150 protein-coding genes, 1 tRNA gene, 1 rRNA gene, 1 other RNA gene and 1 riboswitch are annotated in these 174,580 nt (G+C 72.0%); of the genes, 92 read left to right on the top strand and 61 right to left on the bottom strand.

The window, feature by feature from the left end; genetic code table 11:
* A 5S ribosomal RNA gene (gene rrf / locus ACFYOJ_RS24410) occupies positions 1–88 on the top strand; the annotation flags it as partial.
* A 95-nt stretch (positions 89–183) separates the two neighbouring features.
* Here the strand turns inward: rrf and ACFYOJ_RS24405 are convergent.
* The 5 genes from ACFYOJ_RS24405 to ACFYOJ_RS24385 are packed head-to-tail and all read right to left on the bottom strand — an operon-like array spanning position 184 to position 5,839.
* Positions 184–1,494 carry a DUF58 domain-containing protein gene (locus ACFYOJ_RS24405; RefSeq protein ID WP_356556897.1) on the bottom strand — a complete coding sequence of 437 codons (1,311 nt, stop codon included), beginning with the start codon at positions 1,492–1,494 and terminating at the stop codon, positions 184–186.
* Positions 1,494–2,483, bottom strand: coding sequence for a MoxR family ATPase (locus tag ACFYOJ_RS24400; protein ID WP_356556898.1), 990 nt, complete (start codon positions 2,481–2,483; stop codon positions 1,494–1,496). The genes ACFYOJ_RS24405 and ACFYOJ_RS24400 overlap by 1 nt, the downstream gene beginning before the upstream one ends.
* A complete protein-coding gene (locus ACFYOJ_RS24395; RefSeq protein WP_356556899.1) occupies positions 2,483–3,694 on the bottom strand; it encodes a DUF4350 domain-containing protein in 1,212 nt (403 codons plus the stop codon). The genes ACFYOJ_RS24400 and ACFYOJ_RS24395 overlap by 1 nt, the downstream gene beginning before the upstream one ends.
* Positions 3,691–4,464, bottom strand: a complete 774-nt coding sequence (locus ACFYOJ_RS24390; protein WP_388597814.1) for a DUF4129 domain-containing protein — start codon at positions 4,462–4,464, stop codon at positions 3,691–3,693. Before ACFYOJ_RS24390 ends, ACFYOJ_RS24395 begins: the two co-directional genes overlap by 4 nt.
* Positions 4,465–4,468: 4 nt before the next feature.
* Complete coding sequence (locus tag ACFYOJ_RS24385; protein ID WP_356556901.1) at positions 4,469–5,839, bottom strand: glycerophosphoryl diester phosphodiesterase membrane domain-containing protein; 1,371 nt, start codon at positions 5,837–5,839, stop codon at positions 4,469–4,471.
* A 139-nt stretch (positions 5,840–5,978) separates the two neighbouring features.
* Here ACFYOJ_RS24385 and mtnA point away from each other — a divergent pair, with 139 nt between their 5' ends.
* The 7 genes from mtnA (at position 5,979) to ACFYOJ_RS24350 (ending at position 14,947) form a co-directional block, all read left to right on the top strand.
* Entirely contained in the window at positions 5,979–7,124 is a 1,146-nt protein-coding gene (mtnA, locus tag ACFYOJ_RS24380; protein ID WP_356556902.1) for an S-methyl-5-thioribose-1-phosphate isomerase, read from the top strand.
* Between the two features lie 219 nt (positions 7,125–7,343).
* Positions 7,344–8,033, top strand: a complete 690-nt coding sequence (gene mtrA, locus ACFYOJ_RS24375; protein WP_003975799.1) for a two-component system response regulator MtrA — start codon at positions 7,344–7,346, stop codon at positions 8,031–8,033.
* A gap of 1 nt (position 8,034) precedes the next feature.
* Positions 8,035–10,101 carry an MtrAB system histidine kinase MtrB gene (gene mtrB / locus ACFYOJ_RS24370; RefSeq protein WP_356556903.1) on the top strand — a complete coding sequence of 689 codons (2,067 nt, stop codon included), beginning with the start codon at positions 8,035–8,037 and terminating at the stop codon, positions 10,099–10,101.
* The gene (locus ACFYOJ_RS24365; RefSeq protein WP_356556904.1) at positions 10,091–11,932 is read left to right on the top strand and encodes an LpqB family beta-propeller domain-containing protein; all 1,842 of its coding nucleotides are present in this window, start codon (positions 10,091–10,093) and stop codon (positions 11,930–11,932) included. The genes mtrB and ACFYOJ_RS24365 overlap by 11 nt, the downstream gene beginning before the upstream one ends.
* Positions 11,933–12,072: 140 nt before the next feature.
* Positions 12,073–12,966 (top strand): ComF family protein, encoded by an 894-nt coding sequence (locus tag ACFYOJ_RS24360; protein ID WP_356556905.1) that lies wholly within the window; start codon positions 12,073–12,075, stop codon positions 12,964–12,966.
* 313 nt (positions 12,967–13,279) lie between these two features.
* Entirely contained in the window at positions 13,280–13,972 is a 693-nt protein-coding gene (hpf, locus tag ACFYOJ_RS24355) for a ribosome hibernation-promoting factor, HPF/YfiA family (RefSeq protein ID WP_356556906.1), read from the top strand.
* A gap of 228 nt (positions 13,973–14,200) precedes the next feature.
* Entirely contained in the window at positions 14,201–14,947 is a 747-nt protein-coding gene (locus ACFYOJ_RS24350; protein ID WP_356556907.1) for a response regulator transcription factor, read from the top strand.
* 52 nt (positions 14,948–14,999) lie between these two features.
* Here ACFYOJ_RS24350 and ACFYOJ_RS24345 read toward each other — a convergent pair whose 3' ends face one another.
* A complete protein-coding gene (locus ACFYOJ_RS24345; RefSeq protein ID WP_356556908.1) occupies positions 15,000–16,202 on the bottom strand; it encodes a DNA glycosylase AlkZ-like family protein in 1,203 nt (400 codons plus the stop codon).
* Positions 16,203–16,520: 318 nt separating this feature from the next.
* Between ACFYOJ_RS24345 and secA the strand changes: the two genes are divergently transcribed.
* Positions 16,521–19,367: a preprotein translocase subunit SecA gene (gene secA / locus ACFYOJ_RS24340; RefSeq protein ID WP_356556909.1), complete on the top strand. Its 2,847-nt coding sequence runs from the start codon at positions 16,521–16,523 to the stop codon at positions 19,365–19,367.
* A gap of 214 nt (positions 19,368–19,581) precedes the next feature.
* On the opposite strand, the gene ACFYOJ_RS24335 is transcribed toward secA, so the two are convergent.
* Complete coding sequence (locus tag ACFYOJ_RS24335) at positions 19,582–20,478, bottom strand: Rv3235 family protein (RefSeq protein WP_356556910.1); 897 nt, start codon at positions 20,476–20,478, stop codon at positions 19,582–19,584.
* Positions 20,479–20,884: 406 nt separating this feature from the next.
* Between ACFYOJ_RS24335 and ACFYOJ_RS24330 the strand changes: the two genes are divergently transcribed.
* From ACFYOJ_RS24330 to ACFYOJ_RS24315, 4 genes are all read left to right on the top strand, one after another.
* Complete coding sequence (locus ACFYOJ_RS24330) at positions 20,885–21,388, top strand: DUF6912 family protein (protein ID WP_356556911.1); 504 nt, start codon at positions 20,885–20,887, stop codon at positions 21,386–21,388.
* A gap of 83 nt (positions 21,389–21,471) precedes the next feature.
* Entirely contained in the window at positions 21,472–22,146 is a 675-nt protein-coding gene (locus ACFYOJ_RS24325; RefSeq protein WP_356556912.1) for an HAD family hydrolase, read from the top strand.
* A 588-nt stretch (positions 22,147–22,734) separates the two neighbouring features.
* Entirely contained in the window at positions 22,735–27,675 is a 4,941-nt protein-coding gene (locus ACFYOJ_RS24320; protein WP_356556913.1) for an NAD-glutamate dehydrogenase, read from the top strand.
* Positions 27,676–27,779: 104 nt separating this feature from the next.
* Positions 27,780–29,303 (top strand): hypothetical protein, encoded by a 1,524-nt coding sequence (locus ACFYOJ_RS24315; protein WP_356556914.1) that lies wholly within the window; start codon positions 27,780–27,782, stop codon positions 29,301–29,303.
* A 20-nt stretch (positions 29,304–29,323) separates the two neighbouring features.
* On the opposite strand, the gene ACFYOJ_RS24310 is transcribed toward ACFYOJ_RS24315, so the two are convergent.
* From ACFYOJ_RS24310 to ACFYOJ_RS24295, 4 genes are all read right to left on the bottom strand, one after another.
* On the bottom strand, positions 29,324–30,997 hold the full coding sequence (locus ACFYOJ_RS24310) for a glycosyltransferase family 2 protein (RefSeq protein WP_356556915.1): 1,674 nt from the start codon (positions 30,995–30,997) through the stop codon (positions 29,324–29,326).
* Positions 30,994–33,195, bottom strand: a complete 2,202-nt coding sequence (locus ACFYOJ_RS24305; RefSeq protein WP_356556916.1) for a CDP-glycerol glycerophosphotransferase family protein — start codon at positions 33,193–33,195, stop codon at positions 30,994–30,996. The genes ACFYOJ_RS24310 and ACFYOJ_RS24305 overlap by 4 nt, the downstream gene beginning before the upstream one ends.
* A gap of 161 nt (positions 33,196–33,356) precedes the next feature.
* Positions 33,357–34,160, bottom strand: coding sequence for an ABC transporter ATP-binding protein (locus ACFYOJ_RS24300; protein ID WP_356556917.1), 804 nt, complete (start codon positions 34,158–34,160; stop codon positions 33,357–33,359).
* Complete coding sequence (locus ACFYOJ_RS24295; RefSeq protein WP_356556918.1) at positions 34,153–35,091, bottom strand: ABC transporter permease; 939 nt, start codon at positions 35,089–35,091, stop codon at positions 34,153–34,155. The genes ACFYOJ_RS24300 and ACFYOJ_RS24295 overlap by 8 nt, the downstream gene beginning before the upstream one ends.
* 199 nt (positions 35,092–35,290) lie before the next feature.
* Here ACFYOJ_RS24295 and ACFYOJ_RS24290 point away from each other — a divergent pair, with 199 nt between their 5' ends.
* From ACFYOJ_RS24290 to ACFYOJ_RS24280, 3 genes are all read left to right on the top strand, one after another.
* The gene (locus ACFYOJ_RS24290) at positions 35,291–35,920 is read left to right on the top strand and encodes a TetR/AcrR family transcriptional regulator (RefSeq protein ID WP_356556919.1); all 630 of its coding nucleotides are present in this window, start codon (positions 35,291–35,293) and stop codon (positions 35,918–35,920) included.
* 147 nt (positions 35,921–36,067) lie between these two features.
* A complete protein-coding gene (gene sigJ, locus ACFYOJ_RS24285; RefSeq protein ID WP_356556920.1) occupies positions 36,068–36,955 on the top strand; it encodes an RNA polymerase sigma factor SigJ in 888 nt (295 codons plus the stop codon).
* 199 nt (positions 36,956–37,154) lie between these two features.
* Positions 37,155–37,670: a carboxymuconolactone decarboxylase family protein gene (locus ACFYOJ_RS24280; RefSeq protein WP_356556921.1), complete on the top strand. Its 516-nt coding sequence runs from the start codon at positions 37,155–37,157 to the stop codon at positions 37,668–37,670.
* A 141-nt stretch (positions 37,671–37,811) separates the two neighbouring features.
* Here the strand turns inward: ACFYOJ_RS24280 and galE are convergent, their stop codons facing one another.
* On the bottom strand, positions 37,812–38,813 hold the full coding sequence (galE, locus tag ACFYOJ_RS24275) for a UDP-glucose 4-epimerase GalE (RefSeq protein ID WP_356556922.1): 1,002 nt from the start codon (positions 38,811–38,813) through the stop codon (positions 37,812–37,814).
* A 142-nt stretch (positions 38,814–38,955) separates the two neighbouring features.
* Complete coding sequence (locus ACFYOJ_RS24270; protein WP_356556923.1) at positions 38,956–39,426, bottom strand: MarR family transcriptional regulator; 471 nt, start codon at positions 39,424–39,426, stop codon at positions 38,956–38,958.
* A 122-nt stretch (positions 39,427–39,548) separates the two neighbouring features.
* On the opposite strand from ACFYOJ_RS24270, the gene ACFYOJ_RS24265 reads away from it, so the two are divergent.
* The gene (locus ACFYOJ_RS24265) at positions 39,549–39,962 is read left to right on the top strand and encodes an organic hydroperoxide resistance protein (RefSeq protein ID WP_356556924.1); all 414 of its coding nucleotides are present in this window, start codon (positions 39,549–39,551) and stop codon (positions 39,960–39,962) included.
* Here the strand turns inward: ACFYOJ_RS24265 and ACFYOJ_RS24260 are convergent, their stop codons facing one another.
* From ACFYOJ_RS24260 to ACFYOJ_RS24220, 9 genes are all read right to left on the bottom strand, one after another.
* Positions 39,963–41,519, bottom strand: a complete 1,557-nt coding sequence (locus tag ACFYOJ_RS24260; protein ID WP_356556925.1) for a hypothetical protein — start codon at positions 41,517–41,519, stop codon at positions 39,963–39,965.
* A 137-nt stretch (positions 41,520–41,656) separates the two neighbouring features.
* A complete protein-coding gene (locus ACFYOJ_RS24255; protein WP_356556926.1) occupies positions 41,657–42,934 on the bottom strand; it encodes a hypothetical protein in 1,278 nt (425 codons plus the stop codon).
* Positions 42,931–45,156, bottom strand: a complete 2,226-nt coding sequence (locus ACFYOJ_RS24250) for a bifunctional glycosyltransferase family 2 protein/CDP-glycerol:glycerophosphate glycerophosphotransferase (protein WP_356556927.1) — start codon at positions 45,154–45,156, stop codon at positions 42,931–42,933. The genes ACFYOJ_RS24255 and ACFYOJ_RS24250 overlap by 4 nt, the downstream gene beginning before the upstream one ends.
* 7 nt (positions 45,157–45,163) lie before the next feature.
* Positions 45,164–47,371 carry a bifunctional glycosyltransferase family 2 protein/CDP-glycerol:glycerophosphate glycerophosphotransferase gene (locus ACFYOJ_RS24245; protein WP_388597798.1) on the bottom strand — a complete coding sequence of 736 codons (2,208 nt, stop codon included), beginning with the start codon at positions 47,369–47,371 and terminating at the stop codon, positions 45,164–45,166.
* A gap of 157 nt (positions 47,372–47,528) precedes the next feature.
* The gene (locus ACFYOJ_RS24240) at positions 47,529–49,793 is read right to left on the bottom strand and encodes a bifunctional glycosyltransferase family 2 protein/CDP-glycerol:glycerophosphate glycerophosphotransferase (protein WP_356556929.1); all 2,265 of its coding nucleotides are present in this window, start codon (positions 49,791–49,793) and stop codon (positions 47,529–47,531) included.
* A 154-nt stretch (positions 49,794–49,947) separates the two neighbouring features.
* A complete protein-coding gene (locus ACFYOJ_RS24235) occupies positions 49,948–50,865 on the bottom strand; it encodes a carbohydrate ABC transporter permease (protein WP_356556930.1) in 918 nt (305 codons plus the stop codon).
* Complete coding sequence (locus ACFYOJ_RS24230; RefSeq protein ID WP_388597795.1) at positions 50,862–52,208, bottom strand: carbohydrate ABC transporter permease; 1,347 nt, start codon at positions 52,206–52,208, stop codon at positions 50,862–50,864. The genes ACFYOJ_RS24235 and ACFYOJ_RS24230 overlap by 4 nt, the downstream gene beginning before the upstream one ends.
* 3 nt (positions 52,209–52,211) lie before the next feature.
* Complete coding sequence (locus tag ACFYOJ_RS24225) at positions 52,212–53,606, bottom strand: ABC transporter substrate-binding protein (protein WP_356556931.1); 1,395 nt, start codon at positions 53,604–53,606, stop codon at positions 52,212–52,214.
* Between the two features lie 324 nt (positions 53,607–53,930).
* On the bottom strand, positions 53,931–57,608 hold the full coding sequence (locus tag ACFYOJ_RS24220) for an FHA domain-containing protein (protein ID WP_356556932.1): 3,678 nt from the start codon (positions 57,606–57,608) through the stop codon (positions 53,931–53,933).
* A gap of 441 nt (positions 57,609–58,049) precedes the next feature.
* Here ACFYOJ_RS24220 and ACFYOJ_RS24215 point away from each other — a divergent pair, with 441 nt between their 5' ends.
* The 4 genes from ACFYOJ_RS24215 to ACFYOJ_RS24200 all read left to right on the top strand — a co-directional run bounded on the left by ACFYOJ_RS24215 (position 58,050) and on the right by ACFYOJ_RS24200 (position 63,371).
* Positions 58,050–59,762: a serine/threonine-protein kinase gene (locus tag ACFYOJ_RS24215; protein ID WP_356556933.1), complete on the top strand. Its 1,713-nt coding sequence runs from the start codon at positions 58,050–58,052 to the stop codon at positions 59,760–59,762.
* A 131-nt stretch (positions 59,763–59,893) separates the two neighbouring features.
* On the top strand, positions 59,894–61,138 hold the full coding sequence (locus ACFYOJ_RS24210) for a serine/threonine-protein kinase (protein ID WP_356556934.1): 1,245 nt from the start codon (positions 59,894–59,896) through the stop codon (positions 61,136–61,138).
* Positions 61,139–61,183: 45 nt separating this feature from the next.
* Positions 61,184–62,290 (top strand): peptide chain release factor 2, encoded by a 1,107-nt coding sequence (prfB, locus tag ACFYOJ_RS24205; RefSeq protein WP_356556935.1) that lies wholly within the window; start codon positions 61,184–61,186, stop codon positions 62,288–62,290.
* 313 nt (positions 62,291–62,603) lie between these two features.
* The gene (locus ACFYOJ_RS24200; protein WP_356556936.1) at positions 62,604–63,371 is read left to right on the top strand and encodes a hypothetical protein; all 768 of its coding nucleotides are present in this window, start codon (positions 62,604–62,606) and stop codon (positions 63,369–63,371) included.
* A gap of 151 nt (positions 63,372–63,522) precedes the next feature.
* Here ACFYOJ_RS24200 and ACFYOJ_RS24195 read toward each other — a convergent pair whose 3' ends face one another.
* Positions 63,523–63,711 (bottom strand): hypothetical protein, encoded by a 189-nt coding sequence (locus ACFYOJ_RS24195; protein WP_356556937.1) that lies wholly within the window; start codon positions 63,709–63,711, stop codon positions 63,523–63,525.
* 256 nt (positions 63,712–63,967) lie between these two features.
* Between ACFYOJ_RS24195 and ftsE the strand changes: the two genes are divergently transcribed.
* From ftsE to ssrA, 5 genes are all read left to right on the top strand, one after another.
* Positions 63,968–64,657, top strand: coding sequence for a cell division ATP-binding protein FtsE (ftsE, locus tag ACFYOJ_RS24190; RefSeq protein WP_356556938.1), 690 nt, complete (start codon positions 63,968–63,970; stop codon positions 64,655–64,657).
* Between the two features lie 46 nt (positions 64,658–64,703).
* A complete protein-coding gene (ftsX, locus tag ACFYOJ_RS24185) occupies positions 64,704–65,621 on the top strand; it encodes a permease-like cell division protein FtsX (RefSeq protein WP_356556939.1) in 918 nt (305 codons plus the stop codon).
* A gap of 68 nt (positions 65,622–65,689) precedes the next feature.
* Positions 65,690–66,880: a S41 family peptidase gene (locus tag ACFYOJ_RS24180; protein WP_356556940.1), complete on the top strand. Its 1,191-nt coding sequence runs from the start codon at positions 65,690–65,692 to the stop codon at positions 66,878–66,880.
* Between the two features lie 47 nt (positions 66,881–66,927).
* Positions 66,928–67,407 (top strand): SsrA-binding protein SmpB, encoded by a 480-nt coding sequence (smpB, locus tag ACFYOJ_RS24175; RefSeq protein WP_189231037.1) that lies wholly within the window; start codon positions 66,928–66,930, stop codon positions 67,405–67,407.
* Between the two features lie 101 nt (positions 67,408–67,508).
* Positions 67,509–67,909: a transfer-messenger RNA gene (ssrA, locus tag ACFYOJ_RS24170) on the top strand.
* A 153-nt stretch (positions 67,910–68,062) separates the two neighbouring features.
* Here the strand turns inward: ssrA and ACFYOJ_RS24165 are convergent.
* Positions 68,063–69,376: an MFS transporter gene (locus tag ACFYOJ_RS24165; protein ID WP_356556941.1), complete on the bottom strand. Its 1,314-nt coding sequence runs from the start codon at positions 69,374–69,376 to the stop codon at positions 68,063–68,065.
* 83 nt (positions 69,377–69,459) lie between these two features.
* Here ACFYOJ_RS24165 and ACFYOJ_RS24160 point away from each other — a divergent pair, with 83 nt between their 5' ends.
* From ACFYOJ_RS24160 to ACFYOJ_RS24145, 4 genes are all read left to right on the top strand, one after another.
* Positions 69,460–70,428 (top strand): LysR family transcriptional regulator, encoded by a 969-nt coding sequence (locus ACFYOJ_RS24160; protein ID WP_356556942.1) that lies wholly within the window; start codon positions 69,460–69,462, stop codon positions 70,426–70,428.
* Between the two features lie 232 nt (positions 70,429–70,660).
* Positions 70,661–72,022 carry a hypothetical protein gene (locus ACFYOJ_RS24155; RefSeq protein ID WP_356556943.1) on the top strand — a complete coding sequence of 454 codons (1,362 nt, stop codon included), beginning with the start codon at positions 70,661–70,663 and terminating at the stop codon, positions 72,020–72,022.
* 115 nt (positions 72,023–72,137) lie between these two features.
* Entirely contained in the window at positions 72,138–74,333 is a 2,196-nt protein-coding gene (locus ACFYOJ_RS24150; RefSeq protein WP_356556944.1) for a glycosyltransferase, read from the top strand.
* Complete coding sequence (locus tag ACFYOJ_RS24145) at positions 74,330–75,874, top strand: acyltransferase (protein ID WP_356556945.1); 1,545 nt, start codon at positions 74,330–74,332, stop codon at positions 75,872–75,874. Before ACFYOJ_RS24150 ends, ACFYOJ_RS24145 begins: the two co-directional genes overlap by 4 nt.
* 80 nt (positions 75,875–75,954) lie before the next feature.
* Here ACFYOJ_RS24145 and ACFYOJ_RS24140 read toward each other — a convergent pair whose 3' ends face one another.
* Both ACFYOJ_RS24140 and ACFYOJ_RS24135 read right to left on the bottom strand, forming a co-directional pair.
* The gene (locus ACFYOJ_RS24140; protein ID WP_356556946.1) at positions 75,955–76,758 is read right to left on the bottom strand and encodes a phosphatidate cytidylyltransferase; all 804 of its coding nucleotides are present in this window, start codon (positions 76,756–76,758) and stop codon (positions 75,955–75,957) included.
* Positions 76,755–78,533, bottom strand: a complete 1,779-nt coding sequence (locus ACFYOJ_RS24135) for a histidinol-phosphate transaminase (RefSeq protein ID WP_356556947.1) — start codon at positions 78,531–78,533, stop codon at positions 76,755–76,757. The genes ACFYOJ_RS24140 and ACFYOJ_RS24135 overlap by 4 nt, the downstream gene beginning before the upstream one ends.
* A gap of 391 nt (positions 78,534–78,924) precedes the next feature.
* Between ACFYOJ_RS24135 and ACFYOJ_RS24130 the strand changes: the two genes are divergently transcribed.
* From ACFYOJ_RS24130 to ACFYOJ_RS24105, 6 genes are all read left to right on the top strand, one after another.
* On the top strand, positions 78,925–80,307 hold the full coding sequence (locus ACFYOJ_RS24130) for a nitrate/nitrite transporter (RefSeq protein WP_356556948.1): 1,383 nt from the start codon (positions 78,925–78,927) through the stop codon (positions 80,305–80,307).
* Between the two features lie 104 nt (positions 80,308–80,411).
* Positions 80,412–81,563: a uroporphyrinogen-III synthase gene (locus ACFYOJ_RS24125; RefSeq protein ID WP_356556949.1), complete on the top strand. Its 1,152-nt coding sequence runs from the start codon at positions 80,412–80,414 to the stop codon at positions 81,561–81,563.
* Positions 81,564–81,705: 142 nt separating this feature from the next.
* The gene (locus tag ACFYOJ_RS24120) at positions 81,706–82,329 is read left to right on the top strand and encodes an ABATE domain-containing protein (protein WP_356556950.1); all 624 of its coding nucleotides are present in this window, start codon (positions 81,706–81,708) and stop codon (positions 82,327–82,329) included.
* A 235-nt stretch (positions 82,330–82,564) separates the two neighbouring features.
* A complete protein-coding gene (locus ACFYOJ_RS24115) occupies positions 82,565–84,835 on the top strand; it encodes a UvrD-helicase domain-containing protein (RefSeq protein ID WP_356556951.1) in 2,271 nt (756 codons plus the stop codon).
* 502 nt (positions 84,836–85,337) lie between these two features.
* Positions 85,338–86,753, top strand: a complete 1,416-nt coding sequence (locus ACFYOJ_RS24110; protein WP_356556952.1) for an NAD-dependent malic enzyme — start codon at positions 85,338–85,340, stop codon at positions 86,751–86,753.
* A gap of 353 nt (positions 86,754–87,106) precedes the next feature.
* On the top strand, positions 87,107–87,388 hold the full coding sequence (locus ACFYOJ_RS24105) for an HU family DNA-binding protein (protein WP_004987462.1): 282 nt from the start codon (positions 87,107–87,109) through the stop codon (positions 87,386–87,388).
* A gap of 173 nt (positions 87,389–87,561) precedes the next feature.
* On the opposite strand, the gene murA is transcribed toward ACFYOJ_RS24105, so the two are convergent.
* The gene (gene murA, locus ACFYOJ_RS24100; RefSeq protein WP_356556953.1) at positions 87,562–88,908 is read right to left on the bottom strand and encodes a UDP-N-acetylglucosamine 1-carboxyvinyltransferase; all 1,347 of its coding nucleotides are present in this window, start codon (positions 88,906–88,908) and stop codon (positions 87,562–87,564) included.
* Between the two features lie 233 nt (positions 88,909–89,141).
* Between murA and ACFYOJ_RS24095 the strand changes: the two genes are divergently transcribed.
* The 13 genes from ACFYOJ_RS24095 (at position 89,142) to ACFYOJ_RS24035 (ending at position 104,726) form a co-directional block, all read left to right on the top strand.
* On the top strand, positions 89,142–89,714 hold the full coding sequence (locus ACFYOJ_RS24095) for a YqgE/AlgH family protein (protein WP_356556954.1): 573 nt from the start codon (positions 89,142–89,144) through the stop codon (positions 89,712–89,714).
* A 30-nt stretch (positions 89,715–89,744) separates the two neighbouring features.
* Positions 89,745–90,029: a DUF3039 domain-containing protein gene (locus tag ACFYOJ_RS24090; protein WP_356556955.1), complete on the top strand. Its 285-nt coding sequence runs from the start codon at positions 89,745–89,747 to the stop codon at positions 90,027–90,029.
* A gap of 124 nt (positions 90,030–90,153) precedes the next feature.
* The gene (locus ACFYOJ_RS24085; RefSeq protein WP_388597783.1) at positions 90,154–91,827 is read left to right on the top strand and encodes a beta-N-acetylhexosaminidase; all 1,674 of its coding nucleotides are present in this window, start codon (positions 90,154–90,156) and stop codon (positions 91,825–91,827) included.
* 309 nt (positions 91,828–92,136) lie between these two features.
* Positions 92,137–93,030, top strand: a complete 894-nt coding sequence (locus ACFYOJ_RS24080; RefSeq protein WP_356558227.1) for an FAD binding domain-containing protein — start codon at positions 92,137–92,139, stop codon at positions 93,028–93,030.
* Positions 93,027–95,165 (top strand): 2Fe-2S iron-sulfur cluster-binding protein, encoded by a 2,139-nt coding sequence (locus ACFYOJ_RS24075; RefSeq protein ID WP_356558228.1) that lies wholly within the window; start codon positions 93,027–93,029, stop codon positions 95,163–95,165. The genes ACFYOJ_RS24080 and ACFYOJ_RS24075 overlap by 4 nt, the downstream gene beginning before the upstream one ends.
* Positions 95,162–97,471, top strand: a complete 2,310-nt coding sequence (locus ACFYOJ_RS24070; protein ID WP_356558229.1) for a molybdopterin cofactor-binding domain-containing protein — start codon at positions 95,162–95,164, stop codon at positions 97,469–97,471. The genes ACFYOJ_RS24075 and ACFYOJ_RS24070 overlap by 4 nt, the downstream gene beginning before the upstream one ends.
* A gap of 163 nt (positions 97,472–97,634) precedes the next feature.
* Positions 97,635–98,813, top strand: coding sequence for an SUKH-4 family immunity protein (locus ACFYOJ_RS24065; RefSeq protein WP_356558230.1), 1,179 nt, complete (start codon positions 97,635–97,637; stop codon positions 98,811–98,813).
* 100 nt (positions 98,814–98,913) lie between these two features.
* Positions 98,914–100,386 carry an MFS transporter gene (locus ACFYOJ_RS24060; protein WP_356558231.1) on the top strand — a complete coding sequence of 491 codons (1,473 nt, stop codon included), beginning with the start codon at positions 98,914–98,916 and terminating at the stop codon, positions 100,384–100,386.
* Positions 100,387–100,427: 41 nt separating this feature from the next.
* Positions 100,428–100,625, top strand: coding sequence for an Arc family DNA-binding protein (locus ACFYOJ_RS24055; RefSeq protein WP_031478308.1), 198 nt, complete (start codon positions 100,428–100,430; stop codon positions 100,623–100,625).
* Positions 100,626–101,009, top strand: coding sequence for a type II toxin-antitoxin system death-on-curing family toxin (locus tag ACFYOJ_RS24050; RefSeq protein ID WP_356558232.1), 384 nt, complete (start codon positions 100,626–100,628; stop codon positions 101,007–101,009).
* A 115-nt stretch (positions 101,010–101,124) separates the two neighbouring features.
* Entirely contained in the window at positions 101,125–102,921 is a 1,797-nt protein-coding gene (locus tag ACFYOJ_RS24045) for a DEAD/DEAH box helicase (protein WP_356558233.1), read from the top strand.
* Between the two features lie 300 nt (positions 102,922–103,221).
* Positions 103,222–103,872, top strand: coding sequence for a helix-turn-helix domain-containing protein (locus tag ACFYOJ_RS24040; protein ID WP_356558234.1), 651 nt, complete (start codon positions 103,222–103,224; stop codon positions 103,870–103,872).
* A gap of 62 nt (positions 103,873–103,934) precedes the next feature.
* A complete protein-coding gene (locus ACFYOJ_RS24035; protein ID WP_356558235.1) occupies positions 103,935–104,726 on the top strand; it encodes a S16 family serine protease in 792 nt (263 codons plus the stop codon).
* A gap of 45 nt (positions 104,727–104,771) precedes the next feature.
* Here the strand turns inward: ACFYOJ_RS24035 and ACFYOJ_RS24030 are convergent, their stop codons facing one another.
* The 5 genes from ACFYOJ_RS24030 to ACFYOJ_RS24010 form a co-directional block, all read right to left on the bottom strand.
* Positions 104,772–105,737: a glycine betaine ABC transporter substrate-binding protein gene (locus ACFYOJ_RS24030; protein ID WP_356558236.1), complete on the bottom strand. Its 966-nt coding sequence runs from the start codon at positions 105,735–105,737 to the stop codon at positions 104,772–104,774.
* A complete protein-coding gene (locus ACFYOJ_RS24025; RefSeq protein ID WP_356558262.1) occupies positions 105,734–106,549 on the bottom strand; it encodes an ABC transporter permease in 816 nt (271 codons plus the stop codon). Before ACFYOJ_RS24025 ends, ACFYOJ_RS24030 begins: the two co-directional genes overlap by 4 nt.
* An 86-nt stretch (positions 106,550–106,635) precedes the next feature.
* Positions 106,636–107,847 (bottom strand): betaine/proline/choline family ABC transporter ATP-binding protein, encoded by a 1,212-nt coding sequence (locus ACFYOJ_RS24020; RefSeq protein WP_356558263.1) that lies wholly within the window; start codon positions 107,845–107,847, stop codon positions 106,636–106,638.
* A gap of 88 nt (positions 107,848–107,935) precedes the next feature.
* Entirely contained in the window at positions 107,936–108,583 is a 648-nt protein-coding gene (locus tag ACFYOJ_RS24015; protein WP_356558237.1) for an ABC transporter permease, read from the bottom strand.
* Between the two features lie 28 nt (positions 108,584–108,611).
* A complete protein-coding gene (locus ACFYOJ_RS24010) occupies positions 108,612–109,097 on the bottom strand; it encodes an Lrp/AsnC family transcriptional regulator (RefSeq protein ID WP_356558238.1) in 486 nt (161 codons plus the stop codon).
* Positions 109,098–109,221: 124 nt separating this feature from the next.
* On the opposite strand from ACFYOJ_RS24010, the gene hppD reads away from it, so the two are divergent.
* A complete protein-coding gene (gene hppD / locus ACFYOJ_RS24005) occupies positions 109,222–110,367 on the top strand; it encodes a 4-hydroxyphenylpyruvate dioxygenase (RefSeq protein ID WP_356558239.1) in 1,146 nt (381 codons plus the stop codon).
* A gap of 21 nt (positions 110,368–110,388) precedes the next feature.
* On the opposite strand, the gene ACFYOJ_RS24000 is transcribed toward hppD, so the two are convergent.
* Positions 110,389–111,804, bottom strand: coding sequence for a tetratricopeptide repeat protein (locus ACFYOJ_RS24000; RefSeq protein WP_356558240.1), 1,416 nt, complete (start codon positions 111,802–111,804; stop codon positions 110,389–110,391).
* A 92-nt stretch (positions 111,805–111,896) separates the two neighbouring features.
* Between ACFYOJ_RS24000 and ACFYOJ_RS23995 the strand changes: the two genes are divergently transcribed.
* Positions 111,897–113,408, top strand: a complete 1,512-nt coding sequence (locus ACFYOJ_RS23995) for an FAD-binding oxidoreductase (RefSeq protein WP_388597773.1) — start codon at positions 111,897–111,899, stop codon at positions 113,406–113,408.
* 7 nt (positions 113,409–113,415) lie between these two features.
* On the opposite strand, the gene ACFYOJ_RS23990 is transcribed toward ACFYOJ_RS23995, so the two are convergent.
* Positions 113,416–113,829, bottom strand: coding sequence for an SsgA family sporulation/cell division regulator (locus ACFYOJ_RS23990; protein WP_356558264.1), 414 nt, complete (start codon positions 113,827–113,829; stop codon positions 113,416–113,418).
* A gap of 274 nt (positions 113,830–114,103) precedes the next feature.
* Between ACFYOJ_RS23990 and ACFYOJ_RS23985 the strand changes: the two genes are divergently transcribed.
* Together ACFYOJ_RS23985 and ACFYOJ_RS23980 are read left to right on the top strand one after the other, a co-directional pair.
* Positions 114,104–115,672: an RDD family protein gene (locus ACFYOJ_RS23985; RefSeq protein ID WP_356558242.1), complete on the top strand. Its 1,569-nt coding sequence runs from the start codon at positions 114,104–114,106 to the stop codon at positions 115,670–115,672.
* Positions 115,673–115,751: 79 nt separating this feature from the next.
* Positions 115,752–116,525 carry an RDD family protein gene (locus ACFYOJ_RS23980; RefSeq protein ID WP_356558243.1) on the top strand — a complete coding sequence of 258 codons (774 nt, stop codon included), beginning with the start codon at positions 115,752–115,754 and terminating at the stop codon, positions 116,523–116,525.
* A 58-nt stretch (positions 116,526–116,583) separates the two neighbouring features.
* Here the strand turns inward: ACFYOJ_RS23980 and ACFYOJ_RS23975 are convergent, their stop codons facing one another.
* Positions 116,584–116,865, bottom strand: a complete 282-nt coding sequence (locus tag ACFYOJ_RS23975) for a hypothetical protein (protein ID WP_388597769.1) — start codon at positions 116,863–116,865, stop codon at positions 116,584–116,586.
* Between the two features lie 390 nt (positions 116,866–117,255).
* Between ACFYOJ_RS23975 and ACFYOJ_RS23970 the strand changes: the two genes are divergently transcribed.
* The gene (locus tag ACFYOJ_RS23970) at positions 117,256–119,607 is read left to right on the top strand and encodes an immune inhibitor A domain-containing protein (RefSeq protein WP_356558245.1); all 2,352 of its coding nucleotides are present in this window, start codon (positions 117,256–117,258) and stop codon (positions 119,605–119,607) included.
* A gap of 102 nt (positions 119,608–119,709) precedes the next feature.
* On the opposite strand, the gene ACFYOJ_RS23965 is transcribed toward ACFYOJ_RS23970, so the two are convergent.
* Positions 119,710–120,297: an isochorismatase family protein gene (locus ACFYOJ_RS23965; protein WP_356558246.1), complete on the bottom strand. Its 588-nt coding sequence runs from the start codon at positions 120,295–120,297 to the stop codon at positions 119,710–119,712.
* Positions 120,298–120,438: 141 nt separating this feature from the next.
* Positions 120,439–121,785, bottom strand: a complete 1,347-nt coding sequence (locus ACFYOJ_RS23960) for a nicotinate phosphoribosyltransferase (RefSeq protein WP_356558247.1) — start codon at positions 121,783–121,785, stop codon at positions 120,439–120,441.
* Positions 121,786–121,884: 99 nt separating this feature from the next.
* Between ACFYOJ_RS23960 and clpS the strand changes: the two genes are divergently transcribed.
* The 7 genes from clpS (at position 121,885) to ACFYOJ_RS23925 (ending at position 126,709) form a co-directional block, all read left to right on the top strand.
* A complete protein-coding gene (clpS, locus tag ACFYOJ_RS23955; protein ID WP_356558248.1) occupies positions 121,885–122,202 on the top strand; it encodes an ATP-dependent Clp protease adapter ClpS in 318 nt (105 codons plus the stop codon).
* A gap of 41 nt (positions 122,203–122,243) precedes the next feature.
* Positions 122,244–122,852 (top strand): DUF2017 domain-containing protein, encoded by a 609-nt coding sequence (locus ACFYOJ_RS23950; protein WP_356558249.1) that lies wholly within the window; start codon positions 122,244–122,246, stop codon positions 122,850–122,852.
* Positions 122,853–123,214: 362 nt separating this feature from the next.
* On the top strand, positions 123,215–124,642 hold the full coding sequence (locus tag ACFYOJ_RS23945) for an amino acid permease (protein WP_356558250.1): 1,428 nt from the start codon (positions 123,215–123,217) through the stop codon (positions 124,640–124,642).
* Between the two features lie 135 nt (positions 124,643–124,777).
* Positions 124,778–125,200 (top strand): M67 family metallopeptidase, encoded by a 423-nt coding sequence (locus ACFYOJ_RS23940; protein WP_356558251.1) that lies wholly within the window; start codon positions 124,778–124,780, stop codon positions 125,198–125,200.
* A gap of 79 nt (positions 125,201–125,279) precedes the next feature.
* The gene (locus tag ACFYOJ_RS23935; protein WP_310873142.1) at positions 125,280–125,375 is read left to right on the top strand and encodes a putative leader peptide; all 96 of its coding nucleotides are present in this window, start codon (positions 125,280–125,282) and stop codon (positions 125,373–125,375) included.
* Positions 125,376–125,474: 99 nt separating this feature from the next.
* On the top strand, positions 125,475–125,753 hold the full coding sequence (locus ACFYOJ_RS23930; protein ID WP_356558252.1) for a MoaD/ThiS family protein: 279 nt from the start codon (positions 125,475–125,477) through the stop codon (positions 125,751–125,753).
* 5 nt (positions 125,754–125,758) lie between these two features.
* Entirely contained in the window at positions 125,759–126,709 is a 951-nt protein-coding gene (locus ACFYOJ_RS23925; RefSeq protein WP_356558253.1) for a cysteine synthase, read from the top strand.
* Between the two features lie 4 nt (positions 126,710–126,713).
* Here ACFYOJ_RS23925 and ACFYOJ_RS23920 read toward each other — a convergent pair whose 3' ends face one another.
* Positions 126,714–127,169, bottom strand: coding sequence for a type II toxin-antitoxin system PemK/MazF family toxin (locus tag ACFYOJ_RS23920; protein ID WP_356558254.1), 456 nt, complete (start codon positions 127,167–127,169; stop codon positions 126,714–126,716).
* A gap of 205 nt (positions 127,170–127,374) precedes the next feature.
* Here ACFYOJ_RS23920 and ACFYOJ_RS23915 point away from each other — a divergent pair, with 205 nt between their 5' ends.
* The gene (locus tag ACFYOJ_RS23915) at positions 127,375–128,127 is read left to right on the top strand and encodes an MBL fold metallo-hydrolase (protein WP_356558255.1); all 753 of its coding nucleotides are present in this window, start codon (positions 127,375–127,377) and stop codon (positions 128,125–128,127) included.
* Positions 128,128–128,209: 82 nt separating this feature from the next.
* Here the strand turns inward: ACFYOJ_RS23915 and ACFYOJ_RS23910 are convergent, their stop codons facing one another.
* Positions 128,210–129,460, bottom strand: coding sequence for a PTS transporter subunit EIIC (locus tag ACFYOJ_RS23910; protein WP_356558256.1), 1,251 nt, complete (start codon positions 129,458–129,460; stop codon positions 128,210–128,212).
* Between the two features lie 245 nt (positions 129,461–129,705).
* Positions 129,706–131,001 carry a PTS transporter subunit EIIC gene (locus ACFYOJ_RS23905; protein ID WP_356558257.1) on the bottom strand — a complete coding sequence of 432 codons (1,296 nt, stop codon included), beginning with the start codon at positions 130,999–131,001 and terminating at the stop codon, positions 129,706–129,708.
* A gap of 196 nt (positions 131,002–131,197) precedes the next feature.
* Between ACFYOJ_RS23905 and ACFYOJ_RS23900 the strand changes: the two genes are divergently transcribed.
* The 4 genes from ACFYOJ_RS23900 (at position 131,198) to rdgB (ending at position 133,555) form a co-directional block, all read left to right on the top strand.
* Positions 131,198–131,431 (top strand): PTS glucose/sucrose transporter subunit IIB, encoded by a 234-nt coding sequence (locus ACFYOJ_RS23900; protein WP_345487976.1) that lies wholly within the window; start codon positions 131,198–131,200, stop codon positions 131,429–131,431.
* 156 nt (positions 131,432–131,587) lie between these two features.
* On the top strand, positions 131,588–132,328 hold the full coding sequence (gene rph / locus ACFYOJ_RS23895) for a ribonuclease PH (protein WP_356558258.1): 741 nt from the start codon (positions 131,588–131,590) through the stop codon (positions 132,326–132,328).
* 164 nt (positions 132,329–132,492) lie between these two features.
* A complete protein-coding gene (locus ACFYOJ_RS23890) occupies positions 132,493–132,900 on the top strand; it encodes a hypothetical protein (protein WP_356558259.1) in 408 nt (135 codons plus the stop codon).
* Between the two features lie 52 nt (positions 132,901–132,952).
* Positions 132,953–133,555 (top strand): RdgB/HAM1 family non-canonical purine NTP pyrophosphatase, encoded by a 603-nt coding sequence (gene rdgB, locus ACFYOJ_RS23885; RefSeq protein ID WP_356558260.1) that lies wholly within the window; start codon positions 132,953–132,955, stop codon positions 133,553–133,555.
* A gap of 53 nt (positions 133,556–133,608) precedes the next feature.
* On the opposite strand, the gene ACFYOJ_RS23880 is transcribed toward rdgB, so the two are convergent.
* From ACFYOJ_RS23880 to bcp, 4 genes are all read right to left on the bottom strand, one after another.
* A tRNA-Leu gene (locus ACFYOJ_RS23880) sits at positions 133,609–133,692 on the bottom strand.
* Positions 133,658–134,368 (bottom strand): HNH endonuclease, encoded by a 711-nt coding sequence (locus ACFYOJ_RS23875; protein WP_388597757.1) that lies wholly within the window; start codon positions 134,366–134,368, stop codon positions 133,658–133,660. Before ACFYOJ_RS23875 ends, ACFYOJ_RS23880 begins: the two co-directional genes overlap by 35 nt.
* Complete coding sequence (locus tag ACFYOJ_RS23870) at positions 134,365–135,018, bottom strand: HNH endonuclease signature motif containing protein (RefSeq protein ID WP_356558339.1); 654 nt, start codon at positions 135,016–135,018, stop codon at positions 134,365–134,367. Before ACFYOJ_RS23870 ends, ACFYOJ_RS23875 begins: the two co-directional genes overlap by 4 nt.
* A gap of 131 nt (positions 135,019–135,149) precedes the next feature.
* Positions 135,150–135,617, bottom strand: coding sequence for a thioredoxin-dependent thiol peroxidase (gene bcp / locus ACFYOJ_RS23865; RefSeq protein ID WP_356558338.1), 468 nt, complete (start codon positions 135,615–135,617; stop codon positions 135,150–135,152).
* 93 nt (positions 135,618–135,710) lie between these two features.
* Between bcp and ACFYOJ_RS23860 the strand changes: the two genes are divergently transcribed.
* The 3 genes from ACFYOJ_RS23860 to ACFYOJ_RS23850 all read left to right on the top strand — a co-directional run bounded on the left by ACFYOJ_RS23860 (position 135,711) and on the right by ACFYOJ_RS23850 (position 136,968).
* A complete protein-coding gene (locus tag ACFYOJ_RS23860; protein ID WP_356558337.1) occupies positions 135,711–136,079 on the top strand; it encodes a DUF3618 domain-containing protein in 369 nt (122 codons plus the stop codon).
* Between the two features lie 24 nt (positions 136,080–136,103).
* Positions 136,104–136,460, top strand: coding sequence for a co-chaperone GroES (locus ACFYOJ_RS23855; RefSeq protein ID WP_356558336.1), 357 nt, complete (start codon positions 136,104–136,106; stop codon positions 136,458–136,460).
* 81 nt (positions 136,461–136,541) lie between these two features.
* A riboswitch (guanidine-III (ykkC-III) riboswitch) is annotated at positions 136,542–136,615 on the top strand.
* A 32-nt stretch (positions 136,616–136,647) separates the two neighbouring features.
* On the top strand, positions 136,648–136,968 hold the full coding sequence (locus ACFYOJ_RS23850) for a multidrug efflux SMR transporter (protein WP_133885480.1): 321 nt from the start codon (positions 136,648–136,650) through the stop codon (positions 136,966–136,968).
* Positions 136,969–136,980: 12 nt separating this feature from the next.
* On the opposite strand, the gene ACFYOJ_RS23845 is transcribed toward ACFYOJ_RS23850, so the two are convergent.
* A complete protein-coding gene (locus ACFYOJ_RS23845) occupies positions 136,981–139,401 on the bottom strand; it encodes a transglycosylase domain-containing protein (protein ID WP_356558335.1) in 2,421 nt (806 codons plus the stop codon).
* A 294-nt stretch (positions 139,402–139,695) separates the two neighbouring features.
* On the opposite strand from ACFYOJ_RS23845, the gene ACFYOJ_RS23840 reads away from it, so the two are divergent.
* The 4 genes from ACFYOJ_RS23840 (at position 139,696) to ACFYOJ_RS23825 (ending at position 143,216) form a co-directional block, all read left to right on the top strand.
* Complete coding sequence (locus tag ACFYOJ_RS23840) at positions 139,696–140,502, top strand: ABC-2 family transporter protein (protein ID WP_356558334.1); 807 nt, start codon at positions 139,696–139,698, stop codon at positions 140,500–140,502.
* 124 nt (positions 140,503–140,626) lie between these two features.
* Positions 140,627–141,391 (top strand): ABC transporter permease, encoded by a 765-nt coding sequence (locus ACFYOJ_RS23835; RefSeq protein ID WP_356558340.1) that lies wholly within the window; start codon positions 140,627–140,629, stop codon positions 141,389–141,391.
* Between the two features lie 4 nt (positions 141,392–141,395).
* A complete protein-coding gene (locus ACFYOJ_RS23830) occupies positions 141,396–142,394 on the top strand; it encodes an ABC transporter ATP-binding protein (RefSeq protein ID WP_356558333.1) in 999 nt (332 codons plus the stop codon).
* A gap of 33 nt (positions 142,395–142,427) precedes the next feature.
* Positions 142,428–143,216, top strand: a complete 789-nt coding sequence (locus ACFYOJ_RS23825) for a DUF1707 domain-containing protein (protein ID WP_356558332.1) — start codon at positions 142,428–142,430, stop codon at positions 143,214–143,216.
* A gap of 184 nt (positions 143,217–143,400) precedes the next feature.
* Here the strand turns inward: ACFYOJ_RS23825 and ACFYOJ_RS23820 are convergent, their stop codons facing one another.
* The gene (locus ACFYOJ_RS23820) at positions 143,401–144,753 is read right to left on the bottom strand and encodes an SGNH/GDSL hydrolase family protein (RefSeq protein WP_356558331.1); all 1,353 of its coding nucleotides are present in this window, start codon (positions 144,751–144,753) and stop codon (positions 143,401–143,403) included.
* A 293-nt stretch (positions 144,754–145,046) separates the two neighbouring features.
* On the opposite strand from ACFYOJ_RS23820, the gene ACFYOJ_RS23815 reads away from it, so the two are divergent.
* Entirely contained in the window at positions 145,047–146,459 is a 1,413-nt protein-coding gene (locus tag ACFYOJ_RS23815; protein WP_356558330.1) for a DUF445 domain-containing protein, read from the top strand.
* Positions 146,460–146,589: 130 nt separating this feature from the next.
* Positions 146,590–148,116 carry an MFS transporter gene (locus tag ACFYOJ_RS23810; protein WP_356558329.1) on the top strand — a complete coding sequence of 509 codons (1,527 nt, stop codon included), beginning with the start codon at positions 146,590–146,592 and terminating at the stop codon, positions 148,114–148,116.
* A gap of 188 nt (positions 148,117–148,304) precedes the next feature.
* On the opposite strand, the gene ACFYOJ_RS23805 is transcribed toward ACFYOJ_RS23810, so the two are convergent.
* Positions 148,305–148,922 (bottom strand): hypothetical protein, encoded by a 618-nt coding sequence (locus ACFYOJ_RS23805; RefSeq protein WP_356558328.1) that lies wholly within the window; start codon positions 148,920–148,922, stop codon positions 148,305–148,307.
* A gap of 72 nt (positions 148,923–148,994) precedes the next feature.
* The gene (locus tag ACFYOJ_RS23800) at positions 148,995–149,297 is read right to left on the bottom strand and encodes a hypothetical protein (protein WP_356558327.1); all 303 of its coding nucleotides are present in this window, start codon (positions 149,295–149,297) and stop codon (positions 148,995–148,997) included.
* Between the two features lie 269 nt (positions 149,298–149,566).
* On the opposite strand from ACFYOJ_RS23800, the gene ACFYOJ_RS23795 reads away from it, so the two are divergent.
* The 6 genes from ACFYOJ_RS23795 (at position 149,567) to ACFYOJ_RS23770 (ending at position 154,818) form a co-directional block, all read left to right on the top strand.
* Positions 149,567–150,037: a carboxymuconolactone decarboxylase family protein gene (locus ACFYOJ_RS23795; RefSeq protein ID WP_356558326.1), complete on the top strand. Its 471-nt coding sequence runs from the start codon at positions 149,567–149,569 to the stop codon at positions 150,035–150,037.
* Between the two features lie 379 nt (positions 150,038–150,416).
* The gene (locus ACFYOJ_RS23790) at positions 150,417–151,574 is read left to right on the top strand and encodes a peptidoglycan-binding protein (RefSeq protein ID WP_356558325.1); all 1,158 of its coding nucleotides are present in this window, start codon (positions 150,417–150,419) and stop codon (positions 151,572–151,574) included.
* A 330-nt stretch (positions 151,575–151,904) separates the two neighbouring features.
* Positions 151,905–152,255, top strand: coding sequence for a hypothetical protein (locus tag ACFYOJ_RS23785; protein ID WP_356558324.1), 351 nt, complete (start codon positions 151,905–151,907; stop codon positions 152,253–152,255).
* 146 nt (positions 152,256–152,401) lie between these two features.
* A complete protein-coding gene (locus ACFYOJ_RS23780) occupies positions 152,402–152,977 on the top strand; it encodes a L,D-transpeptidase (RefSeq protein WP_356558323.1) in 576 nt (191 codons plus the stop codon).
* Positions 152,978–153,133: 156 nt separating this feature from the next.
* Positions 153,134–153,952, top strand: a complete 819-nt coding sequence (locus ACFYOJ_RS23775; RefSeq protein WP_356558322.1) for an SAM-dependent methyltransferase — start codon at positions 153,134–153,136, stop codon at positions 153,950–153,952.
* Positions 153,953–154,116: 164 nt separating this feature from the next.
* Complete coding sequence (locus ACFYOJ_RS23770) at positions 154,117–154,818, top strand: VOC family protein (RefSeq protein ID WP_356558321.1); 702 nt, start codon at positions 154,117–154,119, stop codon at positions 154,816–154,818.
* 15 nt (positions 154,819–154,833) lie between these two features.
* On the opposite strand, the gene ACFYOJ_RS23765 is transcribed toward ACFYOJ_RS23770, so the two are convergent.
* Complete coding sequence (locus ACFYOJ_RS23765) at positions 154,834–155,460, bottom strand: GyrI-like domain-containing protein (RefSeq protein ID WP_356558320.1); 627 nt, start codon at positions 155,458–155,460, stop codon at positions 154,834–154,836.
* Between the two features lie 62 nt (positions 155,461–155,522).
* On the opposite strand from ACFYOJ_RS23765, the gene ACFYOJ_RS23760 reads away from it, so the two are divergent.
* The 4 genes from ACFYOJ_RS23760 (at position 155,523) to ACFYOJ_RS23745 (ending at position 158,238) form a co-directional block, all read left to right on the top strand.
* Entirely contained in the window at positions 155,523–155,810 is a 288-nt protein-coding gene (locus tag ACFYOJ_RS23760) for a hypothetical protein (protein WP_356558319.1), read from the top strand.
* A gap of 229 nt (positions 155,811–156,039) precedes the next feature.
* Positions 156,040–156,417, top strand: coding sequence for a nuclear transport factor 2 family protein (locus ACFYOJ_RS23755; RefSeq protein WP_356558318.1), 378 nt, complete (start codon positions 156,040–156,042; stop codon positions 156,415–156,417).
* Between the two features lie 226 nt (positions 156,418–156,643).
* On the top strand, positions 156,644–157,288 hold the full coding sequence (locus ACFYOJ_RS23750; protein WP_356558317.1) for a LysE family translocator: 645 nt from the start codon (positions 156,644–156,646) through the stop codon (positions 157,286–157,288).
* Positions 157,289–157,482: 194 nt separating this feature from the next.
* On the top strand, positions 157,483–158,238 hold the full coding sequence (locus ACFYOJ_RS23745) for an N-acetyltransferase (RefSeq protein WP_356558316.1): 756 nt from the start codon (positions 157,483–157,485) through the stop codon (positions 158,236–158,238).
* Between the two features lie 37 nt (positions 158,239–158,275).
* Here the strand turns inward: ACFYOJ_RS23745 and ACFYOJ_RS23740 are convergent, their stop codons facing one another.
* On the bottom strand, positions 158,276–158,467 hold the full coding sequence (locus ACFYOJ_RS23740) for a hypothetical protein (RefSeq protein ID WP_356558315.1): 192 nt from the start codon (positions 158,465–158,467) through the stop codon (positions 158,276–158,278).
* Positions 158,468–158,765: 298 nt separating this feature from the next.
* Here ACFYOJ_RS23740 and ACFYOJ_RS23735 point away from each other — a divergent pair, with 298 nt between their 5' ends.
* Both ACFYOJ_RS23735 and ACFYOJ_RS23730 read left to right on the top strand, forming a co-directional pair.
* Positions 158,766–159,335, top strand: coding sequence for a dihydrofolate reductase family protein (locus tag ACFYOJ_RS23735; protein ID WP_356558314.1), 570 nt, complete (start codon positions 158,766–158,768; stop codon positions 159,333–159,335).
* A gap of 267 nt (positions 159,336–159,602) precedes the next feature.
* A complete protein-coding gene (locus ACFYOJ_RS23730) occupies positions 159,603–160,226 on the top strand; it encodes a hypothetical protein (RefSeq protein WP_356558313.1) in 624 nt (207 codons plus the stop codon).
* Between the two features lie 262 nt (positions 160,227–160,488).
* On the opposite strand, the gene ACFYOJ_RS23725 is transcribed toward ACFYOJ_RS23730, so the two are convergent.
* Positions 160,489–160,707: a hypothetical protein gene (locus tag ACFYOJ_RS23725; protein ID WP_356558312.1), complete on the bottom strand. Its 219-nt coding sequence runs from the start codon at positions 160,705–160,707 to the stop codon at positions 160,489–160,491.
* A gap of 567 nt (positions 160,708–161,274) precedes the next feature.
* On the opposite strand from ACFYOJ_RS23725, the gene ACFYOJ_RS23720 reads away from it, so the two are divergent.
* Positions 161,275–161,757, top strand: coding sequence for a hypothetical protein (locus tag ACFYOJ_RS23720; protein WP_356558311.1), 483 nt, complete (start codon positions 161,275–161,277; stop codon positions 161,755–161,757).
* 46 nt (positions 161,758–161,803) lie between these two features.
* Here the strand turns inward: ACFYOJ_RS23720 and ACFYOJ_RS23715 are convergent, their stop codons facing one another.
* From ACFYOJ_RS23715 to ACFYOJ_RS23685, 7 genes are all read right to left on the bottom strand, one after another.
* Positions 161,804–162,100, bottom strand: coding sequence for a hypothetical protein (locus ACFYOJ_RS23715; RefSeq protein ID WP_356558310.1), 297 nt, complete (start codon positions 162,098–162,100; stop codon positions 161,804–161,806).
* A gap of 126 nt (positions 162,101–162,226) precedes the next feature.
* A complete protein-coding gene (locus tag ACFYOJ_RS23710) occupies positions 162,227–162,415 on the bottom strand; it encodes a DUF397 domain-containing protein (protein ID WP_356558309.1) in 189 nt (62 codons plus the stop codon).
* A 122-nt stretch (positions 162,416–162,537) separates the two neighbouring features.
* Positions 162,538–163,050: a nucleoside deaminase gene (locus ACFYOJ_RS23705; protein WP_356558308.1), complete on the bottom strand. Its 513-nt coding sequence runs from the start codon at positions 163,048–163,050 to the stop codon at positions 162,538–162,540.
* A gap of 40 nt (positions 163,051–163,090) precedes the next feature.
* Positions 163,091–163,630, bottom strand: coding sequence for a hypothetical protein (locus ACFYOJ_RS23700; protein WP_356558307.1), 540 nt, complete (start codon positions 163,628–163,630; stop codon positions 163,091–163,093).
* Complete coding sequence (locus tag ACFYOJ_RS23695) at positions 163,627–165,408, bottom strand: hypothetical protein (protein WP_356558306.1); 1,782 nt, start codon at positions 165,406–165,408, stop codon at positions 163,627–163,629. Before ACFYOJ_RS23695 ends, ACFYOJ_RS23700 begins: the two co-directional genes overlap by 4 nt.
* Positions 165,409–165,449: 41 nt before the next feature.
* Positions 165,450–165,662: a DUF397 domain-containing protein gene (locus tag ACFYOJ_RS23690; RefSeq protein ID WP_356558305.1), complete on the bottom strand. Its 213-nt coding sequence runs from the start codon at positions 165,660–165,662 to the stop codon at positions 165,450–165,452.
* Complete coding sequence (locus ACFYOJ_RS23685) at positions 165,663–166,508, bottom strand: helix-turn-helix transcriptional regulator (protein WP_356558304.1); 846 nt, start codon at positions 166,506–166,508, stop codon at positions 165,663–165,665.
* Positions 166,509–166,726: 218 nt separating this feature from the next.
* Here ACFYOJ_RS23685 and ACFYOJ_RS23680 point away from each other — a divergent pair, with 218 nt between their 5' ends.
* Complete coding sequence (locus ACFYOJ_RS23680) at positions 166,727–167,356, top strand: ATP-binding protein (RefSeq protein ID WP_356558303.1); 630 nt, start codon at positions 166,727–166,729, stop codon at positions 167,354–167,356.
* A gap of 220 nt (positions 167,357–167,576) precedes the next feature.
* On the opposite strand, the gene ACFYOJ_RS23675 is transcribed toward ACFYOJ_RS23680, so the two are convergent.
* Together ACFYOJ_RS23675 and ACFYOJ_RS23670 are read right to left on the bottom strand one after the other, a co-directional pair.
* Positions 167,577–168,917 (bottom strand): DNA (cytosine-5-)-methyltransferase, encoded by a 1,341-nt coding sequence (locus tag ACFYOJ_RS23675; protein WP_356558302.1) that lies wholly within the window; start codon positions 168,915–168,917, stop codon positions 167,577–167,579.
* A 230-nt stretch (positions 168,918–169,147) separates the two neighbouring features.
* Positions 169,148–169,837, bottom strand: coding sequence for a hypothetical protein (locus ACFYOJ_RS23670; RefSeq protein ID WP_356558301.1), 690 nt, complete (start codon positions 169,835–169,837; stop codon positions 169,148–169,150).
* A gap of 120 nt (positions 169,838–169,957) precedes the next feature.
* On the opposite strand from ACFYOJ_RS23670, the gene ACFYOJ_RS23665 reads away from it, so the two are divergent.
* Genes ACFYOJ_RS23665 through ACFYOJ_RS23655 form a run of 3 tightly spaced genes read left to right on the top strand, consistent with a single transcriptional unit; the run spans position 169,958 to position 174,046 of the window.
* Positions 169,958–171,367 (top strand): transcriptional regulator, encoded by a 1,410-nt coding sequence (locus ACFYOJ_RS23665; RefSeq protein ID WP_356558300.1) that lies wholly within the window; start codon positions 169,958–169,960, stop codon positions 171,365–171,367.
* A complete protein-coding gene (locus ACFYOJ_RS23660; protein ID WP_356558299.1) occupies positions 171,367–173,211 on the top strand; it encodes a DEAD/DEAH box helicase in 1,845 nt (614 codons plus the stop codon). The genes ACFYOJ_RS23665 and ACFYOJ_RS23660 overlap by 1 nt, the downstream gene beginning before the upstream one ends.
* Positions 173,195–174,046 carry a protein NO VEIN domain-containing protein gene (locus tag ACFYOJ_RS23655; protein ID WP_356558298.1) on the top strand — a complete coding sequence of 284 codons (852 nt, stop codon included), beginning with the start codon at positions 173,195–173,197 and terminating at the stop codon, positions 174,044–174,046. The genes ACFYOJ_RS23660 and ACFYOJ_RS23655 overlap by 17 nt, the downstream gene beginning before the upstream one ends.
* Here ACFYOJ_RS23655 and ACFYOJ_RS23650 read toward each other — a convergent pair.
* Positions 174,043–174,384, bottom strand: coding sequence for a hypothetical protein (locus ACFYOJ_RS23650; RefSeq protein ID WP_356558297.1), 342 nt, complete (start codon positions 174,382–174,384; stop codon positions 174,043–174,045). The two genes, ACFYOJ_RS23655 and ACFYOJ_RS23650, sit on opposite strands and share 4 nt — an antisense overlap.
* Positions 174,385–174,580: the final 196 nt, after the last annotated feature.

Below are 174,580 nucleotides of genomic sequence, written 5' to 3'. Positions count from 1 at the left end.
CGGTTACATTCCGAACCCGGAAGCTAAGCCTTACAGCGCCGATGGTACTGCAGGGGGGACCCTGTGGGAGAGTAGGACACCGCCGAACAATCATTGAGGAGAGCCCCGCACCGGGAACGGTGCGGGGCTTTCTGCATTTAAGGAATAATTGTGAGAGCGGCAGGGGCGAAAAGCCCCGCCCACTCAAAGACGCCCTGCCGCTTTCAGTTCCAGATAGGCGTCGGCCAGTGCCGGCGCCAGCTCATCCGGTGCCGCGTCGACGACCGTCACTCCGTGCCGCCGGAGACGGTCCGCGGTGACACGACGCTCTCCCTGAGCCTGTGCGGCCGCTGCGGCCTCGTAGACAGCCTCGGCGTCACCACGTGCCTTCGCCATCCGGGAGATGTGCGGATCCCCTACCGACGCCACGAGAACCGTGTGGCGCTGAGTCAGCTGAGGCAGGACGGGCAGCAGGCCTTCCTCGACCGGGGCCGCGTCGAGCGTCGTGAACAGGACGATCAGAGAGCGTCGGGGAGCCGAGCGGAGAGCGGTCGCAGTGAGCCCACGCATGTCGGTCTCCAGCAGCTCGGGCTCTACGGCCGCCATCGCGTTGACCACAGAAGGAAGCATGTCGCCTGCCGTGCGGCCCTGGACCAGGGCACGTACCCGACGGTCGTAGGCGAGAAGGTCGACGCGGTCGCCGGCGCGGGAGGCGAGGGCGGCCAGGAGCAGAGCGGCGTCCATGGACGCGTCGAGGCGGGGAACATCCCCCACCCGGCCCGCGGAGGTCCGGCCGGTGTCGAGCACGAGCAGGACGTGCCGGTCGCGTTCGGGACGCCAGGTGCGTACGGCGACGGCGGACTGGCGGGCTGTCGCGCGCCAGTCGATGGAACGGGTGTCGTCTCCGGGAACGTACTCACGGAGGCTGTCGAACTCCGTGCCCTGGCCGCGGGTGAGCACGCTGGTGCGGCCGTCGAGTTCGCGCAGACGCGCCAGCTTCGACGGCAGGTGCTTGCGGCTGGTGAACGGCGGCAGCACGCGCACCTTCCAGGGGACCTCGTGCGTGCCCTGGCGGGTGAAGAGGCCCAGGGGGCCGTAGGAGCGGATCGTGACACGGTCCGCCTGGCGGTCACCGCGGCGGGTGGGCCGTAGACGTGTGATCACGCGTCGGCGCTCGCCCGGGGGCACGGTCAGGCGGTGGCGGGAAGCCTCCGTCTCCGTGCCGGGGCGCCAACTGCTGGGCGGCCAGGCGTCGCGCAGGTGGGCGCGGAGCGGACGCCGGGACGGATTGGTGATCGTCAGGGTGACGTCCGCGGTGTCGCCCAGGCGGGTGGAGGTGTCGCCGGAGCGGGTCAGACGCAGGCGCCGCACCGGCGCGGCCAGCGCGAAGTCGCAGGCGCAGGCCACAGCCAGCGGGGCGTTGACCGCCAGGATGCCCGTCCAGCTGGGATCCCAGATGCCGATGGGGACGGAGCCCAGGGCCGCGATGAGGGCGGCGCGTCCGGTGAGCGCCATCAGCGGGGGACGGGGACGTGGGCGAGGATCGCGTTGATGACGGAGTCGGCCGTCACGCCCTCCATCTCGGCCTCCGGACGGAGCCGGACGCGGTGCCGGAGCGTGGGCAGGGCGAGGGCCTTCACGTCGTCGGGAGTGACGTAGTCACGGCCGGTCAGCCAGGCCCACGCCCGGGCCGTCGAGAGCAGCGCCGTGGCGCCGCGCGGCGAGACGCCGAGAGCGAGGGACGGCGACTCGCGGGTGGCCCGGCAGATGTCGACGACATAGGCAGTGATCTCCGGGTGCACCGCCGTCTTGGCCACCTCGGCACGGGCCGCCTCCAGGTCCGCCGCTGCCGTCACGGGGCGTACGCCGGCGGCGTGCAGGTCGCGCGGGCTGAAACCGTCGGCGTGGCGGGTGAGGACGTCGATCTCGTCCTGGCGGGAGGGCAGGGGGACGGTGAGTTTGAGGAGGAAGCGGTCGAGCTGGGCTTCCGGGAGGGGATAGGTGCCCTCGTACTCCACCGGGTTCTGGGTCGCGGCGACCAGGAACGGCTCGGGGAGCGGGCGAGGTGTGCCGTCGACCGTGACCTGGCGTTCTTCCATGGCCTCGAGGAGGGACGACTGGGTCTTCGGGGGCGTGCGGTTGATCTCGTCGGCGAGGAGCAGATTGGTGAAGACCGGGCCGGGCTGGAAGGAGAACTCGGCGGTGCGGGCGTCGTAGACCAGGGAGCCGGTGACGTCGCTCGGCATCAGGTCGGGGGTGAACTGCACGCGCTTGGTGTCGAGTTCCGTGGCGGCGGCGAGGGTGCGGACGAGGAGGGTCTTGGCGACGCCGGGGACACCCTCGAGGAGGACGTGGCCGCGGCACAGAAGCGCGACGACGAGGCCGGTGACGGCCGCGTCCTGGCCGACCACGGCCTTGGCGATCTCGGCGCGCAGGGCCTCGAGGGCGGCGCGGGCGTCGCCCGGGCCCCCGGCCGGCCCGGCGTTGTCAGTGGTCGGGTCCATCATGGACGGCGTACCTCTCTTTCGAGGGCGTCGAGTTGGTCGGCGAGTGCGATGAGGGCGGCGTCGTCGCTGGGCGGCGGGCCGAAGAGGAGGGCGTGCAGGGCCTGTCCGCGGTCGGGGACGTGAGCGGACAGGGCGGGGAGCAGGGCCTCGGGCGCGTGCGCCTGGGAGGCGGGGACGCCGGTGAGGGGGGCGAGGCGGGTGCGGGTGGCGGAGCGGAGAGCGGCGGCCGCGCGGTCGCGGGCGTTCGCTTTGTGGTAGAGGCGGGCGCGGCCTTCGGTGGTCTCGGAGGCGCGGATGGCCACGGGGAGCTTCTCGGGCACCAGGGGGCCGAGCCTGCGTGCCCGCCACAGCGCGGCGAGGGCCGCGGCGATGAAGAGCTGCAGTGTGCCCCAGAGCCAGCCGGAAGGAAGCAGGTCGAAGAAACCTCGCTCCTCCTCCGGTGCGACGGCGTCGTCGGCGAGGGAGGGGAGGTACCAGACGAGGTGGCTGCGGGAACCGAGGAGTTGCAGGGCGAGGGAGGCGTTGCCGTGCTCGTCGAGGCGGTCGTTGTAGAGGATGTCGGGGGCGCCGAGGACGACGGTGTCGCCCTGGGGGCCGTCCTGGGCCGCCGTCGCGGACGTGTCGGGGAGGCGCAGTAGGGTGGCCAGGCGCCGGCTGGGGTAGCAGGCGTCGGCTTCGAGAGGGGTGCTGTAGCGGATGCCGCCCGTGTCGGCGCTGCCCGCGCGTCGGGCGGCGGGCAGGTCGCAGGCGGGGGTCAGCGTCGAGTCGGCGCTGACCGCGGGGTCTGCGGTGACACCGGGGGCGAGGCGCTCGACGGCCGCGCCGCCGGGCGCCACGAGGACCGTACGTCCGCCGGAACCGGAGACCGCCGCGTGCAGCTCGGTCTGCCGGCGTTCGGTCAGCAGGTCGGGCACGGCCACCAGCAGGGTGGTGTCCGGGCCTGCCGAGGCGCGGGCGTCGTCCAGGGTGGTGACCACGCGCGTGGACACCCCTCGGTCGGCGAGGAGCTCGGCGACGGCCCGGCTGCCGTAGGGGTCGGCGGAGCGGGGGTCGAGCTCGCCGTGGCGGGCGTCGGAGCGGACCACGGCGATCACGACGGCGCCGGCCAGCAGCAGGACGAGCGCGAGTACCAGGCCTCGCGCGCGGGTCCACAGCCGACGGGCGGTGGGCGAGACCGAGGTGGTGGGAAGCGTGGCCTCGGTGGTCATCCGGCGGCTCCCCCGCGGGTGGTCGGGCCGTCCGCGCCGTGGGAGGCGCCGACGGCCAGGTCCGGCTTGGCGTCGGCCAGGTCGCGGTCGAGGCCGGACAGACGCCGGTACGTCTCCTCGCTGCCGGGCCGGCCGCCGTACGCGACGTCGTCGAAGTCCCGGGCCGCCGTGCGCAGCCGGTCGCCGTGGGCGGGCAGGACGCGGCCGGCCTCCGCGGCGGCCTCGTCGGCGGTGCGGCCGGGGCGGACGTCGAGGAGGGCGCGTTCCTCCAAGGCGCGGACGATGGCCCGCATGCGTTCCTGGACGGCCTGGTTCCAGTGGCCCTGGGCGGCGTGCGCCTCGGCGGCCGCGCGGTGGTCGGCGGCGTCGCGGGGACGGTCGTCGAACAGGGCAGGAGTGGAGACGGGCGTGCGGCGCGGGGTGCCCAGGCGCCACCAGAGGGCGCCCAGTACCGCCAGGACGGCCGCGACGACGACGACCAGGCCGAGCGTCCCCCCGGGTGTCGCGGTGGAGGCGGCGTCGAACAGGTCGCCGATCCAGTCCCACAGGGTGTTCAGGGCCCGTTGGAGCCAGCTGGGGTCGTTCTCGTGGTACATGCGCTTGGACAGCTCGCGCCGAGCCGCCTCCCGCGCGGGGTCGCGCGGGAGCGTCACCGGCGGCTCGTCACCGGAGCGCGCCAGGAACAGCACGGGGCTGTCGCCGGCGCGCGGCGACAGCCGTACGGCGGTGCGCGGCAGCACCTCTGTGAGAACTCCCCCCGCCGGACTCACCGCATCAGCCCCCCGGGACGGCGCCGGGGGCGCCCGGTCCCTGGACGCCCGCGGCCCGGGCCAGTTCGAGGTCGAGAGCCTCGCGGCGGATGCGCTGGTCGATGTAGAGGAGCACCGTCACGCCGGCCGTGATCGGCAAGGTGACCACGGAGGCGATCACCGAGCCGATGCCGCTGACGAGGAGGAAGGTCCAGCCGAGGTCACCGCTGCCCTCGAGGAAACCGACGACACCGTCGCCGCTGAGCGCGGCGGCGAGGAAGGTGAAGGGGATGACGATGATCGACGCGACGACGTTGGTGATGACCAGGGCGAGCAGCTGGATGCCGAAGACCCGCCACCAGGAACCGTTCACCAGCTTCGTGGAGCGGCTCATGGCCTTCTTGACGCCCTGCTTCTCCAGCATCAGCGCGGGAGAGGCCAGGGAGAGGCGGGTCAGGAGCCAGATCGCGACGATGCCGCCGGCCAGGAAACCGAGGGCGGCCAGAGCCACGCCCGCCTCGCCGCCCACTGCGGCGGTGACGATCAGGCCGGGCACCATACCGGCCAGGAGGAGGCCGACGACCATGAGCAGCACCAGGAGGACCAGGCCGAACAGCCGGGCCAGCTGAGGACGTGCCTCCCGCCAGGCCGCGCCGGTGGTCACCTGCCTGCCGAGCACGGCGCGGCTGGTGACGGTGGTCAGCAGGGCCGTGGCCACGACGACGCCGATCATGGTGAGCAGGGAGACGACGGCCGAGTCGACCGCCGTGCCGGCGATCGCGTCGCTGACTTCGTCCAGGGTGGCGTCGGGATCGCCGAGAGCATCCGAACCGGTGGTGTCCAGGACGAAGCCCTGGAGCAGGACCACGACGACCTGAGTGAAGAGCGCCACGGCCAGCGAGATGCCGAGGACCGTGCGCCAGTGGGCGCGCATGGTGGAGACCGCGCCGTCGAGGATCTCGCCGACGCCGAGCGGGCGAAGCGGGATCACACCCGGCTTGGCCGCGGGGGGAGGGCCTCCCCAGCCGTTGCCCCAGCCACCGCCGTAGCCGCCGCCGGGTCCTCCGTAGCCGCCCGGGCCGCCCCAGCCTCCGCCGGGAGCTCCGTAGCCGCCGGGGTGGTGGCCCGGGGGCGGAGGCGGGGCGCCCCAGCCGGAGTGGGGCGGCGGAGGAGGCGGGGCCTGACCGGTGCCGGTGCCTGTGGGGGCCGACCACTGGCCGGACGGCGGCTGCTCCTTGGACCACTTCGTGCCGGGACTCGTCGGTTCCGTGCCCGGCTGGTCCGCGGGCTGCGCGGACCCGTCGGGGCCGGGGCGACCGGCGGGACCGGACGCGCCGGGGTCCCGTCCGTCGGACGGGGTGGATCCGGGCGAGGCCCAGCCCGGAGTGTCGTTCATCGTCGCTCCTTCACAGTGCCCTTCCGCGGTCGCGGCGGCGGGTTGGCAGCCATCGTGCCATGGGGCCGACGGCTGCGGACCGGGAGAGGTGGGGCAGCGCACCTTCAATGGTCCGCCGGAATGGGGGCAGACTGACCGCATGGCTGATCAGTACGCGCGAAGCGGCGAGGACGGGCGGCCGGCCGGAATACCGGCCCTGCGCTGGGAGGAACCACCCGAAGGTCCCGTGCTGGTCCTGCTGGACCAGACCAGACTGCCGGCCGAGGAGGTCGAGCTGGTCTGCACCGACCCGGCCGCGCTGGTGGAGGCGATCCGCTCGCTCGCCGTGCGCGGGGCACCCCTGCTCGGCATCGCCGGGGCCTACGGCGTCGCGCTCGCCGCCGCGCGGGGCTTCGAGGTGGAGGAGGCCGCCGCCGCTCTGGCGGGTGCGCGTCCCACCGCGGTGAACCTGGCCGTCGGCGTGCGCCGGGCACAGGCCGCCCACCAGGAGGCGCTGGCCAGGACCGGTGACACCGGGCAGGCCGCCGGGGCCGCGCTGGCCGCGGCGCGTGCGCTGCACCAGGAGGATGCCGAGGCCAGCGCCCGCATGGCGGCGCACGGGCTGGCGCTGCTGGACGAGCTGCTGCCGGCCGGCGGGCACCGCGTCCTCACGCACTGCAACACGGGCTCGCTGGTGTCGGGCGGGGAGGGGACGGCGTTCGCGGTGGCGCTCGCCGCGCACCGGGCGGGGCGGCTGAGGCGGCTGTGGGTGGACGAGACGCGTCCCCTGCTCCAGGGCGCGCGCCTGACGGCCTATGAGGCGGCCCGCAGCAACATGCCGTACACGCTGCTCACCGACAACGCGGCCGGTTCGCTGTTCGCGGCCGGCGAGGTGGACGCGGTGCTGATCGGCGCCGACCGCATCGCGGCCGACGGCTCGGTGGCGAACAAGGTGGGGAGCTATCCGCTGGCGGTGCTGGCGCGGTACCACCACGTGCCGTTCATCGTGGTGGCACCGGTGACGACGGTGGACGCGAAGACGCCGGACGGTGCGTCCATCGAGATCGAACAGCGTCCCGGTCACGAGGTGACCGAGGTGACCGCTCCCCAGGTGCCGGTGGGGGGAGCGGGGGGCGGGATCCCGGTGGCGCCGCTGGGGACCCAGGCGTACAACCCGGCGTTCGACGTGACACCGCCCGAGCTGGTGACGGCGATCGTCACCGAGGAGGGCGTGATCTCCCCCGTGACGGGCGACGCCGTCGCCGGGCTGTGCGCCGCCCGGCCGGGGCGGACGCCGGAGGGCTGACGCCGAGGCACCGGCGCGGTCCCCGGGAGCTTCGGGGACCGCGCCGGCGGCGGCCGGGCGGTGTCTGCGTTCCGTAGCGTGCCGTCGACACGCTGTGAGAGGGGGCCGTCGCGGGGGCGGCGGCGGTGGGCCGGGGCAGACAGTGAGGGTGTCGTACGACTATCGTCACAGGCCAGTGACCTCGCTCACCAGCGCCTCTGTCGTCGTTACGAGAATGGGATGATGTCGTTTATGAAGGGACGAGTCCTTGTCGTCGACGACGACACCGCACTGGCCGAGATGCTCGGCATCGTGCTGCGTGGTGAGGGTTTCGAGCCGTCTTTCGTAGCCGACGGTGACAAGGCGCTGGCCGCCTTCCGTGAGACCAAGCCCGATCTGGTGCTGCTCGACCTGATGCTGCCCGGCCGGGACGGTATCGAGGTCTGCCGCCTGATCAGGGCGGAGTCCGGCGTGCCGATCGTGATGCTGACGGCCAAGAGCGACACCGTCGACGTCGTGGTGGGCCTGGAGTCGGGCGCCGACGACTACATCGTGAAGCCGTTCAAGCCGAAGGAGCTGGTGGCCCGGATCCGGGCGCGCCTGCGCAGGTCGGAGGAGCCGGCGCCGGAGCAGCTCGCCATAGGCGACCTGGTCATCGACGTGGCGGGGCACTCCGTGAAGCGGGACGGGCAGTCGATCGCGCTGACGCCGCTGGAGTTCGACCTGCTGGTCGCGCTGGCCCGCAAGCCGTGGCAGGTGTTCACGCGCGAGGTGCTCCTCGAGCAGGTCTGGGGCTACCGGCACGCGGCCGACACCCGGCTGGTCAACGTGCATGTGCAGCGGCTGCGTTCCAAGGTCGAGAAGGATCCGGAGAAGCCGGAGATCGTGGTGACCGTCCGTGGCGTCGGTTACAAGGCCGGACCGAGCTGACATGAGCAGGGACAGTGCCGCTTCGGCGCCCGGCCGGTCCGGGACTCGTGCCGGGCGGCCTGTCGGCCAGGACTCCGGGCGTTCCCGCTGGGCCCGGCTGCTGGAGGGCGGGCTGCTGCACGGCGGAGTGCAGGGCAGTCCGGTGCTCCGTCTGCTCATGCGCTGGGTGCGCAGGCCGCTGTTGCCCGTCATGCGGCTGTGGCGGCGCAACATCCAGCTCAAGGTCGTCGTCACCACGCTGCTGATGTCGCTCGGCGTGCTGCTGCTGCTGGGCTTCGTCGTCATCGGGCAGGTCCGCAACGGTCTGCTGGACGCCAAGGTGAAGGCGTCGCAGAGCCAGGCCGCCGGCGGGTTCGCGGTGGCCAAGCAGAAGGCCGAGGAGGCGGCGAGCGCGACCGGTGACGAAGGCACTCCCGTGGACGGCCGGTCGCCGCAGAACGTCATCCAGTGGATGAGCGACCTCGTGAAGTCGCTCTCCAGCGGAGGCCAGGGCGCCTTCGACGTGGTCACCCTCCCCATGGGCGGCGACGGCGGCAGCGGGCGCGGCCCGCGCGCCTCGGGCCTGGTCAGCTGGTCGGCCAGCGTGCCCGAGGACCTGCGGGAGCGGCTGGACAGCGACCCGTCGGCGGCGCAGAGCTACACGCGGATCGTCTACGACTCCGACCGGCCGTCCCAGCCGGGCCTGGTGATCGGCAAACAGGTCAACGACCCGAACGGCGATCCGTACCAGCTGTACTACCTCTTCCCGCTGACGCAGGAGGAGAAGTCGCTCAGCCTGGTCAAGGGGACGCTGGCGACGGCCGGGCTGTTCGTCGTCGTCCTCCTCGGGGTCATCGCCTGGCTGGTGGTGCGTCAGGTCGTCACCCCCGTACGGATGGCGGCGAGCATCGCCGAACGGCTGTCCGCCGGACGGCTGCAGGAACGGATGAAGGTCACCGGCGAGGACGACATCGCGCGGCTCGGCGAGGCCTTCAACAAGATGGCGCAGAACCTGCAGCTGAAGATCAGTCAGCTCGAGGAACTGTCGCGGATGCAGCGGCGGTTCGTCTCCGACGTGTCGCACGAGCTGCGCACGCCGCTGACGACCGTGCGGATGGCGGCCGACGTGATCCACGACGCGCGCGTGGACTTCGATCCGGTGACCGCGCGGTCGGCGGAACTGCTCGCGGACCAGCTGGACCGATTCGAGACGCTGCTCGCGGATCTGCTGGAGATCAGCCGCTTCGACGCGGGCGCGGCGGCGCTGGAGGCGGAGCCGGTGGACCTCAGGGAGGTCGTGCGGCGCGTGGTCAGCGGTGCCGAGCCGCTGGCCGAGCGCAAGGGCACGCGGATACGCGTCACCGGTGACCAGCAGCCCATCGTCGCCGAGGCGGACGCCCGGCGGGTGGAGCGCGTCCTGCGCAACCTCGTGGTCAACGCCGTCGAGCACGGCGAGGGCAACGACGTCGTCGTCAAGCTCGCCGCGGCCGGCGGCGCGGTCGCCGTCGCCGTGCGGGACTACGGCGTCGGGCTCAAGCCCGGTGAGGCGGCCCGCGTCTTCAGCCGGTTCTGGCGGGCCGACCCGGCGCGCGCGCGTACCACCGGCGGCACGGGGCTCGGGCTGTCCATCGCCCTGGAGGACGCGCGGCTGCACGGCGGCTGGCTGCAGGCCTGGGGCGAACCGGGTGGCGGCTCGCAGTTCCGGCTGACGCTGCCCAGAACCGCGGACGAGCCGCTGCGGGGATCGCCGATACCGCTGGAGCCGGCCGACTCGCGGCGCAACCGCGGGCTGAACGACGCGGGTGACTCCGGCCGGCCGCAGGGCGCGGACCGGGCGGCCACCGTCCCGGCGCAGGCGGCGCCCGGCCAGGTACCGCCGGTGCCCGCGCGGGGCCCGATACCGCCGCGGCCGGCCGCGACCGCCACCGCCGACCCGACGGCGCTGCCCGGCAACGGCGCGCGCGTGGTGCCGCGGACCGTCTCGGGCGCCCGGAAGCAGGACGGCACACCCGCGTCGGGGGCGGCGGACCGAGCGGACACCGGTCCGCAGGGGACGAGCAGTCAAGGGGAGGCTTTTCGTGGGCGCTGACCGCGAGGGGAGCGGCCGGCGGACGCCGATGCGCGCGGTGACGTACGCGGTCTGCGGCGTCGTCCTGCTGGCGGGGTGCGCGTCCATGCCCGACAGGGGAGACCTGCGGGGCGTGGACTCGACCCCCCGGCAGGACCCGCAGGTACGGGTGTTCGCCATGCCGCCGGCGGAGGACGCCTCGCCGACCGAGATCGTGCAGGGTTTCCTCGAGGCGCTGACCAGCAACGACCCGAACTTCGAGACGGCGCGCAAGTACCTGACGGGCGAGGCGGAGAAGACCTGGCGGCCGGAGCGGTTCACGACGGTGCTCGCGGGCGGTGCGGGAACCGAGTCCGATCCCACGGTGAGCAGCGAGGACGTCGACGACTACGAGGTCACGCTGACGGGCACCAGGGTCGCCACCGTGGACGCCCAGCAGTCGTACGCGCCCGCGGACGGCGAGTACCGCGGGCCGGTGCACCTCACCAGGGACCCCAAGAGCCGCCAGTGGCGCATCGACGCCCTTCCGCAGGGCGTCGTCATGGGCAAGTCGGACTTCCAGCGCACCTACATGTCCGTCAACAAGTACTACTTCGCCGCGAACACCGTCCGCAAGGCCGGTACCGGCGAGAGCACGCAGCCGGTGGCGGTCGCCGATCCCGTCTACGTGCGCCGGCTCGTGGACCCGCTGACCCAGGCGGTGCGGTCGCTGATCAGCGGGCCGACGAGCCGGCTGGGTCCCGCGGTCCGGTCGGCTTTCCCGGCCGGGACGGCGCTGGCGATGAACGACGATCCCCTGACGCCCGACGACCGCAACAGGCTGGAGGTCCCGCTCAACGCCAAGGCCGCCGGCGTCGGCACGGACACGTGCGACGAGATGGCGGCCCAGCTTCTGTTCACCCTCCAGAACCTCACCCCGGCGGTGGACGAGGTCGAACTGACCTCGGGGGACAAGCGACTGTGCCTGCTCGGTGAGGACCGGGCCGGGACGGTCGCGACGCGTGGTTCGGCCCAGCAGCCCGACTACCTGTACTTCGTGGACGCCGAGCACCGCCTGGTACGGATCGCCGCGGGCAGCGGCGGGACGCACCCCGAACCGGTGCCCGGGCCGCTGGGCGAGGGCACGACGCCCCTGCGGTCGGTGGCGGTGTCGCGGGACGAGCACAGCGCCGCCGGTATCGGCTTCGACCACAAGACGCTGTACGTCGGCGCGCTGGTGACGGGTGGTTCGCTCGGCGAGCCGCTGCTGGTGAGCGGGGGGAAGACGGAGGCGGACCGGTTGTCCACGCCCAGCTGGGACGCACAGGGCGACCTGTGGATCGCCGACCGTGATCCGCGAAACGCTCGGCTGCTGCTGCTGGAGGACGGTGCGGGCGAGCCGGTGCAGGTGCGGGTCCCCGGCCTGGACGGGCGTGTGCAGGCAGTGCGGGTGGCGGCCGACGGAGTGCGGATCGCGCTCGTCGTGGAGGAGAAGGGCAAGCGGTCGCTGCTCATCGGGCGGATCGAACGCGAGGGGCGGGCCGGCGGGCGGCCCACGGTCACCGTCGTCGAACTGCGCTCCGCCGCCCCCGAGCTGGAGGAGGTCACGGCCATGTCCTGGGCCGGCGACAGCCGGCTCGTGGTGGTCGGGCGCGAGCGCGGGGGCGTGCAGCAGATCGGGTACGTCCAGGTGGACGGCTCCGCGCCGGAGGCCTCGGTGCCGGCCGCGCTGACCGGGGTGAAGGAGATCGCCGCGACCGAGGACGAGCGGCTGCCGCTGGTGGCGTACTCGGAGGACTTGATCGTCCGGCTTCCGTCCGGCATGCAGTGGCAGAAGGTCACGGAGGGGACGGCGCCGGTCTACCCGGGGTGAGGCGACGGGCCGCCGCCGGCACGCGCGTTCACTCGTGCGGGTGGTTGCGGGGCGGTGCGGACGCGGGGGTCGTCCCCAGCCGGTGCCGGGAGTTTTCCACAGGTCTGGCCGGGGCGTGCGGTCGTCGGCACAGTGGGGCCGTGCGCGCATGGTGGCGGGATCTGGGCGACCTGGTGCTGCCGGCCGAGTGCGGAGGCTGCGGCAGGGCCCGCACGGTGTTGTGCCCACGGTGCCGTACGGCCCTGCGCGGCACCGGACCGTGCCGGGTGCGGCCGGATCCGGAACCGCCCGGACTGCCCGCGGTGTACGCGGCGGCCCGGTACGCGGACGAGGCGCGGGCCGCGTTGCTGGCCCACAAGGAACGCGGTGTGCTGGCCCTCGCCGGCCCGCTCGGGACGGCCCTGGCGGGGGCGGTACGGGCAGGGCTGCGGGAGGCGTGGGCGGACGGCGGCGCCGCGCGGCCCGCGGGGGCGCGGGGGCCGGTGCTGCTCGTGCCGGTGCCGTCCGCGCGCCGGGCGGTGCGGGCGCGCGGCCACGACCCGGCACGGCGGATCGCCCTCGCGGCGGCGGGGGAGCTGCGGCGCACCGGGACGTCCGCCCGTGTGTGCGCCGTGCTGCGGCAGCGGCATGCGGTGGCGGACCAGTCGGGGCTGGGGGCACGGGAGCGGCGGGACAACCTCGCCGGTGCGCTGAGGGTGGCTCCCGGCGGAGCCCGGCTGCTGGGCGGCCGTGAACCGGTCGTTCTCGTCGACGACCTGATGACCACGGGGGCGTCCCTCGCGGAGGCGGCGCGTGCCGTACGGGCCGCGGGCGCGGCCCCGGGTGAGCACGGGACGGGGGCGGATCCGTGCAGGACGGCGAGATCGGCTGTGTATCCCCCGGCGGCATGGGAAGGCAGAGAGGAACGGAAGACCGGGTCCCCCGAAGCGGACCCGTACGGAGGCGATGACGTGAACCGCGAAGTGATCTGCGAAGTGTTCTGCGCGGCCGTGATCGCGGCATCGCCGGATGCTTTCGAAATAAACCGGAACTGACCGACTACTTGCTTCGTTGCAGGTAATGAGAGGGCCAATTCACCGGAACGGAGGTACGTCGCGTTAGAGGGTGACGTCATCCGTCCGGGCGAGATATGTTCGGTGGTGAGGCAAAGCCGCAGGCCACGCCTCACAGAACCGAATGCCGTACCGCGGGTCCGGGCGTCATCACCCGTACCGGTGGAATGGAGTTCTCGCTCGCGGGGGAGGAGGTGGAAGTCACCGAGTCCGAGGTTCCGGGACAACCGGAATCTGGTGCGAAAAGGGAGATGCTCCGCCACCGAAGCGGAGCGATCCGGGAACGGAGTTCTGCGTGGACATCGTCGTCAAGGGCCGCAAGACCGAGGTGCCCGAGCGGTTCCGGAAGCACGTGGCCGAGAAGCTGAAGCTGGAGAAGATCCAGAAGCTCGACGGCAAGGTGATCAGCCTCGACGTCGAGGTGTCCAAGGAGCCCAACCCCCGACAGGCCGACCGGTGCGACCGGGTGGAGATCACGCTCCGCTCCCGTGGGCCGGTGATCCGGGCGGAGGCAGCGGCGAGCGACCCGTACGCGGCGCTCGACCTGGCGGCGGAGAAGCTCGGTGCCCGGCTGCGCAAGCAGCACGACAAGCGTTTCTCGCGGCGCGGAGCGCGCCGTATCCCGGCAGCCGAGGTCGCCGACCACGTCCCCGACGCCGCGACACTCAACGGGAACGGGGAGGTCGTCCCGGAGGAGCAGCAGGACGGCGTACCCACCAAGAAGATCGGCACGCTCGAGGTGCAGGGCGACGGTCCCCTCGTCGTCCGCGAGAAGACCCACGTGGCCGCTCCGATGAGCCTCGACCAGGCGCTCTACGAGATGGAGCTGGTCGGACACGACTTCTACCTGTTCGTCGACTCCGAGACCAAGGAACCCAGCGTCGTCTACCGGCGGCACGCCTACGACTACGGCGTGATCCACCTGAGGACGGACACGATGGTCACCCAGGCACAGGCCCCCGAGGCGGGCGATGCGCTCGGCGGCTGACGACGCCGGGTGACAGACGGCCGGACCGGTGCCCCTGGAGCGCGTGTGCGCCCCCAGGGGCACCGGTGTGCGACGGTGCGCGTGGTCCGTGACCCACGCGCCGGCCGCACTGTCGCCCCGGCGTCGGCATGGCATGGAATCATGGCGGCAACCACCCAACCGGTGGGTCGTTGCCTTGGGTTGGCGATGGCTCAGGACCACAGGCCAGGGCCTTCAGGGGGAGGAACGATGGCGGACAGTTTCGGACCGATGCGGGACGAGGGCGCCGGCGACGGCGTCGTCGGCATGGGCCCGGACGCGGGGGCGTCGCGCGAGGAGCCGATCAGGGTCCTGGTCGTCGACGACCACGCCCTGTTCCGCCGCGGCCTGGAGATCGTGCTCGCGGCCGAGGAGGACATCCAGGTCGTCGGGGAGGCAGGTGACGGCGCGGAGGCCGTGGAGAAGGCCGCCGACCTGCTGCCGGACATCGTCCTGATGGATGTGCGGATGCCCAGGCGCGGCGGGATCGAGGCCTGCACCTCCATCAAGGAGGTGGCCCCCAGCGCCAAGATCATCATGCTGACGATCAGCGACGAGGAGGCCGACCTCTACGACGCGATCAAGGCGGGCGCGACCGGCTACCTCCTCAAGGAGATCTCGACGGACGAGGTGGCGACCGCCATCCGCGCGGTGGCCGACGGGCAGTCGCAGATCAGTCCCTCCATGGCGTCGAAACTCCTCACCGAGTTCAAGTCGATGATCCAGCGGACCGACGACCGCCGGCTGGTGCCCGCACCGCGCCTCACGGACCGCGAGCTGGAGGTGCTCAAGCTCGTCGCCACGGGAATGAACAACCGCGACATCGCCAAGGAACTGTTCATCTCCGAGAACACCGTGAAGAACCACGTGCGCAACATCCTGGAGAAGCTCCAGCTGCATTCCCGTATGGAGGCCGTGGTGTACGCGATGCGGGAGAAGATCCTCGAGATCCGCTGACCCCGGCGCCGCGGCACGCCGGTGCGACGACACGACGGCCCGGCGACGCGGATCAGGCGAGCAGGAGGGCCAGCTCCCTCGCGAGAGCCTCCCGCAGCTCCGGCGGGTCCATCCGCTCCACGCGTACGTCCGTGCAGTCCACCCAGCCCGCCGCCTCCACCAGCGCCCGGGCCACCGCCGGGACCGCCTTGGGGCCGTCCAGGGCGACCTGCCTGGCGACCAGCGTGCGGCCCTCGCGCGCCGGGTCGACGCGGCCGACCAGCCGGCCGCCGGCCAGCACGGGCATGGTGAAGTAGCCGTACACCCGCTTCTGTTTGGGCACGTAGGCCTCCAGGCGGTGGGTGAAGCCGAAGATCCGTTCCGTGCGCGCCCGTTCCCAGATCAGGGAGTCGAAGGGGGACAGCAGCGTCGTGCGGTGGCGGCCGCGCGGGGGCGTCTCCAGGGCCGCAGGATCCGCCCAGGCCGGCCTGGACCAGCCCTCCACCGTCACCGGGACCAGACCCGAGTCGGCGATCACGGCGTCGACCTGTTCGCCCCTGAGGCGGTGGTAGTCCGCGATGTCCGCGCGGGTGCCGACGCCCAGGGCCCGGCCGGCCAGGCCGACCAGGCGGCGCAGGCACTCCGTGTCGCCGAGGTCGTCGTGCAGCAGCTCGGCCGGGACCGCGCGCTCGGCCAGGTCGTACACCCGCTTCCAGCCGCGGCGTTCGACGCACACCACCTCGCCGTACATGAGCGCGCGCTCGACGGCGACCTTCGTGCCCGACCAGTCCCACCAGTCGCTGGTCCGCTTCGCGCCGCCCAGCTCGGTCGCGGTGAGGGGGCCCTCGGTGCGGAGCTGCTTGATCACCTGGTCGTAGACGCCGTCGGGGAGGTCGTGGTGCCAGTGCGGTCGGCCGCGGTAGGCACGGCGACGGAAGGCGAAGTGGGGCCATTCCTCGACGGGCAGGATGCAGGCCGCGTGGGACCAGTACTCGAAGGCGTGCGGCCGCGCCGGAGGCGTGCCGGTGGAGGCGGGAGCCCAGTAGGCGTCCTCGACGGCCCTGCGGCCCACCGCGCCCAGGCGGGCGTACGGGACGAGCTCGTGGGAGCGGGCGAGGACGGAGATCGTGTCGAGCTGCACCGCGCCCAGGTGACGCAGCACGCCGCGGACGCCGGCGCGGCGGTCGGGGGCGCCGAGGAAGCCCTGGGCGCGGAGGACGAGACGGCGGGCCTCGTCCGCGGAGAGTTCCGTGACGGGGGGCGGGAGAGTCGTCATGCGTCCGCACGATAGGGGGCGGGACTGACAGTGCGGCGTGCGCTGCGCGGAGGGGCGGGCCCGTGACGCGGCCGGTTCCTTCCACGGTGTGTGGAGGGCCGGTCACGTTCCGTGCGTCCGGTGGTGCGGGGCGGCACCATCGGCGGGCCTCGGACGTTGAACCCGGTGACGGCGGCTAGCAGCGGCATGGAGAAGCGCGCGGTACCCGTTCCGGCAGGCTCCCGGCGGGACGGGGTCCTCGCATACGATGGCCGTTGCTCTGTCAGTCACATCGGAAACCGACCGTGCCAGGCCCGACCGGCAAGGAGACCAACCCCCGTGTCCGTCCTCTCGAAGATCATGCGTGCAGGCGAAGGCAAGATCCTGCGCAAGCTGCACCGCATCGCGGACCAGGTCAACTCCATCGAAGAGGACTTCGTCGACCTCTCCGACGCCGAGCTGCGGGCCCTCACCGATGAGTACAAGCAGCGTTACGCCGACGGCGAGAGCCTGGACGACCTGCTGCCGGAGGCCTTCGCCACCGTCCGCGAGGCCGCCAAGCGCGTCCTCGGCCAGCGCCACTACGACGTGCAGATCATGGGCGGCGCCGCCCTCCACCTGGGATACGTGGCGGAGATGAAGACCGGTGAGGGCAAGACCCTCGTCGGCACGCTGCCCGCCTATCTGAACGCCCTGTCCGGCGAAGGCGTCCACATCGTCACGGTCAACGACTACCTGGCCGAGCGCGACTCCGAGATGATGGGCCGCGTCCACAAGTTCCTCGGACTGAGCGTCGGCTGCATCCTCGCGAACCAGACGCCGGCCCAGCGCCGCGAGATGTACGCCTGCGACATCACCTACGGCACGAACAACGAGTTCGGCTTCGACTACCTGCGCGACAACATGGCGTGGTCCAAGGACGAACTCGTCCAGCGCGGCCACAACTTCGCCATCGTCGACGAGGTCGACTCCATCCTCGTCGACGAGGCCCGTACGCCGCTGATCATCTCCGGCCCGGCCGACCAGGCCACCAAGTGGTACGGCGACTTCGCCAAGCTGGTCACGCGCCTGAAGAGGGGCGAGCCGGGCAACCCGCTCAAGGGCATCGAGGAGACCGGCGACTACGAGGTCGACGAGAAGAAGCGCACGGTCGCCATCCACGAGTCGGGTGTCGCCAAGGTCGAGGACTGGCTGGGCATCGACAACCTCTACGAGTCGGTGAACACCCCGCTCGTGGGTTACCTGAACAACGCCATCAAGGCCAAGGAACTCTTCAAGAAGGACAAGGACTACGTCGTCCTCGACGGCGAGGTCATGATCGTCGACGAGCACACCGGACGTATCCTCGCCGGCCGCCGCTACAACGAGGGCATGCACCAGGCGATCGAGGCGAAGGAAGGGGTGGAGATCAAGGACGAGAACCAGACGCTCGCCACGATCACCCTCCAGAACTTCTTCCGTCTCTACAAGCGCCACGACCACGACGGCAAGGAAATGCCCGGCCTGTCCGGCATGACCGGTACGGCGATGACCGAGGCCGCCGAGTTCCACCAGATCTACAAGCTCGGCGTGGTGCCCATCCCGACCAACCGGCCGATGATCCGCAAGGACCAGTCCGACCTGATCTACCGCACCGAGGTCGCCAAGTTCGAGGCGGTCGTCGACGACATCGCCGAGAAGCACGAGAAGGGCCAGCCGATCCTCGTCGGCACCACCTCGGTCGAGAAGTCCGAGTACCTCTCGCAGCAGCTCAGCAAGCGAGGCATCCAGCACGAGGTGCTGAACGCCAAGCACCACGAGCGGGAGGCGTCGATCGTCGCGCAGGCGGGCCGCAAGGGCGCCGTGACGGTCGCCACGAACATGGCCGGCCGCGGTACGGACATCAAGCTCGGCGGCAACCCCGAGGACCTCGCCGAGGCGGAGCTGCGCCAGCGGGGCCTCGACCCCGAGGAGCACATCGAGGAGTGGGCCGCGGCCCTGCCCGCCGCCCTGGAGCGCGCCGAGGCGGCCGTCAAGGCCGAGAAGGAGGAGGTCGAGAAGCTCGGCGGCCTCTACGTCCTCGGCACCGAGCGGCACGAGTCCCGCCGCATCGACAACCAGCTCCGCGGTCGTTCCGGCCGTCAGGGCGACCCCGGCGAGTCCCGCTTCTACCTCTCCCTCGGCGACGACCTGATGCGGCTGTTCAAGGCCCAGATGGTCGAGCGCGTGATGTCGATGGCGAACGTGCCGGACGACGTGCCGATCGAGAACAAGATGGTCACGCGCGCCATCGCCTCCGCCCAGTCCCAGGTCGAGACCCAGAACTTCGAGACCCGCAAGAACGTCCTGAAGTACGACGAGGTGCTCAACCGGCAGCGCGAGGTCATCTACGGCGAGCGGCGCCGCGTCCTGGAGGGCGAGGACCTGCAGGAGCAGATCCACCACTTCATGAACGACACGATCGACGCCTACGTCCAGGCGGAGACCGCCGAGGGCTTCCCCGAGGACTGGGACCTCGACCGGCTGTGGGGCGCCTTCAAGCAGCTCTACCCGGTGAAGATCACCGTCGAGGAACTGGAGGAGGCGGCCGGCGACCGGGCCGGCCTGACCGCCGAGTTCATCGCCGAGTCCATCAAGGACGACATCCGGGAGCAGTACGAGGCGCGGGAGGCGCAGCTCGGCTCCGAGATCATGCGTGAGCTGGAGCGCCGGGTCGTGCTCTCGGTCCTGGACCGCAAGTGGCGCGAGCACCTCTACGAGATGGACTACCTCCAGGAGGGCATCGGCCTGCGCGCCATGGCGCAGAAGGACCCGCTGGTCGAGTACCAGCGCGAGGGCTTCGACATGTTCCAGGCCATGATGGACGGCATCAAGGAGGAGTCCGTCGGCTACCTGTTCAACCTGGAGGTCCAGGTCGAGCAGCAGGTCGAGGAGGTGCCCGTCGAGGCCACCGCCCCCTCCCTGGAGAAGGGCCCGCAGGACGCCGTTCCGGCGCAGGCGGGCACGCGCCCCGAGATCCGCGCCAAGGGACTCGACGCACCGCAGCGCCGGGAACTGCACTTCTCCGCCCCGACGGTGGACGGCGAAGGCGGCGTCATCGAGGGCGAGTTCACCACCGACGAGGAGCCCGTGCGGTCCGGGGCCGACGGTCTGACGCGCGCGGAGCGCCGCAAGCAGGCCAAGGGCGGGCGTCGCCGCAAGAAGTGACGCGGCGGTGCCGCGAGGCACCGTGCCGCGGGGAGGGCCGGGCCACCTGGGACGGGTGGCCCGGCCCTCCGGCGTTCCCGGTCCCGCTGAGGGACGTGCCGGCCGCTGCGGGCGTGCCGTCGGCGGGGTGGGCGGCACGCCCGGGGTGCGGAGCGCGCGGTGCGGCGAAGTGCGCGCGGGCGTGGGACGGGTGGTGCGGGGGAACGCGCGGCCGTCAGTCGTCGTCCGTCCGGGGTGCCCGCCGGCCGCCCAGCTCCACCGCGGTGCAGCGCCAGCGCAGGTCCTGGCCCTGCTCCAGGCGGAAGGCCATGGCGCGGAGCTGGTCACCGGCCCCGATGCGGGCGAAGACCTCCAGGGCGCCCGGACGGGGCTCGAAGTAGCCGATGTCGCGTACGACGGGGAGGGGGCCGCGGGTGCGCAGGGGGCCGCGCTCCGCGAGCCGGGCCAGTTCGTCGTAGGCGCGTCCGACGGTGTGCCGGAGCATCGAGTGCACGGGCCGCCGGCCGGTGAGCACGTCGAGGAGGAGCTCCGCGAAGTGGTCCGTCGGCCGGAGCTGCGGAACGGGACGGCGTGGCGCCTGGGCGGGAACGACCGGGGCCGCGGCGGACGCCGGGGCGGGCGGGGGCGGCGGGGAGGCGGCGATCCGGCGGGCGGCGGACGCGGTCCGGTCCGGAACGGGGGTGACGCCCGCCGGCCGTGCGCTCGTCCGGGACCTGCCGCCCGGGCCGGTGGCCGCCGGCCGGGTGTCGGCCGGCCTCGTCCGGGTGCGCGGGGAGCGGCCCGGGGAGCCCGGCGGCCGTCCGCCCGGCGCCGCGGCCCGCACCCCGCTGTCACCGGGCCTGCGGGGCGGCACGCCGCCCGGCGTGCGGGGCGAGGCGTCACGGGAGGCGTGGGAGTCGCGGGAGGCGGGGAACGGCCGGCCGGCGTCCGCGCGGGCACGGGGGTCTGCCGGGAAGGCACCCCCGGCGTCCCCGGCACCGCGGACGGGCGCGGCGCCAAAGGCGTGGGGCGGGACGGCGGCGACGCCGGACGAGGGCCCCTGGGCGAGGGGGCGGGGACGGGTCCGGGTCATGACCTTGCGCAAGGGCGGCACGGTCGGCGTGGGCTGCATGGAACTCCCCGTTCGGTGGCCCGGCGGGCGATACCGGGCGGTAACTTCTGGTCGAGGACCTTGTACGGGGTGAGGGGCGGTGTCGGCAAGGACACCTGCGGCCGGTCGGGGCGGCCGGAAAGTTCACCTATCCGAGTGGTCGGAGTGCCGGGAACGGCCGGGACGACGGGGGCACACCGGGTGACTTCCGGGGACGGGAGTGGACGATTCCGGGGTCCCGGGCGGGCGCCCGAAAGGGGACGCCACACGTATCCTGAAGGCCCAACGGCGGACTTCCGTCCGGTGCCGCGGTACATGTCCCGCATCCGCCTCCTGCTCCTCGGCGCCCGGACCGGGCCGGACCGGCCAGGACCGGGCCCGATGCGGAAGTCCGGGCACCCGGCACCGACCACGAAAGCGGCCTGTCATGCGCGTCTACGTCCCTCTGACCCTCTCCGGCCTCGCCGAGGCGCACAGGACGGGGGAGCTGGGCACCGGGCCGCTTCTCGCGTACGCCGTCACGCCGGCGCTGCGCGAGTGGTACCGGTCGGAGGACGTCGAGGAGCTGGAGTACGCCGCTCTGGGCCGGGCCGCGCTGGCCTCGCTGCGGCTGCTGGCGGCGGACGCCGCAGCCGCGCGGCGCCGGGTCGTGGTCGCCGTCGACGTACCCGACGGCGCGGTCTCGCCCGGCCCCGACGCGGCGGCACCGGGCGAGGTCCGGCTGGGGGGCGCCGTACCGCTGGCCGAGGCGGCCTCGGTGCACGTCGACTCCGCCGACGCCGAAGCGGACGTGACCGCCGCGGCCGAGGCCCTCGCGGCGGCCGACGGCGGGGACGAGGCCGCCCGGTCCGTCGTGGACGGGACCGAGGACCACGAGCTGCTCTGGTACGCGACGCAGGAGATCCCGGGGCTGGTCGGGACCGGCGGCTGACCCCGCGGGCCTCCGGCCTCCCCGGAGGGCTCGCCCCGTCCGCTCCGTCTTGGCTGTCAGTGGCACCGGGTACGTTTTCGGGCATGGGGATGCAGACAGGCGCGCACATCGTCTGGGACTGGAACGGCACGCTTTTCCAGGACAACGAGGCGATCATCGAGGCGACGAACGCGGCCTTCGCCGAGCTGGGGCTGGCGCCGATCACGCTCGAGCAGTACCGGTCGCTGTACTGCGTACCGGTGCCGAAGTTCTACGAGCGGCTGATGGGACGGCTGCCCACGGACGCCGAGTGGGAGCTCATGGACGGTGTCTTCCACCGGCACTACACCGCGCACCGGGTGCGGTGCGGGCTCACCGAGGGCGCGGCGGAGCTGCTCGCCGGATGGCGGTCCGCGGGACACAGCCAGTCGATCCTCAGCATGTACGGCCACGAGGAGCTGGTCCCGCTGGTGAAGGGGCTCGGGATCGAGACGCACTTCCTACGCGTCGAGGGGCGGACCGGGCCCTCCGGGGGCAGCAAGGCGGAGCACATGGTGCGGCATCTCGCGGCACTGGAGCCGGTGGTGGAGCCCGCGCGGACCGTGGTGATCGGGGACGCGGCGGACGACGCGGTGGCCGCGCGGCACGCGGGGGCGCGGGCCGTGCTGTACACCGGGGGGTCGCACAGCCGGGGGAGTCTCGAGGGGGCCGGGGTGCCGGTGGTGGACACGTTGGGGGAGGCGGTGGCGGTGGCGGAGCGGCTGGTGGCGGCGGCGTGAGCGGGTGCCGGTGCCGGTGCGGATGACGGCGCCGGTGTGAGGGTGCCGTGGGGTGAGCGGGCCGGGGGTGGGTGCGACTGCCCGCAGCCAAAGCGGCAAGTGACCGCCCGCAGCCAAGGCGGCAAGCGGTCGTCCGCAGTGGGGAGTGGTTACGGCGGAGTAGCTGTGCAGTCTGTCCAAGGATGGGGGCTGTTTTGTACAGATGCGGCTCGTGACGGGGGCCCCGCGGAGGGCGATAGCCTTGTGGCGTGATCAGCGCGATAACTCGCGGGGGCATCGGCGCCCCTGCCTCGCGCCCGGTGTGCACGGAACACAGCCGTGACCGGGCGGCGATCGCTGATCCTCGCGGGCGGGTCGGGGCGTCGAAGTCCCCCGGTACGGCGCCGCGCGCTCCCCGGACGGTGACCGTGAGAGCGGCATCGCACCCGGCGGACGCGTCGACATCGGCCGATATGCCCCCGCTCCTCTCGTCCTGCGGCATAGCGTCGGCAGGGACCGGACACCCCGCGTCCCGACGCCAGGCCGGGAGGCGGGAGACCGTATTTCCTTCTACGTCACGCAACGGCGCGCGACAGGAGCCAGAGGACAATGCAGACCAAGCTGGACGAAGCCAAGGCCGAGCTGCTCGAGAGGGCCGCGCGGGTAGCTGAGAACAGCCCGGTCGGTGGGCACCTACCGACCGGGACGACGGACGAGGGCACCCCGGGGACCCCGGACCACGCGTCCGTCTTCGCGTTCCTCCGGCGTTACTACCGGCACACCGCCCCGGAGGACCTGACCGACCGCGAACCGGTCGACGTCTTCGGAGCCGCCGTCTCGCACTACCGGCTGGCCGAGAACCGTCCGCAGGGCACGGCCAACGTGCGGGTCCACACCCCGACGGTGGAGGAGAACGGCTGGACGTGCAGCCACTCCGTCGTCGAGGTGGTCACCGACGACATGCCCTTCCTCGTCGACTCCGTGACCAACGAGCTGACCCGCCAGGGCCGCGGCATCCACGTCGTCGTCCACCCGCAGTTCGTGGTGCGCCGCGACGTCACCGGCAAGCTCGTCGAGGTGCTCACCGGTCCGCCCACCGACGACCTCCCGCACGACGCGCACGTCGAGTCATGGATCCACGTCGAGATCGACCGCGAGACCGACCGCGGCGACCTGAAGCAGATCACCGCCGATCTGCTGCGCGTCCTGAACGACGTCCGCGAGGCCGTCGAGGACTGGGGCAAGATGCGCGACGCGGCCGTCCGCATCGCGGAAGGGCTGCCGGACGAGTCCCTCCCCGGCGACCTCCCCCCGCGGGAGCTGGAGGAGGCCCGCGAGCTGCTGCGCTGGCTTGCCGACGACCACTTCACCTTCCTCGGCTACCGCGAGTACCAGCTGCGCGACGACGACTCCCTCGCCGCCGTCGCCGGCACCGGCCTCGGCATCCTGCGCTCCGACCCGCACCACGCGACCGACGAGAGCCACCCGGTCAGCCCGTCCTTCGAGCGGCTGCCCGCCGACGCCCGCGCCAAGGCCCGCGAGCACCGGCTGCTGGTGCTGACCAAGGCCAACAGCCGCTCCACCGTGCACCGGCCGTCCTACCTGGACTACATCGGCGTCAAGAAGTTCGACGAGCAGGGCAACGTCGTCGGTGAGCGGCGCTTCCTCGGGCTGTTCTCCTCCGCCGCCTACACCGAGTCCGTCCGCCGGGTCCCGGTCGCCCGGCGCAAGGTGGAGGAGGTGCTGGAGCGGGCGGGCTTCTCGCCCAACAGCCACGACGGACGGGACCTGCTCCAGATCCTGGAGACGTACCCGCGCGACGAGATGTTCCAGATGCCGGTCGAGGAGCTGGAGCCGATCGTCACCTCCGTCCTCTACCTCCAGGAGCGCCGCCGCCTGCGGCTCTACCTGCGCCAGGACGAGTACGGGCGCTACTACTCGGCCCTCGTCTACCTTCCGCGCGACCGCTACACCACCGGTGTCCGGCTGCGGATCATCGACATCCTCAAGGAGGAGCTCGGCGGCACCAGCGTCGACTTCACGGCCTGGAACACCGAGTCGATCCTGTCCCGGCTGCACTTCGTGGTCCGCGTGCCGCAGGGCACCGAGCTGCCGCAGCTGTCCGACGCCGACAAGGAGCGCATCGAGGCCCGCCTCGTGGAGGCCGCCCGCTCCTGGGCCGACGGATTCGCCGAGGCGCTGACCGCCGAGTTCGGCGAGGAGCGCTCCGCGGAGCTGATGCGCCGCTACGGCGCGGCCTTCCCCGAGGGCTACAAGGCCGACCACGGTCCGCGTTCCGCGGTCGCCGACCTCGGGCACCTGGAGCGGCTCGACGAGGAGAGCCAGTTCGCGCTGAGCCTGTACGAGCCGGTGGGCGCCGCGCCCGAGGAGCGCCGCTTCAAGATCTACCAGAAGGGCGGCTCGGTCTCCCTCTCGCAGGTGCTGCCGGTGCTCAGCCGGCTCGGTGTCGAGGTCACCGACGAGCGCCCGTACGAGCTGCGCTGCGCGGACCGCACGACGGCCTGGATCTACGACTTCGGCCTGCGCATGCCCAAGGCGGTGGCCGGAGGCGCCGACTACCTCGGCGACGACGCCCGCGAGCGGTTCCAGGACGCCTTCGCCGCCACCTGGACCGGCAAGGCGGAGAACGACGGCTTCAACGCCCTGGTGCTCAGCGCCGGGCTGACCTGGCGGCAGGCCATGGTGCTGCGCGCGTACGCGAAGTACCTGCGGCAGGCGGGCTCCACCTTCAGCCAGGACTACATGGAGGACACCCTCCGCAACAACGTCCACACCACCCGCCTCCTCGTCTCCCTGTTCGAGGCGCGGATGTCGCCGGAGCGGCAGCGCGCCGGACGCGAGATCGTGGACGCCCTGCTCGAAGAGGTCGACGCGGCCCTCGAACAGGTGGCGTCGCTCGACGAGGACCGGATCCTGCGCTCCTTCCTCACCGTCATCAAGGCGACGCTGCGGACCAACTTCTTCCAGCGGACGGGCGGCGGGGAGCCGCACGACTACGTCTCCATGAAGTTCGACCCGCAGGCCATCCCCGACCTGCCCGCGCCGCGCCCGGCGTTCGAGATCTGGGTGTACTCGCCGCGCGTCGAGGGCGTGCACCTGCGCTTCGGCAAGGTCGCGCGCGGCGGCCTGCGCTGGTCCGACCGCCGGGAGGACTTCCGCACCGAGATCCTCGGCCTGGTCAAGGCGCAGATGGTGAAGAACACCGTCATCGTGCCGGTCGGCGCCAAGGGCGGCTTCGTCGCCAAGCAGCTGCCCGACCCGAACGTGGACCGTGACGCCTGGCTGGCCGAGGGCGTCGCCAGCTACCGGACGTTCATCTCGGCCCTGCTCGACATCACCGACAACATGGTCGCCGGCGAGGTCGTGCACCCGGCGGACGTCGTCCGGCACGACGAGGACGACACCTACCTCGTCGTCGCCGCCGACAAGGGCACCGCGAAGTTCTCCGACATCGCCAACGAGGTCGCCGAGTCGTACAACTTCTGGCTCGGTGACGCCTTCGCCTCCGGCGGCTCGGCCGGCTACGACCACAAGGGCATGGGCATCACCGCCCGCGGCGCCTGGGAGTCCGTCAAGCGGCACTTCCGGGAGCTGGGCGTGGACACCCAGAGCCAGGACTTCACGGTCGTCGGCATCGGCGACATGTCCGGTGACGTGTTCGGCAACGGCATGCTGCTGTCCGAGCACATCCGCCTGGTCGCCGCCTTCGACCACCGGCACATCTTCATCGACCCGACGCCGGACGCGGCCGTCTCCTACGCCGAGCGCCGCCGCCTGTTCGAGCTGCCGCGCTCCTCGTGGGAGGACTACAACCCCGAGCTGCTGTCGGCCGGCGGCGGCGTCTTCCCGCGCACGGCCAAGTCCATCCCGGTCAACGCGCACATCCGCGACGCCCTCGGCATCGAGGCCGGCATCACCAAGATGACCCCCGCCGAGCTGATGAGGGCGATCCTCACGGCCCCGGTGGACCTGCTGTGGAACGGTGGCATCGGCACGTACGTCAAGGCGTCCACCGAGTCCAACGGCGACGTCGGCGACAAGGCCAACGACCCCATCCGCGTCGACGGCAAGGACCTGCGGGTCCAGGTCGTCGGCGAGGGCGGCAACCTGGGCCTGACCCAGCTCGGCCGGATCGAGTTCGCCCGCAACGGCGGCCGGATCAACACGGACGCCATCGACAACAGCGCGGGCGTGGACACCTCCGACCACGAGGTGAACATCAAGATCCTGCTGAACGGTCTCGTCAAGGACGGCGACATGACCGTCAAGCAGCGCAACAAGCTGCTCGCCGAGATGACCGACGAGGTCGGCGCGCTGGTCCTGCGCAACAACTACGCGCAGAACACGGCCATCGCCAACGCGCTCGCCCAGTCCAACGACATGCTCCACGCCCAGCAGCGCTTCATGCGCCACCTGGTGCGCGAGGGCAGCCTGGACCGGGCCCTGGAGTTCCTGCCGACCGACCGCCAGATCCGCGAACGCCTGGGCGCCGGACAGGGCCTGACCGGCCCGGAGACCGCCGTCCTGCTGGCGTACACGAAGATCACGGTCGCCGAGGAGCTGCTGCACACCTCGCTGCCCGACGACCCGTACCTGAAGGGTCTGCTGCACACCTACTTCCCGACGGCGCTGCGCGAGCGGTTCTCCGACCGGATCGACGGCCACCCGCTGCGCCGCGAGATCACGACGACCGTCCTGGTCAACGACACGGTCAACACGGGCGGTACGACGTACCTGCACCGGATGCGCGAGGAGACCGGCGCGTCGCTGGAGGAGATCGTGCGGGCGCAGACCGCGGCCCGGGCGATCTTCCGCGCCGCTCCGGTGTGGGACGCGGTGGAGGCCCTGGACAACAAGGTCGAGGCCGACGTCCAGACCCGCATCCGGCTGCACTCGCGCCGGCTGGTCGAGCGCGGCACGCGCTGGCTGCTCAACAACCGGCCGCAGCCGCTGCAGCTCGCCGAGACGGTGGACTTCTTCGCCGAGCGCGTCGAGCAGGTCTGGGCGCAGCTGCCCAAGCTGCTGCGCGGCGCGGACGCCGAGTGGTACCAGTACATCTACGACGAGCTGGCCGCCGCCGGTGTGCCGGACGAGCCGGCCACGCGGGTGGCGGGGTTCTCCTCGGCCTTCCCGACGCTGGACATCGTCTCGGTGGCCGACCGCATGGGCAAGGAGCCGCTGGACGTCGCCGAGGTGTACTACGACCTCGCCGACCGGCTCGACATCACCAAGCTGATGGACCGCATCAGCGCCCTGCCCCGCGCCGACCGCTGGCAGTCCATGGCCCGCGCGGCGATCCGCGAGGACCTGTACGCGGCCCACGCGGCGCTCACCGCGGACGTGCTGGCGGTGGGCAACGGGACGTCGACGCCGGAGCAGCGGTTCAAGGTGTGGGAGGAGAAGAACGCGGCGATCCTCGGCCGGGCCCGCACCACGCTGGAGGAGATCCAGAACTCGGACGCCTTCGACCTGTCCAACCTGTCGGTGGCGATGCGGACCATGCGGACGCTGCTGCGGACGCATTCGTGACGGCGTGATGACGGCGTAGTGGTGGTGTGAGGCGCCCCCGGGTCGGTGGATCCGGGGGCGTCTTCATGCCCGGACAGAGAGGATATGTCCTATAAAGTGACCCGGTGACTGGCTGCTCCGGGACGAGGCGTGCCGTACCGACGCGAGCGGGTGCCGTCCCGGCGGCCGTCTCCTGGACGGCCGCCGCGCTCGTCCTCCTCCTGCTGCTCCTGGTGATCGTCCGGCTGCCCTGGATCGGTGACCTCGGCATGCACGCGGCCACCGTCGAACGCCTGCGGCACGGTCTGCTCCACCCCGGCAACCCGCTGGTCGACGCGGACACGCCGAGCCCGTACTACTCGCCGTGGACGGCGGTGCTCGGCTGCGTCGCCCGGGTGACCGGCCTGTCGGTCTTCGTGGTGCTGCGGATCGGCGCGCTGGCGGGGCTGGGGCTGCTGGTGACGGGGGTGTGGCACCACACCCGCACACTGAGCGCCCGTCGGTCCGCGCCCGCGCTCGTGCTGCTGTGCCTGGTGTTCCTGTGGGGGACCGCTCCGTTCGCCTGGAGCGGCTTCCTCGGTCTCGGCTCCCTCGCGCTGACCGTGTCGTACCCGAGCGTCCTCGCGCTCGGTCTCTCCTTCCACCTCTGGGCCCTCCTGGCGCGGGCGGTGCGCGGTGCGGGCGGCGGGGAGCCCGCCCGGTGGGGTGTGTGGGCGGTGCTCGGTGTGCTGTGGGCGGTGATCCTGCTGTGCCACCAGTTCTCCGGGGTCGTCGCCTCGCTCGGCGCCCTCGCCACGGTGATCGCGGCGCGGTGCGGGCGGCGGGCGTGGATGCGGGCGGCTGCCGGGCTCGCGGTGGGGGTGGTGGTGCTGCGGCTCTGGCCCTACTACGACTTCTTCGCGCTGTTCGGCGCCGGGGACGGGCTGGAGGCGGTGCACCGGCCGCTGTACCGGGATCTGGCCGGACGGTACTGGCTGGTGCTGCTCGGGGTGGCGGCGCTGGCGGTGCGGTGGCGGCGCGACCGGCGGGACGTGCTGGTGCTGTTCTTCGTGCTGGGGGCGGTGGTGTCCGTGGCGGGCGGGGTGAGCGGGCACTGGTCGTGGGGACGGGCGCTGCCCGCGGCGCTGATCCCGGCGCAGGTGGCGGCGGGGGTGGAGGCGGCCGGGGCCGGGCGGCGGGCGGTGCGGGCGGGATGGGCGTACGCGCTCGGGGCGGCGCTGGTGGTGGGGGCGTGGGCGCAGGCGGGGACGCTCGGGTACGTGACCGGGCGGGGGGTGCTGCCGCAGGCGGTGGCGGCGAAGTACCGGGAGCCGTGGGCCGGGTACCACTGGATCACGCCGTGGGTGGAGTACGGGGACGTGGTCATGGCGCGGAGGATGCCGGCGCGGCAGATCCCCGCGTACGGGGCGTACACCGTGGCACCGGGGTATCCCGACTTCTTCCTGCGGGACGAGGAGGAGCGGGCGGCGGCGGTGCGGAGGTATTTCGCGCCGGGGACGGCGGGGAGCGTGCGGCGGGGGATCGAGCGGGAGTACGGGGTGCGGTGGGTGGTGGACCGTGGGGGCGGGCTGCGGGGGGACGCGGGGTTGCGGGTGGTGGGGCGGGGGCCTGGGGGGCAGGTGCTGTACGCGGTGGCGGGGGTGGGGTGAGGGGGTGCTGCGCGGGAGGGTCAGTGGAGGACGGCTGTGGCCAGTTTCCGGGCTCGGGTGAGGCGGGGGCCCGTGAGGTGGCGGGCCAGGGGGGCGAGGAGGGCGGTCGCCCGGCCTGCGGGCTGCCAGCGGAACTGGAGGCGTCCCGGGTCGTGGCCCTCCGGCTCGACGGTCACCTGGTGGGGGGCCAGGCCGGCACGGTAGGGGATGCGGGCGGTGAGGGGCGGGAAGGACAGCGGGGCTAGCAGGATGCCGGTGTGGGTCTGGCCCTGATGGCGCAGGCGGAGCACGGGGTGGCGTACGCCCCCGAAGCCGTGCAGGGGGAGCGGCGCGGCCGCCAGGTCCAGGCGGACGCGTCCCTCGAAGACTCCGGGACGGACCGGGGAGAGACGGAAGGCGACGGTGAGACGCCGGCGGCCGGGGGAGAGGTGGAGGGTGGCGCGCTGGTGACCGACCGGAAGGCGCAGCGCCGGGTCGTAGGTGCGGACGGTCAGGCCGACCGACGCGCCCGGCCCCCGTTCGACCGCCGTGATCTCGTGGCGGAGGAGGGCGGAGAAGAACGGGCGGGTGTCCGGCCCGAGGTCCGTCAGGTCCAGTTCGCGCCGGGCCTGCTCGGTGTCCGGGACGTGCCCGCCCCAGTAGACCCGGTCCCCGGCCGGGTCCGGCGTGATCCGGCGCGGGGCCGGACCGTGGCCGAGCCCGCGTGCGGCCTGCCGCAGTTCGGGCAGGCGGCGGTCGCGGACCAGCTGGAGCACGACCCGTTCGGCGCGCGGCAGCCGCGCGTACGCGCCCGGTGAGAGCGTGTCGAGGTACGGGACCGTGATGCCGGCGAAGGACGCCAGCCACTGGTCGTCGCGGTACGGCAGGTCACCGGCGTACATCCGGAAGTCGTGCTTGAGGAACTTGAAGTCCTTGTCCTCGCGCAGCGACTCGTGGCCGCTGTCGGCCAGGAAGGCGTCGATGAGCCGCTGGACGTGGATGCGGTCGCGGACGTTGTCCAGCCGGTGGCGCTGGTTGGAGATCGAGGCGGTGCGCGCGTCCGCGTACGGATCCACGTACCAGAGGTAGACCGGGTCCGGGACGATGGTGAAGGCCTTCGCCAGGCAGTAGGCCTGCGCCGAGAAGAGCTGGTCCTCGTAGTGGATGCCCTCGGGGAAGCGCAGGCCGTGCCGGTCCAGGAAGGAGCGGGCGTACATCTTGCTGGTGGCGAGGTGCTCGAAGAACAGCCGCGGGTCGGCCTCGATGCCGTCGAGCGTGCGGCGCTCGGCGACGAGGTGCGGCATCCACGTGGTGCGGCGGCCGTTGTCCACGCGTACCCGCCGCACCGCGCCCATCGCGAAGTCGAGCTCGCGCTCGCGGTGGGCGGCGAGCAGCACCTCGACGGCGCGCTCCGGCAGTTCGTCGTCGCTGTCCAGGAACATCAGGTACGGCGCCCGCGCGATCTCCAGGGCCCGGTTGCGCGGAGCGCTGCAGCCGCCGCTGTTCTCGTCCAGGCGGAGGTACACGATGCGGGGGTCGCGTGCGGCCAGTTCCCGGGCGACGTCCGGCGTCGCGTCGGTCGAGTGGTCGTCGCTGATGATGATCTCGATGCCGGAGTGGGTCTGGTGGCGCAGCGACTCCACCGCCCGGGGGAGGCGGGCCGCGTCGTTGTGGACGATGACCGTGACGCTGACGTCGGGTGCCGTGGTGCTCATGCGACCTCCTCCGGACGCGGGGCCGGCGTCCGTTCCGCGACCGGCACCACCGGCGGCAGCGTCCGCTCGTCCTCGCCGAGGAAGACCCGGCGGACGACGCGTTCGGCGGCGTGGCCGTCGTCGTACTCGCAGAAGCGGCGCCGGAAGACGTCCCGCGCCTTCGCCGCGCGCTCGTCGCGCCAGGCGTCGGTGGCGAGGATCTCGGTGAGTTCCGCCTGGCCGCGGGCGACCGGCCCGGGTGCCTCGGTCATCAGGTCGAAGTAGACGCCGCGGGTGGTGCGGTACGTCTCCCAGTCGTCGGCGTGGATGACGATCGGGCGGTCGAGGTTGGCGTAGTCGAACATGATCGACGAGTAGTCCGTGACCAGGACGTCGGCGGCCAGGCAGAGGTCCTCGACCGGGTCGTAGGAGGAGACGTCGATGATCCGGCCGGTGCGGCGCAGGCCGGTCAGCGGGGAGGCGAAACCCTCGTAGAAGTAGTGCCCGCGCACGAGGAGGATCGTTTCCTCACCGAGCTGGTCGGCGAGCGCGGCGAGGTCCAGGCGCGGGGTCCAGCCGGCCTCGTAGTCGCGGTGCGTGGGCGCGTACAGGACCGCTCTGCGGCCCGGGGCGATGCCGAGGCGCTCACGGACGGCGCGCACCTCGGCGGCGCCCGCGCGGTAGTAGACGTCGTTGCGCGGATAGCCGTGGTCCAGGGAGACGTGACGGGACGGGTACGCCCGCTGCCACATGCGGGTGGAGTGGCTGTTCGCGCTGACGCTGTAGTCCCACTTGTCGACGCGGTCCAGCAGGGCCCGGAAGTCCAGGCCCCGGGAGGCGGCGGGGTACGGCATCTGGTCCAGGCCCATGCGCTTGAGCGGGGTGCCGTGGTGGGTCTGGAGGTGGACGCTGCCGGGGCGCTTGACGACGGCGTCCGGGAAGTTGACGTTGTTGACGAGGTACTTGGCGCGTCCCAGCACCTCCCAGTAGCGGCGGGTGCCGGGGACGACGTGATCGGTGCCGGGTGGCAGCAGGGCCGCGTTCGCGGCGGTGACGACCCACACCGGGCGGATATGCGGGGCGAGTGCGGCGAGCTCGGCGGCGATGGCGGCCGGATTGCAGGCCACGCCGCGGTTCCAGTAGGCGGAGAAGACGGCCAGACGGGGATCGACCGGGTCGGCTAGTGCCCTGCGGTACTGGAGGGTGCGCAGCCCGGTGCCGGCCCGGTGCCTGCCCGCGCGCGCCGCGGAACGGACGCCGCGGCGCACGCGGTTGGTCCTCTGCAGGGCGCGGTACCTGTGGTAGGCGCCGTCCTCCAGCAGCGATCGGCGTACGCCCTCGAGGCCGGCCGGGGGCCGGTGGCCCTCGGGGCGCCGACGCCGGACGGCCAGGGACGCCCGGCGGAAGAACTCCCGCGCGACGTCCTGCGGCATCCCGGCGCGGGCGAAGGTGCGCAGGCAGTCGCGGACCATGAGGTCGTACAGGACGTCCTCGACGGCCGGGCGGCCGGCGGCGAGGCCGAGGAGGGTCTCGTAGCGGTCGACGAGGGCGTACCGTTCCTGCGGCGGGACGGGCGGAAGGCTTTCGGGGCGCAGCCGGCGGTCCTCGAAGGCGGGATGCGGCAGGCAGGCGACGCGGTCGGCGAGGAGCAGGGCGGCGAGCGCGGCGAACGGCTCGGCATCAGTGGTGAGCAGGTGTTCGTGCTCCCGCCAGAAACCGGCGCGCAGGGCGCGGTTGCCGAGCAGCGGGGTCAGTCTCAGCAGTCCGGCGCACTCGTCGAGGGTGAGGGCGGCGCCGCCCGCGCGGGCGAGGCGCGGACCGTCCGGGGAGGGCAGCCCGGAGGTCCGCCAGGTGCCGCGGGTGTGATCGAACAGCAGCACGTCCACCGGGCCGGCGAGACCGGCGGTGTGTTCGGCGACGATGTGCGGGGCACCGGCCGGCAGCCCGTCCTTGGCGTGCACGAAGTGCAGCCAGCGGCCCGTCGCCCGGGCCGCCCCGGCGGCCCGGGCCGCGGCGTCCCCGGTCCCCTCCGGCAGGGGTACCACGGTGAACGCGGGAGCGTGCCGCTCGGCGGTCTCGCGCGCCCAGTCGCCGACGGCGGCGACGATCACCTCGACGCCGGTCAGCGGATGGGTGTCCAGGGAGTCGAGGAGCGCGGGCAGGTGGTCCTGGACGTTGGGGCCGTGGACGATGACGCTGAGTCCGAGGGTCTCGGGCATCGCGGGGACTCCTTCGCCTGGCGTCGCTCCCTCACTTCTGTCCGGTCATGGTGTCATTGATGGGATAATCAGGACAATTGGGTGGAGTGTGGAGGGGGCGAACGAGGGAAGGGGCGTTCACGCGCCCCCGTGGGCCCGGCCGCCGGCCTCGGCGCGCCGGGCTACCTGCCCGTGAACTTCTCGTACTCCCTGAGCACCTCGTCGGTCGGCCCGTCCAGGCGCAGCTCGCCGCGTTCCAGCCACAGGACGCGGTCGCAGGTGTCGCGGATGGACTTGTTGCTGTGGCTGACCAGGAACACGGTGCCCGCGCGCTCGCGCAGCTCCCGGATGCGCTTCTCGGACCGCTTCTGGAAGGAGCGGTCGCCGGTGGCCAGCGCCTCGTCGACGAGGAGGACGTCGTGGTCCTTGGCGGCGGCGATGGAGAACCGCAGCCGGGCCGCCATGCCGGAGGAGTAGGTGCGCATCGGCAGGGAGATGAAGTCGCCCTTGTCGTTGATCCCGGAGAAGTCGACGATCTCCTGGTAGCGCTCCTTGATCTGCGTCCGGGACATGCCCATCGCCAGGCCGCCGAGGTGGACGTTGCGCTCGCCGGACAGGTCGTTCATCAGGGCCGCGTTGACGCCCAGCAGGGAGGGCTGGCCGTCGGTGAAGATGCGGCCGTTCTCCACCGGCAGGAGGCCCGCGACCGCCTTGAGCAGGGTCGATTTGCCGGAACCGTTGGTGCCGATGAGGCCGATCGCCTCGCCGCGGTACGCCACGAAGGACACGTTCTTCACGGCGTGCACCCGGCGCACGCCCGCCGCCTTCTCGGCCTTCCTGCGCCGCACGATGCGGTCGAGGGCGGCGGTCGCGGAGCCGCGTCCGGCACCGGCGCCGTTGACCCGGTAGACGATGTCGACACCGTCGACGACGACGGTGGGGACGCGTTCGTCCGCCTGCGGGGTGATGCGGGGGGTGTCAGCCACGACCGTAGGTCTCCTCGGCCTTCCAGAAGTAGACGAAGCCGCCGATCGCGGCCACCAGCGCCCAGCCCGCGGCCAGCGCCCACACGTGGTCCGGCAGCATGCCGCCGCCGAAGCTGTCGATCAGGGCGTGACGCATCAGGTCGATGTAGACGGCGGCGGGATTGACCTGGAGCACGGTGCCGACCCAGGAGGGCAGGCCGCTGTCCGGGCCGGTCATGTGGGGGATGCTGAACATGACGCCCGAGCCGTACATCCAGGTGCGCAGCAGGAACGGCATCAGCTGGGCCATGTCGGGGATCCTGGACCCGATCCGGGCCATGACCAGCGACACGCCCGCGTTGAACAGGAACTGCAGCAGCAGTGCCGGGACGGCCAGCACCCAGGACGCGGCGGGCGGCACGCCGAAGGCGAGCAGGATCACGACGAGGGCGGTCATCGAGAACAGCAGCTGCTGCAGCTGCTGGAGGCAGAACGACACCGGCAGCGCGGCCCGCGGGAAGTGCAGGGCGCGCACGAGACCGAGGTTCCCGGAGATGGCCCGGGTGCCCGCCATGATCGAGCTCTGCGTGAACGTCCACACGAACACGCCGGTGACCAGGAACGGGACGTAGTCCTCCACGCCGCGCTGGGTGTTCATCAGCACGCCGAAGATGAAGTAGTACACCGCCGCGTTCAGCAGGGGCGTCATCACCTGCCAGACCTGGCCCAGCTTCGCCTGGCTGTACTGGGCCGTCAGCTTGGCCGTGGCGAAGGCGCCGATGAAGTGCCGGCGCGCCCACAGCCGGCGGACGTACGCGGGCAGGGAGGGGCGGGCGCCGCTGACCGAGAGGCCGTGGCGGGCGGCGAGGGCCGCGAGGTCGTGGCCGGCGGCGCCCCCGGCGGAGGCGGTGACCGCCGGTGCCGGGGGTGGTGTGTCGAGGACCTGGCTCACATCTGTTGCTTTCGCTCGGGGTCTGCGGGTCTCGGGTCTCGGTTGCCGGGGCCCGGGGAGGGGTGGCGCCCCGCGTTCACCCGCATGCCGGCGGGCGTTCTCCTACGTCGGGACGGGACCGTATCGTCGTCACGTGAGCGTAGGGCGTGGGAACGTCGGAACGCAACCGTTCCGTCGTCACGCCCTATGCTTGGCTCGCATGACGACCCATGCCGCCGACGAGCCGCAGCCGCGCCCGCGCCGCAGGACCCCCGCCGGGGCGGCGGTGCTCCGCGAGGACGTGACGGAGGCCATCCGGGCGGCCGTCTTCGAGGAGCTCGCGGCCGTCGGCTACGCGCGGATGTCCATCGAGGGGATCGCCCGGCGCGCGGGGGTCGGCAAGACGGCCGTGTACCGGCGCTGGCGTTCCAAGCTGCACCTGGTGCTCGACATCGTCTCCGCGCTCGCGGTGCAGGGCCTGCCCGTGCCGGACACCGGTTCCCTCGAGGGCGACCTGCGGCTGCTGTACGAGGTGACGTCCCGCGCCCTGCGCCACCCGGTGGCCTCGCAGATCATCCCGGACCTCCAGGCGGAGGCGGCGCGCAATCCGGACATCGCCGAGGCCCTGCAGAAGACGGTGCGGGAGGGGCAGGACGGGGTCGCCAGCAGGATCCTCGAGGCGGCGCGGGAGCGCGGCGAGCTCGGCGCCGGCGTCGACACGGACCTGGCGCTGGACCTGATCTCGGGGCCGCTGTACTGGCGCTCGGTGGTCGTGCGCGGCGGGAAGCCGCCGAAGGGGTATCTGGCGGCACTGGCGCGGGCGACGGCGGAGGGCCTGAAGGCGCTGTGAGGCGAGGCGAGGGGAGTGAGGCGGGGCGGGTCCCGCAGGCGGCCGTCCGCGACCCGGCCGTCCCGGCCGGTTCCCGCCTTCCGGTCACCTTTCCGGCGCGCGGTGCGTCATTGCTGACGATGCCGTCTGACGAAAGGTCGTGCGATCGTGAACGCCCCGGATCACCTTGCCGCCCGGTTCGAGGAGCACCGTCCTCACCTCAAGGCGGTCGCGTACCGCATGCTCGGTTCGCTGACCGAGGCGGACGACGCGGTGCAGGAGGCCTGGCTGCGGCTGACCGGCTCCGACGACCGTCGGATCGACAACCTCGGCGGCTGGCTGACCACGGTGGTCGGACGGGTCTGCCTGGACATGCTCCGTTCCCGCAAGCGGCGGGGCGAGGAGCCGCTGGAGGAGCGGCTGCCCGATCCGGTGATCACCCGGGAGGGCGGGCACGACCCTGAGCAGCAGGCGCTGCTGGCCGACTCGGTCGGGCTGGCGCTGCTGGTGGTGCTGGAGTCCCTCAGCCCGGCGGAACGGCTGGCGTTCGTGCTGCACGACATGTTCGGGCTGCCCTTCGAGGAGATCGCGCCGATCGTCGACCGCACGCCGGCGACGGCCAAGAAGCTGGCCAGCCGGGCGCGGCTGCGGGTCCGCGGCGCCACCCCGCCCCCGGACCCCGACCCGTCCGGCCGGCGCCGCGTGGTGGACGCCTTCCTGGCCGCCGCGCGCGGCGGCGACCTCGACGCGCTGCTGGCCCTCCTCGACCCGGACGTGGTGCTGCGCGCGGACGGCGGTGCGCTCACCGGGGGCCTGCGGGTCGTCCGCGGCGCCGAGGCAGTGGCCGGGCAGCTCGACACCTTCCGGCGGATGGCCACCGCCGCGACCACGCACCCCGCGCTGGTCAACGGCCTCGCCGGACTGGTCAACACCCTCGACGGGAAGCCGCTGTCCGTCATGAGCTTCACCGCCGTCGACGGCCGGATCACCGCCATCGACATCCTGGCCGACCCCGAGCGCCTGGCCCGGCTCGACCTCACCGCTGTCGAAGGCTGACCCCTCCGCCCCTCCGGCCCCCGTCCGGCGCGCCCCACGGCCCGTCGGACGGGGGCCGGCGTGTGCCCCGGCGGGACGGCCGGCCGGGCCGGAAAAAAATCCGGCCCGGGCGGTCACCTCCGTCCGCTCCGGGACGTCAGTGCGGTGTACGAGCCGATCGGCCGGGCCCGAGCGGCCCGCCTCCTGGAAGGGACACCCCATGACCGCGACCACGACCGGCCTCTCCGCCCTCACCCCCCGGTTCTCCGACCCGCAGCAGCTGGTCCCCGAACTCGGCGCCGTCGCCGCCGGCCTGTTCAGGATCGCCGGCAACGGGACGGTTCCCCGGAGCACCGTGTGCCTCGTCCAGCTGCGGGCCGGACAGCTCGTCGGGAACACCTACCTGACGGTGCTGCACACCGGCAACCTGCGCCGGGCCGGGGTGCCGGAGGAGAAGATCACCGCCGTGGCCTCCTGGAAGGACGCCCCGTACTTCACCGACGCCGAGCGGGTGGCGCTGGAGCTGGTGGAGGCCGTGCTCACGCCCGCCCCGCACGGGGAGCGCGTCCCCGACGCCCTGTACGCGCGGGCGGCCGGGCACTACGACGCCAAGGCGCTGGCCACGCTCGCCATGGTGATCGGCCAGGTCAACTTCTTCGTCCCGCTCGCGCTGATCGGCAGGCCGCTGCCGGGCGTCGCCCCCGCCGAGCAGTGGCGCGCGGCCACGGGGGAGTGACCGCGCGGAACGGGGCCCTTTCCTCCCGGCGGCGGGGCCGGGGGCGCGCTGCCGGGCCCGCTCAGACTGCCCCGACCGCCTCGACCGCCTCGACCGCCTCGACCGCCCCGACCGTTCCGACCGCTCCGGCCGCCGGGCCGGTCAGCGGTTCCGTCCCGTCCCGCCGTCCCGCGCCGCCTCCGGGTGCAGGCGGAGCCAGCCCTGCCAGGCCGAGGTGATCATGTCCTCGACGTCGTACTTGGCCTTCCAGCCCAGCTCGGCGGTGGCGCGGTCGGCCGAGGCGACGACGCGGGCGGGGTCGCCGGGGCGGCGCGGGGCGACCGTCGGGGGCCGGTCGTGGCCGGTGAGGGCGTTGATGCGGTCGATCATCTCGCGGACGGAGACGCCCTCGCCCCGGCCGATGTTGAGGGTGAGGGAGCGGCCCGGGGACGCCGTCAGGGCGCGGGCCGCGGCGAGGTGGGCGTCGGCCAGGTCGGCCACGTGGATGTAGTCGCGCACGCAGGTGCCGTCCGGCGTGTCGTAGTCGTCGCCGAAGACGCGGGGGGCGGCGCCCTCGGTGAGCTTCTCGAAGACCATCGGGACGAGGTTGTGGGCGCCGGTGTCGGCCAGCTCCGGGCTCGCCGCGCCCGCCACGTTGAAGTAGCGCAGCGACGCCGTGGACAGGCCCGTCGCGCGGCCGGTGGCGCGGACCAGCCACTCGCCGGCCAGCTTGGTCTCGCCGTACGGCGACATGGGCGCGCACGGCGTCTCCTCCGTCACCAGGCCGACGTCGGGCATGCCGTACACGGCGGCGGAGGAGGAGAAGACGAAGGACGGCACGCCGGCCGCGGTGACCGCCTCCAGCAGGACGCGCAGGCCCTCGATGTTCTCGTGGTAGTAGCGCAGCGGCTGGTCCACCGACTCGCCGACCTGCTTCTTCGCCGCGAGGTGCACCACGCCGGTGACGCCGTGGCCGGTGAGGGTGCGCGCGAGGCGCTCCCCGTCCAGGACCGATCCCACCACCAGGGGGACGCCGTCGGGCACGCGCTCGGCGATCCCGGTGGTCAGGTCGTCGTACACGACCGTCCGCTCGCCCGCCTCGGTCATCGCCCGTACGACGTGCGCCCCGATGTATCCGGCACCGCCGGTGATCAGCCAGGTCATGTGAGCGTCCCCTCGTCAGCGGTGCGGTGCGGTGCGGGCAGCGGTGCAGTGGTCCTCGGTCGGCAGCGGTCCCTCGTCGGCATCAACGGTCGCGGTCCGTCGTCCGGTTCCCGCGGGGAGGCTCCGCCCGGTCGGCGGCGCCTCAGGACGGGGCGGGGGCGGCCTCGGGATCGCAGGCGTCCAGGGCGGCGGTGAGCCGGTCCAGGCGGGCGCGCAGGTCCTGGATCTCCGCGAGGCCGAGGCCGGTCGCCGCCGCGATCCGGCGGGGTACCTCGGCGGCCCGCCCGCGCAGCGCCGCGCCCTCCCGGGTCAGCCGCACCTCCACCGACCGCTCGTCGCGCGTGCTGCGCTCCCGCCGGACCAGACCGGCCGCCTCCAGCCGCTTGACCAGGGGCGACAGTGTGCCGGAGTCGAGCCGCAGATGCTCGCCGAGCTTCTTGACCGGCAGCTGTCCGTGCTCCCACAGCACCAGCATCACCAGGTACTGCGGGTAGGTGAGTCCCAGCTCCTTGAGGACCACGCGGTAGACCCCGCCGAAGGCGCGTGAGGCGGCGTTCAGGGAGAAGCAGATCTGCTGGTCGAGGCGGAGCCAGTCCGAGGCGGGCGTGGTCATGCGGTCCAGGGTAGCCGACGGGACGTGCCCGCTATTCAGTTGTGCACAATTGAATTGCGTGCTCTACTGGTGGGCGTCGGCAGCCGCCGCGACACCCCACCGAAGAGAGGGACGGTTCCCCCATGGACGCGCTCTACACCGCCGCCGCCACCGCCACCCACGGCCGCGACGGCCGTGCCGTCAGCTCCGACGGCAAGCTGGACCTCGCCCTCAGCGCCCCCGTCGAGATGGGCGGCGACGGGCGGGGCACCAACCCGGAGCAGCTGTTCGCCGCCGGGTACGCCGCCTGTTTCGGCAGCGCCCTCGGCCTCGTCGGACGACGGGCGAAGGTCGACGTCACCGACGCCGCGGTGACCGCCGAGGTCGGCATCGGCAAGCAGGGCGAGGGCTTCGGGCTCGCCGTCACCCTCCGGGTCGAGCTGCCCGGGGGCGTGGACGAGGAGACCGGCCGCAAGCTGGTCGAGCAGGCCCACCAGGTCTGCCCCTACTCCAACGCCACCCGCGGCAACATCCCCGTCGAACTGGTCGTCGAGTAGTCAGTCCCCGGCCCCGACCCGCGCCAGCACCTCCCCCGTGCGCTCGCTCCACGCCACCACCACCGCCTTCTCGGGCACCGGATGCCAGCGCGTCAGCAGCAGCCAGCGCACGTCGTAGCGACGCACGACGGCGGCGCGCACGGCAGGGTCCGAGCCGGGGGCGAGGTACGCCTTCACGTCGGCCACGCGCCGCCTGCGCTCCCGCTCGTCCAGCGACGGGTCGGGCCAGGCGGGCGCCGCGAGATTCGGCCCGTACCCGGCGATGGCGTGCCCGGCGTAGTAGCCGTCGGTGATCACGACCTCGCCGGGGCCGATGTGCCGGGCCGCCCACGCGTACGACGGCCAGTCGGGCGGCTGCGCGAAACCCGCCGGCACCACCGCCCCCGCCTGCACCGTCAGGAACCCGAGCGCGGCGCCCGCGGCGGCCACCGCGCCCAGCGTCCGCCGCCGCCGGCCCCACGGCCGCGCCGCCGCCAGCTCGACCGCCAGGGCGAACTGCGGCGGCACCAGAGTGAGCCCGAGGATCCTGCCGTAGGTGTAGTGGCCGCTGAACCAGCCGTACGCCACCACCGCGCAGTCCAGCGCGAACATCAGCACCAGCGGGTCCCGCGCCGAGCGGCGCCCGCGCAGCCACAGCGCCGGCAGCCCCAGCAGCGCCAGCCAGAACTGCCCCGGCAGATCCAGGTACAGGACCCGGTGCATCCCGTCCACGCTGCCGTCGCCGGCCAGCGCGAACACGTCGAAGTACGGCCAGCAGGCCGCCGGCACCACCGCCGCCGCCCCCGCCACCGCCCACCGCCCGGCGACCGCCGCGCGCCGGCCGCGCCGGCAGTGCTGCCACCCGGCCACCAGCGCCACCGCGCCCAGCACCGCCGCCACCGACGTGATCGGGTGGACCAGCAGGACCAGCCCGTACAGGACGCCCAGCGCCGCGTACCCGCCGAAGCCGTGCAGCCCGCTCGGCCCCACGTACCGCACCCGGCGCGCGTCCCGGGCCAGGGCGCCGGTCAGCGCCCAGGCCCAGAAGGTGAGACCGATCGCGAACGCCGACGGGTAGCCGAGGTTGCCGGTCATCGACATCAGGCCCAGATAGCCGCTCCACCAGGCCCGCTCGGTGCCCCACAGCAGCGTCATCGCGCCCAGCGCCAGCACCGGCGCCCACGGCCGCGGAGACAGCACCCGCACGAAGCGGTTCAGGCCGGTCAGCAGCACCAGCAGGTTCACCGGCCCGGCGAGCCGCACCACCTCCCAGCCGCTCAGCCCCGTGAGCCGGGCGAACAGACCCTGGGCCACCGCGTACGGCGAGTAGTAGGCGCTGCCCGCGCCCGGCAGGTCGGCCATCGGGTGGCGCGGACGCAGCAGGTCGGCCTTCAGCCGCTCCACCACCGCCGCGTGCTGGCCGGCGTCGCAGCACAGCGGCACCCGCCAGTACGCGAGGGACATCACCAGGAAGAACAGGAAACCGGCGCACTGGAACGGGGTGGGGCGCCAGGAGCGGCCGCCGCGCAGCGCCGTCGCGCCGCGCACGGAGCGCCGGACGAGGACGCCGGCGCTCACGAGAGGAAAGAGAAAGGGGACATCCGGGGCATTTGCCGTATGTTCCCGGCGGTGTCAGCGGCTTGTCGTCACTTCACCCCAACGGGCGAGAGGCGGGCCGCCCGCGGCGGACCCGCCCCTCAGCTCCTCAGGCCCCCTCAGCCCACCGCCCGCGCCCGGTCGGCGTGTCCCTGCGCGGGCAGCGGCACCCGGCTCCGCGCCACCGGCTCCAGCAGCAGCGGGATGCCCACCACCGGCAGCAGCCAGGCCAGCACGATCAGCCGCTCGCCCCAGATGTTGATGTCCGGATGCCCGGCCTGGGTGAGGATCCCGGTGAACGCCGCCGCGACCACGAAGACGCCCACCGCGCCCCCGCGCCGCAGCGCGCCCCACGCCCCGGCGCCCAGGGCCGCGGCGAACAGCGGCTCCCACGCCTGCCGGCGCAGCCACTCCACCCAGAAGTTGCCCTGCAACTGCCAGAACTCCGGCCACGGACGCTCCCGGTCGGGCCGCGCGAAGTGGCCGGTGAGCAGGTCCTGCAGGCTGTCGGACACGGTCGGGTAGTGCAGCAGCCGGGCCAGTGTCATCGTCAGCAGCGCCCCGGCCAGGCCCACCGCGGCGAGCGCCGTCACGTCCCGGCCCGGCGGACGGCCGTGCCGGCGGCGCCACAGGGCGACGGCACCGCCCGCCGCCGCCAGACACACCCCGAGGAACAGCGCCTGGGAGTGCTTGACCGCGAACAGCGCGAGCAGCGCCCCGGCGACCAGCGAGAACCCCGCCCGCCGGCGCCCGGCCCGCAGCACCAGCGCACAGCCCCACACCGCGGCCAGCGTCAGCGCCATCAGCAGCCCCTCGGTCATCGGGCGCATGGCGGTCGTACCGCTCGGCAGCACGTAGTACAGGGCCTGCCCGGTCAGCGCGAGCGGCACCGGCACCGACAGCGTGCGCAGGATCAGGAAGACGAGGACACCGCCCGCGCAGGCGATGGCCACGCTCGCCGCCCACAGCCCCCACGTCACCCCGAACGCGGCGAGGAACGGCACCAGGACCACCGGATAGCCGGGCCGCGCCTCGAAGATCCGCATGAAGCGCTCAGGCATGTACGGCACGGTGTGCCCGCCGGTCTGCCCGGCCGCCAGCCGCGGCTCCACCTGCCCCCACTCCCGCCTCTGGCAGTCCGTCATGACCCGGTCGGTGGGGTCGGGCCGGTGGAAGCGGACCACGTGCACGCTCTGCTCGCGCCGGGCCAGCGACGCCCGGCCCGCGCACACGTAGTCGATGGTGGCCGCCGCCGTCTCGCGCTTGCTCTCGCCGGACAGGCTCAGCGCGTACGCCAGGTAGTTCTTGGTGTCGGGTGTGTCCCGGCCGGTGACGTTCGCGAGCTGGAGCAGGGTGAACGCCGCGGCCAGCAGCAGCACCCAGGTCCGCGGCCTCACGAGAACGTCAGCAGGTCGCGGCCGGTCACCGGGACGGTGCGGGCGGCGGGCACGGTGACCGCCGACGCGGGCATGCCCTCGCCCAGCATCAGCGTGCGCACCACCCGCTCGGCGGCCCGCCCGTCGTCGTACTCGCAGAACCGCGCCCGGAACGCGGACCGCAGCCGGGCCGCATCCTCGTCCCGCCACGCCCCCGACTCCAGCAGCCAGGTCAGCTCCCGGTAGGAGCGCGACACGTGCCCGGGCGCCTCGGCCGTGATGTCGAAGTAGGCGCCGCGGCTCGCCGCGTAGGCGTTCCAGTCGTCGGCGTGGATCAGGATCGGACGGTCCAGGAGCGCGTAGTCGAACATCAGGGCGGAGTAGTCGGTGATCAGCAGGTCGGAGGCGAGCATCACGTCCTCGACGTGCGGTTCGTCCGTCGCGTCGACGACCACGCCCCGCCGGTGCAGCTCGGACAGGCCCAGGCCGCGCGCGGGACCGGCGGCCAGCGACGGGTGCAGCCGGACCACCAGGGTGTACGCCTCGCCGAGATCGGCGGCGAGGCGGGCCAGGTCGATCCGCTCGACGTACCCGCCCCGCCGGTACTCGCGGCGGGTCGGCGCGTACAGCACCACCGTGCGGCCCTCGGGCACACCGAGCCGCTCACGGACCCGCCGGCCGTGCTCGGGACCGGCGTTCACCAGGACGTCGTTGCGCGGACTGCCGGTCCGCGCGGACGTGAAGTGACAGGGGTACGCCCGCTCCCACACCAGCTCCGAGTGCCGGTTGGCGACCAGGCTGTAGTCCCAGCGGTCGGCGCGGCGCAGCATCCCCGGCACGTCCAGACCGTGCCGGGCGCCGGGCTTGCCCAGCAGGTCGGCGCCCATGAACTTCAGCGGGGTGCCCTGGTGGGTGTGGATGTGCACGCTGCCGGGCCGCTTGACCAGGCCGCCCGGCCAGTTGACGTTGTTGACGAAGCAGGCGGCCCGCTCGGTCACCCGGCGGTAGGCCGCGCTGCCCAGCAGCACGTGCTCGGTGTCCGGGGGCAGCAGCGCCGCGTCCCGCTCGTCGCGCACCACCCACACCCCGCGCAGGTGCGGGGCGATCTCGCGGGCCTTGTGGTAGACCGCCGCCGGGTCGCCGAGCACGCCCCGGTGGGAGAAGGCCGAGTACACGACGAGGTCCGGGTCCAGGGGGCGGCGGGTGTTCACCGCGGACCGGACGCGGCCCAGGCGTCCGGCGGCGGCCCCGCCCGCCTGCCGCGTCCGCCGTGCCAGCGCGCGGCCCGCCCGCCCGGACTGCCGCCGCAGCAGGTACGCCGTGTACCCCAGCTCCAGCACCCGCAGTTCGGCCGGGATCCGCGCCCCCTCGGGCCGGTGCGCGCGGAACATCTGCGCGGTGCGGCGGAAGAACTCGGCCCGGTCGGACGGGGGCAGCCGGTCCGGCTTGGCGAGGATGTCCAGACAGTGGTGGCCCATCTTGGCGTGCAGGAAAGGCCGCCACTCGGCCAGGTGCGGCCGGGCGTCGAGGAACGCGAAGACCCGCCCGTACTGCTCGTGCACGTCGAAGTGCTTGCGGCTGGTGGTGGACAGGATGTTGCCGCTGCGCCGCTGCCGGTAGTTCAGGCAGATGCGGTCCAGGGTGGCGATCCGTTCGGCGCTGAACATCACCGGGAAGGTCCAGGGCGTGTCCTCGTAGTAGCCGGGCGGGAAGGTGAAGCCCTCACGCTCGGTGAAGTCGCGCCGGTAGACCTTGTTCCACACCACCATCAGCAGGTCGAGGATCTCCGGGCGTTCGGCGGCCGTGAAGGTGGTGCCGGCGGCCTCGGCGAGGACGTGGGCGAGGACGTTGCGGCGGGTGCCGCCCCACCAGTAGGTGCGGGCGTAGTCGAAGACCAGGACGTCCGGGTCGCCGGTCTCCTCCAGCCGGTCGGCCATCGCGCGCAGGGCGCCCGGGGTGAGGGTGTCGTCGCTGTCCAGGAAGAACAGGTAGTCGCCGGTGGCGTGCGGCAGCGCGGCGTTGCGGGCCCGGCCGAGACCGACGTTCTCCTCCAGGTGCAGTACGCGCATCCGGTCGTCGCGGGCCGCGTACTCGTCGAGGATCGCGCCGCAGCCGTCCGGTGAGCAGTCGTCCACCGCGATCACCTCGATGTCCCGGAAGGACTGGCCCAGGACCGAGTCGAGGCACTCGCGCAGGAAACCCTGCACCTTGAAGCAGGGGATGATGACGCTGAAGCGGGGCACTTCGGATTCAGCTCCTTACGAGGGTGACGGCGGCGGGGGCCGGGACGCGCTCCGCGAGCGGGGTCACGGGCGGCAGCGCCTCGGGCGGCTCGCCCAGCAGCACCCGGCGGACGACGCGCTCGGCGGCCCGGCCGTCGTCGAACTCGCAGAACCGCTCCCGGAACGCGGCCCGCAGCGCCGCCGAGTCCGGGCCCGCGTACGAGCCGTCGCGGAAGACCCGGGCCAGCTCCCCGGGCGTGCGGGCCACCGGGCCGGGCGGCGCCGCCAGCAGGTCGAAGTAGACGCCGCGGGTCTCCCGGTACACGTCCCAGTCGTCGGCGTACACGACGATCGGCCGGTCGAGATTGGCGTAGTCGAACATGATCGACGAGTAGTCGGTGATCAGCGCGTCGGCGGCCAGGCACACGTCCTCGGAGGAACGGTGCGCGGTGACGTCGATGATCCGGCCGGTGCGCCGTCGCTTCCCGCCGCGGTCGTAGAAGTAGTGGGCGCGCAGCAGCACCACCACGTCCTCGCCGGCCTCCTCGCAGAAGGCCTCCAGGTCCAGGGCGCCCGCACCGAACCCGGTCTCGTGGTCGCGGTGCGTCGGCGCGTACAGGACGGCCGTCTTCCCCTCCGGGACGCCCAGTTCGCGCCGGACGCGGGCCACGTCGTCGGCGGTCGCCGTGTAGTAGACGTCGTTGCGCGGATAGCCGTACTCCAGGTGCTTGTAGGAGCCGGGGAAGGCGCGCTCCCACATCTGGGTGGAGTGGCGGTTGGAGGACAGGTTGTAGTCCCAGCGGTCCACGCGGCCCAGCAGCCTGGCGAAGCTGCCGGTGGCCGCCGCCACCACCGGGTACGTCGACTGGTCCACGCCCATCGTCTTCAGCGGCGTGCCGTGCTGCGTCTGCAGGTGCACGCTGCCGGGGCGCTTGACGACGCCCTCCGCGAAGTTGGCGTTGTTCACCAGGTACTTGGCGCGGGCCAGCACCTCCCAGTAGCGCCGGCTGCCGATGACGGCGTGCTCGACGTCCTTCGGCACGGTGTGCGCCTGGTCCGGCTCGACGAGGAACACCCCGCGCAGGTGCGGGGCGATCTCGCGGGCCTTGGCGTGGATCGCGGCCGGGTTGCAGGCGTAACCGCGGCCCCAGTACGCGCAGTACACGACGAGGTCCGGGTCGAGCGGGCGGCGCAGCGCGCGCCGGTAGAGCAGCCGGGTGCGCAGCCCGCGGGGGCGGGGCAGGCGGTCCAGGACGGCGCCGGCCGCGCGGTTGGCGCCGCGCAGGGCGCGGAACGCCGCGTACGCACCGGACGCCAGCAGCCGGTGCTGCACGCCGAGCCGGCCGCCCGGCGCGCGGAAACCGTCGGGGCGGTGGCGCCGGTAGAGGCGGCTCGCCCGGAGGAAGAAGGAGCGGCGCCCGCGGGTCAGCCGCCGCGGGTGGGCGGCCGTCTTGAGGATCAGGGCGAAGAGCTGCTCGAACAGCGGCCCGCGCCGCTCGGCCGGCAGGCCCCGTTCGGCGGCGTGGGCGAGGGCCAGCTCGGCCTGGTCCAGCAGCTCGGCGTGGTGCTCGCCGGGCCGGTTCAGCCTGCTGCCCTGCCGCCGCACCAGATGCCGTACGACGACGGAGCGCAGCACCGCCACCCGGTCGGCGTCCGCCGCGGCCCGGGTCGCGAAGCCGATGTCCGTGTAGTGCCCGGCGGGGAACTCCAGCCGGTGCCCGGAGAGGAAGGCACGGCGGTAGACCGCGCTCCAGGCGGGCAGCTGCACACCGGTCAGGTGCGGGGCCCGGCCGGGGGCGAAGGCCCCGTCGGGCGCCTTCGCGAGCAGCGGTGCGGCCGGGTTGGCCGGCTCGCCCTCCCACCAGGGGACCCGCTCGTGCTCGAAGTACAGCACGTCGACACCGCCGGTCTCGGCGAGCCGCTCGTCCAGCGCCGCCAGCGCGCCGGGGACCAGGACGTCGTCGCCGTCGAGGAACAGCAGATAGGCGCCGGTCGCCGCCCGCGCCCCGGTGTTGCGCGCCCCGGCCGGGTCCGCCGACGGCGGCGAGTGCACGGGCCGCACCCGGGAGTCCCGCTCGGCGCGGGCGGCGGCGATGTCCGCGGCGGCGCAGTCCGGGCCGTCGCAGACCGGGATCAGCTCGAAGTCGCCGAAGGACTGGGCGAGGACCGAGTCCAGTGCCTGGGAGAGCCGCCCTGCGACCCCATGGGACGGGACGATGATGCTGAAGCGGGGCATTCTGCTCTTTCTCTCGTTGTCCGGGTCCGCCGGGAGTCCCCCGCCGCGCGGACCGCCCGGCGGCCCGGCCGTCCGGCCGGCCGCCAGGTGGGCGGCCGGCTCGGAGTGGGCCGCGACGAGCTGCGGGGCATGCGGTCTCCCAGGAGGCGAACGGCGGTCAGAGGCTGTCGGTGACGGTGCGGGGGCCGGCGGGCTGCGGCACGGTGGTCAGCGGGGTCCGTGCGAGGGCCGCGGCGGCCGACGGCGCGGGGTGCCGTCCGGCGAGCGGCACCACCGGCGGCAGGTCCGTCCGACCGAGCACCGCGCGGCGTACGACGCGCTCGGCGGCGCGGCCGTCGTCGTGGGGGCAGAACCGCTCCCGGAAGGCCGCCCTGAGCCGGGCGGACCGCGCGTCGCACCACTGTCCGCCGGCGAAGACGCCGATCAGCTCGTCCTCGTCGGCCACCACCGGGCCCGGCGGGAGGGTGCCGAGGTCGAGGTAGCACCCGTGGACCGCGTCGAAGGCCTCCGGCTCGTCGGCGTGGAGCACGATCGGCCGGTCCAGGACCGCGTAGTCGAACATCAGCGACGAGTAGTCGGTGATCAGCGCGTCGGAGGCGAGGCACAGCCTCTCCACGCCCGGGTGGTCGCTCACGTCGACGATCCGGGCGTGGCGCGCGGTGGTGAGCGGCCCGCCGTGCCGGGGGTGGGCGCGGGCCAGCACCATGAAGCGGGGGCCGAGGCGGGTGACGAGGCGCTCCAGGTCGAGGCCCGCGCCCGGGGTGCGCCGGTGGTCCCGGTGGGTGGGCGCGTACAGGAGGGCGACGGTGCCCTCGGGGATGCCGAGCGTCTCGCGCAGCCGGGCCACGTCCGCGGCCGTCGCCCGCTGGAAGACGTCGGTGCGCGGCCTGCCGTGCTCCAGGACGGTGTAGCGGCCCGGAAGCGCGCGCTCCACGGTCAGGGTGGAGTGGCGGTCGGCGGTGACGACGTGGTCCCAGGTGCCGGCGGTGTCCAGGAGCCGGGGGAAGTCGGTGGCGCGGGCGGCGGCCGGGTGCGCGCGCAGGTCGAGGCCGAGGTGCTTGAGCGGCGTCCCGGCCCCCGCCCGGATCAGCGTCTGGCCCCGGCGCTTGACGAGACCCGGGACGACACCGGTGTCGTGCACCAGGTACCGGGAGCGGGCCAGCGCCGTCCAGTACGCGGCCGTGCCCGGGGTCAGGCGGCGGGCGGCGGTGGGCACCGTGTGGTGGTGCGCGGGGGCGGCGGCCCACGCCGTGCCGATGTGCGGCGCGAACTCGCGGAACGCCTCCTCCAGCGCGCCCACGTCGCCGCCGTACCCCCCGTTCCCGTCCGTGGCGAAGACGGCGCGGTCGGCGCGCAGGGGCAGCCGGCGCTGGATCCCGTAATGCAGCCGCAGCGCGGCGGCGCGCGCCGTCCCGAGCAGCGCGCCGGCCGTCCTGCGCGTCCGGCGGCGCAGGGCCGACGCCAGCCGCAGGGCCGCGTAGGTGCGGCGCAGGCCGAGGCGGAGCAGGGCGTGGCGCAGGCGGACGACGGGCGGGACGGGGACGCCGGGGACGCGGTGGCGGCGGCAGTGGACGCGGGCCCGGCGCACGAACTCGCCGCGCAGGGCGGGCGGGAGACGGTCGGGACGGGTGAACACCGTCACCAGGTGGTCGGCCATGCGCCGGTACAGCACGGGCCGCCAGCGGGCCAGCTCCGGACGGGACTCGAGGTGGGCGAAGACGCGGTCGTACTGCGCGAAGACGTCGAGGTGGCGCGCGCTCGGCGTGCCCAGGATGCTGCCCCGGCGGCCCTGCCGGTAGTGCACGCAGACCCGGTCCAGGGTGGCGATCGACTCCGCCGACATCAGCACCGGGTACGTCCACGGGGTGTCCTCGTAGTGGCCGGGCGGGAAGACGAAGCCCTCGTGCTCGGCGAACTCCCGCCGCACGGCCTTGTTCCAGGCCACCATCAGCAGTTCCAGCAGCCCCGGCCGGTCGGTGAGGCGGAAGGGGGCGGGCCCCTGCTCGGTCAGGTGGGCGGCGGCCCGGTTGCGGACCGTCTCGCCCGTCCAGTGGGCGCGGGCGTAGTCGTAGACCAGGACGTCCGGCTCGCCGGTCTCCTTGATCCGGTCGGCGACCGCGCGCAGCGCGTCCGGGGTGAGGGTGTCGTCGCCGTCGAGGAAGACCAGGTAGTCGCCCGTGGCCCGCTCCATCCCGGCGTTGCGGGCGGGGCCCAGGCCCTCGTTGCGCGGCAGGTGCACGGGACGTACGCGGGCGTCGCGCTCCGCGTACTCGTCGATGATCTCGCCGCAGGCGTCCGGCGAGCAGTCGTCGACGACGATCAGTTCGAGATCCCGGTACGACTGGGACAGCACCGAATCCAGGCACTCGTGGAGATACGCCTGGACCTGGTACGCGGGGACGATGACACTGAACCGGGGCACGGGGACATCCATGGGTCGGCGCGGGCGTTCGGCCCGGCAACGTCCGATGGAGTGACTTGGTTACGGCCCTTGCGTCATCCGGGGGACTTCGCGCACGTGGGAGAGGGGGCGGACCGGTGACCGGACCACCCCCTCAAGAGTGAGAAACCGTCGTCTACTTGACAGCCCCCGCCATCACGCCGGAGACGAACTGCCGCTGGAACGCGAAGAACACGGCCAGCGGGATCACCATGGAGATGAACGCGCCCGGCGCCAGTACGTCGATGTTGTTCCCGAACTGCCGTACCTGCGTCTGCAGGGCGACGGTGATCGGCTGGCTCCCGGAGTCCGAGAAGATCAGCGCGACCAGCATGTCGTTCCACACCCACAGGAACTGGAAGATGCCCAGGCTCGCGATGGCGGGACCGCCGAGCGGCATCACGACCCGGACGAACAGCCTCAGTTCGCCCGCGCCGTCGAGGCGGGCCGCCTCCAGCAGCTCCCTCGGGATCTCCGCGAAGAAGTTCCGCAGCAGGAACACCGCGAACGGCAGTCCGAAGCCGACGTGGAACAGGATCACGCCGACCACCGACCCGAACAGGCCGATCTTCCCGAAGAGTTCGGCGATCGGGATCAGCGCCACCTGGACGGGGACGACCAGCAGGCCGACCACGGCCAGGAACCACCAGTCACGGCCCGGGAAGTCCATCCAGGCGAAGGCGTATCCCGCGAGCGAGCCGATGACGACGACCAGCACCGTCGCCGGGACCGTGATCAGCACGGTGTTGAGCAGGGAGGAGGTGATGTCGCCGTTCTTCAGCAGCTCCTCGTAGCTGCGGAAGGTGAGCTGCGACGGCTCGGTGAGGACCTTCCACCAGCCGCTCGCCGCCATGTCCTTCGGGGTGCGCAGCGAGGACAGCAGCAGGCCGATCGTCGGGACCAGCCAGAACAGGCCGACGACGATCAGGAACACCCGGACCAGGCCGCCACTGACCTTCTCGGCGAGCCGCGAGCCCAGCGACGGCCTCGCCTTCACAGCCTCCCGGGGCGGCCCGGCGGCCGCCTCGGTGAGGGAACCCGCGTCCGCGGTCATCGCCGCACCTCCCGCCGCAGTCGCCTTATGTTGAACCACATCACCGGGATGACCAGGAGCAGCAGGAAGACCGCGATGGCGCTGGCGATGCCCGGCTGGTCGGAGGCGAAGCCCTTGCGGTACAGCTCCAGGGCGAGCACGTTCGCGTCGTCCTGGGAGGAGCCGGGGGCGATGATGAAGACCAGGTCGAACACCTTCAGCACGTTGATCATCAGGGTGACGACGACGACCGCGAGGACCGGCGCGAGCAGCGGCACCGTGATGCGCCGGAAGACCTGCCACTCGCTCGCGCCGTCCACCCGGGCCGCCTCCAGGAGCTCCCGGGGCACCCCCGCGAGCCCCGCCGCGATGAGCACCATCGCGAACCCGGCCCACATCCACACGTACGACCCGATGATGGCCGGCGTGACGAGCGACGGACCGAGCCAGTCCAGGCCGTTGTAGGGCTCCTCGAAGTTGTCGGCGGGCAGTCTGAGCAGCGCCCCGTCGGCCGCCGCCGGGAGCGTGAACGTGCCGTCGCCGGCGGCCTTCGTCGACGCGACGACCTTGCCGTTCTTGACGGCCTCGATCCTCATCCCGGCGTAGCCCAGCTCGGTGCTGTCGACGCCGCCCAGCTTGCCGACGCCCTTGCCGCGGGTGAAGTCCTGCCAGGTGGTGCCGGTGATCTTCCCGTCCTCGGGCCGGGCGGGCGCGGCCTTCTTCGCGCCGTCCGGCATCTTGTCGGGGGCGACACCGACGAGCGGGAGCATGACCGCCCGGCCCGCGCCGACCGGCTCCCTGGTGACGAACGCGCCCCCGCCGGCCGGCTTCAGCGGCGACTCACGGCCCGGGTGCGCCTTCGGGAAAGCCGACGACTCGGCGAAGGTGTCGTGCACCCCCACCCACACCGCGTTGGCGACGCCCTTCTCCGGTGCCTGGTCGTACACCAGGCGGAAGATGATCCCGGCGGCCAGCATCGAGATCGCCATCGGCATGAAGACGACCAGCTTGAACGCCGTTCCCCAGCGCACGCGTTCGGTCAGCACCGCGAAGACCAGGCCGAGCGCGGTGGCGACCGTCGGCGCGAACACCACCCAGATCACGTTGTTCTTCAGGGCGGTGCGGACGCCGTCGTCGGTGAACAGCGCCCGGTAGTTGTCGAATCCGGTGAAGGAGTCGCCGGACTGGTCGTAGAAGCTGCGGATCAGCGAGTACCCGATCGGGTAGACCACGAGCGCGCCGAGCAGCACCAGGGCGGGCAGCAGGAACAGCGCCGCCACGGCCTTGCGGGTGCCGGTCACGCTCCTGCGCGACTTGGGCACGGCGGGGGCCGGTGAGGTCCCCGCCGCCGTTGCCGACTTCATCCGTCAGCCCCCGTAGGCGGCGGCCGCGTCCGCCTCCAGCTTCGCCTGGGCGCCCGCGACGTCCTTCGGGTTCTTCAGGAAGTCCTGCAGCGCCTTCCACTCGCCCTTGCCGGGCGTGCCGCCGAAGGCCTGCGGGGCCTGGTCCGACATGTCGAAGCGGAAGTCGTCGCCGGCCGCGATCAGCGCCTCGGCCATCTTCTTCTGCACCTCGTTCGGGTACGCGCCGGTGTCGACGCCCTTGTTCGGCGAGAGGAAGCCGCCCAGCTTCGCCTGGATCTCCGCGGCGTCCGGGGAGGCCAGGAAGGTGGCCAGTGCCTGCGCCGCCTTCGAGTCCTTCAGGATGACGGCCGCGTCGCCGCCGGAGACCACCGGCGCGCTGTCGCCGACGGCCGGGAACGGGAACACCTTCGCGTCCGTGCCGACCTCCGCGTCCGTCTCGCCGATGTTGACCTGCACGAAGTCGCCCTCGTAGACCATGGCGGCCTTGGGCTGGTCGCCGCCGGTGAACGTCTGCGTCACCGAGGCCGGGAACTCCGTCTGCAGGGCGCCGTCCGCGCCGCCCGCGAGATAGTCCTTCTTGCCCCAGATCCCGGCGAGCGTCGTCAGGGCCTCCTTCACGGACGGGTCCGTCCACTTGATCTCGTGCTTGGCGAGCTGGTCGTACTTCTCCGGGCCGGCCTGGGAGAGGTAGACGTTCTCGAACCAGTCGGTGAGGGTCCAGCCGTCCGCGCCGCCGACGGAGAACGGCGTGACGCCGGAGTCGTAGACCGTCTGGGCGGTGGTGAGCAGCTCGTCCCAGGTCTTGGGCTCGGTGGCGCCCGCGTTCTCGAAGACCTGCGTGTTGTACCAGATCAGGGACTTGTTGGCGGCCTTGTAGTAGACGCCGTACGGCTTGCCGTCGACCTTGCCGATGTCCTGCCAGCCCTGCGAGTAGTTCTTGGTCAGCTCCTTGGTGGCCTCGGGGCCCAGCGGCTTGGCCCAGCCCTTGTCGACCGCCTGCTTGATGGCACCGGGCTGCGGGAGCATCGCCACGTCCGGCGGGGCACCGCCCGCGATCTTGGAGCCCAGGAAGTTGATGATCGGGTCCTGGGCGGGCACGAAGGTGACCTTGGCGCCGGTGCGCTTCTCGAACTCGGCGAGAACCTTCTTGAAGTTCTCCTGCTCGGCACCGGTCCAGACGGCGGCGACCTCCAGACTCTCGCCGTCCAGCTTGGGAAGGGTGAGGGTCGCCGGCTTCTTCTCGCCGCCGGTGCCCTCGTCGCCCTTCTTGCCGCCCCCGTCGTCATCGCCGCCGCACGCGGTGAGCGAGAGCGCGAGGGCCCCCGCGGCCAGGGCGGCGGCCACCCTGGTGGTCCTCTTGACGGTTCCGCGTGTCCGGATGGTGCTGCTCGTGCGCATCACTGCCCCGTTCTTCGTTCCTCGTCGAACGCCTGGCGCTGTCCCGTGCGCTCTGGTGTACGCCAGGGGGAGGAGGGCGGCAAGAGCGCACCCGCACCCGACCCGAAGATCGTGACCCCGTCGTGACTCGCCCTGTATGCACCCCGGTTGCCGCCCGCAGTCATTCCGGCTCGCGGGCAGTCGTGCCCCCGGGGCGGCACGGGTGGGCGCCGGGCCCCCTCCGGGGGAGGCACCCCGCGACGCCGGGCCCTCGCACCCACGCCCGAGCAGCAGCGCCGGCCCGCGCACCCGGCGAACACCGACGCCCGCCCACGCGCCCCCCCGTCACAGCAGCGACGGCACCTCCGCCGCCGAGACCTCCCGCGCCGCCCGCTCCAACGCGCTGGCCAGCAACGCCAGATCCGTAGGCCCGTTCCCCAACTCCCGCACCGGCCGCCGCGCGGGCGGGTCCCCCATCCGCTGCCACTCCAGCGGCACGACGGTCGGCCGCAGCGTCGCCGTACGCGGGATCCGCCCCGTCACCCGCCCCGCCTGGAAGGCCGTGCTCCGCCCGTCCGCCCAGACCAACCGTCCGCGCCCCGGCAGCGGTTCGTCCGGCCCGGCCACCGGCGCGTCGAGCGTGACGCGCAGCGCCGCCCGGCGGGCCGGCTCGGTCTGTGCCGTACGCCCCCCGGGACCGGCGGCCGCCACGAGGTGCACCCCGAGCCGCTCGCCCTCCCGCGCCACCGCCTCCAGCGCCCGCATCACCGATCCCGCCGCCGGCCGCCCGGGCGACCCGAGCGGGGGAGCGACGAGCGCGTCCAGGTCGTCCACGACGACCACCAGCCGGGGCAGTGGCGGTACGGCCTCCGCCTGTCGCCGGGCGGTGCCGCCCGGCCGCAGCCGCAGCGTGGAGCTGGGCGGCGACTCGACGTCCCCCGCCCCCGGTATCGCCGCGGGCCCGCCCGTCGCCGTGCGCTGGCCGACCATCCGGCCCGACACCTCGCGCCCGGTGTGCCACCGGGCGAAGTCGGTACGCCCGAGCAGCTCCGCGCGCCGCTTCAGCTCCGCGCTCAGGGACTGGGCGAACTCCCGCATCAGTACGGGGTCGTTGGCGGTGAGATGCGTGGTCACGTGCGGAACGTCCGTACAGACCCGCAGTCCCTCGCCGTGCCCGCCGCCCGCGCCGACGCTGTCCCGGCCGTCCATCAGGACGATGCCGAGCCGGTCGGGGCGTTCGGCGGAGGCGAGCGAGGCGACGACCGCCCGCAGCAGCTCCGTACGGCCGCTGCCGGCGGGGCCCTCGATCAGCAGGTGCGGCCCCTCGGCCGCGAGGTCCACGACGACCGGGCCGCGCGGTCCGGCGCCCAGCACGGCGTGCGCGCGTCCGCCGAGCGACGCCGTGTCGTCGGCCGCGTCCGCCCAGCGGGCCATCAGGGACGCCGGGGTGGCCCGGGCGAGTCCCAGTTCGTCGAGGAGCCGGGCCGCCTGCGGCAGCGGCGCGGACACACGCGCGGGCCGTCCGCCCGTCCCGCCGTCGGTGCGCAGCGGCGCCAGGGCGCGCGCGAACCGCTCGGCCCAGGCGAGGGAGACGGCGTCCACCGTGCCGAGGGTGCCGTGGCCGATCGGCCCGCCCGGCGCGGCCCCGGTGCGGGCGACGCGCAGCAGCCGCAGGGCCGTCGCCACGTCCCCGCTGAGCAGCGCCACGGCACCGCACTCGCGGAAGACCGGCGACACCGTGCAGGCCGCCTCGTACGTCTGTGTCACCGGCGAGGTGGGGGAGGCGGCGGCCGTCTCCGCGAGGCACACCACGTGGATGCCCGCCCGCGGCCCCTCCAGCGCCAGCCGCGCCACCGCCTCGCGCACGTCGGCGCCGCCGGGGTCGCCGTCCACGACGAGCACGGTGTACGGCCCCGCGAAGCCGCCGCCCGCGTAGATACCGTCGTCCGCCCGCGCCCAGGAGGGCCGCCGGGCGCCGCCCGCGGCCTCCTCGGCCCCGTCCGGGCCCCCGGGCACCCCCGCGCCGCCGCGGGCGCCGCCCGCACCGGCGTCCCCGGCGAGTCCGGCGTGCCCGCCGTGTCCGCCGTGTCCGTCCGGTCCGGGGTGCCGGGTGTCCTGCGCGCCGGCCGCCGGCCGGGCCGGGACCGGGCCGACGGGGGACGGGCCGACGGCCCCGGTCCGGGTGTCCGCGAGGTGGTCCTCCAGGCGGCGGAGGAGCTCCTGGGCGCGGGCGGTGGCCTGGTCGCGGTCGTAGGCGAGGAGGAGCCGGCAGTCCTGGCCGTGCCCCGGACGCACCTGCGGCAGCCACCCCAGCCACGACCACTCCGCCGTCCGCTCCTCGAGCGGGCGCGCACGGTCGGCGCTGATCAGGACGATCTCCAGCACGTCGGGGGAGTGCAGCGCGGCGAGCTGGGCCAGCACCGAGCGGGCCAGGCCGGCGAGCCGCGTGCGCGGGCCCGCCAGGCCGAGCGCGCCGGCCTCGCGCAGTCCGACGGTCACCGGAACGGCGGGCAGCGGCGCGGCGCCGCCGGGCGCCATCCGGTCGGCCGTGCCGAGCCGCACGGCGAGCACCTCGGGATGGTCCGGCCCGCGTTCCCACAGCCGCGGCCCCGGCCCCAGCGCCGTCAGCAGCAGCGCGGCGGCGTCCGGCCAGGTGTCCGGCACGGGGGAGCGGCCGTCGGCCGGGAGCGGCTCCCGCGCCGGGGAGGCGGCCTCCGCCTCGTACGCGTACGTGCCGGGCCCGCCGGCGTCCTGCGCGCCGCCGCGTCCGCCGGTCAGCCGCCGCGCCCACGCGCCGATCCCGCCGCGTCTGCGCACGCCCTGCGGCACCTCGGTCCCGCGCAGGGGCGTGCCCTTGCGGCCGCTGTCGTGGTCGGCGCCACCGGCGTCCGCGGGCGTCCGGCCCGGGCCGGACGCGCCTTCGCGCCCCGCGTCGGCGCCGTACGCTCCCGCGTGTCTCCCGCCGTCCACGCCGAGCCCACCCGTGTGGGTGACGGTCGCGCCGGCCGGCCCCGCGTACGGGCTCCCCGGCACGGGGGCGGAGGCCCCCGCGTGCGTGTCGTGCGCCCCGCCCGGACCCACCCCCGGCGCGGCCGGACGGGCCGCGTCCCCGGGGGCACCGGTGCCGCGGCTCTCGATACGGGGCGCGGAACCCTGGCCGGGGACCTGCGGAGGACGGGCCGGCACCGCCACGGTGCCGTACGCCGTCGTGCCGTGGATGCCGTGGATGCCGTGGATGCCGTGGACGCCGTGGACGCCGTGGACGCCGTGGACGTGGTGGACGCCGTGGACGTGGTGCGTGGCCCCGCCGGGGCCGCCGGGCGCGCCGCCGGGCACCGCCCCGTGGGCCGCCGCCGCGCCGGACAGGCGTACGTACCCCTCGCCGTCCGGTGTCGTCGTCACCCGCGCAGCGGCCCCCCGGCCGGCCGGGACCAGCCGCAGGGCCGACTCGCCGATCCGCAGCAGCGCCCCCGGCGCGAAGCGGACCGGCCGCTCGCCCACGCGGGTGCCGTCCAGAACGGTGCCGTTGGTCGAGCCGAGGTCGGCGACCGAGACGCGGCCGTCGGCGGCGACGGTCACGGCGCAGTGGGTCCGGGAGACGTCGGGGTCGTCGAGGGCGATGTCGGCGTCGGCGGAGCGGCCGAGCCGGATCTGGCCGCCGTGCAGCAGATGGACGCCGCCCGCGTCGGGCCCGGCGACGACGTGCAGCTGGGCCGGGACGTCGGCCGGCTCGGTGTGCGGGTCGGGCTCGCCCGGGGCGCCGAGGCAGAGCACGGCGCCGTCGATCAGCGGCGGCTCGCCCAGGGTGCTGCGCCGGGCGTCGAGCCGCCGCGCGCCGGCGTACAGCACGGCCTGGCCGGAGCCGGTGCCCTCGCCGCCGGGGACCGCCGCGGCCAGCGCGGAGGCGACCGCGGCCAGGGCCGTGCCGGCCGGCGCGGTGACCAGCACGTCACGGCGCGCGGCGTGGCCCCCCGGGGAAGCATGCGGGCCCAGCGGGTCTACGACGGTCAGCCGGATCTGCATCGCCGTCAGCGGTCCCTTCGCGCGGGCGCCCGCGATCGGCCGGGGACGAAGCCTTCTCCCCGCGGTCCCCCACCGCGGATCTCCCCCACCGCCACACGAGCACGTCGGCCAGTACTGCAGGCATCCTCGCACCTGCCACCGACAACGCGCCCGCCCCCCACCCGTGAATGATCTTGAATGGTCGGCTCTGCCCGCAAAAGTGCCTGCCGGACGATCTCATGATGGTCGAGATGACCGACCGGTGACCGATTGAGATCGGTCACGTCCGTGCCCGGCAACCAAGGGACCGGGTGGTGCGTCTTTCCTTCGCACACCCGCCGGAAGCGGAGCACAAGCCGCGCCGGCGGACCAAGGGGAACCACAGGAAGACGACAGCCCGGACCGCACACCGCGGCACTACAGTGGGCCGGAACAGCCAGCAAGCAAAAGGGAGCGCATGACGTGCGGCCGGTAGGCAGCAAGTACCTCCTCGAGGAGCCCCTCGGCCGCGGAGCCACGGGCACGGTCTGGCGTGCCCGTCAGCGGGAGACCGCGGGCGCCGAGGCCGCCGTGGCCGGTCAGCCCGGCGAGACCGTCGCGATCAAGGTCCTCAAGGAGGAGCTGGCGAGCGACCCCGACATCGTGATGCGCTTCCTGCGGGAGCGCTCCGTCCTGCTGAGGCTGACCCACCCCAACATCGTCCGGGTCCGTGACCTGGTCGTCGAGGGCGAGCTGCTCGCGCTGGTCATGGACCTCGTCGACGGCCCCGACCTGCACCGCCACCTGCGTGAGAACGGACCGTTCACCCCGGTCGCCGCCGCCCTGCTCACCGCGCAGATCGCCGACGCCCTCGCCGCCAGCCACGCCGACGGCGTCGTCCACCGCGACCTGAAGCCGGCCAACGTCCTGCTGAAGCAGACCGGCGACGAGATGCACCCGATGCTCACCGACTTCGGCATCGCCCGTCTCGCCGACTCACCCGGCCTCACCCGCACCCACGAGTTCGTCGGCACGCCCGCCTACGTGGCGCCGGAGTCCGCCGAGGGCCGCCCGCAGACCTCCGCCGTCGACATCTACGGCGCCGGCATCCTGCTGTACGAGCTGGTCACCGGACGTCCGCCGTTCGGCGGCGGCACCGCTCTGGAGGTGCTGCACCAGCACCTGAGCGCCGAGCCGCGCCGCCCCTCCACCGTCCCCGACCCGCTGTGGACGGTCATAGAGCGCTGCCTGCGCAAGAACCCCGACGAGCGCCCCAGCGCCGAGAACCTCGCCCGCGGCCTGCGCGTCGTCGCCGAGGGCATCGGCGTGCACGCGAACAGCGCGCAGATCGGCGCCGCCGAGAACGTCGGCGCCCTCCTCGCCCCCGACCCGGCCCCCGCGCAGGTGCCCGGCGTCCCCGGCGCGGCCGACCCGACTCAGGTCCTGCCGCACCACGCGCAGAACCAGCAGAACCCGGACGGCGCCACCAGCGTCCTGCCGCACACCGGCGGCCCCGCCGGAGCCGCCGACCCCACCGCCGTACTCCCCAGCAGCGGAGCGGCCGACCCGACCGCCGTCCTGCCACCGGTGCCCCCGGGGCAGCCGGGCGGACAGGGCGGTCAGTCCGGCTCGCCGGAGGACCCGCACCCCTGGCAGAACCAGCTGCGCGCCGCCCGCGACCGCAACGAGCAGACACAGGTGCAGTACCTCGACCCGAACGAGGACCCGCTGCGCCGCCGCCCCCAGCGGCAGGTCGCCCGCCCGCAGCAGCCGCACCGCCAGCAGCCGAGCCCCCAGCAGTACCGGCAGCCCCAGCAGCCGCCGCAGGGGTACGGCTACCCGCAGCAGCCGCAGCGCTACGTCACTCCCCAGCCCCAGCAGCCGCCCCAGCCCCCGCCGCAGCGGTACGCCCCGCCGCCCGCGCCCGAGCCGCAGCCGCCCCGGCGCGAGCCCCGGCCGCCGCGGCAGCGCAGCGCCAACCCGATGCGCATCCCCGGCCTGGGCTGCCTCAAGGGCTGCCTGGTCACCCTCGTCGTCCTGTTCGTGGCCGGCTGGCTGATCTGGGAGCTGAGTCCGCTGCAGGACTGGATCGGCACCGGCAAGGGCTACTGGGACCAGCTCACCGACTGGGTCGGCACCGCGTCCGACTGGATCGGGGACCTGGGCGGTTCGGGCTCGGGCTCGGGCGGCAACTGAGCCTCGTACGGGCCGCGCGCCACCGAGTCCGGGGATTTGTCGACAACCGGAGGGTGATTTCCGCCTCCGCTGCGAAGGCCGCCTCCGCGGACGCGTAGCTTTGTGCCCAACACGCGTCGGTAGGAGCAGTCTTGGCACGGAAGATCGGCAGCCGGTACACCGCCCACCAGATCCTCGGACGGGGCAGCGCCGGCACGGTGTGGCTGGGCGAGGGGCCCGAGGGCCCCGTCGCGATCAAGCTGCTGCGCGAGGACCTGGCGTCCGACCAGGAACTCGTCTCGCGCTTCGTGCAGGAGCGCACCGCCCTGCTCGGCCTGGAGCACCCGCACGTCGTCTCCGTGCGCGACCTGGTGGTCGACGGCAACGACCTCGCCCTCGTCATGGACCTGGTCCGCGGCACGGACCTGCGCACCCGCCTCGACCGGGAACGGCGCCTGGCGCCCGCGGCCGCCGTGGCCGTCGTCGCCGACGTCGCCGACGGCCTGGCCGCCGCGCACGCCGCCGGCGTCGTGCACCGCGACGTCAAGCCGGAGAACGTGCTGCTGGACATGGAGGGCCCGCTCGGCCCCGGCGGCGCGCACCCGGCCCTGCTGACGGACTTCGGTGTGGCCAAGCTCATCGACACCCCGCGCCGCACCCGCGCCACGAAGATCATCGGTACGCCCGACTACCTCGCCCCCGAGATCGTCGAGGGCCTGCCGCCCCGCGCCTCGGTCGACATCTACGCCCTGGCCACCGTCCTGTACGAGCTGCTCGCCGGCTTCACGCCGTTCGGCGGCGGCCACCCCGGCGCGGTCCTGCGCCGCCACGTCACCGAGACCGTCGTCCCCCTCCCCGGCATCCCGGACGAGCTGTGGCAGCTGCTCGTGCAGTGCCTGGCCAAGGCGCCGGCCTCCCGGCTGCGCGCCTCCGAGCTGGGTGCCCGGCTGCGCGAGCTGCTGCCGATGCTGGCCGGGATGCCCCCGCTGGACGTGGACGAGCCCGGCGCCGGCCAGGACGAGGACGCGCCCGAGGAGAACCCGGCCTCGCCCGCGCCCGCCGGGGAGGCGGTCCGGCGCCGGGGCGCGGTGCCGCTGGTGCCGGGCGCGAAGCCGGCCGACTCCAACCGGGACACGCACACCTCCATGCGCGTACCGGCCCCGGACGAGCTGGCCGGCGGCGCCCGCGGCACCGCCCGTGCCCCGCGCGCGTCCGGCGCCCCGCGCCCCGGCTCCGCCCGCAACCGCGCCGCCGCCCGCCGCCGCCGGCTCGCCCTCGGCGCCGGCACCGTCGCCCTGCTCGCCGCGGTCGGCGTCGGCACCTGGCTGGCCACGGACGGTGACGAGGGCGGCACGGGCCCCCAGGACACCCGGAACTCGGCACCGGCCTCCCCGTGAGGCCGTCCGGCGAGGACCGGGCGGCGGAGCCGTTACGCTGGATGCGTGGCAGTCGTCGATGTATCCGAAGAGCTGAAGTCCCTCTCCTCGACCATGGAGTCGATCGAGGCCGTCCTGGACCTCGACAAGCTGAGGGCAGACATCGCCGTGCTCGAGGAGCAGGCGGCAGCGCCCTCCCTCTGGGACGACCCGGAGGCGGCGCAGAAGATCACCAGCAAGCTCTCGCACCTCCAGGCCGAGGTGCGCAAGGCCGAGACCCTGCGCGGCCGGATCGACGATCTCGCCGTGCTCTTCGAGATGGCCGAGGAGGAGGACGACCCCGACACCCGCGCGGAGGCCGAGTCCGAGCTCACGGCCGTGAAGAAGGCGCTGGACGAGATGGAGGTCCGCACCCTTCTCTCGGGCGAGTACGACGCGCGCGAGGCGCTCGTCAACATCCGCGCCGAGGCCGGTGGTGTGGACGCCGCCGACTTCGCCGAGAAGCTCCAGCGCATGTACCTGCGCTGGGCCGAGCAGCGCGGCTACAAGACCGAGGTCTACGAGACGTCGTACGCGGAGGAGGCCGGCATCAAGTCGACGACCTTCGCCGTGCAGGCGCCGTACGCCTACGGCACGCTCTCCGTCGAGCAGGGCACCCACCGCCTGGTGCGCATCTCGCCCTTCGACAACCAGGGCCGCCGCCAGACCTCCTTCGCGGGCGTCGAGGTGCTGCCCGTGGTCGAGCAGACCGACCACATCGAGATCGACGAGTCCGAGCTGCGGGTGGACGTGTACCGGTCCTCCGGTCCCGGCGGCCAGGGCGTCAACACCACCGACTCGGCGGTGCGCCTCACCCACATCCCCACCGGCATCGTCGTCTCCTGCCAGAACGAGCGCTCGCAGATCCAGAACAAGGCGACCGCGATGAACGTCCTGCAGGCCAAGCTGCTGGAGCGGCGCCGTCAGGAGGAGCAGGCCAAGATGGACGCCCTCAAGGGCGACGGCGGCAACTCCTGGGGCAACCAGATGCGTTCGTACGTGCTGCACCCCTACCAGATGGTCAAGGACCTGCGCACGGAGCACGAAGTGGGCAACCCCGAGGCCGTGTTCAACGGCGAGATCGACGGTTTCCTCGAGGCCGGTATTCGCTGGCGCAAGCAGCGGGAGAAGTGACGCGAAGCGGCCAGGCCGCTTTGTCGACAAGGCAACTGCCGCCTCACAGGCGGCGGTTGCCTTTTCTTCGTCGGCGATGTCCGGGTTTCACCTCACACTCACACCCTTTGTGTCCGGCATACGTCCCTTACCCGGACATCGCGTGCGCAACGGCCTTGACGTTGCTTTGAACATTAGGAAGGGTGAGGCGCGGCATGCGTATTTCTGGGGCGCATGTGAACCGGGGGGTCTCAGCGCAACTGGCTACCTCCGTCGATCACGGCCCCTCACGCGGCCCTCACTGACTGTTTCGGCTACTGGGGGTAGCAACTACATGACGAAGAAGACGCGCATCCGTGTCGCGCGCATAGCGGCCGGCGCCGTGATCGCGGCCGGTGCCTCCCTGACCGCCGCGGGTGCGGCTTCGGCGCTCGACCTCGGCGTGAGCGCGGGTGTCGGTGGTGACGGCGTCAGCCTCGACCTGAACGCCAAGGCCGGCGAGGACGAGGCCGACCCGTGCGACATCGGCACCGGTCCGGACTGCGAGCCCACGGACCCGACGGAGCCCACCGAGCCGACGGAGCCCACCGAGCCGACCGAGCCGACCGAGCCCACGAACCCCACCGAGCCCACCGAGCCGACGAACCCCACCGAGCCCACGAGCCCGACCGACCCGGGTAACGGAGGCGGTAACGGCAACAACGGCGGCGGCAACGGCGGCGGCAACACCGGCGGCACGGGTGGTACCGGCGGCAACGGTGGCGCCACGGGTGGCGACGACGGCGCCACCGGCGGCACGGGTGGTACCGGCGGCAACGGTGGTGCCACCGGCGGCAACGGCGGTTCCACCGGCGGCGCCGGCGCCGGCACCACCCCCGACGGCAACGTCACCCAGAACCAGGGCACCTCGGCCCTGACCGACACCGGTGAGGCGGCGGCCCCGGCCGCCGACACCTCGGCGCAGGGCGGCGGCGAGGAGCTCGCCGAGACCGGTGCCGCGGAGACCACGTTCCTGGTGATCGGCGCCGCCACGATGATCGCCGGCGGCATCGGCTTCCGTGTCCTGCCGCGCATGATGGCCGGCCGCGGCGCCGCCGCCTGACGGCAGCGGTGACCGGCCGCGTACGCGCGGCGCACACGAAAGCACACGGGAAGGGCCCGGAGCGGAATCCGCTCCGGGCCCTTCCCGTGTCTGTCGTCGACGCGCAGCCGCCCCGGGCGCCTCCAGGCGCCCCTGCCGGGCCCCGCGCGGGTCAGACGGTCTGCTGGGCCAGCAGCGCCACCGCGGCGACCAGCACCGCCAGCACCGCGATCAGCGCCATCGGATTCAGCCCCGCGAAGGGGCTCTGCTGCAGCCGCTCCCGGTTGGCCCGGCACACCGGGCACCGGCCCTCGCTCACGGGCGCCGCGCAGTTCGCGCACACCAGCCGGTCGTACGTCATGCGCTCGCCCTCCTTGCCGCCGGTTCTCCGGGAACAACGCCCACACCGGCGTGAACGTTCCCCTTCCACTGTGCCAGGTTCCGCGGTGCCCTGCGCGCGCTCCCGGCAGGCCGCGGAAGGCCGTGATCCGCACCACGCCCGGACAGGTCGGGAACAAAACGCGCAACTGTCACACAACCCCGACCGGTGACTGCGGCGCGCTCCCCGCTTCGCGTATGGTCACGCTCATCTACCCCCGGCGACCCGTGGTGCATCCGTGATCCGATTCGACAACGTCTCCAAGGTCTACCCCAAACAGAACCACCCAGCCCTCAGGGACGTCTCCCTGGAGATCGAGAAGGGCGAGTTCGTCTTCCTCGTGGGATCCTCCGGCTCCGGAAAGTCCACCTTCCTGCGGCTGATCCTCCGCGAGGAGCGGTGCAGCCACGGGCAGGTGCACGTTCTGGGCAAGGACCTCGCCCGCCTGTCCAACTGGAAGGTGCCGCAGATGCGCCGCCAGCTGGGGACGGTGTTCCAGGACTTCCGCCTCCTGCCGAACAAGACGGTCGCCGAGAACGTCGCCTTCGCGCAGGAGGTCATCGGCAAGTCCCGCGGCGAGATCCGCAAGTCCGTGCCGCAGGTGCTCGATCTCGTCGGGCTCGGCGGCAAGGAGGACCGCAGGCCGGGCGAGCTGTCCGGCGGTGAGCAGCAGCGCGTCGCCATCGCGCGGGCCTTCGTCAACCGGCCCAAGCTGCTGATCGCCGACGAGCCCACCGGCAACCTCGACCCGCAGACCTCCGTCGGCATCATGAAGCTGCTCGACCGCATCAACCGGACGGGCACCACCGTGATCATGGCCACGCACGACCAGAACATCGTGGACCAGATGCGCAAGCGCGTCATCGAGCTGGAGAAGGGCCGCCTCGTCCGCGACCAGGCGCGCGGCGTCTACGGCTACCAGCACTGAGACCGCAGACCGCACCGGCTTCCACGGAAAGGCCCAACCACACGCCATGCGCGCCCAGTTCGTGCTCTCGGAGATCGGTGTCGGTCTCCGCCGCAACCTGACCATGACCTTCGCGGTCATCGTCTCCGTCGCCCTGTCCCTGGCCCTGTTCGGCGGCACGCTGCTGATGAGCGACCAGGTCGACACCATGAAGGGCTACTGGTACGACAAGGTCAACGTCACGGTCTACCTCTGCAACAAGAGCGACGCGAAGAGCGACGCCGCCTGCGGCAAAGGCGCGGTGACCGAGGACCAGAAGAAGCAGATCCTCGCCGACCTCGAAGAGATGAACGTCGTCGAGAAGGTGACGTACGAGTCGCAGGACGAGGCGTACAAGCACTACAAGGAGCAGTTCGGCGACTCGCCGCTGGCCAGCTCGCTCACGCCGGACCAGATGCAGGAGTCGTACCGCGTCAAGCTGAAGGACCCGGAGAAGTACCAGGTCATCGCGACCGCCTTCGACGGCCGTGACGGTGTGCAGTCCGTGGCCGACCAGCGCGGCACCCTGGACAACCTCTTCCAGCTCCTCGAGGGCATGAAGTGGGCCGCGCGCGCGGTGATGGCGCTGATGCTGGTCGTCGCGCTGATGCTGATCGTCAACACGGTGCGCGTCTCGGCGTTCAGCCGCCGGCGCGAGACCGGCATCATGCGGCTGGTCGGCGCCTCGGGCTTCTACATCCAGGCGCCGTTCATCATGGAGGCGGCGGTCGCCGGCCTCATCGGAGGCACGGTCGCCTGCGGATTCCTGATCACCGCGCGGTACTTCATCATCGACCACGGGCTCGCCCTGGCGGACAAGCTGTCCCTGATCAACTTCATCGGCTGGGACGCCCTGCTGACGAAGCTTCCGCTCATCCTGGCCACCAGTCTGCTGATGCCCGCGCTGGCCGCGTTCTTCGCGTTGCGCAAGTACCTGAAGGTGTGACACACGCCAAGAGGGCCGAACGGTCGAGCGACCGTTCGGCCCTCTCGCGTTGTCCTAGACTCACCGGCATGTCAGGTCGTGCCCTGTTCTGTCAGCCCCGTCGCGCACGCCACGGGGCCGCCCTGACCTTGGTGTTCACGGGTGTGCTCGTCACCGGGGCGGCCACCGGCCTCCTGCCGGGGGACGGCCGGAAGTCCGCCCCCGCCGGGCGCCACGAGGCCGTGGCCCGCGCGGCGGCCGAGGCGCTGGCCGACGGCAAGTCACCGGTGGAGGCCGCCGAACGGGCCGTCAGCCGCAGCGGCGACCGCTGGGGCGCCGTCTACTCCCGCGGCGAGTACGAGGAGTTGGCGCAGGCCCTGGACGGCCGGTACACCGGCGTCGGCCTCTCCGCGCGCCGCGAGCACGACGGCCGCATCGAGGTGACGCGGGTGCGCTCCGGCTCGCCCGCCGCCGAGGCCGGGATCCGCGAGGGCGACCGGCTGCGCAGCGTCGACGGGGAGAAGGTCGACGGCCGTCCGGTCACCGAGGTCGTCGCGATACTGCGCGGCGACGCGGAGCGGGAGCCAGCCGGCACCACCGTCCGGCTCGGCCTGGAGCGCGGCACGCGCGTGTGGACCGAGACCGTGCGCCGGGCCACGCTCTCCACCGACCCCGTCACCGTCCGCACACTCGCCGGCGGCGTCACCGTCGTGAAGGTCACCTCCTTCAGCAAGGGCGCCGGCGCCCAGGTGCGCGCCGCCGTGGACCGCGTGCCGTCCGGCGGCGGGATCGTCCTCGACCTGCGCGGCAACTCCGGCGGGCTGGTCGCCGAGGCCGTCACCGCCGCCTCCGCCTTCCTCGACGGCGGTCTCGTCGCCACGTACGACGTGGACGGCGAGCAGCACGCCCTGCACGCCGAGCCCGGCGGCGACACCGCAAGGCCCCTGGTCGCGCTCGTGGACGGCGGCACGATGAGCGCGGCAGAGCTCCTCACCGGGGCCCTGCAGGACCGCGGACGGGCGGTCGTCCTGGGCGCGCGCACCTTCGGCAAGGGCTCGGTGCAGATGCCGAGCAGGCTCCCCGGCGGCTCGGTCGCCGAACTCACCGTCGGGCACTACCGCACCCCCCTGGGCCGCGGTGTCGACGGCACGGGCATCACTCCCGACCTGGAGACCGGCCCGACGGACCCGGACGCGCTGGAGCGGGCCCGGGCCGTGCTCGGCGGACTGGGCCGGCAGGACGTCGCCGCCACCGTCCCGCGCCCGGCCCCGCCCGCGTAAAACGGTTGCCCGCGGACCCCCTCCGTAGTGCCAAAATGGGCGGCACTATGGCTAAGGAAAAAGGGCGCAAGCTGATCGCGCAGAACAAGAAGGCGCGGCACGACTACCAGATCCTCGACACCTACGAGGCCGGCCTGGTCCTCACCGGGACCGAGGTGAAGTCACTGCGTCAGGGGCGGGCCTCGCTGGTCGACGGCTTCGTGCAGCTGGACGGGCACGAGGCCTGGCTGCACAACGTGCACGTGCCGGAGTACAGCCAGGGCACCTGGACCAACCACTCCGCCCGCCGCAAGCGGAAGCTGCTGCTGCACCGCGTGGAGATCGACAAGCTGGAGTCGAAGTCCCAGGAGACCGGGCACACGATCGTGCCCCTCGCGCTGTACTTCAAGGACGGCCGTGCCAAGGTCGAGATCGCGCTGGCGCGCGGCAAGAAGGAGTACGACAAGCGGCAGACCCTGCGCGAGAAGCAGGACCGGCGCGAGGCCGAGCGGACGATCTCCGCGATCCGCCGCAAGCAGCGGGCCTGACACCGGGAATAGGCTGGCACGGGTGCGTGTTGGTCACGTAGGATGGCACCTGCACCTCGCAGCGGGTGCGTGCCCCCTCGGGGGTCTTGAAAAAACAACATGGGGATGATCGGTTTCGACAGCGGCTGTCGAAACAGGGGAAGCGTGTCGAGGAAGCGGCCATGATCTCGTAAACCACAGGCCGAAAAAAATAATCGCCAACTCCAAGCGCGATTCCTCCCAGCAGGCCTTCGCCCTCGCTGCCTGATCTCAGGTAGCGAAGCGAGCCTCCTACTAAAGGGAGTGTCAGCCCGGGGCTGTTCCCGACCCGGATCCTGGCATCAGCTAGGGGACTAAACCTCGATCCCGGTCACGGGGTGAAGAGGGAAACCAAACAGTGACTGAGCCCGTCGGAGACTTGTCCGCGTGATCTCCGGGGCCGAGAAAATCGAAGCGGACTGCACACGGAGAAGCCCTGTTTCCGCACCGTTGGACGCGGGTTCGATTCCCGCCATCTCCACGAGGTCGAGGGCGACATGTGCTCGCGTGAAGCGCGGGCCGTGTCGCCCTCGTCGTTTTTGCGCGGCTCCGCCGCGCGAGGCGGGGGCTTCGCCACCCGCACCCCCTTCTCGGACCCTCCGGGGCACCGGCATCGGACCGGCGCCCCGGAGGGTTTCTACGTTCCCGGAGTCCGCCGGGAAACCGGCAGCAGGGTGAGCAGCAGGGCCGCTGCCGCCGCCGTGACCGGCACCCCGTAGCCCGCCGTCGGCGACATGTGCTCCGCCGTCCAGCCGCCGACCGCGCTGCCGCAGGCGATCCCGCCGAGCAGACCGGTCACCGCGAGCGTCATGCCCTCGTTCAGCCGTCCCTCCGGCGTGCGGCGCTGGACCAGCGTCATCGTCGTCACCATCGTCGGGGCCGTCGCCATCCCGGCGGCCAGCAGCGTCAGCGCCAGCAGCGTCAGCGAGCCGGTGAGGGACGCCGCGAGCAGGGGCAGCGTCAGCAGGGCCGCCATCGCGGCCACGCACCACGGCAGCCGGCGCTCGGCCGGCCCGGCCGGCCTCAGCGCGCCGTACAGCAGGCCCGCCGCGCAGGAACCGGCCGCCTGGAGCGCCAGCACGACCCCCGCGGCCGAACGGTGCCCCTGTGCGTCCGCGAACGCGATCGTGACCACCTCCATCGCGCCGAACACCCCGCCCGTCGCCAGGCACACCGCCAGCAGCGGCGGGATGCCGGGCGCGCGGAGCGGCGCCCTCGCGGCCGGACGGGGCCGGGCCGGCGGCTCCGTCGCGCGCTGCGCGGTGAACAGCAGCATGCCGAGGACCAGCAGCGCCACCCCGACCAGCGTGCCCGCCTCGGGGAACAGCGCCGTGCACAGGAACGCCGCGAGGACCGGACCGAGCATGAAGCACAGCTCGTCGGTGGCCTGCTCGAAGGAGTTCGCCGTGTGCAGGGCGTCCGCGTCGCCCTTCAGCAGGTGGGACCAGCGGGCCCGGGCCATGCCGCCGGTGTTCGGCGTCGTCGCCGTGGCGGCGTACGCGGCGAACAGGGTCCAGTCGGGGGCGTCCCGGCGCACGCACAGCACCAGGGCGAGCGAGCCGAGCGCCGCGACCAGCGTCGCCGGGACCGCCACCCGGGCCTGCCCGTGCCGGTCCACCAGCCGCGCCGTCCACGGCGCCACCAGCGCGGTCGCCGCGAGCCCCGTCGCGGTGACCGCGCCGGCGAGGGCGTACGAACCGCGCGTACCGGCGATCATCACGACCGCGCTGACGCTGAACATGCCCATCGGCAGCCGGGCGAGGAGATTCCCGGCCGTGAAGGCGCGGGCCCCGGGCACGGACAGCAGACGCCGGTACGGGCCCGGCGGCCTGCGCGGCCCGCGCGGGGTGGACGGGATGCGTGGACGGAAGTCGGCGGCGACGAGGGCGTCGGCGGTGACGGTGAGCACGGGCGCCTGCGGACGGGACCCGTCGGAAGTCGGCTGCGGCATGCGGCCACCGTCGCCCGCGGCCGGTCACGGGGTCCAACACCTGCTCCTCACGCATTCACGCACCCCTGTTGTAGATTCGCCGGATGCCCGCACCCGCCCACCTCGACCCCCGCCTCCTGCGCGCCTTCGTCACCGTCGCCGAGGAGCTGCACTTCACCCGCGCCGCGGCCCGCCTGTACGTCGCCCAGCAGGCGCTCAGCCGCGACGTGCGGCGTCTGGAACGCGAGCTGGGCGTCGAGCTGTTCGTCCGCACCACCCGGCAGGTGACGCCGACCGCCGACGGCGAGCGGCTGCTGCCGTACGCCCGCCGCGTGCTCCAGGCGCAGGAGGACCTCCTCGCCGCCGCCGGGCGGGCCCGCCCGCTGCTCGTGGACCTCAACTCGCCGGGACTCACCACCGGCCGCCTCGTCCTGGAACGGGCCCGGTCGCTCGTGCCCGAGCTGGAGCTGATGGCCCGCTACGAGAGCGGACTCACCGGTGCCGCCGCCGAGCTGCTCGCGGGCCGCATCGACGCCTCGTTCGGCCGGTACGCGGGCCTCCCGCCGGCGCTGCGGGCGGGACTCGCCCAGCAGCCGGTCCGCTACGAGCCCATGGCGGTCGTCCTCCCCGACGACCACCCCCTCGCCCCGCTGCCCGAGGTGCCCCTCGCCGCGCTGGCGGGCGAGACCCTGTACGCCGGGGCCGGCAACCCGCGGACCCCCGAGTGGACCGACCTCGGACATCACCTGTTCGAGGGGCACGGCATCCGTATGGCACCACCCCTTCCGCTGGCCGTCGGGGACGAGGAGTTCCGGCGGATCATGGACAAGACGCGTCATCCGATCCTCGCCGTGGTGAGCTTTCCGGCCATGGGCTCGACCGTCGTGCGTCCGCTCGTCGATCCCGTCCCCCTGTCGCCGGTCTCCCTCGTCTGGAGAAAGGGGCTGGTGCATCCCGCTTTCGACGCGCTGCGCGAGGCCGCGTCCCAGGTCGCGGCCGAGGAGGGCTGGCTCCACCGGCCGCCCGGTGGATGGATTCCGGCCAGTGACGCGGCTGTGATGTCCGACCATTAACCGGGGCTCGGCAACAAGCGGTCCTCCGCGTGCGCTACATTCTTGGCCTGAGCACGGTGTGATACAGGGGGCGCTCGAACCTGGTGGGGGCCGGTTCGGCCGACGGGTGCTCGGAGTCGTGCGCGCACCCGAACCTGTCCCTCGGGGGGAAGTGCGTGCTGTGAAGAATTGGCAGAAAGACGCCCAACTGGAGTCGCCCGATGCCGCGTCCGGCGCCGCTCGTGATCTCGTGATGCCCGAACAGCGACAGGGCGACACCCGTCCCGCGTCCACGGCCGGTGCCGGTGCCCGGTCGGGCACCGAGGTGCCCACGGCCCCCGTGGACGCCGTGGAGGCGGAGATACCGACCCAGGTCAGCCGGTCGTCGGCCGCGGACGCGGCCGGGACCGAGGTGCTGCGCCCCCGCGGCGGCACCGACCGGACCGACCTCTTCGCCCCCCGGCCGCGCAAGGACCGAATAGCCGGCGACGGCACGGCACCGCGCCGGGCCGCCCGGGACGGCGCCCCGGGTCCGGCGGACGCGCCGGGCGGGGACGCCGACCCCACCGCGGTCCTTCCGACGGCGCCCGCGGCGTTCGCGTCGCGTGGGGACGCCGACCCCACCGCGGTCCTTCCGACGGCGGCGCCCGCGGCACCCGGCACGGGTCCGGGCCGTACCGCCCCCGGCCTCGCGGACGCGCCGGGCGGGGACGCCGACCCCACCGCGGTCCTCCCGACGGTGCCCGCGGCGCGTGAGGACGCCGACCGCACCGAAGTCCTTCCCCCGACGGCGCCCGAGGCGCTCCGCAAGGACCCGGCCCGGATCCTCCCCGAGCCGGGCCCCGCCACCGCCGTCCTGCGCGACCCCTGGCAGGGGACACCCGGCGCACTGGACGCCGGCCCGGACGGCCCCCGCCCGGCCGGCGGTTCCGCCCACACCCACGATCCGCACGAGGTGACGGTCCAGCTCGACGCCGTACAGATCGGCGACGGTGTGATCCGCCGGGCCGGGGCCGGCCCCGTGAAGCCCGCCGCCTCCGACAGCTCCGACGGGCCGGTGTTCGTCGACGCGTCGGGCCGCCGCAGCCGCCGTTTCCGCCGTATCGGCATCGCCGTCGGCGGGGTCTGCGCGATCTACGCCGTCGTCATCGTCGGCACGCTCCTGTCCGGCAACTCCGACGCGCCCTGGCTGCCCGTGCCCGGCCAGGAGCAGGGCAAGCCGGCCGGCCAGGTCGAGACCACCCCCCGGCCCACGCAGTCCACGCAGCCCTCCGCCACCGGCGGCGCCGTCCCGAGCACCAGCCCCTCGGCCGGCGCGGGCCTGACGGCGGACCCCGGCGCCGGCGTACCCGTGCCCGGCACCTCGGACACCGCCGAGCAGCCGGGCGCCAGCACTCGTCCCCGGTCCTCCGCCACCGCGACCGCCCCCGATCCGGGCGGTGCCGGCGACGGCGACGCGACCGCCCCGGACCCGTCGGTGACCATCCCGCAGCCGCCCGCCGGCACCCCGGACCCGTCGACCCCGCCGGACAGCGGCGAGGCCACGACCGGCCCGACCACGCCCTCCGACGACGGCACCGTCACCACCGGCCCGGGCGACGGGGCACCGTCGTGAGCGGCGCGAGCGACACCTCCCCCCTGGCCGGCGGAACCGCGGCCACACCCGCCGTCGACACCGCGTCGGCCGACACCCCCACGTCCCTTTCCCTGTCCCCGGAGTACTCCCTCTGATGGCCTCCCGAACCCGCCGTCGAGGCGCCGCACGCGGCGCCGGTGACGGCGCCCGGCGCCGCCGCCTGCCCTTGCGCCTGCTGCTGCCGCTGCTCGTCCTCGTCGCCCTGGCGGCGATGCTCATGCTGCGCGGATACGTGCACAGCGAGATCCTCGCCGACCACCGCGTCCAGCCGCCCGCCGCCACCGACCAGGTGCCCGAGGAGATCCTCGAGGGCGGCCCGGTCATCGACGCCCGCGGCGGGCGCACCGAGGGCCTGAGCGTGCCCGACCACCGCCTGGTCCTCACCTTCGACGACGGCCCGGACCCCACCTGGACGCCGAGGGTGCTGGACGTGCTGAAGAAGCACGACGCGCACGCCGTCTTCTTCGTCACCGGCACCATGGCCTCCCGCTACCCGGACCTCGTCGAGCGCATGGTCGACGAGGGCCACGAGGTCGGCCTGCACACCTTCAACCACCCCGACCTCTCCTACCAGTCCAAGAAGCGGATCGACTGGGAGCTGTCGCAGAACCAGCTGGCGATCACCGGCGCGGCCGGCGTCCGCACCTCGCTCTTCCGCCCGCCGTACTCCTCCTACGCCGCCGCCATGGACAACAAGTCCTGGCCCGTCACCGAGTACATCGGCTCCCGCGGCTACCTCACCGTCGTCAACAACACCGACAGCGAGGACTGGAAGAAGCCCGGCGTCGACGAGATCATCCGCCGCGCCACCCCGAAGGACGGCAAGGGCGCCATCGTCCTGATGCACGACTCCGGCGGCGACCGCAGCCAGACCGTGCAGGCCCTGGACAGGTTCCTGCCCGACCTGAAGAAGAAGGGCTACGAGTTCGACAACCTCACCGAGGCCCTGGACGCGCCCAGCGCCATGACCCCGGTGACCGGCGTCGACCTGTGGAAGGGCAAGGCCTGGGTCTGGCTGGTCCAGGCCTCGGAGAAGATCACCGGCGGCCTGGTGGCGGGCCTGGCGGTCATCGGCACGCTGGTCATCGGCCGCTTCGTGCTGATGCTGCTGCTCTCGGGCATGCACGCCCGCCGGGTGCGCCGCAAGGACTTCCGCTGGGGTCCGCCCGTCACCGAGCCGGTGACGGTGCTGGTGCCGGCGTACAACGAGGCCAAGTGCATCGAGAACACCGTCCGTTCGCTGGTGGCGAGCGACCATCCGGTCGAGATCATCGTCGTCGACGACGGCTCCACCGACGGCACGGCCCGGATCGTCGAGGCGATGGGGCTGCCGGGTGTCCGGGTGATCCGCCAGCTCAACGCGGGCAAGCCGGCCGCGCTCAACCGCGGCCTGGCGAACGCCAGTCACGACATCGTCGTCATGATGGACGGCGACACGGTCTTCGAACCGTCCACCGTCCGCGAACTCGTCCAGCCCTTCGGCGACCCGAAGGTCGGCGCCGTCGCGGGCAACGCGAAGGTCGGCAACAGGGACAGCCTCATCGGCGCCTGGCAGCACATCGAGTACGTGATGGGCTTCAACCTGGACCGCCGCATGTACGACGTCCTGCGCTGCATGCCGACCATCCCGGGCGCCGTGGGTGCCTTCCGGCGCTCGGCGCTGGCGCCCATCGGCGGCATGAGCGACGACACCCTCGCCGAGGACACCGACGTCACCATGGCCCTGCACCGCGCGGGCTGGCGCGTCGTCTACGCCGAGAACGCCCGCGCCTGGACCGAGGCCCCGGAGACCGTCCAGCAGCTGTGGTCCCAGCGCTACCGCTGGTCCTACGGCACCATGCAGGCCATCTGGAAGCACCGCCGCGCGGTGATCGAGAAGGGCCCCTCGGGCCGCTTCGGCCGCGTCGGCCTGCCCTTCGTCTCCCTGTTCATGGTCCTGGCGCCGCTGCTGGCCCCGCTGATCGACATCTTCCTGCTCTACGGCATCGTGTTCGGGCCGACGCAGAAGACCATCGTGGCGTGGCTGGGCGTGATGCTCCTGCAGGCGGTGTGCGCGGCGTACGCCTTCCGCCTCGACCGCGAACGCATGACCCACCTGATCTCGCTGCCCCTGCAGCAGATCCTCTACCGCCAGCTCATGTACGTCGTGCTGCTGCAGTCCTGGATCACCGCGCTCACCGGCGGCCGTCTGCGCTGGCAGAAGCTGCGCCGCACCGGTGTCGTCGAGGCCCCCGGCGGGGTCCCGGGCCAGCGTGCGGGCAGCGGCAATGATCGGAGGCCCGTGGCATGACCCACGGATACACGACCGGTACGGGTCCGGACCCGGCCGGCCGGCACGGCACGCCGTACGGGGAGGACCCGTACGGCACCCGGCAGGCGGCGGAGGGACGAGGGACCCCGCCCGGGACGGACCCGTACGGGACCCGCTCCTGGGACCCGTTCGCAAAACCGCCCAGGGACCCGTCCGGCACCCCGCGGGCGGAGGACGTGGACGCGTTCCCCGGGGCGCCCTACGCCGTCCCCCGGCAGCGCACCACGGAGCCCGCGCCGCCCGCACACGTGACGGCGCCCGTGCCGGCACCGGTGGCGGCGCCCGTGGAGACCGCGCCCGCAGCGGAGCCCGCGCCCGCCGCCGGCCCGGCGGCCCCGAAGAAGCCGGGCCGCGACCGCTACCTCGACCTGCTGCGTTCCATCGCCCTGGTCCGCGTCGTGGTCTACCACCTCTTCGGCTGGGCCTGGCTGACCGTCCTGTTCCCGTCGATGGGCGTGATGTTCGCGCTGGCCGGATCGCTGATGGCGCGGTCGCTGAAGCGCCCGGCGATGAGCGTGATCCGCAGCCGCGTCCGCCGGCTCCTGCCGCCCATGTGGGCGTTCGGCGCGGTCGTGCTGGCGATGCTGTTCATGAGCGGCTGGAACCCGGCCGAGGACCCCGACCACGGCGACACCTGGGGTCTGCTCTCGCTGTTCAACTACCTCGTCCCGATCGGCGCCCCGCCCTACCCGTGGCACATCGGCTCCCCGTCGGGGCTGCTGGACGACACCTGGGCGGTGCAGGCCGCCGGGCCCCTGTGGTACCTGCGTGCCTACCTGTGGTTCGTCCTCGCGTCCCCGCTGCTGCTGTGGGCGTTCCGCCGGGCCCCCTGGCCGACGCTGCTGGCCCCGCTGGGGCTGACGGCGATCGTCGGCACGGGCCTGGTGAAGATCCCCGGCGAGACGGGCAACGCGGTCACCGACTTCGCGGTGTACGGCGGCTGCTGGGTCCTCGGCTTCGCCCACCACGAGGGCCTGCTGAAGAAGATCCCGCGCTACATCACCGTCTCCGGTGCCTCCCTGGTGATGGCCTTCGGCCTGTGGTGGGCCTCGGGCCACCTGGGCGCCGACGGCTGGGACCTCAACGACATCCCGCTGGCCCAGGCCACCTGGTCCTTCGGCTTCGTCGTGATCCTGCTGCAGTACTCCCCGTCCTGGCAGGAGCTGCCGGGGCGGCTGGCCAAGTGGGACCGGCTGGTGACCCTGTCCAACAACCGGGCGGTCACCATCTACCTGTGGCACAACATGCTGATCATGCTGACGATCCCGATCGTCGACCTGCTCTACAGGATCCCGTTCCTGCAGAACGAGCGCGGCGTGAACGCCATCTCCGACGCGTACACGCTCTGGATGTTCGCCGTCGTCTGGCCGCTGATCGGCCTCATGGTCCTCGCCGTCGGCTGGGTCGAGGACCTCGCCGCGAAGCGCAGGCCACGCCTGTGGCCGAACGGCACGAAGCCCTCCGCCGGCAGGCGCACCACCGGCAGGCGCACCGGCACCGGCGCGGCACACCGGGGCTGACGAACGGATTCCGCGGGCCGCCTTCCTCACGTACCGGCGTACGGGAGGAAGGCGGCCCGCGGTGTTTCCGCCGGGCGAAGTCAGCGCAGAAGAAGCAGCACGGCCAGCGCGACGAGCAGCGAGTCGATCCGGTCCAGCAGACCGCCGGAGCCGGGCAGCCAGCGACCGGCGTCCTTGGCCCGTGCCCCTCGCTTGACCATGGACTCGAGGAGGTCACCGGCCGGACCGCCGACCGCCACCGCGACCGCCGTCGGCCAGCTCAGCGCGGACAGCACCGCGAGTACGCCGAGACCGGCCGCGGCCCCGGCCAGGGTTCCGCTCCACCGCTTGGCCGGTGACAGGGGCGACAGCCGTGGCCCGCCGAGCCCCCGGCCCGCGAAGTACGCGGCGATGTCGGCGACCGAGACCGCCGCGAACAGCGCGAGCGCCTCCGCCCCGAGCGGCACCAGGGCGGCCGTCACACTCAACCAGGCCAGCCCGAGCAGGCCGGCGCTCAACCGGTGCAGGCCGTGGTCGGCGTCGCCGGCCAGGAGCGGCACCGCGGCCACCGCGAGCGCGCCGGCCGCGAGCACCCGGAGCACCTGTCCGGGGGCCAGCCAGGCGGCCAGCACCACACCTGTCACCGCCGTGGCCAGCACGATCCGGTCCCACCGGCCCAGCAGCATCAGCCCGCCGAACTCCATGACCGCGATCACCCCGACGACGACGGCGAGGGCCGCGGCTCCCGGGCGGCCCCACCAGAACGCGCCGGTGACGAGCGGCACTCCGACCGCCCAGGCACACCACCGGACCATCAGCTCACGTCGCCGGGACGCCGCCACCGCGATGCCGCTCAGCGCCAACGCCCCACCGAGGCAGGGCGCCAGGGACGCCACGGTGATCACCGGGCGGATCCGGCGACAGGCGTGTCCGCGGGCATCGGAACGAGCGGGGCCCGACCGGGCCGCAGCTCGTGCAGGGCGGCCCGGCACGCGGCCACGATGCGGGCGTTCTCGTCGGTGTCCTTGACCGCGATGCGTACGGTGCGCCCCCGGTACTCCGACGACAGCGGAGACAGGTCGCGCAGGTAGACGTCGTGCCGACGGCACGCGTTCACCAACTGCGCGGCGTACGGCCCGCCGGCGGGCAGGGTCAGGGTGAGGAAGTTCGCCACGGACTCCTCGACCTCCACGGCCTCGTGCAGCGCGGCCAGACCGGCGGCCAGCTGCCGGCGCAGCGCATGGGTACGGCGCCAGCAGCCGCTGTAGTACGCCGGGTCGCGCAGGGCCGCCACCGCGGCCAGTTGCGCCGGGAGACTCACCGGCCAGGGCGGCGTCCACCGGCGCAGATGCGCCGCGGTGGCCGGCTCGGCCACGAGGTACGCGGCCCGCACACCGGAGAGCGCGTACATCTTGGACAGCGAGCTGCAGACCACCACCCGCGGGTCCGTCGCGGCGAGGCCGGCGAGCGACTCGCTCAGGCCGACGTAGCCCAGGTAGGCCTCGTCGATCCACCAGCGGGTCCGGCCCGGCGCGGCGGCGATCAGCGAGCGCAGCTCCGCGGCCGGCGCGTGACGTCCGGTCGGGTTGTTCGGGTTGACCACCACCACGAGGTCGTAGCGACCGGTCCCGACGGCAGCGGACAGCCGGTCCGGATCGATCCGCCAGCCGTCTTCGCGCCGCAGCCGGAACCGGTCCACCCGGCATCCGATCACCTTCTCCGTGACATGGGCGTACTCGCCGTAGCCCGGGTCCGTCAGAAGCACCCTGCTCCCCGGGGTCAGCCACCGGCCGAACGCCCTGAAGATCAGGTCGGACGAGCCGGCGCCGACCGCGAGCGTCTCCACCGGCAGCGCCCGGGCGGCGGCGATCTCCGCCAGCAGTCCCCCGGCGTCGGCCGGCGGTGAGGTCCGGGCGGCCCAGGCCGGGTCCTCCGCGAGTGCCGCCCGCACCCCGGGGGCCGGCGGGAACCAGGCGTCCAGCACGTCGGCCGCGACGATCCGACGGCGGCGGTGCAGGCTGCGGAAGTCCGTGCCGATGGCGGTGAACGAGGCGCCACCGTGCTCACAGCCGTCCGGGCGGGGCGCGAACGCCATGTCCAGCCGCCAGTCCACGCCGGACCGCAGACGCTCCCACGCGGTGCGGTGGCGGCTCATCACGGTCCTCGTCAGCTCGGTCACGCTGCCGGTCAGCACCTCGAACGTCAGCGCACCACTGTGAACGGTCCGTCCGACCCGGCGCAGCCCGACGTTCGTGTACATGTCCAGCAGCTCGGTGCGGCCCATCGCCACGATCCGGCGACCGCCCCGGGCGGCGATCCAGCGCAGCGCCGCGTACATCAGCAGAGGTGCCGCCGCGGTAGTCCGCCAGCGAGGCTCGACGGTGAGGATCCGGACCTCGAACAGATCGTCCTCGGCCAGCAGCGGCAGCTCGTCCCGGGTCAGGTACTTGTCCAGCGCGTACCGCCCCAGCCAGGGCGGAGTCAGGCCGACGAAGCCGATGCGGGCCGTTCCCCGCGCCGCGACCAGGTAGACGTTGTCGCCGTCCAGCCCGTCGCGGAGCCGGCCGGACGGATCCGGTGCGTGCTGGCCCAGCTCCCGGGCGTACACCCGGTGGCGCAGTTCGTGGATCCACTCCACGTCCTCCGGTGTGGCGACGCGCAGCTCCAGGGCACGGCTCATGAGCACCTCTCTTCATGCGGGACGGTGCTCCATCGTGGAAGACCCCGTCCGACCGTGCCAGGGGCGACCGACGCAGCCGCTCTGAGTACGGGTACTCAGCTTGTCGTTCAACCCGGCCCGGGCGTGATCGTCGGCGATGGGCCTCCGTCCTCGCCGGGGGCGGGCTTCACGGTGCCGGGCGGAGTGGCGTCAGGTCCGTTCCTACGGGATCACCACGCTGGGCGGAGTGCTCTTCGGCGCGTGGGCCTGACGGCCGGGGCCGGTGTCCTCTCATCCCGCTCTCCCGCGAGGTGAGAGCAACGTTCCCCGGTGGTCACGGAGAGCCCCACCGGGCCGAAACGCGGCCCGCCTAGCTTCGGCGCGACCGAGCCCCGGAGCGTGTGGAGGCGTCATGACTGTCCCTGGCGGTGGCCGCTGGATCCGGCACTGGGATCCCGAGGACGAGACCTTCTGGAAGGAGACGGGGGAGCGGATCGCCCGGCGGAACCTGTTCTTCTCCGTCCTCTCCGAGCACATCGGGTTCTCGGTGTGGACGCTGTGGTCCGTGCTGGTGCTCTTCATGGGGCCCGAGTACGGGCTGACGCCGGCCGACAAGTTCCTGCTGACGTCCGTGGTGACCCTGGTGGGGGCGGTGGTGCGGGTGCCGTACACCTTCGCCGTCGCGGTCTTCGGCGGGCGGAACTGGACGGTCGTCTCCGCCGGGCTGCTGCTGGTGCCGACGGTGGCCGCCTTCGCGGTGATGGAGCCGGGGACGTCCTTCTCGACGTTCCTCCTGGTCGGCATGGTGGCCGGCATCGGCGGCGGCAACTTCGCCTCCTCCATGACCAACATCAACGCCTTCTTCCCGCTGCGGGAGAAGGGCTGGGCGCTCGGCCTCAACGCCGGGGGCGGGAACATCGGCGTGCCGGTCATCCAGCTCACGGCGCTCGCGATCATCGGGGCGGGCGGCGGGCCGCGGGTACTGCTCGGCGTCTACATCCCGCTGATCCTGGTGGCCGCCGTCCTCGCCGCCCGCCACATGGACAACCTCGCCTCCGTGAAGAACGACACCGGGGCCGTCAGGGACGCCGCCCGGGACGCCCACACCTGGATCATGGCGGCGCTGTACATCGGCACGTTCGGGTCCTTCATCGGCTACAGCTTCGCCTTCGGGCAGGTGCTGCAGACCCAGTTCGGGCGGACCCCGCTGCAGGCGGCGTACCTGACCTTCATCGGGCCGCTGCTCGGCTCCCTCGTCCGGCCGCTGGGCGGCAGGCTCGCCGACCGGTACGGCGGCGCGCGGATCACCCTGGGGAACTTCGTCGCCATGGCCGCCGCCACCGGCGCGCTCGTCGCGGCGAGCACGGCGAAGTCGCTCCCGCTGTTCGTCGCCGTGTTCGTGGTGCTGTTCGTGCTCAGCGGGCTCGGCAACGGGTCGGCGTTCAAGATGATCCCCGGGATCTTCCAGAACAAGGCGCTCGCCCAGGGGCTGACGGGGGAGGACGCCGTGGCGTACGGGCGGCGGCTCTCCGGCGCCTCCATGGGGCTGATCGGCGCCGTCGGCGCGCTCGGCGGCGTCGCCGTCAACCTCGCCTTCCGGCAGTCCTTCCTCTCCGTCGGCTCCGGCACCGGCGCCTTCCTCGCCTTCCTCGCCTACTACGCCGTCTGCCTCGCCGTCACCTGGGCGGTGTACCTCCGCCGCCCCGCCGTACGCGTGCCGGACGGCCCGGCGGGCACGGCGGAGGCGGCGGACCCGGCGGAGGACAAGGGCGGGTCCGGTTACGCCCGGGTGTGACGTAACACTGGTGACACGCGGAGGAACCGAGCCCGTCACGCGCCGTTGGCAGGCTCGGCCGCCGTGCAGGCGCAACGACGACCGGGACGATCGGGACGAGAGTGATGGACGACGAACAGCAGCACCCCGAACACGGCCCCCTCGCCGGCTTCACCGTGGGCGTGACCGCCGCCCGCCGGGCCGACGAACTGGGCACGCTGCTCCGGCGGCGCGGTGCCGCCGTCCTGCACGCCCCGGCGCTCAGGATCGTGCCGCTCGCCGACGACAGCGAACTGCTGGCCGCGACCGAGCAGCTCATCGGCCGGGCGCCGGACGTCGTCGTGGCCACCACCGCCATCGGTTTCCGGGGTTGGATCGAGGCCGCCGACGGCTGGGGACTCGGCGACGCCCTGCTGAAGCGGCTGGGCACGGTGGAGCTGCTCGCCCGGGGCCCCAAGGTGAAGGGCGCGGTGCGGGCCGCCGGGCTGACGGAACGGTGGTCGCCGTCGTCCGAGTCGATGGCCGAGGTGCTGGACCGGCTCCTGACGGAGGGCGTCGACGGCCGCCGGGTCGCCGTACAGCTGCACGGCGAGCCGCTGCCGGGCTTCGTCGAGGCGCTGCGGGAGGCCGGCGCGGAGGTCGTGGGTGTGCCCGTCTACCGGTGGCTGCCGCCGGAGGACCTCGGGCCCGTCGACCGGCTGCTGGACGCCGCCGTCGCGCGGGGCGTGGACGCCGTGACGTTCACCAGCGCGCCCGCCGCCGTGTCCTTCCTGGGCCGCGCCGAGGAGCGCGGCCTGCTGCCCGGGCTGCTCGACGCCCTCGGCCACGACGTGCTGCCCGCCTGCGTCGGCCCGGTGACCGCGGTGCCGCTCCAGGCGCACGGCGTCGACACGGTGCAGCCCGAACGCTTCCGCCTCGGCCCGCTCGTGCAGGTGCTGTGCCAGGAACTCCCCGTCCGGGCGCGGGTGTTGCCGGTCGCCGGGCACCGGGTGGAGATCCGCGGGCACGCGGTGCTGGTCGACGGGGAGCTCAGGACCGTACCGCCCGCCGGCATGGCCCTGCTGCGGGCGCTGTCCCGGCGGCCGGGCTGGGTCGTGTCCCGCGCCGACCTGCTGCGGGCGCTGCCCGGCACCGGGCGCGACGAGCACGCCGTGGAGACGGCGATGGCCCGGCTGCGCACCGCCCTCGGGACGCCGAAGCTGATCCAGACGGTGGTGAAGCGCGGCTACCGGCTGGCCCTGGACCCGGCCACGGACGCGAAGTACGCGGACGACTGACCACCGGCCCGGGGGCGTGCGCCGCGATGCGGTCGGCGGGAGGGGTTCCGGGCGGGGGAGCGGGCGGGCACTGTAGAGGGAGCGGCCCGTCCGCTCCCCTTCCCGCCCCTTCGCCGGGCGACTCCTAGGCGGTGACAGGAACATGGCACTGGGTACGGCGACAGACCCGTACGAGCTGCGGTTCGACACCGGGCGGATCTGCCTGGACCTCCTCGTCACCACCCACCCCGTCGAACGGCTCGCCTCCACGGCGGCGCTGCGCGCCTGGATCACCGGCTCCGGACTCGTCCCGCCGGGCACGTCCCTGGCCCACGCCGACGCCTCCTGGCTGGCCGGTTTCCGTGAACTGCGCTGCCGGATCGCCCTCCTGGTGCGCACCCGCGTCCCACACCCCACCGGACCCGCCGCCCCCGCCGGACCCGCCGCCCCCGGGCCCTACGACCTCGCCCTCGCCCGGGTCAACGACCTGGCCCTCGCCGCGCCCCCGGCCCCCCGCGCGGTGCGCGGCGAGGACGGGACACTGGTGCGGGAACTGACCGCGCCGCCGGAGTGCGCCGCACTGCTCGGCGCCCTCGCCCGGGACGCCGTGGACCTGCTCACCGACCCCGTCGCCCGGGCGCGCCTGAGGCAGTGCGAGGGCGACAACTGCCCCATCGTGTACGTCGACACGTCCCGGGGGCGACGCCGGCGCTGGTGCTCCAGCGAGGTCTGCGGCAACCGCGAGCGCGTCGCCCGGCACCGCCGCCGCGCCGCCCTCGCCCGCTGAGGCCGGCGGGACGCCCCACGCCGCCGGGGCGGGTTCCGCCGGACCACCCGTGGCCTCCCGGCCCCCCTTCGCGTACGGTTGACGGCTGCCCAGCACGTCAGAAGGGGGCCCGGTGGCCGCACAGGCACAACAGGATTCGGCGGTCGACACGGTGCACGACTCCGCACGTGACTCCGCGCACGACTCCGTACACGAATCCGTACGGAATTCCGCGCACGACCCCGCGCACGATTCCGTGCGCGACCCCGCACGCGACTCCGTGCGCGACCGGGAGATCCGCGGGGAGCAGGCGCACCTGGACCGGGTGTACCGCCGCCTGGAGGAGAAGATCCACGAGGCGGAGTTCCTCATGGAGGACGCCGCCCGGCGCGGCCAGGTCGGCACACCCGGCGCGCTCGCCGAGCGCGACGCCCAGGTCTTCCGGGCCGGCATCCACCTCAACCGCCTGAACAACGAGTTCGAGGACTTCCTCTTCGGCCGCATCGACCTGCTCCCCGGCAAGGACGGCAAGAAGGGCCCCGACGGCGCCTACACGGCCGTGGAGCCCGCCGAGGGCGCCATACGGCCCGACGACACCGCCGACATCGCCGAGACCCTGCACATCGGCCGCATCGGCGTCCTGGACGAGGACTACACGCCGCTGGTCATCGACTGGCGGGCGCCCGCCGCCGCGCCCTTCTACCGCTCCACGCCGGTCGACCCCGGCCGGGTCGTGCGCCGCCGGGTCATCCGCTCCAAGGGGCGGCGCGTCCTCGGCGTCGAGGACGACCTGATGCGGCCCGGGATCACGGCACGCCTGGACGGCGAGGAACTGGCCGTCATCGGCGACGGCGCCCTGATGGCCGCCCTCGGCCAGGCCCGCACCCACTCCATGCGGGACATCGTCGCCTCCATCCAGGCCGAGCAGGACCTGGTGATCCGCGCCCCCGCCGCCTCCGTGACGTACGTCGAGGGCGGTCCCGGCACCGGCAAGACCGCCGTCGCCCTGCACCGCGCGGCCTACCTGCTCTACCAGGACCGGCGCCGGTACGCGGGCGGCATCCTGATCGTCTCGCCGACCCCGCTGCTCGTGGCCTACACCGAGGGCGTGCTGCCCTCCCTGGGCGAGGAGGGGCAGGTCGCCATCCGCGCCATCGGCTCGCTCGTCGACGGCGCCGAGGCCACGCTGTACGACTCCCCGGCCGTCGCCCGTGCCAAGGGCTCCTCGCGGATGCTCAGGGTGCTGCGCAAGGCCGCGCGCGGGGCGCTGGAGCCGGACGGCTCGCCGACGCTGCTGCGGGTCGTCGCCTTCGGCCGGCGCCTCGAACTGGACGCCGGGGAGCTCGCCGCCGTCCGCCGCACCGTCCTCGGCGGCACGGCGCCCGTCAACCTGCTGCGCCCCCGCGCCCGCCGGCTGCTCCTGGACGCCCTGTGGGCCAAGTCCGGCGCCGCCGGCCGCCACAGCGACCCCGAGCTCGCCGCCGAGCTGCGGTCCTCCTTCGACGAGGACGTCACCTCCGAGGACTCCTTCCTCGCCTTCCTGGACGCCTGGTGGCCGGAGCTGACGCCCGGGGCCGTGCTGGAGGCCATGGGGGACGAGAAGCGCCTGGGCCGCTGGGCCCGGCGGATCCTCAACCCCGGCGAGATCCGCAAGGTGGCCCGGTCGCTGCGCCGCGAGGGTCACTCCGTGCACGACATCGCCCTGCTCGACGAGCTCCAGGCCGTCCTCGGCACCCCGGCCCGCCCCCGCAAGCGGCGCGAGCTGGACCCGCTGGACCAGCTCACCGGCCTGGAGGAGCTGATGCCGCAGCGCGAGGAGACGCAGCGGGAGCGCGCCGAGCGCCTCGCGCAGGAGCGCACCGAGTACGCGCACGTCATCGTGGACGAGGCGCAGGACCTCACGCCCATGCAGTGGCGGATGGTCGGCCGCCGCGGCCGGCACGCCACGTGGACCGTCGTCGGCGACCCGGCGCAGTCCTCCTGGTCCGACCCCGACGAGGCGGCGGCGGCCCGCGACGAGGCCCTGGGCTCCCGTCCCCGGCGCCGCTTCGAGCTCACCGTGAACTACCGCAACCCGGCCGAGATCGCCGAGCTGGCCGCCAGGGTGCTCGCCCTCGCCATGCCGGGCGCCGAGGCGCCGGCGGCCGTCCGCTCCACCGGCGTCGAGCCGCGCTTCGCCGTCGCCGGGGACTCCCCGGCCGGCACCGTCCGGGCGGAGGCGGCCAGGCTGCTGGGCCTCGTCGACGGCACCGTCGGCGTCGTCGTCGCCATGAACCGCCGCGAGGAGGCCCGCCGCTGGCTCGCCGGGCTCGGCGACCGCGTGGTGGCGCTGGGCAGCCTGGAGGCCAAGGGCCTGGAGTACGACGCGACCGTCGTCGTCTCCCCGGCCGAGATCGCGGACGAGTCACCGGCCGGGCTGCGCGTGCTCTACGTCGCCCTGACCCGGGCGACCCAGCAGCTGACGATCGTCTCCGGCGACCGGGACGAGCCGGACGCCGCCGGGGTGCCGGACCTGCTGCGCGACTGAGGGACCCGGACACGGCGAGAGGCCCGCACCGTCGTCGGACGGTGCGGGCCTCTCGCGGTGTTGCGTCTGAGTGACACCGACCCGCCATGCTCGCCTCGCGGCAAGTGGTCGCTCGTAGCGACGAAGGTTGGGCCCGGGGGCTTGGATCGGGCCGGTGCCACATCCACGGTAACAAACGATCCCCGCGGGACCATTCCCGTCCCGCGAGTTCTTTTCCCGGCCGCCCCTCGGCCGCCCCGCGACCGCTCCCCGGCCGCTCCCCGGCCGCTCCCCGGCCGCTCCCCGGCCTGGGCCACGGGCCGGGCCCCGTGGCCCGGGAACCTCTTCCCCCGACGCCCAGCTTCTCGTATGGTGGAAACAGTTTTCCGAAAGTGATCGTCCTTCGGCAGGACGGAGCGCGAACAAAAAGTTCGCAATCCGGGGCGGCTACCACGTACGCGGTGGTAGGTGCGACGATCGGACGGCACAACACGCGACACGGTGAAAGCAGAGGAAGTCGGCCATGGCAACGGCGCCCAGCGTCTCCTACTCGATGACCATCCGGTTGGAGGTGCCCGCGAGCGGAACGGCCGTCTCGCAGCTCACCACCGCCGTGGAGTCCTCCGGCGGCTCGGTCACCGGCCTCGACGTCACCGCGTCCGGGCACGACAAGCTCCGCATCGACGTCACCATCGCGGCCGGCTCCACCTCCCACGCCGACGAGATCGTCGAGCAGCTCCGCGGCATCGAGGGCGTCGTCCTCGGCAAGGTCTCCGACCGTACGTTCCTGATGCACCTCGGCGGCAAGATCGAGATGGCGTCGAAGCACCCCATCCGCAACCGTGACGACCTGTCCATGGTCTACACGCCCGGCGTGGCCCGCGTCTGCATGGCCATCGCCGAGAACCCCGAGGACGCCCGGCGCCTGACCATCAAGCGCAACTCCGTCGCGGTCGTGACGGACGGCTCGGCGGTGCTGGGCCTCGGCAACATCGGCCCGAAGGCCGCGCTGCCGGTCATGGAGGGCAAGGCGGCCCTGTTCAAGCGGTTCGCCGGCATCGACGCCTGGCCGATCTGCCTGGACACCCAGGACGCCGACGCGATCGTCGAGATCGTCAAGGCCATCGCCCCGGGCTTCGCCGGCATCAACCTGGAGGACATCTCCGCGCCGCGCTGCTTCGAGATCGAGGCCCGGCTGCGCGAGGCCCTCGACATCCCCGTCTTCCACGACGACCAGCACGGCACCGCCATCGTCGTCCTCGCCGCCCTCACCAACGCCCTGCGCGTGGTGGGCAAGCCCATCGAGAACGTGCGCGTCGTCATGTCCGGCGCCGGCGCGGCCGGCACGGCCATCCTCAAGCTGCTGCTGGCCGCCGGCGTGAAGAACGCGGTCGTCGCCGACATCCACGGCGTCGTGCACGCCGGCCGCGCCGACCTCGTCGACGCCGCCCCGGAGTCGGCCCTGCGCTGGATCGCCGACAACACCAACCCCGAGGGCCTGACCGGCACGCTGAAGGAGGCGGTGCACGGCGCCGACGTCTTCATCGGCGTCTCCGCCCCCAACGTCCTGGACGGCGACGACGTGGCCGCCATGGCCGACGACGCGATCGTGTTCGCGCTCGCGAACCCGGACCCCGAGGTCGACCCGGCGGTCGCCCGCCGGACGGCGGCCGTGGTGGCCACCGGCCGCTCCGACTTCCCGAACCAGATCAACAACGTGCTGGTCTTCCCGGGCGTCTTCCGCGGCCTGCTGGACGCCCAGTCCCGCACGGTCAACACCGAGATGATGCTGGCCGCCGCGAAGGCCCTCGCCGACGTGGTGACCGAGGACGAGATCAACCCGAACTACATCATCCCGAGCGTCTTCAACGACAAGGTCGCCGGTGCCGTCGCCGGTGCCGTCCGGGAGGCGGCGAAGGCCGCCGGAGTGACGGCGTAGGACCCGCCGAGGGGGGAAGCGGCGGCTCGCACCGGGGCTGTGAGGATCGCCACGGGGGGCCGCCGCGTCGGCGCGTCGCGGAACGGAGGCCCTCCGGCCGCCCTCTAGGGTGGCGCAAGGCCCGGGCCCCGGACATGACTCCCAAGAGTGTTCTCGCGACTCCTGAGGGGTGCCGGATTGGCATTACCGCCACCGGTGCAGGCAGGATGCCTCTCTGGGCGCGAGGGTCCGACGCCGGACCCGGGTGAGGGAACTGTCCGAGGGCCCTGGCAGCATCGGCTTTCGCTGTGCCTGAACATGCGGCTCCGCCGCGTGGCACGCGTCAACGGCAAGAAGAACACGGGAGTAACAACATGAACCGCAGTGAGCTGGTGGCCGCGCTGGCCGACCGCGCCGAGGTGACCCGCAAGGACGCCGACGCCGTGCTGGCCGCGTTCGCCGAGGTCGTCGGCGACATCGTCTCCAAGGGCGACGAGAAGGTCACCGTCCCCGGCTTCCTGACCTTCGAGCGCACGCACCGTGCCGCTCGCACCGCCCGCAACCCGCAGACCGGCGAGCCCATCCAGATCCCGGCCGGCTACAGCGTGAAGGTCTCCGCGGGCTCCAAGCTCAAGGAAGCCGCCAAGGGCAAGTAAGCGTTCGCGCTCCGCTTCGAGCGCCGGGTGACTGCGCCGGCCGTGCGTGCGGCCTGCGGGCCGGGCGTGGCTGGTCGCGCAGTTCCCCGCGCCCCTGACGGGGCGCTCGTCACATTGCCGATGGGGCGGTCACCCGAGACCGGGTGACCGCCCCATCGGCGTGTTCGCAGTAGTTATCCGAGGGCCTTGCCCGGCAGCTCCACCTTCGCGCCCAGTTCCACGAGCTTCTCCAGGAAGTTCTCGTAGCCCCGGTTGATCAGGTCGATGCCGTGGACCCGGGACGTGCCCTGGGCCGCGAGGGCGGCGATCAGGTACGAGAAGCCGCCGCGCAGGTCGGGGATGACCAGGTCGGCGCCCTCCAGCCGGGTCGGACCGGAGACGACCGCGGAGTGCAGGAAGTTGCGCTGGCCGAAGCGGCAGTCGGAGCCGCCCAGGCACTCGCGGTAGAGCTGGATGTGGGCGCCCATCTGGTTGAGCGCGGAGGTGAAGCCGAGCCGGGACTCGTAGACCGTCTCGTGGACGATGGACAGGCCCGTGGCCTGCGTCAGGGCGACCACCAGGGGCTGCTGCCAGTCCGTCTGGAAGCCCGGGTGCACGTCCGTCTCCAGGGCGATGGACTTCAGCTGCCCGCCCGGGTGCCAGAAACGGATGCCCTCGTCGTCGATCTCGAAGGCGCCGCCCACCTTCCGGAAGGTGTTCAGGAACGTCATCATCGACCGCTGCTGGGCGCCGCGGACGTAGACGTTGCCCTCGGTCGCCAGCGCCGCCGACGCCCAGGAGGCGGCCTCCAGGCGGTCCGACAGGGCGCGGTGGGTGTAGCCGCCCAGCTCGTCCACGCCCGTGACGCGGATCGTGCGGTCGGTGTCCATCGCGATGATCGCGCCCATTTTCTGCAGGACGCAGATCAGGTCCTCGATCTCCGGCTCCACGGCCGCGTTGGACAGCTCGGTGACGCCCTCGGCGAGCACCGCCGTCAGCAGCACCTGCTCGGTCGCGCCGACGGACGGGTACGGCAGCCTGATCTTGGTGCCGCGCAGCCGCTGCGGGGCCTCCAGGTACTGGCCGTCCGCACGCTTCTCGATCCTCGCGCCGAACTGCCGCAGCACCTCGAAGTGGAAGTCGATGGGCCGGCCGCCGATGTCGCAGCCGCCCAGGCCCGGGATGAACGCGTGGCCGAGGCGGTGCAGCAGCGGGCCGCAGAACAGGATCGGGATGCGCGACGAACCCGCGTGGGCGTCGATGTCGGCGACGTTCGCGCTCTCCACGTGGGAGGGGTCGAGGACCAGCTCGCCGGGCTCCTCGCCCGGGCGGACGGTCACCCCGTGCAGCTGCAGCAGCCCGCGTACGACCCGCACGTCGCGGATGTCCGGCACATTGCGCAGCCGGCTCGGCGCACTGCCCAGCAGGGCGGCCACCATGGCCTTCGGCACGAGGTTCTTCGCCCCGCGGACCCGGATCTCGCCCTCCAGCGGGGTTCCGCCGTGGACAAGCAGTACGTCATCAGCGCCGTTGACGGTCATGAATCTCGCGTTCCGTGGGTGGGGGGCAGGGGCCAGAAGGGAAAGGGTAGTCGCCCCGGACACCCCTTCCGTAAGCCCGAGGCGGGTCCGGCGGCCCCGGGATGTGTCACAACACGAACCGTTCACCGGCGGGCACGTGCCGTCACCGCGCCGGGGTGTGCGCGGGCGCGCGTTCACCCCCGTGCCCCCGATTGCCTCCCCACGGAGGGGGAACATGCGGGATCATGTCAGGCATGACCGAGGTGTCCTCGCTCACGGGGCGGCTGCTCGTGGCAACGCCCGCCCTGGCGGACCCGAACTTCGAGCGTGCGGTGGTGCTCCTCCTCGACCACGACGAGGAGGGCTCCCTCGGTGTCGTCCTCAACCGCCCCACCCCCGTCGACGTGGGCGACATCCTGGACGGCTGGGCGGCCCTCGCCGGCGAGCCCGGCGTCGTCTTCCAGGGCGGCCCGGTCTCGCTGGACTCGGCCCTCGGCGTCGCCGTCGTCCCCGGCGCCGCGGCCGGCGAGGCGGCCCCGCTGGGCTGGCGGCGGGTGCACGGCGCGATCGGCCTGGTCGACCTGGAGGCACCGCCGGAGCTGCTGGCCCCCGCCGTCGGCGCGCTGCGCATCTTCGCCGGGTACGCCGGCTGGGGCCCCGGCCAGCTGGAGGCCGAGCTGACGGAGGGCGCCTGGTACGTGGTGGAGTCCGAGCCGGGCGACGTCTCCTGCCCCGACCCCGCAAGACTCTGGCGTGAGGTCCTGCGCCGCCAGCGCAGCGAGCTGGCGATGGTGGCGACGTACCCGGACGACCCTTCGCTCAACTGAAGCGTGTGAGCTTCAGTACCCTTGGCCTTTATGAGCACTCTCGAGCCCGAGCGCGGGACTGGTACGGGGACCCTCGTAGAGCCGACGCCGCAGGTGTCCCACGGTGACGGTGACCACGAGCGCTTCGCCCATTACGTCCAGAAGGACAAGATCATGGCGAGCGCCCTCGAAGGCACGCCCGTCGTGGCGCTGTGCGGCAAGGTCTGGGTACCGGGCCGCGACCCGAAGAAGTACCCGGTGTGCCCCATGTGCAAGGAGATCTACGAGTCCATGGGCGCCGGCGGCGACCAGGGCAAGGGCGGCGACAAGAAGTAGGAACCCCGGCAGGCCGGATTCCCGCGGCCCCGGAGCGTGCCCGCGCGCGCTCCGGGGCCGCGCCCGTCACACGCCCCGGCGGGCGGCGTTCCCCGCGGGGGCGGGGGATGGCAGCATCACGGTGATGACGCACACCGAGACGCACCCCGAGTCGCCCGACGGGACACCCGCCGAGGCTTCCGCCGGCCTGATCCCGGCTCCGCGCGCCGTCGAAGGCCCCCTGGGCGGCGGTGTCCCGCTCGACCGGGACACCACCCTGTGGGCCGCTCCCGGTACGGAGACCACGGAACGCTGGCTGCGCGCCGCGCTCGGCGCCGCCTTCGCGCTGCCGCTGCGGCCGGCGGCGCGGGACACCGTCGGCGTACGGCTGCTGCTGGACGACGCGCTGGAGCCGGAGGCGTACCGGCTGAGCGCGACCCGCGACGGGGGTGTCGAGATCCGCGGCGGCGGCCCCGCCGGCGTCTTCTGGGGTGCCCAGACCCTGCGGCAGCTCCTCGGCCCCGAGGCGTTCCGCCGGGCGCCCGTGCGGCCCCGCCCCGCCCCCGCGGTCCCGTACCAGGTCGTCGAGGACGCGCCCCGCTTCCGCTGGCGCGGCCTGATGCTGGACGTCGCCCGGCACTTCATGCCCAAGGACGGCGTCCTGCGGTACCTGGACCTGATGGCCGCCCACAAGCTCAACGTCCTGCACTGGCACCTGACGGACGACCAGGGCTGGCGGATCGAGATCAGGCGGTACCCGAGGCTCACCGAGACCGGATCCTGGCGGGCGCGCACCAAGTACGGCCACCGCGCCTCGCCGCTGTGGGAGGACAAGCCGCACGGCGGTTTCTACACCCAGGACGACATCCGGGAGATCGTCGCCTACGCCGCCGAACGGCACATCACCGTCGTCCCCGAGATCGACGTGCCCGGGCACTCGCAGGCCGCCATCGCCGCCTACCCGGAACTCGGCAACACCGACGTCGTCGACACCGCCTCGCTCACCGTCTGGGACACCTGGGGGGTGAACGAGAACGTCCTCGCCCCGGCCGACGGGACCCTGCGCTTCTACGAGGGCGTGTTCGAGGAGGTCCTCGACCTCTTCCCCTCGGAGTTCGTCCACATCGGCGGCGACGAGTGCCCCAAGGAGCAGTGGCGGCGCTCCCCGGCCGCCCAGGCCCGCATCGGGGAACTCGGACTCGCCGGCGAGGACGGACTCCAGGCATGGTTCGTCAAGCACTTCGACCGGTGGCTGACCGCGCGCGGACGCAGGCTCATCGGCTGGGACGAGATCCTGGAGGGCGGACTGGCCGAGGGCGCGGCCGTGTCGTCCTGGCGCGGGTACGCCGGCGGGGTAGCCGCCGCGCGCGCGGGACACGACGTGGTCATGTGCCCCGAGCAGCAGGTGTACCTGGACCACCGGCAGGACGCGGGCGAGGACGAGCCCGTGCCGATCGGGTACGTGCGCACCCTGGAGGACGTCTACCGGTTCGAGCCGGTTCCGCCGGAGCTGACGGCGGGCGAGGCCGCGCACGTGCTCGGCACCCAGGCGAACGTGTGGACCGAGGTGATGGAGGACCAGGCCCGGGTGGACTACCAGGTCTTCCCGAGGCTCGCCGCCTTCGCCGAGGTCGCCTGGAGCGCCCTGCCCGCCCCGGAGGAACGGGACTTCGCCGGCTTCGAGCGGCGCATGGCCGCCCACTACCGGCGCCTCGACGCCCTGGGTGTCGCCTACCGGCCGCCCGCCGGCCCCCTGCCCTGGCAGCGGCGCCCCGGCGTGCTCGGCCGGCCGATCGACGGGCCGCCGCCGGACAAGTGACGGTCGGCGTGCGGCGCGTGGCGGGCGGCGAGCGTCAAGTGACGGCCGGCAGAAGGCAAGCGGCAGACGACAAGCGAGAAAAAAGCTCCGGAACACCACCGAAGAGGGACAACTCCCGCACATCGCCGGTCAATGGCGATCCGGTGCGAAACGCCCCATCCCGCCGACGAGACGGGCGAATGCCTCCTAGCGGACCCCCGCGTCCGGGCCCTGCGAAGATGTGCCAGAGTTGCCACGTCCGCCCTGTCAGGTCGTACCGTACGGCAGCACGGGCGGGACCAGGTGGGACAGCGGGAAGGGGCAGTCGGTTTGACCACGCACGCACCGCAGGCGGCGCAGGCCGTCACGCTGCCCACGACTCTGGACGAGGCCGTGGCGGCGCTCGCCGCCATGCCCGCCGCCGTGCCGGTGGCGGGCGGCACCGACCTGATGGCCGCCGTCAACTCCGGTCAGCTCAGGCCCGCCGCGCTGGTCGGCCTCGGCCGCATCAGCGAGATCCGCGGCTGGCAGTACCAGGACGGCCACGCCCTGCTCGGCGCCGGACTCACCCACGCCCGCATGGGCCGCCCCGACTTCGCCGCCCTCATCCCGGCGCTCGCCGCCGCCGCGCGCGCCGCCGGCCCGCCGCACATCCGCAACGCGGGCACCCTGGGCGGCAACATCGCCTCCGCCGCCCCCACCGGGGACGCGCTCCCCGTGCTGGCCGCGCTGGAGGCGACCCTGATCATCGCGGGCCCGGGCGGGGCCCGCCGGGAGATGCCGGTCTCGCACCTGCTGGCCGGCATGGAGATGCTCCGCGCGGGCGAGCTCATCGGCTACGTGCGCGTGCCGCTGCTGCACGCGCCGCAGGTCTTCCTCAAGGCGACCGGCCGCACCGGGCCGGGCCGGGCGACGGCCTCCGTGTCCCTGGTCCTGGACCCCGCCCGGCGCGGGGTGCGCTGCGCGGTCGGCGCCATCGCGCCGATGCCGCTGCGGCCCCTGGAGGCCGAGCAGTGGGTGGCCTCGCTCATCGACTGGGACAACGGCCGCGCGATCGTCCCGGAGGCGCTGCACGCCTTCGGCGAGTACGTCGCCGCCGCCTGCGTCCCCGACGCGGCCCCGGACGGGGACGGTTCCGTGCCGCAGCTCCCGCCCGCCGTACTGCACCTGCGGCGCACCGTCGCCGCACTGGCCCGACGAGCACTGGGGAGGGCGCTGTCGTGACCGACGACCAGCACGGACAGGGCACGTCCCGGGGCGGCGGACGCTGGGACCCGCTGACCCAGGGCGACTACGACGACGGCGCCACCGCCTTCGTACAGCTTCCCGAGGGCGGCGTCGACGCGCTGCCGGCCTCCTCCGACAGCCCGCTCGCCGCACCCGGGCACGGCTATGTGCCGCCGCAGATCACGGTCGCGCCCGCCACGACCGCCGGGACGGACCCGGCGGCCACCGGCAGCTGGACGATGCCGTCCGCCCCGGCCGACGGCACGCAGTGGCACGCCCCGGAGACCGGGACGCGGCACGACGACGGGCAGCACGCCCCGGGGGCGGGCCACGAGCACGCCGGGTACGCGCAGCAGGACCCCTACGGCCAGGCCGCGGGGTACGACGTCCACGCCGGGCAGGACGACCGGTTCGCCCACCGGCCCGGCGCCACCGGCCAGTGGGACTTCTCCGGCGCCGCCGGCACGGACGGCACGGACGGTACGGCGGGGCAGCAGGCATCCGGCCACGACGTGACGGGGCAGTGGTCCGTCCCGGTCGCCGGCGGCGAACTCCCGGACGAGTCGGGCGAGTACAGTCCGTCGTCGCTGACCGGGCAGTGGGGCGGCACCGCACCGGCCACCCTGCCCGGCGGCGCCCCGGCCCCCTGGGCGGCCCAGCCGGCCGCACCCTCCTGGGAGCAGCGGACGGACCACGCGCACCAGCCCGGCGACGCGACCGCACCGGGGACGCCGCAGGCGCACCCGGCCGGTGACGCGTCCGCCACGGGAACGGCGCAGGCGCACCCGGCCGGTGACGAGACCGACGCCCGGACGGAACAGGCGCCTCGGCCCGATGACCCGTCCACCACCGGCATCCCGCACGCGCACCCCTCCGGCGACGGGACCGCTGCCGGGGCTTCGCACGTACCGGTACCCGGGGCCTCTCCCGAGCCGGCGGCCGACGCCCGGCCGGAGGCGCCCGCGGAGGCCGTCGGCACGACGTCCCCGGCACCGTCGGCGGACGAGACGGTGACCGGTGACACGGAAGAGACCGAAGAGACCGAAGAGGCCGAAGAGGCCCCTGTGGGCGCCGCGGAGCCGTCGTCGGAGACGTCCGCCGGCGAGGAGCCGGAGCCCGGGCCGGAGGACGCCGAGAAGCCGTCGGCGGCCTCGGAACCGGTCACGGAACCGGTCACGGACGCGGACCCGTCGTCGGCGACCGAGCCCGTGACGCGGGACGACACCGGCCCGGAACACCCCGCGGACCCCGGCGCCCCCGCCGAGGACGCCCCGGGCGAGCCGGCCCCCGCCGAGGAGGCCCCGGCTCCGGAGCCCGTTCCGGCCGTGCCGCACGAGGAACGTCCCCTCGCCTCGTACGTGCTCCGCGTCAACGACGCCGACCGCCCTGTCACCGACGCCTGGATCGGCGAGTCCCTGCTGTACGTGCTGCGCGAGCGGCTCGGCCTCGCCGGCGCCAAGGACGGCTGCTCGCAGGGCGAGTGCGGGGCCTGCAACGTCCAGGTCGACGGCCGGCTGGTCGCCTCCTGCCTGGTCCCGGCCGTCACCGCCGCCGGCAGCGAGGTGCGCACCGTCGAGGGCCTGGCCGTCGACGGCCGGCCGTCGGACGTGCAGCGGGCCCTCGCCCGGTGCGGCGCGGTGCAGTGCGGTTTCTGCGTGCCCGGCATGGCGATGACCGTGCACAACCTCCTGGAGGGCAACCCGGCGCCGACCGAACTGGAGGCCCGGCAGGCCCTGTGCGGCAACCTGTGCCGCTGCTCCGGCTACCGGGGCGTCCTGGAGGCGGTCAAGGAGGTCGTCGCCGAGCGCGAGGCGCACGCCGCCGCCGACGCGGAGAGCGACGAGCCCCGCATTCCGCACCAGGCGGGCCCGGGTGCCGGAGGCGTCAACCCGTCGGCGTTCGAGTCCAAGGGCCCGCCCGCCCCGCACGACCAGACCTACGGAGGCCGGTCCTACGGGGATCAGGCCTACGACGGCCAGGCCTACGACGGCCAGGCCTACGACGGCCAGGCCTACGACGGCCGGGCTTACGGCGACCAGCCCTACGACACCCCCTCGCACCACGGCGACCAGCCGTACGACGACCCGCCGTACGGCGACCACCCCCACGGCCAGGACGGAGGCCACGCGTGACCGACGAAGCCGCCACCGCCGAGGCCGTGGGAACGGCGGGCGTCCCCGTCGCCGAGCCGATCCCGCACGGCATCGGCGCCTCCCTGCCGCCCGCCGACGCCCGCGCCAAGACGGAGGGCACCTTCCCCTACGCCGCCGACCTGTGGGCCGAGGGCCTGCTGTGGGCCGCCGTCCTGCGCTCGCCGCACCCCCGCGCGCGCATCGTCTCCGTCGACACCCGCCACGCGCGCGAGATGCCCGGCGTCCGCGCCGTCGTCACCCACGAGGACGTGCCCGGCGCCGCGCTGCACGGACGGGGCCGTGCCGACCGCCCGGTCTTCGCCTCCGACGTCGTGCGCCACCACGGGGAGCCCATCGCCGCCGTCGCCGCCGACCACCCGGACACGGCGCGGATGGCCGCCGCCGCCGTCATCGTCGAGTACGAGGTGCTCGACCCGGTCACCGACCCCGAGCAGGCCTTCGAGGCCGAGCCGCTGCACCCCGACGGCAACCTGATCCGGCACATCCCGCTGCGCCACGGCGACCCGGAGGCGACCGGCGAGGTCATCGTGGAGGGCCAGTACCGGATCGGCCGCCAGGACCCTGCCCCCATCGGCGCCGAGGCCGGTCTCGCCGTACCGCGCCCGGACGGCGGCGTGGAGCTGTACCTGGCCTCCACCGACCCGCACACCGACCGCGACACGGCCGCCGCCGCCTTCGGCCTGGCACCCGAACAGGTGAAGGTCGTCGTCACCGGGGTGCCCGGCGCCACCGCCGACCGCGAGGACCAGGGTTTCCAGCTCCCGCTCGGCCTGCTGGCGCTGAAGACCGGCTGCCCGGTGAAACTGACCGCCACGCGCGAGGAGTCCTTCCTCGGCCACGCCCACCGCCACCCCACCCTCCTGCGCTACCGCCACCACGCGGACGCCGAGGGCCGCCTGGTGAAGGTCGAGGCGCAGATCCTGCTCGACGCGGGCGCCTACGCCGACACCTCCTCCGACGCGCTCGCCGCCGCCGTCGCCTTCGCCTGCGGCCCCTACGTCGTCCCGAACGCCTTCGTCGAGGGCTGGGCGGTGCGCACCAACAACCCGCCGTCGGGCCACGTCCGCGGCGAGGGCGCCATGCAGGTGTGCGCGGCGTACGAGGCGCAGATGGACAAGATCGCCAAGAAGCTGGGGCTGGACCCGGCCGAGGTGCGCCTGCGCAACGTCATGGCCACCGGCGACGTCCTGCCCACCGGCCAGGCGGTGACCTGTCCGGCGCCCGTCGCCGAACTCCTGCGGGCCGTCCGCGACTTCCCGCTCCCCGCCCTGCCCAAGGACACGCCCGAGGACGAGTGGCTGCTGCCCGGCGGTCCCGAGGGCGCGGGCGAACCGGGCGCGGTGCGCCGCGGCGTCGGCTACGGCATCGGCATGGTGCACATGCTCGGCGCGGAGGGCGCGGACGAGGTCTCCACGGCCACCGTGAAGGTCCAGGACGGTGTGGCGACGGTGCTGTGCGCGGCCGTCGAGACCGGCCAGGGGTTCTCCACGCTCGCCCGGCAGATCGTGCAGGAGACCCTCGGCGTCGACGAGGTGCACGTGGCGCCCGTCGACACCGACCAGCCCCCGGCCGGCGCCGGCTGCCGCGGACGCCACACCTGGGTGTCGGGCGGCGCGGTGGAACGCGCGGCCAAGATGGTCCGCACCCAGCTCCTCCAGCCGCTGGCCCACCAGTTCGGGATGTCGACCGAGCTGCTCCAGATCGCCGACGGCAAGATCACCTCGTACGACGGCGTGCTGTCGACGACGGTCGCGGAGGCGTTCGCGGGCAAGGAGCTGTGGGCCACCGCCCAGTGCCGGCCGCACCCGACCGAGCCGCTGGACGAGGCGGGCCAGGGCGACGCCTTCGTCGGCATGTCCTTCTGCGCGATCCGCGCGGTGGTGGACGTCGACGTCGAGATCGGCTCGGTACGGGTCGTGGAGCTGGCCGTCGCCCAGGACGTGGGCCGCGTGCTGAACCCGGCCCAGCTCGCCGCCCGCATCGAGGCGGGCGTCACCCAGGGCGTCGGCATCGCGCTGACGGAGAACCTGCGCACCCCGCGCGGCCTGGTCCGCCACCCCGACCTGACCGGCTACGCCCTCCCGACCGCCCTCGACGCCCCGGACATCCGGATCGTGAAGCTCGTGGAGGAACGCGACGTGGTCGCGCCCTTCGGCGCCAAGGCGGTCAGCGCGGTCCCGGTGGTGGCCTCCCCGGCGGCCGTCGCCTCCGCCGTGCGCGCGGCCACGGGCCGCCCGGTGAACCGCCTCCCGATCCGCCCCCAGGCGGCGGTCGCCACCGCCTGAACGTCCGCCCGCGCGCCGCCGGGAGGGGGCGTTGTCAGTGGCGGGCCGTAAGGTCGTGGGCAGTGGGAACGGCCGCCGAGGCCCGGTGCCCGGGCATGGTGCCCGGTGCGCCGGCGTGCGGCCGCCGTGCCCGCCCGGGGAGGACGTCACACATGGGGGGACCATGAGCATCACCCTGACCGAGGACCAGCTGGACCCGTACGTCACGCACGAGCCGTCGCGCTCCTGGCTGACCGGCCCCGGACTTCCGGACACGAGCGGCCTGCTGACCTGCGCGGCGCTGCGGCGGGACGGGCTGGTGCGGCTGGCCGACACGCTGGGCGACTTCGAGGGCCGGCTCGCGAAGGAGCTGCGCGACCGGCTGGTCCTGGGCGAACTGCTGACCCACGACGGCACGGCGGCCGACCTGATACTCCTGGACGGCACGACGGGCGAGGTCTCCACGACGTGCGCCCTTCCCGACCGCCCCGACCTGATGGACAGCGAACCGCTCGCGCCCTCGCTGCGCACGCTGACCGAGTTCGCCACGGCCGTGGACGAACTGGCGGACCTGCGCGGCCGGTTCGCCGACTACGCGCACCGGTACGGCCCCCGGGCGGCCGCGGAGGCGTCCCGCCGGCTGCTCGCGCTCTTCGAGGAGGACCCGGAGGGCGGTGAGCCGGCGCCCCTGTGGAAGATGGCGGCCCTGATCCGCCCGCTCGCCCTGGTGGCCGCGCCGGGCAGCCGCTCCGGCCTGGCCCTCGACCTTCCGCCCCGCCTCCTGGACGACGAGTTCGGCGCGGGCGACGTCGTCCGCTTCGAGGAGGTCGACTTCCCCGCCGCCCTCACCCACGAGCCGACCCGCCGCTTCCTGCGCGAGGTGGGCCTGCCGGAGGACGGCCTGTGGTTCTCCCTGGACGCGGAGGTGCCGCTGCCGACGCTGGAGGAGTACTGGGCCGACGACCCGCGTGCCGACCCCCTCCCGCCCGGCTCGGACCGGCTGATACGCCTCGGGTACCTGCTGGAGGACGCCAGCCTGGTCGTCGACGGCGCGACCGGTGCGGTGCTCTGCTGGAGCGAGGCCGAGGAGACGCTCCGCCCGCTGAACGCCGACCTCTCCACGCTGGCGTTCACCCTGTGGCTCGTCCACCGCGAGCGGGCCCTCGACGCGGAGCACGACCTCTCCTACGCCTACGAGCAGCTCGCCGACACCATGACCCGCACCCTGGCGGCGGTGGACCCGGCGGCCTGCGCCCCGTCCGCCACCGGCACCCACCCGTCGCACGACGGATGGCCGGACGACGGCCGGCGGTACTGGCCCACCGTGTTCGACGACGCCGCGGGCGGCGGCCTGTGCGCATGACGCCGCCCGCCCGAAGGCCGCGGTCGTACGACCGAGGTCCCGCTCCCGCCCCCTCTTCTGCCAGGCGTCAACGGCGGGTGCGGACCTTACCCTGGCGACCATGACCGTCCCTGACCCGCGTGACACCCGCGACACCGAAGTCGCGGACCCCGCCGTCCCCGATCCGGCCGCCGCCCCCGCCGGCACCGTGCTGAGCCGCGCCTACCGGGCGCTGAGCGTCGGCGTCGTCTCCGTCGTCGTGCTGATCGCCTTCGAGGCGACGGCGGTCGGCACGGCGATGCCGGTGGCGGCGCGGGAGCTGGACGGGGTGTCGCTGTACGCGTTCGCGTTCTCCGGGTACTTCACGACCAGCCTGTTCGGCATGGTGCTCTCCGGCCAGTGGTCCGACCGGCGGGGCCCGCTGGCGCCGCTGACCGGCGGGATCGCCGCCTTCGCGGCCGGGCTGGTGCTGTCCGGGACGGCGGGGGCGATGTGGCTGTTCATCCTCGGCCGGGCGGTGCAGGGCCTCGGCGGAGGACTGGTGATCGTCGCGCTGTACGTCGTGGTCGGGCGGGCCTACCCGGAGCGGCTGCGGCCCGCGATCATGGCGGCGTTCGCGGCGGGCTGGGTCGTGCCCTCGGTCGTCGGACCGCTGGCCTCCGGCGCCGTCACCGAACACCTGGGCTGGCGGTGGGTGTTCCTCGGCATCCCGGCGCTGGTGGTGCTCCCGCTGGTGCTCGCCCTGCCCCAGATACGCAGCCGGGCGGCGGGCCCGGTGAAGGGGGAGAACGGCGAGGAGGCACCGGCCTCCTTCGACGGCCGCCGCATCCGCCTCGCCCTCGGCATCTCCGTGGGCGCCGGCCTCCTCCAGTACGCCGCCCAGGATCTGCGCTGGATCTCCCTGCTCCCCGGCGCGGCGGGGCTGGCCCTGCTCGTCCCGGCCGTCCTCGGACTGCTCCCGCGCGGCACCTACCGGGCGGCCCGCGGCCTGCCCTCCGTCGTCCTGCTGCGCGGGCTCGCCGCCGGGTCCTTCATCGCCGCCGAGTCCTTCGTGCCGCTGATGCTGGTCACCCAGCGCGGACTCAGCCCGACACTGGCCGGCCTCTCGCTGGCGGCGGGCGGCGCGACCTGGGCGACGGGCTCCTGGCTCCAGTCCCGCGCCCGCATGGAACCGTACCGGGACCGGCTGATGACGGTGGGCATGCTGCTGGTCGCGGCGGCCATCGCCACCGCCCCGAGCGTGCTGATCGACGCCGTGCCCGTCTGGACGGTCGCCGTCGCCTGGGGTTTCGGCTGTCTCGGCATGGGCCTGGTGATCTCCTCCACCAGCGTGCTCCTGCTCCAGCTCTCCGCCCCCGAGGAGGCGGGCACCAACTCCGCCGCCCTGCAGATCTCCGACGGCCTGTCCAACGTGCTCCTGCTGGCCGCGGGCGGAGCCGCCTTCGCGGCCCTCGGCGGCGGCACGGTCTCCCACGCCGCCACGGAGGCCGCCGGTTCCCACCCGGCCGCCTTCGCCGCGGTCTTCCTGCCGATGGCGGGCGTCGCCCTGCTGGGGGCGTGGGTGACGACGCGGGTGCGGACGATAACCGAGTAGTACCACAATGGCCCCACTTGTGGTACGATGGTGGTATGGCTATGAACCTTCGTCTGCGCGACGACCAGCAGGAGGCGCTCAAGCTGCGTGCCGAGGAGGAGGGGCGCAGCATGCACGCCATAGTGCTTCAGGCGATCGACCGGTATCTGGAGCAGGAGGCGGACCGGGCCACGGTGCGTCGTCTCGGGGCGAAGTACGCGGCGGCTCACGCCGACCTGCTGCGGAGGCTGGGGGAGTAGATGAAGTACCTCACGGTCCAGGAAGTCCTGGACCTGGCCGAGCTGGCGTGTGGGGGGCAGGAGGTCGCCGTGCGCGACCTGGGTCTGCTCAGTTCTGCCGTGCATCGTCCGCAGTCCCAGATGTTCGGCGTGGAGGCGTACTCGGACCTGTTCGAGAAGGCTGCTGCGCTCCTCCAGTCGCTGGCGATCAACCGCCCCCTGGTGGACGGAAACAAGCGCATGGCGTGGATGTCCACGGTCGTCTTCCTCGACTTCAACGGCACGGAGATGATCGGCGTCGATCAGGACGACGCGTACAAGCTCGTCGTCGAGGTGGCGTCGGGCAGCCTGGAGGACGTGGGGATGATCGCTCGGCGTTTGAGAGCTCTGCACGAGTCGATGTGACCTCGGTCCCACCCGGGGGTGACCCGACCCGGCGGGCGCGGCGGTCGCGTCGCGCCGCCGGTAGGGTGGCCCGGTTGTCATACGTGGCCGAGCCGTACTACCCCCTTCGGAGACCGTGACTACCGCCGCCAGCCCCAGTACCTCGCACCACCTGTCCCCGGCCTTCCCCGGCCGTGCCCCGTGGGGCACCGCCGGCAAGCTGCGGGCCTGGCAGCAGGGGGCGATGGAGAAGTACCTCCAGGAGCAGCCCCGGGACTTCCTGGCGGTCGCCACCCCGGGCGCCGGCAAGACGACGTTCGCCCTGACGCTGGCGTCCTGGCTGCTGCACCACCACGTCGTGCAGCAGGTGACCGTCGTCGCGCCGACCGAGCACCTGAAGAAGCAGTGGGCCGAGGCCGCGGCGCGGATAGGCATCAGGCTGGATCCCGAGTACAGCGCCGGCCCGCTCAGCCGCGAGTACCAGGGCGTCGCCGTCACCTACGCCGGCGTCGGCGTGCGCCCCATGCTGCACCGCAACCGCGTCGAGCAGCGCAAGACCCTGGTCATCCTCGACGAGATCCACCACGCCGGTGACTCCAAGTCCTGGGGCGAGGCCTGTCTGGAGGCGTTCGAGCCGGCCACCCGGCGCCTCGCGCTGACCGGCACGCCCTTCCGCTCCGACACCAACCCGATCCCCTTCGTCACGTACGAGGAGGGCGACGACGGCATCCGCCGCTCCGCCGCCGACTACACCTACGGCTACGGTTCCGCGCTCGCCGACGGCGTCGTGCGTCCCGTCATCTTCATGAGCTACAGCGGCAACATGCGCTGGCGCACCAAGGCCGGCGACGAGGTCGCCGCCCGGCTCGGCGAGCCGATGACCAAGGACGCCGTCAGCCAGGCCTGGCGCACCGCGCTGGACCCGCGCGGCGAGTGGATGCCGGCCGTGCTGCGCGCCGCCGACCAGCGGCTGACCGAGGTCAGGCGGGCCATCCCGGACGCCGGCGCCCTCGTCATCGCCGCCGACCAGGACTCCGCCCGCGCCTACGCCAAGCTGATCCGGGAGATCACCGGCACCAAGGCCACCCTGGTCCTGTCCGACGACGTCGGCGCCTCCAAGAACATCGACACGTTCAGCAACGGCACCGACCGGTGGATGGTCGCCGTCCGCATGGTGTCCGAGGGCGTCGACGTGCCCCGCCTCGCGGTCGGTGTGTACGCCACCACCATCTCCACCCCGCTCTTCTTCGCCCAGGCCGTCGGCCGCTTCGTGCGTTCCCGGCGCCGCGGCGAGACCGCCTCCGTCTTCCTGCCGACCGTGCCCGACCTGCTCACCTTCGCGAGCGAGATGGAGCGCGAGCGCGACCACGTCCTCGACAGGCCCAAGAAGCAGGGCGAGGAGGACCCGTACGCCGAGTCCGAGAAGGAGATGGACGAGGCGAACAGGCAGCAGGACGAGGACACCGGCGAGCAGGACATGCTGCCCTTCGAGGCGCTGGAGTCCGACGCCGTCTTCGACCGGGTCATGTACAACGGCGCCGAGTTCGGCATGCAGGCCCACCCGGGCAGCGAGGAGGAGCAGGACTACCTCGGCATCCCCGGACTGCTGGAGCCCGACCAGGTGCAGCTGCTGCTGCAGAAGCGGCAGGCCCGGCAGATCGCCCACAGCCGCAAGAAGCCCGACGACGAGGCCGACCTGCTCGAACTGCCCGCCGAGCGGCGCCCGGTCGTCTCCCACAAGGAGCTGATGGAGCTGCGCAAGCAGCTCAACACCATGGTCGGCGCCTACGTCCACCAGAGCGGCAAGCCGCACGGCGTCATCCACACCGAACTGCGCCGCGTGTGCGGCGGCCCGCCCAGCGCCGAGGCCACCGCCGGGCAGCTGCGCCAGCGCATCGCCAAGGTGCAGGAGTGGGCGACGCGCATGAAGTGACACGGGGGTGCGCGGACGCCACGCAGTGTGCGGTGCGTACCGGGGCAAACACGGACGGTTCCCTCGGGGTGGCGACCGGATTCTGGACGGAGCCTTCCGCTGAGCGGACCGGCTCGCTACTGTCCCGCTACGCACACGCCCCGTGGCAGCGCCGCCGCGGAGCGCAGCCGTGAAGCGACTGGGCCCGGCACAGGACCGGGCCGTCAGCCGATCGGCGGCCTCTGAAGCGCGTCGCTGACGGGACTCGGCGACGCACCGCCGCGAGGGGGCCGCCGACCTCACCACTAAGGAGTGGGCGTCGTGACCGCGGAGACCTCTCAGACGCTCGACAGGGGACTGCGTGTCCTCAAGCTGCTGGCCGAAACGGACCACGGGCTGACCGTCACCGAGTTGTCCCACCGACTGGGCGTCAACCGGACCGTCGTGTACCGGTTGCTGGCCACACTGGAACAGCACGCGCTCGTACGCCGTGACCTGGGCGGACGCGCCCGGGTCGGGCTCGGGGTGCTGGGGCTGGGCCGCCAGGTGCACCCGCTGGTGCGCGAGGCGGCGATGCCGGCGCTGCGGTCGCTGGCCGAGGACATCGGGGCGACGGCCCACCTGACGCTGGTCGACGGCGGGGAGGCGCTCGCCGTGGCCGTCGTCGAGCCGACCTGGACGGACTACCACGTGGCCTACCGGGCCGGTTTCCGGCATCCGCTGGAGCGGGGGGCCGCGGGCAAGGCGATCCTGTCGGCCCGGCAGCATGCCGTCGCGGCGGAACCGGGCCCCGGGTACACGCTGACGCACGGGGAGCTGGAGGCGGGGGCCTGCGGGGCCGCGGCGCCGCTGCTGGGAGTGACGGGGATAGAGGGCAGCGTGGGGGTCGTGATGCTGGCCGACGTGGTGCCGGAGCGGGTGGGGACGCGGGTGATGGAAGCGGCCCGCGAGGTGGCGGAGGCGCTGCGGTAGCCGCGCGGGTGGGGTGCCCCGCCCGCGGCGGGGCCGGTCGGGGCTCGCGTTAGATTGGCTCCGTGCTCTCTCGTCTCTCGCGTCCCCAGTTCCTCGCCGCCTGCGGTCTGCCCGTCGTGGCGCTGCTCGCGACCGCCGTGTTCGCGCCGCTGCCGTTCTCCGTGGCGCAGCCGGGCTCGACCGCGGACGTGCTGTCGGAGTACCAGGGCGACGAGGTGATCCGGATCTCGGGAGCGCCGACCCGGGAGACCGAGGGCCAGTTGCGGATGACGACGATCGTGGCGACCGGCCCCGACGCGCGGGTTTCGCTCGGCGACGTGCTGGGCAACTGGTTCGACACCGACCGGGCGGTCATGCCCCTGGACGCCGTCTACCCCGAGGGCGACGACGTCGAGGAGGTCGAGAAGTACAACCTGGACCAGATGCGGGAGTCCCAGGACACGGCGACGGCGGCCGCCCTGGGCTACCTGCGCATGGACGCGTCCGACGTCGACGTCCGGCTGGACCTGGGGGACGTCGGCGGTCCCAGCGCCGGTCTGCTGCTCTCGCTCGGCATCATCGACAAGCTGGCCGGTGACGGCCACGGGGGCGACCTGACCGGCGGCCGGACCATCGCCGGCACCGGCACCATCACCGCCGACGGCAAGGTCGGCGCCGTCGGCGGCGTGCCGCTGAAGACGCAGGCCGCCCGGCGGGACGGGGCCACCGTCTTCCTGGTGCCGAAGGACGAGTGCGCGCAGGCGCGGACCGAGCTGCCGAAGGGGCTGCGGCTGGTCCCGGTGACCACCCTGAAGGGCGCGGTCGACGCGCTCGGGGCCCTGAACTCGGGCAAGGGCGAGGTCCCTTCCTGCTGAGCGGCCGCTGAGCGCCTGCTGTGCCGCCGGGTCCGGCCGCCGGGCTCAGCCGCCCTTCACGAAGCCCTTCTCCTTCATCCAGTCCAGCGCCACCTGGTGCGGGTCCTCGCCGTCCACGTCGACCTTCGCGTTGAGGGTCCGCGCGACGTCGTTGTCCAGCGCCTCGGTGACCGGCGCGAGGACGGAGGCGATCGCCGGCCACTTCTCCAGGGTGTCGGTCCTGACCATGGGCGCCGCGTTGTAGTTCGGGAAGAACTTCCTGTCGTCAGCCATCACCACCAGGTCCATGGACTTGATCCGTCCGTCGGTGGTGAACACCTCGCCGTAGGCGCAGGCGCCCTTGGCGGTCTGGGTGTAGATGATGCCGGTGTCCATCTGCGTGATGTTCCTCGCCGGGACGTTCGTCCCGTATGCCTTCTCCATGCCCGGCAGTCCGTCCGCGCGGTTGGCGAACTCGCCCTCCACGCACAGTGTCACGGCGCCCGGGTCGGACTTCGCCAGCTCGGCCACCTGCGACAGTGTCGTCGTCCGGTACTTCTCGTGGTTCGCCCGGTTCATGGCGAGGGCGTAGGTGTTGTTCAGCGTCGACGGCGGCAGCCAGGTGATGCCCTTCTTCAGGTCGGCGTCGCGCACGGCCTGCCACTGCTGCCGGGGGTCGGAGATCGGCTCGCTGTGTCCGAGGTAGGTGATCCAGGCGGTGCCGGTGTACTCGTACGTGGCGTCCGCGTCGCCGTTCTCGACCGCCGCGCGGGTGCCGACGGAGCCCTGGATGCCGGTGCGGTCGAGCACCTCGGCGCCGGCCGCCTCGAAGGCGATGCCCATGATCGCGCCGAGGATCAGCCCTTCGGTGAACTCCTTGGAGGTGACGGTCAGATCGGCGCCCTCGAGCGGCCGGCCTCTGCCGATCGTGCCGGGCTCCACGTCGTCGGCCATGGGGGAGCCGCTGGTCAGCCCGCACCCGGCGGCGGCCACCAGGACGGCGGCGGCCGGCAGGCACGTACGGCGTCTCATGTGCCCGCCTCCAGACCGCGCGGGCGCAGCAGCAGCTCGGCGAGCGAGGCGAGCCAGTCCACCAGCAGCGCGAGGGCGACCGTGAGGACCGAGCCGAGCAGCAGCACCGGCATCCGCTGGCTGGTGATGCCGGTGGTGATGAGCACACCGAGGCCGCCTCCTCCGCCGAAGGTCGCCAGGGTCGCCGTACCGACGTTCAGGACGAGGGCCGTGCGCACTCCGGCGAGGATCAGCGGGACGGCGAGCGGGAGTTCGACGCGGGTGAGCACGCCCAGCGGGGACATGCCGATGCCGCGGGCCGCCTCCAGCAGCGTCGGGTCGTTCGCCCTGAGGCCCGCGATGGTGTTGGAGAGCACCGGCAGGACGGCGTAGACGATGATGCCGATCAGGGCGGCCCGGCGGCCGATGCCGAGCCAGATCACCAGCAGCGCGAGCAGGCCGATGGCCGGGGTCGCCTGGCCCGTGTTGGCGAACGCCATCGCCACCGGTGTGGCCCGTCGGAACATCCGGCGGGTGAGCAGGACGCCCAGCGGGATCGCGATGACCAGCACGAAGAAGGTGGAGATCACGGTCAGCTGGACGTGCTGCCACAGGGCCTTGGTGACCTGCCCGTCCGACAGGGCGTTCACGCTGAGCGCGTCCAGGTCGGCCTGCCGGAACCACAGCCAGGTCGCCAGGAGCACGGCGATCAGGCCCACGGGCAGGACGGTCAGCTTCTGCCAGGTGACCCGCCGCCGCGTCGCGGCCGGGGAGGGCGGGCGCGGCCCGGGTTCCGCCTCGTCCCTCTCCTCGGCCACGGGCTCCTCGGCCACGGGCTCCTCGGCCACGGGCTCGTCGGCCACGGGCTTCCCGGTCCCGGGCTCGTCGGCCACGGGCTTCCCGGTCCCGGGAGAGGTGCTCACGCCGTGCCTCCGTCCCCTCCGGAGCCCTCCTGCTCGGTGCGGGGCCGCCCGGCCCGGACCTCCTCCAGGTCGTGCTGGTGTCCCAGCACGTCGAGGCGGTCCGCCTCCAGCAGTTCGCGCACGGAGTTCATCAGCGTCTCCATGTCGACGACGCCCTCGTACTCGCCGCGCCGTCCGGTGACCGCGACCCGCCCCGTGCTGTCGGTCAGCACCGCCTCCAGCGCGTCCCGCAGCGTCGCGTCCCGGGTCACCGTGTCGTGCACCAGCGTCCCGGCCCGCGCCGGTGAACCGCCGGCCCGCATCAGATCACCGCGCCGGAGCCACTTGTACGGCCGCCGCTGCCGGTCCAGCAGCAGGACCTCGTCGGTGCCGGCCGCGCGCAGCCGGTCGAGGATGTGCCGGAGCGGGTCCTCCACGGTCACCGTCGGACAGTCGGTGATCCCCACGTCCCGTACGCGGGTGAGGTTCAGCCGCTTCAGCGCCGCCCCGGCGCCCACGAAGCCGGAGACGAAATCGTCGGCCGGGTTGGTGAGGACGGCCTCCGGGGTGTCGAACTGGGCGATGCGGGACCGCTCGCGCAGCACGGCGATCCGGTCGCCCAGCTTGATCGCCTCGTCGAAGTCGTGGGTGACGAACACGATCGTCTTGTGCAGCTCGCGCTGGAGCCGGATCAGCTCGTCCTGGAGGTGGTCCCGGGTGATCGGGTCGACCGCGCCGAACGGCTCGTCCATCAGCAGCACCGGCGGATCGGCGGCCAGCGCCCGCGCCACGCCCACCCGCTGCTGCTGCCCGCCGGACAGCTGTCGCGGATAGCGGTCGTGGAACTCCCCGGGGTCCAGCCCGACCAGGTCGAGCATCTCCTCCACCCGGGAGCGGATCCGGGCTTTCGGCCAGCCGGTCATCCTCGGCACCAGCGCGATGTTCTGCGCGACCGTCATGTGCGGGAAGAGACCCGAGGACTGGATCGCGTAGCCCACCTTGCGGCGCAGCCTGACCGGGTCGATGCCGGTGACGTCCTCGCCGTCGATGCGGATGCGTCCGCCGCTCGGCTCGATCAGCCGGTTGATCATCTTCAGCGTCGTGGACTTCCCGCAGCCCGAGGGCCCCACGAGGACGACCGTCTCACCGGCCCTGATCTCCATCGACACGTTGTCGACGGCGGGCTGGGCGCTGCCGGGGTAGCGCTTGGTCAGGCCCTCCAGCTCGATGGTCGCCCCGGTGGCCGTCCTGGTGGCCGCCCCGACGGACGTCCCGGTGGCGGGCCCGCCCGGCTCGGCGCCCGTCCCGCGCACGGTCTCAGACACGGACCCCCCTGGAAATGGTCAGCCGTCCCAGCAGGACGTACGCGGCGTCGAAGAGCAGCGCCAGGACGATGATCCCGAGCGTGCCGGCGAGGACCTGGTTGAGCGCGTTCCTGCTGCCCAGCGACGCGATCCCGCGGAAGATCTCGTTGCCGAGGCCCGGCCCGGAGGCGTACGCGGCGATGGCGGCGATGCCCATCAGCATCTGCGTGGAGACGCGGATCCCGGTGAGGATCGGCGGCCAGGCCAGCGGCAGTTCCACCTTCCACAGCCGGGCCGTCCGTGACATCCCGATGCCCGTGGCCGCGTCCACCAGCGCCGGGTCCACCCCGCGCAGCCCGACGATCGCGTTGCGCACGACGGGCAGCAGCCCGTACAGGGTCAGCGCGGTCACCGTCGGCGGCACGCCCAGCCCCACGATCGGGATCAGCAGGCCGATCATGGCCAGCGAGGGGATGGTCAGCACGGTGGAGGTGGCCGTGGTCGCCAGGGTGCCCGCCCAGTCGCTGCGGTAGGTGACGACGCCGATCAGCACCCCGAGCACGGTCGCCGCGACCATGCACTGGAGGACGGCACTGGCGTGCTGGCAGGCGTCGGTGAGCAGCTGCTGGTGGCGGCTGCCGAGGAACTCCCAGAAGTCCACGTCCGCTCACCTCCGGGATCGGGCGGTCTCACTCACGTCGTCGGTCGTGGTCCTCGGCCGCCTGCTCCACCAGCGGGATGATCCGCAGCGGAACCGGGTTCTCCATCACGATCGCCGTGGCGGCCCGGACGATGCCATCAAAACCGACGACCCGGTCGATCACCCGCTGGAGATCGGCGTTCGAGCGGGCCACCAGCCGGCACAGCATGTCCCCGGTGCCGGTCGTCGTGTGCAGCTCCAGCACCTCCGGCACGGACGCCAAGTGCGCCCGGACGTCGGGGCCTTGGCCCTGCCGGATCTCCAGCGTCGCGAACGCCGTCACCGGGTAGCCGAGCGCCGCCGGATCCACGTCCGGCCCGAAACCGCGGATGACTCCGTTCGCCTGAAGCCGGTCCAGCCGCGCCTGCACCGTGCCGCGCGCCACCCCCAGCCGCCGGGACATCTCCAGCACCCCGATCCGCGGCTCCCGCGCCAGCAGCCCGATGATCCGCCCGTCCAGACGGTCTATCCCCATCCGACGCCCTCCCGGCTGGTCATCCTGTACAGATCGCCCGCCGCCACCGGCGTTTCCCTGGGCAGACTGCCCAGGGAAAACGCAAACTATTGCGCACCTTGCGGACGCGGGAGACCCTGCGCCTATGACGCAGACCACACACCACACTCCCGACACCGCCCGGCAGGCAGACCCCTTCCCGGTCAAGGGAATGGACGCGGTCGTCTTCGCCGTGGGCAACGCCAAGCAGGCGGCGCACTACTACTCCACCGCCTTCGGCATGAAGCTGGTCGCCTACTCCGGACCGGAGAACGGCAGCCGCGAGACCGCCTCGTACGTCCTGGAGAACGGTTCCGCCCGCTTCGTGTTCACCTCGGTGATCAAACCGTCCACCGAGTGGGGCCGCTTCCTCGCCCGGCACGTGGCCGAGCACGGCGACGGCGTCGTCGACCTCGCCATCGAGGTCCCCGACGCGCGCGCCGCCCACGCCTACGCCGTCGAGCACGGCGCCCGCTCCCTCGCGGAGCCGTACGAGGTCAAGGACGAGCACGGCACCGTCGTCCTCGCCGCCATCGCCACCTACGGCGAGACCCGCCACACTCTGGTCGAGCGCACCGGCTACGACGGCCCCTACCTCCCCGGCCACGTCGCCGCCCGGCCGATGGTCGAGCCGCCGGCCCACCGCACCTTCCAGGCGATCGACCACTGCGTCGGCAACGTCGAACTCGGCCGCATGAACGAGTGGGTCGGCTTCTACCACAAGGTCATGGGCTTCACGAACATGAAGGAGTTCGTGGGCGACGACATCGCCACCGAGTACAGCGCGCTGATGTCGAAGGTCGTCGCCGACGGCACCCTCAAGGTCAAGTTCCCGATCAACGAGCCCGCGATCGCCAGGAAGAAGTCCCAGATCGACGAGTACCTGGAGTTCTACGGCGGCGCCGGCGTCCAGCACATCGCGCTGAACACCAACGACATCGTGCAGACCGTGCGCACGATGAAGGCGGCCGGCGTCGAGTTCCTGGACACCCCCGACTCGTACTACGACACCCTCGGCGAGTGGGCCGGCGAGACCCGTGTCCCCGTCGAGACCCTGCGCGAGCTGAAGATCCTCGTCGACCGCGACGAGGACGGCTATCTGCTGCAGATCTTCACCAAGCCGGTCCAGGACCGCCCGACCGTCTTCTTCGAGATGATCGAGCGGCACGGCTCGATGGGCTTCGGCAAGGGCAACTTCAAGGCCCTGTTCGAGGCGATCGAGCGCGAGCAGGCCAGGCGCGGCAACCTCTGACACCGGCGCCCGCGCCGGGCACTACCGCGGGGGCGGGCCCTCCACCGAGGGCTCGCCCAGCCCGTCCAGCGTCCGCTCCGCCTCGGGCGCCCACAGCGGCGAGAAGTACGGGTTGATCATCAGCGCCTCCCGCAGATGGCGCCGCGCCGGACCGTACCGCCCCAGCGCCTGCTCGGTCATCCCCCGGTGGAACGCGTACAGCGCGCTGCGCACCCCGCCGCCACGGTCGCCGTCGGTGGCGATCGTCGCGAACGTCAGCGCCTCCTCGTGCTCCCCGGACCGGTACAGCGCCCAGCCCAGCGCGTCGGCCACCGCGATCGACGGCTGCCGCTGCCACTCGGCCCGCAGCCGCTCCACCGCCGACCGCGCGTCCCCGTGGTCCGCCTCGAACCGGCCCAGCACCAGCTCCGCGTCCGCCCCGGCCGCCTCCGCGACGCGCACCCGCTCCCGCAGCAGGCCGTACTGCGCCCGCGCCGCCCGCTCCAGCCCCAGCGACTCGTACAGCTCGCCCAGCTCCAGCGCGTACTCGGGGCACGGCCGCCCGGCCAGCGCCGTCTGGTACGCGGCCAGGGCCTCGGTGATACGGCCCAGCGCCGCCAGCGCCCTGCCCTCCCCGGCCCGCGCGGCCCGCTGGTCGGGGTCGGTGCGCAGCGCCTCCCGGAAGAACCGCAGCGCCTCCTCGCGCTCCCCCCGTTCGAACGCCAGCCGTCCGGCCTGCTCCAGGTACGCCGCCCGCTCGGCCGGTGCCTCGGCGGCCGCCGCCGCGTCCGCGATCTGCGCCGCCGCGTCCTCCCGCCAGCCCCGGTCCCGATAGACGGCCGCCGCCCGCGCCCGTACGGCGGGCAGGCCCGGGCGCAGCTCCTTCAGCCTGTCCAGGGAGCGTCCCGCCGCCTCGTGGTCGCCGAGCCCGGTGTACACGTCGATCAGCACCGCGTGCACCGTCCACCGTCGCGGCGCCGCCTTCAGCGCCTTCTCGCCCCACTCCTTCGCCGCCCGGAAGTCCCGCCGTTCCACCGCCAGCGCCGCCAGTGACTCCAGGGCCTGCGGATTGCCGCGCGCCCCCAGCTTCAGCGAGGTGCGCAGCGCCCGCTCGGCCTTCGGCCAGTTCGCGGGGTCCGAGGTGCGCCGGCCCTGTTCCACGTAGGCCGCGCCGAGCACCGCCCACGAGGGCCCGTCCAGCGGATGCGCCCGCAGATGCCGCTCCCGGTCGCCGATCAGCACGGCCAGGCCGGGCAGCGCGGCCGGCGCCCCGCCCGTGACCGCGCCGCGCGCGAGCGCCGCCGGGCCCGGCGCCGGCGGGGGAGCGGAGCCCCGCTCCCAGGGCAGCAGCACCAGCACTCCGCCGAGGACCACGCACCCGGCGACGGAGGCGAGCACCGCCCGGCGCGCACGCCGCCCGCGGCGGCCCGGCGGGGGGCTCGACGTCTCGATGTCCATGGCGCTCACTGTGCGTCAATACGACAAGCACACTCATGCAGGCGAAGGGTGCCGCCGACGGGGTTCACACCGATGGCCCCGGGTGTCACCCTGTGATCATGAGCCGTATCGAAGCGCCTCGCGACGAAGACGACGCAGCCCACGTGGCCGGCACAGCTCACGCGGCCGGCGCGGCCACGGCGGTCCCCGGCACCCTCGTCGAGCGGCTGCGGGCCGCTCTGCCCGACGGGGCCGTCCTCACCGACCCCGACGTCACCGCCTCCTACGCCCACGACATGGCGAGCTTCTGCCCGGCCGGCGCCCCCGCCGTGGTCGTCCTGCCGCGCACCGTCGAGGACGTCCAGCACGTCATGCGCACCGCCACCGAGCTGCGCGTCCCCGTCGTCCCCCAGGGCGCCCGCACCGGCCTGTCCGGCGGCGCCAACGCCACCGACGGCTGCATCGTCCTCTCCCTGACGAAGATGGACCGCATCCTGGAGATCGACCCCGTCGACCGCGTCGCCGTCGTCGAACCCGGCGTCGTCAACGCCGCCCTCTCCCGCGCGGTGAACGAGCACGGCCTCTCCTACCCGCCGGACCCCTCCAGCTGGGAGACCTGCACCATCGGCGGCAACATCGGCACCGCCTCCGGCGGCCTGTGCTGCGTCAAGTACGGGGTGACCGCCGAGTACGTCCTCGGCCTGGACGTCGTCCTCGCCGACGGCCGCCTGATGTCCACCGGCCGCCGCACCGCCAAGGGCGTCGCCGGGTACGACCTCACCCGCCTCTTCGTCGGCTCCGAGGGCTCCCTCGGCATCGTCGTCCGGGCCGTCCTCGCCCTGCGTCCCGAGCCGCCCGAGCAGCTCGTGCTGGCCGCGGAGTTCCCCTCCGCGGCCGCCGCCTGCGACGCCGTCTGCCGGATCATGAGAACAGAAGGGCGCGAAGCGCTTCCGCGGAAGGGCGGCGGCGGGCGACGGGAGGGAGGACACGTCCCCTCCCTCCTCGAACTGATGGACCGCACGACCGTCAAGGCGGTCAACGACCTCGCCCGCATGGGCCTGCCGGAGACCACCGAGGCCCTCCTCCTCGCCGCCTTCGACACCGCCGACCCGGCCACCGACCTCGCCGCCGTCGGCGCGCTGTGCGAGGCCGCCGGCGCCACCCGGGTCGTCCCCGCCGACGACGCCGCCGAGTCCGAACTCCTCCTCCAGGCGCGCCGCCTCTCCCTCACCGCCCTCGAAGCGGTCAAGGGCACCACGATGATCGACGACGTGTGCGTGCCCCGCTCCCGCCTCGGCGACATGCTGGAGGGCGTCGAGCGGATCGCCGCGAAGTACGGCCTCACCATCGGCGTCTGCGCCCACGCCGGCGACGGCAACACCCACCCCACCGTCTGCTTCGACGCCACCGACCCCGACGAGTCCCGCCGCGCCCGCGAGTCCTTCGACGAGATCATGGCCCTCGGCCTGGAACTGGGCGGCACGATCACCGGCGAGCACGGCGTGGGCGTGCTGAAGAAGGAGTGGCTGGCGCGCGAACTCGGCCCGGTGGGGCTGGAGATGCAGCGGGCCGTCAAACAGGCCTTCGACCCGCTGGGCATCCTCAACCCCGGCAAGCTCTTCTGAACACCCGTCACCGGGCGAGCAGTTCGGCCAGGGCGTCGTCGATGCCCAGCTGCCCCTCCTCGCTCCCCGGAGGGCACACCCGCAGCGTCCGCTCCAGCCACGCCGACACCTGGACCGACGGCGCCTCCAGCAGCGCGTCGCCGTCGGGACTGCTCAGCGCCATCAGCACGACGCTGCGCCCGTCGGCCTTCGACGGCCACACCCGCACGTCCCCCTGCCCGCACGGGCGGAACACCCCCTCCACCAGCAGCTCGCGGGCGAACGTCCAGTGCACGGGGCGGCCGGAGTCGATGTGGAAGGTGACGTGCACGGCGTAGGGGTCGTCCGCGAGGTAGGCGAGCCTGGCCGGGACCGGGACGCTGTGCTCGGGCGACAGGATGAGCCTCAGCTCCAGCTCGCGCTCGACGACGGTGATGCGCATGGCGGACATGTCCTCTCTCGTACGGTTCGCGCGGGCCGCCCGTAACGGGCCCGCACGAGGGAGAGCGGCTACGGCCGTGAGCATTACGCGAGTTCGCGGAACTTTTTTCCGCGCCTCCTCCCCGACGGCACCGGAGTCCCCCTTCGCGTGAAGGTCCGTGCACGAGGTTGCCCGGAAAGGGGCCGGTACGGCGGGACCGCTCATACGGGTGGCGCCGGTCTGATAGATGTGGAGGCCCCCCAATCCACCCCCGAGCAGATACGGGACGACGGACATGAGCGCCCCAACCCCGGCCCCCGGCGACGACAGTCCCCGCGAAGGGTATTACCCGGACCCCTCCATTCCTGGATACGTCCGGTACTGGAACGGCGCCTCCTGGGTGGCCGGCACCAGCCGGCCGGCGCCCAAGGACGGCGAGCCGCTCACCCCGCCGCCCGGCGTGCGGCCGGCCGCGCCGCCGCCCGCCTCCGTGGAGGAGACCGGGCCGCACTTCTTCGACGAGGACCCGGCCGAGGAGCCGCCCGCCGCTGCCGTGTCCCCGCACGGCAGCGGTCCGGAGCCCGCCTCGTCCTGGGCCGCCGGCCCCTCCGCACGGCCGGTGAGCGGGCACGGCGTCTGGCCCGACGCCCAGGGCGCCGACCCGCGGGTGCCGCACGCCCCGGCCGCAGCGACCGGTGGCCCGGCGGCGCGGGAAGGTTCCGCCTCCGGCGGAGCCGGTGGTGCGGGGGCCTCCGCCGCGGCCGGGAACGGCGGGGCCGGGGCGGCGCGCAGCGGCCCCGTGTCCGCGCGGGCCGGGGAGTCCGGGGCCGGCAGGGCCGACGGAGGCTCCTCCCCGTCCGCCGGCGCCCCCGCGGGCAGCGCGTCCGCCGGGACCGGAGAGGGCACCGTCGTCTTCCGCCGTCCCACGGCCGGGCCGAAGGCGGCACCGGCGGCCACCGGGAGGCCCGCCGCCGACGAGGGCACCATCACCTTCCGCGCGGTCCCGCCGGGTACGTCCCCCCGCGCCGCGAACACCGGCGCGCCCGCCGCCCCGGGGCCGGCGGGTCCTCAGCCGGCTCCCGCCGCCGTTCCGGCGGCCCTGTCCGGCCCGCAGCGGACGGGCACCCCGGGCGGCCCGGCCGTCCCCCGGCAGGCCGCCGCGCCCCAGCCCCAGCCCGTCGCGTCACCGCCCCAGCCCGCCGCGCCCGCCCAGCCCCGGCCCGCCGTCGCCGCACCGGCCGCGGCCGGTCAGGGCGGCGGTCAGGCGTCCTGGGCCCAGCAGGTGCACCGACTCGCCGACAACGGCGGGGACGAACAGCCCGTCGCCCCCTGGAAACCGCCGGTCGACGACGTGTTCCAGGCAGCCGCCCGGCGCCAGGCCGCGGCGCGCCCCGCCGGGCTCGGCAAGCGGCTGGCCGCCCGGCTGATCGACACCGTCGTCCTCGCCGCCGTCACCTCCGCGGCCGCCGTACCGCTCGGCGTCAAGGCGCTCGACCACGTCAACGACAAGATCGACCAGGCCAAGCTCTCCGGCGAGACCGTCACCGTCTGGCTGCTGGACGGCACGACGGGCACGTACCTGGGCGTCGTGCTGGCCGTCCTGCTGCTCTTCGGAGTCCTGTACGAGGCGCTGCCCACCGCGAAGTGGGGCCGCACCCTGGGCAAGAAGCTGCTCGGTCTGGAGGTGCGGGACATCGAGGCCCACGAACCCCCCTCCTTCGGCGCCGCGCTGCGCCGCTGGCTGGTCTACAGCGTTCCCGGCCTCCTGGCCGTCGGGGTGGTCGGCGTCGCGTGGTGCCTGTTCGACCGCCCGTGGCACCAGTGCTGGCACGACAAGGCGGCCCGCACGTTCGTGGCCGGCTGACGCCGGGCGGCCCCGGCGCCGTACTCCGGACGGCCGCTCGCCGGATGCGTCACCGGAGGGTTCGCGGTCGACTCGGGCCATGAGCAGCGAACCGCCCCACGGCTCCGGCGGGCAGCCGCCCGAAGACGACCCGCTGAGGAAACGCCCCCCGTCCCCCGGCCAGGAACCGGGGCCGGGGCAGGGCCCGGGCGGCACGGGCTCGCCGTACGACAACCCGCCCCCGTACGGAGGCGGACAGCCCCCGCCCCACAGCGGAGGCCCCTACGGCGGCGGTCCCTACGGGGGAGGCCCCTACGGCGGCGGTCCCTCCGGTGGCGGTCCTTACGGCGGAGGCCCCTACGGCGGAGGCCCCTACGGTGGTGACCCCTACGGCGGAGGCTCCTCTCCCACCGACCCGCTGGCCGGCATGGCCCCGCTCGCCGACAGCGGCCGGCGCACGCTCGCCCGCATCATCGACATGATCCTCGTGGGCATCGTCGTCTGGCTGCTCAGCTGGGCCTTCGACGTCCAGGAGTACCAGGTGAGCGGTGACGAGATGTCGGTCGGGAAATCCTTCGGCCAGTCCCTGATCGCCGCCGTGCTCTACATCGCCTACGACACCTACCTGACCGCCCGCACCGGCCAGACGCTCGGCAAGAAGTGGCTCGGCATGCGGGTGGCCAACCTCGACAACGGTGCCACGCCCTCGGTGCAGACCTCGCTGATCCGCGCCCTGGTGCTGTGGATCCCGTTCGCGTTCTGCTGCGCCTGCGTGTGGACGGTCATCGCGGGCGGCTGGAGCTTCTTCGACAAGCCCTACAAGCAGGGCCTGCACGACAAGGCGGCCAAGACGGTGGTGGTCGCCGCCCGTTGAGCGACGTCCCGTCCGCGTCCCGGCGGCCACGCCCGCGGTCGGGGGGCTCCGCGCCGGGTCAGGCGGCCCGGCCCCGCACTGCCTCGCCGGCCCCCGCGGTGACCCGGGAGGCTGCGGGCACCGGCTCCCCGGCCTCGGCCGGCCGCAGGGCCCGCACCGGGCGGACGGCCTTCGGCTGCGGGACCACCGTGGCGACCAGCACCCCGAGGGCGAGCGCGGTGACGGCGACGGCGGCGACCCCCGGGCCCGAACTCGCCCGCGACAGCAGCAGCATGGCGAGCGCCGAGAAGATCACGGTGCACGAACCGTAGACGAACTGGGCGACAGTCGGACGGGGCATGGCCATCGTGTCCTCGGAAGGCGGTCTGGGGGCTGGGAGCTGCGGTCGGCCTGGCGTCGCGCCGGCTTCCGGGCGTTGCGCCAAGCGACTCTAACGGGCTGTGTGCCCTGGTGGAACAAACAGTAAGCGTGACCTGACCGACAGGGCAGGTGCACAGGGGGCGCACGGATTCATCCTCCCGGACACCCGCCGGTGGGCAGCGCGTCGGTGTCCGCAAAGCGAACGCCCGCTCCGCATAGTGCACTTGTTCTGCCCAAGTCAAGGTCTGTCTTTTCGGGTGAACCTCTAGTCAAATGTCGTCACTTGACTACACGCGTTGATCACGTGTGCGCGGACTTGCCATGTCCTGGTCCCCCTATCCGCGCGCGTGGACGCGGGGGAGGAACTCAAGTGACCAGAAGATCCTGGACGTTCAGAACCGCGGCGACCGCGGTCGCGTTCGCCGCGGCCACCGCCACCCTGTCCGCGGCCGGTGTGGCGCAGGCGGACTCGCCCGCCCGCCCGGAGGCCGTGGACCGCCACGACCCGCACCCGGAGAAGGGCAACCACTCGCACGACCTCAAGGGCCCCCTGACCGACACCTGGGCGGCCCAGCGCGAGGAGGCCCTGAACCAGGTCATATCCGGCAAGGCCTCGGTGAAGAAGAAGGACGGCTCCAACGTCGTCCAGCTGAAGAGCAAGAAGGGCGACGCCAAGTACGTCGAGCTGGGCCGGGAGAAGACCGACAAGATCTTCACCATCCTGGTCGAGTTCGGCGACAAGATCGACAGCCGCTACGGCGGCGAACCGGGCCCGCTGCACAACCAGATCGCCAAGCCGGACCGCCGTACGGACAACTCCACGGCCTGGAAGGCGGACTACGACCGGCAGCACTTCCAGGACCTGTACTTCGGTTCCGGCAAGGGCGTCGACTCGGTCAAGACGTACTACGAGAAGCAGTCCTCCGGCCGCTACTCGGTCGAGGGCGAGGTCTCCGACTGGGTGAAGGTCCCCTACAACGAGGCCCGCTACGGCAACAACGCCTGCGGCGACACCAACTGCCCGAGCGTGTGGAACGTCGTCAGCGACGGCCTGAACGCCTGGGTCGACCGGCAGAAGGCGGCCGGCCGCACCGACGCCCAGATCAAGGCCGACGTCGCCCGCTACGACGAGTGGGACCGCTACGACTTCGACGGCGACGGCGACTTCAACGAGCCCGACGGCTACATCGACCACTTCCAGATCGTGCACGCCGGCGAGGACGAGTCCGCGGGCGGCGGCGCCCAGGGCACCGACGCGATCTGGGCCCACCGCTGGTACGCCTTCGGCACCGACGCCGGCGCCACCGGCCCCGAGAACAACAAGCTCGGCGGCGCGAAGATCGGCGACACCGGCATCTGGGTCGGCGACTACACCATCCAGCCGGAGAACGGCGGACTCGGCGTCTTCGCCCACGAGTACGGCCACGACCTCGGCCTGCCGGACCACTACGACACCGCCGGCGGCGAGAACTCCACCGGCTTCTGGACGCTCATGTCGTCCGGTTCCTGGCTGGGCACCGGCCGCAACGAGATCGGCGACCTGCCCGGCGACATGACCGCCTGGGACAAGCTCCAGCTCGGCTGGCTGAACTACGACACCGCCAAGGCGGGCGTCAACTCCTGGCACAAGCTGGGCGTGGCCGAGTACAACACCAAGCACAAGCAGGCACTGGTCGTCGAACTGCCCGAGAAGGCGGTCACCACCGAGATCGTCACCCCCGCCGAGGGGAAGACCCAGTGGTGGAGCGGCAGCGGTGACGACCTGAAGAACACGCTGACCCGCAGCGTCGACCTCACCGGCAGGTCGTCGGCCTCCCTCGCCCTCGACGCCTGGTACGACATCGAGGCCAACTACGACTACCTCTACGCCGAGGTGTCCACCGACGGCGGCGCCAACTGGACCGCCCTGGACGGCACGTTCGACGGCAACCCGATCCCGCGCGACGGCAGCGACAAGCCCGCCCTGACCGGCACGGCCGAGAAGTACGGCACGCTCGTGTACCCGCTCGACGCCTACGCCGGCAAGAAGATCGACCTCCGCTTCCGCTACCAGACCGACGGCGGCGTGGCCCAGAAGGGCTTCACGGCCGACGAGATCACGGTGACGGGCGACGGCACCACGCTCTTCTCCGACAACGCCGAGACCGCGGACCCCGCGTGGACCGCGAAGGGCTTCACCCGCCAGGGCGCGTCCTTCACCAAGGACTACGCGCAGTACTACATCGCCGAGAACCGGCAGTACGTCTCGTACGACAAGACGCTCGAGACCGGCCCGTACAACTTCGGCTTCACCTCGCGTCCGGACTGGGTGGAGCACTACGCGTACCAGAACGGCCTGCTGATCTGGAAGTGGGACACCTCCCAGGCGGACAACAACACCAGCCAGCACCCGGGCACCGGCCTGCTCCTGCCCGTCGACTCGCACCCGACCGCGATGAAGTGGAAGGACGGCACCCCGCTGCGCAACCGCATCCAGTCGTACGACTCGCCGTTCAGCCTCTACCGCACGGACGGCATCACGCTGCACAAGGCGGACGTGGCGACGTACTTCCCGGGCTCGAAGGGGGTCTCGGTCTTCAACGACCGCACGAACACCTACTACGACCCGGCGAACCCGACCGGCGGTGTCAGGATCACTGACACCAACACGAAGATCAAGATCCTCAAGGAGGCCAGGAACGGCTCGACCATCGAGCTCGAGGTCGGTCCCGCGGGCAGGTAAGCGGCGACTTCCCTGACCGGAGCGTGATCGGCGGTGATCCCGAACGGGTCACCGCCGATCCGTCGTTCCGTGTTCCCGCGCGTGCGCCCCGCCCGGCGGCGCCTACAGGACGACCGGCTTGCCGGTCAGTTCCACGCCCGCCTCCCGCAGCTCCTCCAGCGCCCGCTCGGTCGTCGCCGGGGCGACCCCGGCGGTCAGGTCGAGGAGCACCTGCGTGCGGAAACCCTCCCGGGCGGCGTCCAGGGCGGTGGCCCGCACGCAGTGGTCGGTGGCGATGCCGACGACGTCGACCTCGTCGATCCCGCGGGCGCGCAGCCAGTCGGCGAGCGCGGTGCCGTTCTCGTCGGTGCCCTCGAAGCCGCTGTAGGCCGCCGAGTACGCCCCCTTGTCGAAGACGGCGTCGACGGCGCCGGAGGCGACGGCGGGGGCGAAGTTCGGGTGGAAGCCCACGCCCTCCGTGCCGGCGACGCAGTGCGCCGGCCAGGAGTGGACGTAGTCGGGATTGTCGGCGAAGTGGCCGCCCGGCGCTATGTGGTGGTCGCGGGTGGCCACGACGTGGCGGTAGCCGGCCGGGGCCTGCCCGATCAGCTCGGTGACGGCGGCGGCCACGTCGGCACCGCCGGCCACCGCGAGGCTGCCTCCCTCGCAGAAGTCGTTCTGCACGTCTACGACGATCAGGGCGCGGCGCATGGGCGGTGTCCTTCGACTACTGGGCCGTCCGGGGCGACCGGGCCGGCCACGGGGGTGGTGGGGGAGCGGGGGACGAGGAGGGACGGGTGGTGCGGGGCCCCTCGCGGGGCCTTCCGTGGGACCTTTCGCGGGACACCAGCTTTAGCTACCCGAGCCCCCGTGGACGTACTCCGTCGGAATGACGGGTTCCCCCCGGGACAGCTGGGTGGCGGACAGCGGCAGGTTGGCGCGGGCGGCGGCGTGCCGGTCGCGGGCGGCCTCCAGCGGCTCGCGGGCGACGACCTCGCCGCCCTTGACCAGCTGGACCTGGAGCTGCCGGCCGGCCAGGCCGGCGGGGACCGGTCCGGTGCCGACGACCTCGGCCTCGGCGTACCCGTCGGCGTCCGGGCGGCGGGCGGCCCACTTGCGGCCGCCGATCGAGGTCTTGCCGCCGCTGGACTTCTTGGCCACCGGCACCAGCGGCGCCCCGGCGGCGTCGGTCTCGGCGCGGGCGACCAGCTTGTAGACCATCGAGGCGGTCGGGTGCCCGGACCCGGTCACCAGCTGGGTGCCGACGCCGTACGCGTCCACGGGCGCCGCCGCCAGCGAGGCGATGGCGTACTCGTCCAGGTCCGAGGTGACGACGATCTTCGTTCCGGTGGCGCCCAGCTCGTCCAGCTGCTGCCGCACCCGGTGCGCGACCAGCAGCAGGTCCCCGGAGTCGATGCGCACGGCGCCCAGCTCGGGCCCGGCCACCTCCACCGCCGTACGGACGGCCTCGGCGACGTCGTAGGTGTCCACCAGCAGGGTGGTGCCCCGGCCCAGGGAGTCGACCTGGGCGCGGAAGGCGTCGCGCTCGGTGTCGTGGAGCAGGGTGAAGGCGTGGGCGGAGGTGCCGACGGTGGGGATGTTGTAGCGGAAGCCGGCGGCCAGGTCGGAGGTGGTCGCGAAGCCGCCGACGTAGGCGGCGCGGGCGGCGGCGACCGCGGCCAGCTCGTGGGTGCGGCGGGCGCCCATCTCGATCAACGGCCGCTCCCCGGCGGCGGAGGCCATGCGGGAGGCGGCGGCGGCGATCGCCGAGTCGTGGTTGAGGATGGAGAGGATCACCGTCTCCAGCAGCACGCACTCGCCGAAGGTCCCCTCGACCCGCATGACCGGCGAGCCGGGGAAGTACACCTCGCCCTCCGGGTAGCCCCAGATGTCGCCGCTGAAGCGGTAGCCGGCGAGCCAGTCCAGGGTCTCGTCGTCGACGACGTCCTTCTCCCGCAGGAAGCGCAGCACGCCGGTGTCGAAACGGAAGTTCTCCACCGCGTCCAGCACCCGCCCGGTACCGGCCACCACGCCGTAGCGGCGGCCGTCGGGCAGCCGGCGCGTGAAGACCTCGAAGACGCTGCGCCGCGAGGCCGTGCCGGCCTTCAGGGCGGCTCGGAGCATGGTCAGCTCGTACTGGTCCGTGAAGAGCGCCGTCGAGGGAACGTCCACCGGCAGCCCAAGGTCCGCTGTGTTCATGACGACCGATCGTACTCCCATTTCGTCAGTTTGACGATTTGTGGTTCCGTGGCATGGCCCACAGGCCCGTTTGTGCGAGTGCCCCCCTGTGGTGGCAGCATGGGCAGTGTGACGGCAGCCGCACCCATGGAGATCGAGAAGACCGAGTCGGCGGAGGAGGTCTTCGCCGTACCCGAGCCCGACGTGCCCTGGGTGACGATCGTGCACAACGACCCCGTCAACCTCATGAGCTACGTGACCTACGTCTTCCAGACGTACTTCGGCTACTCGAAGGACAAGGCCACCAAGCTCATGCTCGACGTCCACCACAAGGGCCGGGCGGTCGTGTCCAGCGGCTCGCGCGAGGAGATGGAGCGGGATGTCCAGGCCATGCACGGCTACGGCCTGTGGGCCACCCTCCAGCAGGACCGGAAATGACCCACGCCCGCCCGCAGGACGGAAGTAGCTGAATCACCTCCATGCCAGGACAGTTCGAACCGCTCCCCGGCGGCGGCGCGGCCGTCGCCCTCGACGACGTCGAGATCTCCATCATCCGCTCGCTCGCCGTGCAGCTCCTGGAGCTGATCGGCCCCGGTCCCGCCGAGGACGCCTCCGCCGACCCGCTCGCCGAGCTGTTCGCCGAGGGCCCCAGCGAACCGCCCTCCGACCCGGTGCTGCGCCGCCTGTTCCCGGACGCCTACGGCGACCCCGAGGGCACCCCGCGGCCCGAGGAGGCCGAGGAGCGGCGCGCGCGCTCCGCCGAGTTCCGCCGCTACACCGAGAACGACCTGCGCGCCGGCAAGCGGCAGAACGCCCTCGTGGTGATCCGCGCCCTGGACGCCCTCGCCTCGGAGGCGGCGGGCGAGGACGGCGCGGTGCTGAAGCTGTCGCCGGACGAGTCCCGGCAGTGGCTGGGCACCCTGAACGACCTGCGCCTGGCGATCGGCTCCCGGCTGGAGATCACCGACGAGGACGACACCGACCTGCTCTACCGGCTCCCCGACGAGGACCCGCGCAAGCCGATGGTGATGGCGTACCTGTGGCTGGGCAGCCTCCAGGAGACGCTCGTCACGACCCTGATGCCCTGATCCGACCGGCAACGCCCCGGAGTGCCCGGCACGGGTGTCCGCTCAGAGGACGCTCACGTCCGCATAACGATCCTGTGAAAACGGTGCCCCCGTATGCGCCGTTCAGATGGCTTTTGCCCCCTTCTCCTTGTGTGATGCGTCACAGGCCGTGCCTGTGGTCTCCGTTGCGGCCGTGATAAATCTTCACGACCGCCCGGCGAACACCACCCGCATGTTCGACCGGGTGCGCCACCGAGCCGGTAACCGCCGGCCAGGCACGAGCAGGCCCGTGAAGCCCGCTCAGCTCCATCATCCGGGGGGATCGAGACCCGATCCGCGGCCGACTCGAGGCCCGGATCGGCATGGAGAAAGGCGCACCACACATGACCTCTGCGCAGGTCGACCAGCATCGCGACGGCAGCGAGGCCGTGCAGCACGAGGGCGGCGAGGGATACCAGCGCGGGCTCGGCGCCCGGCAGATCCAGATGATCGCCATCGGCGGCGCCATCGGCACCGGCCTCTTCCTCGGCGCGGGCAAGGGCATCTCCAAGGCCGGCCCCAGCCTGATCCTGGCCTACGCCATCGCGGGCTGCGTCATCTTCCTGATCATGCGGGCCCTCGGCGAACTGCTGATGTACCGCCCGGTCTCCGGCTCCTTCTCGGAGTACGCGCGCGAGTTCATCGGCCCCTTCTCGGGCTTCGTGACCGGATGGACGTACTGGCTGTTCTGGGTCGTCACCGGCATCACCGAGGTCACCGCCGCGGCGGCCTACATGACGTACTGGTGGGACATCCCGCAATGGGTGTCCGCCCTGGTCTTCACGGTCGTCCTGTACGGCGCGAACCTCATCTCCGTGAAGCTCTTCGGCGAGCTGGAGTTCTGGTTCTCGATGGTCAAGGTCACCGCGATCATCGGCATGATCCTCATCTGCGCCGGCGTCCTGACGATCGGCTTCTCGGACGCCGGCGACACCGCCTCCGTCTCCCAGCTCTGGAACGACGGCGGCTTCTTCCCCAACGGCGTCGGCAGCAGCCTCATGACCCTGCAGATGGTCATGTTCGCCTTCCTCGCCGTCGAACTGGTCGGCGTCACCGCGGGCGAGTCCAAGGACCCCGAGACCGTCCTGCCCAAGGCCATCAACACCGTGCCGTGGCGCATCGCCGTCTTCTACGTCGGCGCGCTGATCATGATCCTGTCGGTGGTGCCGTGGACGCACTTCCAGCCGGGCGTCAGCCCCTTCGTCGCCGCCTTCGAGAAGATGGGCCTCGCCGCCGGCGCGGGCATCGTGAACTTCGTCGTCCTGACGGCCGCGCTGTCCTCCTGCAACTCGGGCATGTACTCCACCGGCCGCATGCTGCGCGACCTCGCACTCAACAGCCAGGGCCCGAAGCTGTTCACGCGGCTGACGTCCCGGGGCACCCCGCTGATCGGCACGACGTTCTCCGCCGCGCTGATGATGGTCGGCGTCTGGATCAACTACCAGTGGCCCGGCAAGGCGTTCGACTACGTCGTCTCCTTCGCCACCATCTCCGGCATGTGGGCCTGGATCATGATCCTGATCTCCCAGATCCGCTACCGCGCCAAGGCCGACCGCGGCGAACTGCCCCGCTCGGAGTTCCGCGCCCCCGGCGCCCCGTACACGAGCTGGTTCGCGCTCGCCTTCATCGGCATGGTGATCGTGCTGATGGGCATCGACAAGGACGCCCGCATCTCGCTGTACTGCGCGCCGCTGTGGGGCCTGCTCCTCGGCGTGTCCTACCTGGTGCTCAGGCGCCGCAACCCGAAGGCCGCGGCCTTCGCCAGGCGCTGACGCACCCGCCCGGACGTCCGGCCGCCGGGAGCTCTCGTGGCGCCCCGCGGCGGCCGCCGCTCAGGACGTCCGGCATGTGGGCTGCTCCGTACCACCCCTCGGTACGGAGCAGCCCTTCTGCTTATCCTGGCGCACATGCTGACCCTCACCCAGGCCCTCTACGACCAGATCGTCGCCCACGCCCGCAAGGACCACCCCGACGAGGCGTGCGGCGTCGTCGCGGGCCCGGCCGGCTCGGACCGCCCCGAGCGCTTCATCCCCATGCTGAACGCGGCCATGTCGCCCACCTTCTACGAGTTCGACTCCGGCGATCTGCTCAAGCTCTACCGCGAGATGGACGACCGCGACGAGGAACCGGTGGTCATCTACCACTCCCACACGGCCACCGAGGCCTACCCCTCCCGCACCGACATCACCTACGCCAACGAGCCCGGCGCCCACTACGTCCTCGTCTCCACCGCCGACACCGACGGCCTCGGCGACTTCCAGTTCCGCTCCTTCCGGATCGTGGACGGCGAGGTCACGGAGGAGGAGGTCAAGGTCGTGGACTCCTACTGATCTCGCCCCCCGGACGGAAAATGTCCGAGGCGTGAGATCACACTCCGGAAGCCCGACCGGGAATCGATACGATGAGCCCATGGTTCTTCTCGACGTGAGCGAAAAGGCGCCGGGCACCCTGCTCGTGGCGCGGCTGCACGTCGACCTGTGCAGGCTGAACAGCGCCATCTGTTGACCCCCGCTGCCGCCGTACGGCCGTGAGCCGCGGCGGGCCGTCGCGCGCCGCCGCGCGCCCCACCGAACCCACGACACCTTCCGACAGGAGCCCTCAGCCATGGCCATCGAGGTCCGCATCCCCACCATCCTCCGCCAGTACACCGACGGCCAGAAGGCGGTGGAGGGCAACGGGGACACCCTCGCCGAGCTCTTCGCCGACCTCGAGACCCGCCACACGGGCATCCAGGCCCGCATCGTCGACGGCGAGCAGCTCCGCCGCTTCGTCAACGTCTACCTGAACGACGAGGACGTCCGCTTCCTCGACGGCATCGACACCAAGCTCGCCGACGGCGACAACGTCACGATCCTGCCGGCCGTCGCCGGCGGCATGGCCTGATCGGGATGCGGTACGACTCCCCGCTGGCCGCGGTGGGCAACACCCCCCTGGTGCGCCTGCCGCGGCTGTCGCCGTCCGACGACGTCCGCATCTGGGCCAAGCTGGAGGACCGCAACCCGACCGGCTCCGTCAAGGACCGCCCCGCCCTGCACATGATCGAGCAGGCGGAGAAGGACGGCCGCCTCACCCCGGGCTGCACGATCCTGGAGCCGACCAGCGGCAACACCGGCATCTCGCTGGCCATGGCCGCCAGGCTCAAGGGCTACCGCATCGTCTGCGTGATGCCCGAGAACACCTCGCAGGAACGCCGCGACCTGCTCGCCATGTGGGGCGCCGAGATCATCTCCTCCCCGGCCGCCGGCGGCTCCAACACCGCCGTACGCGTCGCCAAGGAACTCTCCGCCGAGCACCCCGACTGGGTGATGCTCTACCAGTACGGCAACCCGGACAACGCCGGCGCCCACTACGCGACGACCGGCCCCGAGATCCTCGCCGACCTCCCCTCGGTCACCCACTTCGTCGCCGGCCTCGGCACGACGGGGACGCTGATGGGCGTCGGCCGCTACCTGCGCGAGCACAAGCCCGACGTGAAGATCGTCGCCGCCGAACCGCGCTACGACGACCTGGTCTACGGCCTGCGCAACCTCGACGAGGGCTTCGTGCCCGAGCTGTACGACGCCTCCGTGCTCACCACCCGCTTCTCCGTCGGCTCGGCCGACGCGGTCACCCGCACCCGCGAACTCCTCCAGCAGGAGGGCATCTTCGCGGGCGTCTCCACCGGCGCCGCCCTGCACGCCGCCATCGGCGTCGGCAACAAGGCGGTCAGGGCCGGCGAGAGCGCGGACATCGTGTTCGTCGTCGCCGACGGCGGCTGGAAGTACCTCTCCACCGGCGTCTACACCGCCGCCACCACCGAAGAGGCCATCGCCACCCTCCAGGGCCAGCTCTGGGCCTGACGCCTCACCGGGCGAGGTGCCGCACCTGGTCCCACAGGGCCGGGTCCACCTCGCCCACCCGGCGCCGGAAATCCCCCACCGGCACCTGACGCAGCTCGTCCGTCTCCAGGAAGCTCGTCCGCCCCCGCCCGTCCCCGACGGCCCCCGGCGGCAGCGGGACCACCCCGGCCCGACCCTCCCGGTACCGCGACGTGATCTTCGCGACCAGCACCCGCCGCCCCCGCACCGCCAGCACCAGACACGGCCGGTCCTTCGACCCCGCCCGGTCCTCGAAGGGCACCGCCGCCCACCAGATCTCCGCGGGCCGCGGCCGTACCGCCCGGTCCCGCGGACCCCTCGGATACCCCGGCGGACGCCGCCTGCCCGCCGGCCGCCGCCCCCGCCCCCAGCCGTCGGTGACCGCCGCGACGAACGCGAGAATCACCACCGCCGCGAGCGCGAGCCACCAGGACGTGTCCATACCGACGACGTTACCGGCGCACACCACCACCGCGCGCCCCCGCGAACGCCCCGCACTCCCCACGACCAGCCGAACCGGTGACAGCGCAGGTGAGTTCGCCCACAACCACCCCTGGCGAAGGAGCGACCGAAGGTTTCGCGCCTTACGCTCGACGAACCGCACGACCCCCGTCCCCTCCCCACCCGCCAGCGGAGGTTTCTGCTTCATGAAGCTCACCGTCGTCGGCTGCTCGGGGTCGTTCCCGTCCGCGGAGTCGGCCTGCTCGAGCTACCTCGTCGAGGCCGACGGCTTCCGGCTGCTCCTCGACATGGGCAACGGCGCCCTCGGCGAGCTGCAGCGCCACTGCGGTCTCTACGACCTCGACGCGATCTTCCTCAGCCACCTGCACGCCGACCACTGCATCGACATGTGCGCCTACTTCGTCGCGCGCTACTACCGGCACGACGGCGGCCGCTGCGCCCCCCTGCCGGTCTACGGCCCCGAGGGCACCGAGCACCGGCTCACCACCGCCTACGCCGACACCCCCTCCGCCTCCTCCATGAGCGAGGTCTTCGACTTCCACACGGTCAAGCCCTCCGCCTTCGAGGTCGGCCCGTTCACCGTGCGCACCGAGCGCGTCGCCCACCCCGTGGAGGCCTACGGCATCCGCATCGAGCACGCGGGCCGGACACTGACCTACTCCGGCGACACCGGCCCCACCCCCGTGCTGGACGAACTCGCCCGGGACACCGACCTGTTCCTGTGCGAGGCCGCCTTCACGCACGGCAAGGAGAACATCCCCGACCTGCACCTCAACGGCCGCGAGGCCGGCGAGAGCGCCACCCGCGCCGCCGCCCGCCGCCTGGTCCTCACCCACATCCCCCCGTGGACCGACCCGCAGACCAACCTCACCGACGCCCGCGCGGCCTACACCGGCCCGGTCGACGTGGCGGCACCGGGCACGGTGTACGAGATCTGACGACGACGGCGCCCACGCGGACGCGACGAGGCCCCCGGAGCTCGCGGCTCCGGGGGCCTCGTTCATGCCGTACGGCGGGAACTCACGCCTTCGTGAGGTCCTCGACCTCCTCCTCGGGCTCGCGGCCCGGGGTCTTGAGGTCGAACTTGATGATCGCGAAGCGGAACGTCACGTAGTAGAGCGCCGCGAACACCAGGCCGATCGGAATGATCAGCCACGGCTTGGTCGCCAGATGCCAGTTCAGGGCGTAGTCGATGAAGCCGGCCGAGAAGTTGAAGCCGGCGTGCACCCCGAGACCCCAGGTGACCGCCATCGACACCGCCGTCAGCACCGCGTGCAGCACGTACAGGACCGGCGCGATGAACATGAACGAGAACTCGATCGGCTCGGTCACACCCGTGACGAACGAGGTCAGGGCGAGCGAGACCATCATGCCGAGGACGGCCTTGCGGCGCTCCGGACGGGCGCAGTGCGCGATGGCGATCGCGGCGGCCGGCAGACCGAACATCATGATCGGGAAGAAGCCGGACTGGAACAGACCGGCGTTCGGGTCACCGGCCAGGAAGCGGGTGATGTCACCGTGCACGACCTCACCCGCGGAGTTGGTGAAGTCGCCCAGCTGGAACCAGGCCACGGTGTTCACGAACTGGTGCATGCCGACCGGGATCAGCGCGCGGTTCACACCGCCGAACAGGGCGGCACCGCCCGAGCCGAGACCCGTCATCCACTCGCCGAAGTCCGAGATGCCGTTGCCGATGGGCTCCCAGACCAGACCGAAGAAGACACCGACGACGATGCCGACGAACGCCATGATGATCGGCACCAGGCGGCGGCCGTTGAAGAAGCCGAGCCAGTCCACCAGCTTCGTGCGGTGGAACCGCTGCCACAGCACGGCGGAGAGCAGACCCATGACGATGCCGCCGAGCACGCCCGGGTTGTTGTACGTCGCGGCGACGTCCTCACCGTTCTTGATCACCGCCTCGGTGACCGGGAAGGCCTCCAGGACCTTGCTGTAGACGAGGAAGCCCACCACGGCGGCGAGCGCGGTCGAGCCGTCCGCCTTCTTGGCGAAGCCGATGGCCACGCCTATGCAGAACAGGATCGGCAGCGAGCCGGTGAGGGCACCGCCCGCGTTGTTGAAGACGGCGGCGACCTTGTCCCAGCCGAGGCCGTCCTTGCCGAAGATGTCGTCCTGGCCGAGCCGGACCATGATGCCCGCCGCCGGCAGTACGGCGATCGGGAGCTGCAGGCTGCGGCCGACCTTCTGCAGGCCCTGGAAAAGGCCCTGTCCCCGCTTCTTTGCGGGGGCCGCCGTTGCGGTGGCGGTGCTCATACGTCCTCCATCGTCTGATGGTCTACACCACTCAGTGGTGTAGACCTGTTGTAGCACGATGAAGGCCGCATAAGGAACCCGCGAATCCGCTACCGCGGCACTACACGCAGTACCGATCGAGAACCCGCGCCGGCCCCGCCCCGGACCCGCCCCGGACCCCCGCGACAGCACACCGAAAGGCCCCCGGACTCCGACGGCGGAACCCGGGGGCCTTCGCAGGACCACCCGCCCAGAATACGTGAGCCCTACACCTTCGTGGCGTCCTCCACCTCCTCCTCCGGCTCACGCCCCGGCGTCTTCAGATCGAACCTCGTGATCGCGAACCGGAACACCACGTAATAGACGAGCGCGAAACACAGACCGATCGGAATGATCAGCCACGGCCGCGTCGCCAGATTCCAGTTGATGACGTAGTCGATCAGCCCCGCCGAGAAACTGAACCCGTCCTTCACCCCCAGCCCCCACGACACCGCCATCGACACACCCGTCAGCACCACGTGCACCGCGTACAGCAACGGCGCCACGAACAGGAACGAGTACTCCAACGGCTCGGTGATGCCCGTCACGAACGACGTCAGCGCCAACGACAGCATCAGACCGCCCACCTCCTTGCGGCGGTGCGGCAGCGCACAGTGCGTGATCGCCAGCGCCGCCGCCGGCAACGCGAACATCATGATCGGGAAGAACCCCGTCGTGAACTGACCCGCGTCCGGATCCCCCGCCAGAAACATGTTGATGTCCCCGTGCACCACCGAGCCGTCCGGCTTCGTGTACGAACCGAACTGGAACCACATCGGCACGTTCAGGAACTGATGCAACCCGATCACCAGCAACGCCCGGTTCGCCAGCCCGAACACACCCGCACCCCACGCCCCCAACCCCGTCAGCCAGTCACTGAAACTCTCCAGCGCATCCCCGACCGGCGGCCACACCCACAGACACAGCGCCGCGAACACGATCGCCACGAACGCCATCACGATCGGCACCAGCCGCCGCCCGTTGAAGAACCCCAGCCAGTCCACCAGCCGCGTCCGGTGGAACCGCTGCCAGAAGTACGCCGCCATCAGCCCCATCACGATGCCGCCGAAAACCCCCGGATTCTGGTACGTGAACGCCGTCACCGTCTCCGAACCGTCCGTCAGCCGGCACCCGATCTGCGGCACCGCCCGCGACCCCTCCGGACAGTCCTCCGGGAACTGCCGCAGCACGTTCCAGTAGACGAGGAACCCCGCCACCGCCGCCAGCGCCGTCGACCCGTCCGCCTTCTTCGCCATCCCGATCGCCACACCGACGCAGAACAGCAGCGGCAACCCCAGCGAACCGTCCAGCAACGCCCCGCCCGCGCCCGTCATCACCTTCGAGACGTTCGTCCACCCCAGACCGTCGTCCCCGAACACATCCGGCTGACCCAGCCGGTTCAGGATCCCGGCCGCGGGCAGCACCGCGATGGGCAGCTGAAGACTGCGCCCCATCTTCTGCAACCCCTGGAACAGCTTGTTCCAACGGGCACGGACAGGGGTGACAGCACTGTCGGCACTCATCCGGTCTCCGTCCGGTCGCCTGGAAACCCCTCGGGCGGGAGGCGGTTTGGCGGCCGTCCCCACGGTGGTGTAGACCAGTCGGGAGACGGTTCCGCTGACGTGACGACATCATTCGGTACATACCGAATGACCGCTCGCGAAGATGGGCCAACTGTGGGTTACTGCGACAAAGCGGTTCGGACCAGGGAGAAAGAACATGGCCAGCAAGGCTGAGAAGATCGTCGCCGGCCTCGGCGGCATCGACAACATCGAAGAGGTCGAAGGCTGCATCACCCGCCTGCGCACCGAAGTCGTCGACCCCGCCCTGGTCGACGAAGCCGCCCTCAAGGCCGCCGGCGCCCACGGCGTCGTCAAGATGGGCACCGCCATCCAGGTCGTCATCGGCACCGACGCCGACCCCATCGCCGCCGACATCGAAGACATGATGTAACACCCACCGGACCACACACCGCCGGACACGTCACCGGACACACCACCGGTCACGCCACCGGTCACGCCACCGGCACCGGCACCGGACCCAGGGGCCTTCCCACCGCCGTCCACAGCGGAGGAAGGCCCCTCCCCATGGGCCGCTAGGCTCACCCGCATGTCACGAATCGACGGCCGCACCCCCCAACAGCTCCGCCCCGTCACCATCGAACGCGGCTGGAGCAAACACGCCGAAGGCTCCGTCCTCGTCTCCTTCGGCGACACCAAGGTCCTCTGCACCGCCTCCGTCACCGAAGGCGTCCCCCGCTGGCGCAAAGGCAGCGGCGAAGGCTGGGTCACCGCCGAATACGCCATGCTCCCCCGCGCCACCAACACCCGCGGCGACCGCGAATCCATCAAAGGCCGCATCGGCGGACGCACCCACGAGATCAGCCGCCTCATCGGCCGCTCCCTGCGCGCCGTCATCGACTACAAGGCACTCGGCGAAACCACCATCGTCCTCGACTGCGACGTCCTCCAGGCCGACGGCGGCACCCGCACCGCCGCCATCACCGGCGCCTACGTCGCCCTCGCCGACGCCATCACCTGGGGCCAGGCCAACAAACTCATCCGCCCCAGCCGCAAACCCCTCACCGGCACCGTCGCCGCCGTCTCCGTCGGCATCGTCGCCGGCACCCCCATGCTCGACCTCCGCTACGAGGAGGACGTCCGCGCCGACACCGACATGAACGTCGTCTGCACCGGCGACGGCCGCTTCGTCGAAATCCAGGGCACCGCCGAGGCCGAACCCTTCGACCGCGACGAACTCAACACCCTCCTCGACCTCGCCGCGGCCGGCTGCGCCGAACTCGCCGACCTGCAGCGCAAGGCCCTCGCCACCGTCCTCGAAAAGCAGTAACCCCGAAAAACGAAGACGCCACCAGGAAACCGACGCCCGGCGGGCAACTCCACCGCCCACCACCGCGTCTTGAGCAGTACGGGCGTACGGCCCCACCGCCGTACGCCCCGCGCCACACCACGACCCGGGCCACCCGGCCCCGTCCCACGGGAGGACCGAGACCCATGGCCGCGATACGACGCCGCCACCGTCGCCGCACCGCACACGCCGCCGCAGCCCTGACGGCCGCCGCCCTCACCGTGGGCCTGACCACCGGCTGCGACGCCGTCGACAAGGCACTCGACTGCGTCCAGACCGCAGACGCCATCGCCGACAGCGTCACCGCACTCCAGCAGGCCGTGGAGAACACCTCCAACGACCCGACCCAGCTCGAGAAATCCCTCGACGACATCGACAAGAACCTCGAGAAGATCGGCGACCGCACCGACAACGCCGACGTCAACAAGGCCGTCGACGACCTCGGCAAAGCCGTCGGCAACGTCCGCACCTCCGTCCGCGACGGCGACGCCACCCCCGACCTCAGCCCCGTCACCGACGCGGCGGGCGAACTGACCAAGGTCTGCACACCGTAGCGGGACGGACGCCGGGCACCGGGGTCCACGGCACTGCCGGATACTGGACCCCATGACCCGCCTGATCCTCGCCACCCGCAACACCGGAAAGATCACCGAACTCCGGGCCATCCTCGCCGACGCGGGCCTGCCCCACGAACTCGTCGGCGCGGACACCTACCCCGACATCCCCGACGTCAAGGAAACCGGCGTCACCTTCGCCGAGAACGCCCTCCTCAAGGCCCACGCCCTCGCACAGGCCACCGGCCACCCCGCCGTCGCCGACGACTCCGGCCTCTGCGTCGACGTCCTGAACGGCGCCCCCGGCATCTTCTCCGCCCGCTGGGCCGGCCGCCACGGCGACGACAAGGCCAACCTCGACCTCCTCCTCGCCCAGATCGCCGACATCCCCGACGAACACCGCGGCGCCCACTTCGCCTGCGCCGCCGCCCTCGCCCTCCCCGACGGCACGGAGCGGGTGGTCGAGGGACAGCTCCGCGGCACCCTCCGCCGGGAGCCCGCCGGCACGGGCGGCTTCGGCTACGACCCGATCCTCCAGCCCGAGGGCGACACCCGCACCTGCGCGGAACTGACCGCGGCCGAGAAGAACACCATCAGCCACCGCGGCAAGGCCTTCCGCGCCCTGGTACCGGCGGTACGGGAGCTGTTGGGCTAAGAGGCTAACGGCAACGGCCTGCGTATCCTCTTTGGATTCGCAGGCCGTTTGCGTGCGGCGGGAGGGATTCGAACCCTCAAGCCCGATCAGGGGCCACAGATCCTAAGTCTGCTGCGTCGCCATTGCGCCACCGCCGCCAGCGTCTGCCATCGTACCGGGAGCCGCATGCCGCCTTGTGCGTCCCCTGCACCAGGTGGTGGTCGTCGCGTGGCAGTTCGGACACAGCAAGCGCAGATTCTCGCGCCGATTGTCACTCCGGTCACCGTTGATGTGATCGACCTCCAAGGTCATCGGCTTTCCCAGCCACTCGGGCCCGATGCCACACTCGGCGCACTCCTCAGATACGCCGATCTCGCGGAGTGCACGGCGGAGTGGCGCAGTCCGAGTCCGGTTGCCGTCGTCTCGTTTGATCAGCACTTCTTCGGGCTTCTTGCCCAATGCCGGTCGAGACTTGCCTCGCTGATGGGCCTGCCCCAGGAAGTGGGTGGTGCTGAGGCTCTCTTCGGCGATCCACTGACGCAGGAGCGCGCGTTGCCTGCCGTTGTCCGGGCGCTCCAGACGACGGAGGGTCTCTGCGATCGAGGATGACGCACCGACCGCGGCACTCAACTCGCCTGATGAGGGTCGGGATCGCCTGCCCCAGGGTGTGAAGTGAGAGGTATCGATGCCGAAGTGGGCGAAGCGGCGTGTGAGGTAGCGTCGCAGTGTCGCGTAGGGGCGGGTACCGAAGAAGGCGATGACCTGATCGATGTCGGAACACTGGGCGGCAGCTTCGATGAGTCGCTCGCGTGAGTACTGGACGGAGTTGTTCATGAGGACGTTCCCTTGGGACGCCCTTTGCCGCGACCTCGGTACTCGTCCGTCGTCGAGTGGCAGTTGGGGCACAGGAACCGAAGGTTTTGGATGCGGTTATCTCGCCAGTTGCCGTCGATGTGATCGACTTCAAGGGGTAGTGGTCGGCCGCGCCAGGTCGTCTGCACACCGCAGAGGCTGCACTGCTCCGGAACCCCGAGTGTCGTCATCGCCCACCGAAGACGGTCACTGTGGACGCGTCGGGCCGCGTCGGGTGCCTGCTCGACCAGCAGAGCCTCAGGGGTTCGCGGGCGGCGCCGTTCGCCGCGCCGGGACGGTACTCGGAAGTGCGACACATCGATGCCGTACTCCTTGATCCGACGGCTGATGTGCGTGTGGTTTCCTCCGACGGCGTCCAGTCCCAGATGCCGCAGTACCTCGTACATGTTCGTGGAGGCCGAGACCGCTTCTCCAAGGATTTCCCTGGACCACTTCACACCGTCGCGCTGGAAGTGCGATACGTCCACCCCCAGTTTGCGCATCCGCTCCCGGACATAGGCCCGCGTCGAACTCCTCGGATCCACCCCCAACCGCACCAACGCCTCCGACAGCGTCCGTGCTCCCCGAGCCGCCTCCTCCAGCCGTTCCTTGCTGTACGCACTGGTCCCCATTGAGCCCCTCCGTCCCCGGCCATCCGTTCGTGGCCTCGTACGGAGTAACGAACCGGTTATCGGACGGTCACGCACGGCATGCGGAGGGGCCCGTACCGGATGCCTCCGGTACGGGCCCCGCAAGAGGGACCTCAGATGCCCAGGTCCTTGATGATCTTGGCTACGTGGCCCGTGGCGCGGACGTTGTAGAGGGCGCGTTCGACGTTGCCCTCCTCGTCGACGACGATCGTGGAGCGGATGACGCCCATGTAGGTCTTGCCGTAGTTCTTCTTCTCGCCGTAGGCGCCGTAGGCGTCGAGGACCTTCTTGTCCGGGTCGGCGAGGAGGGTGACCCTCAGGGACTCGGTGTCGCGGAACTTGGCGAGCTTCTCCGGCTTGTCGGGGGAGATGCCGATGACGTCGTAGCCGGCGCCGGCCAGGAGTTCCAGGTTGTCCGTGAAGTCGCAGGCCTGCTTCGTGCAGCCGGGGGTGAGCGCGGCGGGGTAGAAGTAGACGATGACCTTGCGGCCCTTGTGGTCGGCCAGGGACACCTCGTTGCCATCGGCGTCCGGGAGGGTGAAGGCGGGGGCAGGGTCCCCCGGCTGGAGTCGCTCGCTCATCGGGCCAGCGTAACCGGGGGTCCTGGGAGTGCGGGGAGGCGAGTAGCTGACAGACTGTCCGGGACAGTGTCGGAAGACTTCGGAGGCCGTACGGTGGCGGACACGTCGGACAGCAGGACCCCGGCGCAGATCGAGGCGGACATCAGGCGCCGCCGCGAGGTGCTGGCCGAGACGCTCGACGAGATCGGGGTGCGGGTGCACCCGAAGACGATCGTGGGCGATGCGAAGGCCAAGGTCGCCTCCAGCGTCGATCACACCCTCGGACGGGCGTACGTCCAGGTCAATCGTGTGGTCAGCGATGTGAAGTCGCGGTTCGTGGACGAGGAGGGCTCGCCGCGGATGGAGCGGGTCGTGCCCGTCGCGCTCGTGGTGGTCGGGGTCGTGGGGCTGATCGCCCTCGGCGGCGGCCGGCGGAGCGGTGATCCCCGGCGGCGCGGTGGTACCCGGCGGCGCGGGCGCTGAGGCGGGGCAGGTAGGTTTCAGGGCGTGAGCGCCAAGAGAAACGAGCACAGTTCCCCGGACGACAAGCTGCCCATCCGGATGCTGCACGACCGTGTACTCGTGCGGCAGGACACCAATGAGGGCGAGCGGCGTTCCGGGGGCGGGATCCTGATTCCCGCCACGGCGGCGGTCGGCCGGCGGCTGGCCTGGGCCGAGGTCGTCGCGGTGGGGCAGAACGTACGGACCGTGGAGCCGGGTGACCGGGTGCTGTTCGATCCGGAGGACCGGGCGGAGGTCGAGGTGCGGGGTACCGCGTACGTGCTGATGCGTGAGCGTGATCTGCATGCCGTGGCGGCGGACCGGTTCGAGGGGTCGGAGGATTCGACCGGGTTGTACCTGTAGAAGCGGATCGTGCCCGGGGAGCGGTGGCTTTCAGGGTTTCAGGGTTTTCAGGGGCTGGTGATCAAGGTCACCGGCCCCTTTCCGTTGTCTTTGCTAGCGTGGGGGGCATCCCGACGAGACGCGCCGTACCGGGTTGAAGGAAAAGACGACGCACCACCGTTCAGTTCGCTCCACGGAGGTGCTTGTCATGGCGTGGGTTCTGCTTGTCGTCGCCGGTCTGCTCGAGGTCGGCTGGTCGATCGGGATGAAGTACACCGAGGGTTTCACGCGGCTGTGGCCGAGTGTGTTCACCGGTGCGGGGATCGTCGCGAGCATGCTGCTGCTGTCGTACGCGGCGCGGACGCTGCCCATCGGTACCGCCTACGGGGTGTGGGTGGGCATCGGTGCGGCCGGTGCGGCGGTGCTCGGCATGGTGGTGCTGGGTGAGCCGGCGACCGCCGCCCGGATCTTCTTCATCTGTCTGCTGCTGGTGGCCGTGGTGGGGCTGAAGGCGACCTCGGGTCACTGACGGCCGCGGGTGTCACTGGCGGCCGCGGGGGGTGCCGGGGAGGCCGGCGACCACCCCGCCGGTGTCCGGTCCGTCGCCGCCGGTGCTGCCGGTGCCGCCGGTGTTGCCCGGTTGGGTGTCGGTGCCGCCGTCGTCGTTGTCGCCGTCTCCGCCGCCGTCTCCGGTGCCGCCGTTGTTCTCGTCTCCGTTGCCGCCGTCGGTGCCGCCGGTGGGGCCGGGCTGGGTGGTGGCGCCGCCGTTGGAGGGGCCGCCGGTGCCGGGGTCGCCGGTGTCGCCCGGCTGGGTGGTGGCGCCGCCGCTCCGGTCGGGGGTTCCGGTGCCGGGGGTCTCCTCGTCGGTGCCGTCCTCGTCGCCGGTGGTGCCGCCGTCGGTCTCGTCGCCGGTGCCGTCGGAGGACGGGGCGGAGGGGGGTGCGGTGACGTCGGCGCCTGCCTGGAGGTCGAGGTCGAAGGAGGCGACGGGCTTGCCCTTGAGGGCGTCGCGGGTGAACTGGGACCAGATCTGGGCGGGTGCTCCGCCGCCGTTGATGCGGGGGAGGCCCATCACGCCGTAGAGGGACTTGTGGGCGGCGGTCTTCGGGTCCTGGCCCATGACGGCGACGACGGTGGCGAGGTCGGGGGTGTAGCCGGCGAACCAGGCGGCGGTGTCCTCCTCGGCGGTGCCGGTCTTGCCGGCGGCGGGGCGGCCTGCGGCCTGGGCGGCGGTGGCGGTGCCGTTCTGGACGACGCTGCGCAGGACGGAGGTGGTGGTGTCGGCGGCTTCGCGGCTGACGGCCTGGGTCTCGTGCCGTTCGGGCAGTTCGATGTCGTGTGTGCCGTCCTTGGTGATCTTCTCGATCAGGGTGTACGGGGTGTGCCGGCCGTGGTTGGCGAGGGTGGCGTAGGCCTGGGCCATGTCGAGGGGGCTGGCGGTGGCGGTGCCGAGGGCGATGGCGGGGCCTTCGGGCATTTCGGGGGTGTCGGCGGGCAGGCCGAGGCCGATGGCGGTCTGCTTGACCTTGGCGGGGCCGACGTCGGTGGCCATCTGGGCGTAGACGGCGTTCACGGACTTGTCGGTGGCTTCGCGGACGGTGATGTTGCCGTAGTCGCGGTGGTCCTCGTTCTCGGGGGCGTAGCGGGGGCCGGTCCAGCCCTGGACGGGGCGTTCGCTGTCGCCGTTGTAGGTGGTGTTGGGGTTGATGATGCGGCCCTCCTGGGTTTCGGAGGAGTGGGCGATGGCCGCGGCGAGGACGAAGGGTTTGAAGGTGGAGCCGACCTGGAAGTCGCGTCGGGTGGCGTTGGGTGTGTACTGCTTGACGTAGTCGATGCCGTTGTACATCGCGACGACTTTGCCGGTCTTCGGGTCGATGGAGGCGCCGCCGGCGCGGACGTAGCTGTCGGCCTTGCGGTCCTTGTCCAGTTTGGACATGAGTTTGTCGTCGACGGCCTCGATGAAGGCGTCCTGTTTCTTCTTCTGCAGGGTGGTGGTGATGCGGTAGCCGCCGCGGGCGAGTTCTTCCTCGGAGACGATGTCGTTGTCGTTCAGGTATTTTTTGACGATGTTGACGATGTATCCGCGCTGTCCGGACATGCTGGTGGATACGGTGGATTTCTTGGGTTCGGGGAATTTCAGGCCGGCGCGTTCGGTCTCGCTGATCCAGTTCTTCTTGGCCATGCCGTCGAGGACGTATTTCCAGCGGGCGAGGGCGGCGTCCTTGTTCTCGGGGTGGGCGACGACGTCGTACTGGCTGGGTGCGTTGAGCAGGGAGGCGAGGTAGGCGCCCTGGGCGGCGGTGAGGTCCTTGGCGTCGACGCCGTAGTAGGCGTGGGCGGCGGCCTGGATGCCGTAGGCGCCGCGGCCGAAGAAGCTGGTGTTGAGGTAGCCCTCGAGGATCTCGTCCTTGCTTTTCTGCCGGTCGAGTTTGATGGCGATGAAGAATTCCTTCACCTTGCGGGTGATGGTCTGTTCCTGGGCGAGGTAGTAGTTCTTGACGTACTGCTGGGTGATTGTGGAGCCGGATTGTTTTCCGCCGCCGGTGGCGGTTTTCCAGCCGGCGCGGATCATCGCCGCGGGGTCGACGGCGGATTCGGTGTAGAAGTCGCGGTCCTCGGCGGCGAGGACGGCGTGCTGGGCGTCCTCGGAGATGCGGGAGAGGGCGACGCTCTCGCGGTTGATCTCTCCGTCGCGGGCGATGACGGTGCCGTCGGCGTAGAGGTAGACGTTGCCCTGTTTGGTGGCGAGGGCGTTGGCGGACGGGATGTGTACCAGGGAGTAGCCGAGGAAGAAGCCGCCGATCAGCAGGAGGACGCCGACGAGGAAGGTGCCCAGGACCATGCGCCAGGTGGGGACCAGTCGGCGCCATCCGGTCCGCTTGGGCCTTTTCGGCTTCTTCGGGGCGTCCGGTTCCGGTCCCGGTTCCGAGCCCTGGTTCGGCTGCTGCGGCTCGTCGCTCATCTCGTGCACGGACTCCTGTTTCGCGTCGTACGGTCTTGTCTCGTACGGCCTTGTCCCGTACGGCCTTGTACGTTTCTGCGCCCTCTGGTGAAGACTCTCGCACCGGGTGTTCCGTTCCCGCTCGTCGGCGCACCCGGGGGAACCGGGTGCGGCCGTTCGGGTTGCCGGACGGGTTCCGGCTGTTCCGGCCGTTCCGGTGTCCCGGTCGGTTCCGGTACCCCGTAATCGCCTGGCGTGGCCCTTCGGCGCCGTACTAGGCTCCTGCGCTTTGCTGCCGGGCGGAGGTGAAGAGCTGTGGGCGTGGGGTCGTGGCGGTTGTACGCGGCCGTCGCGGTGGGCGGTTTCCGGCGGTACGCGACGTATCGGGTGGCTACCGCCGCCGGGGTGTTCACCAATACGGTCTTCGGGCTGATCCTGGTGTACACCTATCTGGCCCTGTGGGACGAGAAACCGCAGCTCGGGGGCTATGACCAGGCGCAGGCCGTGACGTATGTGTGGCTGGCGCAGGCGTTGCTGGCGGCGCTGGCGATCGGTGGCGGCGGTTTCGAGGACGAGCTGATGGAGCGCATCCGTACGGGTGATGTCGCCGTCGATCTGTACCGTCCGGCCGATCTGCAGCTGTGGTGGCTGGCGGCGGATGTGGGGCGGGCGGTGTTCCAGTTGCTGGGGCGCGGGGTGGTGCCGTTCGTGTTCGGGTCGCTGTTCTTTCCGGTGGCGCTGCCGCGGGAGGTGTCCGTGTGGGTGGCGTTCCTGGTGGCGGTGGTGCTGGCGATGGTGGTGGGTTTCGCGATCCGTTTTCTGGTGGCGTTGTCGGCTTTCTGGCTGATGGACGGCACGGGGATGGCGCAGATGTCGTGGATCACGGGGTTGTTCTGTTCGGGGATGCTGCTGCCGCTGAACGTGTTCCCGGGGGTGCTCGGCGAGGTGGTGCGGGCGTTGCCGTGGTCGTCGTTGCTGCAGAGGCCGGCGGACGTGCTGCTGGGGGAGGCGGAGCCGTGGGGGGTCTTCGTGTTCCAGGCCGGGTGGGCGGTGGCGCTGCTGGCGGTGGGGCGGCTGGTGCAGGCGGCGGCGACGCGGCGGGTGGTGGTGCAGGGTGGCTGAGAGGACGAGCGGGGTGGAGCCGCGGACGGACGCGGACGCGGGCGCGGGCAGGGGTGGAGGCGGGGGTACGGGCGCGGGTGGCCTGGTCGTGGAAGGGCTGCGGGCGTACCGGCTGATCGCGGGGATGTGGATCCGGTCGACGATGGCGTACCGGGCGTCCTTCGCGCTGACGGTGCTGGGGAGCTTCGTGGTGACCGGGCTGGATTTCGTGGCGATCCTGCTGATGTTCTCCCAGGTGGACGTGTTGGGCGGTTACGCGCTGCCGGAGGTGGCGTTCCTGTACGGGTTGTCGGTGGTGTCGTTCGGGCTGGTCGATCTGGCGATGGGGTCGATGGACCGGCTGGGCCGGCGGGTGCGTGACGGCACGCTGGACACGCTGCTGGTGCGTCCGGCGCCGGTGCTGGCGCAGGTGGCCGCGGACCGGTTCGCGCTGCGCCGGGTGGGCCGGCTGACGCAGGGGACGCTGGTGCTGGGGTACGCGCTGGCGGTCGTCGACGTCGACTGGACGGTGGCGAAGGTGCTGCTGATGCCGGTGATGCTGCTGAGCGGCGCGGGGATCTTCTGCGCGGCGTTCGTGGCGGCGGGGGCGTTCCAGTTCGTGACGCAGGACGCGTCGGAGGTGGCGAACGCGTTCACGTACGGCGGTACGACGATGCTGCAGTATCCGCCGACGGTGTTCGGGCGGGAGCTGGTGCGGGGGGTGACGTTCGTGGTGCCGCTGGCCTTCGTGAACTGGCTGCCGGCGAGTCATGTGCTGGGGCGGCCGTATCCGCTGGAGCTGCCCGGGTGGGTGGTGTTCGCGTCGCCGCTGGTGGCGGTGGCCTGCTGCGCGCTGGCGGGGCTGGCGTGGCGGGCGGGGCTGCGTTCGTACCGGAGTACAGGGAGTTAGCGCCATGGGCACGGTGGACACGACGGTGGCGGGGTCCGGTGAGGGCTTCATTGAGCTGGAGGACGTCGAGAAGGTCTTCGATGTGCGCCGCAGGACGGGGTTCCTGAAGCGGGAGCGGCGTCGGGTGCGGGCGGTGGACGGGCTGTCGTTCACGGTGGCGCGCGGCGAGATGGTCGGCTACATCGGGCCGAACGGTGCGGGGAAGTCGACGACGGTCAAGATGCTGACCGGCATCCTGACGCCGAGCGGGGGCCGGCTGCGGGTGGCGGGGATCGATCCGTCGCGGGAGCGGGTCAGGCTGGCGCACCGGATCGGGGTGGTGTTCGGGCAGCGGACGACGCTGTGGTGGGACCTGCCGCTGATCGACTCGTACCGGCTGATGCACCGCATGTACCGCATCCCGGACGCCCGTTACCGGGAGAACCTGGACAGGTGTGTGGAGCTTCTGCGGCTGGGCGAGCTGCTGGACGTGCCGGTGCGGCAGCTGTCGCTGGGGCAGCGGATGCGCGGGGACATCGCGGCGGCGCTGCTGCACGATCCGGAGGTGCTGTACCTGGACGAGCCGACGATCGGCCTGGACGTGGTGTCGAAGGCCAGGGTGCGGGAGTTCCTGCGGGACCTGAACGCGGAGCGCGGGACGACGGTGCTGCTGACGACGCACGATCTGCAGGACATCGAGCAGCTGTGCTCGCGGGTGATGGTGATCGACCACGGGCGGCTGATGTACGACGGCCGGCTGGAGGGGCTGCGCGAGGCGGGGGAGAGCGAGCGGACGCTGGTGGTGGACCTGGAGCGGGAGTTGCCGCCGATCCGGGCGCCGGAGCCGGCGCGGGTGGTGCGGGTGGAGGGGCCGCGGCAGTGGCTGGCGTTCCCGGCGTCGGAGTCGGCGGCGGGGCTGGTGGCGCGGATCGCGGCGGAGTATCCGCTGGTGGACCTGTCGGTGCGGGAGCCGGACATCGAGTCGGTGATCGCGCGGATGTATGCGGAACGCGCGGGCGCGTAGTGCCGGACGCGGTCACCTCGTAGGCTGCTGTACATGACCGACGACGCCCCGGAACTCCGTGCTTCCGACGCCGACCGTGAACGAGTTGCCGAGGTCCTGCGGGACGCCCTTGCCGAAGGGCGCCTGGACATGGAGGAGTTCGAGCAGCGGCTGGACGCCACCTACCGTGCGCGGACGTACGGTGAGCTGGCGCCGATCACCCGTGACCTGCCGGTCGGCACGGTGGTGGCGCCCAAGGTGTCGATGACCAAGGAACCGGCGTCCGCGGGTGATTGGGCGGGGCGGATCACGGGCGGCGAGGGGTCGTCGACGTGGGCGGTCGCCGTGATGTCCGGGTTCCAGCGCAAGGGGCGCTGGACGGTGCCGAAGCGGTTCAACTCGTTCGCGTTCTGGGGCGGCGGCGAGATCGATCTGCGGGAGGCGAACTTCGCGGACGGCGAGGTCGTGATCAACTGCGTGGCGATCATGGGCGGGATGAACGTGGTCGTGCCGCCCGGGGTCGAGGTGGTCGTGCGCGGCATCGGGATCATGGGCGGGTTCGACCACCGTGAGGAGGGCGCTCCCGCCGAGCCGGGGGCTCCGCGGGTGATCGTCACGGGGTTCGCCTTCTGGGGCGGGGTCGGTGTCGAGCGGAAGCTGACGCGGGCGGAGCGGTCGCGGCTGAAGGAGGAGCGGCGGTTGGAGCGGCTGGAGCGGAAGGCCGCGCGGCGGGAGCTGCAGGCGTCGATCCGGGAGGACGTGGCGGAGGCGCATCGGTCGATGCTGGAGGGGCATCGGGATCTGATGCGGGAGCGGCGGGAGCGGCGGCGGGACGAGCGGTGAGGTGCGCTGCGCTGCGCTGAGCTGAGCTGCGGTGCAGGGTGTTGTGCCGGGTGCCGGGTGCCGGGTGCCGGGTGTGGGGTGTGGGGGTGGGTCGGGGTGGGTCGCCTGCCCGGCGTTACGGGGTGCCGCTGCGCCCACCCGTGCCGCCCCAGCGGCACGACTGCCCGCAGTCAGGAGCTCAGAGCTAGGAGCTCAGGGGGACGGTGTGGGCGAGGCGGGTGTAGCCGTTGTCGTTGGGGTGGAGGTGGTCTCCGCTGTCGTAGTGGGGGTGTAGACGCCGGGGGGCGTGGGGGTCGCGGAGTGCCTTGTCGAAGTCGGCGACCGCGTCGAAGAGGCGGCCTGCGCGGATCTCCCGGTTGATCTCCTGCCGCATCCGTTCGCGGGCGTCCGTGTACCCCTTGTGGCCGCCGAACGGCGTCACGGTGGCGCCGACGGCCTTCAGACCGCGGGCGTGGGCCATGTCGACCAGGGTGCGCAGGCCCTCGAGGACGGAGTCGCGGTCGGCGAGTTCCGGGCTGTGCAGGATGTCGTTGACCCCGATGGCGACGACGACCGTTCTGACGTTGGTGCGGCCCAGTACGTCCCGGCCGAAGCGGGAGAGGGCGGCGGCGTTGGCGGGCGGTGTGCCCGGGCCGCCGGTGAGCAGCCGGTTTCCGCTGATGCCCTGGTTGACGACGCTGTGGCGGGGGACGTCCTGCCCGGTCCGGGCGGCCGTGTGCAGGCGCTCGGCGAGGATGTCGGGCCAGCGGCGGTTGGCGTCGGACGTGGAGCGGTAGCCGTCGGTGATCGAGTCGCCGAGGGCGACGATCGTGCCCGTGGACTCGTGGCTGAAGACGTCCAGCGCGGTCGCGTAGCGCCAGTACGGCGTCTCGTCGGTGTACGCGGTGGCGGCGGTGTCCTCGGTGTGGTCGCCGTCGGCGAGGTAACTGGTCTGCCGGGCGTGCCGGTGGTAGGTGACCGGGCCGGACGGGGTGGGGGAGTAGGTGGTGATCAGGACGTCGCCGCCGCGGGGGACGGTGAGGGGGACGGCGTCGCTCGTCACCTGGCCGCCGGCCGGGACGACGGTCCGGGGGCTGCCGCCGAAGGTGAGCCGGCGCATGCTGCCGGGGGCCGCGGCGGCGGTGTCGTGGTCTGCCGCCAGGGCGAGGGAGGCGTGGCTGACGGTGAGCGGCGAGCGGCCGTAGAGGTTGGAGAGGGTGACGCGGGCGCTGGTGCCGCTGGTGCTCGTGTGGACGACGTTGCGTACGGAGCGGCCGGCCAGACCCTGTGCGGCGGTGCCCGGTTCGGGTCCGGCGGGGGAGGCGGACCAGGCGCCGACCCAGGTGCCGGTGGAGGCGGGCGCGGCGTCGGTGTGGGGCAGCCGGCCGCTGGTGAGGGGGGTGGTGGCCGACCGGTCCCGTGTGCCGCCGTCGGTGGACACGGTGGCGTACAGGGCGGCGGTGAGCGCCACGAGCAGGGCGACGAGGGCGGCCGGCAGGGCCCGCTGCCGCCGCCGGCGGGGGAGTGCCCCCGGGTCCGGTTCACGACCCTGGGTCATGCTGCGTTGTTCTCCTCGGACGAGCGGACGAGCGGACGAGCCGATGACCGGACGGGCGGGCGGCGGGGAGCCGCGGGGCTCCGGTCGGGTGGGCCCATGATGCGGCATGGGCGGGGAAAAGGTCGCGGTACTTCCGGATTTCCCCTTTTCCGTCCGGTCGCCGGGAACTTGTGATCCGTTCCGGGAGTCGGTCAGGAAGGGGCGAAGGGAGAATGTGTCCGGGGGCGGACGGGCGCGGAACGGATGTGACCGGGACGGATGTGACCGGGACGGAACGGCGGACGGTGGAGCGGATGGAACGCACGAAGGCAGAACGCCCGGACGGTTCCTCAGGGGCCGGGGGTACCGGGCAGGGCACGGGGACGGGCGCCGGGGCGGGCGGGCCCTCGTCCCCCGGCCGTGCCGGTGCCGGGGCCGGTGCCGGTGCCGTCCGGGACCGGGCGATGACGGCGTTCAGTCCGGCCGACGAGGAGAAGCGGCGCGGCGTGCGCCGTATGAAGCTCACCGCCACCGGTCTGCTGGTGTTCGTCGCCCTGGTCTATGTCCTGGCCGAGTGGGCCTCCCACCGGGGCGCGGGCGCCTGGGCGGGCTACGTCTCCGCGGCGGCCGAGGCGGGCATGGTCGGCGCGCTCGCCGACTGGTTCGCGGTCACCGCCCTCTTCCGTCATCCCCTGGGCCTGCCCATCCCGCACACCGCGATCATCCCCAGGAAGAAGGACCAGCTGGGCGTCTCGCTGGGAGAGTTCGTCGGGGAGAACTTCCTCTCCGAGGACGTCGTGCGCGGGCGGCTGCGCGCCGTCGGCATCGGCAGCCGGCTCGGCGCCTGGCTGGCGGTGCCCGAGCACGCGGACCGGGTGACGGCGGAGCTGTCGGCCGCGCTGCGCGGTGCCCTGGCCGTGCTGCGGGACTCCGACGTGCAGGCGGTGGTGGGGGAGGCGATCACCCGGCGGGCCGACGCCCAGGAGATCGCGCCCGGCATCGGCAAGCTGCTGGACCGGGTCGTCGCCGACGGAGGTCACAAGCGCGCCGTCGACCTGATCGTCTCCCGCGCGCACGACTGGCTGATCCTGCACGGCGACTCCGTGATGGACGCCGTGCAGGGCGGGGCGCCCGGCTGGACGCCCCGGTTCGTGGACCGCAAGGTCGGCGAGCGCGTCTACAAGGAGCTGCTGCGCTTCGTCACCGAGATGCGCGACATGCCCGCCCACCCGGCGCGCGGCGCCCTGGACCGCTTCCTCACCGACTTCGCCTCCGACCTGCAGTCCGACACGGAGACGCGGGCGCGGGTGGAGCGGCTGAAGACCGAGGTGCTGGGCCGCGGCGAGGTGCAGGACCTGATCGCGTCCGCCTGGACGGCCGTACGGTCCATGATCGTCTCGGCGGCGGAGGACGAGCGCAGCGAGCTGCGGATGCGGGTGCGGGCCTCGCTGCTGTCGCTGGGGGCCCGGATGGCCTCCGACGCCAGGGTGCAGGGCAAGGTCGACGCGTGGGTGGAGAGCGCCGCGGTGTACGTGGTGACGACCTACCGCAAGGAGATCACCTCCCTGATCACCGACACGGTGGCGAGCTGGGACGCCGAGCACACCACGAAGAAGATCGAGGCGAACATCGGCCGTGACCTGCAGTTCATCCGGATCAACGGCACGGTGGTCGGCTCCCTGGCCGGGCTGCTGATCTACACGGTCTCCCGCATCCTGGGGGCGTAGGCCCGCGACCGGCCCGGCGTGTTCCGTCCGGTCGCGGGCACACGGGTCTCGTCCGCCCGGCGGTGCCCGGCGCCGCCGGTGCCGTACGGGAGCCCGGACGCAGCCCACGGTCCTCAACGGAGAGGGAGCCATGACAGCACAAGCGTCGTCGCCGGACTCTGTGCCCGCCTCCTCGGGAACCGTCACCACCGCGGTGCCGGCCCGCCTGGACCGCCTGCCGTGGTCCCGCTGGCACTGGATGATCGTGATCGGCCTCGGCACCGTCTGGATCCTGGACGGTCTGGAGGTGACGATCGTCGGCAACGTGGCCGGGCGGATCGCCGAGGAGGGCAGCGGGCTGGACATCAGCGCCGCCCAGATCACCGGCCTGGCCGCCGCCCTGTACGTGGCGGGCGCCTGCTCGGGCGCCCTGTTCTTCGGCTGGCTGACCGACCGCTACGGCCGCAAGAAGCTGTTCATGGCGACGCTGGTGGTGTACCTGGCGGCGACCGCGCTGACCGCCCTGTCCTTCGAGACCTGGTGGTTCTTCCTGTTCCGTTTCCTCACCGGCTTCGGCATCGGCGGCGAGTACGCGGCGATCAACTCGGCGATCGACGAGCTGATCCCCTCCCAGTACCGGGGGCGGGTCGACCTCATCATCAACGGCAGCTACTGGCTGGGAGCGATCGGCGGTTCCCTGCTGTCCATCGTCATGCTGGACACCAGCATCTTCCCGAAGGACCTGGGCTGGCGGCTCAGCTTCGCCCTCGGTGTCGTCCTCGGCCTGGTCATCCTGCTGGTGCGGCGGCACGTCCCGGAGAGTCCGCGCTGGCAGTTCATCCACGGGTACGGCGACGAGGCGGAACGGCTCGTCTCCTCCGTCGAACGGGAGATCGAGGAGGAGAAGGGGGAGCGGCTGCCGCGGCCGGCCGGGGAGATCACCATCCACCAGCGCAAGAGCATCGGCTTCGGCTTGATCGCGAAGACCGTCTTCGGCAAGTACCCGCGCCGCGCGGTCCTCGGCCTGTCCCTCTTCATCGGCCAGGCCTTCCTCTACAACGCGATCACCTTCGGCTTCGGCACCATCCTCATCACCTTCTTCGACGTGCCGACCGGCCACACCGGCTACTACTTCGCCGTCATCGCCGCCGGCAACTTCCTCGGCCCGCTGCTGCTCGGCAAGCTCTTCGACACGGTCGGCCGCCGGATCATGATCTCGGGCACGTATCTGCTGTCGGGCGCGCTGCTGTTCGTCACGGCGTGGCTCTTCGACCGCGGCTCGCTGACCGCGAACACGATGACGGCCTGCTGGTGCGTGGTGCTGTTCTTCGCCTCCGCGGGCGCCTCCAGCGCCTATCTGACGGTCTCCGAGATCTTCCCGATGGAGACCAGGGCGATGGCCATCGCCTTCTTCTACGCCCTCGGCACCGCCGCCGGCGGTATCAGCGGCCCGCTGCTCTTCGCCGACCTCACGGAGTCCGGCGTCGTCGGCGACACGGTGCTCGCCTTCCAGGTCGGCGCCGGGCTGATGTGCGCGGCCGGCCTGGTGGCGGCGTTCCTCGCGGTGAAGGCGGAACGCCGCTCCCTGGAGGACATCGCCGAGCCGCTCTCCTCGGCGGGGACGGGTTCCGTGCCGGGGGCGGGGAAGACGCCGGGCGCCGGCACCGCGACGGTCTAGGCGGAGTCGCGGAGCCGCGGAGCCGCGGAGACGCAGAGCCGCGGAGACGCAGAGCCGCGGAGACGCAGAGCCGCGGAGACGCAGAGCCGCGGAGACGCAGAGACGCAGAGACGACCGTGCCGGTCACAGCCCTCGGCGGACGGCTGTGACCGGCACCCTCGTCCCAGGCCCAGGCCCAGGCCCAGGCCCTAGCCGTGCCGGGAGAGGATCTCGCGGATGGCGGACAGGTCCGCTTCCCTCTCCTTCTCGTCCTCGTACTCACCGTCCTCGTCCCGGGACGCCACGATGGCCTCGGGGGTGAAGTCCCGGCCGAAGCGGTAGACGTCCAGGCAGTAGTCGAAGCCGGACTCGCCGAAGAGGTCCACGTCCTCGCGGCGGCAGTGCTCCGCCAGGCCGTCGGCCACGTGCCAGCGCGTGCCGTCGTACCAGAAGACCCCGCCCGCGTAGTGGATCGTCCGGCCCGTCGCGGGGTCAGTGAGGTTCAGCGACTCGTAGTTCTCGGGGCGGTCGCGGACCAGGGCGACGAGGGACTCGGGAACGCCCCCGTAGAAGGACTCCTGGAGGGCGAAGTCGTCCTCGGCGTACAGATTCAGCTCCGACTCGTGGTCGAACGTCAGCAGCAGTGCGCGGCCGTCCTCCGCGAAGTACCAGACCGCGGACTGGCCGCCGCCGTCGTTCCAGGCCAGGCGGTGAGCGCCGGGCACCGTCACCGGTTCGACGCCGGTGAGCTCGTCCACGACGGCCGCGCGGCGCCGCACTTCCGGGAGGGGGGTGGCCGTCAGGGCGTCCCACATCGCGTTGCTCATGCCCGCAGGGTATCCACCGGCTGTGGCAGGCCCTCCGCGTCGCCCCGGCCGGCCACCGCTCCCGCGGGGAGGTCAGGCGCGGCGGTCGGCGACGGCCCAGGAGGCCAGGGCGACGGCGCCGGCGACGCCGAACACGGACGGCCAGGCGCCGACCTTCTTGGCCAGCGGGTGCGACCCGGCGAACGCGGCGACGTAGGCGGCCGTCAGCGCACCCGCGGCCCTCCCGCCGGCCCGCTCACGCCACTGCTGCGCGGCGGCGGCCCCGGCGACGGCGAGCACGACGCCGCCCAGCGGCCGCTTCTTCGTCCAGCGGGCCACGCCGTACCCGCCGACGATCCCGCCCGCCGCGACCACCGCGCTGGGAACCTTCGCCATGCCTGCCTCCTGCTGCCTGCGTCTTTCCGTCTGTTTCCCGCCCCGCTCCCGGCCGGGCTCCTCGACCGAGGCTAGACCTCGCCGGGCCGCGCCCACGCGCCGGGGCGGGCGGGCGACGGTGTGCGGGAGTGTGACGCGGGTCATGCTCGTATCGGCGGCCGGATGTCACAACGCGCGCCCGTTCCCCCGTCGTGACTGTGTGACGCGGAACGGCGGCGGCCGACGGGCCGTGGCCGACGGACAACGACCTCACGACGGAGGAACCCTTCATGGACGCGCGCCTCAACATCTTCACCAATCCGGTCGCGGGCAAGCTCATCCGGCACATCAACGCGGCCGGGAAGGTCCTGGCCGACTCGACGCTGCCGGCCGCGACCCAGGAACTGGTGAAGATCCGCTCCAGCCAGATCAACGGCTGCGGCTTCTGCCTCGACATGCACACCAAGGACGCCGCGAAGGCGGGGGAGACCGACCTGCGCCTCAACCTGGTCGCCGCCTGGCGCGAGGCCAAGGTCTTCACCGACGCCGAGCGCGCCGCCCTGGAGCTGACCGAGCAGGGCACCCGCCTCGCCGACGGCGGCGGCGTCACCGACGAGGCCTGGGCCGAAGCGGCGAAGCACTACGACGAGGACCAGCTGGCGGCGCTGGTCGGACTGATCGCCATGATCAACCTGTACAACCGGGTGAACGTCATCACCCGGCAGCCGGCGGGCGACTACGAGCCGGGCATGTTCGGCTGACACCCCGCGGAACGCCGCCCGCCCCGGCAGACCGGGGCGGGCCGGTTGTCCTCCGAGTGGGTGAGAGACGCCTCCAGTACGTGCCCCGTCAGGGCACTCTTCCGGATGAACACCCGCGCCCCCACCGGCCCGCCCGCACATCCGCCCCGACGCCGGAACGCCCCCGAGGCACAGGGGTCGTGGCGTCCGCACCGGTCACGTGGGGTGACGGACGGCGCCGCAGCGGGCGTGCCCCACGGCGGCGCCCCGTCGCTACGATCTCCGCCGCTGTAGGCCGATGCGTCCCTGCAGGACCCCGCATACGTGGCTGACCTGCCGCTATGCCGTCATGCAATGTGTGGACGCCCGGCCGTTCCGCCTGAGGACGGGGAGAGACGACATGGCGTACGGGCAGCAGGGCTCGGGCAGCCGGGAACACGCGCCGGGGCAGCAGCTGGCGCGCATGCTCCGGCGCTGGTGGGAGGAGGCCGGGCACGCGCCCGGCGGCACCCGGCCGACCCAGCAGGCGCTGGCCGCCAGGCTCGGCGTCGACCAGACCACGCTCTCGCGTTATCTGAACCCGAAGCACACCCTGAACGCGCCGCCACGCGTGGTGGAGGCCCTGCACTCCCAGCTGCGTGCTCCGGCGGCGGATCTCCCTCGGGCACGGGAGTTGTGCAGGGCCGCGCTGGAGGAGAGCAACCGCCAGCGGTCCCCCGGCGGCAGGCGGACGTCCACGGCCGGCTCCGGCACGGGGAAGGCGCCGGACGTCACCGGGCCCGGCACCACCGGCGGTCCCGACCCCGCCGACACGCCCGCCACCGGCACTGTCACCGAACCCGCCACCGCCACCGCCACCGCCACCGGCACCGGCCCTGAACCCGGGACCGCCGACGCGGCCGACGGCACGCCGGGCCGACCCCGCCCCCGGGGGGCGCTGCTCACGCTGATGGTGGCGGCCCTGGTCCTGGCCTTCGCCGCCGGAGCCGGCGTCCACAAGCTGATCGCCCCGGACCGTGAGATCTCCGCTGTCGGCGCGGCCGGTGCCGTGGCTTCGGACGAGGAGCCGCCCCAGTGGCCGGTGCTGCGGATGAAGAGCGAGGACCAGTACACCCACGGCCGTGCCCTGCAGCACCTGCTGAACTCGCACGGCCACAAGGTCAGGGCGGACGGCTTCTTCGGCGCGAAGACACGGGACGCCGTCATGGCCTTCCAGCGCAGCCGGCACCTGTCGCCCGACGGCAAGGTGGGCGAGGACACCTGGCCCGAACTGGTGCGGCCGGCCGGCCCCGGGGACAGCGGCCCGCACGTCCTGGCCCTGCAGGAACTCCTGGACAACGTCGGCCTGGGCGGCACAGTGGTGTCGGGCAGGTTCACCCCGGTGACCACCGCGGACCTGCGGTTCTTCCAGAAGAGCTGCCGTCTGCCCGCGACCGGCCGGGCGGACACGGAGACCTGGCTGTACCTGCTGGCGAAACAGCTCCGGCCCGTCAGCGCCCCCGCGTACCAGACGGCCACGAGCGGCCCGGGGTCCGGGTCCGCGCCCACGGCCGCCTGAGCGGGACGGCACGTATGCGGGCCCGCCCCTCCGTGCCATGCCGCGCAGGTCCCTGCATGAGGGCATAACCGCAGGTCAGAGGCTTCTTTCATGCGGTGCATGGATGCACCTGGGCAAGTTCCCGCAATCGGCTGCCCGGGCCTGTCCCGCCCGGTGATGCTGGTGCCGCGACCGGAGCTCCGGCCCGCCCCGCCCCCGCCGGCGGGGCGACGCGGACGGCGCGTACGACATGTACGGCGTGTACGGCGTCCCTTCCCGGCCGGTTCCGTCAGCTCTCGGTCCGCAGTCCGCGGTTCTCCGCTCTCCGCACGAACACGAAGGGGCATCCTCATGTCTGCTCTCCGCAAGTCCGTCACCTCCCTCCTGTCGGCCGTCGTCCTCGCCGGCGGCCTGGCAGTGGGCGCAGCCGGCCCGGCGAGCGCGGCCACGTGCCCGTCGTCGGCGTCCCCGGTGATCGACGGGGCGAGTGCCCACTGGTCCCTGAGCTGCTCGGGCAACAACGTGAAGGTGTCCGGCTGGCTCCAGGACACCCGCATGGACGGCAAGTGCGCCCTGGTCCGCGTCGTGGGCGGCAACGGTGTGACCAAGAGGGCGACGGCCTGCAGCTCGGGCGTCCGCGAGCACTTCTCCTTCACCTTCACCAAGACGAAGAAGGCGGAGGTCCGCCTGGCCATCGCCTGACCCGGCACCGGACGGCGGGCGGGGCGGCCCCGCCCCGCCCGCCGTCCCTCCACCATCACGCCACCCACCCACCCATCCATCCACTTACCTGTGCGCGGCCCACGACGGCACCGCGCCGGCGAGAAGAAACGAGGAAGCGAGCCCACATGAACAGCAACGGACGTCAGCTGCGCGGTGCCCTGGTCGCCGGAACCGTGGCGGCCGCCCTGGCCCTGGCCCCGGCGGCGGTGGCGCAGAGCCCCACCGGAGCCCCGGCGGCGGCAGCGGCCCCGGCGACGACCCTGGTGTTCGACAAGAACCAGACGACCCCCACCGACTCGCGGCTCTCCGTCTACAAGGGCAAGAAGCTCCTGGCCACCTACCGGGCCGGCTCGGGCACCGGCGTCAAGGACGACTGCGCCCGGGGCAAGGGCTGGATGCCCAACGGCAACTGGAAGATCAAGCTCAAGTCCCGCACCTACAACGGCAATCTCATCAAGGGCTACGCCGTCTACCTGCAGGACATGAAGTGCTCCAAGGGCACCGTGACCCGCACGGAGATGTTCATCCACTCCGAGATGAACCGCGACGGCAGCGCGGGCACGTCCGAGGCCCGCCGCTGGGACGGCGCCGGCGACTACAAGTCCAACGGCTGCGTGAAGCTGAACCCGACGGACATCAAGAAGATGTTCCGCCTCCTGGACCGCAACGGCTGGCCGACCCACCTGCGCGTGGTGTCCTGACCGGCCCGCGGACGGCCGCCGGCGGGGGACAGCGGCCGTCCGCGCGCACCTCCCGGAGGGAACTGACCGGCTGCACACGGATGTTCGCCCCGGACCGGTGTCTTCCGCACTAGGTTGGGGTCTGATCGTCCACGCCAATCCGTAGGAGAAACCGCCGTGTCAGACACCCCCTCTCAGGTCACCGCGAGCGCGGAGGTCCGGGCCCGGATCGACACCTCGGTCCCGCACTCGGCCCGCTTCTGGAACTACTTCGTCGGCGGCAAGGACCACTACGAGGTCGACCGGGAGATCGGGGACCAGATCAAGGAGATCTTCCCCGGCCTCGTCGACGTGGCCGTCACCAGCCGGCAGTTCCTGGGGCGCGCCGTCCGCCACCTGGTCCGGGAGGAGGGCGTCCGTCAGTTCCTGGACGTCGGCACCGGCCTGCCCACCGCCGACAACACCCACGAGGTGGCCCAGCGCGAGGCCCCCGACGCCCGCATCGTGTACGTCGACAACGACCCGGTCGTGCTGGCCCACGCCGACGCCCTGCTCACCAGCACCCCCGAGGGCCGTACCGCCTACCTGGACGCCGACCTCTACGACACCGACGCCATCCTGGCGGCGGCCGCCGACACCCTCGACTTCTCCCGGCCGATCGCCCTGGTCATCCTCAACATCCTCGGCCACGTCGGCGACTACGGCCAGGCCCGTGACCTGGTGCGCAGCCTGCTGGCGGGCCTCCCGTCGGGCAGTTACCTGGTCCTCGGCGACGGAACCGCCACGAGCGAGGGCATGATCGCCGCCTCGGAGGCGTACAACGCCAGCGGCGCGAAGCCGTACCACGTGCGCAGCGTCGAGGAGATCGCCGGCTTCTTCGACGGCCTGGAGCTGGTGGATCCCGGCGTCACCCAGGTCCCGTCCTGGCGCCCGGACCCCGGCGCCCCGGCCGTCGGCCACGTCGACGCCTACTGCGGGGTGGCCCGCAAGCCGTGAGCGGAGCGACCGACGACACCGGGCCCGGCGCCCCCGTGACCGCCGGAACCGTCCACTACGCCGCCCCGTTCGGCATCTGACCCACCCCGTGCCGTGCGGGACCACCACGTTCCCGCACGGCACGACCCACCCCCAACTAAGCAAATTTGACTAGACTCCCGGGCATGAGCGAGAAGACGATCCCGATGCTGCCGTGCCGGACCCTCCAGCCCGTCCTCGACTTCTACACCGCCCTCGGCTTCGAGGTGACCTTCCGGCAGAAGAGCCCCAACCCGTACGCGGTCGTGGAGCGCGGCGGCATCCAGCTCCACTTCTTCGGAATGAAGCACTACGAACCGGAGGAGTCGTACAGCACGTGCTACATCCGCACCGACGACGTCGACGGGCTGCACGAGGCATTCCGGGCCGGACTGAAGGCGGCCTACGGACGCGTCCCCACCCGCGGACTGCCGCGCATGGGACCGCTGAAGGACACGTCGCACGGCGTACGGCAGTTCCTCGTGACCGACCCGGGCGGCAACTGCCTGCGCATCGGCCGGCAGACGAGCCGGGACGTCCACCACCGGCCCGCCCCCGAGGGGACCTTCCCCCGGGCCCTGCACCACGCGGCGCTCCTCGCGGACTCGAGGGACGACCCGGCCGCCGCGGCGAAGGTCATCGACCGGGTGCTGCGCCTTGAGGACGAGCGGCCCACACCGGTGCAGTCGCTCCGCCTCCTGGTGCTCCGGGCGGACGTCGCCGTGCGCCTCGGCGACGAGGAGACCGCCGCCTCCGCACTCGCCGAGGCCGCCGCGCTCCCCCTCACCGCACGGGAACGGGAGACGGTGCGCGACGACCTCGAACGCCTCGCGGAACTGCGGAGCTGAGCCGACGCGCCCCGCTCAGCCCGACCGCTTCTCCACGGGCTGCCGCAGGACCGTCCTGAGCCTGGCGGGGTCGGTCCGGCGCGGGTCGCTGAGGTAGATCTCGTGGTGCAGCCCCGTCTCCCGCAGGTTGTTGGCGGGCAGGTACTCGCGGTGCAGCCTGGTCAGGACCGGCGTCTCGTCGTCGTAGGAGCCGATGTGGAGGACCTGGGCGCTGGTGCCCTCGCGCAGGGTCTGTGCCCGGACGTCCGCGATGGCCGGGAAGCCCTTCCTGGCGAGGGCGGCGCGCCGGGCGTCCTCGATCATGCCGTCGGTGATCCAGCCGGGGACGTTGATCAGCATCCGCCAGTGCCAGTCGTCCTTGCGCCGGGCCAGGAAGTCGTCCCAGTCGTCCGCCCACCACAGCCCTTCGAGCGGGCCGACGACGAAGTCCCTGCCGAGCTCGCCCTTGCTCGCGAACTTGACGGTGTAGGCGACCGAGTAGAGCGCCTCGACCGCGCCGCGGTAGGCGGCGCTCGTGTTCGGGTCGCCGTGCCCGTCGACGGCGAGGTAGCGGAGCTCGGGGACGTCGACGAGCTCCCAGTCGGTGTTCTTCGGGGCGTAGTACGCCTTCAGTTCGCGTTTGACGTCGTACTTGGTGGTCATGCCAGGGTGCCTTCCTGGTGCGTCGGCGGCCGTACAGGTCGGTGCGGGAGGGGAAGGTGCGTATGGGGAACATGACCGCCAAGGCGCGGGTGGCGGGGCTCGTCGTCGTGTACGCGGCCCTGGTCGACGCGACCAACGCCTGCGACGCCCTGGACGAGACGGTGGTGGCCGCCGACGACTGGGCGACCGCCACGGACCTCCTCCGCGCCCTCGGTTACCGCAGGGTCCCCCGGCGGGCCATGAGCGGCAAGATACCGGCGGAGGCGCTCGCGGCGGCCCTCGCCGCCCCCGGCACGGTGTTCCGCAGACGCTTCATGGCGGACGAGCCGTGGGCTCCCATCGCCGCGTGAGGACAGCGCAGTTCAGTGAGTCACCACGCTGAAGGTGCTCCAGCGGCTGATCCGCAACGCGGGCGGGCAGGTGGCCCGACAGGCCACCCGAGCCACCAACACGCCCCGCACCGCAGGGACATGGACGCGGCCCAGTGCGTCCCGGTGCTGCGCCCGGGACGGTTCGCCCCGACCGGACGGCGGTTCACGGCATGAGCGCGGCCCGCGGAGCGGCTGGTATTACTGGGGCATGCAGGAAGAGACCGCACGGTCCGCCATCGACACGTTCCTCTCCGCCTTCAACGCCTCGGACGACAGCTACGTCACCGCGCTGCTCTCCCAGGCCCTGACCTCGGACGTCGTCTTCTGGGGGCCGCTCGGCCGCCGGGAGGGGATCGAGGCGGTCGAGCAGTTCGTACACGACATCCGCAGCCACCCGGCGGGTCCCGGCACGATGGTGCGCTGCTCGGCGGTGGACATGCCCGACGAGTGGGCCCGGTACAGATGGGCCTTCACCACACCGGGCGGAGGCCCCCGCCTGGCCGGGACGGACGTCGTCCACCTGCGGCGGAGTCTCATCGACCAAGTGATCGTGTTCGCGGGCGAGATCGAACCGTCCACGCCCTGAACACCCCCGGCTTCCCCGCGAGGACATCGGTAGGCTGATCACTCCATCGCACCGATGTTCCCGAGGAGCAGAACCGGGGCGTACGAAGACGGTGGGCGGCGAGGCCGTACTCCGCAGGCGGCGGGCGCCGTCGATGCGGCACAGCCGCGTGCGGCACCACAGCCGTGCGTGGAACCGAGGAGCCGTCCCGGCCCGGGCGTCCGACGAACGACCAGGAGGCTGACCAATGATCACCCTGACCGCTGTCGGAGGGGTGGCCCTCATCGAACTGGGCATGGCCCTGACGCCGGGGCCCAACATGATCCACCTCGCCTCCCGCGCGATCACCCAGGGCCGCAGGGCCGGCCTCGTCAGCCTCTCCGGGACCGCCGTGGGCTTCCTGTGCTACCTGCTGGCCGCGGCTGCGGGCCTGTCCGCGCTGTTCGCCGCCGTGCCGACGGCGTTCACGGTGGTGAAGCTCGCCGGAGCCGCCTACCTGGCCTACCTCGCCTGGGACATGCTCAGGCCCGGTGGCCGTTCCCCCTTCGCTCCGGTCCACGACCTGCCCCCGGTCTCCGACGCCCGCCTGTTCTCGATGGGGCTGCTGACCAACCTGCTCAACCCCAAGATCGCTCTCATGTACGCCTCCCTGCTGCCCCAGTTCCTGGACCCGCAGGGAGGACCGGCCTGGTGGCAACTGCTCCAGCTCGGTGGTGTGCAGATCATCGTGGGGATCACCGTGAACGCCCTGATCATGCTGGGCGCGGCGCGGATCTCGGGGTACCTGGCCGCCCGGCCCCGCGTGATGACCGTCCAGCGGTTCACAGCGGGCGGCCTGCTCGGTTTCTACGCGCTGCGCACCGCGCTGACCCGCACTCCTGCCACCACCTGACCCGGGCCCGCCTCCCTGTGCCGCCCCGACAGGAGCGCCACGCCATGTGCCCCGCCCCCACCCCGCACCCCACGTCCGGAGAACCGTCCGGACCGTACTGCGCACACGGCCCGGTGACACGGCACCCGGAGCGGGGTCGCTTCGGCGACGGTTAATCAGATGCCCGAGCACGCCGGCCTGTCTACAGTCCGATCATGGACCTGCGTATCGTGACGCTCGCCGAGCGGCCCACCATGAAGACCCGTTTCGCGAACGCCGAAACCGAGCCATGGCCCGTGTTCGTGAACGAGGACCCCATGGCCGAGCTCTACTACAGCGACGTCCGGACCGCGAACCCGGAACACGCCCTGATGGCCTACGACGCCGAGGCCCCGGACCAGGCGATAGCCCGCGCCTACAGCGTGCCGTTCGCCTGGGACGGCGACCCGGCGCTCGGCGAGCTCCCCGTCGACGGCTGGGACGGGGTCGTCTGGCGCGCGGCACGCGACCGCCAGACCGGCCGGAAGCCGAACCTCGTCTCGGCGCTGGAGATCACCATCCCCACGGACCTGCAGGGCACCGGACTGTCCGGCAGGATGCTGGCCGCCATGCGGGACAACGCGGCCCGCCTGGGGTTCGCGCACCTGGTCGCCCCGGTAAGGCCGAACCGCAAGCACCTGGTCCCGGACATGCCGATCGAGGAGTACGCGGGGCTGGTCCGCGAGGACGGCCTGCCGCAGGACCCGTGGCTGCGCGTCCACGTCCGGGCCGGCGGCCGGATCGTCGGCACCAGCAAACGCGCGATGGTCATCCCCGGCACGCTGGCGCAGTGGCGTTCCTGGACCGGCCTGCCGTTCGACAGGTCGGGACCGGTCGTCGTGCCCGGCGCCCTCGTGCCGGTCCAGTGCGACGTCGAGCACGACTACGCGGTCTACGTCGAACCGGGGGTGTGGGTGCACCACCCGCTGTAGACCGGCCCGTTCCGGCCGCTCCGGCCGACTCCGGCGGTCACCAGGCGCCCAACTCGTAGATGCGCGCCCGAAACACGCTGGTGACGTCTTCCAGCCCGCCGCCCGGCGGGACCCGCGCGTACTCGGAGACGCCGTTCTCGAGGGCGGCCTCGCTCCCGAGCCGGCCCGCGGGGGAACTGCCGGCGTACGTGAGGGCACGGGAGACCTCGCCGGTGATCGACCGGATCATGGCCCGGTTCGACGACTACGCCGAGCGCTGGCACGCGCTGCCGGCCGGAGGCACGCTGACCGTGCCGTGGTGACGCCCCCGCCGTATCGTCAACTCCCGTGACACCCACCGCCACACGTGACACGGTTGCGGTACCCACCCGATCACCGGCCCCCGCGGTGCGCATCCCTCCCGCATCGAAAGCACGTGTGAGGCAGGACACAATGACCGGGCGATGACCTTGCCCGCCCGGCGCGGTCATCAGGACGTCACCACGGAACAGCGGAACAGCGGAACAGCGGTAGCGAAAGGCCACGCCATGCGGAAGATCGTCCACTTCGTCCACACCTCGCTGGACGGCAACATCGAAGGCCCCGAGGGCGAGTTCGACTGGCCGGCGATGGGACCGGAGCTCTCCGCGTACTCCTTCAGCCAGCTGGAGCGGGCCGACACCCTCCTGTACGGCCGCCCGGTCTGGGAGATGATGGCGGGCTACTGGCCGAACGCCGAGTCCCTCTCCGACGATCCGCACGACCTCAAGTTCGCCCCGATCTGGCGCAGCACCCCCAAGGTCGTGTTCTCCCGCACGCTGACCGACCCCGGCCACGGCGCACGCCTCATCGACGGCACGGACCTGGTCGGCGAGGTGACCGCGCTCAAGTCCGAGGCGGGCAAGGACATGCTGCTGATGGGCGGCTCCACCCTGGCCGCCGAGCTGACGGCCCACGGCCTGATCGACGAGTACCAGGTGGTGGTGCACCCGGTCGTCCTCGGCGGCGGCAAGCCGCTCTTCCCGGAACCCGCGAAGCGGTTCGACCTCGACCTCGTCGACTCCCGGACCTTCGACTCCCGGTCCGTCCTCCTGCGGTACCGCCCCGCCACCCGCTGACACGACTCCCGGCGGCGCGGCCGTGAGGGTGGCTGGGCTCGGGTGCGTCCGCCCTTGCCGGTGCGCGTCTTCTCGCCGACCTCACCTCCACCCCGGCGGCCGCAACAACTGGCGCCTCCGTCCGGACTTCGTCTTCCGCGGCAGCGGCACGGCCCGGGCAGAGGCGGTGCGGAACTTCCCCGCGCGGCATGAACGCCCGGCCTACGGGCCTGGGACGAGCCCCGGCCGTGGGGAACCGGACGCTCAGGACCGCACGTCCCCCCGTACATGCTGATCGCCCTGGGGATACTCTTCGCCGTCGCGCCCGCCGTCGTCTGGATGACGATCGCCCGCACCCGCCCCGTCGGCTTCGCGATCGGCGGCATGCTGCTCACCGGAGCCGGTCTGCTGGTCAGTGTCCAGCAGGGCTGGATCGACGTCCCCGGATTCGACGTCCACCTCCTGTTCACGGTTCTCGCGCCCCTGCTCATCGCCTGCGGCGTGGAACTGGAAGGACGGCACGAGGACTCTCCTTCCCCGCGATGGACCTCCCGCCGCAACAGAGCGGTCGGCTTCCTGGGGACGCAGTTCGCCCTCACTCTCGTGGTCTGCCTCCTGTACGCGCTGCTGCTCAGCGAAGGCTCGGACGCTCCGCCGTCCAAGGCCCTCCCCTCGTTGCCGCCAGGCATCAGCATCGTCGACGAAGGCATCGGCTGCGGTTCCGGCGGCTGCTGGCGCGCCGCGACGGTCACCAGCGAGGACGGCCTGTCCCGCCCGGAGATCATCCGCGAACTGGGCCTCCGGCAGGAGAGCTGCCGCTCCAGCGGCTGGCTGCTCGACTGGCGTGACGTGTGCGTCGGAGCCAGGGACAACGGCAGGAACGTCACCGTCTACGCCGCCTGGGGATACTGAGAGACCGTTTCCTGGCCGGCCACGGTGTCCTGAACGACGACCTGCTCGGCCACACGCCGTGCGGGCTCCGACCTCCCCTGGGACGTCAGCGCTGGAAGGGCTCAGTATGAACCCGGTGCCCAGGACGAAGGAGCAGCCGATGGCCAGCGCCCCCGGAGAAACCAGATCCGTCAGACGGCCCGCAGAACCGTCCGCAGCCTCATCGACACGCGCGGAGGCTGCCAATGCCGACCTGACCGAACGGGATGGGGTCGTCGCGTCCTCACGATTTACGTCGCTGCCGCAGCCACAGCACTCCGCCGACCAGACCCGCCAACGCCAGTACCGCGACCTTGGCCACACCCTTGGACGTCAGCAGCCCCAGGGGCCAGGACCCGGACCAGCCCAGCCACCACAACAGACCCGCGGCCCCCAGCGCGCACACCACCGCGACCACAACCTCGACTACGGCCCACCCGCGTCCACGCCCTCCAGCACCCATGACCGGGATCGTAGCCGTCCGTCGTGCGCAACCGCCTGCGTCGAGCAGAGGGCGCGGACACAACACCCGCTTCAGGCCGGCACGTTCCGGCTGACTCCGGCCCGTCCGACCGTCTCCGAGCCAATGACCTTGAGCACCCACGGCCCTTGGAGACCTCAGCCGACGAAAGCACACCACGGTGACGGGAGAGCCGGACGATCACCCGTCACGTGTGCCTCGCTCAGCCCGGACCGGCATCAGCCACGCCTTCTCGTCGCCGGCGAGCGACCCAGGACGGCCCGGCAGCCGGAAACGGCGGCCCGCCCAGGCCTCGAAGGGGCGGAGGTACGGCGGGTCCCTTTACTTATAAAGACGGGCGGTGACGGGCACCCTGCTGACCTGCGAAAACACGAGGGGTGTGTTCCAGTTTCGAATAGTCTCATCCAGAACTGAATAGACGGGCTAGGGTATCCAGTGCCGAATCGGTAGTCGTCAGTGCTGGAACGGATGAGTCAGCGCTGCACGCTTTCCATTCACCCTTGGGGGTACCCTGTGCGTGCGGCCCGGCGAGCGACCCGGATCGAGACAGTGAACAAGCGGACGGGCGAGGCGAACGACTTCACCGTCCACTCGTCGATCTCCGCCGCTCACGGTCTCTGGTTCAGGGGAGGTGGCTTCACGACGATGGGATACGCGGCTCACAACGCCCTGGCCGACGCCGACCTCAGCGTCAGCGCGTACAAGCTGTTCCACAAGATGTGCGCCCTTCAGAACCGCAAGGACCACGGCCTGGTCATCGTCGAGAGTCAGGTGAAGTTCGCCGAGCGGGTGGGCATGTCGCAGGCCTCCGTCTCGCGCAGCCTCAAGCAGCTCGCCGCCCACGGCTTCATCTACCCCGACGGCCGTAACTGGCGCATCCGTCCGGACTTCGTCTTCAACGGCAACGGCACGGCCCAGGGGGAGGCGGTGCAGAAAATCCCCGACGGCACCCCCGACCCGTACGCCGGCGGACGTACGGACCTGACCGTCATCGAGGGCGGGGGCGAGGAGCCGGACGACGGGCGGGCGTGACGCATTCTCGTCCGGTGCAACCAGCTGGAAGGTCCGTGGCATGCGGTTACTCGCTTCGCGTCTCTTGCTTCAGACGCAGCGCGAGAACGATGCCGTCCTGGACAGCCTGATCGAAGTCGGGATCCTGGCGGAGCCGGATCCGGCCGCGGTAATCGACGATCACCGCGGCTACGGCCTTGGGGTCCGCATCCGTCGACTTCTCCAGCGCGTGATGCAGGTCGGTCTCGAAGGTCTCTCGGTCATCAGGGAAGCCGTGTCCGGAGCGCAGAGCAGCACGGATGTCGCCGATGGTCTTCAGCGGCAATGGCACAGAAACGAATGCCTCAGCATGCCGTTCACCCATGATCGTCTGCTCCTCGGCGCTACAGGGCGTGTCCTACGGGGAAGCCGGTGGCAAGCTCCGGCAAGAAATGGAAATGACCTCGTCCCAGCACTCAACGGGGCTTGCAGACGGGCCTTCCGTCTGTGGTCAGCGTTTCAGCGACGTAGTCAGGAACCAGTGCCACGCATCGTTCGAAACCTCGATGAGAGGCCCATCGGAGCACTTGGAGTCGCGGATCAGGATGCCAGTCGGGTTGAACGAGGCCTCCACGCATTCGGTTCCGCTGCCCCCGCTGTATGAGGACGTGAACCAGTGCAGCTCTGTCGCTGCCGCCATCACCACGTCTCCTCGCTGACCCGGTCGATGAGTTCGACTGTCGGCTCGAAGCCGGGCGCCTGCGCGCTGAGGTATTCGAATGCCAGCATGTAGCGCTCCAACTCTGCAGGCGGCAGTCCCGGTCAGAACTTGGGTTCTACAGGGAAGGGCAGCTTGTCCGCCCAGCTGGACAGTGCCTTGGCCGCGAGGTCCCGGGTCTCGCCGCCCACGGCGGTCTCCGTGAGGAGGACGCGTTCGGCGTTGGGAAGGGCCAGCTGCCGGTAGAACTGCAGATCCTCGAAGCCGTTCTTGCCGACGTCATGACTGGTGGCGGCGTACACCAGGCGGGGAACCCGGGCCCAGTAGCAGGCGACCAGGCACATGGGGCATGGCTCGCTGCTGGAGTACATCACGGCGTCCTCCATCAGGTGGCGTCCCAGTTTGGCACCGGCGGCGCGCAAGGCCATGACTTCGGCGTGAGCGGTGGGGTCGTGAAGTTCGACGACTGAGCTTGTGCCGGTGGCGACGACCTTGCCGTCGATGACGATGAGAGCGCCGAACGGGGTCTTCCCCTCGTCTTCGAGGGCATGCCGGGACAGTTCGATGGCCTGATTGAGGAACGCGCGGTCCTGGTCGGTCTCCGGAGCGTAGGGCACCTTGTCTCCAAGCGTTCGATTGAGCCCGTCCTGGGTGCGCTCACATGTAGACAGAGGGGTCAGCGTCGCCGAACGGGCCGTCCAGATTCACGTCGTAGTCCGTCAGAGGGGTGGTGGCGCCGGCGGATCCAACCACGCGAAGCGCTGCTTCGGCTTGGTGGTCGTCGGTCCATTCACCGTCTTTCATCAACTCGACCATATCCGGGACGGCAGCAGTCTCGCCCCGGCGGAGGATCAGGCGGTGTATCTGATGCGAGGCGGCTCTGGGAGAGAGCAGGGCCCGCGCCGCGGACAGCCGGTGCTGCCATTCGTCGAAGGACTGGCCGACAGCGGCGGCCCGAGTGGAGGCCACCGGGGCGACGGGAAGGTTGTGCAGGATGATCCGCGTGATCGCCAGGCTGGGGCCACGTCGCAGATGAGCCGCCATGAGGGCCCGGTCCACTTCATTACGGAAGGCTGTGAACTCAGGACGGAGCCATACCTCGTTGCACTGCACCACCAAGGCAGCGGTCACGTCGTCATCGACCAGCGCACCCAGGCGCTCGCGCCATGCGGCCACGTCTATGACCGAGTCGCTCATATCTCCGCCCGAGTGTGCGCACCGACCAGTTGGAGCACCCCGAGACCCGTGGTGATGGCTTCCACGGGGTGCGGTTCTTCTGCCGCACCGGGCAGCACGCGGGCTGCGAGCCGCGAAGCTGCCTGCAGCGCAGCAGGAGAAAGGCCGGCGAGGAATGCTCGCAGCTCGGTGTCTGTGTCACCGGGAGCGAGTGGCGCGAGGCGGCAGGCGATGGCGAGGACCATCGCGGCTGGCCGTTGGTGCGGCTCGGTGAGCGGCGCAGGCACTCCGTAATGGTGACCGCGTCGCGCTGCGCGGATCTTCGAGGCGGGCGAACCAGGCGCGGTGGAATGGCTCACGAGACGCAGCAGGGCGCCCCGGGCCTGCTCGGATGTCGTGAAGTATCGGTGAGTGGCGAAGGTGCGAAGGTATGCCCCCAGCAGTTGGGGGTCTGGAGTGAACTCGGGCCGGATGAGTTCAGGCGGATGGGGCAGGCGGGCATCGCGCAGGGTGGCGAACGCGGTCACTGAGATCAGCGTCCAGAAGTGGTCGTACTCCTCTGCGGACCCGAACGCCGCACGGGTGGCGTTGGCTTCGGGTGTGGTGATGGCGTCAGCGCCGTACAGGTTCTCGCGCAACTGGGTGAGGACAGAGGCGCCGTCCCAGTAGTTCCCCATGAACTTGGTGCCGGTAAGGATCTCGTGCACCCCGTACAGAGCGCTTGCCTGGTGGGCTCCGTGGAACTCGCTGAAGTCGGCGTACCACAGCAGTACCTGGACGGGGGTGGTGAGGATGGTGCCGAGTTCGTCGCGTGTGGAGGCCGACTTCGGGTCGGGATCAACGCAGCGCAGGATCTTCAGGCGGGCATCGGTGCTGAGGGCGACCAGCTCGCGGGCCGCCCTGTTGGAGGCCACCTTGCGTACCGACATCAGCAGCGCCGCGTTGGCGAGCCAGGACAGGTAACGGCTGAGCGCCCCGAGCGCAGGGGATGGGTCAGCCAGACGGCGGGTATGACGGATCGCGGAGTCGATGAGCAGCCCGGAACAGGCGACCACTTCGGTGGGGTCGGTACTGCTGACCAAGGAGGCACGTGCGAGGCGGTGCAGGACGTCCAGGTGGAGCATGATGGCCTGCTCCGCGGACGCAGGCGGTATCTCTGCCTCGGTCAGCTGGTTGACGAGGTGCCGTATCGCTGTGGGGTCATTGCTGGTGGCGGACTGGCTGATGGCGCCGAGATAGGTGTTGACGATGGCGTCGCTCTCCAGATCACCGGGCGCACGCTCGGCGTTCGCGCCCCGCCGGGTCAGAGCCGCCGCCAGCGTACGGCGCAGCAGCCGGTTGCGTCCTCCGATGCTGGCCAGACCGAAGAGGCGGATGAAGGAGAAGACTCCGAAGATGTTGGCCAGCAGGAAGAGCAGGGCGCCGTAGGTGGCGCTCACGCCGCTGTCGCCGAGCAGCCCGCATGCCGTGAACAGGGCGGCGAGCCAGCCGACCAGCACCCACTCCCGGAAGGCGATGTGGTTGTCTATCGCCCGCAGGGACGGCCAGGAGCTGGCGGCGGAGAAGGTCAGCGCGAAGATGACCGCCTCGCCGGTCAGCAGCGTGGCGAAGAACGCGATGCTGAACTGGGTCGCGTCTACGACGTCGTCGTGTTCGCGTGGGTAGGCGAAAGCGACAAACGCAAGCCCCGAGGCACACAGGAGAAGCGCGATCTGTCTCCACTTCGGCACTGTCGCCCCATTCGCCGCCCGCTCCCCTTCAGCGGTGTCCCACTCTTTCAGAGAGACGGCAGAGGTCAACAGTGCTTCTTCCGCCAGGGATCAACGCCCCAGCGAAGCGATCAGACACCTGTGCCGGGCCCCGGCCGACCGGTCAGGAAGCGGTGCCATGCCCCAGCTGACACGCTGAGGCAGGGGCCTTCCGGATGCTTGGAGTCCCGTATGAGCACCCCTGACGGCACGAAGGCGGCTTCGACGCATTCAGTGGTGTTGCCTCCGCTGTACGACGACTTGAACCAGGTGGGTTCAGAGTGGTGTTGGCCAACGGACGGCATCTACAGCTCCTTGCGGACGCGATGGATCATGTCGGAGGACGCCTCCATGTCCAACGCTTGCGCGCGCAGGTACTCGAACGCAAGTCTGTAGCGCTCCAGTTCCTCATCCTTCTCCATGAAGAGCGATCCGGTGTGGAAGTCGACGTACACGACGTCGAGGGCCGGCTCAGCGCCGCCGATCATGACGAAGCTTCCGAGAGCCGCGGCGTGAGCGCCCTTCGCGAAGGGGAGCACCTGGAGCGTGGTGTGAGGTGAGTCGTTCGCCTCAAGCAGCCGGCCGAGCTGCTCTTTCATCGTCTGAGGCGACCCGACGACACGGCGGATCACGGACTCATCGATGATCGCCCACAGGCGCAGCGGCTTGGGGCGGGTAAGGATCTCCTGCCGCTTCATGCGGATGTCCACGAGCCGTTCGATCTCATCCGGCGACAGGGGTACCTCGTTGGCCCGCTGAAGCGCGGTGCTGTAGGCGCGAGTCTGGAGAAGGCCGGGAACGTAGACACAGGAGAAGTGGTTCTCGTGTACGGCCTCGTCCTCAAGGGTGAGCAGCAGGTTCATGTTCTCCGGGATGGAGTCGGCGAACGAGCTCCACCAGCCCTGCTGCTTGGCATTCTTGGCCAGTCTTACGACGGTCTCCCGCTCGGTGTCCGTCGCTCCGTACTCGCGGCACAGCGCGTCGACAACGATCCACTTCACCGGGCCCGCTTGGGTCTCATACCGGCTGACTGTGGCCTTCGATACGCCGACCAGCTGCCCGGCCTCCTCAAGGGTCATCCCCTTGCGGGAACGCAACTTGCGCAGCATGGCGCCTAGTTGGCGTCGGCGTGTGGTGGTCCTTACGGACATGGGACTCCTCTGCGCGTAGCCCCGGGCAGCCGCTCGGGACCTGAACAGGCTAGGCAGCGTGCAGCCAGCTCACTACGGGATTCACCCGATCGATTCCGGTGAGAAGTTACATGAAGAGACTTCTCTGTGTCATTCTCGGTGACGGATCGCTACGCAATGCAGCCGTGCGGACACGGCAGGCGCAGCATGCGCGTGGCACGGGAGGGAGGAGAGTGATCATGCCTGGCTATGGCGTGGGCGAGCATCGGTACCGGTCCGTGCTGCCCTTCGAGGCAGTACCGGCCGAAGTCCGTCTGCTCCGGAAGGCTGCCACTGCCCAACTGGATCAGTGGGGCGTGCCCGGGGCTACGGAAGAGGCCGGACTTGTGGTTACCGAGTTGGTGACGAATGTCATCAAGCACGTTGGTGAGGGGGTGTCGGCGACCTTGATCCTCGAGAGGAGCGGTGAGCGGCTTCGAGTAGAGGTGCATGACAAGAGCCGCTCCCTGCCGTCAGTGGCTGAGACTGGATGCGACGACGAGTGTGGACGAGGTCTGCACCTCCTCGCGGCCCTGTCGGTGGACTGGGGGGCGGCGCTGACTGCGGTCGGGAAATCGGTTTGGTGCGAGATCGCGCTCAGGCCCGAGCGGGTATGCCGGCGCATGGAGCGAGCCGTCGGCGCCTTGGAGGGCTACCGCGAAGGCGAGGGAGTGGCCCCGGAGGGAAAGTGGCGAGAGGTCGCCTTCGAAGAGTCGGCGATCGAGCTGATTGCTGACATCCTCCACTGGACCGCTGCCCGCGGCCATGACCCGGAGGATTTTCTCGACCGAGCTCAGATGCGCTACGAGGCCGAGGTACGAGCTGCCTAAGGCTGGTCCGGCACGGATGAGCAGTGGCTCGCGAGTGCAAAGAGGGACGCAGGAGCACTGGCACATGCACAGCCCTGCGGCAGGGTGCCGCAGGGCTGTCGCCTCGAGCCCCAGGTCAGGCGGCGACTTCGAAGGTCGGTCACCTTCGGCTGGTCACGTCGCCGGTTTCTGTTGGCACGGCTCTGGCCAGTTGCCTGGGAAGGCTTCGTCTCGTGACGCCTCAGCTGATTCTGGTGCGATGCTGCGTGAACAGATCGTGACGCTGATGGTCTTCCTGGCCGACGAAGGCCTTGAAACTCCCCAGACTGTAGGCGAGTTCGCCGGTCTTGCGTTCCGTCTTTTCCACTTCGAAGTCGTGGCCCAAGTGGTTCAAGCGTCGCTCTACCTCAGGCTGTTCCATGCTTACGCCAGACTTTGCGAGCTTGGCGATGATTTGCTCGGCAGTAAGGGGGCGATTCTGCTGGCGCAGCAGTTTGTATACAGGGTCGTGAACGGTTTCGGATGTCTCGACCAGGGTGTGCGGTTCGCCTTTTTGGAGTAGTGCATCTCTGATGGCTTCTCCGAGTGCTTTGGCGACCGGCGGGGGGAAAGCGTTACCGATCTGCCGGTACACAGAGGTCTTGCGTCCCAAGAATTCCCAGTCAGCAAACTCCCCATGCCAGCCCTGGAGTCTCGCGACCATCTTCGTCGTTAGCTTCGGACCTGTGACGCCCTCGCGGGGCGTGAACCCTGGCTTGGGCGCCTCGTTCTCGACACCCATGGCGTCAACGCCGAGCTTCGCCCAAGCCCGCTTCGCTCGGGTTGGGCCGAGGTCAGCACCTCCGTGCTTCTTGGAGCCGCCGACGATGGTGGGAGCGATGTCATTGGCACGCTCTACCCAGGCAGCGACTTCCTCATCTCCCCAACCGTTCTCGCCCATGAGGTCAGCGAGCACCTCGCCCACTGTGGGCGCCTCCCCGGGGCGTTCCTGAGGCCAGCTGAAGTACTTTGCATACTCCGGCAGAAGCGCGACAAGTACAAACCGTGGCCGCAGCTGAGGGACGCCGAAATCGGAAGCATTGAGAAGCTTCCAGAAGGCGATGTAGCCAAACTCGTGCAGCTTGTCGAGAACAGCTTGCCTATAGCCAGAGAATCGCTTGGCGCTAAGACCTCGGACATTTTCCAGGAGTAGCGCCTTAGGCCTCATTCGGCCGCACAGTTCAATAGCCCAGGCGAACAGATCGCGCTCGTCGCTTGATCCAAGTTGCTTTCCCGCGATGCTAAATGGGGGGCACGGCACGCCGCCCGCCAGCAACGCGATCTCGCCTTCTTTGTAGGAATCCGGGTTCCATACGGAAGGGTCTGCCACGTCGCCGACCTTTACAAGGTCGTGAGCTACTTCGACGCCGTCCTCTTTGAGTACTCGGCGGAGATTCTGTTCCAGAGTATGGGCCGCGTGTTTGTCCAGTTCGATGGCGAGCCGATGGGTGAACCCGGCGCGGTGCAGCCCGAAGGACTGGCCGCCGGCGCCGGCGCAGATCTCGATGACTTCGAGCCTCTGCTTGTGATCCGCCGCCGACATTGTGATCTCCTTCCAAGTGCGCTGGCTGAGTCCAGCGCAGGGGCGGGACGCTGATCGCGCCCGCCCCCAGACGTAGCAAGTGTTCAGTTGCGCAGGAACCGGCAGTACCCTAACCGCTGGCCTCCACCTGAAGGGGACGCTTGGCGTGGTGAGCCGGGCAAGACTGTGAAGTCTACGGTGCCCCACTGACACCGTTAGACACGGCTATGGCTGGGGGAGCCGTCAGGCGATCACGGCTGGAGTGCTGACCGCAGCTCCTCCCGCGCATCCGCCGGCAGCCGCCGGTATGTATTCCAGGCTCGCTCCAGCGGAGTCGTGCCGCGGCGGCCCCGCTCCATCCATCGGAGCAGGCGGCGCTGGTCGCCCGGATCAAGTTCCTTGATCTCCGCCAAGGTCTCATCCACGCGCGCGGGGCTCCCGTCGGAACCAGAACGGCAGCGCTTGCACTCCGTTGCCAGCAGCGTCTCCTCGCTGCCGTCGAGCAGGATCGTCCTGCGGCGGGTGATGGCGAGTACAGCAGTCTGGTTGGAGTCGTCCTGGTAAGGCTCCCCGCCGGAGATGCCGCATACGGTGCACATGTAGTGATCTCGGGCCATGATGGCCTGCTTCTCCTTGTTGGAGAAGGTCTTCTGCGGAGCCGCGGCCCGACGGGCAGCAGGGTCCCAGACGGGCACGCCGGCCTTCACGAATCGCTGGTCCTCAGCCGTGAGGGTCGCGTCTTCAGTGTTGGTGAGCATGACCCAGCCGTAGTCCCGAAGGTCACGTATGCGTCGGTCTGCCTGAGAGATCCCCGGGAACGCGTTGCGGATCTGCTCCTTTGTGAAGGTACCTCCCTCGCCGATCACTTGGATGAGCCAGAGCGCCCCACGGACCATGGTTCCGGCCTTGAGGTCCGGGTCATCCCAGGCAGGCAGCGTCACTTCTTGCTCCGTTCTCCAAGCGATCTAGAACCCTGATTGTGGGTCATCGCCATACCCTCTGTCACCGGGTCCTGCCATGATGCTGGAGCACGCTGCGTCTGCTCATCGGAGGTTCTGGTCATGGCTGTAAAGTTCGGCGTCCCGCCCGAGGGTGAGAAGATTCGCTCACTGGTGGACGAGCGGCTGAAGCAGGCCATGGCCGACGATGGCGCGAAAGTCACCGTGGAGTGGCGGGGGGAACAGAAGCATCTGCATGTGATCTCCATGCCGGTTGACATGCTCTACTTCAACCCTGACACCCACCGTATCCGGGCACAGCGCACCTTGGACCCGGAGCGGAACCGGGTTCTGGAGGAAGACCCGTGGAGCGAGTCGGCGCAAACGTATCTGCATCACCTGCTGCGCTGTCGGCCCTCGAACCCTAGCCAGACTGACCCTGACTACGTAGCGCTGCAGGACGAACTGGACGATGTTGGCCAGAGGGAACCGGGGATCATCAGCCCGGACGGCATCCTCGTAGACGGCAACACGCGCTGTGCCGCCCTGAAGGACCTGGGCATCAGGGACATCCGGGTGGGCGTCCTCCCCGCGGACACATCCCGCCGTGACATCAACAATGTCGAGCTTGCTCTGCAGCTGCGCCGGGACAAGCGTCGCGAGTACTCGTATATCAACCGGCTCATCGCGATCGAGGACGAACTCGCGGACGGCCGACGCGAAGAAGACGTGGCCCGTGACTTCAACATCAAGAGGACAACCCTCCAACAGGACCGTTGGGTCTACCAGTTGATCAATGACGCCATTGATCGCAGCCAGACTGCGAACGGCGCGGTTCTGCGGCTGGTTGACTTCGAGGATCACCAGGAGAAGCTGCGCGAGCTCCATCGCGACTACACGAAGCTTGCCAAGACGGATCCGGACGCTGCCGAACAGCTCAAGGAATCGCGCCTGGCCATGGTGGTGCTGAACTACGCGAAGACCACGGTGCGCCTCGCGGAGGCGGATTTCCACAGCCGCTACCTGGAAGAGCGTTTGCCTGATGGGCTGCGGCCGGAAGCGCAGGAGTCCGCTGCTGTGTCGATTCCCGGACTTGAGGGAGTGGAGATCCCGGACGCTACCGCGGCGGTGAAGACCACTCGTGCTCTTACGGATGCCTTGCTCCAGGCGAAGGCGGCCGCTCAAGCGGGCGACAAGCTGGACGCCGCGACAGTGACTCAGGCTGACGCGCTGATTAAGTCGGCACGCAAGACCTTCGACGTTGCCGTGAAGATGGCGGGGGCGAACGCCGAACTTCAGAAGCGTCAGGTCGCCGTTCCCGCCCGTCTTACCGACGCCGCTGACTACGTCAACCAGTGCGCCGCCGAGTTTGCTGAGGCCAGGGCGAAGCGCGCGCTTGACGAGGATGCGTTTGACGATGCACTGCTCACGCTGAGGACCAGCCTTGCCCGGCTGGCAAAGCAGGCCGGCCGTACCTTCAGCTCTCCGGGTGACGGCGTTGCCTGGCTGCTCGACGCGGCGCGGGAGAACTGATGGCAGAGCAGCCTTCTCCGCCCAGTCTGGAGATCGGTTTCAGCGACAGCGTGACGCAGGCGCGTCTACGAGCTGGGGTCGGTTACGAGAGCGAGCTTCGGCGTCTCGCCCTCCGGTTCCAGAGCAGTGTGCAGCGCACACCTGGGACGATGGAAGTGGAGATCGATGACCTCCTGACGAATCTGGTGGCCCTGGCCTCTTGGCCGGAGCCTAAGAGCGTCGCCTGGGATTCTCAGCTGGCCGCACTGGCCAGAGACTCAGCGATTGATGCACAGACCGTAGCTAAGCGGCTTGACCCGGCGGCTGGCCCAGACAGAGAAGTCGATCCGGAGGAGATCGACAACCTGCTCGGCCCTGAGTGGGTAGCAGAGCTGACCTCGTTCCAGCGCAGGGACATCGCGAAACTGCTGTCTCTGCGCCACGGAGCCAACTTCTCTGTTCCTGGCGCCGGTAAGACTCGGGTCGGTCTCGCGGTCTTTCACAATCTGCGACGCAACAAAGGCGTCGAACGGCTCTTGATCGTGGGGCCGAAGTCCTGCTTCGAGGCATGGCAGTTCGAGAACCAGACCTGCCTGCGCGACCCCCTGAGCATGGACGTGTTCTCTAGGGACGCGACCCCGGCTGCGGACGCGCTCATCGTCAACTACGAGCGGCTGCGTCAAGACGGCGTCGTGAATGAACTCGGCCAGTGGCTGGCCGCTCGGCCGTCCATGCTGCTGCTCGACGAGGCTCACCGAATGAAACGGGGAGCCGACGGTACGGACGGTGCCGCTTGCCTCGCTCTCGGGCCGCGTAGCAGGCACCGGCTGATTCTCACTGGCACGCCTGCTCCTAACGGTGTCAAAGACCTGGAGAACCTCTTTGGGTTCGTGTGGCCTGGCCATGGCCGTCAGAAGGTGGTCCAAGCCGTGGCTGGCGGAGACCTCGCTCAGGCGAGCCAGGCGTTGCGACCCCTCTTCACGCGCACAACCAAAGCTGAACTCGCGTTGCCGCCTGTGTCCACGAGTCTGCGCACTGTTCCGGTGCCGCCCCTTCACCAGGAGGTTTACGAAGCGCTTGTCGGACGGTTCTCCGCCCGCGCAGCCGGTTCAGAGGGAGACTTCGCCGCGCTCGGCAAGATCATCGTCTACATGCTCATGGCTGCGACAAGCCCCGCGCTGCTCGCCGTGGGAACTACGCGCCACGAACCGTTGTCGTACAGGGTTCCTCCACTCTCCGTACCTGAAGGCACGCCGCTGTTCGACTTGATGCGGGACCTTCCGAGCTACGAGATGTCGCCGAAGTACCGTGAGGTCCTTGCGATCGTCAGCCAGAACGCTGCTCAGGGACGAAAGACGCTTGTCTGGTCCACCTTTGTGCGGAGCCTTAAGACGCTGGAACGCATGTTGGGTGAATTCTCGCCCGCACTGGTCTACGGCGGGATGGGGGACGCTGACCGGGAGGCCGCGATCAAGCGCTTTCGGCACGATCCTGACTGCATGGTCCTCTTGTCCAACCCTGGCACCCTCGGCGAGGGAATCAGCCTTCACCATCACTGCCACGATGCTGTTTACGTGGACAGAGACTTCGCAGCCGGCCGCTTCCTCCAGAGTCTCGACCGTATTCACCGTCTCGGTCTCGCGCCGGAGACGGAGACACGGATCACGGTGCTCGCCTCGGAGGGAACGATCGATGAAGTCGTTGATCAGCGGCTGAGTGACAAGCTGAAGTTCATGGGGAGCATTCTCGATGACCCGGCTGTCCAGCAGTTGGCCGACCTAGAGGAAGAACCGGCAACCGGTGGCGGCCTAGACCACCGAGACCTTCAAGCGCTGATGGGTCACCTTCATGCCCGTGCCGCCTGATCCGGTCCTGCGCGCGGCAGTCCGCTGGTTGGAGAGGCTCCCAGCCAGCGGTGCTGCGCGAGTGCGCGCTCTCTTCACTGCGCACAGTGACTTTAGTGACATCACTCCGACCCAGTACGACGCCGCATATGCCTGGATCAGCGAGACGGGGCTCCTGGACCAAGTGGGCAGCGGCGCGCCGGTACAACGCAGAGTGTTTAACGCTGCGATAGCTCAGAGCGGAGTTCCATGGTTTCGTGATGCTGGCCTGCTCATCCGCACGCCGGACGAGCTCCCGGAAGATTGTCTGAGAGCGGCAGAATCTCTCGGCCTGACTCCGGAAGAGGCGTACGTGCAAGTGAACACCGCGTGGGGGAAAGTAGATACCGAAGAGCGCTCGAGGATTGGGTCAGCGGGTGAAATCGCTCTTCTTGAGTTGCTTTCCGAGTCAGCGGCAGGGCGGGTGGAGCACGTCGCTGCCTGGTCCGATGGCTATGGTTACGATATTTTCGTCGATGCTGATCAGTGCTCGGCTCACTTGGAAGTGAAGGCTACGATTCGCATGAGCCGACTTACCGTATACATTTCGCGTAATGAGTACGAAACTATGCTGAGTGATCCAGCGTGGGAGCTAGTAACGGTCCGTCTCACTCGTGAGCTGGAACTCAGGGAAGTAGCCGCAGTGCCAAAGGGATGGATCGCGGACAACGTTCCCTCGGACCGCACCGCCCGAGGACGCTGGGAGTCGTGTCGGCTCGACATCCCCCCCGAGGTACCCGTGCCCGGCATTCCGAGTATCGCGCCGATACTTTCTGAAACCGCGCCCGAAGTGCTGAGGGGGACGTCAATTTCCTAGTTGGAACTCTGGATTCTTGCATTCGAGAGAAGGAATTCTTCCAGCTCTGCAACCCACTGATCATCGCTGGGTTCTGGGCATTCTGTCAGGGGCTGAGCATCTTCGAACGCGTCCTTGACTGCGGTTCGCCACTGGCCGAGTGAGCCCCGAACGATGAAAGGACCCAGAGTGAAAGTCACGATGCCTTCATCGTCGACGCGCAATGGTGCTGCTTCATTGCCGACGGGCACATCGCTGGCAAGACCAGCAGTGGCAGCGTCGAGGGCGGCATCGAGATCGGCCGGGTCGATCCAGCCGGTCCAGCGCTGACCGTTGGCTTCCGCCTCTGCGGTGAGCACGCTCCGGCCGGCTCCCATGTACCCGGTAAACGCCAGCGAGTGCGGTGCTGGTGCCTCAGGCGCCGTGGAATCTGCGGACAGGAAACTGGGGCGGAATCGATTACTGAGGTTGAACTCGTGATGTCGCTGGGTTGCTCAGGCGGGTCTGATGGTCAGGCCGGTCTCGGCGAGGCAGCCGTCTATGAGGTCGCTGCGG

The organism is Streptomyces sp. NPDC006384 (assembly GCF_042870695.1).
GTDB lineage: Bacteria > Actinomycetota > Actinomycetes > Streptomycetales > Streptomycetaceae > Streptomyces.
The sequence above is the reverse complement of the archived record's forward strand: the minus strand, read 5'-3'. Positions and strand labels throughout refer to the sequence as shown.

Excerpts from the sequence above, each read along its gene's own strand:
- galE (WP_356556922.1), bottom strand. The coding sequence starts at position 38,813 with ATGACCTGGCTGATCACCGGCGGTGCCGGATACATCGGGGCGCACGTC.
- ACFYOJ_RS24165 (WP_356556941.1), bottom strand. The coding sequence starts at position 69,376 with ATGCCGCAGCCGACTTCCGACGGGTCCCGTCCGCAGGCGCCCGTGCTC.
- ACFYOJ_RS24065 (WP_356558230.1), top strand. The coding sequence starts at position 97,635 with ATGAGCATCACCCTGACCGAGGACCAGCTGGACCCGTACGTCACGCAC.
- ACFYOJ_RS23930 (WP_356558252.1), top strand. The coding sequence starts at position 125,475 with ATGGCCATCGAGGTCCGCATCCCCACCATCCTCCGCCAGTACACCGAC.
- ACFYOJ_RS23870 (WP_356558339.1), bottom strand. The coding sequence starts at position 135,018 with ATGGGGACCAGTGCGTACAGCAAGGAACGGCTGGAGGAGGCGGCTCGG.
- ACFYOJ_RS23680 (WP_356558303.1), top strand. The coding sequence starts at position 166,727 with ATGCCTGGCTATGGCGTGGGCGAGCATCGGTACCGGTCCGTGCTGCCC.
- ACFYOJ_RS24200 (WP_356556936.1), top strand. The coding sequence starts at position 62,604 with ATGACGAAGAAGACGCGCATCCGTGTCGCGCGCATAGCGGCCGGCGCC.
- clpS (WP_356558248.1), top strand. The coding sequence starts at position 121,885 with ATGGGCAGTGTGACGGCAGCCGCACCCATGGAGATCGAGAAGACCGAG.
- ACFYOJ_RS23780 (WP_356558323.1), top strand. The coding sequence starts at position 152,402 with ATGAACAGCAACGGACGTCAGCTGCGCGGTGCCCTGGTCGCCGGAACC.
- ACFYOJ_RS23925 (WP_356558253.1), top strand. The coding sequence starts at position 125,759 with ATGCGGTACGACTCCCCGCTGGCCGCGGTGGGCAACACCCCCCTGGTG.
- ACFYOJ_RS23725 (WP_356558312.1), bottom strand. The coding sequence starts at position 160,707 with ATGGGTGCTGGAGGGCGTGGACGCGGGTGGGCCGTAGTCGAGGTTGTG.
- mtrB (WP_356556903.1), top strand. The coding sequence starts at position 8,035 with ATGAGCAGGGACAGTGCCGCTTCGGCGCCCGGCCGGTCCGGGACTCGT.
- ACFYOJ_RS23765 (WP_356558320.1), bottom strand. The coding sequence starts at position 155,460 with ATGACCACCAAGTACGACGTCAAACGCGAACTGAAGGCGTACTACGCC.
- ACFYOJ_RS23890 (WP_356558259.1), top strand. The coding sequence starts at position 132,493 with ATGGCCGCGATACGACGCCGCCACCGTCGCCGCACCGCACACGCCGCC.
- ACFYOJ_RS24105 (WP_004987462.1), top strand. The coding sequence starts at position 87,107 with ATGAACCGCAGTGAGCTGGTGGCCGCGCTGGCCGACCGCGCCGAGGTG.
- ACFYOJ_RS23985 (WP_356558242.1), top strand. The coding sequence starts at position 114,104 with ATGAGCGCCCCAACCCCGGCCCCCGGCGACGACAGTCCCCGCGAAGGG.
- ACFYOJ_RS24320 (WP_356556913.1), top strand. The coding sequence starts at position 22,735 with ATGCAGACCAAGCTGGACGAAGCCAAGGCCGAGCTGCTCGAGAGGGCC.
- ACFYOJ_RS24335 (WP_356556910.1), bottom strand. The coding sequence starts at position 20,478 with ATGCAGCCCACGCCGACCGTGCCGCCCTTGCGCAAGGTCATGACCCGG.
- ACFYOJ_RS24345 (WP_356556908.1), bottom strand. The coding sequence starts at position 16,202 with ATGACGACTCTCCCGCCCCCCGTCACGGAACTCTCCGCGGACGAGGCC.
- ACFYOJ_RS23750 (WP_356558317.1), top strand. The coding sequence starts at position 156,644 with ATGATCACCCTGACCGCTGTCGGAGGGGTGGCCCTCATCGAACTGGGC.
- ACFYOJ_RS23820 (WP_356558331.1), bottom strand. The coding sequence starts at position 144,753 with ATGACCCAGGGTCGTGAACCGGACCCGGGGGCACTCCCCCGCCGGCGG.
- ACFYOJ_RS23770 (WP_356558321.1), top strand. The coding sequence starts at position 154,117 with ATGAGCGAGAAGACGATCCCGATGCTGCCGTGCCGGACCCTCCAGCCC.
- ACFYOJ_RS23900 (WP_345487976.1), top strand. The coding sequence starts at position 131,198 with ATGGCCAGCAAGGCTGAGAAGATCGTCGCCGGCCTCGGCGGCATCGAC.
- ACFYOJ_RS24090 (WP_356556955.1), top strand. The coding sequence starts at position 89,745 with ATGAGCACTCTCGAGCCCGAGCGCGGGACTGGTACGGGGACCCTCGTA.
- ACFYOJ_RS24150 (WP_356556944.1), top strand. The coding sequence starts at position 72,138 with ATGGCCTCCCGAACCCGCCGTCGAGGCGCCGCACGCGGCGCCGGTGAC.
- ACFYOJ_RS23800 (WP_356558327.1), bottom strand. The coding sequence starts at position 149,297 with ATGGCGAAGGTTCCCAGCGCGGTGGTCGCGGCGGGCGGGATCGTCGGC.
- ACFYOJ_RS24290 (WP_356556919.1), top strand. The coding sequence starts at position 35,291 with ATGACGACCCATGCCGCCGACGAGCCGCAGCCGCGCCCGCGCCGCAGG.
- ACFYOJ_RS24235 (WP_356556930.1), bottom strand. The coding sequence starts at position 50,865 with ATGACCGCGGACGCGGGTTCCCTCACCGAGGCGGCCGCCGGGCCGCCC.
- ACFYOJ_RS23740 (WP_356558315.1), bottom strand. The coding sequence starts at position 158,467 with ATGATCCGGTCGATCACCGGCGAGGTCTCCCGTGCCCTCACGTACGCC.
- bcp (WP_356558338.1), bottom strand. The coding sequence starts at position 135,617 with ATGAGCGAGCGACTCCAGCCGGGGGACCCTGCCCCCGCCTTCACCCTC.
- ACFYOJ_RS23905 (WP_356558257.1), bottom strand. The coding sequence starts at position 131,001 with ATGAGTGCCGACAGTGCTGTCACCCCTGTCCGTGCCCGTTGGAACAAG.
- ACFYOJ_RS24325 (WP_356556912.1), top strand. The coding sequence starts at position 21,472 with ATGGGGATGCAGACAGGCGCGCACATCGTCTGGGACTGGAACGGCACG.
- ACFYOJ_RS23785 (WP_356558324.1), top strand. The coding sequence starts at position 151,905 with ATGTCTGCTCTCCGCAAGTCCGTCACCTCCCTCCTGTCGGCCGTCGTC.
- ACFYOJ_RS23760 (WP_356558319.1), top strand. The coding sequence starts at position 155,523 with ATGGGGAACATGACCGCCAAGGCGCGGGTGGCGGGGCTCGTCGTCGTG.
- ACFYOJ_RS24330 (WP_356556911.1), top strand. The coding sequence starts at position 20,885 with ATGCGCGTCTACGTCCCTCTGACCCTCTCCGGCCTCGCCGAGGCGCAC.
- ACFYOJ_RS23795 (WP_356558326.1), top strand. The coding sequence starts at position 149,567 with ATGGACGCGCGCCTCAACATCTTCACCAATCCGGTCGCGGGCAAGCTC.
- ACFYOJ_RS24400 (WP_356556898.1), bottom strand. The coding sequence starts at position 2,483 with ATGGACCCGACCACTGACAACGCCGGGCCGGCCGGGGGCCCGGGCGAC.
- ACFYOJ_RS23675 (WP_356558302.1), bottom strand. The coding sequence starts at position 168,917 with ATGTCGGCGGCGGATCACAAGCAGAGGCTCGAAGTCATCGAGATCTGC.
- ACFYOJ_RS23815 (WP_356558330.1), top strand. The coding sequence starts at position 145,047 with ATGGAACGCACGAAGGCAGAACGCCCGGACGGTTCCTCAGGGGCCGGG.
- ACFYOJ_RS23810 (WP_356558329.1), top strand. The coding sequence starts at position 146,590 with ATGACAGCACAAGCGTCGTCGCCGGACTCTGTGCCCGCCTCCTCGGGA.
- ACFYOJ_RS23830 (WP_356558333.1), top strand. The coding sequence starts at position 141,396 with ATGGGCACGGTGGACACGACGGTGGCGGGGTCCGGTGAGGGCTTCATT.
- smpB (WP_189231037.1), top strand. The coding sequence starts at position 66,928 with ATGGCTAAGGAAAAAGGGCGCAAGCTGATCGCGCAGAACAAGAAGGCG.
- ACFYOJ_RS23710 (WP_356558309.1), bottom strand. The coding sequence starts at position 162,415 with ATGGCGGCAGCGACAGAGCTGCACTGGTTCACGTCCTCATACAGCGGG.
- mtnA (WP_356556902.1), top strand. The coding sequence starts at position 5,979 with ATGGCTGATCAGTACGCGCGAAGCGGCGAGGACGGGCGGCCGGCCGGA.
- ACFYOJ_RS24160 (WP_356556942.1), top strand. The coding sequence starts at position 69,460 with ATGCCCGCACCCGCCCACCTCGACCCCCGCCTCCTGCGCGCCTTCGTC.
- hppD (WP_356558239.1), top strand. The coding sequence starts at position 109,222 with ATGACGCAGACCACACACCACACTCCCGACACCGCCCGGCAGGCAGAC.
- ACFYOJ_RS23730 (WP_356558313.1), top strand. The coding sequence starts at position 159,603 with ATGCTGATCGCCCTGGGGATACTCTTCGCCGTCGCGCCCGCCGTCGTC.
- ACFYOJ_RS24350 (WP_356556907.1), top strand. The coding sequence starts at position 14,201 with ATGGCGGACAGTTTCGGACCGATGCGGGACGAGGGCGCCGGCGACGGC.
- ACFYOJ_RS23685 (WP_356558304.1), bottom strand. The coding sequence starts at position 166,508 with ATGTCCGTAAGGACCACCACACGCCGACGCCAACTAGGCGCCATGCTG.
- ACFYOJ_RS23665 (WP_356558300.1), top strand. The coding sequence starts at position 169,958 with ATGGCTGTAAAGTTCGGCGTCCCGCCCGAGGGTGAGAAGATTCGCTCA.
- ACFYOJ_RS24220 (WP_356556932.1), bottom strand. The coding sequence starts at position 57,608 with ATGCAGATCCGGCTGACCGTCGTAGACCCGCTGGGCCCGCATGCTTCC.
- ACFYOJ_RS24130 (WP_356556948.1), top strand. The coding sequence starts at position 78,925 with ATGACTGTCCCTGGCGGTGGCCGCTGGATCCGGCACTGGGATCCCGAG.
- ACFYOJ_RS23660 (WP_356558299.1), top strand. The coding sequence starts at position 171,367 with ATGGCAGAGCAGCCTTCTCCGCCCAGTCTGGAGATCGGTTTCAGCGAC.
- ACFYOJ_RS23875 (WP_388597757.1), bottom strand. The coding sequence starts at position 134,368 with ATGAACAACTCCGTCCAGTACTCACGCGAGCGACTCATCGAAGCTGCC.
- ACFYOJ_RS24225 (WP_356556931.1), bottom strand. The coding sequence starts at position 53,606 with ATGCGCACGAGCAGCACCATCCGGACACGCGGAACCGTCAAGAGGACC.
- ACFYOJ_RS23920 (WP_356558254.1), bottom strand. The coding sequence starts at position 127,169 with ATGGACACGTCCTGGTGGCTCGCGCTCGCGGCGGTGGTGATTCTCGCG.
- ACFYOJ_RS24155 (WP_356556943.1), top strand. The coding sequence starts at position 70,661 with ATGCCCGAACAGCGACAGGGCGACACCCGTCCCGCGTCCACGGCCGGT.
- ACFYOJ_RS23745 (WP_356558316.1), top strand. The coding sequence starts at position 157,483 with ATGGACCTGCGTATCGTGACGCTCGCCGAGCGGCCCACCATGAAGACC.
- ACFYOJ_RS24405 (WP_356556897.1), bottom strand. The coding sequence starts at position 1,494 with ATGGCGCTCACCGGACGCGCCGCCCTCATCGCGGCCCTGGGCTCCGTC.
- ACFYOJ_RS24265 (WP_356556924.1), top strand. The coding sequence starts at position 39,549 with ATGGACGCGCTCTACACCGCCGCCGCCACCGCCACCCACGGCCGCGAC.
- ACFYOJ_RS24135 (WP_356556947.1), bottom strand. The coding sequence starts at position 78,533 with ATGAGCCGTGCCCTGGAGCTGCGCGTCGCCACACCGGAGGACGTGGAG.
- ACFYOJ_RS23965 (WP_356558246.1), bottom strand. The coding sequence starts at position 120,297 with ATGCGCCGCGCCCTGATCGTCGTAGACGTGCAGAACGACTTCTGCGAG.
- ftsX (WP_356556939.1), top strand. The coding sequence starts at position 64,704 with ATGCGCGCCCAGTTCGTGCTCTCGGAGATCGGTGTCGGTCTCCGCCGC.
- ACFYOJ_RS24110 (WP_356556952.1), top strand. The coding sequence starts at position 85,338 with ATGGCAACGGCGCCCAGCGTCTCCTACTCGATGACCATCCGGTTGGAG.
- ACFYOJ_RS23790 (WP_356558325.1), top strand. The coding sequence starts at position 150,417 with ATGGCGTACGGGCAGCAGGGCTCGGGCAGCCGGGAACACGCGCCGGGG.
- ACFYOJ_RS23700 (WP_356558307.1), bottom strand. The coding sequence starts at position 163,630 with ATGAGCGACTCGGTCATAGACGTGGCCGCATGGCGCGAGCGCCTGGGT.
- ACFYOJ_RS24050 (WP_356558232.1), top strand. The coding sequence starts at position 100,626 with ATGAAGTACCTCACGGTCCAGGAAGTCCTGGACCTGGCCGAGCTGGCG.
- ACFYOJ_RS23950 (WP_356558249.1), top strand. The coding sequence starts at position 122,244 with ATGCCAGGACAGTTCGAACCGCTCCCCGGCGGCGGCGCGGCCGTCGCC.
- ACFYOJ_RS24030 (WP_356558236.1), bottom strand. The coding sequence starts at position 105,737 with ATGAGACGCCGTACGTGCCTGCCGGCCGCCGCCGTCCTGGTGGCCGCC.
- mtrA (WP_003975799.1), top strand. The coding sequence starts at position 7,344 with ATGATGTCGTTTATGAAGGGACGAGTCCTTGTCGTCGACGACGACACC.
- ACFYOJ_RS23910 (WP_356558256.1), bottom strand. The coding sequence starts at position 129,460 with ATGAGCACCGCCACCGCAACGGCGGCCCCCGCAAAGAAGCGGGGACAG.
- ACFYOJ_RS23975 (WP_388597769.1), bottom strand. The coding sequence starts at position 116,865 with ATGCCCCGTCCGACTGTCGCCCAGTTCGTCTACGGTTCGTGCACCGTG.
- ACFYOJ_RS24055 (WP_031478308.1), top strand. The coding sequence starts at position 100,428 with ATGAACCTTCGTCTGCGCGACGACCAGCAGGAGGCGCTCAAGCTGCGT.
- ACFYOJ_RS23850 (WP_133885480.1), top strand. The coding sequence starts at position 136,648 with ATGGCGTGGGTTCTGCTTGTCGTCGCCGGTCTGCTCGAGGTCGGCTGG.
- ACFYOJ_RS24310 (WP_356556915.1), bottom strand. The coding sequence starts at position 30,997 with ATGAGCACCACGGCACCCGACGTCAGCGTCACGGTCATCGTCCACAAC.
- ACFYOJ_RS24120 (WP_356556950.1), top strand. The coding sequence starts at position 81,706 with ATGGCACTGGGTACGGCGACAGACCCGTACGAGCTGCGGTTCGACACC.
- ACFYOJ_RS24085 (WP_388597783.1), top strand. The coding sequence starts at position 90,154 with ATGACGCACACCGAGACGCACCCCGAGTCGCCCGACGGGACACCCGCC.
- ACFYOJ_RS23825 (WP_356558332.1), top strand. The coding sequence starts at position 142,428 with ATGACCGACGACGCCCCGGAACTCCGTGCTTCCGACGCCGACCGTGAA.
- ACFYOJ_RS24395 (WP_356556899.1), bottom strand. The coding sequence starts at position 3,694 with ATGACCACCGAGGCCACGCTTCCCACCACCTCGGTCTCGCCCACCGCC.
- ACFYOJ_RS24385 (WP_356556901.1), bottom strand. The coding sequence starts at position 5,839 with ATGAACGACACTCCGGGCTGGGCCTCGCCCGGATCCACCCCGTCCGAC.
- ACFYOJ_RS24280 (WP_356556921.1), top strand. The coding sequence starts at position 37,155 with ATGACCGCGACCACGACCGGCCTCTCCGCCCTCACCCCCCGGTTCTCC.
- ACFYOJ_RS24060 (WP_356558231.1), top strand. The coding sequence starts at position 98,914 with ATGACCGTCCCTGACCCGCGTGACACCCGCGACACCGAAGTCGCGGAC.
- ACFYOJ_RS24010 (WP_356558238.1), bottom strand. The coding sequence starts at position 109,097 with ATGGGGATAGACCGTCTGGACGGGCGGATCATCGGGCTGCTGGCGCGG.
- ACFYOJ_RS24305 (WP_356556916.1), bottom strand. The coding sequence starts at position 33,195 with ATGCCCGAGACCCTCGGACTCAGCGTCATCGTCCACGGCCCCAACGTC.
- ACFYOJ_RS23755 (WP_356558318.1), top strand. The coding sequence starts at position 156,040 with ATGCAGGAAGAGACCGCACGGTCCGCCATCGACACGTTCCTCTCCGCC.
- ACFYOJ_RS24180 (WP_356556940.1), top strand. The coding sequence starts at position 65,690 with ATGTCAGGTCGTGCCCTGTTCTGTCAGCCCCGTCGCGCACGCCACGGG.
- ACFYOJ_RS23690 (WP_356558305.1), bottom strand. The coding sequence starts at position 165,662 with ATGCCGTCCGTTGGCCAACACCACTCTGAACCCACCTGGTTCAAGTCG.
- ACFYOJ_RS23715 (WP_356558310.1), bottom strand. The coding sequence starts at position 162,100 with ATGGGTGAACGGCATGCTGAGGCATTCGTTTCTGTGCCATTGCCGCTG.
- rdgB (WP_356558260.1), top strand. The coding sequence starts at position 132,953 with ATGACCCGCCTGATCCTCGCCACCCGCAACACCGGAAAGATCACCGAA.
- ACFYOJ_RS23915 (WP_356558255.1), top strand. The coding sequence starts at position 127,375 with ATGAAGCTCACCGTCGTCGGCTGCTCGGGGTCGTTCCCGTCCGCGGAG.
- ACFYOJ_RS23945 (WP_356558250.1), top strand. The coding sequence starts at position 123,215 with ATGACCTCTGCGCAGGTCGACCAGCATCGCGACGGCAGCGAGGCCGTG.
- ACFYOJ_RS23845 (WP_356558335.1), bottom strand. The coding sequence starts at position 139,401 with ATGAGCGACGAGCCGCAGCAGCCGAACCAGGGCTCGGAACCGGGACCG.
- ACFYOJ_RS23655 (WP_356558298.1), top strand. The coding sequence starts at position 173,195 with ATGCCCGTGCCGCCTGATCCGGTCCTGCGCGCGGCAGTCCGCTGGTTG.
- ACFYOJ_RS23835 (WP_356558340.1), top strand. The coding sequence starts at position 140,627 with ATGTGGATCCGGTCGACGATGGCGTACCGGGCGTCCTTCGCGCTGACG.
- ACFYOJ_RS24245 (WP_388597798.1), bottom strand. The coding sequence starts at position 47,371 with ATGCCCCGCTTCAGCATCATCGTCCCGTCCCATGGGGTCGCAGGGCGG.
- ACFYOJ_RS24270 (WP_356556923.1), bottom strand. The coding sequence starts at position 39,426 with ATGACCACGCCCGCCTCGGACTGGCTCCGCCTCGACCAGCAGATCTGC.
- ACFYOJ_RS23990 (WP_356558264.1), bottom strand. The coding sequence starts at position 113,829 with ATGCGCATCACCGTCGTCGAGCGCGAGCTGGAGCTGAGGCTCATCCTG.
- rph (WP_356558258.1), top strand. The coding sequence starts at position 131,588 with ATGTCACGAATCGACGGCCGCACCCCCCAACAGCTCCGCCCCGTCACC.
- ACFYOJ_RS24230 (WP_388597795.1), bottom strand. The coding sequence starts at position 52,208 with ATGAAGTCGGCAACGGCGGCGGGGACCTCACCGGCCCCCGCCGTGCCC.
- ACFYOJ_RS24125 (WP_356556949.1), top strand. The coding sequence starts at position 80,412 with ATGGACGACGAACAGCAGCACCCCGAACACGGCCCCCTCGCCGGCTTC.
- ACFYOJ_RS23735 (WP_356558314.1), top strand. The coding sequence starts at position 158,766 with ATGCGGAAGATCGTCCACTTCGTCCACACCTCGCTGGACGGCAACATC.
- ACFYOJ_RS23960 (WP_356558247.1), bottom strand. The coding sequence starts at position 121,785 with ATGAACACAGCGGACCTTGGGCTGCCGGTGGACGTTCCCTCGACGGCG.
- ACFYOJ_RS24000 (WP_356558240.1), bottom strand. The coding sequence starts at position 111,804 with ATGGACATCGAGACGTCGAGCCCCCCGCCGGGCCGCCGCGGGCGGCGT.
- ACFYOJ_RS23940 (WP_356558251.1), top strand. The coding sequence starts at position 124,778 with ATGCTGACCCTCACCCAGGCCCTCTACGACCAGATCGTCGCCCACGCC.
- ACFYOJ_RS23805 (WP_356558328.1), bottom strand. The coding sequence starts at position 148,922 with ATGAGCAACGCGATGTGGGACGCCCTGACGGCCACCCCCCTCCCGGAA.
- ACFYOJ_RS23980 (WP_356558243.1), top strand. The coding sequence starts at position 115,752 with ATGAGCAGCGAACCGCCCCACGGCTCCGGCGGGCAGCCGCCCGAAGAC.
- ACFYOJ_RS24195 (WP_356556937.1), bottom strand. The coding sequence starts at position 63,711 with ATGACGTACGACCGGCTGGTGTGCGCGAACTGCGCGGCGCCCGTGAGC.
- ACFYOJ_RS24145 (WP_356556945.1), top strand. The coding sequence starts at position 74,330 with ATGACCCACGGATACACGACCGGTACGGGTCCGGACCCGGCCGGCCGG.
- murA (WP_356556953.1), bottom strand. The coding sequence starts at position 88,908 with ATGACCGTCAACGGCGCTGATGACGTACTGCTTGTCCACGGCGGAACC.
- ACFYOJ_RS24095 (WP_356556954.1), top strand. The coding sequence starts at position 89,142 with ATGACCGAGGTGTCCTCGCTCACGGGGCGGCTGCTCGTGGCAACGCCC.
- ACFYOJ_RS23935 (WP_310873142.1), top strand. The coding sequence starts at position 125,280 with ATGGTTCTTCTCGACGTGAGCGAAAAGGCGCCGGGCACCCTGCTCGTG.